General features: G+C 72.6%; 227 protein-coding genes, 2 tRNA genes, 1 other RNA gene, 2 pseudogenes and 1 riboswitch (1 of these 233 only partly in view). Of the genes and pseudogenes, 135 read left to right on the top strand and 97 right to left on the bottom strand.

The genetic code is table 11. From position 1 onward, the window contains the following. The 3 genes from ACI8AG_RS09730 to ACI8AG_RS09720 form a co-directional block, all read left to right on the top strand. Window positions 1–439, top strand: the 3' portion of a protein-coding gene (locus ACI8AG_RS09730) for a PhzF family phenazine biosynthesis protein (protein WP_456587337.1). It extends 437 nt beyond the left edge of the window; 439 of the gene's 876 nt are visible here — the last part of the coding sequence; its start codon lies beyond the left edge, outside the window; its stop codon occupies window positions 437–439. Window positions 440–540: 101 nt separating this feature from the next. Continuing rightward, window positions 541–1,410, top strand: coding sequence for a DMT family transporter (locus ACI8AG_RS09725; RefSeq protein WP_456587338.1), 870 nt, complete (start codon window positions 541–543; stop codon window positions 1,408–1,410). 206 nt (window positions 1,411–1,616) lie between these two features. Then, window positions 1,617–2,570 (top strand): HpcH/HpaI aldolase/citrate lyase family protein, encoded by a 954-nt coding sequence (locus ACI8AG_RS09720; protein WP_456596876.1) that lies wholly within the window; start codon window positions 1,617–1,619, stop codon window positions 2,568–2,570. A gap of 55 nt (window positions 2,571–2,625) precedes the next feature. Here ACI8AG_RS09720 and ACI8AG_RS09715 read toward each other — a convergent pair whose 3' ends face one another. The 3 genes from ACI8AG_RS09715 to ACI8AG_RS09705 all read right to left on the bottom strand — a co-directional run bounded on the left by ACI8AG_RS09715 (window position 2,626) and on the right by ACI8AG_RS09705 (window position 4,442). After that, window positions 2,626–3,270: a dihydrofolate reductase family protein gene (locus ACI8AG_RS09715; RefSeq protein WP_456596875.1), complete on the bottom strand. Its 645-nt coding sequence runs from the start codon at window positions 3,268–3,270 to the stop codon at window positions 2,626–2,628. Window positions 3,271–3,347: 77 nt separating this feature from the next. Continuing rightward, window positions 3,348–3,719: a DUF4190 domain-containing protein gene (locus ACI8AG_RS09710; RefSeq protein WP_456596874.1), complete on the bottom strand. Its 372-nt coding sequence runs from the start codon at window positions 3,717–3,719 to the stop codon at window positions 3,348–3,350. Between the two features lie 9 nt (window positions 3,720–3,728). Beyond that, window positions 3,729–4,442 carry a M23 family metallopeptidase gene (locus ACI8AG_RS09705; protein ID WP_456596873.1) on the bottom strand — a complete coding sequence of 238 codons (714 nt, stop codon included), beginning with the start codon at window positions 4,440–4,442 and terminating at the stop codon, window positions 3,729–3,731. A 140-nt stretch (window positions 4,443–4,582) separates the two neighbouring features. On the opposite strand from ACI8AG_RS09705, the gene ACI8AG_RS09700 reads away from it, so the two are divergent. The 4 genes from ACI8AG_RS09700 to ACI8AG_RS09685 all read left to right on the top strand — a co-directional run bounded on the left by ACI8AG_RS09700 (window position 4,583) and on the right by ACI8AG_RS09685 (window position 12,006). Further along, window positions 4,583–5,782, top strand: coding sequence for an acyl-CoA dehydrogenase family protein (locus ACI8AG_RS09700; protein ID WP_456596872.1), 1,200 nt, complete (start codon window positions 4,583–4,585; stop codon window positions 5,780–5,782). Window positions 5,783–5,867: 85 nt separating this feature from the next. Then, on the top strand, window positions 5,868–6,803 hold the full coding sequence (locus ACI8AG_RS09695) for a quinone oxidoreductase family protein (RefSeq protein WP_456596871.1): 936 nt from the start codon (window positions 5,868–5,870) through the stop codon (window positions 6,801–6,803). Window positions 6,804–6,879: 76 nt separating this feature from the next. Continuing rightward, a complete protein-coding gene (locus ACI8AG_RS09690; RefSeq protein ID WP_456596870.1) occupies window positions 6,880–7,560 on the top strand; it encodes a DUF1028 domain-containing protein in 681 nt (226 codons plus the stop codon). A 93-nt stretch (window positions 7,561–7,653) separates the two neighbouring features. Then, entirely contained in the window at window positions 7,654–12,006 is a 4,353-nt protein-coding gene (locus ACI8AG_RS09685) for an FtsK/SpoIIIE domain-containing protein (RefSeq protein ID WP_456596869.1), read from the top strand. 79 nt (window positions 12,007–12,085) lie between these two features. Here ACI8AG_RS09685 and ACI8AG_RS09680 read toward each other — a convergent pair whose 3' ends face one another. After that, on the bottom strand, window positions 12,086–12,382 hold the full coding sequence (locus ACI8AG_RS09680; RefSeq protein WP_456587347.1) for a WXG100 family type VII secretion target: 297 nt from the start codon (window positions 12,380–12,382) through the stop codon (window positions 12,086–12,088). 199 nt (window positions 12,383–12,581) lie between these two features. Between ACI8AG_RS09680 and ACI8AG_RS09675 the strand changes: the two genes are divergently transcribed. The 5 genes from ACI8AG_RS09675 (at window position 12,582) to ACI8AG_RS09655 (ending at window position 18,248) form a co-directional block, all read left to right on the top strand. Then, a complete protein-coding gene (locus ACI8AG_RS09675) occupies window positions 12,582–12,893 on the top strand; it encodes an EthD family reductase (RefSeq protein ID WP_456587348.1) in 312 nt (103 codons plus the stop codon). Window positions 12,894–12,897: 4 nt separating this feature from the next. Next, window positions 12,898–14,436 (top strand): acetolactate synthase large subunit, encoded by a 1,539-nt coding sequence (locus ACI8AG_RS09670; RefSeq protein WP_456596868.1) that lies wholly within the window; start codon window positions 12,898–12,900, stop codon window positions 14,434–14,436. Between the two features lie 159 nt (window positions 14,437–14,595). After that, window positions 14,596–16,014 (top strand): esterase, encoded by a 1,419-nt coding sequence (locus ACI8AG_RS09665; protein ID WP_456596867.1) that lies wholly within the window; start codon window positions 14,596–14,598, stop codon window positions 16,012–16,014. 129 nt (window positions 16,015–16,143) lie between these two features. Then, window positions 16,144–17,394: an MFS transporter gene (locus ACI8AG_RS09660; protein ID WP_456596866.1), complete on the top strand. Its 1,251-nt coding sequence runs from the start codon at window positions 16,144–16,146 to the stop codon at window positions 17,392–17,394. Between the two features lie 38 nt (window positions 17,395–17,432). Then, entirely contained in the window at window positions 17,433–18,248 is an 816-nt protein-coding gene (locus ACI8AG_RS09655) for an alpha/beta hydrolase (protein ID WP_456596865.1), read from the top strand. Window positions 18,249–18,367: 119 nt separating this feature from the next. Here ACI8AG_RS09655 and codB read toward each other — a convergent pair whose 3' ends face one another. Continuing rightward, on the bottom strand, window positions 18,368–19,660 hold the full coding sequence (codB, locus tag ACI8AG_RS09650; protein ID WP_456596864.1) for a cytosine permease: 1,293 nt from the start codon (window positions 19,658–19,660) through the stop codon (window positions 18,368–18,370). Then, window positions 19,657–20,151, bottom strand: a complete 495-nt coding sequence (locus tag ACI8AG_RS09645) for a nucleoside deaminase (RefSeq protein WP_456596863.1) — start codon at window positions 20,149–20,151, stop codon at window positions 19,657–19,659. Before ACI8AG_RS09645 ends, codB begins: the two co-directional genes overlap by 4 nt. A 254-nt stretch (window positions 20,152–20,405) precedes the next feature. Between ACI8AG_RS09645 and ACI8AG_RS09640 the strand changes: the two genes are divergently transcribed. Continuing rightward, window positions 20,406–21,317: a CpaF family protein gene (locus tag ACI8AG_RS09640; RefSeq protein WP_456596862.1), complete on the top strand. Its 912-nt coding sequence runs from the start codon at window positions 20,406–20,408 to the stop codon at window positions 21,315–21,317. A gap of 7 nt (window positions 21,318–21,324) precedes the next feature. Here the strand turns inward: ACI8AG_RS09640 and ACI8AG_RS09635 are convergent, their stop codons facing one another. Further along, window positions 21,325–22,038 (bottom strand): HGGxSTG domain-containing protein, encoded by a 714-nt coding sequence (locus ACI8AG_RS09635; protein WP_456596861.1) that lies wholly within the window; start codon window positions 22,036–22,038, stop codon window positions 21,325–21,327. 3 nt (window positions 22,039–22,041) lie between these two features. Then, window positions 22,042–23,622 carry a major capsid protein gene (locus tag ACI8AG_RS09630; protein ID WP_456596860.1) on the bottom strand — a complete coding sequence of 527 codons (1,581 nt, stop codon included), beginning with the start codon at window positions 23,620–23,622 and terminating at the stop codon, window positions 22,042–22,044. Between the two features lie 1,839 nt (window positions 23,623–25,461). Between ACI8AG_RS09630 and ACI8AG_RS09625 the strand changes: the two genes are divergently transcribed. The 4 genes from ACI8AG_RS09625 to ACI8AG_RS09610 all read left to right on the top strand — a co-directional run bounded on the left by ACI8AG_RS09625 (window position 25,462) and on the right by ACI8AG_RS09610 (window position 27,811). Then, window positions 25,462–25,782, top strand: a complete 321-nt coding sequence (locus tag ACI8AG_RS09625) for a hypothetical protein (protein WP_456596859.1) — start codon at window positions 25,462–25,464, stop codon at window positions 25,780–25,782. Continuing rightward, the gene (locus ACI8AG_RS09620; protein WP_456596858.1) at window positions 25,782–26,417 is read left to right on the top strand and encodes a recombinase family protein; all 636 of its coding nucleotides are present in this window, start codon (window positions 25,782–25,784) and stop codon (window positions 26,415–26,417) included. The genes ACI8AG_RS09625 and ACI8AG_RS09620 overlap by 1 nt, the downstream gene beginning before the upstream one ends. Before the next feature lie 687 nt (window positions 26,418–27,104). Beyond that, window positions 27,105–27,656: an OB-fold protein gene (locus tag ACI8AG_RS09615; RefSeq protein ID WP_456596857.1), complete on the top strand. Its 552-nt coding sequence runs from the start codon at window positions 27,105–27,107 to the stop codon at window positions 27,654–27,656. A gap of 23 nt (window positions 27,657–27,679) precedes the next feature. Continuing rightward, window positions 27,680–27,811 (top strand): hypothetical protein, encoded by a 132-nt coding sequence (locus tag ACI8AG_RS09610; RefSeq protein ID WP_456596856.1) that lies wholly within the window; start codon window positions 27,680–27,682, stop codon window positions 27,809–27,811. Window positions 27,812–27,865: 54 nt separating this feature from the next. Here ACI8AG_RS09610 and ACI8AG_RS09605 read toward each other — a convergent pair whose 3' ends face one another. From ACI8AG_RS09605 to ACI8AG_RS09580, 6 genes are all read right to left on the bottom strand, one after another. Beyond that, entirely contained in the window at window positions 27,866–28,474 is a 609-nt protein-coding gene (locus ACI8AG_RS09605; protein WP_456596855.1) for a hypothetical protein, read from the bottom strand. Further along, window positions 28,471–28,863, bottom strand: coding sequence for a hypothetical protein (locus ACI8AG_RS09600; RefSeq protein WP_456596854.1), 393 nt, complete (start codon window positions 28,861–28,863; stop codon window positions 28,471–28,473). Before ACI8AG_RS09600 ends, ACI8AG_RS09605 begins: the two co-directional genes overlap by 4 nt. Further along, entirely contained in the window at window positions 28,860–29,096 is a 237-nt protein-coding gene (locus ACI8AG_RS09595) for a hypothetical protein (RefSeq protein ID WP_456596853.1), read from the bottom strand. Before ACI8AG_RS09595 ends, ACI8AG_RS09600 begins: the two co-directional genes overlap by 4 nt. 230 nt (window positions 29,097–29,326) lie before the next feature. Beyond that, window positions 29,327–30,814, bottom strand: a complete 1,488-nt coding sequence (locus ACI8AG_RS09590) for an AAA family ATPase (RefSeq protein WP_456596852.1) — start codon at window positions 30,812–30,814, stop codon at window positions 29,327–29,329. Window positions 30,815–31,061: 247 nt separating this feature from the next. Beyond that, window positions 31,062–31,328 (bottom strand): hypothetical protein, encoded by a 267-nt coding sequence (locus ACI8AG_RS09585; RefSeq protein ID WP_456596851.1) that lies wholly within the window; start codon window positions 31,326–31,328, stop codon window positions 31,062–31,064. Window positions 31,329–31,504: 176 nt separating this feature from the next. After that, window positions 31,505–33,040, bottom strand: coding sequence for a recombinase family protein (locus ACI8AG_RS09580; RefSeq protein WP_456596850.1), 1,536 nt, complete (start codon window positions 33,038–33,040; stop codon window positions 31,505–31,507). Window positions 33,041–33,100: 60 nt separating this feature from the next. On the opposite strand from ACI8AG_RS09580, the gene ACI8AG_RS09575 reads away from it, so the two are divergent. From ACI8AG_RS09575 to ACI8AG_RS09565, 3 genes are read left to right on the top strand one after another with little or no spacing between them, the layout of a single operon-like run. Further along, a complete protein-coding gene (locus ACI8AG_RS09575) occupies window positions 33,101–33,430 on the top strand; it encodes a hypothetical protein (protein ID WP_456596849.1) in 330 nt (109 codons plus the stop codon). Further along, on the top strand, window positions 33,427–34,290 hold the full coding sequence (locus tag ACI8AG_RS09570) for a type II secretion system F family protein (protein ID WP_456596848.1): 864 nt from the start codon (window positions 33,427–33,429) through the stop codon (window positions 34,288–34,290). Before ACI8AG_RS09575 ends, ACI8AG_RS09570 begins: the two co-directional genes overlap by 4 nt. 13 nt (window positions 34,291–34,303) lie before the next feature. Next, complete coding sequence (locus tag ACI8AG_RS09565; protein ID WP_456596847.1) at window positions 34,304–35,209, top strand: type II secretion system F family protein; 906 nt, start codon at window positions 34,304–34,306, stop codon at window positions 35,207–35,209. A gap of 1,305 nt (window positions 35,210–36,514) precedes the next feature. Here ACI8AG_RS09565 and ACI8AG_RS09560 read toward each other — a convergent pair. The 6 genes from ACI8AG_RS09560 to ACI8AG_RS09535 form a co-directional block, all read right to left on the bottom strand. After that, window positions 36,515–39,004 carry a DEAD/DEAH box helicase gene (locus tag ACI8AG_RS09560; protein ID WP_456596846.1) on the bottom strand — a complete coding sequence of 830 codons (2,490 nt, stop codon included), beginning with the start codon at window positions 39,002–39,004 and terminating at the stop codon, window positions 36,515–36,517. Beyond that, window positions 39,001–41,079, bottom strand: a complete 2,079-nt coding sequence (locus ACI8AG_RS09555; RefSeq protein ID WP_456596845.1) for a DNA methyltransferase — start codon at window positions 41,077–41,079, stop codon at window positions 39,001–39,003. The genes ACI8AG_RS09560 and ACI8AG_RS09555 overlap by 4 nt, the downstream gene beginning before the upstream one ends. Window positions 41,080–41,174: 95 nt before the next feature. After that, window positions 41,175–41,807 carry a hypothetical protein gene (locus tag ACI8AG_RS09550; RefSeq protein ID WP_456596844.1) on the bottom strand — a complete coding sequence of 211 codons (633 nt, stop codon included), beginning with the start codon at window positions 41,805–41,807 and terminating at the stop codon, window positions 41,175–41,177. A gap of 794 nt (window positions 41,808–42,601) precedes the next feature. Then, window positions 42,602–43,735 (bottom strand): hypothetical protein, encoded by a 1,134-nt coding sequence (locus tag ACI8AG_RS09545; RefSeq protein ID WP_456596843.1) that lies wholly within the window; start codon window positions 43,733–43,735, stop codon window positions 42,602–42,604. A 367-nt stretch (window positions 43,736–44,102) separates the two neighbouring features. Next, window positions 44,103–44,903, bottom strand: a complete 801-nt coding sequence (locus tag ACI8AG_RS09540) for a helix-turn-helix domain-containing protein (protein ID WP_456596842.1) — start codon at window positions 44,901–44,903, stop codon at window positions 44,103–44,105. A gap of 840 nt (window positions 44,904–45,743) precedes the next feature. Beyond that, window positions 45,744–47,183, bottom strand: coding sequence for a recombinase family protein (locus ACI8AG_RS09535; protein ID WP_456596841.1), 1,440 nt, complete (start codon window positions 47,181–47,183; stop codon window positions 45,744–45,746). 110 nt (window positions 47,184–47,293) lie between these two features. On the opposite strand from ACI8AG_RS09535, the gene ACI8AG_RS09530 reads away from it, so the two are divergent. The 3 genes from ACI8AG_RS09530 to ACI8AG_RS09520 are packed head-to-tail and all read left to right on the top strand — an operon-like array spanning window position 47,294 to window position 48,475. Continuing rightward, on the top strand, window positions 47,294–47,500 hold the full coding sequence (locus tag ACI8AG_RS09530) for a hypothetical protein (protein ID WP_456596840.1): 207 nt from the start codon (window positions 47,294–47,296) through the stop codon (window positions 47,498–47,500). Next, window positions 47,490–48,011, top strand: coding sequence for a TadE/TadG family type IV pilus assembly protein (locus tag ACI8AG_RS09525; RefSeq protein ID WP_456596839.1), 522 nt, complete (start codon window positions 47,490–47,492; stop codon window positions 48,009–48,011). The genes ACI8AG_RS09530 and ACI8AG_RS09525 overlap by 11 nt, the downstream gene beginning before the upstream one ends. Continuing rightward, complete coding sequence (locus ACI8AG_RS09520) at window positions 48,008–48,475, top strand: hypothetical protein (protein ID WP_456596838.1); 468 nt, start codon at window positions 48,008–48,010, stop codon at window positions 48,473–48,475. The genes ACI8AG_RS09525 and ACI8AG_RS09520 overlap by 4 nt, the downstream gene beginning before the upstream one ends. A gap of 72 nt (window positions 48,476–48,547) precedes the next feature. Here the strand turns inward: ACI8AG_RS09520 and ACI8AG_RS09515 are convergent, their stop codons facing one another. From ACI8AG_RS09515 to ACI8AG_RS09500, 4 genes are all read right to left on the bottom strand, one after another. Continuing rightward, complete coding sequence (locus tag ACI8AG_RS09515) at window positions 48,548–49,108, bottom strand: hypothetical protein (RefSeq protein WP_456596837.1); 561 nt, start codon at window positions 49,106–49,108, stop codon at window positions 48,548–48,550. A 256-nt stretch (window positions 49,109–49,364) separates the two neighbouring features. Further along, complete coding sequence (locus tag ACI8AG_RS09510) at window positions 49,365–49,961, bottom strand: nitroreductase family protein (protein ID WP_456596836.1); 597 nt, start codon at window positions 49,959–49,961, stop codon at window positions 49,365–49,367. Between the two features lie 62 nt (window positions 49,962–50,023). Beyond that, entirely contained in the window at window positions 50,024–50,677 is a 654-nt protein-coding gene (locus ACI8AG_RS09505) for a response regulator (RefSeq protein ID WP_456596835.1), read from the bottom strand. Then, the gene (locus ACI8AG_RS09500) at window positions 50,665–51,930 is read right to left on the bottom strand and encodes a sensor histidine kinase (RefSeq protein ID WP_456596834.1); all 1,266 of its coding nucleotides are present in this window, start codon (window positions 51,928–51,930) and stop codon (window positions 50,665–50,667) included. Before ACI8AG_RS09500 ends, ACI8AG_RS09505 begins: the two co-directional genes overlap by 13 nt. A 157-nt stretch (window positions 51,931–52,087) precedes the next feature. Between ACI8AG_RS09500 and ACI8AG_RS09495 the strand changes: the two genes are divergently transcribed. From ACI8AG_RS09495 to ACI8AG_RS09480, 4 genes are all read left to right on the top strand, one after another. Next, window positions 52,088–52,357 carry a hypothetical protein gene (locus tag ACI8AG_RS09495; RefSeq protein ID WP_456594300.1) on the top strand — a complete coding sequence of 90 codons (270 nt, stop codon included), beginning with the start codon at window positions 52,088–52,090 and terminating at the stop codon, window positions 52,355–52,357. After that, window positions 52,354–53,115, top strand: a complete 762-nt coding sequence (locus tag ACI8AG_RS09490; RefSeq protein WP_456596833.1) for an ABC transporter ATP-binding protein — start codon at window positions 52,354–52,356, stop codon at window positions 53,113–53,115. The genes ACI8AG_RS09495 and ACI8AG_RS09490 overlap by 4 nt, the downstream gene beginning before the upstream one ends. Continuing rightward, on the top strand, window positions 53,112–55,637 hold the full coding sequence (locus ACI8AG_RS09485) for an FtsX-like permease family protein (RefSeq protein ID WP_456596832.1): 2,526 nt from the start codon (window positions 53,112–53,114) through the stop codon (window positions 55,635–55,637). The genes ACI8AG_RS09490 and ACI8AG_RS09485 overlap by 4 nt, the downstream gene beginning before the upstream one ends. Window positions 55,638–55,820: 183 nt before the next feature. Then, window positions 55,821–56,048, top strand: coding sequence for a hypothetical protein (locus tag ACI8AG_RS09480; RefSeq protein ID WP_456596831.1), 228 nt, complete (start codon window positions 55,821–55,823; stop codon window positions 56,046–56,048). Window positions 56,049–56,190: 142 nt separating this feature from the next. On the opposite strand, the gene ACI8AG_RS09475 is transcribed toward ACI8AG_RS09480, so the two are convergent. Further along, window positions 56,191–56,427, bottom strand: coding sequence for a hypothetical protein (locus tag ACI8AG_RS09475; RefSeq protein ID WP_456587368.1), 237 nt, complete (start codon window positions 56,425–56,427; stop codon window positions 56,191–56,193). A 68-nt stretch (window positions 56,428–56,495) separates the two neighbouring features. On the opposite strand from ACI8AG_RS09475, the gene cutA reads away from it, so the two are divergent. After that, on the top strand, window positions 56,496–56,825 hold the full coding sequence (gene cutA / locus ACI8AG_RS09470) for a divalent-cation tolerance protein CutA (protein WP_456596830.1): 330 nt from the start codon (window positions 56,496–56,498) through the stop codon (window positions 56,823–56,825). A 116-nt stretch (window positions 56,826–56,941) separates the two neighbouring features. Further along, window positions 56,942–58,759 (top strand): putative bifunctional diguanylate cyclase/phosphodiesterase, encoded by a 1,818-nt coding sequence (locus ACI8AG_RS09465; RefSeq protein WP_456596829.1) that lies wholly within the window; start codon window positions 56,942–56,944, stop codon window positions 58,757–58,759. A 9-nt stretch (window positions 58,760–58,768) separates the two neighbouring features. Here the strand turns inward: ACI8AG_RS09465 and ACI8AG_RS09460 are convergent, their stop codons facing one another. Further along, entirely contained in the window at window positions 58,769–59,059 is a 291-nt protein-coding gene (locus tag ACI8AG_RS09460) for a DUF6343 family protein (RefSeq protein ID WP_456596828.1), read from the bottom strand. A 46-nt stretch (window positions 59,060–59,105) separates the two neighbouring features. Here ACI8AG_RS09460 and prfB point away from each other — a divergent pair, with 46 nt between their 5' ends. The 13 genes from prfB to ssrA all read left to right on the top strand — a co-directional run bounded on the left by prfB (window position 59,106) and on the right by ssrA (window position 71,059). Beyond that, window positions 59,106–60,221, top strand: coding sequence for a peptide chain release factor 2 (gene prfB, locus ACI8AG_RS09455; RefSeq protein WP_456587372.1), 1,116 nt, complete (start codon window positions 59,106–59,108; stop codon window positions 60,219–60,221). Between the two features lie 235 nt (window positions 60,222–60,456). Further along, window positions 60,457–61,146 carry a cell division ATP-binding protein FtsE gene (gene ftsE / locus ACI8AG_RS09450; RefSeq protein WP_456587373.1) on the top strand — a complete coding sequence of 230 codons (690 nt, stop codon included), beginning with the start codon at window positions 60,457–60,459 and terminating at the stop codon, window positions 61,144–61,146. Between the two features lie 87 nt (window positions 61,147–61,233). Continuing rightward, on the top strand, window positions 61,234–62,118 hold the full coding sequence (gene ftsX / locus ACI8AG_RS09445) for a permease-like cell division protein FtsX (protein ID WP_456596827.1): 885 nt from the start codon (window positions 61,234–61,236) through the stop codon (window positions 62,116–62,118). A gap of 78 nt (window positions 62,119–62,196) precedes the next feature. Then, window positions 62,197–62,673: an SsrA-binding protein SmpB gene (gene smpB, locus ACI8AG_RS09440; protein WP_456587375.1), complete on the top strand. Its 477-nt coding sequence runs from the start codon at window positions 62,197–62,199 to the stop codon at window positions 62,671–62,673. 49 nt (window positions 62,674–62,722) lie between these two features. Then, window positions 62,723–63,235 (top strand): hypothetical protein, encoded by a 513-nt coding sequence (locus ACI8AG_RS09435; RefSeq protein ID WP_456596826.1) that lies wholly within the window; start codon window positions 62,723–62,725, stop codon window positions 63,233–63,235. Between the two features lie 23 nt (window positions 63,236–63,258). Continuing rightward, window positions 63,259–64,182, top strand: a complete 924-nt coding sequence (locus ACI8AG_RS09430; RefSeq protein ID WP_456596825.1) for an NADP-dependent oxidoreductase — start codon at window positions 63,259–63,261, stop codon at window positions 64,180–64,182. Continuing rightward, window positions 64,179–65,075 (top strand): amidohydrolase family protein, encoded by an 897-nt coding sequence (locus ACI8AG_RS09425; RefSeq protein WP_456596824.1) that lies wholly within the window; start codon window positions 64,179–64,181, stop codon window positions 65,073–65,075. The genes ACI8AG_RS09430 and ACI8AG_RS09425 overlap by 4 nt, the downstream gene beginning before the upstream one ends. After that, a complete protein-coding gene (locus ACI8AG_RS09420) occupies window positions 65,072–65,455 on the top strand; it encodes a VOC family protein (RefSeq protein WP_456596823.1) in 384 nt (127 codons plus the stop codon). Before ACI8AG_RS09425 ends, ACI8AG_RS09420 begins: the two co-directional genes overlap by 4 nt. Before the next feature lie 44 nt (window positions 65,456–65,499). After that, complete coding sequence (locus ACI8AG_RS09415) at window positions 65,500–66,498, top strand: GNAT family N-acetyltransferase (protein WP_456596822.1); 999 nt, start codon at window positions 65,500–65,502, stop codon at window positions 66,496–66,498. 10 nt (window positions 66,499–66,508) lie between these two features. Further along, window positions 66,509–67,390 carry an SCO6745 family protein gene (locus ACI8AG_RS09410; protein ID WP_456587381.1) on the top strand — a complete coding sequence of 294 codons (882 nt, stop codon included), beginning with the start codon at window positions 66,509–66,511 and terminating at the stop codon, window positions 67,388–67,390. Window positions 67,391–67,502: 112 nt separating this feature from the next. Further along, the gene (locus ACI8AG_RS09405; protein WP_456587382.1) at window positions 67,503–69,152 is read left to right on the top strand and encodes an SLC13 family permease; all 1,650 of its coding nucleotides are present in this window, start codon (window positions 67,503–67,505) and stop codon (window positions 69,150–69,152) included. Window positions 69,153–69,368: 216 nt separating this feature from the next. Next, window positions 69,369–70,565, top strand: coding sequence for a CorA family divalent cation transporter (locus tag ACI8AG_RS09400; protein WP_456596821.1), 1,197 nt, complete (start codon window positions 69,369–69,371; stop codon window positions 70,563–70,565). Between the two features lie 118 nt (window positions 70,566–70,683). Further along, window positions 70,684–71,059: a transfer-messenger RNA gene (ssrA, locus tag ACI8AG_RS09395) on the top strand. 81 nt (window positions 71,060–71,140) lie between these two features. Here ssrA and ACI8AG_RS09390 read toward each other — a convergent pair. The 3 genes from ACI8AG_RS09390 to ACI8AG_RS09380 form a co-directional block, all read right to left on the bottom strand. Continuing rightward, complete coding sequence (locus ACI8AG_RS09390) at window positions 71,141–72,892, bottom strand: DUF2207 domain-containing protein (RefSeq protein ID WP_456596820.1); 1,752 nt, start codon at window positions 72,890–72,892, stop codon at window positions 71,141–71,143. A 339-nt stretch (window positions 72,893–73,231) separates the two neighbouring features. Next, window positions 73,232–74,290 (bottom strand): potassium channel family protein, encoded by a 1,059-nt coding sequence (locus tag ACI8AG_RS09385; protein ID WP_456587385.1) that lies wholly within the window; start codon window positions 74,288–74,290, stop codon window positions 73,232–73,234. A gap of 75 nt (window positions 74,291–74,365) precedes the next feature. Beyond that, a complete protein-coding gene (locus ACI8AG_RS09380) occupies window positions 74,366–76,108 on the bottom strand; it encodes a class I adenylate-forming enzyme family protein (protein WP_456596819.1) in 1,743 nt (580 codons plus the stop codon). Window positions 76,109–76,191: 83 nt separating this feature from the next. Between ACI8AG_RS09380 and ACI8AG_RS09375 the strand changes: the two genes are divergently transcribed. Both ACI8AG_RS09375 and ACI8AG_RS09370 read left to right on the top strand, forming a co-directional pair. Continuing rightward, complete coding sequence (locus ACI8AG_RS09375; RefSeq protein WP_456596818.1) at window positions 76,192–77,043, top strand: patatin-like phospholipase family protein; 852 nt, start codon at window positions 76,192–76,194, stop codon at window positions 77,041–77,043. A 134-nt stretch (window positions 77,044–77,177) separates the two neighbouring features. Then, complete coding sequence (locus ACI8AG_RS09370) at window positions 77,178–78,338, top strand: glycerophosphodiester phosphodiesterase (RefSeq protein ID WP_456596817.1); 1,161 nt, start codon at window positions 77,178–77,180, stop codon at window positions 78,336–78,338. A 27-nt stretch (window positions 78,339–78,365) separates the two neighbouring features. On the opposite strand, the gene ACI8AG_RS09365 is transcribed toward ACI8AG_RS09370, so the two are convergent. Further along, a complete protein-coding gene (locus tag ACI8AG_RS09365) occupies window positions 78,366–79,010 on the bottom strand; it encodes a hypothetical protein (protein ID WP_456596816.1) in 645 nt (214 codons plus the stop codon). Window positions 79,011–79,202: 192 nt separating this feature from the next. Here ACI8AG_RS09365 and ACI8AG_RS09360 point away from each other — a divergent pair, with 192 nt between their 5' ends. Together ACI8AG_RS09360 and ACI8AG_RS09355 are read left to right on the top strand one after the other, a co-directional pair. Next, window positions 79,203–80,396, top strand: a complete 1,194-nt coding sequence (locus ACI8AG_RS09360; RefSeq protein ID WP_456596815.1) for a sensor histidine kinase — start codon at window positions 79,203–79,205, stop codon at window positions 80,394–80,396. After that, window positions 80,393–81,061, top strand: coding sequence for a response regulator (locus ACI8AG_RS09355; protein WP_456596814.1), 669 nt, complete (start codon window positions 80,393–80,395; stop codon window positions 81,059–81,061). The genes ACI8AG_RS09360 and ACI8AG_RS09355 overlap by 4 nt, the downstream gene beginning before the upstream one ends. Here ACI8AG_RS09355 and ACI8AG_RS09350 read toward each other — a convergent pair whose 3' ends face one another. Continuing rightward, complete coding sequence (locus tag ACI8AG_RS09350; RefSeq protein WP_456596813.1) at window positions 81,062–82,657, bottom strand: long-chain-fatty-acid--CoA ligase; 1,596 nt, start codon at window positions 82,655–82,657, stop codon at window positions 81,062–81,064. 65 nt (window positions 82,658–82,722) lie between these two features. After that, a complete protein-coding gene (locus ACI8AG_RS09345; RefSeq protein ID WP_456596812.1) occupies window positions 82,723–83,376 on the bottom strand; it encodes a TetR/AcrR family transcriptional regulator in 654 nt (217 codons plus the stop codon). Window positions 83,377–83,477: 101 nt separating this feature from the next. Here ACI8AG_RS09345 and ACI8AG_RS09340 point away from each other — a divergent pair, with 101 nt between their 5' ends. Genes ACI8AG_RS09340 through ACI8AG_RS09330 form a run of 3 tightly spaced genes read left to right on the top strand, consistent with a single transcriptional unit; the run spans window position 83,478 to window position 86,595 of the window. Further along, on the top strand, window positions 83,478–84,704 hold the full coding sequence (locus ACI8AG_RS09340) for an acyl-CoA dehydrogenase family protein (RefSeq protein ID WP_456596811.1): 1,227 nt from the start codon (window positions 83,478–83,480) through the stop codon (window positions 84,702–84,704). Then, complete coding sequence (locus tag ACI8AG_RS09335; RefSeq protein WP_456587395.1) at window positions 84,701–85,699, top strand: acyl-CoA dehydrogenase family protein; 999 nt, start codon at window positions 84,701–84,703, stop codon at window positions 85,697–85,699. Before ACI8AG_RS09340 ends, ACI8AG_RS09335 begins: the two co-directional genes overlap by 4 nt. Beyond that, complete coding sequence (locus ACI8AG_RS09330) at window positions 85,696–86,595, top strand: enoyl-CoA hydratase-related protein (RefSeq protein ID WP_456596810.1); 900 nt, start codon at window positions 85,696–85,698, stop codon at window positions 86,593–86,595. The genes ACI8AG_RS09335 and ACI8AG_RS09330 overlap by 4 nt, the downstream gene beginning before the upstream one ends. Before the next feature lie 21 nt (window positions 86,596–86,616). On the opposite strand, the gene ACI8AG_RS09325 is transcribed toward ACI8AG_RS09330, so the two are convergent. Both ACI8AG_RS09325 and ACI8AG_RS09320 read right to left on the bottom strand, forming a co-directional pair. Continuing rightward, entirely contained in the window at window positions 86,617–87,066 is a 450-nt protein-coding gene (locus ACI8AG_RS09325; RefSeq protein ID WP_456596809.1) for a hypothetical protein, read from the bottom strand. A 53-nt stretch (window positions 87,067–87,119) separates the two neighbouring features. Continuing rightward, a complete protein-coding gene (locus ACI8AG_RS09320) occupies window positions 87,120–87,620 on the bottom strand; it encodes a MarR family winged helix-turn-helix transcriptional regulator (protein ID WP_456596808.1) in 501 nt (166 codons plus the stop codon). 88 nt (window positions 87,621–87,708) lie between these two features. On the opposite strand from ACI8AG_RS09320, the gene ACI8AG_RS09315 reads away from it, so the two are divergent. Continuing rightward, window positions 87,709–88,272 carry a YceI family protein gene (locus tag ACI8AG_RS09315; RefSeq protein WP_456587399.1) on the top strand — a complete coding sequence of 188 codons (564 nt, stop codon included), beginning with the start codon at window positions 87,709–87,711 and terminating at the stop codon, window positions 88,270–88,272. A 93-nt stretch (window positions 88,273–88,365) separates the two neighbouring features. On the opposite strand, the gene ACI8AG_RS09310 is transcribed toward ACI8AG_RS09315, so the two are convergent. Beyond that, complete coding sequence (locus tag ACI8AG_RS09310) at window positions 88,366–88,893, bottom strand: GNAT family N-acetyltransferase (RefSeq protein ID WP_456596807.1); 528 nt, start codon at window positions 88,891–88,893, stop codon at window positions 88,366–88,368. A gap of 66 nt (window positions 88,894–88,959) precedes the next feature. Here ACI8AG_RS09310 and ACI8AG_RS09305 point away from each other — a divergent pair, with 66 nt between their 5' ends. Beyond that, window positions 88,960–89,301 carry a hypothetical protein gene (locus tag ACI8AG_RS09305; protein WP_456596806.1) on the top strand — a complete coding sequence of 114 codons (342 nt, stop codon included), beginning with the start codon at window positions 88,960–88,962 and terminating at the stop codon, window positions 89,299–89,301. Window positions 89,302–89,402: 101 nt separating this feature from the next. Continuing rightward, the gene (gene typA, locus ACI8AG_RS09300) at window positions 89,403–91,295 is read left to right on the top strand and encodes a translational GTPase TypA (protein WP_456587402.1); all 1,893 of its coding nucleotides are present in this window, start codon (window positions 89,403–89,405) and stop codon (window positions 91,293–91,295) included. 67 nt (window positions 91,296–91,362) lie between these two features. Here the strand turns inward: typA and ACI8AG_RS09295 are convergent, their stop codons facing one another. Continuing rightward, complete coding sequence (locus ACI8AG_RS09295; protein ID WP_456596805.1) at window positions 91,363–92,235, bottom strand: LysM peptidoglycan-binding domain-containing protein; 873 nt, start codon at window positions 92,233–92,235, stop codon at window positions 91,363–91,365. Window positions 92,236–92,256: 21 nt separating this feature from the next. After that, a riboswitch (cyclic di-AMP (ydaO/yuaA leader) is annotated at window positions 92,257–92,350 on the bottom strand. A 379-nt stretch (window positions 92,351–92,729) separates the two neighbouring features. On the opposite strand from ACI8AG_RS09295, the gene ACI8AG_RS09290 reads away from it, so the two are divergent. The 3 genes from ACI8AG_RS09290 (at window position 92,730) to ACI8AG_RS09280 (ending at window position 94,300) form a co-directional block, all read left to right on the top strand. Next, window positions 92,730–93,230, top strand: a complete 501-nt coding sequence (locus tag ACI8AG_RS09290) for a DUF5994 family protein (RefSeq protein ID WP_456587404.1) — start codon at window positions 92,730–92,732, stop codon at window positions 93,228–93,230. Window positions 93,231–93,299: 69 nt separating this feature from the next. Further along, on the top strand, window positions 93,300–93,530 hold the full coding sequence (locus ACI8AG_RS09285) for an NAD-dependent epimerase/dehydratase family protein (protein ID WP_456596804.1): 231 nt from the start codon (window positions 93,300–93,302) through the stop codon (window positions 93,528–93,530). Window positions 93,531–93,826: 296 nt separating this feature from the next. Further along, complete coding sequence (locus tag ACI8AG_RS09280; RefSeq protein WP_456596803.1) at window positions 93,827–94,300, top strand: hypothetical protein; 474 nt, start codon at window positions 93,827–93,829, stop codon at window positions 94,298–94,300. Between the two features lie 31 nt (window positions 94,301–94,331). On the opposite strand, the gene ACI8AG_RS09275 is transcribed toward ACI8AG_RS09280, so the two are convergent. Both ACI8AG_RS09275 and ACI8AG_RS09270 read right to left on the bottom strand, forming a co-directional pair. Further along, window positions 94,332–95,312 carry a sulfite exporter TauE/SafE family protein gene (locus tag ACI8AG_RS09275; RefSeq protein ID WP_456596802.1) on the bottom strand — a complete coding sequence of 327 codons (981 nt, stop codon included), beginning with the start codon at window positions 95,310–95,312 and terminating at the stop codon, window positions 94,332–94,334. A gap of 306 nt (window positions 95,313–95,618) precedes the next feature. Then, on the bottom strand, window positions 95,619–96,182 hold the full coding sequence (locus ACI8AG_RS09270; protein ID WP_456596801.1) for a sigma-70 family RNA polymerase sigma factor: 564 nt from the start codon (window positions 96,180–96,182) through the stop codon (window positions 95,619–95,621). A 75-nt stretch (window positions 96,183–96,257) separates the two neighbouring features. Between ACI8AG_RS09270 and ACI8AG_RS09265 the strand changes: the two genes are divergently transcribed. From ACI8AG_RS09265 to ACI8AG_RS09245, 5 genes are read left to right on the top strand one after another with little or no spacing between them, the layout of a single operon-like run. Next, window positions 96,258–96,902: a zf-HC2 domain-containing protein gene (locus tag ACI8AG_RS09265; protein WP_456596800.1), complete on the top strand. Its 645-nt coding sequence runs from the start codon at window positions 96,258–96,260 to the stop codon at window positions 96,900–96,902. Beyond that, window positions 96,899–98,686 (top strand): copper resistance CopC/CopD family protein, encoded by a 1,788-nt coding sequence (locus ACI8AG_RS09260; RefSeq protein WP_456596799.1) that lies wholly within the window; start codon window positions 96,899–96,901, stop codon window positions 98,684–98,686. The genes ACI8AG_RS09265 and ACI8AG_RS09260 overlap by 4 nt, the downstream gene beginning before the upstream one ends. A 53-nt stretch (window positions 98,687–98,739) precedes the next feature. Next, a complete protein-coding gene (locus tag ACI8AG_RS09255) occupies window positions 98,740–99,474 on the top strand; it encodes a YcnI family copper-binding membrane protein (protein WP_456596798.1) in 735 nt (244 codons plus the stop codon). Further along, on the top strand, window positions 99,471–100,136 hold the full coding sequence (locus ACI8AG_RS09250; RefSeq protein WP_456587411.1) for an SCO family protein: 666 nt from the start codon (window positions 99,471–99,473) through the stop codon (window positions 100,134–100,136). The genes ACI8AG_RS09255 and ACI8AG_RS09250 overlap by 4 nt, the downstream gene beginning before the upstream one ends. After that, window positions 100,133–101,209 (top strand): hypothetical protein, encoded by a 1,077-nt coding sequence (locus ACI8AG_RS09245; RefSeq protein ID WP_456596797.1) that lies wholly within the window; start codon window positions 100,133–100,135, stop codon window positions 101,207–101,209. The genes ACI8AG_RS09250 and ACI8AG_RS09245 overlap by 4 nt, the downstream gene beginning before the upstream one ends. An 18-nt stretch (window positions 101,210–101,227) precedes the next feature. On the opposite strand, the gene ACI8AG_RS09240 is transcribed toward ACI8AG_RS09245, so the two are convergent. Genes ACI8AG_RS09240 through ACI8AG_RS09225 form a run of 4 tightly spaced genes read right to left on the bottom strand, consistent with a single transcriptional unit; the run spans window position 101,228 to window position 105,588 of the window. After that, window positions 101,228–102,043 (bottom strand): phosphocholine cytidylyltransferase family protein, encoded by an 816-nt coding sequence (locus ACI8AG_RS09240; RefSeq protein ID WP_456596796.1) that lies wholly within the window; start codon window positions 102,041–102,043, stop codon window positions 101,228–101,230. After that, window positions 102,030–103,163: a CDP-glycerol glycerophosphotransferase family protein gene (locus tag ACI8AG_RS09235; RefSeq protein WP_456596795.1), complete on the bottom strand. Its 1,134-nt coding sequence runs from the start codon at window positions 103,161–103,163 to the stop codon at window positions 102,030–102,032. Before ACI8AG_RS09235 ends, ACI8AG_RS09240 begins: the two co-directional genes overlap by 14 nt. Beyond that, window positions 103,160–103,942 (bottom strand): HAD family hydrolase, encoded by a 783-nt coding sequence (locus tag ACI8AG_RS09230; protein ID WP_456596794.1) that lies wholly within the window; start codon window positions 103,940–103,942, stop codon window positions 103,160–103,162. The genes ACI8AG_RS09235 and ACI8AG_RS09230 overlap by 4 nt, the downstream gene beginning before the upstream one ends. A gap of 44 nt (window positions 103,943–103,986) precedes the next feature. Further along, window positions 103,987–105,588, bottom strand: coding sequence for a mannitol dehydrogenase family protein (locus tag ACI8AG_RS09225; RefSeq protein WP_456587416.1), 1,602 nt, complete (start codon window positions 105,586–105,588; stop codon window positions 103,987–103,989). A 442-nt stretch (window positions 105,589–106,030) separates the two neighbouring features. Between ACI8AG_RS09225 and ACI8AG_RS09220 the strand changes: the two genes are divergently transcribed. The 4 genes from ACI8AG_RS09220 (at window position 106,031) to ACI8AG_RS09205 (ending at window position 107,887) form a co-directional block, all read left to right on the top strand. Continuing rightward, the gene (locus ACI8AG_RS09220) at window positions 106,031–106,822 is read left to right on the top strand and encodes a M23 family metallopeptidase (protein ID WP_456596793.1); all 792 of its coding nucleotides are present in this window, start codon (window positions 106,031–106,033) and stop codon (window positions 106,820–106,822) included. A 29-nt stretch (window positions 106,823–106,851) separates the two neighbouring features. Next, a complete protein-coding gene (locus tag ACI8AG_RS09215; protein WP_456596792.1) occupies window positions 106,852–107,286 on the top strand; it encodes a helix-turn-helix domain-containing protein in 435 nt (144 codons plus the stop codon). 10 nt (window positions 107,287–107,296) lie between these two features. After that, on the top strand, window positions 107,297–107,710 hold the full coding sequence (locus ACI8AG_RS09210) for a VOC family protein (RefSeq protein WP_456587419.1): 414 nt from the start codon (window positions 107,297–107,299) through the stop codon (window positions 107,708–107,710). 104 nt (window positions 107,711–107,814) lie between these two features. After that, window positions 107,815–107,887, top strand: a tRNA-Ala gene (locus ACI8AG_RS09205). 200 nt (window positions 107,888–108,087) lie between these two features. Here ACI8AG_RS09205 and ACI8AG_RS09200 read toward each other — a convergent pair. Further along, a pseudogene (locus tag ACI8AG_RS09200) lies at window positions 108,088–109,113 on the bottom strand (tyrosine-type recombinase/integrase); the annotation flags it as partial. A gap of 73 nt (window positions 109,114–109,186) precedes the next feature. After that, window positions 109,187–109,486, bottom strand: a complete 300-nt coding sequence (locus tag ACI8AG_RS09195) for a helix-turn-helix domain-containing protein (protein ID WP_456596791.1) — start codon at window positions 109,484–109,486, stop codon at window positions 109,187–109,189. Window positions 109,487–109,754: 268 nt separating this feature from the next. Between ACI8AG_RS09195 and ACI8AG_RS09190 the strand changes: the two genes are divergently transcribed. After that, the gene (locus ACI8AG_RS09190; protein WP_456596790.1) at window positions 109,755–109,883 is read left to right on the top strand and encodes a DUF433 domain-containing protein; all 129 of its coding nucleotides are present in this window, start codon (window positions 109,755–109,757) and stop codon (window positions 109,881–109,883) included. Window positions 109,884–111,328: 1,445 nt separating this feature from the next. Here ACI8AG_RS09190 and ACI8AG_RS09185 read toward each other — a convergent pair. Beyond that, entirely contained in the window at window positions 111,329–111,916 is a 588-nt protein-coding gene (locus ACI8AG_RS09185) for a hypothetical protein (RefSeq protein WP_456596789.1), read from the bottom strand. 237 nt (window positions 111,917–112,153) lie between these two features. Here ACI8AG_RS09185 and ACI8AG_RS09180 point away from each other — a divergent pair, with 237 nt between their 5' ends. The 4 genes and pseudogenes from ACI8AG_RS09180 to ACI8AG_RS09165 all read left to right on the top strand — a co-directional run. Next, window positions 112,154–112,855: a restriction endonuclease gene (locus ACI8AG_RS09180; protein ID WP_456596788.1), complete on the top strand. Its 702-nt coding sequence runs from the start codon at window positions 112,154–112,156 to the stop codon at window positions 112,853–112,855. Window positions 112,856–113,553: 698 nt separating this feature from the next. After that, entirely contained in the window at window positions 113,554–114,618 is a 1,065-nt protein-coding gene (locus ACI8AG_RS09175) for a hypothetical protein (protein WP_456596787.1), read from the top strand. Beyond that, on the top strand, window positions 114,578–115,105 hold the full coding sequence (locus tag ACI8AG_RS09170; RefSeq protein WP_456596786.1) for a hypothetical protein: 528 nt from the start codon (window positions 114,578–114,580) through the stop codon (window positions 115,103–115,105). Before ACI8AG_RS09175 ends, ACI8AG_RS09170 begins: the two co-directional genes overlap by 41 nt. Before the next feature lie 309 nt (window positions 115,106–115,414). Beyond that, window positions 115,415–115,790, top strand: a pseudogene (locus ACI8AG_RS09165) (helix-turn-helix domain-containing protein); the annotation flags it as partial. A 273-nt stretch (window positions 115,791–116,063) separates the two neighbouring features. On the opposite strand, the gene ACI8AG_RS09160 reads toward ACI8AG_RS09165, so the two are convergent. Then, complete coding sequence (locus ACI8AG_RS09160; RefSeq protein ID WP_456596885.1) at window positions 116,064–116,603, bottom strand: hypothetical protein; 540 nt, start codon at window positions 116,601–116,603, stop codon at window positions 116,064–116,066. A gap of 197 nt (window positions 116,604–116,800) precedes the next feature. Between ACI8AG_RS09160 and ACI8AG_RS09155 the strand changes: the two genes are divergently transcribed. The 4 genes from ACI8AG_RS09155 (at window position 116,801) to ACI8AG_RS09140 (ending at window position 122,939) form a co-directional block, all read left to right on the top strand. Continuing rightward, window positions 116,801–117,037 (top strand): hypothetical protein, encoded by a 237-nt coding sequence (locus ACI8AG_RS09155; protein WP_456596785.1) that lies wholly within the window; start codon window positions 116,801–116,803, stop codon window positions 117,035–117,037. Between the two features lie 166 nt (window positions 117,038–117,203). Then, on the top strand, window positions 117,204–117,749 hold the full coding sequence (locus ACI8AG_RS09150; RefSeq protein ID WP_456596784.1) for a hypothetical protein: 546 nt from the start codon (window positions 117,204–117,206) through the stop codon (window positions 117,747–117,749). 1,097 nt (window positions 117,750–118,846) lie between these two features. Further along, window positions 118,847–121,405, top strand: a complete 2,559-nt coding sequence (locus ACI8AG_RS09145; RefSeq protein WP_456596783.1) for a hypothetical protein — start codon at window positions 118,847–118,849, stop codon at window positions 121,403–121,405. Between the two features lie 670 nt (window positions 121,406–122,075). Continuing rightward, on the top strand, window positions 122,076–122,939 hold the full coding sequence (locus ACI8AG_RS09140) for an SGNH/GDSL hydrolase family protein (RefSeq protein ID WP_456596782.1): 864 nt from the start codon (window positions 122,076–122,078) through the stop codon (window positions 122,937–122,939). A gap of 50 nt (window positions 122,940–122,989) precedes the next feature. Here the strand turns inward: ACI8AG_RS09140 and ACI8AG_RS09135 are convergent, their stop codons facing one another. Both ACI8AG_RS09135 and ACI8AG_RS09130 read right to left on the bottom strand, forming a co-directional pair. Continuing rightward, window positions 122,990–123,283 carry a flagellar FlbD family protein gene (locus ACI8AG_RS09135; protein WP_456596781.1) on the bottom strand — a complete coding sequence of 98 codons (294 nt, stop codon included), beginning with the start codon at window positions 123,281–123,283 and terminating at the stop codon, window positions 122,990–122,992. A 247-nt stretch (window positions 123,284–123,530) separates the two neighbouring features. Further along, the gene (locus tag ACI8AG_RS09130) at window positions 123,531–124,469 is read right to left on the bottom strand and encodes a siderophore-interacting protein (RefSeq protein WP_456596780.1); all 939 of its coding nucleotides are present in this window, start codon (window positions 124,467–124,469) and stop codon (window positions 123,531–123,533) included. 139 nt (window positions 124,470–124,608) lie between these two features. On the opposite strand from ACI8AG_RS09130, the gene ACI8AG_RS09125 reads away from it, so the two are divergent. Then, complete coding sequence (locus ACI8AG_RS09125) at window positions 124,609–125,568, top strand: ABC transporter substrate-binding protein (protein ID WP_456596779.1); 960 nt, start codon at window positions 124,609–124,611, stop codon at window positions 125,566–125,568. Window positions 125,569–125,676: 108 nt separating this feature from the next. On the opposite strand, the gene bfr is transcribed toward ACI8AG_RS09125, so the two are convergent. After that, window positions 125,677–126,138 (bottom strand): bacterioferritin, encoded by a 462-nt coding sequence (bfr, locus tag ACI8AG_RS09120; RefSeq protein WP_456596778.1) that lies wholly within the window; start codon window positions 126,136–126,138, stop codon window positions 125,677–125,679. A 7-nt stretch (window positions 126,139–126,145) separates the two neighbouring features. Then, complete coding sequence (locus ACI8AG_RS09115; RefSeq protein WP_442864507.1) at window positions 126,146–126,376, bottom strand: (2Fe-2S)-binding protein; 231 nt, start codon at window positions 126,374–126,376, stop codon at window positions 126,146–126,148. Between the two features lie 139 nt (window positions 126,377–126,515). Between ACI8AG_RS09115 and ACI8AG_RS09110 the strand changes: the two genes are divergently transcribed. The 3 genes from ACI8AG_RS09110 to ACI8AG_RS09100 are packed head-to-tail and all read left to right on the top strand — an operon-like array spanning window position 126,516 to window position 129,041. Next, window positions 126,516–127,298, top strand: coding sequence for an isocitrate lyase/PEP mutase family protein (locus tag ACI8AG_RS09110; RefSeq protein WP_456596777.1), 783 nt, complete (start codon window positions 126,516–126,518; stop codon window positions 127,296–127,298). A 6-nt stretch (window positions 127,299–127,304) separates the two neighbouring features. Beyond that, entirely contained in the window at window positions 127,305–127,829 is a 525-nt protein-coding gene (locus tag ACI8AG_RS09105) for an SAM-dependent methyltransferase (protein ID WP_456587432.1), read from the top strand. Window positions 127,830–127,862: 33 nt separating this feature from the next. Continuing rightward, window positions 127,863–129,041 (top strand): acyl-CoA dehydrogenase family protein, encoded by a 1,179-nt coding sequence (locus tag ACI8AG_RS09100; RefSeq protein WP_456596776.1) that lies wholly within the window; start codon window positions 127,863–127,865, stop codon window positions 129,039–129,041. A 62-nt stretch (window positions 129,042–129,103) separates the two neighbouring features. Here the strand turns inward: ACI8AG_RS09100 and ACI8AG_RS09095 are convergent, their stop codons facing one another. The 5 genes from ACI8AG_RS09095 to ACI8AG_RS09075 are packed head-to-tail and all read right to left on the bottom strand — an operon-like array spanning window position 129,104 to window position 133,634. Beyond that, a complete protein-coding gene (locus ACI8AG_RS09095; protein WP_456596775.1) occupies window positions 129,104–129,349 on the bottom strand; it encodes a hypothetical protein in 246 nt (81 codons plus the stop codon). After that, window positions 129,346–130,827 carry a glycosyltransferase gene (locus tag ACI8AG_RS09090; RefSeq protein WP_456596774.1) on the bottom strand — a complete coding sequence of 494 codons (1,482 nt, stop codon included), beginning with the start codon at window positions 130,825–130,827 and terminating at the stop codon, window positions 129,346–129,348. Before ACI8AG_RS09090 ends, ACI8AG_RS09095 begins: the two co-directional genes overlap by 4 nt. Further along, window positions 130,824–131,573, bottom strand: a complete 750-nt coding sequence (locus tag ACI8AG_RS09085) for a histidinol-phosphatase (protein WP_456587436.1) — start codon at window positions 131,571–131,573, stop codon at window positions 130,824–130,826. The genes ACI8AG_RS09090 and ACI8AG_RS09085 overlap by 4 nt, the downstream gene beginning before the upstream one ends. Further along, window positions 131,570–132,559, bottom strand: a complete 990-nt coding sequence (locus ACI8AG_RS09080; protein ID WP_456596773.1) for an ATP-grasp domain-containing protein — start codon at window positions 132,557–132,559, stop codon at window positions 131,570–131,572. Before ACI8AG_RS09080 ends, ACI8AG_RS09085 begins: the two co-directional genes overlap by 4 nt. Beyond that, window positions 132,552–133,634 (bottom strand): response regulator, encoded by a 1,083-nt coding sequence (locus ACI8AG_RS09075; protein WP_456587438.1) that lies wholly within the window; start codon window positions 133,632–133,634, stop codon window positions 132,552–132,554. Before ACI8AG_RS09075 ends, ACI8AG_RS09080 begins: the two co-directional genes overlap by 8 nt. Window positions 133,635–133,880: 246 nt before the next feature. Between ACI8AG_RS09075 and ACI8AG_RS09070 the strand changes: the two genes are divergently transcribed. Beyond that, on the top strand, window positions 133,881–134,591 hold the full coding sequence (locus ACI8AG_RS09070) for a response regulator (protein ID WP_456587439.1): 711 nt from the start codon (window positions 133,881–133,883) through the stop codon (window positions 134,589–134,591). 85 nt (window positions 134,592–134,676) lie between these two features. Here the strand turns inward: ACI8AG_RS09070 and ACI8AG_RS09065 are convergent, their stop codons facing one another. The 11 genes from ACI8AG_RS09065 to ACI8AG_RS09015 form a co-directional block, all read right to left on the bottom strand. Next, window positions 134,677–135,336, bottom strand: coding sequence for a response regulator (locus ACI8AG_RS09065; protein WP_456596772.1), 660 nt, complete (start codon window positions 135,334–135,336; stop codon window positions 134,677–134,679). Further along, window positions 135,330–135,806 carry a hypothetical protein gene (locus ACI8AG_RS09060; protein ID WP_456596771.1) on the bottom strand — a complete coding sequence of 159 codons (477 nt, stop codon included), beginning with the start codon at window positions 135,804–135,806 and terminating at the stop codon, window positions 135,330–135,332. The genes ACI8AG_RS09065 and ACI8AG_RS09060 overlap by 7 nt, the downstream gene beginning before the upstream one ends. Continuing rightward, on the bottom strand, window positions 135,803–136,432 hold the full coding sequence (locus ACI8AG_RS09055; RefSeq protein ID WP_456596770.1) for a signal peptidase I: 630 nt from the start codon (window positions 136,430–136,432) through the stop codon (window positions 135,803–135,805). The genes ACI8AG_RS09060 and ACI8AG_RS09055 overlap by 4 nt, the downstream gene beginning before the upstream one ends. Window positions 136,433–136,464: 32 nt before the next feature. Beyond that, window positions 136,465–137,082, bottom strand: coding sequence for a TasA family protein (locus ACI8AG_RS09050; protein ID WP_456596769.1), 618 nt, complete (start codon window positions 137,080–137,082; stop codon window positions 136,465–136,467). Window positions 137,083–137,299: 217 nt separating this feature from the next. Next, on the bottom strand, window positions 137,300–139,084 hold the full coding sequence (locus ACI8AG_RS09045) for a sensor histidine kinase (RefSeq protein ID WP_456596768.1): 1,785 nt from the start codon (window positions 139,082–139,084) through the stop codon (window positions 137,300–137,302). Then, a complete protein-coding gene (locus tag ACI8AG_RS09040) occupies window positions 139,081–139,518 on the bottom strand; it encodes a response regulator transcription factor (protein WP_456596767.1) in 438 nt (145 codons plus the stop codon). Before ACI8AG_RS09040 ends, ACI8AG_RS09045 begins: the two co-directional genes overlap by 4 nt. A 208-nt stretch (window positions 139,519–139,726) precedes the next feature. Continuing rightward, complete coding sequence (locus ACI8AG_RS09035; protein ID WP_456596766.1) at window positions 139,727–140,491, bottom strand: DUF3618 domain-containing protein; 765 nt, start codon at window positions 140,489–140,491, stop codon at window positions 139,727–139,729. Window positions 140,492–140,535: 44 nt separating this feature from the next. Next, window positions 140,536–141,057, bottom strand: a complete 522-nt coding sequence (locus tag ACI8AG_RS09030; RefSeq protein WP_456587447.1) for a phage holin family protein — start codon at window positions 141,055–141,057, stop codon at window positions 140,536–140,538. A 1-nt stretch (window position 141,058) separates the two neighbouring features. Further along, window positions 141,059–141,910 (bottom strand): hypothetical protein, encoded by an 852-nt coding sequence (locus ACI8AG_RS09025; protein WP_456596765.1) that lies wholly within the window; start codon window positions 141,908–141,910, stop codon window positions 141,059–141,061. Between the two features lie 293 nt (window positions 141,911–142,203). Further along, the gene (locus ACI8AG_RS09020) at window positions 142,204–142,983 is read right to left on the bottom strand and encodes an enoyl-CoA hydratase/isomerase family protein (RefSeq protein ID WP_456596764.1); all 780 of its coding nucleotides are present in this window, start codon (window positions 142,981–142,983) and stop codon (window positions 142,204–142,206) included. A 3-nt stretch (window positions 142,984–142,986) separates the two neighbouring features. After that, window positions 142,987–143,103, bottom strand: a complete 117-nt coding sequence (locus ACI8AG_RS09015) for a neutral zinc metallopeptidase (protein WP_456587450.1) — start codon at window positions 143,101–143,103, stop codon at window positions 142,987–142,989. Between the two features lie 53 nt (window positions 143,104–143,156). On the opposite strand from ACI8AG_RS09015, the gene ACI8AG_RS09010 reads away from it, so the two are divergent. Continuing rightward, entirely contained in the window at window positions 143,157–143,600 is a 444-nt protein-coding gene (locus tag ACI8AG_RS09010) for a nitroreductase family deazaflavin-dependent oxidoreductase (protein ID WP_456587451.1), read from the top strand. 21 nt (window positions 143,601–143,621) lie between these two features. On the opposite strand, the gene ACI8AG_RS09005 is transcribed toward ACI8AG_RS09010, so the two are convergent. Beyond that, complete coding sequence (locus ACI8AG_RS09005; RefSeq protein ID WP_456596763.1) at window positions 143,622–144,683, bottom strand: winged helix DNA-binding domain-containing protein; 1,062 nt, start codon at window positions 144,681–144,683, stop codon at window positions 143,622–143,624. 38 nt (window positions 144,684–144,721) lie between these two features. Then, window positions 144,722–145,486 carry a TrkA C-terminal domain-containing protein gene (locus tag ACI8AG_RS09000; RefSeq protein WP_456596762.1) on the bottom strand — a complete coding sequence of 255 codons (765 nt, stop codon included), beginning with the start codon at window positions 145,484–145,486 and terminating at the stop codon, window positions 144,722–144,724. Between the two features lie 57 nt (window positions 145,487–145,543). On the opposite strand from ACI8AG_RS09000, the gene ACI8AG_RS08995 reads away from it, so the two are divergent. From ACI8AG_RS08995 to ACI8AG_RS08980, 4 genes are all read left to right on the top strand, one after another. Then, window positions 145,544–146,140, top strand: coding sequence for a class I SAM-dependent methyltransferase (locus ACI8AG_RS08995; RefSeq protein ID WP_456587454.1), 597 nt, complete (start codon window positions 145,544–145,546; stop codon window positions 146,138–146,140). 11 nt (window positions 146,141–146,151) lie between these two features. Then, window positions 146,152–146,277 (top strand): hypothetical protein, encoded by a 126-nt coding sequence (locus ACI8AG_RS08990; protein WP_456587455.1) that lies wholly within the window; start codon window positions 146,152–146,154, stop codon window positions 146,275–146,277. A 102-nt stretch (window positions 146,278–146,379) separates the two neighbouring features. Next, window positions 146,380–146,679, top strand: a complete 300-nt coding sequence (locus tag ACI8AG_RS08985) for a three-helix bundle dimerization domain-containing protein (RefSeq protein ID WP_456587456.1) — start codon at window positions 146,380–146,382, stop codon at window positions 146,677–146,679. Between the two features lie 40 nt (window positions 146,680–146,719). After that, window positions 146,720–148,339 (top strand): ABC-F family ATP-binding cassette domain-containing protein, encoded by a 1,620-nt coding sequence (locus tag ACI8AG_RS08980; RefSeq protein ID WP_456587457.1) that lies wholly within the window; start codon window positions 146,720–146,722, stop codon window positions 148,337–148,339. Here ACI8AG_RS08980 and ACI8AG_RS08975 read toward each other — a convergent pair whose 3' ends face one another. Then, window positions 148,340–149,554 carry an alanine racemase gene (locus tag ACI8AG_RS08975; protein ID WP_456596761.1) on the bottom strand — a complete coding sequence of 405 codons (1,215 nt, stop codon included), beginning with the start codon at window positions 149,552–149,554 and terminating at the stop codon, window positions 148,340–148,342. Window positions 149,555–149,660: 106 nt separating this feature from the next. Between ACI8AG_RS08975 and ACI8AG_RS08970 the strand changes: the two genes are divergently transcribed. Continuing rightward, entirely contained in the window at window positions 149,661–150,998 is a 1,338-nt protein-coding gene (locus ACI8AG_RS08970) for a D-arabinono-1,4-lactone oxidase (protein ID WP_456596760.1), read from the top strand. Window positions 150,999–151,018: 20 nt separating this feature from the next. Here ACI8AG_RS08970 and ACI8AG_RS08965 read toward each other — a convergent pair whose 3' ends face one another. The 3 genes from ACI8AG_RS08965 to ACI8AG_RS08955 all read right to left on the bottom strand — a co-directional run bounded on the left by ACI8AG_RS08965 (window position 151,019) and on the right by ACI8AG_RS08955 (window position 154,512). Continuing rightward, window positions 151,019–151,912: an oxidoreductase gene (locus ACI8AG_RS08965; RefSeq protein ID WP_456587460.1), complete on the bottom strand. Its 894-nt coding sequence runs from the start codon at window positions 151,910–151,912 to the stop codon at window positions 151,019–151,021. Window positions 151,913–151,952: 40 nt separating this feature from the next. Next, the gene (locus ACI8AG_RS08960; protein WP_456596759.1) at window positions 151,953–153,161 is read right to left on the bottom strand and encodes an MFS transporter; all 1,209 of its coding nucleotides are present in this window, start codon (window positions 153,159–153,161) and stop codon (window positions 151,953–151,955) included. A 169-nt stretch (window positions 153,162–153,330) separates the two neighbouring features. Then, window positions 153,331–154,512, bottom strand: a complete 1,182-nt coding sequence (locus ACI8AG_RS08955) for a zinc-dependent alcohol dehydrogenase (protein ID WP_456596758.1) — start codon at window positions 154,510–154,512, stop codon at window positions 153,331–153,333. A 277-nt stretch (window positions 154,513–154,789) separates the two neighbouring features. On the opposite strand from ACI8AG_RS08955, the gene ACI8AG_RS08950 reads away from it, so the two are divergent. Then, window positions 154,790–156,241: a M23 family metallopeptidase gene (locus tag ACI8AG_RS08950; protein WP_456596757.1), complete on the top strand. Its 1,452-nt coding sequence runs from the start codon at window positions 154,790–154,792 to the stop codon at window positions 156,239–156,241. A gap of 101 nt (window positions 156,242–156,342) precedes the next feature. After that, complete coding sequence (locus tag ACI8AG_RS08945) at window positions 156,343–157,347, top strand: cytochrome c oxidase assembly protein (RefSeq protein ID WP_456596756.1); 1,005 nt, start codon at window positions 156,343–156,345, stop codon at window positions 157,345–157,347. 73 nt (window positions 157,348–157,420) lie between these two features. Here ACI8AG_RS08945 and ACI8AG_RS08940 read toward each other — a convergent pair whose 3' ends face one another. Beyond that, window positions 157,421–159,019, bottom strand: coding sequence for an MFS transporter (locus ACI8AG_RS08940; RefSeq protein WP_456596755.1), 1,599 nt, complete (start codon window positions 159,017–159,019; stop codon window positions 157,421–157,423). Window positions 159,020–159,095: 76 nt separating this feature from the next. Here ACI8AG_RS08940 and ACI8AG_RS08935 point away from each other — a divergent pair, with 76 nt between their 5' ends. From ACI8AG_RS08935 to ACI8AG_RS08915, 5 genes are all read left to right on the top strand, one after another. Next, complete coding sequence (locus tag ACI8AG_RS08935; RefSeq protein WP_456587466.1) at window positions 159,096–159,605, top strand: metallophosphoesterase family protein; 510 nt, start codon at window positions 159,096–159,098, stop codon at window positions 159,603–159,605. Beyond that, the gene (locus ACI8AG_RS08930; RefSeq protein WP_456596754.1) at window positions 159,602–160,459 is read left to right on the top strand and encodes a methyltransferase domain-containing protein; all 858 of its coding nucleotides are present in this window, start codon (window positions 159,602–159,604) and stop codon (window positions 160,457–160,459) included. The genes ACI8AG_RS08935 and ACI8AG_RS08930 overlap by 4 nt, the downstream gene beginning before the upstream one ends. 64 nt (window positions 160,460–160,523) lie before the next feature. Continuing rightward, complete coding sequence (ctaD, locus tag ACI8AG_RS08925; RefSeq protein ID WP_456596753.1) at window positions 160,524–162,281, top strand: aa3-type cytochrome oxidase subunit I; 1,758 nt, start codon at window positions 160,524–160,526, stop codon at window positions 162,279–162,281. A gap of 215 nt (window positions 162,282–162,496) precedes the next feature. Then, on the top strand, window positions 162,497–163,762 hold the full coding sequence (serB, locus tag ACI8AG_RS08920) for a phosphoserine phosphatase SerB (protein ID WP_456596752.1): 1,266 nt from the start codon (window positions 162,497–162,499) through the stop codon (window positions 163,760–163,762). Between the two features lie 183 nt (window positions 163,763–163,945). After that, complete coding sequence (locus ACI8AG_RS08915; protein ID WP_456587470.1) at window positions 163,946–164,140, top strand: hypothetical protein; 195 nt, start codon at window positions 163,946–163,948, stop codon at window positions 164,138–164,140. A 6-nt stretch (window positions 164,141–164,146) separates the two neighbouring features. Here ACI8AG_RS08915 and ACI8AG_RS08910 read toward each other — a convergent pair whose 3' ends face one another. Continuing rightward, the gene (locus ACI8AG_RS08910; RefSeq protein ID WP_456596751.1) at window positions 164,147–164,722 is read right to left on the bottom strand and encodes an isochorismatase family protein; all 576 of its coding nucleotides are present in this window, start codon (window positions 164,720–164,722) and stop codon (window positions 164,147–164,149) included. A 17-nt stretch (window positions 164,723–164,739) separates the two neighbouring features. Beyond that, window positions 164,740–166,023, bottom strand: a complete 1,284-nt coding sequence (locus tag ACI8AG_RS08905) for a nicotinate phosphoribosyltransferase (RefSeq protein ID WP_456587472.1) — start codon at window positions 166,021–166,023, stop codon at window positions 164,740–164,742. Between the two features lie 60 nt (window positions 166,024–166,083). Here ACI8AG_RS08905 and clpS point away from each other — a divergent pair, with 60 nt between their 5' ends. Next, complete coding sequence (gene clpS, locus ACI8AG_RS08900) at window positions 166,084–166,380, top strand: ATP-dependent Clp protease adapter ClpS (protein WP_456587473.1); 297 nt, start codon at window positions 166,084–166,086, stop codon at window positions 166,378–166,380. Then, complete coding sequence (locus tag ACI8AG_RS08895; protein WP_456596750.1) at window positions 166,377–166,874, top strand: DUF2017 family protein; 498 nt, start codon at window positions 166,377–166,379, stop codon at window positions 166,872–166,874. Before clpS ends, ACI8AG_RS08895 begins: the two co-directional genes overlap by 4 nt. Here the strand turns inward: ACI8AG_RS08895 and ACI8AG_RS08890 are convergent. Continuing rightward, window positions 166,813–167,166, bottom strand: a complete 354-nt coding sequence (locus ACI8AG_RS08890; RefSeq protein WP_456587475.1) for a hypothetical protein — start codon at window positions 167,164–167,166, stop codon at window positions 166,813–166,815. The two genes, ACI8AG_RS08895 and ACI8AG_RS08890, sit on opposite strands and share 62 nt — an antisense overlap. Window positions 167,167–167,268: 102 nt before the next feature. On the opposite strand from ACI8AG_RS08890, the gene ACI8AG_RS08885 reads away from it, so the two are divergent. The 11 genes from ACI8AG_RS08885 (at window position 167,269) to ACI8AG_RS08835 (ending at window position 176,757) form a co-directional block, all read left to right on the top strand. Further along, complete coding sequence (locus ACI8AG_RS08885) at window positions 167,269–167,754, top strand: Mov34/MPN/PAD-1 family protein (protein WP_456587476.1); 486 nt, start codon at window positions 167,269–167,271, stop codon at window positions 167,752–167,754. A gap of 169 nt (window positions 167,755–167,923) precedes the next feature. Then, on the top strand, window positions 167,924–168,202 hold the full coding sequence (locus tag ACI8AG_RS08880) for a MoaD/ThiS family protein (protein ID WP_456587477.1): 279 nt from the start codon (window positions 167,924–167,926) through the stop codon (window positions 168,200–168,202). A gap of 46 nt (window positions 168,203–168,248) precedes the next feature. Then, a complete protein-coding gene (locus ACI8AG_RS08875) occupies window positions 168,249–169,199 on the top strand; it encodes a PLP-dependent cysteine synthase family protein (protein ID WP_456587478.1) in 951 nt (316 codons plus the stop codon). Between the two features lie 86 nt (window positions 169,200–169,285). Further along, entirely contained in the window at window positions 169,286–170,026 is a 741-nt protein-coding gene (locus ACI8AG_RS08870; protein ID WP_456596749.1) for a 3-keto-5-aminohexanoate cleavage protein, read from the top strand. Window positions 170,027–170,039: 13 nt separating this feature from the next. After that, the gene (gene murI / locus ACI8AG_RS08865) at window positions 170,040–170,864 is read left to right on the top strand and encodes a glutamate racemase (RefSeq protein ID WP_456587480.1); all 825 of its coding nucleotides are present in this window, start codon (window positions 170,040–170,042) and stop codon (window positions 170,862–170,864) included. Further along, window positions 170,861–171,604: an MBL fold metallo-hydrolase gene (locus ACI8AG_RS08860; RefSeq protein WP_456596748.1), complete on the top strand. Its 744-nt coding sequence runs from the start codon at window positions 170,861–170,863 to the stop codon at window positions 171,602–171,604. The genes murI and ACI8AG_RS08860 overlap by 4 nt, the downstream gene beginning before the upstream one ends. Window positions 171,605–171,699: 95 nt before the next feature. Beyond that, a complete protein-coding gene (locus ACI8AG_RS08855) occupies window positions 171,700–172,641 on the top strand; it encodes a DNA polymerase domain-containing protein (protein WP_456596747.1) in 942 nt (313 codons plus the stop codon). A gap of 221 nt (window positions 172,642–172,862) precedes the next feature. Then, window positions 172,863–174,311 (top strand): alpha/beta hydrolase domain-containing protein, encoded by a 1,449-nt coding sequence (locus ACI8AG_RS08850; protein WP_456596746.1) that lies wholly within the window; start codon window positions 172,863–172,865, stop codon window positions 174,309–174,311. A 338-nt stretch (window positions 174,312–174,649) separates the two neighbouring features. Further along, window positions 174,650–175,525, top strand: a complete 876-nt coding sequence (locus tag ACI8AG_RS08845) for a poly(ethylene terephthalate) hydrolase family protein (RefSeq protein WP_456596745.1) — start codon at window positions 174,650–174,652, stop codon at window positions 175,523–175,525. A gap of 71 nt (window positions 175,526–175,596) precedes the next feature. After that, window positions 175,597–176,187 carry a QsdR family transcriptional regulator gene (locus ACI8AG_RS08840; protein ID WP_456596744.1) on the top strand — a complete coding sequence of 197 codons (591 nt, stop codon included), beginning with the start codon at window positions 175,597–175,599 and terminating at the stop codon, window positions 176,185–176,187. An 87-nt stretch (window positions 176,188–176,274) separates the two neighbouring features. Then, on the top strand, window positions 176,275–176,757 hold the full coding sequence (locus ACI8AG_RS08835; RefSeq protein WP_456596743.1) for a DUF4262 domain-containing protein: 483 nt from the start codon (window positions 176,275–176,277) through the stop codon (window positions 176,755–176,757). A gap of 70 nt (window positions 176,758–176,827) precedes the next feature. On the opposite strand, the gene bcp is transcribed toward ACI8AG_RS08835, so the two are convergent. The 3 genes from bcp to ACI8AG_RS08820 are packed head-to-tail and all read right to left on the bottom strand — an operon-like array spanning window position 176,828 to window position 178,591. Further along, complete coding sequence (gene bcp, locus ACI8AG_RS08830; protein ID WP_456587487.1) at window positions 176,828–177,316, bottom strand: thioredoxin-dependent thiol peroxidase; 489 nt, start codon at window positions 177,314–177,316, stop codon at window positions 176,828–176,830. A gap of 52 nt (window positions 177,317–177,368) precedes the next feature. Beyond that, a complete protein-coding gene (locus ACI8AG_RS08825; RefSeq protein ID WP_456596742.1) occupies window positions 177,369–177,773 on the bottom strand; it encodes a YjbQ family protein in 405 nt (134 codons plus the stop codon). Beyond that, window positions 177,770–178,591 carry a potassium channel family protein gene (locus ACI8AG_RS08820; RefSeq protein WP_456596741.1) on the bottom strand — a complete coding sequence of 274 codons (822 nt, stop codon included), beginning with the start codon at window positions 178,589–178,591 and terminating at the stop codon, window positions 177,770–177,772. Before ACI8AG_RS08820 ends, ACI8AG_RS08825 begins: the two co-directional genes overlap by 4 nt. A 76-nt stretch (window positions 178,592–178,667) precedes the next feature. Here ACI8AG_RS08820 and rph point away from each other — a divergent pair, with 76 nt between their 5' ends. Next, the gene (gene rph / locus ACI8AG_RS08815) at window positions 178,668–179,405 is read left to right on the top strand and encodes a ribonuclease PH (protein WP_456587490.1); all 738 of its coding nucleotides are present in this window, start codon (window positions 178,668–178,670) and stop codon (window positions 179,403–179,405) included. Then, window positions 179,402–180,013 (top strand): RdgB/HAM1 family non-canonical purine NTP pyrophosphatase, encoded by a 612-nt coding sequence (gene rdgB / locus ACI8AG_RS08810; protein WP_456596740.1) that lies wholly within the window; start codon window positions 179,402–179,404, stop codon window positions 180,011–180,013. Before rph ends, rdgB begins: the two co-directional genes overlap by 4 nt. A 12-nt stretch (window positions 180,014–180,025) precedes the next feature. On the opposite strand, the gene ACI8AG_RS08805 is transcribed toward rdgB, so the two are convergent. Continuing rightward, a complete protein-coding gene (locus ACI8AG_RS08805; protein WP_456596739.1) occupies window positions 180,026–180,256 on the bottom strand; it encodes a hypothetical protein in 231 nt (76 codons plus the stop codon). 126 nt (window positions 180,257–180,382) lie between these two features. Between ACI8AG_RS08805 and ACI8AG_RS08800 the strand changes: the two genes are divergently transcribed. From ACI8AG_RS08800 to ACI8AG_RS08790, 3 genes are read left to right on the top strand one after another with little or no spacing between them, the layout of a single operon-like run. Then, on the top strand, window positions 180,383–180,757 hold the full coding sequence (locus ACI8AG_RS08800) for a hypothetical protein (RefSeq protein ID WP_456587493.1): 375 nt from the start codon (window positions 180,383–180,385) through the stop codon (window positions 180,755–180,757). 54 nt (window positions 180,758–180,811) lie between these two features. After that, complete coding sequence (locus tag ACI8AG_RS08795; protein ID WP_456596738.1) at window positions 180,812–181,327, top strand: DinB family protein; 516 nt, start codon at window positions 180,812–180,814, stop codon at window positions 181,325–181,327. Between the two features lie 41 nt (window positions 181,328–181,368). Next, window positions 181,369–182,289 (top strand): DUF6910 family protein, encoded by a 921-nt coding sequence (locus tag ACI8AG_RS08790; protein ID WP_456596737.1) that lies wholly within the window; start codon window positions 181,369–181,371, stop codon window positions 182,287–182,289. 278 nt (window positions 182,290–182,567) lie between these two features. On the opposite strand, the gene ACI8AG_RS08785 is transcribed toward ACI8AG_RS08790, so the two are convergent. Together ACI8AG_RS08785 and ACI8AG_RS08780 are read right to left on the bottom strand one after the other, a co-directional pair. Further along, on the bottom strand, window positions 182,568–183,107 hold the full coding sequence (locus tag ACI8AG_RS08785) for a GIY-YIG nuclease family protein (protein ID WP_456596736.1): 540 nt from the start codon (window positions 183,105–183,107) through the stop codon (window positions 182,568–182,570). Between the two features lie 98 nt (window positions 183,108–183,205). Further along, window positions 183,206–183,286 (bottom strand) — tRNA-Leu (locus tag ACI8AG_RS08780). A gap of 88 nt (window positions 183,287–183,374) precedes the next feature. On the opposite strand from ACI8AG_RS08780, the gene ACI8AG_RS08775 reads away from it, so the two are divergent. Next, entirely contained in the window at window positions 183,375–183,668 is a 294-nt protein-coding gene (locus tag ACI8AG_RS08775; RefSeq protein ID WP_456596735.1) for a DUF3618 domain-containing protein, read from the top strand. Window positions 183,669–183,746: 78 nt separating this feature from the next. Here the strand turns inward: ACI8AG_RS08775 and ACI8AG_RS08770 are convergent, their stop codons facing one another. Beyond that, window positions 183,747–184,370: a TetR/AcrR family transcriptional regulator gene (locus ACI8AG_RS08770; RefSeq protein WP_456596734.1), complete on the bottom strand. Its 624-nt coding sequence runs from the start codon at window positions 184,368–184,370 to the stop codon at window positions 183,747–183,749. Between the two features lie 127 nt (window positions 184,371–184,497). Here ACI8AG_RS08770 and ACI8AG_RS08765 point away from each other — a divergent pair, with 127 nt between their 5' ends. Then, entirely contained in the window at window positions 184,498–185,607 is a 1,110-nt protein-coding gene (locus ACI8AG_RS08765) for an EAL domain-containing protein (RefSeq protein WP_456587499.1), read from the top strand. Window positions 185,608–185,619: 12 nt separating this feature from the next. On the opposite strand, the gene ACI8AG_RS08760 is transcribed toward ACI8AG_RS08765, so the two are convergent. Next, on the bottom strand, window positions 185,620–186,225 hold the full coding sequence (locus ACI8AG_RS08760; RefSeq protein ID WP_456596733.1) for a histidine phosphatase family protein: 606 nt from the start codon (window positions 186,223–186,225) through the stop codon (window positions 185,620–185,622). A 61-nt stretch (window positions 186,226–186,286) separates the two neighbouring features. On the opposite strand from ACI8AG_RS08760, the gene ACI8AG_RS08755 reads away from it, so the two are divergent. The 3 genes from ACI8AG_RS08755 to ACI8AG_RS08745 all read left to right on the top strand — a co-directional run bounded on the left by ACI8AG_RS08755 (window position 186,287) and on the right by ACI8AG_RS08745 (window position 189,109). Further along, window positions 186,287–187,141 carry an aldo/keto reductase gene (locus ACI8AG_RS08755; RefSeq protein ID WP_456587501.1) on the top strand — a complete coding sequence of 285 codons (855 nt, stop codon included), beginning with the start codon at window positions 186,287–186,289 and terminating at the stop codon, window positions 187,139–187,141. Window positions 187,142–187,278: 137 nt separating this feature from the next. Beyond that, window positions 187,279–188,433, top strand: a complete 1,155-nt coding sequence (locus tag ACI8AG_RS08750) for an acyl-CoA dehydrogenase family protein (RefSeq protein ID WP_456596732.1) — start codon at window positions 187,279–187,281, stop codon at window positions 188,431–188,433. Continuing rightward, complete coding sequence (locus ACI8AG_RS08745) at window positions 188,426–189,109, top strand: PaaI family thioesterase (RefSeq protein WP_456596731.1); 684 nt, start codon at window positions 188,426–188,428, stop codon at window positions 189,107–189,109. The genes ACI8AG_RS08750 and ACI8AG_RS08745 overlap by 8 nt, the downstream gene beginning before the upstream one ends. A gap of 16 nt (window positions 189,110–189,125) precedes the next feature. Here the strand turns inward: ACI8AG_RS08745 and ACI8AG_RS08740 are convergent, their stop codons facing one another. From ACI8AG_RS08740 to ACI8AG_RS08715, 6 genes are all read right to left on the bottom strand, one after another. After that, the gene (locus tag ACI8AG_RS08740; protein WP_456596730.1) at window positions 189,126–191,273 is read right to left on the bottom strand and encodes an amylo-alpha-1,6-glucosidase; all 2,148 of its coding nucleotides are present in this window, start codon (window positions 191,271–191,273) and stop codon (window positions 189,126–189,128) included. Continuing rightward, entirely contained in the window at window positions 191,274–192,473 is a 1,200-nt protein-coding gene (locus ACI8AG_RS08735; protein ID WP_456596729.1) for a glycosyltransferase family 4 protein, read from the bottom strand. A 207-nt stretch (window positions 192,474–192,680) separates the two neighbouring features. After that, window positions 192,681–193,799, bottom strand: a complete 1,119-nt coding sequence (locus ACI8AG_RS08730) for an NAD-dependent epimerase/dehydratase family protein (RefSeq protein ID WP_456596728.1) — start codon at window positions 193,797–193,799, stop codon at window positions 192,681–192,683. A 48-nt stretch (window positions 193,800–193,847) separates the two neighbouring features. Then, entirely contained in the window at window positions 193,848–195,212 is a 1,365-nt protein-coding gene (locus tag ACI8AG_RS08725; RefSeq protein WP_456596727.1) for an MFS transporter, read from the bottom strand. Between the two features lie 91 nt (window positions 195,213–195,303). Next, complete coding sequence (locus tag ACI8AG_RS08720) at window positions 195,304–195,540, bottom strand: hypothetical protein (protein ID WP_456587507.1); 237 nt, start codon at window positions 195,538–195,540, stop codon at window positions 195,304–195,306. Between the two features lie 129 nt (window positions 195,541–195,669). Next, entirely contained in the window at window positions 195,670–196,497 is an 828-nt protein-coding gene (locus ACI8AG_RS08715; RefSeq protein WP_456596726.1) for an alpha/beta fold hydrolase, read from the bottom strand. 84 nt (window positions 196,498–196,581) lie between these two features. Between ACI8AG_RS08715 and idi the strand changes: the two genes are divergently transcribed. From idi to ACI8AG_RS08700, 3 genes are all read left to right on the top strand, one after another. Next, a complete protein-coding gene (gene idi, locus ACI8AG_RS08710) occupies window positions 196,582–197,121 on the top strand; it encodes an isopentenyl-diphosphate Delta-isomerase (protein ID WP_456596725.1) in 540 nt (179 codons plus the stop codon). A gap of 113 nt (window positions 197,122–197,234) precedes the next feature. Further along, window positions 197,235–198,008 carry an SDR family NAD(P)-dependent oxidoreductase gene (locus ACI8AG_RS08705; RefSeq protein WP_456596724.1) on the top strand — a complete coding sequence of 258 codons (774 nt, stop codon included), beginning with the start codon at window positions 197,235–197,237 and terminating at the stop codon, window positions 198,006–198,008. Between the two features lie 21 nt (window positions 198,009–198,029). Beyond that, entirely contained in the window at window positions 198,030–198,293 is a 264-nt protein-coding gene (locus tag ACI8AG_RS08700; RefSeq protein WP_456596723.1) for a hypothetical protein, read from the top strand. A 9-nt stretch (window positions 198,294–198,302) separates the two neighbouring features. Here ACI8AG_RS08700 and ACI8AG_RS08695 read toward each other — a convergent pair whose 3' ends face one another. The 3 genes from ACI8AG_RS08695 to ACI8AG_RS08685 are packed head-to-tail and all read right to left on the bottom strand — an operon-like array spanning window position 198,303 to window position 202,460. Beyond that, window positions 198,303–200,669: a SpoIIE family protein phosphatase gene (locus tag ACI8AG_RS08695; RefSeq protein WP_456596722.1), complete on the bottom strand. Its 2,367-nt coding sequence runs from the start codon at window positions 200,667–200,669 to the stop codon at window positions 198,303–198,305. After that, window positions 200,666–201,301 (bottom strand): biliverdin-producing heme oxygenase, encoded by a 636-nt coding sequence (locus tag ACI8AG_RS08690; protein ID WP_456596721.1) that lies wholly within the window; start codon window positions 201,299–201,301, stop codon window positions 200,666–200,668. Before ACI8AG_RS08690 ends, ACI8AG_RS08695 begins: the two co-directional genes overlap by 4 nt. 28 nt (window positions 201,302–201,329) lie before the next feature. Further along, entirely contained in the window at window positions 201,330–202,460 is a 1,131-nt protein-coding gene (locus ACI8AG_RS08685) for a PucR family transcriptional regulator (RefSeq protein ID WP_456596720.1), read from the bottom strand. Between the two features lie 131 nt (window positions 202,461–202,591). Here ACI8AG_RS08685 and ACI8AG_RS08680 point away from each other — a divergent pair, with 131 nt between their 5' ends. Both ACI8AG_RS08680 and pruA read left to right on the top strand, forming a co-directional pair. Further along, window positions 202,592–203,521 (top strand): proline dehydrogenase family protein, encoded by a 930-nt coding sequence (locus ACI8AG_RS08680; RefSeq protein ID WP_456596719.1) that lies wholly within the window; start codon window positions 202,592–202,594, stop codon window positions 203,519–203,521. A gap of 43 nt (window positions 203,522–203,564) precedes the next feature. Beyond that, window positions 203,565–205,190: an L-glutamate gamma-semialdehyde dehydrogenase gene (gene pruA / locus ACI8AG_RS08675; protein WP_456587516.1), complete on the top strand. Its 1,626-nt coding sequence runs from the start codon at window positions 203,565–203,567 to the stop codon at window positions 205,188–205,190. A 95-nt stretch (window positions 205,191–205,285) separates the two neighbouring features. On the opposite strand, the gene ACI8AG_RS08670 is transcribed toward pruA, so the two are convergent. Both ACI8AG_RS08670 and ACI8AG_RS08665 read right to left on the bottom strand, forming a co-directional pair. Next, window positions 205,286–206,287, bottom strand: coding sequence for a hypothetical protein (locus tag ACI8AG_RS08670; protein ID WP_456596718.1), 1,002 nt, complete (start codon window positions 206,285–206,287; stop codon window positions 205,286–205,288). Window positions 206,288–206,414: 127 nt separating this feature from the next. After that, complete coding sequence (locus tag ACI8AG_RS08665) at window positions 206,415–206,963, bottom strand: DUF488 domain-containing protein (protein ID WP_456596717.1); 549 nt, start codon at window positions 206,961–206,963, stop codon at window positions 206,415–206,417. Window positions 206,964–207,066: 103 nt separating this feature from the next. On the opposite strand from ACI8AG_RS08665, the gene ACI8AG_RS08660 reads away from it, so the two are divergent. Next, on the top strand, window positions 207,067–208,251 hold the full coding sequence (locus tag ACI8AG_RS08660; protein ID WP_456596716.1) for an MFS transporter: 1,185 nt from the start codon (window positions 207,067–207,069) through the stop codon (window positions 208,249–208,251). Here the strand turns inward: ACI8AG_RS08660 and ACI8AG_RS08655 are convergent. Beyond that, window positions 208,193–208,789: an NADPH-dependent FMN reductase gene (locus ACI8AG_RS08655; RefSeq protein WP_456596715.1), complete on the bottom strand. Its 597-nt coding sequence runs from the start codon at window positions 208,787–208,789 to the stop codon at window positions 208,193–208,195. The genes ACI8AG_RS08660 and ACI8AG_RS08655 overlap by 59 nt on opposite strands. A gap of 264 nt (window positions 208,790–209,053) precedes the next feature. Here ACI8AG_RS08655 and ACI8AG_RS08650 point away from each other — a divergent pair, with 264 nt between their 5' ends. The 14 genes from ACI8AG_RS08650 (at window position 209,054) to ACI8AG_RS08585 (ending at window position 221,835) form a co-directional block, all read left to right on the top strand. Next, the gene (locus ACI8AG_RS08650) at window positions 209,054–209,641 is read left to right on the top strand and encodes an amino acid synthesis family protein (protein WP_456596714.1); all 588 of its coding nucleotides are present in this window, start codon (window positions 209,054–209,056) and stop codon (window positions 209,639–209,641) included. Beyond that, entirely contained in the window at window positions 209,638–210,840 is a 1,203-nt protein-coding gene (locus tag ACI8AG_RS08645) for an amidohydrolase family protein (protein WP_456596713.1), read from the top strand. The genes ACI8AG_RS08650 and ACI8AG_RS08645 overlap by 4 nt, the downstream gene beginning before the upstream one ends. 42 nt (window positions 210,841–210,882) lie before the next feature. Then, the gene (locus ACI8AG_RS08640; protein ID WP_456596712.1) at window positions 210,883–211,092 is read left to right on the top strand and encodes a ferredoxin; all 210 of its coding nucleotides are present in this window, start codon (window positions 210,883–210,885) and stop codon (window positions 211,090–211,092) included. Continuing rightward, window positions 211,089–212,348, top strand: a complete 1,260-nt coding sequence (locus ACI8AG_RS08635; RefSeq protein WP_456596711.1) for an NAD(P)/FAD-dependent oxidoreductase — start codon at window positions 211,089–211,091, stop codon at window positions 212,346–212,348. Before ACI8AG_RS08640 ends, ACI8AG_RS08635 begins: the two co-directional genes overlap by 4 nt. 3 nt (window positions 212,349–212,351) lie before the next feature. Further along, entirely contained in the window at window positions 212,352–213,497 is a 1,146-nt protein-coding gene (locus tag ACI8AG_RS08630; protein WP_456596710.1) for an alpha/beta hydrolase family protein, read from the top strand. Between the two features lie 200 nt (window positions 213,498–213,697). Beyond that, window positions 213,698–213,949 (top strand): hypothetical protein, encoded by a 252-nt coding sequence (locus ACI8AG_RS08625; protein WP_456596709.1) that lies wholly within the window; start codon window positions 213,698–213,700, stop codon window positions 213,947–213,949. Between the two features lies 1 nt (window position 213,950). Then, window positions 213,951–214,793, top strand: coding sequence for a DODA-type extradiol aromatic ring-opening family dioxygenase (locus ACI8AG_RS08620; RefSeq protein WP_456596708.1), 843 nt, complete (start codon window positions 213,951–213,953; stop codon window positions 214,791–214,793). Between the two features lie 74 nt (window positions 214,794–214,867). Continuing rightward, window positions 214,868–215,905, top strand: a complete 1,038-nt coding sequence (locus ACI8AG_RS08615; protein WP_456596707.1) for a dihydrodipicolinate synthase family protein — start codon at window positions 214,868–214,870, stop codon at window positions 215,903–215,905. Window positions 215,906–215,907: 2 nt separating this feature from the next. Then, complete coding sequence (locus ACI8AG_RS08610; RefSeq protein ID WP_456596706.1) at window positions 215,908–217,230, top strand: aromatic ring-hydroxylating oxygenase subunit alpha; 1,323 nt, start codon at window positions 215,908–215,910, stop codon at window positions 217,228–217,230. Next, window positions 217,227–217,751, top strand: a complete 525-nt coding sequence (locus ACI8AG_RS08605) for a 3-phenylpropionate/cinnamic acid dioxygenase subunit beta (RefSeq protein ID WP_456596705.1) — start codon at window positions 217,227–217,229, stop codon at window positions 217,749–217,751. The genes ACI8AG_RS08610 and ACI8AG_RS08605 overlap by 4 nt, the downstream gene beginning before the upstream one ends. A 28-nt stretch (window positions 217,752–217,779) precedes the next feature. Further along, window positions 217,780–218,055: a hypothetical protein gene (locus tag ACI8AG_RS08600; RefSeq protein ID WP_456596704.1), complete on the top strand. Its 276-nt coding sequence runs from the start codon at window positions 217,780–217,782 to the stop codon at window positions 218,053–218,055. Then, window positions 218,052–218,831, top strand: coding sequence for an SDR family NAD(P)-dependent oxidoreductase (locus tag ACI8AG_RS08595; RefSeq protein WP_456596703.1), 780 nt, complete (start codon window positions 218,052–218,054; stop codon window positions 218,829–218,831). Before ACI8AG_RS08600 ends, ACI8AG_RS08595 begins: the two co-directional genes overlap by 4 nt. A 59-nt stretch (window positions 218,832–218,890) precedes the next feature. Continuing rightward, window positions 218,891–220,519 (top strand): thiamine pyrophosphate-binding protein, encoded by a 1,629-nt coding sequence (locus ACI8AG_RS08590; RefSeq protein ID WP_456596702.1) that lies wholly within the window; start codon window positions 218,891–218,893, stop codon window positions 220,517–220,519. Between the two features lie 110 nt (window positions 220,520–220,629). Further along, window positions 220,630–221,835, top strand: coding sequence for an MFS transporter (locus ACI8AG_RS08585; protein WP_456596701.1), 1,206 nt, complete (start codon window positions 220,630–220,632; stop codon window positions 221,833–221,835). Between the two features lie 6 nt (window positions 221,836–221,841). Here the strand turns inward: ACI8AG_RS08585 and ACI8AG_RS08580 are convergent, their stop codons facing one another. Continuing rightward, complete coding sequence (locus tag ACI8AG_RS08580) at window positions 221,842–222,903, bottom strand: LuxR C-terminal-related transcriptional regulator (protein ID WP_456596700.1); 1,062 nt, start codon at window positions 222,901–222,903, stop codon at window positions 221,842–221,844. A gap of 317 nt (window positions 222,904–223,220) precedes the next feature. Here ACI8AG_RS08580 and ACI8AG_RS08575 point away from each other — a divergent pair. Then, a partial coding sequence (locus ACI8AG_RS08575) for an FAD-dependent oxidoreductase (RefSeq protein WP_456596699.1) occupies window positions 223,221–223,662 on the top strand: 442 nt, incomplete at its 3' end.

Genomic DNA, 223,662 nt, shown 5'->3' with positions numbered 1-223,662 from the left:
CGTCACCGGGGTTCCCTCGGACGTCGCCGGCTGCGGCCTGCCCTTCGGCTACCTGTCCGTGTGCCCCGACGCCGTCGACCGGGCCGACCCCGACCGGGCCGCGCTCGCCGGGCTCGACGTCGGTGAGGGCGTGTCGGTGCTCTCCTGGGACGGCGCGACCGCGACCGCCCGCGCGCGCGTCTTCGCCCGCGACCTGAACTGGGGCGAGGACCCGGCCACCGGCTCCGCCGCGCTGGGCGCGGGGGTGTGGCTGGTCGAGAGCGGTCTGGTGGCCGGGGAGGGGACGACGTCGTTCACCGTGCGGCAGGGCGAGCGGATGGGGCGCCCCTCGGTCCTCGGGTGCACCGTCACCGCGGCCGGCGGGCGGGCGGTCGCGACCACCGTGCGCGGTGCCGTCGTCCCGGTGGCGAGCGGTCGGATCCGGGTGCCGTCCTGGTGAAGGGCCCTCCTGCCCCCCGCCACTCGCCCGCTCGCGGCGGGGCCCTGCAGGAGGGCCACGCGTCCTCCGCCTGGGCGCTGCACCGACCCGGGAGCCGGGACGTGGGCCTCCTCTCCCTCGCGGTCGTGGGGGTCTCGCTGTCGGCGCCGCTGACCGCGATGGTCACCGCGCCGATGCTGGCGCTGGCGTTCTGGCGCAACGCAGCGGGCGCGGCCGCGCTGGTGCCCGTGCTGCTCACCCGCGAGCGGGCCACGCTGGCCGGCCTGCGGGCGCGGGACCTGCGCAGCTCGGTGGTCGCGGGGCTCTTCCTCGCGGCGCACTTCGCCGCGTGGCTGCCGAGCCTGTCGATGACGACGGTGGCCGCCTCGGTCGCGCTGGTCACCACCACGCCGATCTGGACGGCGCTCGCGGCCCGGATCTCGGGGGTGCGGCTGCCGGCCGCGGTCTGGTGGGGGCTGCTCCTCGCGTTCGCCGGCGTCGTGCTGATCGTGGGCGTGGACGTCACGGTGAGCGCCGAGGCGCTCGCGGGCGATGCGCTGGCCCTGCTCGGGGCGATCTGCGCCGGCGGGTACGTCCTGGCCGGGGCGCGCGCCCGGCGGCGGCTGGCGACCTCGGCCTACGCCGTCGTCTGCTACTCCGTGTGCGCCGTCGTGATCGCGGTGGCGGCGCTGCTCGTCGACGCGCCGCTGGGCGGGTTCGAGGCCCGGGACTGGTGGCTGATCGCGGGCATCACCGTCTCCGCGCAGCTGTTCGGGCACACGCTGCTCAACCTGGTGCTCTCGTCGGTGGGCCCGACCGTGGTGAGCCTCGCCGTCCTGCTCGAGGTGCCCGGCGCGCTGCTGTTCGCGCTCGTCCTCCTCGGCCAGGTGCCGCCGCTGCTGGCGCTGCCCGGGGTCGTGCTGGTGGTGGCCGGGGTGGCGCTGGTGGTGCGGGCCGGGCGTCCGGCGACCCTGGTGGAGCCCGCCACCTGAGCAAGGACCCCCAGAAGGACCTCGGTCCCCCCCACTACTCGCAGGCTCGCGGCTGGACCCGGCACCGAGGCCTCCCGACCACTCGCAGGCTCGTGGCGGGCCCCTGCGACGGGGCCGACGGTCGATGATCAACGCGGCAGCGCGGGCGTGCGACGCCGTCGCTACCCTCCGGTAGCCGAACTTTCCGACCCACACGCGGAGGCACCGTGGCCGAGCTCCGATCCCGTCGTTCCAACCTGGCCGTCCCGGGCAGCAACCCCCGGTTCCTGGAGAAGGCCAAGGGCCTCCCCGCCGACCAGGTGTTCCTCGACCTGGAGGACGCGTGCGCGCCGCTGGCCAAGCCCGGCGCCCGCAAGAACATCGTCGCGGCGCTGAACGAGGGCGGCTGGGGCGACAAGATCCGCACCGTCCGGGTCAACGACTGGACGACGGAGTGGACCTACCGCGACGTCATCGAGGTCGTCGAGGGCGCCGGCGCCAACCTCGACTGCATCATGCTGCCGAAGGTCGTCGACGCCGCCCAGGTGCGCGCGCTGGACTTCCTGCTCACCCAGATCGAGAAGACCAACGGGCTGCCCGTCGGGCGCATCGGCATCGAGGCGCAGATCGAGACGGCGCAGGGCCTGATCAACGTCAACGACATCGCGTTCGCCAGCGACCGCATCGAGACGATCATCTTCGGCCCGGCCGACTTCATGGCCAGCATCAACATGAAGTCGCTGGTGGTCGGCGCCCTGCACCCGGACTACCCGGGTGACCCGTTCCACTACATCCTCATGCAGATCCTGATGGCCGCCCGCGCCCGTGGCGTGCAGGCCATCGACGGCCCGTTCCTGCAGGTGCGCGACGTGCCGGCGTTCGAGGAGGTCGCGAAGCGGTCGGCCGTCCTCGGCTTCGACGGCAAGTGGGTGCTGCACCCGGGCCAGATCGACGCCGCCAACGAGATCTACGCGCCGTCGCAGGAGGACTACGACCACGCCGAGCTGATCCTCGACGCCTACGACTGGTACACGTCGGAGGCCGGCGGCAAGAAGGGCTCGGCGATGCTGGGCGACGAGATGATCGACGAGGCCAGCCGCAAGATGGCGCTGGTCATCGCCGGCAAGGGCCGCGCCGCGGGCATGTCCCGGACGTCGTCCTTCACACCCCCCGAGGACTGAGAGGCCACGACGCGGCGGCTCCGGAGCGGTCCGGGGCCGCCGTTCGTCGTTCTCGCTACCTCCGCCAGAACAGGTGGTGGGTCACGCCGCTCGGGCTCGGCACGACGTCGCGGTGGAAGCGGTCGAGCAGCTCGTCCGGCGACTCCCACAGCCGGACGCCGGAGCCGAGCTGCACCGGCGAGACGGCCACGTGCAGGGTGTCGACGAGGTCGGCGGCGAGGAACTCCCGGATGACGGTGGCGCCGCCACCGAGCCGCACGTCCTTGCCCTGGGCGGCCGCACGCGCCTGCGCGAGCACCGTCCCGGGGTCGGCGTCCACGAAGTGGAACGTGGTGTCCGAGAGCGTGAACGAGGGACGGACGTGGTGGGTCATCACGAACACGGGCGTGTGGAACGGCGGTTCGGCACCCCACCAGCCCTGCCAGTCGAGGTCGCGCCACGGCCCGCGGTGCGGGCTGAACTTGTTGCGGCCCATGATCTCCGCGCCGATGCCGTGGGCGAAGTCGCGGGTGAAGTAGTCGTCGAGCCCGCGGCTGCCCCCGGGTTCGGAGCGGTTCGGGAAGCTCGCCGTGGCGAGGGCCCAGGCCATCAGCTCGCCGGGGTCGGCGTGGCCGAACGGCCGCTCGAGGCTCTGCCCCTCGCCGGCGCCGAAGCCGTCGCTGGAGACCGTGAGGTTCTGCACCCTGAGCAGTTGAGCCACCGTTGCCCCTCTCGTCGTCGGTGGAGGGGGGACCGCTGGAGCGCCCGGAACTCATCGCCGCCAACGGCGAGCGGCGATCAGGGGCCGAAGCCGGTGCTGGTCAGCGCCGCGAACGCGACGATCCAGAGCACGATCATGAGCACGAAGAAGCCGGTGACCAGGCCGCCGACGATGATCCCGGCCAGCGCCAGGCCGGCACCCTCCTCGCCGGTCTCGCGGATCTGCCGGCGGGCGATGATGCCGAGCACCAGCCCGACGGGCGCGAAGACGAACGCCATGACCAGGGCGAGGATCGCCAGGGTGTTCGTCGGCCGGCCCCACTGCGGCGGGCCGTATCCCGGCGGGGCGCCGTAGCCGGGCGGACCGTAGGGCTGCCCGTAGCCGGGGGGCGGGCCGTATCCCGGCGGTGGGCCGTAGCCGCCCTCCGGCGGGTCGTCACGGTAGGTCACCGCCGCACGCTAGCCCGCCTCGGTCTCCTCCGGCTCGACCACCGCGCCCTCGCCCGGCATCCCCCGCTCCCGGCTCCGCGGCGCTCCGCCGCGCGGCCACTCCCGGAAGCGGGTGAACGCGACCGGGAGCCCGCGGGCGACGGTCAGGTCGGCGCTGTCCATGGCCTGCAGGTGCAGGTGCGGCTGGGTCGAGTTGCCGGAGTTGCCGCACCCGGCCAGGTGCTGTCCGGGGCGGACCGCATCACCCACCGAGACGCGGAGCGAACCGGATCGCAGGTGGGCCAGCGCGACGAACCGGCCGGGCGCCGGCAGCGCGATGACGACGTGATTGCCCGCCACGGCGGGAACCCCCTGGCGCAGCCGCCCGGCCTGGCCCAGCGCGTAGCCGAGCAGGGCGAGCTGGGAGCGGCGCGCCCCGTGGTCGGGCTCGCCGTCGTGCACGTGGACGACGACGCCACCGGCCGGGGCGAGGACCGGCCGGTCGAAACCCACGAAGCGCTCCGGCGGTTCGACGGCCAGGAGCGTGCGCCAGTCGCGGGTGCCGGCCGTCCGGTGCCGGTCGTCGACGGGGAGGAAGTCGACGGCGTACCGCTCGCCGAGCACGTCCACGCCGTGGGACGGCACCCGCCGCGCCGGGCTGTTCTGCGTCAGCCAGCGGCCGCGGAACGGCAGGGCGAGCTCCACCTCGGGCGGTCCGCCCACCGGCGCCGATGCCTCGCGCATGCCGCCGAGCCTAGGGGCCGGGCGGGTCGTGCTCGCCGGTCCGCCGCGCGCGGGAGTGACCGAGCGCACGCAGAGCCCGGGGACCGGGTGCCCCATACTCACCGGTAACCCGGACACCGGCGTCCCCGAGGAGCGAACCTGTGACCCGTCTGGCCCAGACCGCCGACCTGACCGACATCCAGCGCGAGATCCTGTCGACGGTCAGGAGCTTCGTCGACCGCGAGATCATCCCGAACGCGCAGGAGCTCGAGCACGGCGACACCTACCCGCAGGAGATCGTCGACGGGCTCAAGGAGCTGGGCATCTTCGGGCTGATGATCCCCGAGGAGTACGGCGGCCTCGGCGAGTCGCTGCTCACCTACGCGCTGGTGGTCGAGGAGATCGCCCGCGGCTGGATGAGCGTCTCCGGCGTCATCAACACCCACTTCATCGTGGCGTACATGCTCAAGCAGCACGGCACGCAGGAGCAGAAGGAGTACTACCTGCCCCGCATGGCCACCGGCGAGGTGCGCGGTGCCTTCTCGATGTCCGAGCCGGGGCTGGGCTCCGACGTCGCCGGCATCCGCACCAAGGCCGTGAAGCAGGCCGACGGCGGTTACGTCATCGACGGCCAGAAGATGTGGCTGACCAACGGCGGCAGCTCCACCCTGGTCGCGGCGCTGGTGCGCACCGACGAGGGCGCCGAGAAGGTCCACCAGAACCTGACGACGTTCCTGGTCGAGAAGCCGGCCGGGTTCGGCGAGGTCAAGCCCGGGCTCACCATCCCCGGCAAGATCGACAAGATGGGCTACAAGGGCGTCGACACCACCGAGCTGGTGTTCGACGGCTACCGGGCGGAGGCCACCGACATCCTCGGCGGCGAGCCCGGCCGTGGCTTCGCCCAGATGATGGACGGCGTCGAGGTCGGCCGGGTCAACGTCGCCGCCCGCGCCTGCGGCATCTCGATCCGCGCCTTCGAGCTCGCCGTCGCCTACGCCCAGCAGCGGGAGACCTTCGGCAAGCCGATCGCCCAGCACCAGGCGATCGCCTTCCAGCTGGCCGAGATGGCCACCAAGGTCGAGGCCGCGCACCTGATGATGGTCAACGCCGCCCGCCTCAAGGACGCCGGCAAGCGCAACGACGTCGAGGCCGGCATGGCCAAGCTGATCGCCAGCGAGTACTGCGCCGAGGTCACCACGCAGTCCTTCCGCATCCACGGCGGCTACGGCTACTCCAAGGAGTACGAGATCGAGCGCCTCATGCGCGAGGCGCCGTTCCTGCTCATCGGCGAGGGCACCAGCGAGATCCAGAAGACGATCATCAGCCGCGGTCTGCTCAAGGAGTACAAGCTCAAGGGCTGAGAACCCGTTGAACGCCTGAGACCCAGAACCACTTCGGTTCTGGGTCTCTCGCGTTCACTCCTGCGTGCGCGTGTATGCAGGAGCCATGCGTGCAGCGGGAGTGACCGAGTTCGGTGGGCCGGAGGCCCTGCACATCGTCGAGGTGGAGCCCGAGCCCCTGGGGCCGGGTCAGGTGCGGCTGCGGGTCGAGGCGGCCGCGGTGAGCCCGACCGACACCCACGCCCGCAGCGGCGCCTACGCCGGACGTGACCCGGTGAAGACCCCACCGTGGGTGCCGGGGATGGACGTCGCCGGCGTCGTCACCGAGCTCGGCGAGGGCGTCGACCACCTGTCCGTGGGCGACCTGGCGATGGGGATCGTCGTGCCCTTCGGGCCCTACGGCGCCTACCGCGAGGACAAGGTGCTGCCGGGCGGCTCCGTCGTCCGCGCGCCGGCCGGGGCGACCGCCGTCGAGGCGTCGACCCTGCCCATGAACGGGCTCACCGCCCGGCTCGCCCTGGACCTCATGGCGCTGCAGCCGGGTCAGGTGCTCGCGGTGACCGGCGCGGCGGGCGCCTTCGGCGGCTACGTGGTGCAGCTGGCGAAGGCCGACGGGCTCACCGTGGTGGCCGACGCCTCCGGGGCCGACGAGGAGCTGGTACGGGGGCTGGGCGCCGACGTCGTCGTCCGGCGCGGGGACGACGTCGCCGACCGGATCCGCGAACACTTCCCCGAGGGCGTCGACGGGCTGGCCGACGGATCGGTGCAGGACGAGCAGGTGCTGCCCGCCGTCCGCGACGGGGGAGCGGTGGCCACGGTGCGCGGCTACCGCGGCAACGGCGAGCGCGGCCTGCGTTTCTTCCCGACCATGGTCCGGAAGGTCGCCGAGGACCGGGCGGCGCTGGACCGGCTCCGCCAGCAGGTCGAGGAGGGTGCGGTGACCCTCCGGGTGGCCCGCACGTTCCCCGCCGAGCAGGCGGCCGAGGCGCACCGGGTGCTGGAGGCGGGGGGCGTGCGCGGACGGCTCGTGCTCACCTTCTGAGGCGGCGGGTCCGGTTGAGCGCCGACCGGGGCGGGCACCTGCGGCGGGACGACCTGGGACGGACGGAGACCCCCGCATGACCTTCTCGATCGTGGCCCGCTGCCCGCACACCGGTGAGTTGGGAGTCGGTGCCCTGACCGCGCTCATGGGGGTCGGCAAGCTCGTGGGGCACGCCTCGCCGGGCGTCGGCGCCGCCGCGTCTCAGGCGTCGATGAACCCCTACCTCGCCGTGGACGGGCTGCGGCTGATGGCCGAGGGGCTGGAGGCGCCGGCCGCGCTGGACGAGGTGCTCCGCCGTGATCCCGGTCGCGACGTGCGGCAGTGCGGCTTCGTCGACCGCAATGGCTGCACGGCCGCGTGGACCGGTGGGCGCAGCCTCGGCTGGTCGGGGCACTTCGAGGACGACGCGGTCGTGGTGTCGGGCAACCGGCTGGTCGGCCGGCAGACGCTCGAGGCGGCCCTCGAGGCGTTCCACGCCCACCGGGACCGCGAGCTCGCCGAGCGGCTGGTGCTGGCCGTGGAGGCCGGCGAGGCGACCGGCGCCGACACGGAGGGCTCCCGCTCCGGGCACGTGCTGGTGCTGGGGTCGGAGGCCTACCCCCTCTGGGACATCCGCGTCGACTCGGACAAGGACCCCGCGCTGCGGCTGCGCGAGCTGTTCGAGGAGTACCGCACCGACTTCCTGCCCGAGGTGCAGCGGCTGCCCACCCGCCGCGACCCCGTGGGCGCGGCCACCCGCGAACTGCTGGAGGCCTGACCGGGGAGCGCCGTCCGGGCGGGGAACCTGCGGGAGGGGGTTTTCCACAGCCGGCGTTGGACCGGTTCGGCGCCGTCCGCCTACGGTCCCGGCGTGCGCGTCCAGGTCAGCGTCGGGCAGACCGACGGCACGCTGCTCGACGTCGCCGTCGACGTGGACGACGACCTGCCGGTCGGCCGGCTGGCCGCGGAGCTGGGCCGGGTCGTCGGCCTGCCCGCCGCGGGGGTGTGGCTCGCCGGCGGCCGGCTCGACGACGAGCAGCCGGTGGGGGAGAGCGACCTCGTCGACGGCGCCGTCGTCCACCTGACCGCGCCCGCGGCCGCGCCGGCCGGCCCGCGTGGCTGGCAGCTGCGGGTGCGCAGCGGCCCGTGCAGCGGGCTGGTCGCCGAGCTGCCGATGGGCGAGCACGAGCTCGGCCGCAGTGGCGCGTTCGGCTTCACCGACCGCTCGATGTCCCGCCGGCATGCGGTGCTGCGGATCGGCGCGGACGGCGCGACGCTGCGCGACCTCGGCTCGGCCAACGGCACCACGGTCGAGGGCGCGCCGGTGCCCGAGGACGACGACGTGGCGTTCGCCTCCGGTCAGGTCGTGCAGCTCGGTGACACCCAGCTGGTCGTCGAGCCGGCCCCCGTCGCCGACGCCGCCGTCGAGCCGGCCGGCCCGGGGGCGCGTGCCTTCGTCCGTGCCCCCCGGCTGCTCCCCTCGGCACCCGAGGTGCGCATCCAGCTGCCGCAGGAGCCGGCGCCGCGGGAGCCCCGCCGGTTCCCGCTGGTGATGGTCCTCGTGCCGCTGCTCGTCGGCGTCGTGCTGGCGGTCGTCCTGCGCTCGCCGCTGTACCTGGTGTTCGCCGTCGCCGGCCCGGTGGTGATGATCGGCAACACCGTGGCCGACCGCCGGCAGGGCGCCCGTGAGGAGCGCCGGGCGCGCGAGGAGCACGCCCGGGAGCTCGCCCGCGCCCGGGCGCGGATCGACCGCGCCGTGGCCGAGGAGACCGCCCGCCGGCGCGACGCGCACCCGGACCCGGCGACCGCGCTGCTCACCGCCGTCCTGCCAGGCCGCCGGCTGTGGGAGCGGCGCCGCACCGACCCCGACGCCCTCGACCTGCGGCTGGGCGCGGCCGACCTGCCCGCCCGCGTGGTGGTCACCGACCGGTCGGGGCGCGACGAGCCGCCGCAGCAGCGCACCGTGCACGCCGCGCCCGTCGTGGTGCGGCTCCGCGAGGCCGGTGTCGTCGGCCTGGCCGGCCCGGCCGCCCCGCTGGCCGGCCTGCTGCGGTGGGTGGTGCTGCAGCTGGCGGTCACCCACCCGCCGCGCGACCTGGCGCTCACGTTGCTCACCGCGCGCAGCCAGGCGGACTGGAGCTGGGTGCGCTGGCTGCCGCACGCCCGCCCGGCCGACGGCGAGGGGCCGGTCGCGTCCGTCGGCAACGACACCGAGACGGTGGCCGCCCGGGTCGCGGAGCTGGCGGCGCTCGTCCGCACCCGCCGCTCGGCGACGGCCGGCGGCGGGCGCCTGCTCCCGGAGTCCTTCCCGGCGCACGTGCTCGTCGTCCACGGGTTCCGGTCGCTGCGTGCCACCCCCGGGCTGGCCCAGCTGCTGCAGGACGGCCCCGCGTTCGGGGTGTACGCCGTCTGCGCCGACGAGGAGGAGCGCTTCCTGCCGGAGGCGGCCACGGCGACCGCCGTCCTCGACCCGGGCGAGGAGGCGCGGCTGGTCGTCCGGCGCAGCGGCCGCGACCCGGTGCCCGGCGTGCTCGCCGAGCCGGTGCCCGCGGAGCTGGCCGAACGCGCGGCCCGGGCGCTGGCCCCGTTGCGCGACGTGAGCCCGGAGGAGGACGACGCCGTCCTGCCCGACAGCGTGCGGCTGCTCGACCTACTCGGGCTCGAGCCGCCCACCGCCGACGGCGTGCGTGCCCGCTGGCAGCTCGCGGGCCGGAGCACGCGGGTGGTGGCCGGCGCGGGTCTGCACGGGCCGTTCACCCTCGACCTGCGCACCGACGGCCCGCACGGGCTGGTCGCCGGGACCACCGGCGCGGGGAAGTCGGAGCTGCTGCAGACGATGATCGCGTCCCTGGCGGTGGCCAACCGCCCGGACGCGCTCAACCTCGTGCTGGTCGACTACAAGGGCGGCAGCGCGTTCAAGGACTGCGTGCACCTGCCGCACACCGTCGGCATGGTCACCGACCTCGACGCCCACCTCGTCGAACGGGCGCTCACCTCGCTCGGCGCGGAGCTCAGGTACCGCGAGCACCGGCTGGCCGCGGCCGGCGTCAAGGACATCGAGGACTACGTCGAACTGCAGGCCCGCGACCCCGGCTCGCCGCCGCTGCCCCGGCTGCTCATCGTCATCGACGAGTTCGCCTCGCTGGCGCGGGAGCTGCCCGACTTCGTGGCCGGGCTGGTGAGCATCGCCCAGCGCGGGCGGTCGCTGGGCATCCACCTGCTGCTGGCCACCCAGCGGCCCAGCGGCGTCGTCTCGCCGGAGATCCGGGCGAACACCGACCTGCGCATCTCGCTGCGCGTCACCGACGCGGCCGACAGCAGCGACGTGCTCGAGGCCCCCGACGCCGCGCGCATCGCCCGGTCCGCGCCCGGCCGCGGGTTCGCGCGGCTCGGGCACGGCGCGCTGGTGCCCTTCCAGGCGGGCCGCATCGGGGGCCGGCGTCCCGGCCAGGGCGCCGTGGCCGCGGCGGCGCCGTTCGCCGTCCCCCTCGGCTGGCACCAGCTGGGGTACGCGCCACCGCGGCGGCCGGCGACGGCGAGCCGGGCCTCCGACGCCGAGGTCACCGACCTGTCGGTGCTCGTCGACGCCGTCCGCGGCGCTGCGCAGGCCGAGGGCGTGCCCGCGCAGCGCAGCCCGTGGCTGCCGGCGCTGCCCGCACGGGTGCTGGTCGCCGACCTGGCGGACCCGGTGGACGGCCGGGCGACCTGGCTGCCCTACGGGCTGCAGGACCTCCCCGCGACCCAGGAGCGGCGGGTGGCCGCCTTCGACCCCGCGGTCGACGGGCACCTGCTGGTGGTCGGCTCGCCGAAGAGCGGCCGGTCGCAGCTGCTGCGCACCCTGGCCGGGGCCGCCGGCGCGCGCTGCTCGACCGCCGACGTGCACCTGTACGCCCTCGACTGCGGCAACGGGGCGCTGCTGCCGCTGGCCGACCTGCCGCACTGCGGCGCGGTGGTGACCCGCACCCAGACCGAGCGCGCCACCCGGCTGCTCGACCGGCTCGCCCGCGAGCTGGAGCGCCGCCAGCAGGTGCTGGCCGAGGGCGGCTTCGCCGACGTGAGCGAGCAGCGCCGATCGGTGCCGCCGGGGGAGCGGCTGTCGCACGTCCTGCTCCTGCTCGACCGCTGGGAGGGGTTCACGCCGACGCTCGGCGAGGTCGACGGCGGCCGGCTCTCCGACGTGCTGACGACCCTCCTCCGGGAGGGGGCCTCCGCCGGGATCTCGGTGGTGGTCACCGGCGACCGGTCGCTGGGCACCGGCCGGCTGTCGTCGCTCACCGACAGCCGGCTGGTGCTGCGGCTCGCGGACCGGGGCGACTACCCGCTGGTCGGCGTGCCCGGCCGGCAGGTGCCCGGGGAGCTGCCGCCCGGGCGGGCGGTCACCGTCGAGGGGGCGATCGAGACGCAGGTCGCGCTGCTCGCCCCCGACGAGTCGGGGCAGGGGCAGGCGGCGGCGCTCGCCGAGATCGCGAAGGCGGCGCACGTGCGCGACGCGATGGTGCCGCGGGCGGCCCGCCCCTTCCGGGTCGACGCGCTGCCCGCGCGCCTGGGCTTCGCGGCCGCCTGGGAGCTGCGCCCGGCCGGCGCCGGCGCGGGGTTCGCCCTGGTCGGCGTCGGTGGCGACGAGCTGGCCGCCGCCGGCCCCGACCTGGTCCAGCGGGGGCCCGCGTTCGTCGTCGCCGGGCCGGCGCGCTCGGGCCGGAGCACGGTGCTGGCCGTCATGGCCGAGTCGCTGCTGCGGCAGGGCACGTCGGTCGTCGTGTGCGCGCCGAAGGTCTCACCGCTGCGGGCCCTGGCCGGCCGGCCCGGCGTGCTGGACGTCGTGCTGGACCCGGCGGCCCCGGCGGAGCGCTGGCAGGAACTGCTCCGCTCCGTACCCGGCCGGCCGCTGGTCCTGCTGCTGGACGACGGCGAGGTGCTGCGGGACTGCCCGGCGGGGGAGGTGTTCCGCGAGGTCGTGCGCGGCGCCGTCCCCGGCTGCGGCCTGGTGCTGGCCGGGAACGCCGACGGCATCTGCACCGGCCTGTCGGGCTGGCAGGTGGAGGCGCGGAAGGCGAGGCAGGGCGTGCTGCTGTCGCCGCAGGGGAGCACGGACGGCGACCTGATCGGCGTGCGCCTCCCGCGCGGTGCCGTGGGCGGGCCGCTCCGGCCGGGTCGCGCGCTGCTCCACCTGGGCGACGGCGAGCTGCGGACCGTCGCCGTCCCGGCTCCTCCGGGCGCGCCCTGACCCGACCGGCGACGGCGGCCCGGGACGACGACGGCCGCCTCGCGCGGGGCGGGGCGGCCGTCGTCGTGCGGTGGGCTGATCAGCGGCCGAGCGCACCGGCCAGCTGGGCGTCGGCGTCGCGGAAGGTGGCGGCGGCCTGGGTCAGGTACTGGGCCATGCCGTCGAGGCCCGCGACCATGTTCCGGGCGCCGGTGGTGAACTCGTCGTAGGAGGCGGAGAAGCTGCGGCTGGAGGCGTCGGTGACGTAGCCCTCGGCTACGAGCTGGTCGACGAGGGCCTTGAGCTGACCGAGCATGCCGTCGATCTCGACCCGCCCGTTGGTGAGCCGGCCGGCCGCGTCTTCCATCTGCTGGTAGGTGACGTTGACGTTCGCCATGGTGAGTCCAATCGGGAGGTCCGGGTGCTCCGGGCACCGGAGGATGCGGATACGCGGCGGAACGTAACAACGGATGCCGGTCGACCGGGCCGCTCCGCGGGAACCTGTGGACAACCCGCGCGGGGAGCCTGCCGGACTCGCGCCGGAGGCCGATGCCCTGTTTGCTGGCGGGCGTCGGACCTGCGGAGGGAGCTCGGAAATGGTGCACAGGCTCGTGGTCAGCTACGGACAGCCGGAGGACCCGGCCGCCTTCGACGCGTACTACCGGGAGACGCACACGCCCCTGGCGCTGCGGCAGCCCGGCCTGGTGCGGCTGACCTACGGCAAGCCGGTGTCGCTGGACCCGGCGCAGCCCGCGCCCTACCTGATCGCCGAGCTCGACTTCGACTCCGAGGAGGCGATGGGGCAGGCCATGGCCTCGCCCGAGGGGCGGGCGGCCGGCAAGGACCTCGCCAACTTCGCCACCGGCGGCGCCACCTTCGTGCACTTCGACGTGCAGCAGGCGAGCTGAGCCGGTGAACGGTGCACAGGCGCTCATCCGGACGCTGGTGAGCGCGGGCGTTGACGTCTGCTTCGCCAACCCCGGGACGTCGGAGATGCACTTCGTCGCCGCGCTGGACGACGTGCCGGAGATGCGCGGTGTGCTGACCCTCTTCGAGGGCGTGGCCACCGGCGCGGCCGACGGCTGGGCGCGGATGACCGGCCGGCCCGCCGCGACGCTGCTGCACCTCGGGCCGGGCATGGGCAACGGGCTGGCCAACCTGCACAACGCCCGCCGGGGCACGGCGCCGATGCTCAACGTCGTCGGCGACCACGCCCGCTCGCACAAGCGCCTCGACGCCCCGCTGGAGTCGGACATCGACGCCGTCGCCGGGACCTTCTCGACCTGGCTGCGCCGGTCGCTGTCACCCGCCGACGTCGCCGCCGACGCCGCCGAGGCGGTGGCCGCCGTCGCCACCGGTGGCATCGCGACGCTCATCCTCCCGGCCGACGTCTCCTGGGAGGAGGGCGCCGACGTCGCGGAGCCGCTCCGGGTGCGGCCGCGGCCGCACGTCGCCCCGTCCGTGGTCGAGGACGTGGCCTCGGTCGTGCGGTCCGCCGAGCCGGTGGTGCTCCTGCTCGGTGGCGACGTCATGACCGAGGAGGGCCAGCTGGCCGCCGCCCAGGTCGCCGCGGGCACCGGGGTCCGGCTGATGGCCGAGACGTTCCCGGCCCGGTCGGCGCGCGGCGCCGGCCTGCCCGACCTGCACCGGCTGCCCTACCCGCCGGAGATGGCGATGGCCGCCCTCGCCGGCACCCGGCACCTGGTGCTCGCCGGCACCACCGCGCCGGTGCACTTCTTCGGCTACCCCGGGGTGCCCGGCCACCCGGTGCCCGAGGACTGCGCGGTGCACGTGCTCAGCGCCCCGGGCGAGGACGGCGTCGCCGCGCTGCGGGCGCTGGCCGACGTCGTCGCGCCGGACGCGAAGCCGGAGGTCGCGGAGTTCGAGCGGCCCGAGCTGCCCACCGGCGAGCTGACCCCGCGCAGCATGGCCGCGGTGGTGGGCGCGCTGCTGCCCGAGGACGCCGTCGTCGTCGACGAGGCGCTCACCTCCGGCGCGGGGCTCACCGAGATGACCTCGGCCGGCCCGCGCCACGACTGGCTCTCGCTCACCGGCGGCGCGATCGGCGACGGGCTTCCGATGGCGCTGGGCGCGGCGGTGGCCTGCCCCGACCGGCCGGTGATCGGCATCCAGGCCGACGGCAGCGCGATGTACACGATCTCGGCGCTGTGGAGCTACGCCCGCGAGCAGGCCGACATCACGACGATCGTCTGCGACAACGGCTCGTACGCGATCCTCGAGCACGAGCTCAAGCGGGTGGGCGCGGCCAACGACGGCGAGCGGGCGCGGCAGCTGCTCGACCTGGGCGGCCCCCGGCTGGACTTCGCGGCGATCGCGCAGGGGATGGGCGTGCCGGCGAGCCGTGCGACGACCGCCGACGAGCTGGCCGACCAACTGCGGCGGGCGCTGGCCGAGCCCGGCCCGCACCTCATCCAGGCCGTCCTGCGCTGAGGTCGTCCGGGGGGTGGGGTACCGGTCCGTCACCCGGATGGAGTACACAGAGGCGCTCCGCTGTGACGAGCAGCACAGTGTCGACGAAGGAGTCGTCTCGTGTCCCTGCACCGCAACCGGTTGGCCCCCCTCGCTGTCGCGGCAGGCGTGGGTCTTGGTGTGTTCACCGTCGGGGGCCCCGCCCTCGCCGTCCCCCCGTCCTCCGACGAACAGGTGTCGAACCCGGACTGGCAGCCGGTTCAGCAGTCGCCGAAGGAGCGGGTCTACAACCTGCGCTGGACGGTCGCCGACCCGCGCTACGACTACGCCGGTGAGACCGCCGGCCAGGAGTTCGTGCCCCTGACCGACGAGGCCGGCAACCCGATCAGCAAGGTGCTCTACGGCACCGACCGCGGCTCCGCGTACCGCATCGAGGTGCCGCTGGACTGGAACGGCGACGTCGTCTTCTGGGAGCACGGCTACCGGGGCACCGGCACCACCGTCTACGTCAGCGACCCCAGCTACGACCTGCGGCGCACCTACATCGAGAACGGCTTCGCCTGGGCGGCCTCCTCCTACGGCGAGAACCGGTACGACATCGAGGCCGGTGCGCTCGCCACCGAGCGGCTGGCGCGGATCTTCGACGCGCGGGTCGGGCGGGCCGAACAGCGGTACCTGCAGGGCGTCTCGATGGGCGGGCACGTCATCGGCACGCTCCTGGAGCGCGACCGCGGCGTCGAGTGGGACGGCGCGGCGCCGATGTGCGGCGTCATGGGCGACTTCGAGCTCTACGACTTCTTCCTCGACTACAACCTGCTCGCGCAGACGCTCGCCGGGGTGGACGCCTACCCGTTCCCCTCCCAGTCGGAGTACTTCGCCGAGGTCGTGCCGCAGATCAAGGCCGCGCTCGGCACCCCGACCACGCCGACCCCGGTGTACGAGGGGCTGACCGAGGAGGGCGAGGTCTTCCGCGCCAACATCACGGCGATCACCGGCGGCGAGCGCCCCGGTGACGACGAGGCCTTCGGCTACTGGGAGGGGCAGAACTTCGTCTACGGCGTCGTGACCAACGAGCCCAGTGGCCTCGCGGGCGTGCTGCCGGGTGCGGTCTGGACCAACGCCGACCAGGACTACCCGGTGGACCACACCTTCGAGGACGGCTCCACGCTCGACCAGCGCGTGGAGCGGGTGGCGCCGGCGCCCGGGACCCGGAGCACCCGCCTGGCGGTCCCCGTCCCGGCGCTCACCGGTGACATCGACGTCCCGGTGCTCTCCTCGCACACCCTCGGTGACTACTACGTGCCGTTCTCCATGGAGCAGCACTACGCCGCCGACGTCGCCGCGCAGGGCAACGCGGACCTGCTGGTCCAGCGGGCGATCCGGGCCGCCGGGCACTGCGAGTACACGCCCGAGGAGGCGGCCGACCAGTTCCTCGACCTGGTCGACTGGGTGGAGAACGGCGTGACGCCCGCGGGCGCCTCGGTGCTCGACCCCGAGGTCGTCGCCGACCCGAACTACGGGTGCGAGTTCACCACGCCGGTGCGCACCGGCACGCGGTCCTTCTACGAGGAGTGCCCGGCGCCGGGCGCCGGGGGCTGACCCGCAGCACGGCTGACCACCGAGGGCCCTCCTCCCCGCACCGGGGAGGAGGGCCCTCCGCGTCGGTGGGCCCGGCGCGACCGCCCCCGGGTGGCCGGCGTCCGGCGGCGCTGCCTAGATTGCCGGGCAGTGGACGGCGGAGCGGAACGGGAGCCGGAACCCGCCGCACCCCGGCCGTCCCGCCGGCTGGTCACCGACCCCGTGTTCGGGCCCTACTGGGCCGGCAAGCTGCTCGCCAACGTCGGCATCTGGATCCAGAACATCGCGAGCGCGGCGCTGGTCTGGCAGCTGACCGCGTCGGCGTTCCTGGTCGGGATGGTCAGCTTCGCCCAGTTCGTGCCGCAGCTGGTGCTGACCCCGGTGAGCGGCGCGATGGCCGACCGGGGCAGCCCGCGCCGGCAGATCCTGCTCGGCCGCGCGCTGTGTGCGCTCGGGGCCGCGGTGCTGGCCGGCTGGGTCCTGCTCACCCCCGACGTGGCCGACGTGCCGCCGTGGGTCGTGATGGTCTGCGCGCTCGTCGTCGGCATCGGGTTCTCCGTCGGCGGGCCGGCGATGCACTCGCTGCTCCCGTCGCTGGTGCGCCCGGGTGAGCTGCCCCGCGCCGTCGCCCTGGACAACCTGACGCTGTCGGTGGGCCGTGCGGTCGGGCCGGCCGTGGGCGGCGTCGTGGCCGCCACCGCCGGGTACGGCGTCGCCTTCGGCCTGGCCGCGGTCGGCCACGTCGTCTTCCTGCTGGCGGTGTTCCGGCTCCGGACGCCGGGTGCGGCCACCGCGCCGGGCCCGCGCCTGTCGGTCGCCGCGGGGATCCGCTACCTGCGCACCGACCCGGTGGTGGGCGTCCTGTTGCTCGGCATCACCGCGGTCGGGATCGGCGCCGACCCCGCCGTCACGCTCGGCCCGGCGCTGTCCGACCGGCTCGGCGGCGGCCCGGAGCTGGTCGGCCTGCTGGCCTCCGCCTTCGGCGTCGGCGCGCTCCTGGGCTTCGTCGTCCACGCCGCCCTGCTCCGCTTCCTCGACCACGCGCGGCTGGCGACCACCGGTCTGGTGCTGCTGGCACTGTCGGCGGTCGGGCTGGCGCTGGCCGGGAGCGAGGCCGCCGCGGTGGCGGCCTTCGCGGTGGGTGGCGTGGGGATGACGCTGGCCATGAACGGCGTCACCACGTTGCTCTACGACCGCGTCCCGCGCGAGTACATCGGCCGCATCATGGCGCTCTGGCTGGTCGGCTTCGTCGGTTCGCGGCCGCTGGCCGCGGCGCTCAACGGGGCGCTCACCGACCTGGTGTCGGTCGTCGCCGCCCTGCTCGCGACGGCGGTGTTCGTGCTGGGCGTGGCGGCCGTGTGCCGACCGTCGGTGCTGCGCCGCCCCGCCCCGGGGCGGTGAGGGCGGGCATCATCGGGCGGGTGGTCCGGTCGGTACTGGTGAGCGTTGGTGCGGTGGTGCTGCTGCTCGTGGTCGTGGTCGGCCTGCTGTGGGTGTTCCAGCGCAACCTCGTCTACCTGCCCGACGGCGGGCCGGCGCGCCCGGTCGAGGTCGCCCTCCCTAGCGGCCGGGAGGTCGTCCTGACCACCGGGGACGGGCTGGAGCTCGCCGGCTGGCACCTGCCGGCCGAGGGGGACGGCGCGCCGACGGTCCTGGTGGCCAACGGCAACGGCGGCTCCCGGGACCTGCGCGCCCCCCTCGCGCAGGCGCTCGGCGAGGCCGGGCTGGGGGTGCTGCTGTTCGACTACCGGGGCTACGCCGGCAACCCGGGGAGCCCCACCGAGGAGGGGCTGGCGTCCGACGTCCGCGCCGCGCGGGACTTCCTCCTCGACGAGGGCGTCGCGCCAGACCGGCTCCTCTACTTCGGTGAGAGCCTGGGCGCCGCCGTCGTCACCGAGCTGGCCACCGAGCACCCACCGGCCGGCCTGGTCCTGCGCTCGCCGTTCGTCGACCTGCCGGCGGTGGCCGCGGAGCACTACCCGGTCCTGCCGGTGCGGGCGCTGCTGCGCGACCGCTTCCCGGTGGCCGAGCGGATCGCGCGGGTCGAGGTGCCCACGACGGTCGTGCTGGGCACCGAGGACTCGATCGTGCCGCCGGAGCAGAGCCGCGCCGTCGCCGAGGCGGCCGCCCGGCTGCACAGGCTGGTCGAGGTGCCCGGCGCGGACCACAACGACCGGGTGCTGCTGGACGGGGACGCGCTGGTCGACGCCGTCGTCGAACTGGCCGAGCAGACCACCGGCTGGTCCCGGCCCTGACCGGGGTGGCGGCTGAGCGGTTCCCGCCGCCCGGAGCTCGCCGGGCGACGGCGCGAGCACTCCTCCGGTCGCTCACGCGGCGGGACGGCTCGGGTGGCCGCCCCCGCCGCGTGCCGCGATCAGGCCGGAACCGGCTGCTCCACCGAACGGCGGCCGCGCTGCAGGGCCAGCACGCCGGCGACGGCGACGACCACACCCACCACCGGCGGGATGAACCACCCGGCCTCGCTGCTCCACCAGGCGGCGAACGCGGCGACCACGTACACGGCCAGGTTGCGCCACTCGACATCCGGGAGCGCGGTATCGGCCGGCATGCCGCGTCGCCAGCGCGCCAGGAAGTCGCCGATCACCACGCCGCCCAGCGGCGGGATCAGGATGCCCAGCCACACCAGGTACTCGATCAGGTTCTCGTAGATGCCGGTGATGGCCAGCAGCGTCCCGATGACCACGCCGCCGATCACGAACGGCTTCTTCGACCGCGAGTTCGCGATCTCCGCGCCGGCGACGCCGAAGTTGTAGGCGGTGTTGTCGTTGGTGGTCCACAGGTTGGCGACGAGGAAGACCAGCCCCCAGCCGACCAGCCCCAGCTGGTAGAGGACCAGGACGAAGTCGCCCTCCCCGAAGCTGATCGCCCCGATCGCGCCGAAGCCCAGCATCAGCAGCTCGCCGATCAGGAAGGCGACGAGGCAGGCCCAGAAGCCGCTCAGCGGCGTTCGGGCGAACCGGGTCCAGTTGGGCGCCTGCGTACCGCCGGAGGCGAAGGTGCCGACGACGATGGTGATCGCGGTGGCCAGCGGCATCGTCGTGGCCGGCTCGACACCCGTGAGACCGCTCCAGCCGCCGACCTCGTCCAGCGAGCGCCAGGTGACCCAGCCGGCCAGCACCAGCATGAGCGGCACGGAGACCACGGACAGCGCGTACATCCCCTTGTAGCCGAAGTACGCCGTGACGCCCATGAGCGCCCCACCGGCCAGCATGAGCAGGACCTCGGCGGCCCGGCCCTGCCACTCCAGCGCGCTGGCGGTGAGCCCGGCCAGGGTCGCGACGGTGACCCCGTACCAGCCGACCTGCGTGCCACCCAGCAGCAGCGACGCCAGCTTGGCGCCCCGCCGGCCGAGGGCGTACCGGCACATCATCACCGTGGTCAGCCCGGTGCGGGCACCGATGCCGCCGATCAGGGCGACGTACACGCCGAGGACGGCGCTGCCCAGCAGCAGCACCCAGATCAGCGAGCCGACGTCGAACGCGGCGCCGATCTGCGCGCCGGCCAGCATGGTGGGCGTGAAGAAGGTGAAGCCGAGCAGGACGATCGCCAGGGAGAACAGCGACCTCCGGGCGTGCGCCGGCACCGGGTCGATCGGGTAGTCGGGATCGACGACAGCCGGGGCGTCCTCGGGACGGACGGTGGTCATCGGGCCCGCCCCGTCTCCGCGGACGGCTCGTCCTCGCCGATGTCCTCGTTCCACAGCGTGGGGTTCGCGGCGATGAAGTCGGTCATCAGCTGCACGCACTCCGGGTCGTCGAGCACCAGCACCTCGACGCCCTGCTCGGCCAGCCACTCGTGGCCGCCCGAGAAGGTGGTCGCCTCACCGACGACGAGCCGGGTGATGCCGAACTGGCGCACCAGGCCGCTGCAGTACCAGCAGGGCGAGAGCGTGGTGACCATCGTCGTGCCCCGGTAGGAGGCCTGCCGCCCGGCTCGGCGAAAGGCGTCGGTCTCCCCGTGCACCGACGGGTCGTCGTCCTGCACCCGGCGGTTGTGGCCCCGGCCCAGCACGTCGCCGTCGCGGCCGATGAGCGCGGCCCCGATCGGGATACCGCCCTCGGCGAGCCCGGCGCGCGCCTCCTCGATCGCGACCGCCAGCCACTGTCGGGCGGTCTCCTCCTCCAGTGGGACGGTCATCGCGTCACATCTCCCGTTCCGGTCGGCGTGGTGCCGAACCATGGCAGGGACGGTGCCCGCCGTCCATGACCTCCTCGTTCCCGTCAGGTCACGACTGGGCATCGGGCGGCGAGCTCCGCGGTTTCACCCGACCGGGTGCTCTGCCACCTCCTGGTCCTCGTCCTTGTCCACAGATCGACTGACGTCACCCCCGCGGACTGATCCGTTTCCTTACAGTCCGCACGGATTCGACGACTGCTCGACGGGGGATGGGCGTGCCGACTGCTCTGGACGTCGTGGACGGCGAGGTCCGCGAGCTGATCCGCCGGCGTGGGCTGGACCCCTTCACCGATCCGGGCCCGGTGCGGCTGCTGGTGCGCGACGTCGTCGCCGACTACTCGGAGCGCTCGCTGACCTCGGCGCTGCCGCCGATCGGCGACCCCGAGTCGGTGGTCCGCGACGTGCTGGACCGGGTGGCCGGGTTCGGGCCGCTGCAGCGCTACCTGGACGACCCGGAGGTCGAGGAGGTCTGGGTCAACGAGCCGGGCCGGGTGTTCGTCGCCCGTCGCGGCCGCAGCGAGCTGACCACGACGATCCTGGCGCCCGGCGAGCTGGCCGACCTGGTCGAGCGGATGCTGCGCACCTCGGGTCGACGGATCGACATGTCGATCCCGTTCGTCGACGCGATGCTGCCCGACGGCTCCCGGCTGCACGTGGTCATCCCCGGCATCACCCGCCGCCACATGGCGGTCAACATCCGCAAGTTCGTGCTGCAGGCGCACTCGCTGGACGAGCTGGTGGCGCTGGGCACGCTCACCGCGCCGGCGGCCCGCTTCCTGGAGGCCGCCGTCGCCTCCGGGCTGAACATCCTGGTCTCCGGCGGCACCCAGGCCGGCAAGACGACGCTGCTCAACTGCCTGTGCGCCGTGGTCCCGGCCCGGGAGCGGGTGATCACCTGTGAGGAGGTCTTCGAGCTGCGGGTGCCGCTGCCCGACGTCGTCTCGATGCAGACCCGCCAGCCCAACCTGGAGGGGGCCGGGGAGATCCCGCTGCGCCGGCTGGTGAAGGAGGCGCTGCGGATGCGGCCCTCCCGCATCGTCGTCGGCGAGGTGCGGCAGGAGGAGTGCCTGGACCTTACGCAGTCGTCCCGAGCAAATACCGGCTATTCGGTGCGCGAAGCCGTATAGCCCCTGGTCAGAACGCTACCGCCACCGGTCGGGGTTCGTCGTAGACGATCTCCGCGTCGATCACGTCGGGGTCATTCTGCGTAGTTTCCCCTGCGGCGACCTCACGCATTCTGCGGGCGATGATGCCCCGGACGTAGGAGTCGCTGGGGTCGTGGCCAAGGTCCCGAACGATGCCGTTGAGCGCAGTCTCCAGACGATCCAGCGTCCGCTCGCTGAGAACGGCCTGCCGCTGGTCCAGCTTGTTGCGGACCATCGCGTCCGCCAGCTTGGAGAGGTGATCACGCTCGGCGGCGTACACGGCGAGCAGGGCGGTGTCCTGCGGCCGAGCCGCGACCTGCTGACCGAGGTAATCCACGTGGCCTTGCGTGCGGTGCAGTTCTTGGACCAGTGCGTCGATGGCCGAGATGCCGCGCGGCTCGCCGTAGTACCGCATTTCCCTGGCGACGACCGACTGCGCCACGACCTCCCTCGCCTTCTGCTGCACCTGCGGCGCCTTGCCGCCGTGCAGCTTGCACCGTGACGTTCCGCGCATGCGCGGCTGCCTGCACTGGCCGCCGGTGCGGGTGGTCGCGCCGCACAGGGGCATGTGATCCATCGGCGCGGTGGTGCCGACCGCCCGCGTGCGCCGCTGGCCGCCGTGGCGCTCGCAGACGCCGCCCGCCGCCACGGCCCGGAACTTGCAGTCCGGCTCAGCGCACCGGTCAGGCTTCACGTACGTCACGGGTCACGCCACCGCAGCCTGCGCGATGCCCGACGGCGTGACGGCCTGGTTGATCCTGAAAGCCTCGCCGCCGCGGAACATCACGGCCTCGAAGGACTCCGAGAACAGCATCATGTCGTTCGCGGCGGTAAGCGTGCTGTCACGGACGATGCCCAGGTCAAGCGTGCCGCTGTCCAGGAACACGAAAGCGCCCGCCGGGAACATGTACGAGACGATGCTCGTCGGCCACGCATTCACCGGCCCGGGGCTCTGCACGTCGAACTGCTGGCCGGCTTCCCCGTCCATCGCGTACGTCGGCGCCAGGTTGCGCGTGGCGAGGTAGGCCGCCAGCTCGGCGTCGGTGACCCCGAGCGAGGCGTCGCCGGGCTCCTGCAACGCCAGGTCGGATCGCAGGATGCCCCGACTCCAGTCGGGGAGGATGAGCTGCAGCGGCGCGTCGGACGGCATCCGAAGCCGGTTCCGCATGCCCGTGGCGGCGCGGTCCAGCAGCGGCAGCAACACACGCGTCGCGCCCAGCGGCTTGACGCCGTCCGTCTGGCCCTCGGTGGCGGTGCCGGAGACGGCCGTGCTCAGCGCACCGATCTGCGTGAGCAGCTGCTGCTCCGCGATCCGGTCGTGCGCCGCGCTGGCCAGGGCGGTGATCCGAGCGACGAACTCCGGGTAGGCCCGGCTGATCAGGTTCCCGACGATCAGCGTGTTCGTGACGGCCTGCGTATCGACGGCGACCTCGCCACCGGGCGAGACTTGGATGGCGGGCTTGCGGACTGCCGTGTTGGTGGCGGCGTCGATGTCGTTCTGCACGGTCCAGATCCCGACAGCGCCGTTCAGCGAGGCAAGCTGCGGAGGACGCACGAACCGGACGCCGCCGCGATCGCTGGTGTAGGTAGGCAGCGCAGCCTTCACCGGACGGGCGCCCTCGGCCTCGAAGCCGGGCAGCGAGTAGTCCACGTCCCTGGGCGCGCCGAAGCCACCGGCAGCGGTGATGGCCGCAGGCTGGTCACTGGCGGCGGCGGTGATGGACTGCCGCACCCGGGCGACGTGCTCGGCGGCGGCGGCCTCGACGGCAGCCGCGACGGACTCCGCCGAGTCGCTGCGGCGCAGGGTGCGGCCCGGCCCCCGGTCGGTGGTCAGCCGCGCCACGCGGACCTTCTCGCCGTCCACGCCAAGGTCGCGGGTCGCCGCGACGGTGTGAACCGCCGAGATGAACTCGCGCGCCAGGGCGTCGTTGTTGGGGATCTCCATGCCGCTGGCGGTGATGGCGCGGGCCGCGCCCTCGCCGGTTGCGCGCCAGCCCGGCGGGCGCCGATCTGCCGGAACGTTGGCGGGCACCGCCGAAGCTGCGGTGAGCGCCTGGCGGGCCTGGAAAGCGGCTGTGATCGCCTGCTCGCGGCGGTCGCGCTCACGCTTGACCGTGTCGGCCGCGCTGGCGAGCACCTCCATCACCGCGTACGAGTCCGTGCCGTGCGCCTGGCTGGGGACGGTGTTTAGGCCGTCGAGCTGCTGAAGGATGAGCCCGCGCAGCTCGCCCAACTCGTCGTGCGACAACTCGGCGATGCGGCCGAGCAGTTCGTTGATGCGGTCCATCGGATGGCTCCCGGTGCGTGATCACGGTGGTGATCGACTCGCACATCGGGAGGGCCGCCACAACGCCAGGTGCGTCGCCGGAGTCACCGCTGCTGCCCTCGCACTCAGGCGCCGGGCCGTCGTTCGGCGCTAATCGTATCCTCCGCAGGGAGTCATTTCCAGGTAGCTTCGCCCAAAGCGAGGTGGCAGGCAGAGCCTGAAGTGAAATTCTGGTCGAGTCTTACGTGCACAACGCCATCCATCGGAATTTCCACGTCCGTGAATACCCCTCGGGAAAGGTTGAAAGTTAACGGCTCTCTGCCTTCAGGGGTTACCGTCAATTCGGCGCGACAATCGCTCGAAGACTTGTCTGTAAGGCCGAGGTATCCGGTGAGAAGGGAGAAGCGGCCAGGTGCAGTTAGATCCGCCCAGCCAACGCTCTCATTCCAACTGCAGTAGCCGGCATTGTCCGGGCTTCCGCAGACCCATAGGACGTTGTTGTGAGTCTCCCCATTCATTTGGGCAGAGTCGCCCGCGTACCAGAGTGGCCCCTCATAGGCGTCAACGTCGCCCTGTTTAACGGCTACAGGCACCGGAGGTGGCGGCGTTGTGGGCGCCGATGTGACCGGTGAGGTGGGGGTCGATGTTGCAGGTGGTGTCGTAACAGGACTAGTCGGCTCGGATATAGGAGAAGTGGTCGTAGGTAAGGTCTCGTCGGAGACTCCTGCGCCGCCTGTGAAGTAGACGACAAGTGCGATAAGGGCAATAATTCCCCCGGGAACTGCCGCGATAGCGGCGACTGCCTGCCAGTCGATCTTTCGCTTCGATCCCGGCTCAGATCGCGTCACGCTTGGCCTCCGGGGGTCCGCTGAGCATGGAGCGATGACGATGTCGCATCATGGCGCCGCTAGCAATGGCCCCACGGCGGGTCACCATGGCGATCATCTAGTTCAGCGACGAAGATCGCGAGCGGTTGCGACGCTTGCAGGCGGACAAAGCCGAGGTCGGGGCGGAGTTCGTCCGCACCTGCGTGAAGTACGCGCGGCAGGCATCGCGGAGTCGTCACCCAGCGATTCGACGTCCTTGCTCAAGATCGGGCAGCTGGACGTCAGGCCGTGGCCCGACCGGCCGGTCAGTCAGGACTGAGGTCGAGCGCCCGGCAGCGGCCGGGTGTGGTCGGGATTCCAGTCGACCTGAACCCGAAGGACCCGCCGAGGGCCGAGGTACTGGGCCTTCCACACCGTCTTCGAGAACCTCAGGCGGCTGAACGTGACGCTGCGCTGGCTGCGGGGACGCCGCAGTCGGACCCACGCGTCCAGGTCGTTGCCGATCGTTTCCCGACCCCACCAAATGGTCGTGTCCTTTCCGATCTTCACGAAGTGACCCTCCGCGTCCTCGGCGAGAGTGTGGGTGTGGATGCGGTGGAAGCCATGCGACGAGTGTGCAACCGCGGAGCCGGCGAGAGGGAGATCGCTTCTCCCAGCGTGGGAGAGGGAAAAATCGTCCGGGACCAGTGCGCCCTTTCAAGATCACCGGCAGTGGACGCTTTGCACGCCCCGGTTGCGCGTGACGTTGCGTAACCGGAGACGTAGGCGCCGCCCGTCCGGGCCACCTGGTGACCGCTGGCGAACTCGGACCGACTGACGGGTATCGACCCAACGATCGCGCAGGTCGCGGCGTTGTGGGGCCACTGAGCGGCTCGGGCCGAGTCGGCCCGACGAAGGGCGCCGACGAGCCTGACCAAGATCCTTTACAAGAACCGCTCGTTCTGTATTTACAGAGCGTCACCACGGCGTTAGCGTCGTCCTAGGTGCTTGAACGCTCAAGTATCTCGCCAAGGACACAGGAAGAGGAACCGTCGTGATCGACTTCGCCAAGCTCGCCGCCGAGACCACCATCGCAGCCGAGCCCGAGTTCCCCAGGGCTGCCACGGCCGCCCGCCAGGGCGCCGACCCGGCCCTGGTGCAGCTCGTCACCGACGCCAGCAAGGACAGCAAGCGCCGCGAGCTGCCCGGCCGGTTCAGCTTGAAGCCGTACGCCGGTCGCAAGACCGCGTGCGAGGCGTACAGCGTCATGGGGGAGCTGCACAAGGCCGCCCGGCAGGCGGGCGTGAAGCTGCAGATCCGCCGGTTCGACGGCGACGGCGACACCTGCCGCGTGACCTTCAAGGTCGCGAAGTGATGAGGGTTGTCGCCTACACCCGCGTCTCCACCCGCGAGCAGGCCGACACGGGCCACGGCATCGACGCCCAGCGCGCCGAGCTTCGACGGCAGGCCGAGCTGCGCGGCTGGGAAATCGTCACGTGGGCCGAGGACCTGGGGTCCAGCGGCAAGGACATGAGGCGCGACCAGCTCACGCGCGCCGTGAAGCTGGTCGAGTCCGGCGAGGCCGACGCCCTGGTGGCCACCAAGATCGACCGGGTCTCGCGGTCGGTGGCCGACTTCGCCGCCCTGGTCTGCCGAGCCAACACCAAGGGCTGGGCGCTGGTCGTTCTCGACATCGGCCTCGATCTCACGACGCCGATGGGCAAGTTCACCGCCAACGTGCTGTGCGCCGCCGCCGAGCTTGAGCGGGACATGATCTCGCAGCGCACCCGCGATGGCCTGGCCGCAGCCCGTGCGAAGGGTGTCCGCATCGGCGGTCCGCGCGTTCTGCCCGACGACGTGGCCGACCGCATCACCGAGCTGCGCCAGGGCGGCGCGACGCTGACCGCCATCGCCGACCGGCTCAACGGCGAGGGCGTCCCGACCGCCAAGGGCGGCGACCGCTGGTGGCCGTCCTCGGTGCGCGCGATCTTGAACCGCCAGCCTGGCTGAGCCCGCCGGGCGCCCAGTGACCCTTTCCGGCCCGAGGCCGGCTGCCGCGACACAACGCGGTGGCCGGCCTCGGTGACGTTGCGGGCAAAGCGAACGAGACGGCTCGCAAGCCGACAAGACGGGCGGTGAGCGAGCAAGACGGGCGGCAAGCAAACCTCAGCGAGTGCAAGCCAACAGGTCAGCTCGCAAGTAGTGGATGAAGGTTCATCTACTCGTCACGCGTTCGCGCGGCGCGCGCTCGCCGCGAACCGCCCGCCAGGGCCACGAGTCACCGTCTCCGACTTCGGAGCAGCGCTCCGCGAGCGGATCGACGTCGCGCGGAGTCGATCTTGTTGGAAGTCGCCTGAGGCGGCCGGAGTCGCCAGGGCCGTGAGTGGCCCGCTGCGCCCCGCCTGGCGCCTGCCCCGAACGTCCTACCGCGCGCGGCTGGGCGAAGCCGCAGATGGGGCAAGGGGTCGCCAGCGGGCGGCCTGGTGGTGGCGGTCGCGGCGACCCCACTGGCAAGAGGTGACAGAACCTCCGCCTGCGACTCATCGCCACGGCTGTGGACTTGCTGGAAGACCGTCATCTACGTTGGCCTGGCCAACTGGAGTTCACGGCCATCCAGTGACAGCCAGCTTCTCACTCACTCTCTTGTCGTTGGACCAGCGTCCGCGTCAGAAAATCCGCTCATCGGGGGACCCGTCAGTGTCACAACCCACACAGCCTGAGTTCACGGACGCGAAGGGCGCAAAGGCGCAGGCGAAGGCCGATAAGGCTTACCGCAAGGCCAGTCGGCCCTGGTACAAGAAGAAGCGGTTCATTCTCCTTGCCGTCATCGCCCTCATCATCCTCATCGTGATCGCTACGAGCGGAGGCGAGGAGGAGACGCCTTCGGGCGCGGTCACCGACCCGACCTCCGCTGAGGAGCCCGCCCTCGAGGAGCCCGCGACCGTGGTCTCGGCGCAGGAGATGATCGAGGTCCTGGAGGGCAATGCGCTGAACGCGAAGAACACCTACGAGGGCAAGCGGGTCACAGTCAGCGGGTTCGTCGGAAATATTGACGCCTCGGGTAACTACTTCGCCCTGGACCCGGAGCCCGACGCCCTCATCCTGACGGGCATCCAGGTCCAGACAAGCGAGGAGTTCCTAGACCAGGTGGCTAGTTTCAGCGAGGGCCAGGCGGTCACGGTTACCGGCACGGTCACCGACGTCGGCGAAGTCATGGGCTACTCGCTTGAGGCCGAGACCATCGAGTGACGAGCCGGTCACCGGTAGGTCCCATGAGCGGGGGCACGACGTCAGGCGACGTCTGCTTCGACACCCCTGACCCTGCCCCTGGCCAGTACGTCGTGCTCTACGAGCCGTCCTTCTCGTTCTCCTCGGAGCGGGCGGCCTGGATCAACAACCGCTGATCCCCCTTACCGCTGAGTGCCCCCGCCGTTTGTTTCGGTGGGGGCACTCAGCTGTCATCCCTGTATGACGTCCTCCGGCGTGATGCCTTCGGCCGTCAGCGGCCAGGCCATTCGGATCGGCAGATCTACCTGTGCCGCGTGTCGTAGGCACAGGTAGGTGATCGGCAGGGTGTGCAGGGTGCCGAGGTACTGAAAGTCTGACGGCGACGAGTTGTAGACGGTCAGCGGCCGGTGAAGCTGGATGGCGGCGAACACCGGCGTGATCTCGTCCTCGGGGATGGGCTGCTCACAGGTGAAGCACCGCGCGGGCATCTCGTCCCGGTGCTCCTGCGCCATGTGCAGGTTCGCGCACCCGAGGCTGACGCCGGGACTCGCGCCCTCGTCGCACAGCAGCCGGTCGGGGTGTTGCACGCAGAGGAACGCCATGCGGTCGAGCGGCCGCCGCTGGCCGGGCCGCAGCGGGCCCGTGTCGGTGCGCCAGCCGTTGGCGGCGTCCACGAGGTGCAGGCAGGACTGCTTGCGGCGGCCGTCCAGCGCGTCCGCGAGTGCGTCCTCGATCACCGCCGCGACCATCGCGCCCAGCTTCGCCACGGCGGGCATCGCCGCGAGCATTTCCTCGTGGGCCTGGGTGTCGTCGTTCTCGTTCAGCGGGTGGGTGCTCATCGGTTGATCCCTTCGGTGATGGTGGTGTCGTGCTCGGTGTCGGCCGGCTTGGCCTCCACCGCTTCGTGCATGAGCCGCAGCGCGCGGCGGCCGTCTGCCTTGGTCAGCTCCGGCAGGTCGGGGGAGCGGCCCCAGATGCGCGCCCACCGGTTCAGCCACCAGGGCGACCGGAGCTCCCGGCTTTTGACGACGTGCGACCACTGGCCGTCGCTGTCGAGTCCGTAGCGCGCGGTCGGCAGGTGCAGCCGCCAGGCGTTGAGGTCCGGCTGCGGCCGACCGCCGACGATCACCCGGCAGTGGTGGACGTCCGTGACCCACACGCCGAGCAGCTCGGACAGCTCGCGCACCGGCGAGCGGAAGGCGCCGGTGATGACGCCAGGCGCGCTCACGACGCCACCGCCGAGTTCTCGGCTTCGGCCTCAGCAGCGCGTCGCCGGCGCTCGGCGCAGACCCGGCGCGTGACGTCGCGCAGCTCGTCGGTGCTCATGCGCTCCGCGGCAGGCTCGAACGCCAGGGCCTGCACGATCACGCGCTCCGGCAGGTCTTCGAGCGCCAGCGCGGCGGCGAGCCGGTAGATCGCCAGCCGCCGCACGGCTGGGTCGGTGGTTGTCGTGGCGGTCATCTCATGACTCCTTGCGGTTGACTGCGCTGATGGTTGGTCGGCTGTCACGCGTTCCTGTTTGTAGACAGGAACGCGCGTGAACAGTGGCCCCGAACGTCGGGTGAACACAGGCTCTGACCTGCAGAAACGCGCTGTCGCGGGAGCCGTGAACACCGGCTGGACACCGGCTACGGTGAACACCGGCTTGACGTCGGGAAACGCGATCTCGTGAACACCGGCTGAACGTCGGGTCAGTCGTCATGGCCGCCGCCGATCTCCATCGACCACTTGCCTTCGTCGGTCAGGAACCAGCGGTCCTCGACGCTGCCGCCGGACGTCTTCGCCCCTGGCTCCTTGCGCACGAGCTGATTGCCGGCCAGCTGGCGAAGCTGACGCCGGATGGCCTGTAGGTCCGACGCGGCGGCGCGGCCGAGCACCGCACCGGCCAGTCCCGACGCCGTGGCGCCCTGGTCGCCGCGCTCGAAGAGCACCGACATGACCGTGACCGAGCCGTCGTAGGTCGCCGTGCGACCGGCGGCGTGGTCGTGCCGCAGTGTCAGCGGGCCGATGGGCTCGATGACCGGCTTGAGGTGCTTCAAGGTGACGGTCGGGGAGCCCGGCTCGCCGTCCAGTGCGAACACGGAGCCAAGCCCGGACGTCAGCCAGGTCGAGCCGTAGACGTCATCGAGCGCGTTGAGCCGCTTCTCGCCCTGCGCCGCCTTCCGCTGGTGATGCAGCAGGAGCAGCTCGGTGTCCCTGGCGATGACCTCCTGCCAGGCGATGTTGAGCGCCGACCCGACCTCGTCCTTGCTGATGCCGGGAACGAGGTCCTTCACGGAGTCCACTACCAGCAGGCCGCAGCCGGGACAGACCTCCTGCACGAAGTCGGCCAGCGCCGCCGTGCCGCTCGTGATGTTGACCGGTAGCGGCCCGCGCCAGACGATCAGTGAGCGGTTGAGCTGGTCGCGTTGGTCGGCGCTGACCATGCGCCGGAAGGACTGAAGTGCCTGTGACGGCCGGTCCATCGCCAGGTACAGCACCGGCCGGTCGTCGGTCGCCACCGGCATCCCGAGGAACCGTCCGGGTAGCACTCCCACGCGGTGCAGGACGAGCTGCTGAGCGATGGTCGTCTTGCCCAGCCCCTGGTGCGAAGCGAGCATGATTCCCTGGCCCTTGGCCCACGCGATCCGCTGGTCGGCACCCCACACGGCCGGTGGCGATTCCGGTTCATCGAGGATGGCGTCACCGCCGAGCTGCGCCCGGGTCGCGTCCTCCCCGCTGGCGGCGAGCCGGTGGTGCTCCTCCTCGTCAACCTCGCGCTGCGCCTCCCGCTTGGCGGCGATCAGCAGCTTCTGCTTGCGCTTCTCGACCTCGAACTCGGCCTCGTAGGCCGCCGCCCGGGACTTCTCGTGTAGGGCGTCAAGCCACTCGCGCAACGCGCGGCGATAGTCGCGGATCTCGTCATCGTCGCCCGCCTGCGGCTCGGTGTAGGCCATTGCGCCGCCGCCGGTGACCGGCAGGTTCAGCGGGGGATCCGGCGCGCCCTGGTCGCTTAGAATGCGTGGTGCGCCGGTAGGCAGCAGCCGAACCTTTCCCGGACTCATTCCCGGCGGTGGCGGGGGAGGCGGTGCAATCGGAATGACTTCGCCGCTCTTGGATACGAACTGTGGCGGCAGTGGGGGTGGTGCGGAGTCGGCGGCGACGCCAGCCCCTGACTCATTCGGCGTATCGTCCTTCACAGCGGTTCCCCATTCGGCGGGGTGCCGTTAGGACGGAGTGATGACCCGTTCGACTGGTTGATGGAGAGCAGCAGTGGGGCCGGGGCTGAATAAGTCCCGGCCTCGCTGTTTGTCGGGGCATTCGACCGCAGCAGGGCCGTCACCCGCTCGACGGTCGCCGGGTCCGAGAGCTGCACCGGCACGTTCGAGTCCATGCACGAGGCCCAGAGCGCGTGCCTGGCGACGGGCGAGAGGTCATCGACCGCGCTCATGACGTCACCAGTCGCCCGCGCGGGCCGTGGTACTCGGCCTCGAGCGCGGCCTTGGTGAAGAGCAGCTCCACCGGCAGGCCCAGCTTGGTGGTCAGCTCAGCTTGAAGCTGGCGTGACGGCGGTACGCGGCCCGCCAGAGCGAGCAGCGCGTGGGCCTCATCGGTCTGTAGCAGGCGGACGAAGCCGCGAATGGTTCGGCCGTCGTTGCGAACGATCTCTTGGATCGGCTGGCGGCCGAACTTCGGGTGCTTGACTGCGGGCACAGGAATCCCCTTTGACGTACGGAGGGTGGGATTCCTTCGCTGCTCGCGGCAGTGACAATGACCCTGGGCTCGCGCTGGCGATAGGCCCGGTCGGTCGGCCTGGCGAAGGTGGTGGACGGCGTTCCGTCAGTAAGTCAATAGTAACGCAACACGGACTGACGTGTTCGGCTGCCGGACTACTGCTTCCAGTTTACGTGCACTCGGTTGAGCAAAAGAAGCTCCTGATGCTCCTTGCGACGACTTTGAAGACTTTCGTCGCTTTCTCCACGCCTGCGCGGCAGGGTCGTGGTGAAGCCCGCCGGGTGCGGCTCGATGACGATCTTCTCGATGACGTGCCCCAGGAGCGTTCGCTGCCACGTGGCGTCGTGCTCAGCCCACACGTCTCGCAGGCTGCGGCCGCCGGTCTCGATCACGAACACCGACCGCTGGACCTCGGCCAGCTCACGCCGCGTGGCGTCAAGCCGCTGCTGGACTCGGGTGACCTGGCGCAGGTACCGGCGCCGGTCGAGTAGCCCATCGGCGTGGTCGTCGTCGAGCCGCTCCAGAAGGCGCTCAGCGTCTCGAATCTGCTGCCGCAGGTCGTCATCGTCGGCCAGCTGCTCACGTGACGAGAGGGCCAACTGGACGCCCGGAACGTCCAGTCTCGCGAAGACCTGGCCGAGCACCCAGTCCTCGACCGGCGGCAGGTCGATCCTGATCTTGCCGCAGCCGCCCTGGGCCGTTGTGCAGATGAACGACGGGATGGTCGTGCCTCCCACCTCGCCGCGCCTGGCCGCGCGGTTCGACCCGGACAGCCAGTGGCCGCAGCGACCGCAGAACAGCAGCCCGGAGAGTGCGTACTTGCGACGCGATGACCAGTCCGGCGGGCATGTCCGCGCCCACCGCTTGTCGTCGTAGAGGATCTCCCGCAGCCGGTCCCAAGTCGGCCGGTCGAGGACCGGCTCGGCCACCTGGCGGAGGCTGCCGTCGTCCAGCTCCATGCAGCCGATGGTGGCCGGGCTCGTGAGGACGCGCTTGAGCGTCTGGCTCTGCCAGCGGGCGCCCTGCGGAGCGCGCGGGCCTGGACCGGTCTTGATGCCTCGGCGGTTGAGGTCGGTCCAGATGCCGTACAGCGACTCGCCGTTGAGGACGCGGCGCGCTCCCTCGCGGATGACGGCCGCGCGCTCCGTGTTGATCGTCAGCGTGCCGCCCGGAACGCGGTCGTAGCCGTAAGGCGGGAAGCCCCCGTGGTACTTGCCCTGCTCCTTCCGCTGCTTGGCGGCGCGTGCCACGCGCTCGCTGATGCGCTCGGCCTCGGCGCCGTCCCACGCTGCGATCGTGCGCGCCACGGCTCGGCCGTCCGCCGTCTCTAGGTTCACGTCGCCGCTGGCGATGGTCCGGAGTAGCACGCCACGGCGGTCGTGAAGCTGGATCAGCTCCTCCCACTCCATTGGCCGGCGAGTGAGCCGCGAGGCCGAGTAGCTGAGGATGATGTCGAACTCGCCGCTGTCAGCGGCCTTCAGCATCTGCTTGTAGGCCGGACGGGCCTTCTTGCTCTTGGTGCTGGCGCCGACGTCGTTGTCTGTGAAGACGTCCACCACCTGCCAGCCCTCATGCTCGGCGCGGGCCATGCAGTCCTCGCGCTGGCGCTCGACGCCGAGCCGTTCGCCTTCGCGGTCGTCGCTGATCCGGCAGTAGATCGCGGCGCGTAGTCGATTACGAGACGTCGTCATGTCGGTATCGTATCGAACGATTCGCGCCTGCTCATCGCGCTGAACTCGGGCCTGCCCGGCATGTGCACGCTGCACGCCAACAGCGCCCGCGAAGCGGTCGTGAAGATGTGCACGCTGCCGCTGCTGGCCGGGGAGAACATCGGGACGTCGTTCGTCGTCCCCACCGTCGCGTCCAGCGTGGACCTGGTGGTGCAAGCGGGCACGGACGCCGACGGCCGGCGGCGGGTGCGCGAGATCGTCGCGCTGCCCGGCCGCGCCGAGGACGGTGTCGTCGAGACCGCCGACGTCTTCACCAGCCGGGACGGCCGGCTGGTGCGGGCCGACGGCTATCCGCCGCACCCCGAGCGGTTCGCCGCCGCCGGGTTCGACCTCGCCGGGCTGCTGGCGTGACCCAGTCCGGTGCTCTGCTCGGCCTCCTGCTCGGGGTCGGGCTGCTGCTGATCTGGCGCAGCGGGTCCCGCGCGCCGGCGCCGCGCACCGATCCGCGCCGTCCCGGGCGACGGCAGCAGCTCCTGGCCGCCGCGGGGCTCACGGGTATCAACGCCGCGCAGCTGCTCGCCCTGCAGATCGGGCTGGGGTTGCTGGTCACCGTCGTCGTCCTGCTGACGACGAGCACGGTGACCGTCAGCCTGGTGTTCGGGCTGTTCGGCTTCCTGCTGCCGCACGCGCAGGTGCGCCGCCTGGCGGGCAAGCGCCGGGCCGACCTGCGCGAGGTGTGGCCCGAGGTCGTGGACAACCTGGCCTCGGCCGTGCGCGCCGGTCTGTCGCTGCCCGAGGCGCTGGCGGCGCTGTCGACCCGCGGGCCGGAGGTGCTGCGGCCGCCGTTCGCCCGGTTCGCCGCCGAGTACCGCTCCAGCGGCCGATTCGGATCGTGCCTGGACCGGCTGAAGGACGACCTCGCCGACCCGGTCGGTGACCGCATCGTGGAGACGCTGCGGGTGGCCCGGGAGGTCGGCGGCACCGACCTCGGCCGGGTGCTGCGCACGCTGTCGACGTTCCTGCGCGAGGACGCCCGCGCCCGCGCCGAGCTGGAGACCCGGCAGGGCTGGGTGGTGCAGGCGGCCCGGCTGGCGGTGGCCGCGCCGTGGGTCGTGCTGCTGCTGCTGGCCACGCAGTCGACCACGCTGGCCGCCTACGACTCGGCGCTGGGCACCGCGATCCTGCTCGGCGGCGGGGCGGTGTGCCTGGTCGCCTACCGGCTGATGCTGCGGATCGGGCGGCTGCCCGAGGACGTGCGGGTGCTCCAGTGAGCGGGGTGGTCCGGTGAGCGCCGGCGTCCTGGGCATGCTGCTCGGCCTGCTGGCCGCGACCGGGCTGGTGCTGGTGTTGACGTACGCGCCGCCGTTCCGCTCGGTGCGGCTGGTCGACCGGCTCGCGCCGTACGTGCACGACACCCCGCCGCCGTCACGGCTGCTCGGCACCGCGACCGAGCCGGGCCTGCTGACGGCGGTGCGCCGGATCGCCGGTCCGTCGATCAGCAACGGCGCCCGCGTGGTCGACCGCTTCGTCGGCGGGCGGGCCGCGGTGCGCCGGCGGCTCGACGCCCTCGGTGGTGAGCTGACGGTGGAGGACTTCCGCATCGAGCAGGTCGTCTGGGGCGGGCTCGGCCTGCTCGGGGCGGCCCTGGTCGCGGCGGTCGGGTCGCTGGCCGCCGGCGACCTCAACGTGCTGTCGGCCGGGCTGCTCTGCGTGGCCGGCATGGTCGGCGGGGTGCTCGGCCGCGACTGGTGGCTCACCCAGCAGGTGCAGCGGCGGGAGGAGCTACTGCTCGCCGAGTTCCCGGTGGTCGCCGAGCTGCTCGCGCTCGCGGTGACCGCGGGGGAGAGCCCCACCGCCGCGATCGCCCGGGTCACCCGGCTCTCCGGCGGCGAGCTGGCCCGCGAGCTGGGTGCCGCGCTGGGCCGGGCGCGGGCCGGCGTCCCGTTGACCGACGCGCTGCAGCAGGTCGCCGACCGCACCTCGCTGGACCCGCTGGCCCGGTTCATCGACGGCCTGCTCGTGGCCATCGAGCGGGGCACCCCGCTGGCCGAGGTGCTGCGCGCCCAGGCCGCCGACGTGCGCGAGGCCGGCAAGCGGCGGCTGCTCGAGGCCGGCGGCCACAAGGAGATCGCCATGATGGTGCCGGTCGTCTTCCTGGTGCTGCCGGTCACCGTCCTCTTCGCCTTGTGACGAATACCGGCAAACACGGCTCTCGCCAGGGATCTGCTGGGTAGCGGCTTCGAGGCGTGTCCGGACTCCGATACGTCAGTCGGCACCGTGCGCGCCGCGCTGAGGGTCCAGGTGGAGGCACGCCACGTTCCGACCGTCTATGGCCATAGGCTCAGGGCTGTGTCGGGACCGCAACGAGACATCAAGGAGTTTCGCGGGGCCGCGATCGCCCTGGGCGCAGCCATCGCCTGGGCGGCTGGAGTCGTCGCGATCTTCGGCGCCGCTTGGTACTACACGGTTCCCTCCAGCTTGTTTGTGGGTGCTGGCATAGTTGCCCTGGACATAGTCGTATTCGGCAAGCCTGTAAGCCGAGGGACGGGCGTCGGTCAGTTTGCAATCTTCGGGCTAGCTATTGTCATGTCGTTGAGTTCGTTATGGATGGCATTCAATCTAGGTGTAAGCGTAGAGCGCGAGCGCATGTCTGCGGAGCCGTACCCCTACATCGCAAGCGGGTCCGACCCGTCCCGCCTCCTCTATTCGGCGCCGTCTAGAAATGCCGCGATAGACCTCTTAGATCAGTTTGATGTGCAATACGTCGAGTGCCAAGTCAGGATCGATGGACATGTTTGGTATAAGTTGGCTCGGGACGAAGGTTGGCTAAGCGCCGAGCACTTCATGCCCGAACCTTACAGTGGTAGAGGGGAGCCACCCCAATGTGAGTCCTGAATTCTCCTCGCCTGCTTGACGTGCCCGTCAGCAGACTCTTCGACCCGCGCAACTTGGGGGCTTATTGCGCGGGCTCATGCGACGACTCTAGTGTGAGACGCGGCGGCGCGGAATCCGAGGCCGTGGTCGTCCCTCGACGGAGCGGCCTCTGCGGGGCAGGCTTTGTCCGTGGAGGAACACGCGGCAGGTGCTGGAGTTCTCAGGGAAATCTCGCGTGGTCTCTGTTGGGTTGAGCCCATAGCTTCCTGCGTCGCCTGCGATCCGACAATCTCCTTTCCGTTGAAGCCGCGGATGCGCTCGCGCCGCCTTGGCACGCAACGGGGTTTGCACTGAGATACCCGGTGGACCGCCGCCTACTGCTGGGCACAGCGAAGGGCACTTTTCGTCTCCGGTGCCTGCGGCGAGCCCTGCAACCAACTGAAGGTCCGTTTATCCCGTGGAGCGTCGGCGAACCCTTAGCTCCGAGCATCGCCGCCTGCGAGGTCGTCGGCTGCTCGATCTGCCGGCACGTTGCGCACGATGTGGCTTTTCGGCTCGTCGTGCTATCCGTCGATCTGCACGCCTGGGCCATGGGAAACCCCTATAGCTGACCGAAGAAGGCTACGAGTAGGCAGCGCCATGGTCTGAGAAAGTCGCTTCGACCTCGCTCTGGGTCCGAAGGCCGGACAGTGTGCCCTGAATTGTCGGATCCTTGAGGTCAAGCATCCGATACTCCCCCGAGCTGTTGCGAATGACGCTCACGACTCTGGCGACGCTAGCCGAATGCCTTTGGGCGTAGATTGCTAACCCACGCAGCTTATCGCTGGCGTCGGCAAGGTGATGCCCGTGCGGATCAATGACACTGATGCGCAAACCCTCGTCGTCATCGGTGTGTACAAATACGAAGTCGGGATAACAGCGCCCGAAGCCCGCGCCCGACTCGTATGGCACGCGAAGAGCACGCTGACCGCCGGTGGGGTTCCGGTACCAACCGACAAAGCCCATTCTGGCGGACTCGACCATCAGGACGTGCTTTTCCCAATCCGTGAATCGAGCACGGTACAAACCAGCACCGTCCGAGTACAGGTGCTTCTCATAGCCAGGAACTTGATCGTCGCCCGTCATCGTGATCGGCCCCTTCGGCAGACTCAATCTCGAGCGCTCTGGCTGTCGCGCCATCGAACGGACTTCTGCGTACTTTGCCTTCTTATCCTCAGACAAGTTGCTGATTGCGTCGCCATAGGTGTCAAGCCATTGGCGGACACGGTCGGCCGCGCGATGCTCGATGGCGTCTACTGTCGACACGTCCCGGGACAGAGCGATAGTCAGCACCCGAGCGTCGTGTGGGTCATCACCATGCCTGGCCACGCGATCGCCCCAATACTTGTCCGCCAGTCCATCGCGAAGCTTGCGGCGGGCACCAGCGAACAACCTGTTCAAGTCGGCGGTGTCCGTAGCGTGCGTCTCGCGACTTATAGCGTCCTCATCCGGCCCGATGTCGAGAACTTCGACGCTCGCGGTCTCTACGTTGGTGATCATCTGCGGCAAGGCTCCATCGGACACCAGTCGAGCACGTTCGGCGTTAAGCGAGTCCACGAGGTACTGGTCGGCGGCTTCGATAGCCATGTGGAGAAGGCCATCCCCAATCAGCAACGCGGCCAGCTTATGCAATCGAGTGACCTGAGACCGATGCACCGGGCCTGGGACGTGGTAGCTGGGCAGAGCTTCGATCGCGTCGAAGACGGCGGTCGGTACTAGGGTGTTTCGCCCCGCATCAATGGCGTTGATCTCAACGTCCGTCGGTATGCCACCGTCGTCCTGCTCCAGCTTCTCTTTAACAGATGCGACCGCGGTCCGGTCGAAGTTTGGAAGGTATAGTCGCACACGGTTTAGGGTTTCGGGGTTTTCAATTCGACGGGCCAGTGGCGAGCGAACCATCCGCCCAATGAGCTGGGCAATGTAGGTGTCATCCTTCGCCGTCCGTAGCGAGACCATGACTTCGGCACGAGGACAATCCCAGCCAGTTGTCAGCGCTTCCTTGAACACGACGAGTCGGACAGCTTGCCGGTCCTGAATGTTCTCTGGCTTCACGTAGCTAACAACGTGCCTGCCAAACTGCTCAGTCGTGTGTGACTCGAGAGAATGCGCAAGCGCATTGTGCTTACCCAGCGCCTCCCACTCCTCGACGCAGATGTCCAGCAAGCTACCAATGTCGCTGGGTGTCGAGTTCGGAGGAATTTGCAGGACCAAGGCGGGACAGACCTCAGGCTCACTCTCCGAGGACGTGTATGCGCTCCAAACCTCATCCACTTCTCGGAGAGCCGCCGCCGCTTGGCGGACGAGCGTTGCTTCCATCGCCTGCGCCTCGGCCTGATAGGAGATCGATAGCACATCCTTGATCAGACCTGACTCACGGACTGCAGAAGTGGGCACCACGACCTTGCGCGGGACGCGCTGTTGACTTCCGCGTTCAACTGCTACATCGAATCTCTCTGGGGTCGCCGAGATCCCTAGAGCTACCGGCGCGGCCGGAACGTACTCGCTTCCATTGAGCAGCCTCTGAGCGATGGACTGATCTTCCCTAGATCGCTTGCCTGTCCCGCGATGAGCCTCATCAATGACCAGATAGTAGTGGGAACCAGCGCTCTCGATGGTGTTGCGCATAGTCTGCCAGATGGAATGAGTTCGCCTCCCCTCCCGGCGCACCACCAGCTTGGAGGTCCGACTCAGCTTCTGAATGTTGAGGAAGTACACCTTGCCAGGATCAAACTCGGGCTGGTCGAACCCCTCGTCGAGGGTCACCATGTGCGCCGGCTGGATGCGGTCCGACGCCTCTAGGATTTTTTTCCTCGTCTGCTCATTCAACGAGGGGTCGTCGGTCAGCCAAAGAAAGATGGCGGCAGGGTCTGCTGGCGTATCAGTGTCGGCGTCGCCGAAGAGCAGCCTTTCGATGACCGCCGCAGCTATAACGGTCTTCCCGGCGCCGGTGGGTGCCGATAGGGAGACGGCAGTGTGTTCACCGTCCGCCGCGTATTCGCGGCTTCCCTTGCGCAGGCCGTTGATGACCTTGGCTGTTGCCTCCTCCTGGTAGTCCTTCAACTCGTACTTCACGAACTGTCTCCCGTATTGATGGCAAAGGTGGTCAGGTAGGACTCGTACAGGCGGACAGCTTGCACGTCTGCCGGAAGTTCGGCCGCGACGCGTTGGAAGACCGCCTCTGAGTCCGTTACCACAAAGGCATGAGTCAATGTGTCGTTGTCACGAGCGGACTGGCAGAAGTCCGGCCAGGCGTTAGTGTCAAAGAGGACACCATAGCGCCCTCCCTCTGGGACGCACCAACCACCGACCGCCTCATCAACGCGCGGACCACTGGCACCTGCCATAAGCCAAAGCATCGGAGCGACTGCGGCGTATGCGGTCCCGAGCTGAACGCGGTCTGGGTCCTCGTAGGAAAGTTCGAAGAACTCCAAGTTCTCCTCGAAGCCTTGGGACATAGCGAACTCGTCAGTGAACTTGTACTCGCCTGCTATCGGCTTACCGTCCGGCGTGAGTCCCGTTAAAGCTGCTTCGAGTCGGGGACGGGTGATGTACTCGAAGATACCCTGAGCTTCCCACTGCGGATCGCCAGGGCGGTGACCCGCCTCGGCTAGCTCAGCGGCTTCCGCGGGTGAAAGCTCATTGTTGGTGATCAGCACGGATCGTCGCGCCCCGCCATCTTGGTGGTTCAACCGCGCGACGGCGTGGGTGGTCGTCCCGGATCCCCCAAAGAAGTCGAGGACGAGCGCATTGGGATTATCGCCGACGAATAGGCGCAACATGTCCTCGACCGCGTATAGCGACTTAGGGAACGGGAAACTCCTGCCCGGCAAAAGCTCGCCGATCAAGCTGGTTCCATGCGCGCCCGCATCATGAGACTTCTCGCGCCAAACCGTCGTTGGCCGCGCGGACTTGCCGTTGGGAGCGACCACTTCTTTGGACCCATCGGGCCGGACCCCGGATACCAGGAGTTCGCCGGACTCAATCTTCTTGATGTTCGGTGCGGTTAGGTAGGAGAAGATGAAGGGCTGCTGTTCGTAACCCGGGGTGACTCGCACGTACCCCTGGTCTAGGGCCTTCCTTAGACTGGGACCCGTCAAGCCCCATTCCATCTCGACGCCGTCTTCCCGTACAGGAAACACCGCAACAGCACCGCGTCGTTCAGGTGCAGTGTGTCGGTCCGCCGTCTTGTCTAGCGGCTCACCTATGTGGACGATGCGTGAAGTGTTCGTGTCAACGTAGATCGGATAGAACTGTCGTGGCCGCGAACCGCGGATGGACTCATTGTCATTCCGCCGAAGGTAGCGCCAGCGGACCTTGGTTTCTCCGGATCCCACCTGCACTGCAGGGACTACTGCCGACCCGAAAAGAACGACAAAAGCGTACTCGTCAACGCGCGAGAACTCGTTCGGCCTGGCAGTGCCTTTGGGGTTGATCGTGATGGACACCATCTGCTGGGTGGTCCCCGGGAAAAGCTGATGCAGCAGTATGCCCAGACGGTGCACTTCCGCTTCATCGATTGTAACGATTAGTACGGACTTGTCCGGGCGAAGCAACTTCCGCGCAAGCCGCAGACGCTTCTCCATAAAGGATAGCCACTTAGAGTGTCTGAAGCGGTCGGCTGTATCGACGAAGTCGTTGTTGTACTTCCAGTCCTTCGCCCGGTTGTTGTAGGGCGGGTCCAGGTAAACTACGTCGACTTGGCCCTGCGATGTGTAGAGCAGCGTTTCGAGAGCGTGGTAGTTCTCCGCCTTGATGACTGCGTGAAACGGCTTATCTCCGCCCTTCGCGATCCGGCCCAGGCTGCGAAGACCGGGATAGATTGGATCCCCGAACTCTCGCACGACGACCAACTCGTCTACTTCGCGGATCTCTGTGACAGCGGGGCCGACGGGAGCCTTTCGACTTAGGTAAGCCTTGTCCCCCTCCACGCGAGTTACCCGCCAGGTTGGCGAGTCGCTCTCGGAGCGGATCTCCACCAGTGAGTGACGTCGGACCGGCAGCCCGGGCAGGCGGACCTTCTCCGGCATGTGCCGTTCGAAGACGAGCCCCAACTCTCGTTCGCCCCTGAGCGGTGCTAGTTCCCGCTGGAGCGCCTCGCGCAGTGCTGGGTCTGGCACACGGGCGAGTAGCTCATCGATGGCAGCCACTTGCGATCTCCTTGCTGTTGGGGCGGCGTTCGCTGGCCTCGCCCGCGTCGTTGCTGAGACTAGGTGCCGCCTGCGGCGCTCCCAGCCCTGCCGGTCTAGTGCGGGCGCGTCGCGCCGGCACACGCATAGGACGCTGGCGACAGGGCGCGAGGTTCGACGTCGTCAAGCCTGCCAATGTCTACGTAGGTATCCATCTCACCCGCTTGGTGCTGCACTGTCCTATTAGTTAGCCGACCTGCTATGTCCGCGTTGCGCAGCACTTCGTGACGGTTGCGGGCTCGGTACCAGAAGACGTGGAAGTCGTCGGGCTCGTTCTCCTCCCAGAACGGCCGATGATTCGAGTGACTCACTCGGCGGTGGACGTCCCGAAGCCTCGTCTTGACCTCGAACGACCGGCCGCACTTGTCACAATGCAAGTCACTGGAGTTCCGCCTCTTGTCGACGACTGCGTAGTCGATCACGAACGTGAACACTCCCGTGCTATCGGGTTGATGTAGTGCGTGAACCGAATGGCCGGCCGGACGAAGTAGGCTCCCTGCGACGTCGAACTCGGCTCTTCGTGCTGGTTGCGTGCGTGCAGCAAAGAGGGCGTCCGGCTTCATCCCACGCATCTTGTCGCGGTACTGAGCTTGGACCTCTAGGTTTCGGTACTCGACGTGGAACCACAGGGCGGCGAGGATGTGCTCATTGTCGTCCGTGTAAAACACAGCGTCCACCATGTCGTTCACTGCGACACGCATCTTCAAATATGTAGATGTTGATTCTGACTTTTCATGACCCCATGAGGAATCCAAGAGCATGGCTCCCCTCCTGGAGACGGGAAACCACCGAGCGTGGGCAGAACCATCGTGGGGGCGAAGGCTCACCTTGCCGTTGTCCAGGTCCAATGCACAGACCACCAACCGACGCTGCACCGGAGGCTCGATCTCCCGCCCCTGCCAGTACAACCTCGCTGGATCCCACAGCTCCCTCACTCTGATCTCCCGCGGGCACTCCTAGCCGGTGGACACCGGGGGACACGTGGCCGAGAGCGAGCGCCGTTGTCATGCGGACGAGGCTTCCTGCAGGTGGGCGGGAGCATCGTGGTCGTCCCCTCGCGTCGAGTGACCTTGAGACCGGGTGCAAGAGGGAGCATCCCGCAACCCAGTGACAAGAAGGGGGAGCCTTCGGACCCGGCGGGAAGTGCTCCGGGGACGTGGTTCCCCCAGGGGGTATGCCCCGGGGAGGCTCCTAGGAGCCCATCGCCAGTCTTAGCAGCCGAGGTTCTGCCACGGTAAGGAAGTCGACGGCCGCAACTATCCCGACCGTTGAGCCTGTCGAGTTTGACCGCTCGACTGGGCCACGGTTGGAACGTCGACGGGCCGAACCCGCTCATTTGCCCTGAGAGCGTCTGAAAAGGTGCGAGGGTAGCAAGGGCACCCAGGTCCACGCCTGACCGCCTCACAATGGCACTGAGGGCGATTACCGGCCATTCGGGGAGAGGAATGAGACTGTGGTCCTCTCCCCGAATGACTTCTTATAGTCAGGCGAGGCGGTAGGTCAGAGTCACCTTGGCGGAAACCGTCCAGACGGTGCGCATGTCGTATCCCTCGACCACGACGCCCACGGGCGGGCGATTCGGCTCCGACCACGAGGTCCGAATGTTGTCGACGGAGGCGATGCGTCCGGTACCCGACTCGGCCATGCCCACGCACCGTTCCATCGTGTCGGCGAGAATGGCAGCCACATTGCGGCCGGACTTATCGGTCACCCGCACGAAAGATGACACCGCCACGGTCATGCGCTGGGCGCCTTCATCATCCGGCTCGGTAGCGACGATGGACGGAGGCAGGGTCTCGCTCACCGTTCCAGGCTTCCTCGACTCACCGATAAGACGGATTCCGTCCGGCCGGTCGGACGGCAGCGCGTCGGCCAGGCGGGCAGTCACTCCCCGTGCCAGCCTCAAAATCGCGTCCTCGGGCGGAGCCACAGACAGCACCGGAAGCTGCGGGAACGCCTTGCGGACCTTCAGGCTAACCGTGTCCCGGTGACTATCCCCGATCTTGCTGGTGCTCTGGTTGACAACCCCGACCTGAAACCCCCGGTCCCGGCAGGCGCGGTCCAGCCGATCCGGGTCCAGAGGAGCCATGAGCGAGTCGCGGAAGTACGTGCCAGTCAGCTCGCCGGACAGAATGCCGCCCTTGTCCTTCGCCGCGTCCTTCTGCAACAGGTACAGGACCGGCTCGCCATTGTCGTTCGGCTGCACGTCGGCGGAAACGGTGACGACCTTGACCGGCACCCTGCCACCGAGCATCTTGGCCAGGACATCGGCGAGGACGTTGGCAAGGCGCACGTCGTCATTGATGAGGTTGCGCTCGGCGAGCCTCACCGCGCGCTCGTAGCCCTCGACCGCGAGAGCAGCAACTTCCACTGCGGCGGAGCGGTGCAGGTGCTCGACCGTCAGCGCCTCCAGGGCACTCGGATCGACCTGCCCGCTGGTCAGACGTGCACGGTGCTCCTCGGCGGCGTCCCGGGCCTGCTGGTGCCACTCCTGTCCCCGGACAAGCCTCGCCTCGGCCTCGGTCTTGGCCTGCCGAGAGAGCTCGGCAGCGGAAGCAGGAGCAGGCGTGGGCTTGCTCTGAGCGCCGGCAGACGGCTTGGGGTTGTTACTCGGCATGGTGGTGTCCTTCTTCCGTGTATCGGCAGAACGGTTGTCGGTAGAGCGAGCCCTAGACCGGGGCGCAGCGCCGGAGGCATCGGACGACGAAGTAGAGGACTTTCTCGACGTATTGGACATTGGACCTCTTCTGCTCTCTGTCTGTTTTTGGGCACAGTTGGTAGACCCAGCCTCTCCGCGGCTGGGCGTTCGATGGCGGGACGAATGGGCCTCGTCTTGACTAAGACGATCCTCAATCGCGATGAAGCCGAGGCTCGGCTAAGCCTCGGTGCCGGACAGCGAAGCACCGGCGGAAACGGTGCTCCGACTCAGTTCTGCGCTGTTGCTATCCGCCGAAAGGCCGGGACTGAAACACCGGCGAATACTGTCAGTCGTCGAAGGGGGGAGTGTCGACGCGGCTCACAATCGCGTCGAGCTCGTTGGGCAGTAGGACTTCGTCGTTGTTGTACCTGTCGATCAGAAGATTGACCTCCCCCTCGGTCCATTCGTTCTTGTTGCGGAGCGCCTCGTACTCATCTTGCGTCGGCGGCAAAGGCAGGTGGGGTCGATACTTCACCAACGCCTCGTAGTTAAGCTCGTGTATCAACTCGCCGTTGCGGAAGGCGACCTCGGCCTTCTTGGCAGCCTCCTTCTCCACTTGTTCCCAGACCCCTCTCAGTCGCTCCTCGGCGTCTTCACTCAACGACTGCCGGCGATCCGCCTCTACCTTCTTTCCCTGTTCGCCGCTGACGCCAGTGACCTCTGGGAGTCCCGTCGCCCCCGGAGGGGGGCGACGTTCCTCTTTGAGAGTTTTCAGATGAGAGTTCCTAGTGAGAGTTTGTTCGCCACCTATGGCGACCATCTCCAGTCTCCCTGGCGATGATCCTGCTTTGCACTGGCGACCATCCATGCCCTGACTGGCGACCATTCCAGATGCCGACGTGCCACCAGACTGGCGACCGTCGCCAGAGTTCCGGTGGTCGGGGTCGGGCACCGTCGCCCGGTACTTGGTGCCGCGCACGTTGGGCACTGGGCGCGCGATCTCCTCGATCCAGCCCAGGCGTTCAGCGGCCTTCATCGCTCGCTCAACAGTGCGCTTCCCCTGTCCGGACTCCTCGGCTAAAAGCTTCTGTGACGGCCAAGCTTCGCCGCTTCGGTTGTCAATGTGGTCGCCGAATGCGGTGAGCACAGCCAACAGCGCCCTGCCACCGACTCCTTCGGGCAGGCCGCGGAGCTTTGCCAGGCCCGCCCTTCTTACTTGCCGTTTCCAATGCGCGCCGTAACCCCGATCTCCCGGGCTGAGGGACCTGTCCAAGTAATGACTCCTCCCATGGCTCGGGCGGTCCTGATGACCTGTGGACTCGTCACAGCTCATCTAGGTAGACCTGTCGCCACTCGACGCGCTGCAACCATTCGGCGTAATGACCGTACATGCCCGTCCTCCCATTTCAAGGCGCGAGTCGTTGGGCCTCGGTCGTTGCGGCGAAGCGACCATTCGGCTAAACTTAGTTCGAGGAACCCGTATCTCTTCTACCGACTGTCTGTCAGTGACAGGGCCGGGGATGGTTTCCAAGTCGATCAAGACCCGGCACATCCGTCTGCCAAGCGGGCCGTCGCCTGTGGCGTTGACCAGGACATACGTCGCAGTCAGGATGCTCGCCTGACGCCTCTCAGGCGCGTTGCCTGACAGTCGGGGCGAGCCGTCCAAGTCCTGCGGAAGCTCGTGGGGGCGGGCCGGAATTGGGCAGTCGATCGGTCGGCCAAAGTCGACTCAAAACTCGGCTCGTTGAGGCGTAAGTCCAACCCCTGTGGAAGCGTCGGACCTGCTGGTCGAGACGCATCTTCGGTGGACGACTCTTGTGGCCAGTAGGAGGCTTCACTGTTGTCGCCTGTTGGCTCTTTGCTTGCTGCGTCTGGGCAGGTCCTCGACGACCTCTGCTGTCGATCAGTGCGGCCGTCGCCGAAGGATCTAGAAGTGACGTAGATCACGGCGCATGGCGCGTCGCGCGCAGTGTGTGAGCCCGACTGATCAGTCGCTGGGGCGCTCGTCGAGGGCCGGGATCAGGCGGTCGCCGACCTTCAGATGCATCGTCACCTGTTGTTGCATGGGCACGTTCCGCCGTCCCCTTCCCTTGGGGTGGAGCGTGATCTTCGCGAGCTGCTCCAGCACTTGGCGCTTCCGGTCCATGCTCAGATCCAAGAAGCGGTGGACGCTCTCGCTCCGTAGCTCGTAGGGCGGCCGGGGAGCGGCGTCGCTCTCGGCGATCCCCTGCTCGACCTCGGAGAGTTGCGCGTTCAGCGAGGCGGTCGCCGTCTCCAACTGCTCGATGGTGATGCCCCCGCGCGCGAAGGAGTCCGACAGTGAGGTCAGCCGGGCACGCAGGCGCTCGGCTTCCTGCCACAGCTCGGTTGGGGTGTCCGCGTCGGGGATCGGCATGAGGCCGCCAGGACGGATCGTCGCCACGGTTATGGCGAATGCGTTGACGACCATGTTGTCGGCCTCCTCGCGGGGCGTGCTGACGTGGTAGCTCGCGCACTGGTAGATCGGTCGGCCCTTGTGTCCGCTGCCCGCGTTGACGGTCTCGCCACAGGTGGCGCACCGGGCGATGCCGGTCAGCAGGTTCTCAGCGGCTCGGCCACGCGACGGGGCTTTCGTGCGGGTCAGCCGTGCGGGGTTGGTCAGCTTGGCGACGAGGAGCGTGTGCGTCTCCTCGGAGATGATTGGCTCCCAAGTTCCCTTGCCGATGACCTCGCCGTGGTAGGTCGCAAGGCCGGCGTTTCGTGGGTTGAGCAGGATCTTCCGTACGCCGTTGTGCGTCCAGCCGTCAACTCCCTTGGAACTGCGAGGAGTAGTGATCCCCAGGTCCTTCCAGTGTCGAACGATGGCCCTCAGTGGTTCGCCGTCGAGTACCCGCTCAGCCGACTCCCTGATGAGTTCGGCCTCCTCGGGGACGAGGGTGCCGTCCTTCTCAAACCCGAAGGCTCGCCAGCCGCTCTGCCAGGGCTTTCCCTCGGCGGCGCGTTGCTTGTTCGCCCGACGCTGGCGCGCTCCCTTACGCTCCACCTCGCCTCGGGCTACCGCTGCGAGGATGCGGGCGACCATGCGCCCCATGTCGGTCGTGAGGTCGATGTCCCCGGACACGGTGGCGACCCCGACATCGTGGTTGTCGGCGAGGACGATGAGCTCTTCGAGTTCCACCATGTTGCGAGTCATGCGATCGAAGTGCCACGCGACCACCACGTCGACTTCGCCGGTCTCGACCATGTTGAGGACCCGCTCCCAGGCGGGGCGCTTCTTCTTCCCGTACGCGGAGATCGAGACGTCCTCCTCGACCGCGACGACCTTCCAGCGGCGGAGGTCTGCGAGCTTCTCGCAGTCCTCGCGCTGACGAGCGTTCGACTTGCCCTCCCCCGTGTCGTCGCGGGAGACGCGGGTGTAGATCACTGCGCGCTTCATGACGTCGTCCACGAAGACAACCTACCCGGTTATGAGCACAGATCGTTCGCCTTGTTCCCGGGGCTGATCAGCATCGTCTCGCTGGCGCAGTGAGCCTGCGGACAACCGGAAAGGAAGCCCTCATGCGTCCCTACGCCCTCATCTCCGCGACCCTCGTCGCCCTGGTCGAGCGGTTGCGCGGCGAGGATCCCGAGCGGGGCGACGTGCCCGGCTGGGTGATGATCACCGTGATGACCGCCGCGCTGGTGCTGGCGATCCTGATCCCGTTCCGCGCGGCGATCGTCGAGGCGGTGACGAACGCGCTGACGTCGGTCACGAATGCCGGCTGAAGAAGAACCTCGCCGCCCCCCGCAGCTCGCAGGCTCGCCGCGGGACCCTGCGGCGAGGCCGTTCCATCAGCTCACCTTCCCACGGCTCGCGAGCCCGGCGCGGGCCCCTGCAGAGGGGCCGGAGGGTCATCGGGAGCGGGGCAGCGCCGTCGTCGATTTCGTGCTGGTCTCGCTGCTGATCGTGGCGCTGCTGCTGGCGGTGCTGCAGGTGGCGGTGTACGTGCACGTGCGCAACGTGGTGACGGCGAGCGCGCAGGAGGGTGCGCGGTACGCGGCGGCCGCCGACGTCGACTCCGCCTACGGCGCTGCGCGGACGGTGGAGGTGGTGGCGCGTGCGACGTCGGAGCAGACCGCGCGCGGGCTGGCGTGCACGTCGGGGGAGGAGGGCGACCCCTCCGGCGCGACGTTGGTGGTGGTGCGCTGCTCGGGGTCGGTGCCCTCGCTGCTGGCGGCCCTGGGGAACCTGCTGCCGCTGGAGGTCACCGGCCGGGCGATGAAGGAGGCCGGGTGAGGTGGCTGCGCGCCCGTCTCGGGCAGGTCGAGGGTGAGCGCGGGTCGGCGCTGGTGGAGTTCGTGTTCGTCGCGCTGGTGGTGTTCGTGCCGCTGGTCTACGTGGTGGCGGGGTTCTCGGCGGTGCAGCGCGGGGTGTTCGCCTCGCAGGCCGCGGCGCGGGAGGCGGGGCGGGCGATGGGCACCGCGCCGGACCCGGTGACGGGGCAGGAGCGGGCGCTGCGGGCGGCGCAGCTGGCGGTGGCCGACCAGTCGATCGAGGCCACCGACCTGCAGTTGGCGTACGCCCCGGCCGGCGCCGGGTGCGAGGCGGCGGGCAGCTACACCCCGACGCTGGCGCCGGGGGAGGAGTTCTCGGTCTGCGTGACGGTGACGGTGCGGATCCCGCTGCTGCCGGAGTTCGTCGACGCCAACACCGCCACCGGTCAGTTCGTCGTCGAGCGCGACCGCTACGTCGACGGCTGAGGGAGCGCAGTCGACGGGCCGCCACCCCACGCACACGTCGGGTGGCGGCCCAGCGGGGCCGAGCTGCTAGAGCTACTCGGTCGGGTCGGCGCCCCGACGCGATTCCAGTCGCTCGATCGCCCACGCGTAGGCATTCCCCCGCAGGGTGCCGTCCTTGGCCTCCCAGCCGCTCCCGCCCACAATGGACTCAAGCGCGGCGACGCTGCCGCCCAGCGCCTTGATCCGCGCTTCCCACTCCGGTGCCGAAGCGTCCGTGCCGTCGACGGACGCAGCCTTGACGGTGAGGCCGTAGCGGGCGGCGTAGCGGATGATCGGCGACCACCACGCGAGGCCCAGGTCGCCGGTCCCGGGGTCGACCATGGGGTCCGGCCGGCCGGAAGAGGCCAACTCGGAGTAGTAGTCAGCGATCCACTTGGGGTACGCCATGGCCCGGCGGCCGGCGGGAGCTCCCTGCGCGTCGCTCTTCCCGGGGTAGTGAGTGCCGCCGCGCGGGTCGACGAGCACGTAGACGAACGGCCCGGGCCCCAGGTCGACGGGATCGCAGAACTCGAGTTCCGTCGCGAGGCTGCACAGCGCGTCGTACGACAGGACGTCGATCGTCACTGGGACGGTGAACGGATTGGGCTTGGGCATGGGTGCCCCTCTCCTCGTGGTGGCCGAGTCCTGGACCGGTCCACCGTGTGGGTGTGTACCGCGAGTCGAGGTCGGCGATGAACGACGCCTACGACCGGGCGGCGGTGGTCACCGTCCCGCTCCGCGACGGCGCGCGCAACACGAGAGCCGACAGCTCACTCGACGGAGGCATGTGGTGGCGTGCTTGCGAGCCGGGGGGAGGCCTGAGGCCGATGGCCACTCCCAGCGGCACGAGGCCGGCGCGCGCCCCCAGGGTTCAGCGGCCTGCCGAGTCGGCAGGGACGAGCATCAGCAGGGCGTCGAGCGGCAGCCGCTCGCGCGCCGCCCGCTCGCGGGCGGCCAGCGCCTCCGGCAGCTCCGCCTCGGCATCGCGGCGGCCGAGCGCCAGGACGACGAGCGGAACGACGGCGGTCGGCAGGTCGAGCAACGCGGCGACCCGTTCCCGGTCGAAACCGCCGAGCTGGTGCACCGCCAGGCCCTCGTGCTCGGCCTGCACGGTGAGGTGCGCGACCGCCTGCCCGGTGTCGTAGACGGCCCACGGGCGTGGGGCGCCGTCCGGGCCGGCGGTCTCGGCCGCGACGACGACGAGCGCGGACGACGCATGCGCCCACACCCGGTTGCCCCGCGCGAGCGCGTCCTGGACGGCCGCGAACTCGGGCGTCCCACGCCGGGCTACCGCGAACCGCCACGGCTGGCTGTTGTTCGCGCTCGGCGCCCACCGGGCGGCCTCCAGGAGCGCGGTCAGCTGCGCGTCGGTCAGCTCGTGCGCCGCATCCAGGGCCCGAGAACTCCACCGCCCGGCCAGCAGGGGGTGCAGGGGCACGGCGGTGACGGCGGTCTTGCAGGCGCTCATGCCATCGACAGCCCGAGTCGAGGGTTCGATCTTCCGTGCGGTCGGTCACCCGGCCGACGGGCTCAGCGGCGGACCGCGTCCAGGTAGCGCAGCACCGCGGTGACCCGCCGGTCGGCGGCGTCGGTCGGCGGCAGGTCGAGCTTGGCGAAGATGCTGCGGATGTGCTTGTGCACCGCTCCGTCGGTGACGACCAGCCGGGCGGCGATCGCGGCGTTGCCCAGCCCCTCGGCCATGAGCGCGAGCACCTCCCGCTCGCGGGCGCTGAGCCGGTCCAGCCCGGCGTCCGGACGCGACCGGGTGAGCAGCTGGGCCACCACCTCGGGATCGATCGCCGTCCCGCCCTCCGCGACCCGGTGCAGCGCGTCGAGGAACTGCTCCACCCGCCCCACCCGCTCCTTGAGCAGGTAGCCCAGCCGCCGCGCCCCGCCGGCCAGCAGCTCGGTGGCGAACGCCTGCTCCACGTAGGCCGACAGCACCAGCACCGCCAGCTCAGGCTGCCGGCGCCGGGCCTCGACCGCGGCCCGCACGCCCTCGTCGGTGTGCGTCGGCGGCATCCGGACGTCGACGATCGCCACGTCCGGGCGGTGCTCGTCGACGGCGGTCAGGAACCCGTCCGGCCCGTCCGCCGTCGCCACGACGTCCAGCGACTCGGCGCGCAGCAGCAGCGCCAGCCCCTCCCGCAGCAGCGCGTCGTCCTCGGCGATCACGATCCGCACGGCAGCGCCACCTCCAGCGTCGTCGGCCCACCCGGCGGGCTGGTCAGGGTGAACTCCCCGTCGTGCGCCTCCACCCGCCGGCGCACGCCGGTCAGCCCGGAGCCGCCGCCCTCGACCGCCCCGCCGCGCCCGTCGTCGGTCACCGCCAGGTGCAGCCGGCCCTCGTTCAGGCGCACCGTCACCCGCGCCGCGGTGGCGCCGCTGTGCCGCGCCACGTTGGTCAGCGCCTCGGCGGCCACGAACCAGGCGGTCGCCTCCACCGACGCCGGGCACCGCACCGGGACGTCGACGTCCACGGTGCACGGCACCGGGCTGGCCGCCGCCAGCCCGCTCAGCGAGCCGGACAGCCCGCGGTCGACCAGCACCGGCGGCAGGATCCCGCGGGCGACCGACCGCAGCTCGGCCAGCGCCTGCTCGGCGGCGTACTGGGCCCGCTCCAGCAGCTCCTCGGTGGCCGCGGGATCCCGCCCCAACGAGCGGCGGGCCGCACCGAGCAGCACGGTCGTCGTCACCAGCCGGTTCTGCGTGCCGTCGTGCAGAGACCGCTCGATGCGCCGCAGCTCGGCCACGTGCGCGTCCAGCGCCGCCGCCCGCGTGGCGGTCAGCTCGGCCACCCGCAGCGACAGGTCGGTGCCCGGCGGTGCGGACAGCAGCCGCCGCGCCGCCCGCGCGTGCAGCCGGGCCATCCCCTGGGTCGCCCCGACGGTCAGCGCCGCCCAGCCGAGCCCGAGCAGCGCCACGGCGGCCGCGCCGGTCCAGGTGTCGACCGACCACCACCACGGCCGGCTCGCCTCGCCCGGCGGCAGCAGCGGCCACCACAGCGGGAAGGTCAGGTCGCGCACCGCGTAGACGGGCAGCCCGACCCCGACCAGCGTCCACACCAGCCCGACCGTCGCCGCCCCGGCCAGCCAGGCCAGCTCCCGCCGGGCCGCCGGGTCGAACGGCGACCGGGGCGCCGCGGCGGGGCCGAGGACGTCGGGGCCCCAGCGGGCGAGGCGGGCGCGCTCCCGGTCGGCCAGCGCGTGCACCAGCCGCAGCGCCCCCGGGACCAGCAGCACGCCGATGCCGACCAGGCAGGTCAGGGCGACGACGAGCACCCAGAGCAGCACGACCAGTGCCAGCAGCGAGGTGCCGAGCCCGCCGCCGAGCTGCTCGAGCGCACCCAAGGTGTCCCGGCCGGCCCGGACCGCCGCCGGGCGCAGCCCACGCGCGGCCGCGGGAGCCGGCGCGACGGGCGGGGGAGCGGAAGGCACCCCCGAACGCTAGGAGCACCGGGGCCTCGCCGTCAGCACCCGAACCGCAGGAGTACAGCCTGCTGTACCTCGAACGGGCAGGTCAGGGGATCGGCAGGCCGCCGCGCCGTCCCGAGGATCGATCACGTACCGATCCCGCGACCTCCAGGAGCCCGTCGTGCCCGACCCCTACCGCCTCGACGACACCTCGCCGTCCCCCACTCCCGACGGCCACCCCATCCCGCCCCGGTACGACCCCCCGCCGTACCGGCCCGCCGGGGACGGCGGGCGCCTGCGGACCGCGCTGTGGCTGCTGCTGGCCCTGAGCGTCGCCGTCAACGCGCTCGCGTCGTTCGGCGTGCTGCCCCTGGTGGCCAGCATCGTCTCCGGAGTGGTCACCGCCGGCTGCGTCGCCGCGCTGATCACCCTGCACGTCCGCCGGCGATGACCGCCGCCCTGCGCCGGCCGGGCACCGACCCGGCCGCGCCCCAGGAGCCCGCCGTGGCGCTGCACGGGGTCACCAAGGTGCACCCCAACGGCGTCCGGGCCCTCGACGACGTCACGCTCGCCGTGCCGCGCGGCTCCTTCCTCGCGGTGATGGGCCCCTCCGGCTCGGGCAAGAGCACCCTGCTGCACTGCGCGGCGGGCCTGGACACCCCCACCGCCGGCGACGTGCTGCTCGACGGCACGGAGATCGGCCGGCTCGACGAGACCCGCCGGACAGAGCTGCGCCGCGACCGGATCGGCTTCGTGTTCCAGGCCTACAACCTGGTGCCGGCCCTGACCGTCGCGGACAACATCACCCTGCCGCTGCGGCTGGCCGGGCAGCGCCTGGACCACGAGTGGGTCCACTCCCTGGTCGAGCGGGTGGGGCTGACCGGCCGGCTCGGCCACCGCCCGACCGAGCTCTCCGGCGGGCAGCAGCAGCGCGCAGCGATCGCCCGGGCGCTCGTGGCCCGGCCCGCCGTCGTCTTCGCCGACGAGCCCACCGGCGCGCTGGATCTGCGCAGCGCCGGCGAGGTGCTCGGGCTGCTGCGCGACCTGGTCGACGAGCTGGGCCAGACCGTCGTCATGGTCACCCACGACCCCGCCGCCGCCGCCCGCGCCCACCGCGCGGTGGTGATGGCCGACGGTCGGGTCGTCGAGACGCACGAGGCCCCGGCCGCCGCCGGGCTGGCCGCCCGCCTCGCCGAGCTGGGGCGGTGAGCCCGGTGTTCGCGATCGCCCTCCGGATGACCCGCCGCCGGCTGGCCGCGCTCGTCGCGGTGGTCTGCGCGGTGCTCGGCGGGGCCGCCATCGTCACCGGCACCGGGGTGCTGGCCGAGTCCGGCCTGCGCTCGGAGCTGCCGGTCGACCGGCTGGCCGCCGCCGACGTGCTCGTCGCCGCCGACCAGACGGTGCGGTCGTCGGGGGAGCTGCCGGTCGCGCTGCCCGAGCGGGCCGGCGTGCCCGCAGACCTGGCCGGCCGCCTCGCCGGTCTGTCCGGCGTCACCGCCGCCGCCGGCGACCTCGCGTTCCCGGCCGCCGTGCTGACCGACGACGGCGACGTGGTCGGCGGCGACGCCCCCGCCGCCGTGGGCCACGGCTGGAGCTCGCTGCAGCTGCTGCCCGACCGGCAGGTGCGGGGCAGGCCGCCGGTCGGCTCGGACGAGGTCGCCGTCGACCCGGCCGTGGCCGCGGCCGCCGGCCTCGAACCGGGCGATCCGGTCCGCGTCGTCGCCGCGGGGCGGACGGCGGAGTACCGGGTGACGGCGGTGGCCGGGCCGGCCGGCGCGGGCGTGCTGTTCGCCGACGACGTCGCCGCACGGCTGGCCGGGCGCACCGGCACCGTCGACCTCGTCGGCCTGCGGGTCGAGCCGGGCGCCACGGACCGGGTCGCCGACGCCGTGCGCGCGCAGGTCGCCGACGCCGGCCTGGAGGTGGCGACCGGGGGCGACCGGGGGGAGCTGGTGCTGCCCGAGGCAGCCGCCGCCCGCAGCCTCCTCGTCGCGCTGGCCTCCTCGCTGGCCGGGGTGCCGCTGCTCGTCGTCGGGTTCGTCATCGCCGGCGCGCTGTCGGTGTCGATCGCCGGTCAGCGGCGCGAGCTGGCGCTGCTGCGCGCGGTCGGCACCACCCCGCGGCAGGTGCGCAGGCTGGTCGCGACCCAGGCCGGCCTGGCCGCCGCCGTCGCGCTGGTCCCCGGGATCGCGCTGGGCTACCTGCTCGCCGACCGGTTCCGTCGGCTCCTGGCCGGCACGGGCCTGATCCCCGAGCAGCTGCCGCTCACGTGGAGCCCGCTGCCGGCGCTGGCCGCCACGCTGCTGCTGCTCCTGGTCGTCCAGATCGCGGCCCGCGGCGCGGCGTGGCGGGTCTCGCGGGCGCCGGTCACCGCCGCCCTCGGGGAGAGCCGCACCGGGCCGGCGGTGCCGTCGGCGGTGCGCACCCGGATCGGCCTGGGGCTCCTGGTGGCCGCCCTTCCGCTCGCGGTGCTGCCGCTGCTCCTGCGCTCGCAGCTCGGTGCGGCGGGCACGTCGCTGGCCGGCATCGTCGGCGCCATCGGTCTGGCGCTGGCCGGGCCGGTGCTGCTGCGCCGGGTCACCGGCGGGCTGGCCCGCCGGCTCCCGGCGAGCACCTCCGCGCCGACCTGGCTCGCGGTGGCCAACCTGCACGGGTACGCACTGCGTTCGGCCGGCGCGGTCACCACGCTGGCGATGGCCGTGGTGCTCGCGCTGACCTACACCTCCTCGCACACCACGGTGGCCGCCGCCGTCACCGGGGAGGCCGAGGAGGCCACGTTGGCCACCGCGCAGGTCGTCGCCCCGGCGCTGGGCGGCATCCCCGAGGACGCGCTGACCGCCGTGCGGGCCACCCCCGGCGTCGAGGCGGCCGCACCCGTGCGCACCACCGCGGTGCTGTGGTCGCAGCGCCTGCTCGGCGAGGTCACTGTCGAACCGCAGGGTGCGCTGGTGCTCACCCCCGCCGCGCCCGAGGTGCTCGACCTCGACGTCCGGGCCGGCAGCTTGGCCGGGCTGACCGGCGACACGGTCGCGCTGGGCACCGAGGCGGCGCGCGCCCGCGACGCCGGTGTCGGCAGCCGGGTGCGGCTCACCCTCGGTGACGGTGCCGAGGTGACGGCACGGGTGGTCGCCGTCTACGACCGCACGCTCGGCCTCGGCGCCGTCGTCCTCTCCTCGGACCTGGCCGCCGGGCACACCACCAGCGACCTCGCCGACCAGCTCCTGGTCCGCACCGACGGCAGCGCCGCCGCCGACCGGGCCCTGGCCGAGGCGGTCGCGGCCCGACCGGGCCTGGTGCTGGCCGATGCCGCCGCCGGAACGGCGCGAGCGGTGCCGCCGGAGACGTGGGTCAACCTCGCGGTGGTCGGCGTGCTGCTGGGCTACGTGCTGCTCGGCGTCGCCAACTCGCTGGTCGCCGCCACCGCCCAGCGCCGCGAGGAGCTGGCCACCCTGCGGCTCAGCGGCACCACGCCGGCCCAGCTGCGGGCCATGGTGCGGTGGGAGGCCGGGTTCATCTCGGCCGCCGCCGTCCTCGCCGGGGTCCTGGTCTCGGCCGTGCCGCTGGCGCTGCTGGGCCTGGGGTTCCTCGACCGGCCCTGGCCGGCCGGGCCCTGGTGGCTGCTGCCCGCAGCGGCCGTCGTCGTCACCGCGATCGCGGTCGCCGGCATCGGGCTGCCGGCCCGCTCGGCGCTGCGCACGCCACCGACGGCGGCGCTGACCGGCGCGGGATAGCCGTACCGCCCTGGAGACGTCGGTCGGTCCCCGGGGCCCTCGTCGGCAGGGACCTCCGGCCCGGTAGTCGGGACCCTCGGCCCTCTCGCGGGACCGCTCCCCGCGACCAGCATGGAAGCGGGTCCGGGAGAGGACCCGGTCCGGGCGCCGCTGGTGCCCGACCACCGAGCAGAGGGAGTGGTCATGAGCGTCGACGTGCAGCAGCGTCCGGGCACGGCGGAGCGGCCTGTGGTCGGGCAGCGTCCGGCCGTGGACCGCGCCGAGGTGCGGTCCTCCCCGCCCGCGGAGAAGCGCGGCCCGGAGTACCGCGGCTGGTTGTGCGCCCTCGACGTCGTCGTCGCGGCGACGATCGTCTTCACCGCCATGATCGTGCTCACGATGCTGGCCGGAGGCGACGGCTACCTGCAGTGATCTTTGGGGGGCCGGCCGACCAGGTCGAGCACGCCCGTGACTCCGCCCGCGGGTGGCGGGAGCAGCACGGGCGTGGCGGCGGCCGCCGAGGCGGCTGACCGACCCGACCGGTCGGGTCGGCCAGCCGTGGCCGCCCCCGGGTTCAGCCGCCCCGCTCGACCTCGGCCTGCACGACGCCCCGCACCGCGCGCAGCAGCGACTCGTCGGAGGTGTCGCCGTTCGAGAGGGCGGTACGCGCCTGGTCGTCCAGCAGGCTGCCGTCCACCGACTCGAGCCAGGTGACCTCTCCCTCGGCGCGGCGGCCGACCCGCAGGCCCTCGCCCTCCGGCGTCACCACGTACTCCTGGCCATCCACCTGGATCGTCATCTCGTCGCTCATGCACGGCCCCCTACCCCCGCGACCCCCGGTTCCACGCAGGGCGACCTGCGCCCGGGGAGGATGCGCGCATGGACGAGGAGTTCTGCGAGGTCGTGGTCACCGCCGCGGACGCCGACTGGCTGGCCGGCTACACCCGCACGCTGGTCGACGAGCGGCTGGCCGCCTGCGGGCACCACACCGCACCGATCCGGTCGGTGTACCGCTGGGAGGGGGCGGTGCAGGACGAGAGCGAGGCCCGGGTGGCCCTGCACACCCGCCGGGCGCTGGTGCCCCGGATCGTCGCGCGCACCCGGGAGCTGCACCCTTACGACGTCCCGTGCGTCATCGCCCTCCCGCTGGTCGGCGGCAACCCCGACTACCTGCGGTGGATCGCAGCGGAGACCGACTCCCCGTCCTGATTGGCTCTCCCCCTTTCCGGGGAGAACAGAGGAAGCTGGCTGCGGTAGGGATCACAGCTGCCGATGGAGGGGACGAGCGGCGCGCCAGCGGGCGCCCCGGGACCGGCGGAGGAGACGTGGCGCGAGGCGTGAGCCAGGGCGGGCTGCCGCTCGACGGCCGGGAGGGTGCCGCCTCCCGCGCCTCGGACGCCGCGCTCGTCGGCGCCGTGGTCGACGCCTTGCCGTCCCCGACCGTGCTGCTCGACCCGGACGGCGTGATCGTCATGGTCAACTCGGCCTGGGTCACCGCCGGGCTCGAGCACGGGCAGTCGATCCAGCCAGGTGCGAACTACTACGCCGAGGCGGTCGGTCTGGCCGACGACCCGGACGGCCGGGAGCTCATCACCGAGCTGCGCGAGCTGATCGCCGGCGAACGTTCGCGGGTGTCGATCGACCGTTCGCTGCCCAGCCCGGCCGGCAGCGGGCGGCTCTGGTTCCACGTGCAGGCCACCCGGGTGGGCGACCAGGGGCACGTCGTCGTCACCCACACCGACGTCACCGCGCGGGTGCGCGCCGAGCTGGCCTCGTCCTGGCAGGCCCGCCACGACCACCTCACCGAGCTGCCCAACCGCGCCTACCTGCACGAGCTCATCGACCGGGAGCTGCAGAAGCCCGACCGCCCGGCCCTCGCGGTGCTGTTCCTCGACGTCGACGGCTTCAAGGAGGTCAACGACTCCCTCGGCCACGAAGTCGGCGACGACCTGCTGCGCCAGATGTCGGCCCGGCTGCTCGAGGCCACCCGCAGCCAGGACACCGTGGGCCGGCTGGGCGGCGACGAGTTCGTGATCCTGTGCCGGGACTGCGGCACCGAGGGGGCGGACGCGCTCGCCACCCGGTGCCAGGCCGCCCTCGAGGTCCCGTTCGAGCTGGCGGGGCGCACGGTCACCCTGGGCGCCAGCATCGGCATCGCCGCCATCGGCCGCGGTGACCGTCGCAGGATCCGCTCGACCGATCTGGTCCGGGATGCGGACCTGGCCATGTACGCCGCCAAGGCGGCCGGGCGCGGTGGGATCCGGGTGTTCACCCCCGACCTGCGGCGGGCCGTGCAGGAACGGCTCCAGCTGGCCGGTGAGCTGCGCGAGGCCATCGAGCAGGGGCAGCTGGTGCTGCACTACCAGCCGGTGATGCACCTGGCGACGGGCGACTGCTCGGCGGTCGAGGCGCTGGTGCGCTGGCAGCACCCGGACCGCGGGCTGCTCGGGCCCGGGGAGTTCCTGCCGCTGGCCGCCCAGCACGGCCTGATCGTCCCGCTGACCCGCTGGGTCCTGCGCACCGCCGCCCGACAGGCCACCGTCTGGACCGCGGCGGGGCTGCCGCTGGTCCTGGGCGTCAACATCGAGGCCGAGCACTTCGCCACCGGCACGCTCGGCGCCGACGTCGCCACGGCTCTCACCGAGGCGGGGCTGCCGCCCGAGCGGCTGGTCGTGGAACTCACCGAGACCAGCGTGGCCGCCGACTTCGACTCGGCGGCCGCCCAGCTGGCCGCGCTGCGGATCACCGGCGTGGAGGTCGCCATCGACGACTTCGGCCGCGGGTTCTCCTCGCTGGGCCAGCTGGTCTCGCTCCCGGCCGGCGTCCTCAAGATCGACCGGAGCCTCGTCGTCGGCGTGGCCGGCCGGGCCCGGGAGTCCGCCGCCGCCATCGCCGCCGTCGTCGGGCTGGCGCAGGCGGTCGGCATGCGCACCCTCGCCGAGGGCGTCGAAACCGCCGGGCAGCTGGCCCTGGCGACCGAGCTGGGCTGCACCTTCGCCCAGGGCTTCCACATCGCCCGGCCGATGCCGGCGGAGGAGATCCCCGGCTGGATGGCCGACCACTGCGCGGGGCCGCCGCCGGCGCCCCTGCCCACCGGGGCCGGGGCGCTGGCCCGCGGCCTCGGACCCCCGACCTCCGGCTGACCGCCGCGGTCAGCCCGGCTCGCCGCGCGCCTTGCGCCGCACGATCACCACGATGTCCACCACGGCGACGGCCGCGGCGATGAACAGCAGCACGGCCGGCCAGGTGGGCAGGTCGTCGACCATCAGCCAACCCACACCGGCGAGCAGGCAGAACACGAGGCCGAAGATCGCCAGGGCCAGCCGCAGGGTGAGCGCCGACCGGGCCGGGCGCGCCCCGGCGAACCCGGCCGTGGGGTCGTGGTGGTCGGGCAGGCCGCGTGCGTAGTCCTCTCGCGAGCGAGGTCGGTTCGGATCGGTCATGGCATCCCTGCCTACCCGGGGCGGGGGCGCACTACCCTGGGTCGACGTGGCCTCCGCTGACTTCTCCGTCGTCCTGGACGAGCTCGACACGACCCTGAAGTCGATCGAGGCCGTCCTCGACGTCGACCGCATGCGCCGGGAGGTGGCCGAGCTCGAGCAGCAGGCCGCCGCGCCCGACCTCTGGGACGACGTCGAGGCCGCCCAGGCCCTCACCTCGAAGCTCTCCTACATGCAGGGTGACCTGCGCCGGGTGGAGGAGCTGCGCGGACGCCTGGAGGACGTCGGGCTGCTGCACGAGATGGCCGCCGAGGAGGGCGACGAGGCCACCACGGCCGAGGCGGAGCAGGAGCTGGCGAACCTGCGCAAGGCGATCGACGAGCTCGAGGTGCGCACCCTGCTCTCCGGCGAGTACGACTCCCGCGAGGCGCTGGTGACGATCCGGTCCGAGGCCGGCGGCGTCGACGCCGCCGACTTCGCCGAGATGCTCATGCGCATGTACCTGCGCTGGGCCGAGCGCCACAAGTACCCGACCGAGGTGCTCGACATCAGCTACGCGGAGGAGGCCGGCATCAAGTCGGCCACCTTCTCGGTCAAGGTGCCCTACGCCTACGGCACCCTGTCGGTCGAGCAGGGCACCCACCGGCTGGTGCGCATCTCCCCGTTCGACAACCAGGGCCGGCGGCAGACCTCGTTCGCGGGTGTCGAGGTGCTGCCCGTCGTCGAGCAGACCGACCACGTCGAGATCCCGGAGAACGAGATCCGGGTGGACGTCTTCCGCTCCTCGGGGCCGGGTGGGCAGAGCGTCAACACCACCGACTCCGCCGTCCGGATGACCCACATCCCGACCGGCATCGTCGTCTCCTGCCAGAACGAGAAGAGCCAGATCCAGAACCGCGCGGCCGCGCTGCGGGTGCTCCAGGCCCGGCTGCTCGTCGTCCGCCAGCAGGAGCAGAAGGCGGAGATGGACGCGCTCAAGGGGGAGGGCAGCAGCTGGGGCAACCAGATGCGCTCCTACGTCCTGCACCCGTACCAGATGGTGAAGGACCTCCGCACCGAGCACGAGACCGGCAACACCGCCTCCGTCCTCGACGGCGACATTGACGCCTTCATCGAGGCCGGCATCCGGTGGCGGCGCCAGCAGGAGGCTGTCGACGCCGCCTGAAGAAGGACCGCCCTTCCCCCTACGCCTCGCACGCTCGGCGCGGGCCCCTGGAGGACGGCCGTTCCGGCGCGGTCGGCGAGGTCACATTCCCGGGCGATCCGGAGCCGGTCTCAACCGTGCGTGACCGGGTGACCCGGCGGTTACCGCGCGACGGTGACACACCGCGAGAACGAGTCCGGAGCGTTCCGTGGCGAACGGGCCGGATACCCGGTTCGGACTAGTACCGTGGCGCCTCGTGATCGAATTGCAACACGTCACCAAGCTGTACCCGGCCGGCGGCCGGCCTGCGCTCGACGACGTGTCCACGGAGATCGACAAGGGCGAGTTCGTCTTCCTCATCGGGTCCTCCGGTTCGGGCAAGTCGACCTTCCTCCGGCTGCTGCTGAAGGAGGAGGACCCGACGTCGGGCACGATCGTGGTGAACGGCCAGACGCTCAACACCATGAGCAAGTGGAAGGTGCCCAAGCTCCGCCGCACCATGGGCTGCGTCTTCCAGGACTTCCGCCTGCTGCGCAACCGCACGGTGGCGCAGAACGTCGCCTTCGCCCTCGAGGTGATCAACAAGCCGCACCGCACCATCAAGCGGGTCGTCCCCGAGGTGCTGGAGATGGTCGGGCTGGAGGGGAAGGCCAACCGGCTCCCCGGCGAGCTCTCCGGTGGTGAGCAGCAGCGGGTCGCGATCGCCCGCGCGTTCGTCAACCGGCCGCTGGTGCTGCTGGCCGACGAGCCGACCGGAAACCTCGACCCGGAGACGAGCGAGGGCATCATGCTGCTGCTCGAACGGATCAACCGGACCGGCACCACGGTGGTCATGGCGACGCACGACTACCACATCGTCGACTCGATGCGCCGCCGCGTCATCGAGCTCAACGGGGGAGTCCTCACCCGCGACCAGTCGCGCGGTGTGTACGGCGTGGGCCGCTAGCAGCGCCCGCCGCGAGTCGTCCAACCAGGTGCCGACGACGTCGAGGCACCTGTCTCGCCTCGTGCACGAATCCAGATAGGGAATCCATTGCGCGTCAACTTCGTGCTCTCCGAGGTGGCCACCGGGCTCCGTCGCAACCTGACCATGACGGTCGCGATGATCCTGACCACGGCCATCTCGCTCGGACTCATGGGCACCGGCCTGCTCATCGCCGGGATGATCTCCGAGATGAAGGAGATCTACTACGACAAGGTGCAGGTCTCCATCTTCCTGGCCGACGACGTCACCGACGAGCAGCGGCAGGCGATCCAGAGCGAGCTGGAGTCCTCCGACGAGGTCCGGAGCTTCATCTACGAGTCGCGCGAGGAGGCCTACGAGCGCTTCCAGCAGCAGTTCAGCCAGCAGCCGGAGCTGGTGGCGAACACCCCGCCGGACGCGCTGCCGGAGAGCTTCCGCGTCGAGCTGGTGAACCCCGAGCGCTACGAGGTGATCGCCGCCCAGTTCCCCAACGGGGAGGCCGGCGTCGACCAGGTGCGGGACGAGGGCGAGTTCCTCGACCGGCTGTTCAGCCTGCTTAACGGCGCCCGCAACGCGACGATCGCCGTCGCGGTCGTGCAGGCGCTGGCGGCTCTGCTGCTGATCTCCAACACCATCCAGCTCGCGGCGTTCAACCGGCGCAACGAGACCAACATCATGCGGCTGGTCGGCGCCTCCCGCTGGTACACCCAGCTGCCGTTCATCCTCGAGGCGGCGATCGCGGGCCTCATCGGTGGGCTCCTCGCCGCCGGCGGGCTGATCCTGACCAAGGTGCTCTTCATCGACCGGACCCTCTCCGGCCCGATCCGGGCGGGCATCATCCCGCCGGTCGAGTGGAGCGCGATCATCACCAACAGCGTGGTCGTCACCGGCGTCGGCGTCGCGCTGGCCGCCATCGCCGCCTTCGTCACCCTGCGGCTGTACGTCCGGATGTAGCCGGCGCTGCCCTCTCGTCGAGATCGCGGGATCTCGGCGTCTCCGGGGCACGATCGGCGGCGGCGGTAACCTGGTCCCATGCCGCGTGAGACCGGGCGCAAGCTGATCGCCCAGAACAAGAAGGCGCGGCACGACTACTCGATCCTCGACACCTACGAGGTGGGCCTGGTGCTCACCGGCACCGAGGTGAAGAGCCTGCGGGCCGGCCGTGCCTCGCTCGTCGACGGGTTCGCCTCGATCGACGACGGCGAGGTGTGGCTGCAGCACGTGCACATCCCCGAGTACGTGCAGGGCACCTGGACCAACCACGCCCCGCGCCGCAAGCGCAAGGTGCTCATGCACCGCGAGGAGATCGACAAGCTGATGGGCAAGACCCGCGAGGGCGGCCTGACGCTGGTGCCGCTGGACCTGTACTTCAAGGACGGCAAGGTCAAGGCCACCCTCGCGCTCGCCAAGGGCAAGAAGTCCTACGACAAGCGGCACGACCTCGCCGAGCGCGACTCGCGCCGGGAGATCCAGAAGGCGTTCGGCCGCTACGTGAAGGGCCGTCGCTGACGAACGGGCGTCGCCGAAAACCGGTTGAGCGGCCCGGAACACTCGGGCCGTGCGGATGACCTTCCAGCGGATGGCAGACCGCCGGCCGGTCGAGACCCTGGTCGAGCGGGACGACGGCGTCGTGTTCGCCATGCGGGGTGCCGGGGGCGGAGCCGACCTGCCGCACGACCTGGTGCACGCCGTCGTCGAGACGGCGCTGCCGCTGCACGACGGCGTCTGGGGCTGCGTCGCCGACGGCGTGGTGTGGGGCAGCATGCGGCACGTGTCTGGCCGCCGGCCGCCGCATTCCGCCGAGCGGTCCGACCGGCTGAAGCGGGAGCGGACCGAGGCCGTGCAGCGTGCGGAGACCGTCGCGGACGTCGTCGGCCGGCTGGCCCGGGGCGAGGAGGTGCTGCGCGCCCACGTCGCGGCCGCGGGTCTCCCGCGTGACCGGGTCGAGGCCGCCGTCCGAGCCGCGCGGGAGGCGGCCCGCCGGTGGGCCGCGCTGCCGGTCGGGGAGCAGTGGGTGGTCGAGTGGCCGGCCGGTGGACGGCGTCCCGGGACGGGCGGGCGGCGACGCTGACGGGGCGCGCATACGGTGAGCGCATGAGAGGCATCGCGTACGACCGGTTCGGGGGCGTGGACGTCCTGCAGCTGCGGGACGACCTTCCCGAGCCGCCGGTCGGCCCGGACACGGTGCTGGTGCGCACCCGGGCCGCGGGCGTCAACCCGGTCGACATCGGCATCCGCGAAGGCGGCCTGTCCGCCTTCTTCCCGCACAACTTCCCGATCGTCCCGGGCTGGGACCTCGCCGGGGTCGTCGAGGCCGTCGGCCCCGCGATCGTCGACTTCAAGCCCGGTGACGAGGTGTTCGGCTACCTGCGGCGCGACGACGTCCAGTGGGGGACGGCGGCCGAGCTCGTCCCCGCACCGCAGCGCTGCCTGGCGCACAAGCCCGAGTCCCTGTCGTTCACCGAGGCCGGCGGCGTGCCGCTGGCCGGCCTGACCGCCTACCAGGCGCTCACCGAGGCGCTCCGCGTCGGCGAGGGCGACCGCGTGCTGGTGCACCGGGCCGCCGGTGGGGTCGGCTTCTTCGCCGTGCAGATCGCCGTCGCGCTCGGCGCGCACGTCATCGGCACCGCGAGCCCCCGCAACCACGGCTTCCTCCGCGAGGCCGGCGCCGCCGAGGTGCTCGACTACTCGGCGGGCCCGATCAGCGAGCAGCTCACCGACAAGGTGGACGCCGTGCTCGACCTCAACGGCGGGGACACGCTGGCCGACGCGCCGCAGCAGGTGCGCGACGTCGCCCGCATCGCCAGCGTCGTGGACCCCTCGGTCAACGACATGGGTGGGCGCTACGTCTTCGTCCGCCCGGAGCGGCACGACCTGGAGGAGCTGGCCCGCATGGCCGACGCCGGTCAGCTGCGGGTGGCGGTCGCCAAGGCGTTCCCGCTGGAGCAGACGGCCCAGGCCCACGAGCTCGTCGCCGGCGGGCACGTGCGCGGCAAGGTCGTCGTCACGGTCCCGTGAGCACCGTCCAGCCCCCGGCGGACGACGCCGACGTCCCGCGGTACTGGCGAGAGCTGGGTCTGCCCGGGCTGGTCGACGTGCACGTGCACGTCCTGCCCGAGCGGGTGCAGGCGAAGGTGTGGCAGTACTTCGAGGCCGCAGGCACCCACTACGGGGCCGATTGGCCGGTGGCCTACCGGCTGCCCGAGGAGGAGCGGCTCGCCGTCCTGGCGCGGCTCGGGGTGCGCGCCTTCCCGACGCTGCCGTACCCGCACAAGCCCGGCATGGCCGCCTGGCTCAACGAGTGGTCGGCCGAGTTCGCCGCGGAACGCCCGCAGGTGCTGCAGTCGGCGACGTTCTTCCCCGAGGCGGGCGTCGACGGCTACGTCGCCACCGCCCTCGACCGCGGCGCGCGGATCTTCAAGGTGCACGTGCAGGTCGGCGCCTTCGACCCGCGGGACCGGCTGCTCGACGACGTCTGGGCGCGGCTGGAGGAGACCGGCACCCCGGTGGTCATCCACTGCGGCTCGGGCCCGCTGGCCGGCGAGCACACCGGCCCGGTGCCGATGCAGGGGTTGCTCGAGCGGTTCCCGCAGCTCCAGCTGGTGATCGCCCACCTGGGCATGCCGGAGTACCGGGAGTTCCTCGACCTGGCCGAGCGCTACGAGCGGGTCCACCTGGACACCACGATGTTCGCCACGGACTTCACCCAGCGGCTGATGCCCTTCGACCTGGCGGACCTCCCGCGGCTGGCCGCGCTGCGGGACAAGGTGCTCCTCGGCAGCGACTTCCCGTCCATCCCGTATCCCTACGCCCACCAGCTGGCTGCGCTGCACCGGCTGGACCTGGGGGAGGAGTGGCTGCGCGCCGTCCTGTGGCACAACGGGGCCCGGCTGTTCACGATCGAGGCGTGACCCCGAGCATCCGCCTGACGGCGACCGTCCTCGGCACCCCGGACCCGCAGGGGCTGGCCCGCTTCTGCCAGTGCCTGCTCGGCTGGCCGATCCGCGACGACGATCCGCAGTGGGCCACGCTGCGGCCCGAGGACGGCGGCCCGGGGCTGTCGTTCCAGCGGGAGGACGACCACGTGCCGCCCGTGTGGCCACCGCAGCCGGGCGCCCAGCAGATGCAGCAGCACCTGGACTTCCAGGTCGACGACCTCGACGCCTTCACCGCGGTGGCGGAGCAGGCCGGTGCGCGCCGGGTCGGCGGGCACACCGACGCGGAGGAGGACGTCCGCGTCTTCACCGATCCGGCCGGCCACCCGTTCTGCCTGTTCGTGCGGCTCCGGTAAATCGGCTCGCGCCGGGCCGGGCCGACTGCCTAGCCTCGGCCCTCGTGCCCGCGCTCCCCGCCGTCCCCGACGGCTGCACCGCCCGCCCCCTGCGCACCGACGACGCCGCGGCGGTCGCCGAGCTGCTCGTCGCCGCCGAACCGCTCGACGACTCCGGCGAGTTCCCCGACGCCGACGACATCGGTGACGAGTGGACCGGCTGGGGCGTCGACCCCGGGCGGGACGGGATCGCCGTCTGCGACGCCGACGGCGCCCTCGCCGGCGTCGCGGTCGTCTCCGCGAGCCCCACCTTCCGGGACGCCTTCCGGATCGTCCTCGACGGACGGGTGCGCCCCGACCAGCGGGGCCGCGGGATCGGCGCCGCCCTGCTGGACTGGCAGCTCGCCCGCGGGGCGGAGGTGCACGGCGAGCGGCACCCCGAGGCGTCGGCGCGGCTGGTGGTGGGCGTGCTCGGCAGCCAGCCGGCCCTGGAGCGCCTGGTGCAGGGGCGCGGGCTGACCGCGGAGCGCTGGTACCGCACCATGGAGCGGCAGCTCACCGACCTCCCCGAGGCGCGGGAGGTCCCGGGTGTCGAGCTCGTCCCGTTCCAGTGGGACCGCGACGACGAGGTGCGCCGGGCGCACAACGCGGCGTTCACCGAGCACCACGGCTCCAGCGAGCGCGACGAGGCATCGTGGCAGCGCCTGTTCACCGGCGCGCGGGCCTTCCGGCCCGATCTGTCGGTGCTCGCCGTCGAGGACGGCGCGGTGCAGGGCTACGTGCTCGGCTACGTCTACGAGGCCGACACCCGGGCGAAGGGGCACCGCGAGGTGGTCCTCGGCCAGATCGGCGTGCTGCCCGCCGCCCGGGGGCGGGGCGTGGCGGCGGCGATGATCGGCCGCAGCCTGGCGGCAGCCGCCGCGCACGACTGCCAGGCCGCCGTCCTCGACGTCGACAGCGACAACGTCACCGGCGCGCTGCGGCTCTACGAGAGCCTCGGTTTCCGGACGGTCCGCGCGAAGGCCGCCTGGTCGCTCTCCCGCCCGCCGGTGGTGGCTGGCTAGGGTTCGGCGCATGGTCAGCGCCGAGCAGTCCGCGCCCGTCTTCGATCCCGCCCTCGTCGGCCGCGCCCACCGCGCGATCGACCCGCTGCACTCGCAGCTGTACTTCGCCCCGGAGCAGGACGAGCACCTCGGTGCGGTCGGCCTGCGGCCGGGCCGGATGGTCTACTTCGCCGGGCGGGCCGCGGCCATGGGCGCCGTCGGCGCGGGGGTCGTGACGGCGACCTTCTACAACTTCGCGCCCTCGCTGGTGGCGCACATGATCCCGCGCGCGTGGTCGCTGGCGACGCCCGAGCAGGTGCTCGCCGCCCGCCTGGACGCCGCCCGCGCCTCCCTCACCCGCCTGCTCGGCGAGGAGACCGCCGGGAGCCCCGAGGTGGCCGAGCTGGCCGGGCTGCTCCGCGAGGCCTGCGCCGGGCTCAGCGCGGAAGGCCGGCCGCTGTACGCCGGGCACGCCGACCTGCCGTGGCCGGAGGAGCCGCTGCTGGCGCTGTGGCACGGCGCCACGCTGCTGCGCGAGCACCGCGGGGACGGGCACGTCGCCGTCCTGGTGCACGCCGGGCTGTCCGGGCTGGAGGCCCTGATCACGCACTGCGCCACCGGCCGGGGGTTCACCGTGCCCGCGGCCAAGGCGACCCGCGGGTGGAGCGACGAGCAGTGGGCGGCCGGGTGCGCGGCGCTGGCCGACCGCGGGCTCCTCGACGACGCCGGCCTGACCGAGGAGGGCGCCGAGCTGCGCGCCCGCATCGAGGTGCAGACCGACGCCCTCGCCGCCGATCCGTGGCTGTCGCTGGGCGCGGAGAAGACCGCCCGCGTGGTCGAGCTGGGCAAGGGGCTGTCGCGCGTGATCACCGCCAACGGGGCGTTCGGCCAGGGCATCTTCGGCCGCGGCTGAGCCGGCGCCGCCCTGCTGCGTCACCGTTCAGGGACCAGTGCGTTCTCCAGGTCGCTGAGCGGTGGTCGCGGCCCTAAGGTCATGCCGCCGGAGCCGTCCTGAGGGGGGCGTCATGACGTCGACCGAGCGATCGCAGGGGGCGGTCCAGGCGGCCGCCCACGGCCGGGGGGCGGCGCAGCGCACCGACGTCGACGCCGCCTTCCGCGGCAGCGCCACCTACCGCAGCCTGGGGGAGCAGCAGCTCAGCCCGGCCGAGGAACGGTTCGAGAAGGGCCGGCGCACCGTCGGTCTGTTCCTCGCGCCGCTGGTCACCCTGGTCTTCGCGCTGGTCCCGCTCGACCTGCCGCGCGACCAGCACCTGCTCGCCGCGATCCTGCTCGGGGTCATCGTCCTGTGGATCACCGAGCCGGTGCCCATCCCCATCGGTGGCCTCATCGGCGTCGCCGCGATCGCCGTGCTCGGGGTGGTGCCGGCCGACGACGCACTGGCGCCGTTCGGCTCGACGACGGTGTTCACCTTCATCGGCGCTTTCATCCTCGCCGCAGCCATGCTCAAGCACGGGGTGGCCCGGCGCTTCGCGATGTTCATCCTGTCGCTGACGTGGGTCGGTGCCTCGACCGCCCGGGTCGTGATCGCCTTCGGGTTCATCACCGCGGTGCTGTCGGCGTTCGTGTCCAACACCGCCACCGTCGCGATGCTGCTGCCCACGGCGATCGGCATCCTGTCGGTGATCGCCAAGCTGCTGCAGGACAAGGAGCTGGTGAAGCCGGACTTCGACCCGCTCCGGCTGCGCGTCGGCGTCGCCCTGATGCTGATGCTGGCCTACGGCGCGGGCGTCGGGGGCCTGCTCACCCCGGTCGGCAGCCCGCCCAACCTGATCGGCCGCGGGCTGATCGAGGAGGCGACCGGGGAGCGGATCGGCTTCCTCGACTGGATGCTCATGGCGCTGCCGATCTGCGCGCTGATGTTCGTCGCGCTCACGGTCGTGCTGCTGCTGATCAACAAGCCGGAGATCAAGCGGATCGAGGGCGTGCACGAGTACGTCCAGAAGGAGCGGGCCGAGCTCGGCCCCTTCTCCGGCGCCGAGCGCAACACCCTGATCGCCTTCGGCGTCACCGTGGCGCTGTGGATCTTTCCCGGCGTCATCGCGCTGACCGCGGGCACCGAGTCGGAGCTGTACGCGACGCTCGGCGACCGGCTCGACGAGGGCATCGTCGCCGTCCTCGGGGCCTCGCTCCTGTTCCTGCTGCCCACCGACTGGAAGCGCCGGGAGTTCACCCTCAACTGGAGCGACGCGGCCACCATCGACTGGGGCACGATCCTGCTGTTCGGCACCGGGATCATCTTCGGCTCGCTGCTGGCCGACACCGGCCTGGCGGAGACGATCGGCCAGGCGTCGGCCGACGGGCTCGGCCTGACCAGCACGCTGGCGATCACCGTGTTCGCGGTGATCCTGGCGATCATCATCAGCGAGACGACGTCGAACACGGCGTCGGCCGCCGTCGTCGTCCCGATCATCATCCCGGTGGCCGTGGCCGCGGGGATCAACCCGTTCGTCCCGGCGCTGGCGGCGACCTTCGCGGCCTCCTTCGGCTTCATGCTCCCGGTCTCCACGCCGCAGAACGCGATCGTGTACGGCTCCGGCGTCGTGCCGATCACCAAGATGATCCGGTCGGGCATCTCCTTCGACGTCCTCGGCGCGATCCTCATCGTGCTGCTGCTCCCGCTGCTGGTCGACCTGGTCCTGGGCGCCGTCGGCTGACCGGCGCGGCCACCCGGTTCACCCGTGTGGGCGAGGACACGGCCCGCGCTCCCGTGCCCGCGTGGGAGGATGGACGATGGCCGAGATCAGGGGCGCGAGCAGCCCGGAGCCGGGAGGGGGGACGCCGTGCGAAGTGAGCCTCCCAGTACCGGTCCCCAGGTCCTCCCCGCCCGCTGAGGCGCCCCTCCCCGCTGGGAGGTCGCGAGGACCGCACCGGTGCCCACCGCCGTCCCCTCGCTCCGGGAGTCCGTCATGGCCGAGCGTCGCCGTGCGCCGCTGACCGCACTGTCCACCCTCGCCCGCCGTCCGCGGCTCGAGCTCTTCCCGCCCGTCCGGCAGCCGGCCCCGCCGGCTACGGGGGCGACGTCGGTGTCGGCCCTGGTGTCCGAACCGTCGCGGATCGTCGACAACGCCGTCTACTCCGACGGCCGGCGCGTGGCCACGCCCGACTCACCTGCCGAGAGCCGGGAGGAGCTCGCGCTCGGCGAGGACCGGCTGGCCTGGCTGGGGCTCTACCGGCCGGAGCCCGGGGAGCTCGGCGCGCTGGCCGAGCTGTTCGACCTGCCCGAGCTCGCCGTCGAGGACGCGATCAAGGCCCACCAGCGGCCGAAGTTCGAGCGCTACGGCAGCACGCTGTTCGTCGTGCTCAAGGCGGCGCGGTACGTCGACGCGCTGGAGGAGGTGGAGTTCGGGGAGCTGCACCTGTTCCTCGGGCCCGACTTCGCGATCACGGTGCGGCACAGCGAGTCCCCCGACCTGGCCCGGGTGCGCCGCCGGCTGGAGAGCGATCCCGCGCTGCTGGCCAAGGGCAGCGAGGCGGTGCTGTACGCAGCCCTCGACGCGGTCGTCGACGGGTACGGGCCGGTGGTCGAGGGCCTGGCCAACGACATCGACGAGATCGAGACCCAGGTGTTCGGCGGCGACCCCGGGGTCTCGCGGCGCATCTACGAGCTGTCGCAGGAGGTGCTGGAGTTCCAGCGCGCGGCGCAGCCCCTGACCGGCATCATCGCCGCGATCACCGCCGGTTTCGACAAGTACGGCGTGGACGAGGAGCTGCGCAGCTACCTGCGCGACGTCGCCGACCACGTGGTGCAGGTCAACGAGCGGGTGGAGGGCTTCCGCCTGCAGCTGCGCGACATCCTCACCGTGAACGCCACCCTGGTGGCGCAGCGGCAGAACGAGGAGATCCGCGAGCTCACCGAGACGAGCATCGCGCAGGGCGAGGAGGTCAAGAAGATCTCCGCCTGGGCGGCCATCCTGTTCGCCCCGAGTCTGGTGGGCGGCGTCTACGGCATGAACTTCGACCACATGCCCGAGCTCGACGAGGTGTGGGGCTACCCGTTCGCGCTGCTGCTGATGTTCGGGGTCAGCCTCACGCTGTACCTGGTGTTCAAGCGGCGCGACTGGATCTGAAAGAGGACCTGTCCTCCTCGTCCCTCGCGAGCTCGCGACGAGCCTCTGGACGGGGCCGCGGTGTGGGGGGGGAACAACCGGCTGGACCGGGCCGTTACCCTGACTGCACAACTACACAGGGGGTGATTGGTCTCGACTTCGGTCGGGTGTCCAGGGGAAGCGAGCCGAGGAAGGCAACGATGAGCTCGTTAACCATGCGTTGCAAAACACACAAGCGCCGACTCCAGTCAGCGCGACTTCGCTCTCGCTGCCTAAGCAGCAGGAGTGAGTCTGTCAGCCCGGGTTCGTCATCGGCCCGGATCCTGGCATCAGCTAGATGACTCACCATGAGCGCCGGTCGCGGGCGTTCATGGGACACCTCACAGCGACTGGGCCCGTCACATCGACTTGTTCGCGAGATCGATGGGGTCAAGCAGAGGCAGTAGCGAACTGCGCTCGGAGAAGCCCTGGATATGCGTCGAAGGACGCGGGTTCGATTCCCGCCACCTCCACCCCTGAAGCTCCACCACGTTGGGCCCGGTCATCCGACCGGGCCCAACGTGTGTCTGCGTGGCGGGGCAGCGGCGACCACCAGGTCACCAGGAGCCGCCGCCACCTCCACCGGCGCCGCCCCCGACGCTCCCGCCGACGTTCCCGCCGGAGGTGGACGACGACGGCGCGGTGCCGGCCGTGCTGCAGCCGGCGAGGAGGACCGGCCCGAAGGCCGCGTAGTGCAGGTACCGGGCATCCTGGCCCGAGCGGGCCGGGACGTCGACGGACGAGGCGAGCTGCGACCACCGCTCCGCCTCACCCAGCGAGACGGCCCAGGCGGTGTAGCGGCCGAGCTGGCCGGAGGCGATCGCCTCGTCGAGCGCCGTCGGCGGGGACGCGGCGAGGAACCGCCGCAGCGACTCGACCTGCAGCCACGCCGCGGAGCCGGCCGGCGTGAGCACCCGCAACTCCCACCCGGCGACCGCGGTGGCCGCGCCCGCCCCGGCCAGCGCGCCACCGACCGCCGCCAGCGCGAGCGGCAGCCCGACGTCCTGGATCGACAGGTAGCCGGCGAACAGGGCCCCGGCGACGCCGACGACGGCGCCCAGGCCGCCGAGCAGCCGAAGCCGGCCGGCGCGGCGGTCGGCGTCGCCGTCCCACAGGCCGCTGGTGCTCTGCCACGTGTCGAGATGCGTGCCGAGCTCCGCCCAGCCCGCGGCGAAGCCCTCGTCGTACTCGCCGAGCGGGAGCCGGTCCCGGTCGCGGAACAGCAGGTCCAGCAGCCGGCGGACCTCCCCGTCGCCCGGCTGCCGCCGCACCAGGACGACCTCCTCGGGCTGCCCGTCCGGTGACTCCAGGTCGATGGTGCCGGCCACGGCCTGGTCGATCAGCCAGGCCGTCTTGTGTGCCGGGGTGACGGAGCCGGCCAGCAGCACGCCGCCGTGCGTGGGGGGCAGGCTGCCGGGCAGGGAGGGCGAGGGGACGGCGTGGTCGGCGAGCGTCGCCAGGTCGATCCGCGCGTCCTGGCCGGGCGCGGAGGTCACCGGGATGCCGACCGCCGGCACCCGCTCCCGGCCGGCGCGCCTGATCACGGCCAGCGCGCCAGCGGCCGCGAGCAGCGTGGCGAGGCCGGCGACGGCTCCGGGCAGCAGCGGCCCCGTGCCGCCCGCCGGAGGCGCGGTCGCCGGTGGTGCGGGCAGCGCCGGGGCGCCGTCGAGGGCGGCGCCCGTCGTGGCGGAGACCGTGACGCCTTCCCCGGCGTTCAGGGAGTCCAACCTGGCCGAGAGCAGGCCGGGCCCGGCCGGCTCGACGTCGCAGGGATCGGTGGATCCCCCCTCGCCCGCGGAGCAGCGGCTCCCCGCCAGCTCGGCCGGTGCGCTCACGTGCACCTGGACCTCGTCGATGGGGACGTCCCAGCCGGTGCCCACGGCATCCCAGGCCAGCCGGTCGCCGGAGACGACGCCGTCCAGGGTGTAGCCGAGGACGTACCGGTGGCGCCCGGTCACCGTCCGGTCGGGGTCGCCGACGCGGATCTCGCCGTCCGCGCTGACGGTCACGTCGTCGGGGGCGTCCGGCGACGTCGCCTCGACCGGCTCAGCGGGGTCCAGGCCCGGGACCTGGCGGAGGATCCCGCGCCGTTCCTCCCCGCCGAAGTCGTAGTCGATCACCTCGGTGATCCGGGCGCTGCCGTCCTCCGCGACCGTCGCCGCGACCCACAGCAGGCGCACCCGCTCGCCACCGCCGGCGAGGGCGACGACGCTCGTCAGCACGCCCACCGCGACGGCCAGGAGCACGCAGACCAGCAGGTCGATCCGCCGTCTCCGGCGGACACGGTCGGTCCGTCGAGGGCTCGGCACGGTCTCCTCCTCATGCGTGACCCCGGAGGGGGTCCCCGGCGTCGGGGTGATGATGCCTGTCCGCGCGGGTCCGACACAGGACCGCGCCCGCGCTCGGGGGTTCACCGGGCGCAGGAGTGGGCGCTGGTCAGCACGACGCCGTAGTCACGATCGGGTGGCCGACCGTGCCGGCGGCCTCCGACGACGAGCCGATCAGCTGGGCGCGGCGGTCACAGGTGGGGCTGCGCGGCCGGGTCGTGCCGAGTGGACCCCGGAGGGGTCCGCGTAGGGACGGCGGACTCGCTCGTCGTAGCCGGGAACGGCAATTGGTCGCGGTGTCGTCCGGAGGACGGCGAAGAGTTACTGCGTCGGCGGACGCATGGCCCTCCCCGGGTCGTGCGCCTTCACCACGACGAGCACGTCCTCCGGCTGCAGCGTGCCGATCAGCGGGTCGTCGAAGCGCAGCGTGCGGCCGCCGCGGGTCACCGAGAGCACGATGTCGCGCAGCTGGCGTGGCCCCAGCCCCACCTCGTCGGTGGTGACCGTCCGCTGGTGCAGGTCCAGGCCCTGGCCCCCGGTGACGAGGTCCTCGACCACCGCGACCACCCGGGGGGCGTCGGTGGAGAGACCCAGCAGCCGGCCGGACGTCGCCGACGTGGTGATGACCGTGTCGGCACCGGACTGCCGCAGGAGGTTGGCGTTCTCCTCCTCGCGGACACTGGTGGTGATCGGCACGCTCGGGTTGAGCTGGCGGACGGTCAGGGTGATGAGCACCGACGCGTCGTCCCGGTTCGCCGCCACGATCACCGACCGGGCGCGTTCGACGGCCGCCCGGCGGAGCACCTCGGTGCGGCCGGCGTCGCCGACGATGCCGGTGAGCCCCACCGCGTTGGCCTCGTCGATCGCCCGGGGCTCGGGGTCGACCACGACGATCTTCTCCAGCGGTGTACCGCTGGCCTGCAGGGAGCGGATGGCGCTGCGGCCCTTGGTGCCGTAGCCGCACACGATGACGTGCTGGCGCACGCGGGACCTCCAGCGGTGGATGCGGAACTCCTCCCGGGAGCGCGCGGTCAGCGCCTCGAGGGTCGTTCCGATGAGGACGATCAGGAACATGATCCGCAGCGGCGTGATCAGCAGGACGTTGATCAGGCGCGCCTCGTCGGTGACCGGCGTGATGTCGCCGTAGCCGGTGGTGGAGAGGCTGACCGTCGCGTAGTAGAACGCGTCGAGCACCGAGATCTCGTCGCCGCGGCTGTCGGCGTAGCCGTCCCGGTCGATGTAGACGATGAGGACGACGACGAGCAGCACGGCGGCCGCGATGAGCACCCGGCGCCCGACCTGCCGGACGGGGGACTGCTCGACGTGCGCGATGCGCACACCGGTGTGCTCGGTCTCCAGACCGTTCCGCTGCTCGTCCACGCCGCGGACGATAGTGAGCGCGGACCGCGGATGCGCGCCGCCGCACCCGTTCGGGGTGCGGCGGCGCGCGTCGGCTCAGCCGCCGATGGCCTCGCGCTCGCGAGCGGCGAGCTCCCGCTTGAGCACCTTGCCGGCCGCCGAGACCGGGATCGCGTCGATGAAGCGCACGTCGCGCAGCCGCTTGTACGGGGTCACCTTGTCGTTGACGGCGGCCATGACCGACTCGGCGGTCAGCGCGGCGCCGTCCGCGTCGTCCTTGCGCACGACGTAGGCCACCGGCAGCTCCCCGACCTCGTCGTCGGGGCGGCCGACCACCGCCGCGCCGGCCACGCCGGGCACCCCGAACAGGATCTCCTCCAGCTCGCGGGGGAACACGTTGTAGCCCTTGTAGAGCAGCATGTCCTTGGTGCGGTCGACGATCGAGAGGTAGCCGTCGCCGTCGAGGATGCCCACGTCCCCGGAGTGGAACCAGCCGTCGGCGTCGATCGCGTCGGCCGTGGCCTCGGGGCGGTGCGCGTACCCGCGCATCACCTGCGGGCCGCGGATGCAGACCTCGCCCCGCTCACCGGTCGGCAGCGGGTCGCCGCCACCGATCGGGCGGATGGTGATCTCGGTGTCGAAGATCGGCACCCCGACCGTGCCCGGCTTGCGGGTGCCGGAGCGGAACGTCGGGTTGCCGGTGGCCATCATCGTGACCTCGGTGAGGCCGTAGCCCTCGCCGATCGTGGCGTTGGGCATCAGCGCCTGCATCCGCTCGATGAGCGAGACCGGCAGCGGCGCGGCGCCGCTGCTGATGCCGCGGACGTGCGACAGGTCCGCCTCGGTGAAGCCGGGCACCTGGAGCAGGGCCACGAAGACCGGCGGCGCGCCGCCGATCGTGGTGACCTCGTACCTGATCATGTCCTCGACGTACTTCACCGGGTCGAAGCGCATGTGGATGACGGTCATCGTGCCGCCCATGACCATGCCGTTGAGGTAGCCGATCGCACCCATGGCGTGGAACCACGGCGTGAGGTTGATGATCCGCGCCTCGCCCAGGCGGGTGGGGTACTCGTCGGGGCCGAGCACCTGCTCCAGCGTCACGTCGCCCTGCTCGTCGAGCAGGGGAACGGCGCCGGAGGTCCAGCAGCTGGACTGCAGCACGTTGGTGACGACGTTGCGGTGCGGCAGCTCCACGCCCTTGCTGACGCCCGTCGTCCCGCCGGTGTAGGCCAGGTGGGCGAGGTCGGTCGCGACGTCGAGGTCGGCGTCCAGGTGCCGGTCGGTGGGGTCGCCGGCCAGCAGGTCGGCGAGGTCGACGTCGCTGTCCTCGAGGCCGTCCAGCCGTGCGGCGAAGTCCAGGACGTGGGCCTCGCCGGTGACGACGACGGTCCGCACCGGGGTCTGGGCGAGCGCGCCGCGGACGAAGGGCAGCACCTGGTCCCAGGTCACCAGCACGGTCGCGCCGGCGTCGCTGAGCTGGGCGGCGAGGTCGGCGGCCGGGAGCAGCGGGTTGGTGGGGGAGAAGGTCGCGCCGGACAGCAGGATCCCGTAGTAGAGCGACGGGTACTGCCGGCAGTTGGGGATGTGGACGGCGACGACGTCACCCCGGCCGATCCCGTGGTCGGCCAGCCAGCCGGCGACCGCGTGCGCGCGAGCTCCCAACTCGGTGAAGGTCAGCGGCACGTCGTGGTCGACGAACGCCGTCCGGTCACCCCACCGGCGTACCGCGGCCCGCAGGATGGACCCCACCGGCACCGCCGGGTAGTCCAGGGACCGGGGCAGCCCGGGCGGCCAGCTGGCCGCGGTGGGTGTCGGGGCGGGCTGCACGGTCGTCATGCGTTTCCTCTCGTCGGGATGATCAGAGCCACAGGGTGGCCCAGCTCACAGCGCATGTCGAGGGGTCTGTGAGGATGAGTCGCATGAGCGACCAGCGCACCGCCCTCGTTCTCGGCGGCGGGGGCATCACCGGCATCGCCTGGGAGATCGGCGTGCTCGCCGGCCTGGCCGAGGCGGGCGTCGACCTCACCGGCGCGGACCTCGTCGTCGGCACCTCGGCGGGCTCCGTCGTCGGCGCCCAGATCACCAGCGGGGCTCCGCTGGAGGAGATGTACGCCCGGCAGCTGGAGCCCCCGGTGCAGGAGAGGGTGGCCCGGATGACCCGCGGCAACCTGCTCCGCTACGGCTGGGCGATGGTCGCCAGCCGCGGCCGCGACGTGGAGTTCCGCCGCCGGATCGGCACCCTGGCGCTCGCGGCGGAGGCCGCCGGGGCGACGCCGACCGAGCAGGAGCGGCTGGACGTCATCGGTTCGCGGCTGGTCTCCCGCGACTGGCCGGACCGCGAGCTCGTCGTCACCGCGGTGGACGCCGCCACCGGCGAGTTCCGCACCTTCGACCGGAAGTCCGGCGTCCCGCTGGTGCAGGCCGTGGCCGCGAGCTGCGCGGTGCCCGGCGTCTACCCGCCGGTGACCATCGGCGATCGCCGGTACGTCGACGGCGGCATGCGCTCGGCCGCCAACGCCGACCTGGTGCAGGGATACGAGCGGCTGGTCGTGCTCGCCCCCATCCCGCGCGGCGTCGGCCCGATGGCCAGCGTCGACGCGCAGGTCACCGGCATGGTGGCGCGGGTCGCTGTCGTCTCGCCGGACGAGGCCGCCCGTGCGGCGATCGGCCGCAACGTCCTCGACCCCGCCGCGCGGGAGCCCGCGGCGCGGGCCGGCCGGGCGCAGGCCGCGACCGTCGTGGCGCGCGTCGGCGAGGTCTGGGCCGGCTGAGCCGGCGACACGGGCACGCCACCAGCTCGTCACCCGGAGTTCCGGCGGGGGACCGCCTCCGGGCACCTGGCCTCGCTGGGATCACCTCGCGGAGCCGACGGCGACGGTCGCCGTCCGAGCCCGCGGGAGCCCCGATGTCCCGAGTACGCCGCCTGCGTGCCACGGTCGCCGCCGTCGCGGTCGCCGTCCCCCTGTCCCTCGCCGTCCCGGCGGCCGTCCCCGCGACCGCCGCGCCGAAGCCGCCGGCCCCCGAGCCCGCCACCGCCCTCGCCGACGACCTGCTCGTCGTGGGTCACCGCGGCGCCTCGGGCTACCGGCCGGAGCACACCCTCGCGGCCTACGAGCTCGCCGCCCGCATGGGTGCCGACTACATCGAGCCCGACGTGGTGAGCACCAAGGACGGTGTCCTCGTCGCCCGCCACGAGAACGAGATCTCCGGGACCACGGACGTCGCGAGCCGGCCGGAGTTCGCCGACCGCCGCACGACCAAGGTCATCGACGGGGTGGAGCTCACCGGCTGGTTCACCGAGGACTTCACCCTCGCCGAGCTGCGCACCCTCCGGGCTGTCGAGCGGCTGCCCGAGGTGCGGGAGGAGAACACCCTCTACGACGGCCTCTACCAGGTGCCGACCCTCGACGAGGTGCTCGAGCTGCGGGCGCGGCTCACGAAGGAGCTGCGCCGCGAGATCGGCGTCTACGTCGAGACCAAGCACCCCACCTACTTCGACTCCATCGGCCTCTCCCTCGAGGAGCCGCTGATGGCCGACCTGCGCGAGGCGCGGGTGCACAAGCACCACTCGCCGGTGTTCATCCAGTCCTTCGAGACGACGAACCTGCGCGAGCTGGAGGAGCAGGGGGTGCGGGTGCCGCTGGTGCAGCTGCTGTCGGGTTCCGGGCAGCCCTACGACCTCACCGTCGCCGGTGACCCGCGCACCTACGCCGACCTCACGACCGCCGAGGGGCTGCAGGAGATCGCCGAGTACGCCGAGGGCGTGGGCCCGGACAAGAACCTGGTCATCCCGCGCAACCCCGACGGCACGCTCGGCACCCCGACCGCGCTGGTCGACGACGCGCACCAGGCCGGCCTGCTGGTGCACCCGTACACGTTCCGCAACGAGAACGTCTTCCTGCCCCCGGCGCTGCGCGAGGGCGTCGCGCCGGACGACTACGGCCGGGCGCTGGAGGAGCAGACCGCCTTCTGGGAGGCCGGCATCGACGGGATGTTCACCGACAACCCGGACACCGGCGTCGTCTCCCGCGAGCTGTTCGTGACCGGCGAGGCCCCCGCGGCCTGAGCCGGACCGTCGTGCCGCGAACCGGCCTCAGTGCCGGCGCCAGAGCCACACGCCGACGCCCGCGAACCAGAAGGCCATCAGGTAGGTGACCGCCCAGCCCACCGGGGGCAGCAGAAGACCCGCGGCGAAGACGGCGCTGACGATCGTCAGCGCACGGGAGGTGCCGCGGGCGGCCACCGCCACGGCGACGAGGAACCCTGCTCCCACCCAGGCGGCCATCGGGTGGACGACGTTCATCACGATCAGCCCTGTCTCCGCGCCCGTCGGGGTCACCCCTCCGCCCAGCACCCGGGTGCCCACGACCACCGCCGCCGCCAGCGAGGTGAAGGTCGCGGCCAGCAGCAGCACGTGGCCGGCGCCGAGAACCGGCAGCAGCCGCACGGCCGCGGTTTCGCCGGAGCGCCCCAGCCGCCGGGCCAGTGCGCCGGCCACCGCGGTGGCGAGGAGCGCGTAACCGCCGAGCAGGGTCGCGGCGAGCGTGACCGGTGCGTTGCCGAGCGCCGCCGCGGCCTCCTGGGCGTTCCCGGCCCCCGCCAGCGGGTCGCCGAGGACGACGGCGGCCGCGGCGAAGGCGCCCAGCGCGCCGATGCCGGCCACGGCCGGGACGGGTGAGCCGTGCCGCACCCCGGCCGGGTCGCTGGTGGCCGTGGCGGTGGGGGTGGACGTGGTCATGGCGGTTCCTCCTGGTGGTGGGCGCGCGGTCCGCGCCGTCGGGCCCACGCTGGCGGCCGCGGCCCGGCACGCCGTCCCTCTCCGGGCCGATCCCGGGGTCGGGGCGTCGCCGGGGCATCCCCCGCGAGGCAGACCCCGCATCGGTCGTCGGAGGGACCCGCCGGGCGCCGGAACGGTCCTACGCTGCCCGCCATGCGAGGCGTGCTGAGCAGGTGGCGGGCACTCCCGGTGCCGGTGCGCGACGGCGTGCTCGCCGTCGGGCTCACGGTCGCCGGTCAGGTCGAGCTGCTCGCGGCCGACGAGCTCGGCGGTCCGCGCGGCCTGCAGCACGTGGCCTTCGCCGTCATGACGGCGAGCCTGGTGGCGCGGCGTGCCAGGCCGGTGGGTGCCGCCGTCGTCGGCGCAGCGGGGCTCGCCTTCCAGACCGTCCTGGGGGAGGCGCCCGCCGTCGCCGGTTTCGTGGCCGTCCTCGTCCTGACCTACTCGGTGGCCCAGTACGCCGACCGCCGCCGGGACGCCGTCCTCGGGCTGCTCGCCGTCCTGGCCGCCGTGCAGGTCTACCCGTTCGTCGCCGACCGACCGGTGAACGCCGCGGACGAGGTGGCCAACATGGCGATCCCGGTCGTCGTCTGGGTGTTCGCCCGGCTGGCCCGCGAACGGCTGGACCGGGCGGTCGCGGCCGAGCGCGAGGCCGTCGCGGCGCGGGAACGCGAGCGCCGGCAGGAGGCCGAGCGGGCGGGTGCTCTGGCCGCCGAGCGCCGCCGGATCGCCCGCGAGATGCACGACGTCGTCGGGCACGGGGTCACGCTGATGCTCCTGCACGCCGAGGCCGCGCAGGCCAGCCTGGGCGCTCGGGAGCCGGCCACGGCCCGGGCGCTGGACGTCGTGCTCGCGTCCGGCCGCACGGCCCTCGACGACCTGCACCGGATGCTGCGCGTGCTGCGGGAGCACCCGGAGGAAGGGCCCGCGGACCCGTTGCCCGGCTCGATCGCCGCCATCGAAGAGCTCGTCGTGGCGGCGCGAGCGGCCGGGCGGGACGTCGAGATGACGGCGGACGGCGCCGTGCCCCCGCTGCCGGCCGCCGTGGAGGCGACCGCCTACCGGATCGTGCAGGAGTCGCTGACCAACGCGCTCCGCCACGCCCCCGGCGCACCGATCAGCGTGGTGCTGGAGTTCGCCGCCGAGGCGCTGACGGTCGAGGTGTCCGACGACGGCCCGGGAGGCGGCGATCCCGGGCGGGCGGGGCACGGCCTGCTGGGTCTCCGGGAGCGCGTGGCCCTCTTCGACGGCTGCCTGACCGCCGGGCCGCGGGCCGACGGGACCGGCTGGACCATCCGCGCGGTGCTGCCGGTCCCGGTCCCGGTGCCGGAGCATGCGGCGGTATGAGCGTCCGGGTGCTGCTGGCCGACGACGAGGCCCTCGTGCGGGCCGGGCTGCGGATGATCCTGGAGGCCGAGGCCGGGCTGGAGGTCGTCGGGGAGGCCGGTGACGGGGTCGACGCCGTGGGCCTGTGCCGGCAGCTGCGCCCCGACGTCGCGCTGGTCGACGTCCGGATGCCCCGCCTGGACGGCATCCAGGCCGCCCGCCGCATCTGCGCCGACCCCGCGGCGGCGACGGCGGTGGTCATGCTGACGACGTTCGACGCCGACGAGCACCTGGTGGAGGCCCTGCGCGCCGGGGCGGCCGGGTTCCTGCTCAAGTCGATGCCGCGCGAGCAGCTGGTCGCCGCCGTCCGCTCGGCCGGTACCGGTGACGTGCTGCTCGCGCCCAGCCTGCTCCGCCGCCTGCTCGACGACCACGTGCGGCGGGTCGGTCCGACCCTGGCACGGGCACCCGGCCTCGACCGGCTGACCGCGCGCGAGGAGGAGGTCCTGCGGCTGGTCGCCCGGGGCCTGTCCAACGCCGAGATCGCCGACCGCCTCGTGCTGGGCGAGGGCACGGTGAAGACCCACGTGGCGCGCGTGCTCGCCAAGCTGGGGGTCCGTGACCGGGTGCAGGCGGTGGTGGTCGCCTACGAGTCGGGGCTGGTGCGTCCCGGGCAGGCCGACTGACTAGACGACCGGCTCGGCGACCAGGGAGCCCGCCGAGTGCTCCTGGCGCAGGGCGGTCTTGAGCACCTTGCCGCTCGGGTTGCGCGGCAGCGCCCCGACCACCGAGTACTCCCGCGGGTTCTTGTAGCGGGCCAGCCGCTCGCGGCACCAGGCGCCGAGCTCCTCGGAGGTGGGCGGGTCGGCCACGTCGCGAGGGGCGACGACGGCCAGCGGCGCCTCGCCGTACCGGCTGTCGGGGACGCCGATCAGCGCGACCTCCGCGACCTTCGGGTGGGCGGCCAGGACGTTCTCCACCTCGGCGCAGTAGATGTTCTCCCCGCCGGAGATGATCATGTCCTTCTTGCGGTCGACGACGTAGAAGTAGCCGTCCTCGTCCTGGCGCACCAGGTCGCCGGAGTGGAACCAGCCGCCAGCAAATGCAATCGAGGTCTCCTCCGGTTTTCCCCAGTACTCCTTCATCACCATCGGGCTGCGGTAGACGATCTCGCCGACCTCGCCCCGGGGGACGTCCTCCATCGCCTCGTCGACCACCCGGACCTCGACGTTGAGGATCGGCGTGCCGACCGAGCCGATCTTGCGCACCGAGTCCTCCCCGCGCAGCAGGCAGGTGACGGGGCTGCACTCGGTCTGGCCGAACGCGGTGACCACCTCCGCCTGCGGGAAGGCGTCGATCAGCGCGCGGAGCAGCGTCGTGGAGGCGGGGGCCGCGCCCCAGGAGACCCGCCGCAGCGACGAGAGGTCGCGGGAGGCGAGGTCGGGGACGGCGAGCACGGCGGCCCACATCGCGGGCACGAGGAAGATGCTGGAGACCTTCTCCCGCTCCATCATGTCCAGCGTCGCGGCCGGGTCGAAGGCGCCCGACTTGATGATCACGTGGACGCCGCCGAGGAGCAGCGGGGGCAGCCCGCCGGCGAGGCCCGCGATGTGGAACAGCGGCGCGCCGGGCACGCCCACCCGGTCGTCGGGGTCCCAGCCCAGCGTCGTGATCTGGCTGAACGCGTGCAGGAGCAGGTTCCGGTGCGTCAGCACCGCGCCCTTGGGGCGCCCGGTGGTCCCGGACGTGTACATGATGAACGCGGGCTCGTCCTCGTCGACCACGACGTCGAGCGGGTCGGTGCCGGCGGCGGCGAGCGCCGTCCCGTAGTCCTCGCTGCCCGGGCCGGCGTCCCCGCCGCCGACCACCAGGGCGGCGGCGACGTCCGGCGCCTGCTCGCGCGCCTTGGCGGCGACCTCCGCCAGCGGCGCGTCCACGACCAGCGCGACGGCGCCGGAGTCGGTGAGCACGTAGGCGACCTCGTCGGCCACCAGCCGGAAGTTCACCGGGACGACGATCGAGCCCAGCCGGACGCCGGCGAGGTAGGACTCCCACCCCTCCATGCCGTTGAGGGTCAGGACGGCGACGCGGTCGCCCGCGCCGACCCCGCGCTGCCGCAGCGCCCGGGCCAGTCGGGTGACGCGTTCGTCCAGCTCCGCGTAGCTGCGCCCCGTCCCCTCGAAGCGCAGCGCCGTCGCGTCCGGTGTCGCGCGGGCCCAGCGGGCCAGCTGGTCGCTCAGGGTCATGCCCCGGCCCTGCAGGAGAGGGATCTCGACGGTCACGGGTTTCTCCTCGACGTCCGACGCGGGTGTGATCTGCGTCATGGTGGCGACCGAGGGCGGAGCGGTCAACCCTGACTGTCGAGGGCGAGCAGCCGCGCGGCGAGGCGCTTCCAGAGGGCCAGGTGCGGGTCGGTGGCGGCAGACCGGTCCTCGAACGCGTAGACGAGCGCCACGCCCCGCATGCTCGTGAAGAGCAGCTCGCAGAGGTCGGCGTAGGTGGCGGCGCCGGCGATCTCCGGTCCCCAGATGCCGTCGGCCACCGCGGCGATGGACGCCCGCAGCCGCCGCTCCTCCCCGCGCAGGGCCGCGCGCAGCTCGGGGTCGGTGCGCGCCGCCGTCCAGAGCTCCATCGCCGCCCAGAACGGGGGCTCCTGGAACGTCGCCCACATCAGGTCGATCGCCCGATCCACCCGCTCCCGCCCGATCGGCTCGTCCTCCATCAGCGCCGCGGCCCGGCGACGGACCTCGTCCAGTTGGGTCGTGGACAGGTGCTCGGCGGCGGCGACGAGCAGCTCGGCGCGGGAGGGGAAGTGGTGCAGCAGCCGGCCGCGGGAGACCCCGGCGCGGGCCTGGACGGCGAGCGTCGAGGCGCCCGCGAACCCGTCCTCGACCAGGCAGGCCACGGCCGCGTCGAGGATCAGCAGGCGGCTGTCGGCGGTCCGCTCCGAGCGGGAGCGGGGCCCGGGAGCGGCGCCGCCCGTGACGGGCTCGGCGCTCATCCGCGGAACAGTAGGCCGTGCACGCGACCCGGAACAGTCACCGTTGACCGTTCCGGGTGACGCCTGTCACGCTGCGGCCGACCCGCTCACCGACGAGAGGCGTGCCCGTGGACTTCGACGACAGCCCCGACGAGGCCGAGTACCGGGCGCGGGTGCGCGCCCTGCTCAAGGAGCACGCCGGCGAGCTGCTGCACCTCGCGCCGGGGCAGGAGGGGATCGACGCCCGCACCCACGAGGCCGAGATGCGCCGCACCCAGCGGGTGCTCGCCGAGGCCGGCCTGGTCGGCGTCACCTGGCCCCGGGAGTACGGCGGGCAGGGCGGCACGCTCGTGCAGCAGGCGATCGTCGGCCAGGAGCTCGCCCGGGCCCGAGTGCCGGGGCTGATCAACCACATCGGCATCGGCATGTGCGGGCCCACCGTCATCGCCCACGGCAGCCAGGAGCAGCGCGAGCGCTACCTCGCCCCGCTGCTGCGCGCCGACGAGGTGTGGTGTCAGCTCTTCAGCGAGCCGGCGTCGGGCTCGGACCTCGCCGCGCTGCGCACCACCGCCGTCCGCGACGGCGACGACTGGGTCGTCAACGGGCAGAAGGTGTGGACGACGCTGGCGCACGTCGCCGACTTCGGCATCCTGCTCACCCGCACCGACCCGGAGAAGCCCAAGCACGCCGGACTGACCATGTTCGTCGTCGACATGCACGCCCCGGGCGTGACGGTGCGCCCGCTGCGCCAGATGGGCGGCCAGGCGGACTTCAACGAGGTCTTCTTCGACGACGTCCGCATCCCCGACTCGGAGCGGCTCGGCGAGCCCGGCGAGGGGTGGCGGGTCGCGCTCACCACGCTGATGAACGAGCGGGTGGCCATCGGCGGAGCCGGTGGCGCCATCGGGGCGCCGGTGGAGGAGTTCGCCCAGCACGCGCGGGAGCGGCTGCCGCGGCTGGACCCCGAGCGGCAGGTGCTGGCCCGCCAGGCGGTCGGGCGGGCGGTGGTCGCGGCGCTCGCCGCCCGCTACACCGGGTACCGGCGGCTGACCGTGCTCAGCCAGGGCGGCATCCCGGGGCCCGAGGCCAGTGCCGGGAAGCTCGCCGGCACCGAGGCCGGTCTGCTGATGGCCGACGCCGGGGTGCGGCTGCTGGGCGACGAGGCCGTGTACGCCGCCACCGCCGACGGCGACGACCGCTGGCAGCGGACCCAGTCGTGGCTGCCCGGCATCAGCATCGCCGGGGGCACCGACCAGGTGCTGCGCAACATCCTCGGCGAGCGGGTGCTGGGCCTGCCGCCGGAGCCGCGCAGCGACAAGGCCGGGCCTTTCTCGGGAGGGACGCGATGAACTTCGACCTCGACGCCGACCAGCGCGACATCGCCGACGGCGCGCGCGACTTCTACCGGGGCAACGCCTCGCCGGCCGCCGCGCGCGCCGGGCTGGAGGGCGGCGGGCTGGAACCCGGCCGCAAGGCGCTGGCCGACATCGGTTTCCTCGGCATCACGGTCCCGGAGTCCGCCGGGGGCTCCGGGCGCCCGCTGCTGGACCTCGCCGTCGTGGCCGAGCAGGGCGGCGCGGTCCTGGCCGCGCCCTCGCTGGTCACCGCCGCCCGCGCCGCGGTGCTGCTCGGCGACGCGCCCGACCTGGCCGCGCAGCTGGCCGACGGGTCGACGGGGTTCGCCGTGCTGGACGGGGCCGTCGACGGCTCCGCGCCGTCGGTCGACGCCGCGGACGCCACCCTGTTCCTGGGGCTGGACGGTGCGGACCTGGTCGTCGGCGAGGGTGAGGTCGTGCCCGGCCGCCCGCTGGACGCCACCCGCGGGCTGGCTTCCGTCCGGCTGACCTCCCGCCGCGTGCTGACCCCGGACGCCGGCGAGCTGTGGGCCCGCGCCCGGCAGGTGGGCGCGGTCGTCATGGCCGCGGAGGACCTGGGCGGCGCCGAGCGGTGCGTCCAGCTCGGCGTGGCCTACGCCCAGGAGCGGGAGGCGTTCGGCCGCCGGATCGGCTCCTACCAGGCGATCAAGCACATGCTGGTCGACGCCTGGGTCGGCGTGGAGCAGCTGCGCTCGCTGGTCTGGTGGGCGGCGTGGGCGGCCGACTGCAACCCCGCGGAGCTGCCGCTCGCGGCGGCGGCGGCCAAGGCATGCGCGGCGGCGACCTTCGAGCGCGCCGCGAGCACCCTGATCCAGGTGCACGGCGGTATCGGGTTCACCTGGGAGCACGACGCGCACCTGTACTGGCGACGGGCGAAGGTGGACCGGCTGCTGCTCGGGGACGAGGCCGAGCACCTCGACGCCGTCGCCCGGCTCGCCGTCACCGGAGCCCTGGGCGCGGGGCGATGACCGGCGACCTCACCGAGCTGCGGTACGAGGTGGCCGACGGGGTTGCGACGGTGACGCTGCACCGGCCGGACCGGCTCAACGCGTTCACCCTCACGATGGCCGACGAGCTCGCCCGCGTGGCGGCGGCCGCCGACGCCGACGACGACGTCCGCGTGGTGGTCGTGACCGGGTCGGGACGGGCGTTCTGCGCCGGGGCCGACCTCGGCGGCGGAAAGGACACCTTCTCCGACCGGCGCGCCCGGGAGCGGCCGCCGGGTCCGCTCAGCGAGGACATCGGTGGCTTCCCCCGGGACGCCGGGGGAGTGGCCTCGCTGCCCTTCGCCGCGCTGCGCAAGCCGGTGATCGCTGCGGTCAACGGCCCGGCCGTGGGCATCGGCGCGACGCTCACCCTGCCCATGGACGTCCGGATCGCCGCGAAGTCGGCGCGCTTCGGGTTCGTGTTCGGTCGCGTCGGCATCGTGCCCGAGGCGGCGTCCTCCTGGTTCCTGCCCCGGGTGGTGGGCATCAGCCAGGCCATGGAGTGGGTCGCGACCGGGCGGGTGTTCGACGCCGCGGAGGCGCTGCGCGGCCGGCTGGTGTCCCGCGTGGTGCCCGACGACGAGCTGCTGCCGACCGCCTACGGGCTGGCCCAGGAGATCGTGGCGAACACCAGCGGGGTCGCCATCGGCGCGGCGCGGCAGCTGCTCTGGTCGATGCTCGGTGCGTCCTCGCCCTGGGACGCCCACCGCGCGGAGTCCCGGGCGCTGGTCGAGCTGGGGGAGGGGCCGGACCCGGCCGAGGGGGTGGCCGCCTTCCTGGAGAAGCGGCCGCCGCGCTTCCCCGGCCGCCTGCCCGACGGCGCCGTCGCGGGCGTGCCGCGCTGGCCGCTGCCCCCGGACGACGTCGGGCGCGCCTAGCAGGCCCGCCCACCTCGGTCGCTACTCGGTGGGCAGGGCCAGGTTCGGCCCGGCGATCTCCCAGCCGGGTCGGAGCTCGCCGTCGAAGTCGTCCGGCAACAGCGTCGCGGCGCCGCGCTCGACGTCCGCGCCGCCCACCTCGACCCGGACTCCTCGCTCGGCGAAGGTGTCGTCGTCCGTGCAGGACGAGCCGGTCACCCAGTTCTCGCCTTCGACGGAGCCCACGAGCACCACGACGCACCAGGGGTGGTCGGCCGCGCCCCGGCCGGCGTAGACCTGAGCGCCGTCCGCCTCGGCGACGTGACGCAGGTCGTCGACCCCCTCCGGCACCTCGACGCCGTCCGGGACGGCGTCCTCGGCCGTCGCCGACCGGTCGAGCACGGCGAGCTCGGGTGCTGCCGGGCCGCCGCATCCGGTGAGCAGCAGCACGGTGCCGGCGACGAGGGCGGTCCTCCTGCTGCGCGGTTCCATGAGGAGACCCTAGGGGCGGCGTGGGGTCGGCCGGTGCGACGAGGCCGGGCGCCTCAGGGCATCCGCATCGGGTCCAGGTGGCGCAGCAGCGTCTCGCCGAGGTCGCGCATCGCCTCCACCTGGGCGGGGGAGAGCTGGTCGAACAGCTCGCGCCGGACGCCCTCGACGTGCACCGGCGCCGCACCCTCCAGGGCGGCGAACCCTTCGTCGGTGAGGACGGCGAGCTGGCCGCGCCCGTCCTCGGCGCACACCTGCCGGCGCACCCAGCCGCGTTCCTCCAGCCGCGAGACGGCGTGCGACAGCCGGCTCCGGGAGGAGAGGCACCGGTCGGCCAGCTCGCTCATCCGCATCATGCGCTCGGGCGCCTCGGAGAGGGCGACGAGGATCTCGTAGTAGGCGTGCGAGATGCCGGTGCGGTGGCTGAGTTCGCGGTCGAGCCGGTCGAGCAGGAGCTGGGCGCTGTAGAGCCAGGCGCGCCACGCCTTCTGCTCCTCGGGATCGAGCCAGCGCGGCTCACCCGTGGGGAGGGACTCCGACGACACCGACATGGTCATGGGCACAGAATACTGGCGGAATAGTCAAGCGCTCAACTACGCTGACGCCAGACATCGCACCGCCACGCAGGACCACCAGGGAGGCACCATGACCAGCAGCACCAGCGTCCAGATCCCCGGCTACATCGCCGGCACCTGGGACATCGACGCCAGCCACTCCACCGTCGGCTTCTCCGTCCGCCACATGATGGTGAGCAAGGTCCGCGGCTACTTCCGCGAGTTCTCCGGCGAGATCGTCACCGCCGAGGACCCGACGCAGTCCAGCGTCACCGCCACGGTGGACATGGACTCGATCGACACCCGGCAGGAGCAGCGGGACGCGCACATCAAGTCCGCCGACTTCTTCGACGTCGGCAACCACACCGTGATGACCTTCCGCTCCACCGCTGTGAAGACCGACGGTGCCGACTGGACCGTCGAGGGCGACCTCACCATCAAGGGCATCACCAAGCCGGTCGTCCTGGCGCTCGAGCTGAACGGCTTCGGCCCGGACGCCTACGGCGGCACCCGCGCCGGCTTCAGCGCCAAGACCGAGATCTCCCGCAAGGAGTACGGCGTCGACATCGACATGCCGATGGACGGCGGCGGCGTCGTCGTCGGCGACAAGATCAACGTCGAGCTCGAGATCGAGGCCGTGCTCCGCACCGCGTAAGGACCCCTCTGCCCCCGCGCAGGGGGCCGCTCCAGCACGTCGCGAGGGCCCCGGACGGTTCGCCGTCCGGGGCCCTCTGCGTCGGTCGGCGGGCTACGCCATCGCAGGGTTCAGCACCTGGAGCAGGACGTGGTCCTGCCAGCGCCCGGCGATCCGGAGGTAGTGCGGTGCCACCCCGTACCGCTCGAACCCGTTGCGCTGGAGCACCCGCTGGGACGCCGCGTTGTGCAGCAGCGTGCCGGCCTCCACGCGGTGCAGGGCGAGGTCGGTGAACGCCCGGCGCAGCATCTCGGCGACGGCGCGGGTGGCCAGCCCGCGGCCGTTGGCGGCCGAGGCGACCCAGTAGCCGAGGCTGCCGGACTGGAAGGCCCCGCGCACGACGTTGTTCAGCGTGATCCGCCCGACCACCGCGCCGGAGTCGTCCAGGATGACGCAGGGGAGCGCGAGCCCGGCGTCGTGCCGCTCCAGGGCCGCCCGGACGTCGGTCCGCTGGCCCGCCTCGGTGTACCACCGCTCGTCGCGGGCCGGTTCCCAGGGCGCCTGGAACTCCCGGTCCTCGCGGACGAGGTGGGTGAGGACCGGGGCGTCGTCGAGGGCCAGGAGGCGGGTCCGTGCGTACACCCCCGCGACCATGCCAGGCGGCCGGGCGCCGCCGCGGTCGACTCCTCGACAGGGACACTGGGGGACATGTCGACCTCCGCCCTCGCCCGGATCCCCGCCTCGCTCCTGGTCGCCGTCGGCCTCGCCGCCGGCTTCGGCATCGCCCAGGGCACCGGCGTCCGGGCGCTCGGCGGCGCGGTGTTCGCCGCCTGTGGGATCGGTGCCGCCTGGATCGCCGCCCGACGGCGGGGCACCGCCGTCACCGCGGGGCTCGCCGCCCTCTACGTCGGCGCCTTCGTGCTCGCGCACGTGCTCGCCCTGGGCGCCGGTCTCCCCGCCTGGTTCGCGGTGAGTCTGGTCACTGTCGCCGCGGCCGGGGCCACCTACGGGGTGGTCGACAAGCAGCGAGAGGCGGTGTCCGCGCACTGAGCACCTAGAGTGTAGGGAAGGTCGGGGCCCCGAAGGCTGTTGACCTGATGCCCGCGCGCGTCCGCGCGGCGCGCCCCCGAGCTCCCGAGGTGCCCTTCCGCATGCCCACCCGCAACGACCTGCGCAACGTGGCGATCGTCGCCCACGTCGACCACGGCAAGACGACCCTGGTCGACGCCCTCCTCCGCCAGGCCGGCGCGCTCGGCCGCGCCAAGGGCGAGGGGACGGACAACGACTCCACGCAGGACCGCGTGATGGACTCGATGGACCTCGAGCGCGAGCGCGGCATCACCATCCTCGCGAAGAACACCGCGATCCGCCTGGCGGACGAGGACGGCAACCCCGTCGTCGTCAACATCGTCGACACCCCCGGCCACGCCGACTTCGGTGGCGAGGTCGAGCGCGGCCTCTCCATGGTCGACGGAGTCGTGCTGCTGGTCGACGCCTCCGAGGGCCCGCTCCCGCAGACCCGCTTCGTGCTGCGCAAGGCGCTCGGCAAGGGGATGCCGGTCATCCTCGCGGTCAACAAGACCGACCGCTCCGACGCCCGCATCGAAGAGGTCGTCGACGAGTGCTACGAGCTGTTCATGGAGCTCATGGAGGACGCCGGCATGGACGCCGACGCCCTCGAGTTCCCGATCGTCTACTGCAACGGCCGCACCGGGCAGGCGTCGCTGACCAAGCCCGAGAACGGCACCGTCCCCGACAGCCCGGACCTCGGCCCGCTGGTGAAGACGCTGCTGGACACGATCCCGGCGCCGGAGTACGACGCCGAGGAGCCGCTGCGCGCGCAGGTCACCAACCTCGACGCCTCGCCGTTCCTGGGTCGCCTGGCGCTGCTGCGCATCCACTCCGGTGAGATGAAGCGCGGCCAGCAGGTCGCCTGGTGCAAGGTCGACGGCACGATCAAGAACGTCAAGATCACCGAGCTGCTGGTCACCGAGGGCCTCACCCGGACGCCGGCCGAGAGCGCCGGCCCCGGCGACCTGGTCGCCATCGCCGGCATCGAGGACATCATGATCGGCGACACCCTCGCCGACCCGAACGACCCGCGGCCGCTGCCCCCGCTGACCGTCGACGAGCCCTCGATCTCGATCACCATCGGGATCAACACCTCGCCGCTGTCGGGCAAGTCGGGCAAGAAGCTCACCGCCCGCCTGATCAAGAACCGCCTCGACCAGGAGCTGGTCGGCAACGTCAGCGTGCGCATGCTGCCCACCGACCGCCCCGACACCTGGGAGATGCAGGGCCGTGGCGAGCTGGCGCTGGCCATCCTCGTCGAGCAGCTGCGCCGCGAGGAGTTCGAGCTCACCGTCGGCCGGCCCACCGTCGTCACCAAGGAGATCGACGGCAAGCTGCACGAGCCCGTCGAGCGGGTCACCATCGACACCCCCGGCGAGTACGTCGGCACCCTGACCCAGGCGCTCGCGGTGCGCCGCGGCCGGCTGGAGAACCTGGTGCACCACGACACCGGCTGGGCGCGGATGGAGTACGTCGTCCCCTCCCGCGGCCTCATCGGGTTCCGCACCGAGTTCCTGACCGAGACCCGCGGCACCGGCGTGCTGAACAGCAACCTCGAGGGCTACGAGCCGTGGCTGGGCGACATGCGCGCCCGGCCGACCGGCTCGCTGGTCGCCGACCGCCAGGGCGTGGCGACGACCTACTCGATGTTCTCGCTGCAGGAGCGTGGCCAGCTCATGGTCCAGCCGGGCACCGAGGTCTACGAGGGCATGATCGTGGGTGAGAACTCCCGTCCGGACGACATGGACGTGAACATCACCAAGGAGAAGAAGCTCACCAACATGCGCAAGTCCACCTCCGAGGAGCTGGAGCGGCTGATCCCGCCGAGGATCCTCAACCTGGAGCAGGCGCTGGAGTTCTGTGCCGAGGACGAGTGCGTGGAGGTCACGCCGGCCGGCGTCCGCATCCGCAAGGTGGTGCTCGACCAGACCGAGCGCGGCAAGGCCAAGAACCGCAAGCCCAAGCCCAGCTGATCCGCCCCACGACGCAGCGAGCCCCTGCCCGGATCACCGGGCAGGGGCTCGCTGCGTCATGGGGCCGTTACGGCGCCGGCGCGAAGGCCACGTGCGGGTGGTCCATGTGGTTGGCGGTGGGGGAGCCGCGGTCCTCCATGGGCTGCCAGGCCCAGCCCGTCCACGTCCCGGCGATCTGCTGCTGCCAGATCACGTACTCGACGCCGAGGCGTGCCGCGTTGTCGATGACGTACTGGCTGAGCGCGTCGCCCGTGGCCCGGTCGTCGTAGACCATGAAGTCGGCGGCGCGGCCCTCCGACGGGCTGTGGCCGGGGCGGGTGAGCACCGTCGGGATGCCGAACTCCGCGGCGACCTCCGCGACGGCGGGGCGCACGTGCGGTTCCCACGCGCCGTAGGCGGCCGTGTCCGGGGCCGGCCGGTCCGCGGCGCGGCTGGCGCGTTCCGGGGCCGCCGACGGGCCGCCGACGAGGGTGAGTCGCTGCCCGACGCGCAGCACGTTCGGGTCCGCCCCGATGACCTCGAGGTTGAGGGCGTGCACGTCCTGCCAGGTGGTGCCGTGGCGGGCGGCGATGCCGCCCAGCGTGTCGCCCGGCTGGACCACGTACTCGCCGCCGACGGGGGCGGGGGAGGGGGCGGCAGGGGCGTTTCCCGACCCGCCGATGACGAGGACCTGGCCGACGCGCAGGACGTTCGGGTCGGCGCCGATGGTGGCGAGGTTGTCGGCGTGGATGGTCTGCCACGAGGTGCCGTGGGCGGCCGCGAGCCCGCCCAGCGTGTCACCGGGGACGACCGTGTGCTCCCCGGGGTGGGCCTGGGCCGGACCGGCGATCGCGAGGGAGGTAGCCGCGGCGGCCGCGAGGACCACGGCCGGACGTGCCATGGCCGCCGCCGCGGAGGTGCGGGTGGAGCGACCGGGTCGCGCCGTGCGGTGCTTGAGCATGGGAGAAGCCTCTCGCCGCCTGCGGGGTTAGCTGTCGGGTTCGGGCGAGAGCTGCCCGGCCGCGTGCTGCGGCTTCACCCCGAGGCCGAGGGCCAGGATCTCGTGGGTTCCCCGCGCCTGCCCGTCGTGTGCACGGGTCCGGTGGCGGTGGGCAGGTTCGGCGGTCCGCCATCCGGGCCCACCCGTTGGTGGACGCAGCACGGTAGGCAGACCGCCGTCCCCGACGGCAAGGCCGCGGAGCCTGCATCGCGGGCAGCCCCGCGCGGACTGACTCCCCGTGGCCCGCCCCCGACTGCCCGTGTGCGGTGCTCGTACCGGCGGCGCACGGTCCGCGGCGCGGGCTCCGTGCTCGTCAGGTCACGAATCGTGATGACTGGCCGGGGCGGTCCGACGCGCCCGCCACGCCGTCGAGGAGTCTCGCCTCGCACCCGTCCTACGTTGACCTCGGAGCCGTCTCCCCGGCTCCCTGGGAAGAGGAAGGCGGCCGAACGCTCATGGCGACGATCACCCGTACGGTTCCGGCGATCGAGGGCTTCCGGGGTGGCATCGACGTCCGGGTGAGCCTGCGCGCCGACGCCGGATCGGGCGGTTCGGCGTTCGACGGTGCGTGGTTCCCGCGGAGCCGGGACCTCGCCGTGGAGCTGCCGGAGCTGATCGCGGCGCTGGAGCGGCGTGGTGTGCGGGTGGAGCGGTTCACCTACGCCCTCGACGCCTGGGAGCCGGCCCCCCGCAAGCTGGAGGTGCTGGGCCGCACGGTCCGCGCCGGCGGCTTCCGGAGCATGGACCCGCAGGTCGTCTGCCTCACCTGGGCCGGGGGGAACCGCCGGGCCGACCTGCTGGTCGTCCCGCCGGAGACCGACGTCCTCACCGGCGCCCGGGCGCTGCGGCTGTGCACCCGGCGGGGCCTGCCGTCCTCGCCCCAGATGGTGCTCGCCGCGGCCCGTTCCACGCCCCTTCCGCAGGTGCCCACGCTGCCGGTGTCCCGCGCGGTGTAGCGCTCGTCCGCCGACGGCGGATCCGCTGCCGGCGAACTCCCTGGACGCGCGGGCGCCGACCGGGCTGGAGTGCTCGGCACGAGACTCCTCGTCCTCGGCGGCACCCACTTCCTCGGCCGGCACGTGGTGGAGGCCGCGCTCGCTCGCGGGCACGACGTCGCCACCTTCACCCGGGGCCTGACGGGTCCGCCGCCGGAGGGCGCGCGGGCGCTGCACGGCGACCGCGACGACCCCGGCGCGCTGCCGCGCGCGCTGGGGGAGTGGGAGCCCGAGCTCGTCGTCGACACCTCCTGCCAGTAGAAGGACCCCCGTGCCCCCCGGCACTCGCAAGCTCGCGCCGGGACCCTGCACGAGAGCCAGCAGCCTCAACGCGTACCGCAACTGGCCGCCGGGGCCGCTCGGCCCGGAGGACGGCGAGCCGACCTGGGACACCGAGGACGACGAGTACGGGCCCATCAAGGCCTTCGGCGAGCGGCAGCTCGCCGCCGCCGTCGGTGGCCGCTTCCTCGCCGCCCGTGCCGGCCTGATCGTCGGCCCCTCCGACCCGATTCCACCGCCTCGGCTGGTGGCTGGAGCGCATCGCGAGCGGCGGTCGGGTGGTCGTCCCGGCCGAGGGCGTCGCCCAGCCGATCGCGCTGGTCGACGCCCGTGACCTGGCCGCCTGGCTCGTGGACATGGCCGGGCAGGGCCGCACCGGTGCGGTCAACGCCACGGGGCCGGCGGGCATGACGACCCTGGGCGGCCTGCTCGAGCTCTGTCGGGTCGTCACCGGGAGCGCGGCGGAGTGGGTACCGGTGCCCGAGGCCGACCTCCTCGCCGCCGGCGTCCAGGAGTGGCTGCACCTGCCGCTGTGGCTGCGCCACGAGGTCGCCCGCACCGCCTGGGACGTCGACACCACCCGGGCCGCCGAGCTCGGGCTGGCCACGCGGGCGCTGGAGGCGACTGTCGCCGACACCTGGGCGTGGCTGCGCTCCCACGAGCGGCCGGCGCCGCCGGCGCACCGCCCCGCCGACCAGCCCGGACCCGGCCTCCCGGCCGAGCTGGAGGCCTTCCTGCTGGCCGGCCGCTAGGAGCAGCCGGCGGGTGCCGTGCGGCGCCCTGTCAGTCGCGGGGGGCGCTGGGCCGGCCCGCGCCGACCGGGACCTCGCGGGAGTCGGTGGCGTCGGCGGCCACGTTCTGCTCGGCCACCTCGGCGAGGGCGTCGGCCGACTCCAGCCGCGCGTCCCGCCGGTACTGGCGGTAGGAGTGGACGACGGCCAGCACCCAGACGACCGCGAGCACCGCGTAGACCAGGGCGCTGACGGCGTCGCCGGCGTCCACCCAGTCGCTGCGCAGCAGCGTGCGGGTGTTGGTGATCACGATCATCCCGCCGACCAGGGAGCCCAGCATGCGCGGCGGGATGTGCCGCACCAGCCACGCGGCGATCGGCGCGGCGACGAGGCCGCCGGCGAGCAGCCCGGCGACCCACAGGGGGTCGATGCCCGCCGAGCCCAGCGCCATCAGGAAGCCGAGGCTGGCCGCCAGCGCGACGAGGAACTCGGAGGTGTCGATCGAGCCGATGACCTTGCGCGGCTCCATGCGGCCGCTGGCCAGCAGCGCCGGCGTGCCGACCGGTCCCCAGCCGCCGCCACCGGTGGCGTCGACGAAGCCGGCCACCAGCCCCAGGGGCGTGAGGAAGCGCCGGCGGATGGGCTTGCCGACGTTCCGCCGGTCGATGCCGCGGAGCGTGAAGCGCACCAGGATGTAGACGCCCAGCGAGACCAGGATCAGCGACATGACCGGCGCCGCGACCGACGTCGAGAGGCCGGACAGGAAGTGGGCGCCGACGAACGCCCCGACCGCACCGGGCACTCCCACCTTGGCGACGACCTTCCAGTCGACGTTGCCGAACTTCCAGTGCGAGAGCCCGGAGGCGAGCGTGGTGCCGATCTCGGCGAGGTGGATGGTCGCCGACGCCGCGGCCGGGTTGGTGCCGATGGCCAGCAGCAGGGTCGTCGAGGTGACGCCGTAGGCCATGCCGAGGCTGCCGTCGACGAGCTGGGCACCGAGCCCGGCGAGGGCGAGCAGGATCAGGGTCTTCACGGGCACTGGCTCCGGGGTCTCAGGACGCGGGCGCGCAGCGGCGACCGCGTGAGGCGAGGGTGAGACGTGGTGGCGCCGGGGAGGCGCGGGGGCTCAGCAGCCCGGACAGGCGGCGGTGCAGACGCGCAGCAGGTCGACGTGCCGGCGGCTCACCAGGAGCAGCATCGTCGTCCGCGTCACGGCGCAATGTCTACCAGATCGATGCACTTAGGCGCAGTGCTGGTCCCGACGCGTGGGACGGCGGTGGCGGGTGCGCGCGATGGGTCCGTTGTGGCACGGCGAGGTGCGGGTGCCGGCGCCGCGCGCTCAGCTGTGCGCGGTCTCGCCCGGGCCGGCGTCCTCGCGCACCGCAGCGAGGGACTCCACGAGGTCGGCCCGGGCCCGCGCCACCCGGGAGCGGATGGTGCCGACGGGGCACCCGGCGACCTCCGCGGCCTCGGCGTAGGGCAGTCCCAGCAGCTGCGTCAGCACGAACGCCTCGCGCCGGTCGGGGGCCAGCCGGGCCAGCAGGTCGGCGACCGCGGCGCCCTCGCCGACGGCGTCCGCGGCGCCCGGCGGGGCCAGCAGTTCCAGGTCGGCGGACTCCCGGACCAGGGTCAGCCGGCGCCGGCGGCGGGACTTCAGCGCGTCGGCGCAGACCCGGCGGGCGATGGCCAGCAGCCAGGTGCGGACCGAGGACCGGCCCTCGAAGCGGTGCAGGGAGCCGAACGCCCGCAGGTAGGTCTCCTGCGTCAGGTCGTCGGCGGAGGCCCGGTCGCCGAGCGCGGCGCAGAGCCGCCAGACGTCGGACTGCGTCTCCCGCACGAGGGTGGCCGCAGCCAGCGGGTCGCCGTCGGCGGCGTCCGCGGCCAGGCGTGCCAGGTCGTCCATGTCCTCGTTCGGATGTCGCGGAAGAAATCCCGCCGACGCGGGAACCGGACGGCGTCCGGTGGCGACTAATCAACCATGTCCTGCCACACCTGCCGCGAGGCGCTCTCCGCGCGGCTCGACGGCGAGCCGCTCGGGATGCCCGCCGACGAGCTCGACGCGCACCTCGCCACGTGCCGCGGGTGCGCGGCCTGGGCCGCCGCCGCCGAGCGCGTGACCCGCCGAGCGCGGCTGGCGCCGGCCCCGTCGGTGCCCGACCTCACTGCGAGCGTCCTCTCGGCGCTGCCGCGCGAGCTCCCGGGTGCGCGGGCGGCCGCGCGCGCCCGGTTGGCGGACACGGCGGTGCGGCTGGCGCTGCTCGCCGTCGGGGTGGCGCAGGCGACGCTGGCCTGGCCGGTGCTCGCCTCCGGCGCCGGCGCGATGAGCGCACCGGTGCACATGGCCCGGGAGAGCGGCGCCTGGAACCTGGCGCTGGCCGCGGCGTTCCTGGCCGTCGCGGCCGGTCCGCGGCTGGCGGCCGGCGGGCTGCCCTTCCTGGGCTCCTTCGTGGCGCTGCTGATCCCGGTGACGGTCGCCGACCTGCAGGCCGGGCACGTGCACACCGACCGGGCGCTGGCCCACCTGCTGCTCGTGGCCGGCACGGCGCTGGTGGCGACCGTCGCGTGGCGGGGCCGCCGGCATCGTTCCGTCCCCGCGGTCGCCGACCGGCGGGTGACCGCGTGAGGCGCACCGCCCTCCTGCTCGCGCTGCTGGTTCTCGGCTGGTTCGGTGCGGGCATCGGCACGGCCGGTCCTGCAGCCGCGCACGCCACGCTGGTCTCCACGACCCCGGGGGAGGGCGCGCGGCTCGACGCCGCGCCCGACGAGGTGACCCTGCGGTTCTCCGAGGGCGTCTCGCTGGGCGCCGGGTACGCCCGGGTCCTCGGCGCCGACCAGCAGCGGGTGGACTCCGGGAACGCCTCCGTCGACGGCGACGTCGTCACCATCCCGTTGCGCGGGGACCTGCCCGACGGCGGCTACCTCGTCACCTACCGGGTGGTCTCGGCCGACTCGCACCCGGTCTCCGGTGCCTTCTCCTTCGTCGTCGGCGACGGGGAGCTGCTGGGCGCCGACGCGGCGGACGCGGCGGCGGCGACCGACCCGGTCGTCGGACTGCTGCTGCCCGTGGCGCGCTGGGTGGGCTACGCCGGGCTGGCGCTGGCGCTCGGGGTGCCCGTGCTGGTCGCCACCTGCTGGCCGACCGGGCGGGGCACCGCGCGGCTGCGGCGCATGGCCCTCGGCGGGGCCGCCGCGGTCGCCCTCTCCGCGGCCACCGGGTTCCTCCTGCAGGGCCCCTATGCCGCGGGCGCGGGGCTCGGCGCGATTGCCGACCCCGCGCTGCTCGGCGCCACGGCGCGGACGGGCGCGGGCTGGTCCGCCCTCGCGCGCGCCGCCCTGGCCGTCGCCCTGCTGCTGGCGCTGCGCCGTGCCTGGCGGGCTGCCGCACCACCGGGGCGGGGGACCGCCGTCGGGCTGGCGGCCCTGGGCGGCGGACTGGTCCTGGCGACCGCGGCGGTCGGGCACCCGGTCGCCGGGCCGTGGCCGGTCCTGGCCGTGCTGGTCGCGGCGGTGCACGCGGGGGCGATGGCGGTCTGGTTGGGCGGGCTCGCCGGCCTGCTCGCCGCCGCGGTGCGGCCGGGCGCCGCACCGGGCGACGTGGCCGCCGCCCTCCCACGGTTCTCCCGGCTGGCGTTCGGCGCGGTCGTGGCGCTCGTCGTGTCCGGGATCGTGCAGTCGGTGCGGGAGGTCGCGTCCCCCACCGCGCTGGTGGAGACGACGTACGGCCGTCTGCTCGCGGTCAAGCTGCTGCTCGTGGTGGTCGTCCTCGCCGCGGCCGGGATCTCCCGGGTGTGGGTGCAGCAGCGGCTGGGTGTCCGCCGTCCTCCGCGACGCCGGACGACGACCGTGCACGCGTTCGCCGCCGCGACCGCCGTCGCGGGCCGGGCCGAGCCCGCCCCCGCGGCGGTGGCGGCCGCGGGGGAGCGGGAACAGGCCCAGGCGGAGGCCGCGGTCGAGCACCTGCCGGCGTTGCGGCGCTCACTGCTCGTCGAGGCGGTGCTGGCCGCCGTCGTCCTCGCGCTGTCGGCGGTGCTGGTCGCGACGCCGCCGGCCCGGACGGCGCTGGCCCAGCCGGTGGAGGTCGTGCTCCCCCTGCAGAGCGGCTCCGGCGCGACCTCGGGCAGCGTGCAGATGACGGTCGAGCCCGCGCGCCCCGGCCCGAACACGCTGCACCTCTACCTCTTCGACGACGACGGCCGGCTCACGCAGCCGGCCGAGATCCGGGTGACCCTCACCGAGCGGAGCCAGGAGATCGGTCCGCTGGACGTCGCCCTGCAGCCCGCCGGCCCCGGTCACTTCGTCGGCGACGGCATGTCGATCCCGGGCGCCGGCACCTGGACGCTCACCGCCACCGTCCGGCTCGACGAGTTCACCGCCCTCACCGCGGCCACGGACTTCCCCGTGCGCTGACCTCCCGCCCCCCCGTCCGACCGCGTTCCTTCCCTTCCTTCCCGAGGAGTCCTGTGTCCCTGCCCCGTCCGCTCGCCCGGCTCGCCGTCCTGCTGCTGGCCACCCTGACCGCCCTGGTGGCGGCCGTGGGGCTCGCGACCGCCGCATCCGCCCACGTCACCGTCTCCTCCGCCGACGCGGAGCCCGGGGGGTACGGCAAGCTCACCTTCCGCGTGCCGAACGAGAGCGACACCGCCAGCACCGTCGCCCTGCGGATCCAGATCCCCGAGGAGGCCGCGATGGGCTCCCTCCGGGCGCAGCCGGTGCCGGGCTGGACGGTGACGATGACGACCGCCGAACTGGCCGAGCCGGTCGAGGTGCACGGCCAGCAGATGAGCTCGTACGTCTCGGTGGTGGAGTACCGCGCCACCGACGGCGCCGGCATCGCGCCCGGCCAGTTCCAGGAGTTCGCGCTCTCCGGCGGACCGTTCCCGGAGGCCGAGCAGCTCAGCTTCCCGGCGGTGCAGAGTTACAGCGACGGTAGCGAATCGGCGTGGATCGAGCCCACGGTCGACGGGCAGGACGAGCCCGAGCGCCCGGCCCCGGTGCTGTCGCTGGCCGCCGAGGGCGAGCAGACGGGGCACGGCGCCGGCGACGAGACCGCGGGGCACACCGGCGACGAGGCCGCGGGGCACACCGGCGGCGACCCGGGCGCGATCGCGCTCTTCGTGTCGATCCTCGCGCTGCTCGTCGCGCTCGCCGGTGTCGTCCTCGGCGTGCGGGCCTCCCGACGTACCGTGTCCTCGTGACATCCGCCGTTCGACGTCCCCGCCGGGTCGCGCCGGCGCTGCTGCTCACCACGGGCCTCCTGCTGGCCGGCTGCGGGGGCTCGGCGGACGACGCCGCCGAGGAGCACGACCACTCCGCGGGTGCGCCGGCCGTGGTGGAGGCCCCCGACGACCGGTACGCCGGGCTGGACCTGAACGAGGCGTACCGCCGCCCGTCCTTCACCCTCACGGACACGACCGGCGCCCCGTACGACTTCAAGGCGGCCACGTCGGGCCGGCCGACGTTGCTGTTCTTCGGCTTCACCAACTGCCCCGACGTCTGCCCCACGACCATGGCCGACGTCGCGGTGGCGCTGCGCGGGCTGGACCCGCAGCTGGCCGAGCAGGTCCAGGTGGTCTTCGTGACCACCGACCCGGCGACCGACACCCCCGAGGTGCTCGGGGAGTACCTGGGCCGGTTCGACGCCGACCTGCCCACCCCGTTCATCGGCCTCACCGGCGACCAGGACAGCATCGACCAGGCCCAGCTGGCGGCCGGGGTGCCGCAGGCCGAGGACAACGGACGGCTGCACTCGACGCTGCTGCTGCTGTACGGCGCCGACGACGAGGCGCACGTCGCCTTCGACGCGGGCAACACCCCGCAGGACATCGCCGCGGACCTCCAGGCGGTGGCGGGCGCGTGAGCCGGGGGCCCGGCCGGCTGCTGACCGTCCTGGCCGCGGTGCTGGCGTTGCTGGCCCTGGCCGGGCCGGCGTCGGCGCACGTCGGGGGCGGTGCGGCGGGGAGCGACTTCGACGCCCGCGTGCTGTCGGTGACCCCTCAGCTGCCGGGGGTGAGCGTGCGGTCGCTGCAGTTCGGTGACGAACTGGAGCTGGTGAACACCTCGGACGTCGAGGTGCTGGTTCCCGGGTACTCGGACGAGCCCTACCTGCGGATCGGCCCCGACGGCGTGTGGCGCAACGCGCACAGCCCGGCGACCTACATCAACCTCGACCGGTACGGGCGGACCGCGCTGCCGGCCTCCGCCGACGCCGACGCCGCGCCCGCATGGGAGCAGATCTCGACCGAACCGCACTACGTCTGGCACGACCACCGCACGCACTGGATGAGCGAGGGCGTCCTCCCGCCGCAGGTCGCGGCCGACCCCACCCGCGAGCACGTGGTCTCGGAGTGGGTCGTGCCCGTCCGGCACGGCGCGACTGAGGCGGAGATCGCCGGCGTGCTGACCTGGAGCCCGCCGCCGTCGCCGTGGGTCGTGTGGCCGCTCGTGTCCGCGCTGCTGCTCACCGCGGTGGCCGCCGGGCTGCTGGCGCGCACGCCCCTCCCGCTGGGCGCCCTGCTCGCCCTGGGCGCCCTGGCGTCGCTGTGGCACGCGGCGGCCACCCCCGAGCCCCCGGTGACCGCGGGCTCGCACACGGGCGCCGTCATCTCGGCGCTGCTGCCCGCCTCGGCCACGCTGCTGTGCGCCGTCCTCGGGCTGCGGGCCGCGCGGCGGGGCCGGGGTGCGCTGACCGGGCTGCTGGCGGTCGTCACCGGCTGGCTGCTGCTGGTGCAGGGTCTGCCCGACGTCGACGTGCTCTGGTCGGCGAACGTGCTCTCCGCCGGGCCGGAGCCGCTGGCGCGGCTGGCGGTGGGGGTGCTGACCACCCTCGGTGCGGGGCTGCTCGTCGGTGGCATCGCGGCGGTGCGCCGCTTCCGGGAGACCCCGGCCCCGCCCGCGGGAACCGCCGCCGGCCTTCCGTTGCCGGCGGCCTGACGGCGGTTCCCGCGCGGATCAGGCGATGTCGGCGACGATGTTCGGCGCACCGCCGCCGAACAGGGTGTTCGCCCGCTGCAGGTCGCCCTCGAAGTCCACCTCGACCGCGGCGTACTGCGAGATGTCGACCGGCCGCACGCGCATGCCGCGCTCGGCGATCGCCGTCTCGATGCCCCGCTCGAAGTAGTCCTCGTGCGAGCAGCTCTCGAGGTGCTCGATGAGCGTGGCCTTGTCGGTCGAGGAGACGTAGTTGATCCCCACCGCCTCGCCGAGGCCGCCGCGGACGATCTTGGAGAGCTCGCGGATGCAGCCGTCGTCGTCGAGGGTGTACTTGACCTCCTCCTCGGCGACGGTGCTGGTGTCGACGCAGACGAAGCTCTCGTCCGCCGCGATGCTCGGCAGGGTCGCCTCGAGCACGGCCGGGTCGAAGACGACGTCCCCGTTGAGCCACAGCACGCCGCCCTCGCGGGTCGTGCGCAGCCCGCGCAACAGGCTCTTCGACGTGTTGGTCACCGCGAAGTCGGGGTTGTACGTGAACAGCAGGTCCGGGGCAGCCTTCATGATCCGCTTGCTGCGGTAGCCGACCACCGCGGTGATCGACACGTCGGCGCCGAGGACGGCGCGCAGGCCGTCGAGCTGGCGCTGCATGATGCTGCGCCCGTCGTCGAGCCGGGTCAGCGGCTTGGGGTCCTGCCGCCCGAGCCGGGTGCCCATGCCCGCGGCCAGGATGACGACCTGCACCGACGACGTCAGCGGGCGCCGACCCGTGGTGCGGGTGGCGGAGGGCGAGCTGCCCCGACGGACAGCGTTGAGGACGTGGTCACCGGTCCGCACGGACATCATCTCCCTCAGGGGTGGTGCTGGTGGTGTGCCCGGACGCGGGTGCGCCCGGGAGGAGCAGGTCGAGGACGCGCTGCGCGGCCGCGCCGTCCTCGAGGTGGCAGAACATCTCCTGGAAACGGGCGTAGCGCTCGGCGTACTCCGACCTGATGCCGTCGACGTCGGCGATCGCCGAGACCAGCTCGCGGCTGTCGCGCACCAGCGGGCCCGGGGCGACGTCCTCCAGGTCGAAGTAGAAGCCGCGCAGCTGGTCGCGGTAGTTCTCCAGGTCGTAGGTGTAGAACAGCAGCGGCCGGCCGGTGATCGCGAAGTCGAACATCGTCGACGAGTAGTCGGTCACCATCAGGTCCGCCGCCAGGTACAGGTCGCGGATGTCGGGGTGGTTGCACACGTCCCGCACCGCGGACCCGTCGACGATCTCCAGCCGGTCCATGACCATGTTGTGCAGCCGCAGCAGCAGCACGTGGTCCTCGCCGAGGCGCGCGGAGAAGTCCTCCAGGTCGATGGCGAACTCGAAGTCCTTCGACGCCGCCTTCTCGAACACCAGGTCGTCGCGCCAGGTCGGCGTGTAGAGCACCGCCGTCTGGCCCGGCTCGATGCCGAGGTCGGCGCGCACCTGCGTGCGCAGCTCCTCGCGCCGTGGGCTGCAGAGCAGGTCGTTGCGCGGCAGGCCCGTCTCGTGGATCGGACCGGTGAAGCCGAAGGCCTTGCGCAGCCGCTCGGTGGTGACCGCGTTCGGTGACAGCAGCAGGTCCCAGCGGGCGATGTCCTGGTCCAGGTAGGCCAGCCGGCCCTCCGGCGCCCACAGCACGTCGTTGTGGATGCGCTTGAGCATCGTGCCGTGCCAGGTCTGGAGGTACGTCGTGCCCGGCCGCTTCTGCCAGTCCAGCGGGATGTGGTCGTTGGAGATGACCAGGTCGGCCCCCTCCAGCGCGGCGATCGACTCGGGGCTGCCGAACGTCAGCGTCTCGACGTCGGCCGGGAAGGTGGCCTGGGTGTGCGGTGCCGACAGCCACGTGTGGGTGGCCTCGACCCCCCGCTCGAGGAGGGCCTCGTAGAGGGCGCGCGGACTGTCGGAGAAGTGCCCCCGGAAGGCGACGTAGACGATGTTCACCGGGCCGCTCCCGTCAGCGCGTCGCCGGTCGTCAGTCCGCCGGCCAGCACCGGGAGGACGAGGTCGGCCAGCTCCTGCCAGGACTCGACGACGGTCAGCGCGCCGGCCGCCAGGAGGGCCTCGGCGCGCGCCGCGCGCTCGTGGGGGAGCACGAAGAGCAGGTTGCCGACCGTGGGGCAGCCGGCACCCACGGCCGATCGGACCCCGGCGACGGCGTCCTCCACCGCGAGCCCCTGCTCGGGAGCGATACCCAGGGCCGCGCAGGCATGGCGGTAGACGGCCGGGGCGGGCTTGCTGGTCGGGACGGGGAGCGAGTCCTCGGCGCTGTACCGGCGCGCGGGCGGGATCAGCTCGTCCAGCCCGGTGGCGGTGAAGCACGCGGCCAGCCGGGACAGCGCGCTGGAGCTGACCGCGGCGAGCTCCAGCCGGCCGGCCAGCGCCCTCAGCGCCGCCAGGGTCGGCTCGTGCGGTCGCAGCGTGGCACCGAGGTGCTCGGTCACCGCCCGCCGCTCCTCGGCGACCCAGGGCTCGACGTCGACGTCCGTGATGCCCGCCCCGGCGGCGAGCGCCAGCGCGGTCGACCGGAAGTTCATGCCGGTGGCCGCGTGGCGCAGCTCGTCGGCGCCGTACCGGCGGTCGACGCCGACGGAGGCGAGGAAGGCGTTGGTGACCTCGGCGGAGGCCTCGAACGCCGGCTCCTCGGAGGGGAAGAGGTTGCCGTCGGCGTCGCAGAGCAGGTACTGCACCCGCTCGATCAGCGTCGGCGGAACGGTCGGCACCAGCTGGGCTCCCTTCGGGGACGGGGTGGAGGAGGAGGCGCCGGTCACCGCGGCAGACCCGCGGGGCCGGGTGTCCGGGCGGCCACGGTGGCCCGGACCCCGTCGCGGTCGAGGGCGGTCAGTACCTCCCGCAGCTCGGCCACCAACGCGGAGTCCTCCCCGAGGTCCCCGAACAGCGCGGTCTCGCCCAGGAGCGGCCGCGGGTCGTCGCCCCCGGCGCGGGCCAGCGACTGCAGGCGCTCGGCGAGCGCGTCCTCGACGGTGAGCGGCCGGCCGGCCTCGTCGGTGCCCCGCAGGAACCGGAACCAGCCGGCGACGGCGAGAGTGAGCAGGCCGTGCGGCCGCCCTTCCGCGAGCGCCTGGCGCAGGGACGGCAGCAGGTGGTGCGGCATCTTGGTCGAGCCGCGGCGGCACAGCCGGGGGAGGCCGTCGGCGATCGCCGGGTTGGCGAAGCGCTGGAGCAGCGTGCGCTTGTACTCGGCGAGGTCGATGCCGTCGGGCGGCGGCAGCAGGGGAGTGACCTCGTCGTCCATGAGCCGGGTCACGTAGCCGGCGAACACCGGGTCGGCCATCACCTCGTCCAGGCTCGCGTGCCCGGCGAGCGAGCCCAGGTAGCCCAGGGCGCAGTGGCTGGCGTTGAGCAGCCGGGTCTTCATCAGCTCGTAGCGGCCCACGTCGGGGACGAACCGCACGCCGACGGCGTCCAGCGGAGGCCGACCGGCGGAGAAGTTGTCCTCGATCACCCACTGCGAGAACGGCTCGGTGATGACCGGCCACCGGTCGTCCACGCCGTAGCGCTGCGCCACCGCGGCCCGTTCCTCGGGGCTGGTGTGCGGTGTGATCCGGTCGACCATGCTGCTGGGGAAGGCCACGCGGTCGGCGATCCAGCGGGCCAGCACCTCGTCGCGCAACTGGGCGAACCCGACCACGGCCGCCCGGGCGGCGTCGCCGTTGCGGTGCATGTTGTCGCAGGAGACCACGGAGAACGGCTCGAGGCCGGCCCGCCGGCGGCGATCGAGCGCCTCCACGAGGTAGCCGAAGACCGTGCGGGGGGAGGTGGGCCGACGCACGTCCCACCGGATGTCGGGATCGTCGGCGTCGAAGAGCCCGGTCCGGGGGTCGAGCCGGTAGCCGCTGTCGGTGATGGTGAGCGACACCATGCGCGTGCGCTCGTCGGTGAGCAGGTCCAGCACGGCGACGGGGTCGTCGGGTGCGAAGTGGTAGCCGACCATGACGCCGACGACGCGGGCGCGCTCGCCGTCGGGGCTGCGCTCGACGACCGTGTAGAGGTGGTCCTGCGGGGCCAGGGCGTCCTTCATCGTGCGGCTGTGCAGCCCGACACCGACGACGCCCCAGTCGTCGCTGATCCGCCGCTCGGCGAGCTCGTCGAAGTAGAGCAGCTGGTGAGCGCGGTGGAAGCCGCCGACGCTGAAGTGGACGACCGCCGGGGTGAGCGCCGACCGGTCGTAGGTCGGCACGCTCAGCTGGGCCTCGTGGAGCGGCAGGGTGGCGTCGGTCAGCGGGTGGATGTCGGCTGCCGCCACCACGTTCGGGGCGCCGGGATCGGGCACGAGGGCGGGCGCTGGATGCCCGGCCGCCGCCGTCCCGGCGGTCGTCTGCAGGTGCAGGAGCTCGGCCTGTGACATCGCGTCCCTCCTTCTCGGTCCGTAGCGCGGCGGATGCGACCCGCCCCGGTTCCGGGGGCGGGCGGATCAGCAGTACACGGGTGAAACTCGGTGCCGCGCAAGGCCGGGCGCCGCGTCGCGGGAGCGGTGCGCACCGGGGCGGCGCGGATGCTTCACGCCAGATGGGGGCAATGCCCGTTTCCGGCGCGGCGCAAACTGCTGGCAGTGTGCCGTGGGCGTCCATGATCGCCGATCACTGATCCGTCCTCGCGCCCGGGGTCGAATCACACGGTTGTCACTCGAGAACGGGGCCGCTGTGGCGCCCGGGGCGTGTGGTGCGGCTCGTCGCGGCGTGTCGCGGACGACGCGCCGAACGCCTGGTCACGGATGCGTCACGGAGTGTTTCGATGGAGGTGCCCGATCGGGGGCGCGCACATCCAGGAACGCGAGACGGACAGGGTGCATGGACGCTGGTATCGGCCCGGAGGCCCGCACGGAGCTGCTGGCGGTGGTGCGGCCTCGATCCGATAGGGCCGCCGGCGGCCGTGGCCGCCGGCGCGCACCCCGCGCGCAGGCCCGGCGCAGCCCGGCGCTGCTGCTGGGGTCGCTCCTCCTCGGCGGCGTCGTCGCGGCCGGGGTGAGCCTGCAGGGCGCCCCCGCGGCCGAAGCCACCTCCGTGCTCGCCGCCCAGACCTCGCTGCTGACGGCCGAGGAGCGTGTCGAGGTGCTGCCGCAGGCCTCGATCACCGTCGCCGAGGCGCAGGCGCGTCTCGAGGAGGTCGCCGCCTCGCGCGCCGAGCGGCAGGCGGCCGAGGAGGCCGCAGCGGCCGCAGCGGCCGCCGCCGAGGAGGCCGCGCGACCCAAGGCCGTCCTGCCGGTCGCCGGCGCCCGGCTGACCAGCGGCTACGGCAGCCGGTGGGGGACCTTCCACTACGGCATCGACCTCGCGGCCCCCATGCGCACCCCCGAGTACGCCGCCGTCGACGGTGTGGTGCTGCGCGCAGGATCGGCCAGCGGCTTCGGCCTGGCGGTCTACATCCTCCACGAGAACGGCGACGTCACCGTCTACGGCCACATGGACAAGATCCTCGTGGAGCCGGGCCAGTACGTGGAGGCGGGGGAGACCATCGCGCTGCTGGGCAACCGCGGGCAGTCGACGGGGCCGCACCTGCACTTCGAGGTGCACAAGGGTGGCCTGGAGGGCAAGCGGGTGGATCCGATCGCGTGGCTGGCCGCGCGCGGCGTCCACGTCTGAACCACGGGCGGCCGTGGTCTGATCGCGGCGTGGCCGACGCCGTCGAGGACACCAACCGGCGGCTGCTGCGCGCGCGGGACGCCATGGACCGCGACTACGCCGAGCCGCTGGACGTCCCGACGCTGGCCCGCCTGGCCCACGTCTCGCCGGCCCACTTCATCCGCACCTTCCGGGTGGCGTTCGGGGAGACCCCGCACCGCTACCTGCAGCGGCGACGGGTGGAGCGGGCGATGTTCCTGCTGCGCGCCACCGACCGCAGCGTGACCGAGATCTGCATGGACGTCGGGTTCTCGAGCCTGGGCACCTTCAGCCGCGTCTTCCGCGACATCGTGGGGGAGTCGCCGAGCGCCCATCGCCGGCGCGGGCCGCTCCCGCCGGTGCCCACCTGCTTCGCGATGGCGTGGGCCCGGCCGGCGACGGATCGAGCATTTTCGGAGAAGCGGTCGCCGGTGCCGGCTCCCTAGCGTCCAGCCCATGCTGACGACCATCTCCATCACCCAGATCTACGTCCCCGACCAGGACGCCGCCCTCGACTTCTACGTCGGGAAGCTCGGGTTCGAGGTGCAGACCGACATGCACTTCGGGCCCATGCGTTTCCTCACCGTCGCGCTGCCCGGCGATCCCGGGCGGGCGGTGCTGCTGGAGAAGCCCGGGCCCCCGGCGATGAGCGAGGAGACGGCCGCGCAGGTGCGCGAGCTGGTGAGCAAGGGGGCGGCCGGCGGTCACCTCTTCTTCGCCTGTGACGACGCGTGGAAGACCCACGCCGAGCTGAAGGAGCGCGGCGTCGAGATCACCGAGGACCCGGTCGAGCAGCCGTACGGCATCGACTTCGGCCTCCGTGACCCGTTCGGCAACCACATCCGCGTCGCCCAGATGACGCAGGGCTGAACGCGGCCCGCCACGCGGTACACCGCGCCGACCCCCTCCGTCGGCCCCGCCGCCCGGCCCTGTACAGTCGTTCCCGGCCCGGAGGAAGTCGCCGGGCCGGGATCGGGGCTGTGGCGCAGCTGGTAGCGCACCACACTGGCAGTGTGGGGGTCAGGGGTTCGAGTCCCCTCAGCTCCACCCCGATGACCAGGCCGTTCCCCTTCGGGGGAGCGGCCTGAGTCGTCTCTGGTTGCAGTTGTGGTTGCAGTTTGCCCACCCTCACCTGGAAGCAGCAGGGCGCTCATCCGGTCGGCGGCTTCACGAGCCAGCGCCGGCATGACGTGGCTGTAGATGTCCATGGTCGTGCGCATCTGGCTGTGGCCGAGCAGCTCCATGACGACCCGCGGGTGCACGTTCTCGGAGAGCAGCAGGGTGGCGGCGGTGTGCCGGCCGTCGTGCAGCCGGACGTGCCGGACGCCGGCCGCCTGGAGCAGCCGGGTCCAGTCGTCGTGGTCGGTCTTTTTGTCGATCGGCCGGCCGTTGGGCTGAGCGAAGACCAGGTCCTCGTCGTGCCACTCGGAGCCGGCCAGCATCTGCTCGCCGAGCTGGACCGCCTTGTGCCGGTGGAGCTCGGCGGCCAGCGGGATCGGGAGGGCCAAGGTGCGCTGGCTGCGCCGGGTCTTGGGCTCCTCGTAGATCAGCCCGCCGCCGCGGACGCGGTGGATGCTGCGCCGGACCGTCAGCGTGCCGGTGAGCAGGTCGATGTCCTTCCACTGCAGCGCCAGGGCCTCGGACTGCCGTAGGCCGAGGGCGAGGGCGACGGTCCAGCGCGCGGAGTTGCGCACATGAGCCGCGGCTTCGAGGACGGCGCGGGCTTCGCCGAGGTCGAGGGCGGTGGCGATGTTGCTCGGGCGCTGGGCGGGCGGGTCGACGAGGGCGGCGACGTTGCGGGGAACGTGCCCGCGCTGGACGGCGACGGTGAGCGCCCGGGACAGGATGCGGTGCTGGCGCAGGACGGTGGCGGGGGAGTAGCCGGCATCGAGGAGCGCGGTGTAGAGCTGGTCGAGGTGCTCGGGACGCAGCCGGTCGAGGCGATGCCGTCCGATGCCGGGGATCAGGTGCTTGCGGACGGCAGACTCATAACTCTCCAAGGTCCGCTGGCGCACGCGGCGCGGGGCGATGGTGGTGAGCCAGTGCTCCAGCCAATCGGCGACGGTCGGGGTCGACGTCTCGGTGATCGTTCCGGCGTCCCTCGAGCGCTCCAGGCCGCGGACCTTGGCGACCACGACGCCGCGGCTCTTGCTGCTGACGTGCCGGCGGTCGGGCTTGCCGGTGAGGGTGAAGCCGACGGAGACGTAGCCGTGCCAGCGCCCGTCGGCGCCCTTGTAGATCGTCGACTCGCCGTTCGAGGCGCGTCCCGCCATTGGTCATCCCTGGGTCGTGGGCTGGAGTGTCAGTCTGGCCGAGCGGTCCGACACCGGCGGAGCGGTTGTGGACTCACGCGGCATCGGGCGACGTCGGGCCGAGTTCGAAGAGTCCGCGCTGGTCCGTGCTGGTCCGGGCCCGTCGAAGCGCACGAGGAGCGGTGCGGGGAGCTTCCAGGCCGCGAACGTAACGTTCGAGCTCGCTGCGGGAGAGGCGGCAGCTCCGGCCGATGTGGACGGGGCGCAGGTCGCCGGCCTTCATCAATGCGTAGACCGTCGTGCGCCCGAGGCGGAGCACCGTGGCGGCCTCCTCGGGTGTGAGCAGCAGCGGGTCGCTGGAGACCGGCTCCCGAGGTCGCTGCGCGTCGCTCATCTCGCCCCTCCTCGTCCTGTGGCCTCGTGCGCCGGCGTCCGGCGCCGCACGCCCACCTGGAGAAGGCGCCTTTTCCGGCCGGGTGGTGACAGTGCCCGGCGATGTTCCTGTTTTTCTCCAGTCCCTGCTGTCCGAGCTCCTGGTCTCCTGGGTCCGACGTCCGTCGGCTTGCTCGGTCGCCTGACCCGCTCAGGCGCGTCTCCGGTTTTCCTCCAGACCGGGGCCCGGCGCGCTGGGCGTAGATCGTGGGCGCTGGCACCCTTGGCGCATGAGTTCCGATCGCCTGGCCTTGCTCACCACCGATCCGGCCGTGCTGAGCGGCCAGGCGGTGATCGCCGGCACCCGCGTGCCCGTCAGCGTGGTGCTCGACTGCCTTGCTGCCGGAATGAGCCCGTAGGAGATCGTCGCGGAGTACCCGACCCTGACCTCGGAAGGCGTGCAGGCGGCCGCCGCGTACGGGGCGCTGCTGGCCCGCGGGGAACTGGCCCCGCTGGGCCGAGTGAAGGTCCAGCTCGAGAGAACAGCCCTCGCTCAGCTCGCCAGGTGCTCATCGCTCGCGCCCGCGACAGCACAAGCAAACCTGCGCCTTGGCTGCGTGCTCGATCCTCGCCTTCGCCTCCTTTTCCGCGCCCCTCTCAGCTGCCCGACCGGACAAGATCACGAGCCGACACACCTCATGCATCCAGGGCTGCGCAATCCGTTGTGACGCGTAGGCGACGACGCGGGGGACAGGGGTGTGGTCAGCTGCCGCCCGGCAAGCCCCGGGGGCGTCACCGGTGCGCGCTACCCCTCGAACCGGATCGGTGCACTTCTCCGCGTGGCGTGCCGCGCGGGCAGAGGGCGCTGCAGTCCGACAGGGCGGGGAGTCATGTCGATAGCGAGGGCTAGTGGCGCGGCGGTTGGGGTGACGTCGGGCCGGTTGGGTCGTCACCGCCCCGTCACCCCCGCTCCACGACGAACTGTCCGGACGTCACCGTCGGCGCCGGTGCCATGCAGGAGCAATAAGGGAGCTCCGCCTCGGGGCGCTCAGGTGAGGTCAGGTGCGCCGCTCCAGCGTGCCCGCCGCCGGTAGGACCGCAGGACGGGCTCCAGAGCCCGGCCAAGGGCGGGCAGGTCCCGGTCGTAGACGTGGCCGTCATCCAACTGACCGGCGAGTTCGCCGAGCAACCTCGGCCAGTCCCGGCGGGTCGGCTCGAGGGGGACACGAATCTCGACCCGCCGCTCGACCACCTGCACCGCCGCCCTGCCGGAGGTCGCCGCGCGGCTCTGCTCCCAGGCCCGGTGGCGGCAGGTGGCCGAGCACCACTTGGGGATCGGACCGCGGCTGCGCGGGGTGATCGGTCCCCCGCACCACCCGCAGGTTATTGCGGCAGTGCGTCGTTCCGGCCCGTCCGCCGCGGGGGCGGCCCGGTCCGGACGAGGATGTTCTTCCGGGGTGCGACGTTGACGCTCGCGGCGTTGTTGCTCGCGCGCCCGCCGTCGGGCGCGGTACTCAGGGGTGCCGCTGGTTCCCATGTCCTCAGTCTGCTGGTGATCCTCCTGTAATCCGTCACCACGAGTTCCCAGCCCGAGATGCAAGACGTGTGATGGCTCGCGATCTTGATTTCTCCAGCGCCGCTCGGCCCGGGCGGTCGCTCCGCAAAGGCGGGTCTTCGGAAGCCCTGCTTGAGAGCCGGCTTAGGCCTCGGGTTTCTCGGTGTCCCTGAAGGCGGCTTATGGGACACCCGGACATGTCTCCCCAAATCGATGGACCGATCGGCATGGGAGATGTGGCTGCGGGCCCAGGGAAGCCCGAGGCGAGCCTAGGGGCGTCCTGATGCCACCGAGCAGTTCGGCAAGCACTCAGCTGTCCGGGTAGTACTTCCAAGTCCCCGTCTGGTCCTGTGCCGCCGGCGGACCGAAGTAGTCGGCTACGGCCTGCAGCAATTGGACGTGCCGCAGTGGCAGAACTGTCTCCGTCGTGCGCTTCCCGTTCAACGAGTACGCGAGGGCGATGTCTGCAAAGTGCGCTGAAACCTTGAGCTTGCCGGGACGGATATCCCAGTTGTCGCCGTGAGCGCAGCCGTTGCGGTAGTGCCTCACAAACTGGTGGAGTGGGTCCTTCGAGTCATAGTGCGCGCTCTCGGTCACGAGGTCGCCAAGAGCGACAGCTGTGGCGATCTGTGCGGCGGTCATGACGTGGGCGTCCATCGCCTTGAAGCCCCAACGAGAGATTTCTTCGAACACTGCTTGGATGCGGTACGACTCTTGGTCACCTGAGGCTGACAGGGTCAGGGACGGATCTGGGATATGGGGCCAGACGCTGCGCCAGGCAGCCATGAGCGGCTGGCCAGGCACCGTCGCCAGGTTGGCGGCCACCAACAAGCCGAGGTAGGCAGACTTCAGGTTGAGCGCTGTGCGGCTGATCTCGCCTCGGGTCAGGGTATTCATGCCAACTTCCCGTCGGGGGCCTTGTCCGAGCTGGCCATGGGCGCCCCAACGGCCTGGGCCGCTTGGGGACTGTCGGCCAGGTTCCTACCCACCGGCAGGAGTCCCGCTTCATGGAGGCACGACGGCGCTCACCGTCGCGCGAATGCCGCGGACTGCACGACGAGCCGATGCACGCCTAGGGATCCGACGTTGCCCAGCGTTGGCGAGTGGCTGGAGCCACAGTCCAGGATGGGCCGCATGCCTGCGTGGGCCGACTATCAGGAGGAGGCGGCGCAGTTCTTCCGCAGCCTGGGGCTCTTCGCCCTGACGGACGTGACTATCGAAGGCACCCGCGGTCGCCACGATGTCGATGTTGAGGTGCGCGGCGAGCGGGCCGGCCAGCAGCTGCTCTGGATCGTGGAGTGCAAGCGCTGGAAGACGCGTGTCTCCAAGCTCCACGTCGCCGCGTTAACCAACATCGTCCAGGACGTCGGTGCCGACCGCGGCATCCTGCTGAGTGAAGTCGGCTTCCAGTCGGGTGCCGTCGCGCTCGCGACCCGCAGCAACATCAGGCTGACGAGCCTTGCGGAGCTCCGCCATGAGTCGACCTGGGAGTACCAGGACCTGCGGTTCAGCGACTATCGCCGCCGCCTCGCCCAGATCCAGGCGCGGCTGCAGACCTTCACCGTTACTCGGGGGAACGTATCGCGGGTACGCGAAGGCATCGACTCCGACCAGTTGCTGCGTGGGTACGCGATGATTTCGATCGCGCAGCACGCCCTCGATGAAGTCCATCTGAACCGCTGGCCGATCGCGTACGGGTTTACCTTCAGCACCGACAACAGTGATGAGTACCTCCGCGCTGCGTCGCGCAGCGAACTCGTCCACGGTCTCGAACTCGAGGTCGACAGAGTCGAAACACTCTCGTTCGAGTTAGAGGCCAAAGTTCAGGCGTGGTAGGTCCCCTGGTGGCTCAAGTCGGCAGGCAGGCGCTTAAGCAAGCCGGAGTGCATCGTGGCTCCCGCCAAGCCGAGCGGCCTACCCTCACCCGCTGCAGCCGTAGGACGGGTGAGGCACAGCTGTCCCTGAGTGGGCCGTTAGGGGCACCGGCCCGGTAGGCCGTGAAGGCGGCCTTCGACGCATAGGCGGAGGACCTGCCGACCGAGGATGGGGCGGAGCGTCCAGCCAGCCCGCGTGCCTCTTCAGTGCGGCCGGGGAGGCCAAACGGACCGGTGACCGCCGTCGACACCAGCCAGGCGGTCGTGAGCTTTGCAGCCGCGCAGGCCTCCGAGCTTAACGGCAAGATCGTCCACACGCCCACGGGCGGCAGCCCCACCGCGGCATACCTCCAGGCGTCCCCTGCCTTGCTCGGGGAGGCAGGGGGTTCCCTGCGTACTGGCCCGGGTCTCCCATGACACCCGAGAGGTGTCAGAGGCCCCGGTACTCTTCCGGCGTGGGGGCACAGGCTGCCTCCAGGAACGCGAAGGCCCCCGGCCGGAGCGATCTCCAGCGAGGGGCCTTCCGTGTCTTGGCCGGACACAGATGGCCCTAACCGCCCGTCGACATCAGGACGACCTCCGGGCACTCCGTCGACGAGGAGATCCACCGACTGCAGGCGCCCAGCGCTCCCCAACCCAGTAAGGTCCCGGGAGCTCGTCTTGGCGAAGCATGCCATCGTTGGATACTCGATCCACCTCGAAGGTCGCTGGGTCCGCGGCCAAAAGCCGCGTCACCTGCTCGCACCCATGCCAACCGGCGATGACATGCTGATGTTCATCAGCGGCTTCTTCGAGTCGCTCCGCGGGAACGTCGGCGCCGCCAAGGACCACCACTTCGGCGAGACCACCGACATCCAGCGACTCGGGCGAACCATCGGCGCGCGGATGAACGCCGGCCGCAGCGGGCTCGAGACCGACATCAACGACCCCCTTCACCCCGAGGAGGGCACCTTCCGGCGCCAGAAGCGGCACGTTGAGAACATCGCGGTCCGGCAGTTGGTCGTCATCCCTGAGGGCAGCAAGACCGGCTACTGGCTGTTCGAAAGCGTCGGTGGCCGCAGCCTCGGCACCGGATACCGGACACAGTTCAAGCGCGACTTCGTCGCCCGCTACCCCAAACTGCAGCCGGTCTTCGAGCCCATCGTCCTCGAGGAAGCCTGGGACACGTACACCGACAACGAGGAGGCACTCGTCGAGCAGGTGCGCATCGTCCGCAGCCACGCCAACCCGGACCAGATGGAGTCCATGGGCATCGGAGACGTCAACGGCCGCTACATCCAGGTGCTGGAGGCCGAGACCCCCACCCGCACCAAGCGCGTCTTCGGAGGCCTGCGCGACCGGTACTTCCGGCGCACCGATGAGGGCAGGTGGGTGCCGCGTGACCCGGAAGTGACAGAGGTGTCTGCCAAGGTTCTGGTCGAGGGCAAGGAACGGACCGTCGTCGTCGACCGGGAGGACCCAGTCAAGATGCGGATCGAACTGGACACGTCAAAGGACGAGGCGCCGAGCGACTCGTACTTCTACAGTGAGGCCCGCGACTGGGTCGTGGACCTCGCGGAGCGAGACGACGTCACCCTGCCCGCCGACTGGCGGTCGGGCGAGTGGACACATGATTCGGACTACGGGCAGCTGGGGGCACAGGATGGGACGTCACCTGCTGGCAGCGCTGACCAACAAGATCCGGATGACGGAGCTGACCAGGACGCACCTGGAAACGCTGAGTGAACGGGCAGTCGTCGACGGCCGCCCAACCCAGCGCCGGAGCATCGGTGACCGCGTCACCTTCTTTCTAATCCCTGCTGCCATCGGTGTCGCGCTCTGGCTGACCGGCGCGAAGGCCCCGACGGCCGAGCCGCTGCTCGCCGCCATCGCGGTGTTGACCGGTCTCCTGTTCGCCCTGCTCGTCCTGATGTTCGAGCGGATCGTGCACGAGCGGGAACGCGACGCCCCCGCGGCCGGGAACGACCCGCTGTCCGACGCCTGGCAGGTGCTGGCCAACGTCAGCTGGGCCATCCTGATGTCTTTGGTTCTGCTCAGCGTGCTGTTCACGGTGACGCTGTTCACCTCCAAGGCGCTCGCGCCCTGGCTGACCGGCCTCGTCGCGGCCCTCTTCGCACACTTGGTCTTGACGCTGCTGATGATTCTCAAGCGCGTCTTCTACACGGCGATGCGCATTGCCGGGTATCGCCGCCTCGCTGACGCACAGCGCTGAGCAGAAGTTCTCTGCTTCAGGCGGCGAGACCCCCTCCAGTCGGAACGTCGTGGCCGCACACTCGTCGCGGAATCGACCGGGGCGGACCGGCCGCGCTTCTCCGCCCGCGAGAGCGCGCAGGACGCCTGTGCGCTGGCAGCACCGCAGCAGGCGCGGTCTTGTGCACGGTGTCGCTGTCCTAGGTGTACTGACCAGCGACGTTGGTCGACGTGTGACCACGGGATCTGACTGAGCGGTCTTGTGGAGGGAGGACCTCCGGACGTGGAGTGGAGCTGCTGAAGGCACCCACTCACGAACCCGGAGGTCCTCGTGTCCCACGGTAATGCCGCCCTGACTCCACGCATGCGTCTGCGTCTGGCCCGTGCCGTGGTCGAGGGCGGCTGGACAATCTCCTACGCCGCGGCAGTGTTCCAGGTCGCCTATCCGACGGCCAAGCGCTGGGCCGAGCGCTACGAGCAGGCCGGCCCGGCCGGCATGACCGACCGCAGCTCCCGCCCCCACCGCTGCCCCCGCCGCACCCCCCCGACCGCTGGTCCGGCGGATCGTGCACCTGCGCTGGCACCAGTGGCTGGGGCCGGTGGAGATCGCCGACCGCCTCGGCATGCCTGCCTCCACGGTCTACGCGGTGCTGCGTCGCTGCCGGATCAACCGGCTCTCCCACATCGACCGGCGCACCGGCGAGCCCGCCTCTTGGCCAGCGGACTCCGCACCGGCGTCACCGTCGTCAACCTCGGCCAGGGCGGCTACACCTCCACCGAGGTGGACATCGTGCGGGCGCCATCGACCCCACCGTCGGCGCGCTCACCATCCCCGCCGAGACCACTCCGGTCGCTGTCACGGTCACCGCCCCGGCCGGCAACTTTCGGGAGACCAGCGCCGGCGTCACCTACAACTGGGGTCGTCATCGTCGCCGGCGGCACCGCGCCGTGACCGTCAACCCTGCCCCCTCCCGGCCGGGTCAGGGCTGCTCGCCTCGCTCGGCCGCCTCGCGCTCGTCGAGGGCCTGGTCGATGAGCCGTTGCAGCTCGTCCTCGCTCGGCGGATCGACGACCACGTTGACCACGGGCGCCGGTGCGGGCTTCGGTTCCGGCTTGAGCTCTTCGTTGACCCGAGCAACAAGGATGGTCAGGACAGCGGCCAGCAGGGCCCCGACAACCTTGGCCATCGTCGGGTTCTGCCGGACCCACTCCTCGAGCTTCGGGAACATGCCGACCGTCGCAACGGCGTCCGCAACCGCCTCGCCACTGTCGGCCGTTCGAAGGGCGCCGATGAGCTCTTCGACCTCGGCGGTGATGACATGGGGCCGGCTGAGGACTGCGGTCGTCGCCTCGAAGATCGCCTCGCGCAGTCGTAGGCGCCCATCGGGTCCGGTGTAGAAGGTCCCGTCGCCACCGCCCGTGGCGTCATACACGGTCCTGCAGCTCGAGCAGCCGACGGCCACGTTCATCGGGGCGCCGGAGAACGAGACGTCGGTGAGCGTGAAGTTGAGCGTCTCCACGTAGCCACACTCTGGGCACACTGCCCGCGTAGCCTCAGCCACGTCGACCCCCGTTGGTCGTCCACGCCCCGGGTCCGTTGCAGCGGACGCCGGGGCCTCGTCGTCGGGACCCTAGCTGGCCCGGGCGGTTCCGGTGCCCCCGAGCCGGCGGTACGTTGCCCCCGTGACCGGGGCCGCTTGCTCAGTCGAATTCCGCGGTGAGCGCTGCGGCCGGGAGCTACACCGCGGCGCTCGAAGTGACGGGCGAGCTTACACCGGTCCTGCGCGCATACGAGAAGCAGTTCAGGAGCGCCGGGTTCACCAGCCCCGAGGGACTCATCAACGTCGACGACGAGCTGATCATCGGGACTGAGCAGGCCGGCGGGGGCTACCTGACGGCGGTCGGCGTGGCAGGCGACCGCTCATACGTGCTAATCCAGCGCACCTACGACTGACCGTCGACGGTCGGAGACGGGCGCGCCGTGTTCCTGAAGGCGCCCACTGTCCCTGAGCGGCCCACTATGGGACAGGGTCAAGGGAGGCCGGTGTGACCTCCTAGCGTCGCTGCGACGGTCCGCCCATGGCGGGCGGTGAGATGGCATCGCAGCGCAAACTGGGCCCGTGAAGCTTGAGGAGCTGCGGCGGATCGCGGACCTGCTCAATGAGCGCAACCGCATTGACGGCAAGATCGCGGCGCAGATCGGGCGACCGATGACGTCAGGCCACCTCGGGGAGTGGATAGCTGCTTCGATCTTCGATGTGGAGCTCGAGCAGTCAGCCTCCGCGGCCGCTTGGGACGGCCACTTCCGCTTCGGTCCGCTTCAGGGGCGTTCGGTCAACGTGAAGTGGTATCTGCGGCGAGAGGGCATCCTCGACCTGACTTCGCCACTGATGCCGGACGAGTACCTGGTGATGGCCGGCCCGCCTGGTGCGGCGGCGACTTCGCTTGGCGTGACGCGGCCATGGCGCATTGACAGCGTCTACCTCTTCGATGCCAGGGGATTGCGGGACGACCTGCTTGCACGCGGCAGAAAGGTCGGCACGGCCTCGAGCGTTCGGGCTGCCCTGTGGGCGCAGGCTGAGATCTATCCGAAGCCGGTCAACCTTCGGTTGGTCCTGGAGGAGGACCAGGTCGAAGCGCTGAGGTTGTTCGCGCCGACCGAGTAACCACCGCCTGTCCCGTAGCGGTCGCTACGGACCGGCGCACTCAGGCTGGCGACGCCGTCGCCACGGCGGGGACTGTGTCGGTGACTTAGAGGTTGAGTGGCACTGTCCCTGACAGACGGAGCAGAGGTACGCGCCTGTTGGCGCCTTTCGGCGGCGCTCAAGACTTCGTGCCCGGATCGCCGCAAGTGCTCGGAGAGCAGCAGCACGGGACGAGTAGCACTTCTTCTGGCAAACCGACATCGGTGGATCTCTCGATGCGGGGTGCTCGACCGGCTCATATCCGGCCCGGCACGGCGGCGCCAGCCTGATAGCGGGCGGCCATATCGCTCCCGACGAAGCGCTCGAACGCAGCCTAGACCGGCGTACGCAGCGGTGTCCTCGAGGGCTCTCTTTGCCCGGCCGCGCTGGTGTCCCTGAGCGGCCCACTATGGGCGTGCCGAGGGCAGGCAGCCAGACGCAGGATCCACTCCGGCGTGCTCGGAGTTGACGGCCCCGAAGAGCCTGGTACAGAGGCGCCGTCCCGTGGTCGTACAGACGACCGGGGCGCTATCGTCCGCGACACGCGGGGGAGGTGTCAGGTGCGACGGTACACGTTCCTGTCGATCTTGAGAGTCGCAGTTTGCGGTTTCCTATCCGTGGTCTCCATGGCCGTGTTGGCGGTGGCGTTATACGCGAACGCAGTCTTTCCCTCGGGTGAGGCGCGGAGCAGCTTGATTGCCCTTACCTCGGTTCTGGTCGCAGTTTTCCTCGGTATCGCCGTCCTTCCACCAAGGCGGCTCACCGACGTCCGAGGGGCGTCTGAGATAAACGCCCACACTAGATTATGGGAAACAGGCGGTCTAGTCACCGATGGCTCCGCTTATGACATATCGTCAATGATGGCTGCTCTGTCTGAGCGGCCATCTATCCTCTGGCTAGCCTCCGCGAACGGGCAGTATGCTGTTGATTGCGCCTCCACGGTGACCAATCGCTTAGGAATCCCTACTATCGTGGTTTGCGTCTGCGACGGTGGCACAGCCGCCACCGCAATCGAGAAATCTTGGCTCGCCGTTCACCAACTTCCTCGGAGCCGATCTACCCCTCTGGCATTCGACGGCGTGGCCATCATTCGTCCCGAAGGACACTTAGATTGCGAGAGTTTTGCGAGCATCGTTCGGTGGCTTAGGGGCTCTAGGGAGCGGACCGCCATCGTCATCAACGCTGGCAGATGTGCCGGTCAATCCGCGCTTGACCCCGCAACGGACGCACTAAAGGCTTCATCCCTGGAGCTCCGTCACGCGCCCGACGAACCCGGAGGCCCAGAGTACGGGCTGGCACTGAAGACGATCATGGAGTCGTCCGTCGACTCGGACGCCTTGAATCGATCGGCGGCCATGGTTGCGGCAGTGATAGCAATGCGCGCGCGCGCGGTGGAGCCGACTCACATGTTTGCGGCACCCATAATATCCTCCCGCTTTGAGGATGTTGTGAGCCTGGTTGCCCGACTCCTCAGAAACCGCTGGCCGTTCTTCTCATCGATACTTGCACTCTTGGTCTTGCCAATACTATTGGCAATCCCGTCAGGCTCAGGGGAGGGGATGAGCGGCTATGTCGTCCAAGCCCTTTCACTTATAGTCGGCACCCCAGTCCTCCTCTTCTTGCTGTGTCACGGAACGTATGCCATAACGGGCCGTCGGTACGCTGCGGGCGCTTCCCTTGCTCTGGCCGCGTGCTATGTGACTGGCAGCCTTCTGATATGGGGCCTCGAAGCCACCCCGGCGATCCTCTTTGGAGCCGTAATCTTCGGCGCTCTGTATCGCGTGGGCGGCTCTGCGGAGTTAGGGCGCACGCTCATCAGGGACCAGGGCCGCTTGGCGGTTGCTGGTTGCGTTACGTGGCTATGGTTCCTAGCCGTCGACACAAGTTTCTGGGCGGCCTTGGCAGGAGCAGTGGCATTCATGGCCGCGCGTTCGCCGGCCTTCGTGGCAGTGTCTCCCTTGATCTTCTCCGCGATGGTCGCATGCGATCTCGCGATGGAGGTTTACGACTCTGGCGTTCTGGGTCTCCCGTTGGATCCCGCTTTCACGGCTGCGCAATTGATGCCTGGGTTCGCGCCAACCGCACCTGTGCAGAGTGCCGCTGAGTACATTGCTATGTGTGCCCTACTGGTGGGCGCAGTGCTGAGTGCCGTTGTCTGTGTTGCATTCCGCCTTATGAATGCTCATGCTGCCGTCACAGCGCGGTCTGCAGCAGCGGTCCAAGTTCTTGGCATGGTGGCTACCAGCCTGGCGATCTACGTTGATATCGGGCGCGGGCGGACGCGCTTTGAACTCTACCTGTCGGGACTGCCCGTCATAGATGCAGGCTTATTCGCTCTGGTGCTATGCGTTTGCATGTTTGGCCCCTTCAATCTTCTGCGATTGAGGTCCCTGGAGGAATCATCTGTAACGGTCACCTTCATCGGTGTCTCCGTTATTGCTTGGGGTGGCGCAGGGACGTGGATGCCGAACGTCGTATGCGTGTGGTTGGCACTCGGTATTGCTCTCGCCTTGCTGGCGCGCCAGAACTGCAACCTCGGAGCCCAAATGGGATGGCGCTCACTCCTGAGGTTTCGGGCGCCGGCACGACTGGCGGCAGCGTGCCTGATCTGCATTATGTTCACCGACGGGGTGGCTTACGCAATTTTCAACCTGCAGTATGGTGCTTTCCAGGCTATCGACGCGGAAGCGACGCCTTATTTATTGCTCCCTGCCGCGAGTGTGGTGGTCGCCATCGCTGCGGTTCTCGCCGTCCTACGGTTCGTCCCAAGCATCCGTGTCGATCTAGTCCCCGAGACTGCAGTCAGGGTTGGTCGGCACATACTGGCATGGGGAGTCTTGGCGGTCCTATTCGTATTGCTCACGGGCAGTGCCCGGAGGTACTTTTTCGTAGATCACCTCTACTGGGCAGCACTGCTCGCCCTTGTCGCAGCGCCCCTCGTTCCGGGATTGGCTAGGCGATATCGGTCGAGCCTCCGCAATAGTGGAGTATTTGTCGCCTGTCTGTTATTGACAACGCAGGCAGGAGTCTTCGGCTTCGGCGTCGCGCTGGGCGCGCTAGCCATCGGACCTCCCCAAAGCTACTTTGAGAGAAGGTTCAAGATCCCGGATCGGGAGGCGTTCGTTCAAGCCGCACTTGTTATGCTGGTTTTGTTGGCCCTCAGTGTGGCGTCGAATGCTTTTGCCACATGGTCCTTGAGCACCCTTGCATCTCTAGCTCCTGTGGCTCTCCTATTGAGTCCCATTGCACTTCTTGTCGCGACGGCTGGCGCGACGACTGTTCCAACATCAATCTCAGTTAGCCTGGTCCTGTCGATGCGCCTGCGTCGCCTGTACAGGATGGTGGTCTGTGTCGCGGGCGTTCCTCTGGCGGTGGTTGCGGTTATCGCCTCCGTCTTCGGAGCTTCAGAGTGGGGGGCAGTCCTGGGCGCTACGTCAGCGTTAATTGCTCTCCAAGTCCTCTTGTTGTGGTACGACTTAGCGCCGATGGCGTTAGCGCACCAGCTTCGTTGCGAGCCCTTACGAGACGTACACGCGAACCTAGCGGCATCGACGAGAGTGCTTCGAAACCTAGAAGTGGGCCAGCACGTCATCTTTACAGGACCAACTGGCCTTCTAGTGACGAATACTTCGTCCTAGAGCGGTTGCTGGAGCAACACGGAAACTGTCTTTGATCGGTCGCTGGAGCAACGCGGAAGTCCTGGCGAGTTGCGAAGAGCGTCCTGGCTTCGGGTGGAGGTATGGCCCCAGAAATGCAATCCGGAAGACCGCCTGTCGATGCACAGCTCGGGAGCTGTCACGGTCAGGAAGGCTGGTGGGGGCCGTCCACCTCGGTAGACCGTTGCTTACGCCGCGCGAACGCAGGATGCCGACGCGCTGTGTCCCATAGGCCGCCTTCAGGGACACGCGGTCGCGGTCGTGCCCGTGGCCTCAGGCGCACCGTCGGGATCGGCCACAGCCAAGCGAACCCCGCTCGTGCTGGTGGCAATTTTGGTTGCAGTTGGTCTGATTCGATCTTGGTTCACAGACGTTCGCCGTCGTTCGGCGACGTCATAAACCCGCTGGTCACCAGGCCTTTTGGGACGTTCGCGAACGTCAGCGAACCCAGTCAGGTCGGCCTGGCAGTGTGGGGGTCAGGGGTTCGAGTCCCCTCAGCTCCACCCGATCGAGCAGGCCGCTCCTCCCACCGGGAGGGGCGGCCTGCTGCGTGTGGGGCGGCGGGCGCGCGGAGACGTGTGACGCGCGTAACCCCTGGTGAGGTCGCGCGTTGTTCCGCGCACACACCCCTCCCACCCGATCTGGAGGAGACGTGCGCCGTCTCGTTACCTGCATCCTCGCCGCCGTCGCGGTTCTCGCCGGCGTCCTCGTCGCGCCCACGGCGCAGGCCGCGCCGGCCCCGCTGAGGTACGTCGCCCTCGGCGACTCCTACAGCGCGGCCTCCGGCGTCCTGCCGCCGGACCTCACCGCGCCACCGCAGTGCCTGCGCTCGACCCGCAACTACCCGCACGTCATCGCCGGCGCGATCGGTGCCCGGCTCACCGACGTCACCTGCGGCGGCGCGGACACCGGCGACTTCTTCGCCGGGCAGTACCCGGGGGTCGCCCCGCAGCTCGAGGCGCTGAGCCGGAACACCCAGCTGGTCACCATGACCATCGGCGGCAACGACAGCGGGGTCTTCATCAACTCGATCATCGCCTGCAGCACGGCGGGCCTGTCCACGCTCGGCAAGGGCAGCCCGTGCAAGGACCGGTACGGCAGCTCGTTCGCCGACACCGTGCGCACCACGACGTTCCCGGCGCTCGTGGAGACGCTGCGGGCGGTCCGGCAGGCGGCGCCGGGCGCCCGGGTCGCCATCCTCGGGTACCCCTGGATCGTGCCGGCCAGCGGCAGCTGCTTCGACCGCATGACCCTCGCCGAGGGCGACATCCCCTACCTCCGCGAGCTCCAGGCCACCCTCAACGACGCGGTGAAGCGCGCGGCATCGATGTCCGGCGTCACCTACGTCGACCTGAGCCGGGTCTCCGACGGGCACGACGCCTGCCAGCCGATCGGCGTCCGCTGGGTCGAGCCGGTGCTGCAGGGGACCAACGCGGTCATCGTGCACCCGAACGCGCGGGGCGAGGCGGCGATGGCCGCGCGCACCATGGAGGTGCTGCGGCTCGACCGCCGCTGAGCCCGGCGTCCGGCGGCCCGGCGGGAGCGGTCCCGGCCGGGCCGCCGGCGTCAGCTCGGGAGGGCGCCCAGCTCCGGCTCGGGCGCCCGGCCGGTGCCGTGCCGGCGGGCGAGCCGCGCGGCCGTCGGCATGGCGGCGTAGCCGTTGGTCAGCCCCGCCCGGGCGACCAGCGTGCCGGCCCGGTGCTCGGCGATGCTGCGCAGCACCTCGTCGAACTCCGTCGTCACCACGTAGTGGGTGCCGTCGACCAGGTGCACCACAGTGTCGGCGTGGTGCTCGATCCGCTCGATGTGGTCGGGGTCGACGGCGAAGTGTTCACCGTTGCGGCAGGTCACAGCGATCACGAGGTGGTCCTTTCGCACCCGTCGGCCCGGGGACCGGTGGGCCGGCCCGGAAGTCGGTCCGGCACCGAGACCATCGGCACACCGGCGGCGCTCCTGGAGCGCGGGCCGCGTGCTACGTCCCAACGGGTGATGCCGCAACCGGTCAGAAGCCGAAGCGCAGACCTAGCCCGCCGAGGGTGACCAGCACCATGACGAACACGAGGGGGAGCTGGACACCGGCCGGTGACACGGTGTCGGACCGGAGAGCTCAGTCGGAGCCGCGGCCCTCGCGCCAGTACCCCATGAAGGCCACCGACCGGCGGTCGACACCGACCTCCTGGACGAGGTGCCGCCGCAGCCCCTTCACCACCCCGGCCTCTCCGGCGAGCCAGGCGTAGACGCCGGAGGAGCCCGGCGCCGCGGTGTCCTCGGCCGGGACCTCCCACAGGATTCCGGCGTCGACGTCGACGTCGGCCAGCTCGGGAGCCGGGGCGGGGGAGAGCAGGTCGCCCAGCTCGCGCACCGCGTCCAGGACGGCTCCGGTGAGCAGCTGCCCCCGCGGCGCGGCGGGGGCGCCGTCGGCGGGCCAGCGGGGGAGCCAGGTGATCTCCACGCCGGCCGGCGCGACGACGTTCAGGGCGTCACCGGCCGTCGGCACCTCCAGCAGGACCTTGGCGCGCCGGCCCGCGGGCAGGCTTTCCACGATCGCGCAGATGGCCGGCACCGCGGTCTCGTCGCCGGCGATCAGCAGGCAGGAGGCGTCGGCCGGCGGGTGCCACTCGAAGCCGCCGGTCTCGCCGGGGAACCGGGCGTTCGGCGCGACCAGGACGACCTCGTCGCCGGCGGTGGCGTGCTCGGCCCAGGCCGACGCCGGGCCGGTGGCGCCGTGCAGCACGAAGTCGACGTCGACCTCGCCGCTCTCGCTGCGCAGCGCCCGGATCGTGTACGTGCGGATCGGCATCTGCCGCTCCGGCGGCAACGCCCGCCAGGCGCCGTACCAGTCGTCACCGGCCGGGCAGTCGAGGATGCCCCGGCCCGGCAGCGGCAGCATGACCTTGATGCGCTGGTCGAAGCCGTTGGACGCGAAGGCGGCCATCTCCGGACCGGTGAAGGTGACCCGGAGGAAGCTCGGGCTCAGCCGCTGCACCCGCGCCACGCGCACCGTGAAGGTGCGGTAGGCGGGGATCTGCGCGGTCTCGACGGTCACGGCGTCTCCCGGGCTGGGCAGGTAGGGGCGTCTTTCGACTTAGGCTAGCCTAACCTGGCTTCCGGCAGTCTTGCACACGAGCGCCGGTCGATCCAGACGCGCGTCCACCCGGGCGTGCGCGGCAGTTCGAAGGAGAACGATGACGACTCGAGTCCTGCGGGCCACCGCCCTCACCGTGGCGGCGGCCGTGTCCCTCGCCGCCTGCGGGAACGACTCCGAGCCCGAGGCCGGCTCGACCGGGCAGGCCGCGGCCGGCGACGCCGCGTTCCCGCGCACCGTCGAGCACGCCATGGGCAGCACCGAGATCCCCGAGGAGCCCGAGCGGGTCGTCGTCCTCGACACCGGCGAGCTCGACTCGGTGCTGTCGCTCGGCGTGACACCGGTCGGCGCGGTCACCACGGCCGTGGACACCGACTTCCTCAGCTACCTGGCCGAGGACGCCGAGGGGGTGGCTGTCGTCGGCACGATCGCCGAGCCCGACCTGGAGGCGATCGCCGCCCTGGAGCCCGACCTCATCCTCTCCAACCAGGTGCGCCACGAGGACATCTACGACCAGCTGAGGCAGATCGCACCCACGGTCTTCGCCGCGGACCTCGGCGACACGTGGAAGGAGAACCTCCTCCTGGACGCGGAGGCGCTGGGCAAGGAGGAGGAGGCCGAGGAGCTGCTGGCGGACTACGAGGAGCAGGCCGCGCAGCTCGGCGAGGACATCGGTGACGCGGCCGGGACGACGGTCAGCCCGATCCGGTTCGTCGGTGGCACGATCCGCGCCTACCGGCCGGACTCGTTCGTCGGCACGGTGCTGGCCGACATCGGCCTCGACCACGTCGACCTGCCGGAGGGCGACAACCCCACGTTCGCCGAGCTGAGCGCCGAGCAGATCACGCAGGCAGACGCCGACGTCGTCCTGTACTCGTCCTACGGCGCCGCCGACGAGTCCGGCGAGGCGGCGGTCGTCGGCGGTCCGCTGTGGCCCCGGCTGAGCGCGGTGCAGAACGGGCGGGCCCACCAGGTCGAGGACGACGTCTTCTACACCGGCATCGGGCTGCGCGCGGCGACCCTCCAGCTGGAGGACCTGCGCGAGCTGCTCGCCGGCTGACGCACCGAGGGCCGCTCCCCGGTGATCGGGAGGCGGCCCTCGGTGTTCGGCCCCTCTGCAGGGTCCCGTGCCGAGCCTGCGAGGCGTGGGGGGCAGAGGGGTCCTTCGTCAGGGGGTCTCGGTGACGAGCTGGGCGGCCAGGTACTGCGGCGCACCCACCCGCTCGATGGCCGCGATCTGGGCCTCGAACCAGTCGGCGTGCTTCTCCTCGTCCAGGACCATCTCCTCGAACACCGACGCGGTGCCGTGGTCACCGAGGTCGTGGCACTCCTTCGCGGAGGCGTTGAACTGGGCGACGGCGGCCTTCTCGCTGTCGAGGGCTAGCACCAGCATCTCCTCGGCGCTCTCGCCGACCCGGATGGCGCCGAGGCGCTGCAGGTTGGGGTGGCCGTCGAACAGCAGGATCCGCTGGATCAGGGCGTCGGCGTCGCGCATCTCGTCGATGGAGAGGTCGTAGAAGACCTTGCCCAGCTTGGGCAGGCCCCAGGCGTCGAGCATGCGCGCGTTGAGGAAGTACGTGTTGGTGACCGTGAGTTCGAAGGTCAGCGCGTCGTTCAGCAGTTCGACCACGCGGGGGCTAACGGGCTGCACCGGATACTCCCAGCTCTCGCTCGGCCGGGCGCTCGGTGGTGCGCTCGGCTCGCACCGGGCAATGCTGACACACCAGGTCGCGGAGCGAGTCGACGCAGTTGCCGCAGGTCCGTCCCGCACCGGTGGCCCGGGCGACGTCGGCGATGCAGGTCGCCCCGTTGGCGATCGCTTCGAGGATGTCGCGGTCGGTCACCACGTTGCAGTGGCACACGTACATGCGGCGGTCGCCTAACGGGAGACGGCGGGCGGGCGGGCCCCGGTGCGAACACCCGGGCGTCACGTGGAGGTTAGCCTCTCCTAACCGCTGCGCGCCAGACCGCTGGTCAAGAACAGCGGGTGACCCCTAGGTTGCCGTCATGCCCGACCCGGCGTCCCGCGCCCGCGCGCTCCTGCGGCTCCAGACCGGTCCCCGGATCCTCGTCCTGGCCAACGTCTGGGACGTGACCTCGGCCAGGGTCGTCGCCGCGACGGCCGGGACCGGCGCCCTGGCCACCGCCAGCCACTCCATCGCGGCATCCCTGGGGTTCGAGGACGGCGAGCGCATCCCGCTGGACCTGCACCTGGACGTGGTGCGGCGGATCACCGCCGCCGTGGACCTGCCGGTGTCGGTGGACATGGAGGCCGGCTACGGGGATCCGGGCGGGACGGCGCAGCGCGCGATCGCCGCGGGCGCGGTGGGCGGCAACCTCGAGGACGGGCAGCGCCCCCTGGACGAGGCCGTGGCCGCGGTGGGGGAGGTGGTCGCGGCCGGCCGCGCCGCAGGCGTCGACTTCGTGCTGAACGCGCGGACCGACGCCGTCCTGCTCGCGCCGGCCGGGGCCGACCGGGCGGCGCTGCTGGCGGAGGCGGCCGACCGGGGCCGGGCCTACCTGGCGGCCGGGGCCGCCGCGGTCTTCGTGCCGGGCGTGGTGGCGGCGGACGAGATCGCCGCGCTGGCCGGGGCGCTGGGGCGCGGCCGGCTCAGCGTGCTCGCCGTGCCGGGTGCCACGCCGCCGGTCGCCGAGCTGGAGCGGCTGGGCGTCGCGCGGGTCTCCACCGGCCCGAACGCGCAGCGGGTGGCACTCACGGCGCTGCAGGACGCGACGGCGGCGCTGCTCGCGGGCGGGGTGCTCCCGCCCGGCACCCGGATGCTGAGCTGAGCTCCCGTGGCGGCGTCCGAGCGGCTGTCCTGGGCGGCCGGGCTGGTGGACCCCGCACCCGGGGAGCGGGTGCTCGAAGTGGGGTGCGGGCACGGCGTGCTGGCCGACCTGCTCGCCCGGCGGCCGGGGGTCGGCCACGTGACCGCCGTCGACCGCTCGGCAACCATGGTGGCCGCGGCGACCCGGCGGAACCGCGTCGCGGTCGAGGACGGGCGGGTGACCCTGCAGACCGCGCCGCTGGTCGGGGCCGAGCTGCCGGAGCGCTGGTTCGACGCCGTCGTGTCGTTCGACGTCCGCGCCTTCTGGACCCCGCCGGCACCGGAGTGGGACGTCGTCCGGCGGGTGCTGGCACCCGGCGGGCGGGTCGTCGTCGCCTTCTCGGTCATGGCCCCCGGCGCCGACGACCGGATCCGGACGGCGGTGCTCCGGTCCGCCGGGGAGCGCGGCCTGGTCGAGCACGCCGTCCACCGGGCCGCCACGGCGCCGGTCCCGTCGGCGGCCGTCGAGTTGCGGTCGGGGCAGGACGGGTAGGAGGCGGGACGCCACCGACGAGAGGACATCCGCATGACCGACGACCTGGTACCCGGTGACCTGTACGCCTACGAGTCGCTGCTGTCGGCGGAGGAGCGGGAAGAGCTCGCCGGCATCCGCACCTTCCTGCAGGAGGAGGTCCGGCCGCTGGTGAACGACTCCTGGGAGGCGGCCACCTTCCCGATGGAGCTGATCCCGCGCTTCGCCGAGGCGGGGCTGGTCGGCCGCAGCTACGACACCGAGGGGTCACCGCGCGCCTCGCGGCTGTTCACCGGCTTCATCGCCCTGGAGACCGCCCGCGTCGACCCGTCGATGGCCACCTTCCTCGGGGTGCACAACGGCCTGGCGATGGGGTCGATCGTCAACCTCGGCTCGGAGGAGCAGAAGCAGCGTTGGCTGCCCGGCATGCTGGCCCTGGAGACGATCGGCTGCTTCGCGCTCACCGAACCGCACGGCGGCTCCGACGTCGCCCTGGGGCTGGAGACCACGGCGCGCCGCGACGGGGACCACTGGGTGCTCGACGGGGCCAAGCGGTGGATCGGCAACGGGACCTTCGCCGATCTCGTGGTCGTCTTCGCCCGCGACGTCGCCGACGACTCCGTGAAGACCTTCGTCGTGGAGAAGGGCACGCCCGGCTTCAGCGCGACCAAGATGGAGGGCAAGTATGCGCTCCGCACGGTGCAGAACGCCGACCTGACCTTCGAGGGGTGTCGGATCCCGGCCGAGAACAAGCTCGAGGGCGGCAACACCTTCAAGGACGTCAACCGGGTGCTGAAGCTGACCCGCGGCGGGGTCGCCTGGAGCGCCGTCGGCTGCCAGATGGGTGCGTTCGAGGCCGCGCTGGCCTACGCCAAGGAGCGGGAGCAGTTCGGCCGCCCGATCGCCGGGTTCCAGCTCATCCAGGACCTGCTGGCCCGCATGGCCGGAAACGTCACCGCGAGCCTCGGCATGGCCGTCCGGGTGGCGCAGCTGCAGGAGGATGGCGTGTTCCGCGACGACCACGCCGCGCTGGCCAAGAGCTACGTGACCAGCCGGGCGCGGGAGACGGTCGGCTGGGCCCGGGAGCTGCTCGGGGGCAACGGCATCCTGCTCGAGCGCGACGTCGTCCGGTTCTTCAACGACGCCGAGGCCCTCTACTCCTACGAGGGCACCCGGGAGATCAACCAGCTCATCGTCGGGCGGGCGCTGACCGGGATCAGCGCCTTCGTCTGAGCCCGGCCGAGGTGCTGCGGCCCGGCCGCCCCGGGGTCAGGGGGACGGCCGGGCCGCAGACCTCAGGCGCCGAGGACGGCGGTGCGCACCAGGTACAGCAGGACCACGACGGAGACCGCGACGGCGAGCCCCACCCACAGCCGGCGTTCGCGCACCCGGTCGGCCTCGGTCTCGTCGGCCAGGGCCACCGGATCGGCCCACACCGGGGTGCGGCCGCCGCAGCGGGCGAGCACCTCCTCGGTGAGCACCACCGGGGGGCTCACCCGGAACGGCTGCCCGGCTCCGACCAGCTGGTGGAGGTTGCTCATACCGTGACCCTCCCGGTCTTCTCGGTCTTGTCCCAGGTCATGGCCGCCCCGCGGAACTCCTTGACGTAGGCGTCCACGGTGATCGCGCACATCAGCGGCCCGAAGCCGACCAGGTAGAGCGCCAGCGGCACGAGCGGCCGGCCCCAGTGGGTGCCCTCGAGCTTCCGGACCCCGTAGGCCAGCGGGATGCAGAGCACCAGCCAGCTGTAGACGAACAGCGTCCAGAACGTCTCCACGCCGTCGGACATGGGGACCACCCCGGGGAACGCGGCCGACAGCAGGACGACGAAGGAGATGGCGCCCGGGAACAGCAGTGCCTCCCGCCAGACCTTGAGGCCGGTGCGCGGATCGACCGACATGGTCAGCGTGATCATGAAGACGAAGGTCGCGATCGGCACGAACACCGCCGCCCCGAACACCTCCGAGGCCAGCTCGCTGTCGAGCAGGTAGAGCCCGATCAGGCCGATCGAGGTCAGCAGCATCGCCACCGGCAGCAGCAGGATCGCGAACCAGAAGACGCCGAAGAAGAAGCCGCCCAGCCCCGGGTGCACCGACCTGCGGAACCACAGGTGCCGGTACATCGAGGTGATCTGCACGTTGCCGCGGGCCCAGCGCAGCCGCTGCTTCCACAGCGCGTCCACGCCGGCCGGCTCCTCGGCCAGCACGCGGGCATGCGGCTCGAAGACGACCCGGCGCCCGGCGAGCTGGGTGCGGAAGGTCGTGACCGTGTCCTCGGCCAGCGAGGAGGTGTCGATCTGCCCGCCGATCGCCACGAGGTTCTCCCGCGAGTGCAGCTGCGCGCCACCGGCGAGGCAGGCCATCGCACCGGCGACGTTCTGCGCCCGGCGGGAGGCGGCCTGCGCGGCCAGGTAGTCGAACCCGATGAACCGGGTGATCCCCTCCGGGTCGCCGCTGCCCTCGCGGATGTAGGCGGTCACCGCGCCGACCGTGGGATCGGCCAGGTGGCGGGTCATCTTGCGCAGCGACGCCGGCTCGTAGATGACGTCGGCGTCCATGATCAGGAGCGCCTCCATCCAGTCGTCGGCGAGGACCTCGCGCAGCCCGTGGTTGAGGGTGTGCGCCTTGCCCTCGCCGCCCTTCTCGCGGCGCAGGTGCACGACCCGGCCGGGGAAGCGCTCGGCACAGGCGGCCAGCACGGCGGGGGTGTCGTCGGTGCTGGCGTCGTCCACGACGTAGACGCGCAGCCGGTCCGGCGGGTAGTCCAGCCCCATCAGCCGCTCGATCGAGCTGGTGAGGACGGCGGCCTCGTTCCACGCCGGGACGAGGACCGCGACGTTGGGCAGGTACGGGCCCGTCTCGCGGTAGTGGTTGCGGACCGCGTGGAACGGGATCACGAGGAACTGCGCCAGCCCGGCGACGACCGGGATCGCGCCGGTGGCCACCAGGGCCAGCAGGAACCAGGTCAGCACGGTCTCGCCGATGCCGGCCACGTCGGTGCCGACGGCGAGGACGGTCACCGGGCACCCACCAGCCGGGTCGCCGACGCCGCGTCGGCCACCCAGGAGTAGCGGCCCACGGTGGCGGCCTCGTGGCTGTCGGTGGAGCCGACGAGGGTCACGCCGGCGGCCGCCAGGGCCAGCACGACGCGGGGCCCGGGGCAGCGCCACTTCTCGTTGACCTCGACCGTCGTGCCCGTCCGGAGGGCGGCGTCGGCGATCGCGGCGACGTGCTCGTCGAGCAGCTCGCTCTCGTGCATGCCGACCTTGGGCAGCAGCGAGAACAGGTGGGCCAGCTGACCCCGCCCGGCGCGCTCCATCGCCCGCACGGTCGCGTCGACGAGGATCGACAGCGCGTCCTGGGTGGACAGCCCGCCCGCGATCTCCTCCAGGGTGCGGCGCGGGCTCCACGGGCCGTCCGGCCCGGGGAACTGGTGGTCGGCGATGAGGATGCGGTCCACCCCACCCGGCCCGACCACGAGGTCCTCGGGCACGTCGAGGCGGCCGGAGGCGTCCAGGATCTTCGCCTCGACGCCGGTGAGCACCTCCAGCCCCTCGATCCGGGGGAGGGCGGCCACCTCGGCGAGGAAGCCCGGCACCCAGGTCGTCGTCGTCCGGACGTGGTCGACCATGCGGATGCTGGCCAGCCCCGTGTCGCGGGCGGCGACGAGGTTCTCCATCGGCGCGCTCACGGCGTCGTCGGACCAGGTGGAGTGCACGTGGTGGTCGGTGAGCAGCAGGTCGAGCTCACCCAGGGCGGCGGTCATCGGGCGGCCTCCTCGGCGACGACGTCGGACGGGGCGAGGAAGACGTCCTCGAGGTAGCGCACCACCGCGAGCTCCCGGAAGGGCACCTCGGCCGGTAGCGGGCGGCCCAGCGCCAGGTCCAGGGCGAGGGACGGCATGTCGACGCCGGCCGCGACGGTCAGCGGCATCGCGCCGGGGAAACGCGGGTTGACCTCCAGCAGGGCCGGGCGGCCCTCGGCGTCGCGGCGCAGCTGCACGTTGGCCACCCCGACCAGCCCGATGGCGCGGGCCACCCGGCGGGCGGTCTCCACCAGCTCCGGGTCGGCCACCGTGGCGCCGGCGACCGAGACCCCGGAGTCGACCCGCAGCCGGGACCGCGGCACGGCGGCGACCACGTGCCCGTCGGCGTCGGCGAGCGTGTCGACGGAGTACTCGTCGCCGGGCAGGTGGGCCTGCACGAGGGCGTCCTCGTCGCTGCCCAGGGCGGTCAGCGCGGCGGCGTCCTCGACCAGGTGCACGCCGCGGGAGCCGGCCCCCCGCCGCGGCTTGACGATCACCGGGTAGTCCCAGCTGCCCGGGTCGGTCTCGCCGAGCAGCGCGGTGCGGGGGGTCGGCAGGACCTCGGTGCAGCGCTGCGCGAGGGCGTACTTGTCCAGGCAGACCTCGAGGGTCTCGACGCTCGGTGCGGCCAGCGTGGTGCCGACGGCGTCCAGGCGCTTGCGCTCGGCGGCCAGCCGCGGCAGCTCGACGTCGACGGTGGAGAACAGCACGTCCACGCGCTCCCGCTCGCACAGGGCGACGAGGGAGTCGACGAACTCCTCGCTGAGGCCGGGGCGGACCAGGTGCCGCGCACCGGCGTCCACCAGGTACAGGCCGCTGGCGTAGCGATCCATGTCCGCAGCCAGCAGCTCGACGTCGCCGCGGCGGGCCAGTGAGCGGAGCACGGCGATGCCGGCCGGTCCGCCGGCACCGGTCACCAGGACGCGGGTGGGGGAAGAGTCAGACACCGAAGCGCTCCGGGGTGGTCGAGGTGGCGGGGGAGGACTGCTGGAAGGCCGAGTCGCTGGTGGCGCCCACGACGCCACCGGCGTCCCGGACGATCTCCAGCGGTTCGCAGTACTGGCCGCCGCTGCCGTAGCGCGACCAGTAGCGGGCGGTCGCCAGGACGAAGTCGTCCTGCAGGTAGCTGCGGATGCCGGCCTGCGAGCGGAAGCTGGCGAGCAGGTCGAGCTTCGTGCGGGTGAACCCGTCGATGGAGACGAAGCGGGACGGCCGGAAGTCGATGGTGGCCGAGGGGCTCTGGAAGCAGGCGACGGTCGGCACGGTGCGGGTCGCGACGCTCGCGGCCTGGTGCACGGCCCGGTGGTCCTGGTGCCGGTCGTTGGCCGAGTGGGTGTAGACGATGGTCGGACGGACCTCCTGCACGACCCGCTCGATGATCGACATGGTCGGGTCCATCGGGCTGATCCGGGTGTCCTCGAGGTCCTCGAGGAACAGCCGGGCGCCGATCAGCTCGGCCGCGGCCAGCGACTCGTCCTGCCGGTCGCCCGCCTCGCCGCCGCGTGCGCCGCGGGAGAGGGTCAGGATCACCACCTGGTCACCGGCGGAGCGGTGCGCGGCGAGCGTGCCGCCGACCCCGATCTCCACGTCGTCGGGGTGGGCGCCGACGGCCAGGACGGTCTGGCGCTGCGGAGCGGCGGCCCGCTTGGCCTGCGCGGCCTCCGCCAGCCGGCGGATCGTGGCGGCCAGGGTGTCCTTGGGCACCGGCTTGACGAGGAACTCGTCGGCCTGGCGGCGCAGCGCGTCCACGGCGTAGTCGACCGACGCGTGCGCGGTCATCACGGTGACCGGCAGGTCGGCGCGCAGCTGACGCAAACGGTCGAGGAACTCCAGCCCGGTCATGCCCGGCATCTCGATGTCGGTGATAGCGGCGTCGAACTCGACGCGCGACGCCAGCGCCAGGGCCTCGAGCGGGTCGGCGCACGTGGTCACGGTCATGCCGCCCCGCTGCAGCACGGTCCGCACGAAGAGTGCGGTGTCGGGGTCGTCGTCGACGACCAGGACGTGCAGAGCACCGTCCACGGTTCCGGCTCCCGTCGGTGGATTCCCCCGGCTGCCCGGGAGGGGGACGGGTGTCCCCGCGGGAGTTGACGGCCGTTTCCGCTGGTCGCATGAGCCGGGCGCCCCGTGTCTCACCCCTCCGGGTGGACCCGCCCGACCGGGCGACCGGTGCACCGCTCAAGCCGCGCCGCCGCCGTGCCGATCACCCGGTCAGGTGACCGGAGGACCACCCTCCGCACCCTCAGCGAGCAGTGAGGAGGAGGCGTCGTGGCGGATCAGTCCGTGCTCGTGGTCGAGGACACCCAGGAGATCCGCGAGCTGGTGACCACGGTGCTCGAGCGGGCCGGGTTCGCCGTGCGCGCCGTGGGCACCGGTGCCGAGGCCATCGCGGAGGTGCGGCGGGAGCCGCCGGACCTCATCGTCCTCGATCTCGGGCTCCCGGACGCCGACGGCACCGAGGTGTGCCGGCAGATCCGTGCCGAGACGCCCTGCTACGTCCTCATGCTGACCGCCCGCGCCGAGGAGGTCGACCTGCTCATCGGGCTGGCCGTCGGCGCCGACGGGTACATGGCCAAGCCGTTCTCCCCGCGTGAGCTCGTGGCGCGTGTGCAGGCGATGCTCCGCTTCCCGCGGACCGCGCCGCAGCCGGCCGCCGAGCCGGCCCCCGCGGCGGAGTCGGTGCGCCGGCTCGCCGAGCTGGAGGTCGACGAGGACAGCCGGGAGGTCCGGGTCGACGGCGACGTCGTCGACCTGACCCGCACCGAGTTCGACCTGCTCGCCGCGCTGGCGTCGCGCCCGGGCCGGGTGCTGCAGCGGGAGACGCTGCTGCGCGAGGTCTGGCACACCGACTGGGAGGGCAACCTGCGCCTGGTCGAGGCGCACATGTCGAACCTGCGCCGCAAGCTCGTGGCCGCCGGCCTGAACTCGCCGGAGATCAAGACCGTCCGCGGCGTCGGCTACCGCCTCGTCGCCGCATAGCCGTCGTCTCGAGGCATAGGAAGCTATCCACCCGCATCGGGGGCGCGAACCACCGGTAGAGCTTCCTATGCCTGGCCGGGCCGGACTAGACGCCGACGAGCTCCTGGAGCCGGGCGACCCGGGAGTGGGCGAGCACGCCACGGCGGGCATCGGCGGCGATCTCCCGGCAGAGGGAGGCGACCTCCGGGTGGCCCAGCTGGCCGCTCGTGCCGGCCAGGGTGTGCGCGGCGAACGCGACCGCGGTGGCGTCACCGGCGCGGGTGTGCAGGTCGATGGCCGACAGCCGGGTGGGCAGCGCATCGGCGTACATGCCCTGGAGCCGGGTCATCAGCTCGGCGTCCACCAGCTCGGCATCGCTGGGACCGCCCGTGTCCCCGGCCTGCGCCGCGACCGTGGTCCGGCCGCGGAGGAAGTCCAGGAGCGACCGCGCCGTCACCGGCTGGGCGAGGGTGACCAGTGCGCCGGCGGTGGCCGCCTCCGCGCGGTCCTCGGCGGTCGGGTCCGCGGTGACGACCACGAAGCGGGCGCGGGACCCGTTGCGCCGGATCCGGCGGAGCATCGCGGCACCCGAGCCGCCCGGCATCGCCAGGTCGGTCACGACCAGGTCGACGTCGGTGACCAGGGCGTGCCGGACGGCGTCCTCGGGGCCGGCGGCGTGCTGCACGTGCCAGCCACCGAGGCAGAGCAGGTCCGCGACCTGGTCGCGGACGGCGGCGTCGGCGTGGACGACGAGGGCGGTCAGCACGTCAGCACCGCCGAGCGGGGCGTCTCCGCGGTCCAGCCGTAGCTGGTGAGGGTGATGACCGAGATGCGGGGCTGGTAGTCCAGGTAGGCGCGGTCCACCCGGGCGCTCACGGTCCGGTTCGTCGCGCTCGTCTCGGCCATGACGAGCGACTGGCCGTTGTTCAGGTGGGCCATGACGCGGTAGCCGACGACCCCGCTGGGCGTCGTGCTCGCCGGCCAGCTGATCGTGGCCTCGTACCAGTAGCTGTAGGTGGGGACCCACATCCCGTACCAGGTCCAGGAGCCTCCGCTGACGGTGCGGGTGCACCGGTCGTCGATGGTGACGGTGGCCGGCGCGGTCACGGTGGTGGTCGAGACCGTCGTCGAGACGGTGGCGCTGTCGGCATAGGTGGCCGAGGCGGGGATCGCGGCTCCCACGGCGAGGGCGAGGGCGAGGCCGGTGACGGCCAGGGTGCGGCGGACGGCGTTCATGCCCGGTCCTCCTCGATCGCGGGGGTGGGGCGCCAGATGGCCAGGAGCAGCCAGCCGGCGAGCAGCGCGGGAGCCCCGTAGAGCAGCACCTGGCTGATCACCGGAGTGCGCAGCAGCTGGACCACGTGACCGAACTCCGGGATCACGGCGCGCACCTGGTAGACGGTGTCGCCGGTGAGACCGGCCGTCCACGGGTCGATCGCCTCGTTGGCGTCGCCCTTGGTCTGCACGATGACGCCGCCGTCGGCGGCCCGGTCGACCGAGACGACGCGGTGGGTGACGAGGCTGTGGTCGCCCACCGGCATGTGGTACGTGATCACCATGCCCTCGGTGAGGTCGGTGACGTCGATCGGGGTGGCGACGGTGATGTCGCCCGGCTCGATCTCCGGCGCCATGCTCGCGGTCAGCATGGTCATCGTGCGGTAGCCGAGCACGTGCGGTCCGACGGCCAGGACGGCGAAGGCCAGGACGGCGACCCCCATGACTCCGCGGACCAGCCACGGGGCCGTGCGGCCCACGATGCGGCGGGCCCGGGCGGCCGGGTGGCCGGCCGTGGAGCGCTCGTCCTCGCTCGGGGGCAGCTGGGGAGCTGCCCCCGCGGCGCGGACGGGGAGGACGGTGGTCATGGCGTGATCTCCGGGAGGTCGTCGGACGGGGCTCAGCGGGCGGTGCCGGTGCGCTGCGTGCCGGTGAAGGTCAGCGTCAGGGCGGCGGTCTTGCCCTGGAACGTGTTGTCGGCGGCGGTCGGCAGGCCGATGGAGAAGGCGAGGAAGTCCGAGCCGCCGACGTTCAGCGAGTTCACCGCGCCGAGGTCGATGGGGGCGAGCACGGCACCCGAGCCGAGGATCTTCTCGCCGCTGGCGCAGGTGTAGGTCCGCGCCGCAGGGGTGCCCCCCTCGGTCCAGGCCACGGCGCAGGACCGCAGGGACAGCTGCAGCCCCCGGGTGGCGTCGCTGGTGAGGACGCTCGATGCGGCGGCGGTGGCGCTTAGGTTGACCGCGGCCAGGCCGGTGTCCCCGTCGTTGACCAGCGTCACCGGGCGGGTGAGCGTGTCGCCGGGGACGAAGCCGGCGGTGGTCACCGGGATGGTGACGGGCTTGGCGAGATCGATGGAGACGCTGCCCGAGCTGATGGTCGTGTCGACCGAGGTGGAGTCGGTGAAGCTGCCGAACGTCCCCAGGCCGGCCACGGCGGCGGCCGCGCCGATCACGCCGAGCGAGCCGACGACCTTGCGGGCGGTGGAGCCGGTGGCGGTGGTGGCGGTCTTGGTGCTCATGTCCCTGCTTCTCCTGTGTCCGTGTGACCGCCGGCGTTCCGGCGACAACCAGGACTCTGGACGGCGAACCGCAGGCCACCCGCCAGCGATCCGCAAGGAAGCCGCAAGAAGCGACGGGCACTCCTGCCTGCCCCTCGGCGGCCGCGGACGGGGCAGGCCGTACGCACCGCGCCCCCCGTCCCGGGGAGGAACGGGGGGCGCGGTGGGGCAGGCTCCGTCAGCCCGCGGGAGTCGCCGGCAGGGTCATGGTGAAGGTGGTGCCGACGCCCTCGGTGCTCACCAGGTCCAGCGTGCCGCCGTGCGCGGTGGTGATGGCCTTGGTGATCGTGAGCCCCAGCCCCACCCCGGGAACGGCGTTGCGCTGGGCGGTCGAGGAGCGGAAGAACCGGGTGAACAGCTGGCCCTGCTCACCGGCGGGGATCCCCATGCCGGTGTCGCTGACCGACAGCTGCGCGACCGGCTCCGCGCCGGGCGCCGGATGTGCACGGACCTCGCCGTCGGCAGAGCGCCACATCGACCGGAGGACGAGCCGCACCTCACCGCCGGCTGGCGTGAACTTCACGGCGTTGGAGACCAGGTTGTCGCACGCCTGCCCGAGCCGGACGGCGTCACCGGAGACCACCATCCCCTCCCCGGGGACGTCGACGACGATCCGCACGCCGGCGTTGCCGGCGGCGACCCGGGCCGTCTCCTCGGCGGCCCGGACCACGCCGGCCAGGTCGACGTCGGCGGGCTGCAGGGTGAACCGGCCGCTCTCCACCTGCGCGGTGAAGAGCAGGTCCCCGACCAGTCGCAGCAGCCGCTGGGCGTTGCGCTCCACGGTGGACAGGTACTGCCGCTGCTCGTCGGTGAGGGGTGAGTCCTCGTCGTCCATGACGAGCTCGAGGTAGCCGAGGATCGAGCTCAGCGGCGTGCGGAGCTCGTGGCTGATCAGGCTGACGAACTGGTCCTTCATCCGCTCGGTGGCGCGCGCCTCGGTCATGTCGGTGCCGACGAAGTTCCAGCCGGCGTGCACCCCGCGGTCGTCCGAGCGCGGGGTGATGGCGACCGACACGGTGCGGTGGCTGCCGTCGGCGGCGACGTAGGTCCAGTCGCGGACGTCGCTGCCGTGCTCCCGGGCGACGCGCACCAGGGCCTCGAGCCCGGTGCCGCAGCCGCCGTCCGCCGCTGCGGCGTCGAGCTCCGCCGGCAGGTGGAAGTCGAGGATCGACCGGGTGCGGACCACGTCGGGGCGCGGCACGCCGAGCATCTTCTCGGCGCCGGGATTCCACACGCGGATGGTGCCGTCGCGGTCCGTGCCGATGATCGACTGCTCGGTGACCGCGTCGATCACGCTGGTCATCGTCTGGGCACGGGCGGCGAGGATGCGCGAGGCGGTGTCGAGTTCGTCCGCGCGGCTGCGCACCTGCGTCAGCAGCGCCGCCTGCTCCTGCTGCAGCCGTGCGATGTGCCGCGCCTGGGCGGCCGCGCGGCGGGTGCTCTCGTTGACCGCGAGGCTGCCGACGGCGACCGCCAGCGGGCCGACCAACAGCGCGCCGGGCAGGTCGTCGGCGCCGCCGAGCGGACCCACGAGCGAGGGCCCGGCCAGCACGGCCGTGGTCCCGGCCACCGCGAGCAGCACTCCCCGGCGGTCGGCGTGCGTGGCGAGCGCCCAGAGCGGGCCGAGCAGGAGGACGAGGGTCGTGGCCGACGCGGTGCCGGCGTACAGGAGGCCCGCGGCGGCCAGCTGCGCGACCGGTACGGCGAACGAGCCGGGCAGGGAACGCGACCGGGAGAACCAGGCGACGCCCGTGGCGGCGACGGCGACGGCGAGGCCGGCGTGCACGAGGGCCTGGTGGACGACCGGGACGTCACCGGTCAGCAGCAGCAGGGCGACCGCGGTGAGCAGGACGGTGCACGGCAGCGGCCCGCGGACGGCGGCCTGCCAGGCGGACGCCTGGGTGAGCCGGCGGGTCCACGGCGGGGGGTTGTCCCGTGGCCGGTCGAGGACGGCGAGGGTCATGCCACCGGCTCCCGCGTGGTCAGCGCCCGCACCTGGTGCACGAGACCGGCCACGCTGAACGGCTTCGCCAGGTACGCGTCCGCCCCGGCGGCCAGGCCACGGGCCACCTCGTCCGGGGAGGCGCCGGCGGACAGCAGCAGGATCCGGGTGCCGGCGGTGGCGGGGTCTTCGCGCAGCGCCGCGCAGATCTCCAGACCGGTCACGCCCGGCATGGAGACGTCCAGGACGGCCAGGTCGGGCAGCTCGGCCCGTGCTGCGGCGAGGGCGACCGCGCCGTCGGGCGCCGAGACGACCACCTGGCAGCCGGCCTTGCGCACGGCCAGGCACACCAGGCCGCGGATGTCGTCCTCGTCGTCGGCCACGAGCACCCGGACGGTGCCGCCCGGGGCCGGCCCGGCGGGGCCGCCGCCGGGGGAGTGCAGGGCCGGGTCCACGGGAGCTCCCGTCGGTCGTGGTCCCGCCCCGCGGGTGCGGTGGGACCGGTGGCGTCGTCCTGAGGAGGAACGGCGCCCCGACGGAAGGCCTGCAGCGCGGGCCCCGGCGGCTCACCCCTTGGGGTGGCGGTCCGGACAGCACTGCGCCCCGCCGGGAGGACCCGGCGGGGCGCAGGCGAACGGAGCGGGCCGGTGGGCCCGCGGGGTGTCAGGAGCCGGACTGGCTCTGCACCGACTGCTTGGACTGCTGGGCCTGGCCCTGCACCGACTGCTTGGACTGCTCGGCCTGGCCCTGCACCGACTGCTTGGACTGCTGGGCCTGCCCCTGCACGTCCTGGGCTGCCGACTGGCCCTCCTGCTTGACGGTCCCGGCCGCGTCCTGGGCGGTGGACTTGACCTCCTCCATCGCGTGCTGGGCGGCCGGCTTGAGCTGCTCGCCCATCTCCTGCGCGGCATCCTTCGCCGGCTGGAGCAGCGCGTCCTTGTTCTCGCGCAGCGTGGACTCGGCCTGCTGGGCCAGCTGCTGCTCCTTCTGCGAGGCAGGGAGCAGGCTGGAGATCAGCCAGCCGGTACCGAAGGCGATGAGCCCGGCGGCGAGCGGGTTGCCCTGTGCCTGGCGCGCGATCGTGTCCGGTGCCTGCTGGACGGCGCCGACCGCGGACGAGGCCGCGTTCTGCACGCTGTCGGCCGCGTTCGAGGCCGCGCCCTGGACCGAGCCCGCCGCGTTGTGCGCCGCGCCCTGCACGGAGCCCGCCGCGTCGGAGGCCCGGTGCTGGGCCGCCGAGGTGGTGTCCTGGGCGGAACCCATGACCTTCTCCTTGAGGGTGGTCATGCGGCCCTTGGCCGCGGTCACCCGCCGGTCCATGACGCGGGACGGGTTGACCTTCTCGTTGAGGGCGTCGACGTCGTAGCTGAGCTCGCGCCGGGTGTCCTCGATCTGCCGCCGGATGACGTCCGGGTCACTGCTGGTCATTGGTATCGGCTCCTGCCGTTCAAGAGACCTCAGCGGTCTGGTGGTCAGTTGGGCTTGAGGGCACCGGGCACCTGCTGCAGGGTGTCCACGGTCCGTTCGGGCTTCGGGTGGACCTGCTCGAACTTCTTGCGGCCCATCACGTACGCGACGGCCCCGACGGCGCCCCAGAGGACGGCCACGATGAGGGCGGCCAGCCCGGCGTCCATCACGTTCTCCAACGCCCACCACAGGGCGAAGGACAGGAACATCAGCACCATGTAGCCGGCGAAGCCGGCGGCGCCGAACATGCCGGCACCCTGCCCGGCCTTCTTGGCCTCGCTCTTCAGCTCGACCTTGGCCAGCTCGAGCTCCTGGCGCATCAGGGTGGAGAGGTCCTTGGTGACCTCCCCGATGAGCGCGCCGACCGAGACGCCTTCGACGTCGGGGTGACCGGAGTCGGTGGTGGGGGTGCCCATGGCGCCGCTGTGCTGCTGGCCCTGGGAGTAGTCCGCCGCGTAGTTCTGCGGCGTCGGCTCCGCATAGCCCTGCGACCCGGCGGGGGTGGCCCCGGAGTAGGGGGTGCTCATGTCAGCGCACCTCACCGGGCCGGCGGGACGGGTCGTCCCAGCCAGCGGGCGTCGCCGGGGGCACCATGCTGCCGGCGGGCGGCACCGTGCCGTACGGCGGCGGCGGGAGCGGGGCGCCGGTGCCGGTCCCCGCGCCGGTGGTGGCGCTGGAGTAGTCCGAGTACGTCGGCGCGGGGTCGACGTAGTTCGTCGGCGTGCTGCGGTGACCGTTGCCCGACCCGGAATCGCTGTGCGCGGCCTTGGCCCCGCTGGTCACCCGACCGGCGACGATCCCGGCAGCCGCGGCGCCGAGCAGGAACAGGCCCGGCTTGCGGCGGGCGAAGCTGCGCACCTCGTCGAGGAGCTGCGCCGGCTCGCGGTTCTGCAGCTTGTCGGCGAAGCCCTCGACGACGCCGGAGGCCTGGTGCAGCAGGTCGCGCGCCGGACCGGGGGCGCCGTCGCTCGTGCCGTCGGCGAGGCCCCGCAGCTCCTGCGCGAGGGAGGACAGGCCGGTCGCGGCCTTCTGCTGCTGGCTGATGGCCTGTTCCTTGAGCTGGGTGCGCCCCTGCTCGATGAGGTCCATGGCCTGGCGCTGGGTCTCGTTCGCCACGTTCATGGCCTGGTCGGCGGCGGTCGAGGCGACCTGGCTGCCGGCCTGGGCCGCGGTCTGCCCGACGTTGCGGGCCTCGTCCTTGGCGACGTCCTTGGTCTGCTGGGCCTCGTGCTTGGCGACGTTCTTGGCGTTCTGTGCCTCGTGCTTGGCTGCGTCCTTGGTCGACGAGCTCTCGGTCGTGGTGCCCGTCGTGGTGCCCGTCGTCGCGCCGCTGGTCGGCGGAACCGGTGGCGGGAACGGGGCATCGATGGAGTGAGTCATCGGTCCTCCTCGGCATGCTTGCTGGTCGGTGGGAGCGCTACCCCGACGCCGTTGCGGCACACATCCGGGCGCTGCACGGGCCCGGGGTGCCGCGACGACGTCGGCTCGGCGCCCTGGTGGGGCGGGAAGAGCTGACCGAAGTCCACCCGGCGCATCCGTGCGTCTCGGGGCGGGATCGGGGGTGGCAGGGGCTGGCCAGCGTCGTCGCTGCGCCATCCGCCTGCCGCTCGTGAAGAGCGCCGTTCCGCGCAACGGGTGTGGTACCCCTGGTGCGGGGTGGGCGAAACCGCCGATCAGCGACGCCAGGGGAACTGCGGCGCCCGTCGCTCGGCGAAGGCCCGTACGCCCTCGGCCAGCTCCCCGGCGGCGATCGTCTCGCGGTACCGCGCCGCGGCGAGCGTCTCGCCGTCCCCGCCGTCGGCCAGCGCGGCCACGGTCTCCTTGGTGGCGCGCTGGGTCAGTGCGGAGCGGGACGCCAGCACCCCGGCGAACCGGTGCGCCTCGGCAGCCAGGTCCTCGGCGTCGACGAGCCGGTCGACCAGCCCGGTGCGCAGGGCGGTGGGGGCGTCGATCAGCTCGCCGCTGTACAGCAGGTACTTCGTCGTCGCCGGCCCCACCAGGTCCACCAGGGCCTTGGTGGAGGAGGGCGTGTAGACGATGCCGACCTTGGCGGGGGTGACCCCGAAGACCGCCGTCGGGTCGGCGAAGCGGAGATCGCAGCAGGTGGCGAGCTCCACTCCGCCCCCGATGCAGTGCCCGCGCACGACCGCGACGGTGGGTTTGGGGAAGGTGCGCAGCGCCGCCTGCGCGGCGAGGTTGTGCCGCCGGACGTCGGCCATCGGGTCCGCGGGGTCGTCGCCGCCGAGCAGATCGGAGATGTCGGCGCCCGCGCAGAAGCTGGGGCCCGCGCCGGTGACCAGCAGCACCCGGACCCCGGGGTCGTCGGCGAGCGGGGCCAGCACGGCGGGCAGCGCCGCCCACATCCCCACGGTCATCGCGTTGCGCTTCTGCGGCCGGTCGATGGTGAGGACGGCGACGGAGCCGTCCCGGGTCACGCGGAGGTGGTCGGTCATTCCTCAGCCCAGGTCGTCGGTGGCGAAGGTGTCGCAGCGGCTGGGGTCACCGGTCTCGTACCCGGTGCGGAACCAGCGCTGCCGCTGGCCGACGACACGGTGCCATCGGGGCCCGGGCACCCGCGACCCGGGTCGGCGGGCAGCCGCGCCGCGGCGCCCCTAGATTCGGGAGCATGCCGCTGGAGGGTGAGTACGAACCGAGTCCGCAGCAGTGGGTGCGCGAGCAGGTCGAGCGCTACGAGGCGACCGGGGGGCGGGAGGCGAACACGCTCCTGGACACCGGGCTGCCGGTGGTCATCTTCAGCACCCGCGGCGCGAAGAGCGGCAAGGTGCGCAAGCAGCCGCTGATGCGCGTGGAGCACGACGGGGTGTACGCGATGGTGGGCTCGCAGGGCGGGGCGCCGACCGATCCCGCGTGGGTCGCCAATCTGCGGGCGCACCCCGACCAGGTCACCGTGCAGGACGGCCCCGAGCCGTGGGACGGCGTCGCCCGGGAGATCTCCGGTGCGGAGCGGGACGAGTGGTGGGAGCGGGCCGTGGCGGCCTACCCGCCCTACGCCGAGTACCAGCAGAAGACCGACCGGCAGATCCCCGTGTTCCTCGTCGAGCGCCGCTGAGGAGCAGCGGGGCGGCGCCCGTCAGGGCCAGGCGTCCGCGAGCCGGGTGATGGCTGCCTGGACGTCGGCGTCCCAGGCGGTGAACGGCTCGGCCTCGACGGTGCGCGCGGTGCCCCGGCCGGTGAGCCGCCAGGTGCCGGCGATCCGGCCGTCGACGACCACGGTCGGGCGGAAGACGCCGTTGCGCCCGGGCACGATGCGCTGGGCGTCGGCCGGGTCCAGGACGGCGCCGCGGTCGGCGTAGCCGAGCACGAACTCGTCGAAGCCGGGCAGCAGCAGCGGTGCCCGGGCGGCCTCCCGGTGCGCCGCGCAGCGGTCGAGGGTGTCCGGGTCGAGGAAGTGCTCGGTCCCGTCCACCTCGATGCGCGCCAGCCGGTCGCGGACCGCGTCGAGCCCGGTGCGGACGTCACGCACCGTCGTCCCCGCCCAGCGGACCAGGTCGTGCACCGTGGCCGGGCCGTGGCCGAGGAAGTACCGCAGCACCAGCTCCGCGAGCGCCTCGTCGCGGGCGGGCCGACGCGGTGTGCGCACCCACTCGTCCAGCAGCACGAACGCCTGCTCGCCGCCCTCGGTCGGCCCCAGGCAGAGAGTGCCGGTCTGGGCGAGGAACCACAGCAGGTGGTAGCCGCGCTGGCCGGTGGTGGGCACGCCGCCCTCGTCCAGCACCCCCAGCAGGGCGCGGCGGGAGAGCCGCCGGCCACCCGAGAGGGCCGCCCGAGCGAGGTCCCGGGCGCGCTCGGCATCGGCATCGGTCAGGCCCAGGGCCGCCCGCCGGCCGGCCAGCCCGGCCAGCGCCCGGGGGCCCAGCAGCTCGAGCAGCCACGGCAGGTCCTCCCCGGGCACCAGGTGCAGCGTGCCGCGCATCGGCCAGGACCGGACGACGGCCCCGCTGTCGAGCGCCCGCAGCACGTCGTCCCGGCTCCGGCTGCGGGTGCGCAGGGCCACCGACGTCACCGCACCCGGGAAGTCCTGCCCCTGCACCGCCACCAGCCGGCGGACGGCCGCGGCGGCGTCCTCCGCCGGCGGCCCGGCGAGCCGCTGCGCGACCAGCCGCAGCAGGGCCACGTCGTGCGGGGTCGTCATGGGCACACCCTCGCAGAGGGGTACGACGGCTCCCGGGCTCAGCGCCGGCGCTCGACGACCTCGACCGGAGGCGTCGCGGCGTGCCAGGCGCGGGACCGCTCGCTGGCCTGGTCGCCCTCGTCGCCGTGCAGCCGGTCGGTGATGTCGTCGAGGATCGCCTGCCGCCCGTAGAGCACCACGACGTCGCCCGTGCGCAGCCGGAGGTCCTCGCTGGGCGCGCCCATCCACGTGCCGTCGTCCCGCTCGACGCCGAGCACGGCGACCCCTTCCTCGGGCAGGCGGAGCCGGCCCAGCGGCCGGGAGGAGATCCAGTCGTCGTCCTTGACCGGCAGCGAGACGACCCGCCACTGGCCCCGCAGGTGCAGCAGCGCGGCGTAGTCGCGGAGGTCGAGGTCGGCGACCCGCCGCAGCACCCGCTCGATCACCCGCCGCAGCACGCGGTCGACGCGCTCGTTGCGCGAGAGCCACAGCAGCGCGGTCATCGAGCCGACGATGGCGACCGTCCGGCGCACCCCGCCCACGGTGGAGTCCACGCCCGCGTACGTGAGGATCAGCGTGCCCAGCACCGACACGGCGCCGGCGCCGCTGACCAGCATCAGCACCATCACGATCCGCCGGCGCACCGGGTGGGAGACCACGGCCTCGGCCTCCGACGTCGTGAAGCCCGTCCCGGTGAAGGCGGAGCGGGCCTGGAAGCGGGCGTGCTGCAACGACATGCCGGTCATGGTCAGCGCGACCGTGGCGACCCGGGTGACGAGCAGGCCCAGCGTGACGATGACGACCAGGGAGACGACGGCGGCCACGCACCACCTCTACCCCGTCCGGGCGCGGGCAGCGACTCCGGCTGCGAGACTGCCGGCGTGCGGGCGGAGGACTGGGACCGGCGCTACGCCGAGCACGCCCAGTGGTCGGCCGAGCCGAACTCGCTGGTGGCGGAGCTGCTCGGTGACCTACCACCCGGTCCCGCGGTCGACCTCGCCGCCGGGGAGGGGCGGCACGCCCTCTGGCTGGCCGCCCGGGGGTGGGCGGTGACCGCGGTCGACTTCTCCGCCGTCGGCCTCGCCCGCGGCCGGGGAAGCCCCGGCGCCGAGCGGGTCCGCTGGGTCACCGCCGACGTGCTGACCTGGTCGGCGCCGCCGGGATCGCTGGACCTGGTGCTGGTCGCCTACCTCCACCTGCCCGAGGAGGAGATGACCGCGCTGCTCACCCGGGCCGTCGGCTGGCTGCGGCCCGGTGGCCGGCTACTGCTCCTCGGGCACGACGTGGAGAACCTCACCGCGGGTGTCGGCGGGCCGCAGGAGCCGGCGATCCTGCACAGCATCGACCGCCTCGCGCCGGTCGCGCGCCTCCTCGACGTCGACCGGCTGGAGCAGGTCCGCCGGGCCACCCCGCACGGCACCGCCCTCGACACCCTGCTGTGGGGACGGCGACCGGTTCGGTCTCCCGACGGCCGGTAGCGTCGGCCGGTGTGATGGGGATGGGTGGCGCCGGCGGGCGTGACGCGGAGCGGCGCCGGCGACTGGTCGCCGCGCTGGTGGTCCTGGCGATGCTGCTCGCCGCCGGTGCGACGGTGCTCTCGATCGTGGTGGGCTGACCGCGGGTCCTTGGACCCTGGTGCCGGCCGCCGCGGAACGGAACCGTATGGAACCGCCGCGTCCGCTCCGGCCCGGCACCGCCCCGGAACGAAGGACCGCCGATGACCCAGGTCGTCCCGCCGAGCTCCTCCGGCCCCGCCGCCGACGAACCCACCGGTGCGGGAGGGCTGCCCACCGGCGGTGAAGCGTTCCCCCGGGACGCCGGCGCCCTCCCGGGCGACGAGGCCGTCAGCGCGGCGGTCAGCCGGCTCAGCGGGGAGTTCTCCGGCCGGGTCGGGCGACGGGTGGTCGTGCGGATCGTCCGGGACTGCCGGCGCGAGCTCGGCGGGTCACCGGTGGGCGCGCTGCCCGAGCTGGTCGAGCGGCTGGCGCGCTACCGCCTGGACCGGCACATCGGCTGACCCCCGGGAACCCGGTTGCCCGGCGGGGCAGGATGACGGCGTGGGCTACGTCGACGTGACCGGGATCCGGCACACCCTCTCCGACGGGCGGGTGCTGCTGGACGACGTCTCCTTCCGCGTCGGCGAGGGTGCGCGCGCGGCGCTCGTGGGGGAGAACGGTGCGGGGAAGACGACGCTGCTGCGGATCATCGCCGGGGACCTGACGCCGGAGGCGGGCTCGGTCGCCCGCACCGGCGGACTCGGGGTGATGCGCCAGTTCATCGGGGCGGTGCGGGACGGCACGACCGTCCAGCGGTTCCTCGTGGATCTGTCGCCCCCCGCGGTGCGGGCCGCCTGGGACGCGGTGGAGGCCGCCGAGCTGACGCTCATGGAGACCGACGACGAGCGGTCGCAGATGGCCTACGCCGACGCGCTGGCGCAGTGGGGCGATGCCGGCGGCTACGACGCCGAGGTCACCTGGGACACGGTGACCGTCGCGGCGCTGGGTGTGCCCTACGAACGCTGCAAGTACCGCGAACTGGCCTCGCTGTCGGGCGGGGAGCAGAAGCGGCTGGCGTTGGAGGCGCTGCTGCGCGGGCCCGACCAGGTGCTGCTGCTCGACGAGCCGGACAACTACCTCGACGTCCCGGGCAAGCGGTGGCTGGAGCAACGCCTGCTCGAGACCCGCAAGACCGTGCTCTTCGTCAGCCACGACCGGGAGCTGCTGGCCCGCGTCGCCGACCGGGTGGTGACCGTCGAGGGCGGGACGGCCTGGGTGCACGGTGGTGGCTTCGCCTCCTACCCGGAGGCGCGCACCGCCCGCCACGAGCGGCTGGCCGAGGTGCGGCGGCGGTGGGACGAGGAGCACCAGCGGCTGATCGACCTGGTGCGCACGCTCCAGCAGCAGGCCGCCAACTCACCCGACATGGCCAACCGGTACCACGCGATGCAGACTCGGCTGGCGAAGTTCGAGGCGGCCGGGCCGCCGCCGGACCGCCCGCCGGAGCAGAAGGTGGCCATGCGCCTGCGCGGTGGCCGGACCGGGGTGCGCGCGGTCGTCGCCGAGCAGCTGGAGCTGACCGGCCTGATGCAGCCGTTCGACCTCGAGGTCTGGTACGGCGACCGGGTCGGCGTCCTCGGTGCCAACGGTGCGGGCAAGTCGCACTTCCTGCGGCTGCTCGCCGGCCAGGAGGTCGCGCACACCGGGGAGTGGCGGCTCGGGGCGCGCGTCGTCCCCGGCTTCTTCGCCCAGACCCACGCGCACCCGGAGTGGCAGGACCGGACCCCGGTCGACCTGCTCTGGCACGGCGAGCCGGGCCGGCCGGGCGTCGACCGCGGTCGGGCGATGGCCGTGCTGCGGCGCTACGGGCTCACCGACGCCGCCGACCGGCCCTTCCGCACCATGTCGGGCGGTCAGCAGGCGCGCTTCCAGATCCTCGTGCTGGAGCTGTCCGGTGCGACCCTGCTGCTGCTCGACGAGCCGACGGACAACCTCGACGTGCTCTCCGCGGAGGCGCTGGAGGAGGCGCTCGCGGCCTTCGACGGCACGGTGCTCGCCGTCACCCACGACCGCTGGTTCGCCCGCTCCTTCGACCGCTTCCTGGTCTTCGGCGCCGACGGCCGGGTCTACGAGTCCGCCGAGCCGGTCTTCGACGAGACGCGGGTCGCCCGCGCCCGCTGATCAGCCGAAGGCCTTGCCCTCGCCGCGGTAGGTGGGCAGCGCGTCGACGACGGTGTCGCCCGCGACCGCGTGCAGGGCGCCGACGTGCTCGCAGACCTCTCCGGCCTTGGCGTGGCGGAACCACACCCGGTCACCGATGCGCAGACCCGCGGTGCCCGGTCCGCGCAGCGGCGTCTGCACCTCGCCGGCCCCCTCGCCGGGCAACCGGCGCAGCCCGGCCGGGAAGGTCGGCACCGGCAGCCGGTCGGCCCCCGGCGGCCCCGAGGCGATCCAGCCGCCACCGGCCACGGTCACCACACCGGGCGCCGGGACGCGCGTCACGGGGACGGCGAAGAAGGCGGCCGGGTGCCCCGTGAATGCGCGGTAGCCGTCGAACAGGGTGGGGGAGTAGAGGCCCGAGCCCGCAGCCACCTCGGTCACGGCCGGTTCGGCGGCGGTCCGCTCCAGGCTCCCGGTGCCGCCGCCGTTGACGAACCGCAGGTGCGCGACCGCGGAGACGGCGGCCACGACCGCGGCGCGCCGGGCGGCGAGCTCCCGGGCGGAGAGCGCCTGCAGCCCGCGTACCGCGAGCCCACGCAGGGGCCGGCCGGCGGGCGCGTCCTGCAGGCCGGCGATCTGCGCCTCGTACGCCATGAGGCCCACCAGCTCGACGCCGCGCCGGGCGAGCACCGCGCGGGCCAGGGCGACGGCGTCCTCGGCGGTGTGCACCGGTGACCGCCGGACGCCCACGTGCACCCGGCCACCGGCGGCGCGCAGCGAGGCGTCGACGTCGAGGCAGACCCGCAGCACCGGCCCTCCTGGCGGGGCCACCGCGTCGATGAGCTCCAGGTGCTCGACGGAGTCGACCATCAGCGTCACCCGGCCGGCCGCCTGCTCGTCCCCGGCGAGCTGCCGGAGCGCGACGGCGTCGACCGACGGGTAGCCGACGACGACGTCGGTGCTGACCGGCTCCTCGCCACCGGCCAGCCAGAGCGCCTCGCGCAGCGTGTAGGCGAGGACGCCGGAGAAACCCGGCCGGGCCAGCACCCGGCGCAGCACGCCGCGGCAGCGCACGGACTTGCTGGCCACGCGGATCGGCTTGCCGGCGGCACGGGCTACCAGGTCCGCCGCGTTCGCGTCCAGCGCGGCGAGATCCAGCACGGCGAACGGTGGGTCGAGCCCCGCCGTGGCGCGGTCGAGGGCCGCGTGCCGTGCGGCGGGTGGGTCCGCGATCATGACGCCGCAGCGTGCCCCGCGCGGTCGGCCGGGGGCAAGAGCCCCGGAGCGGTTGACCGGCCGGTGCCGCACCCGCCAGAGTCCCCGCTCGACGGAGGGAGACCGGGTGAGCGAGCCGCTGGACCGGCCGCACGACCGCACGCGCTGGCGCAACTGGGCGGGCAACCAGCGTGCCCAGGTGACCGCGGTGCACCCGGGCTCCGCGGACGAGGTCGCGCAGCTGCTGACGACGGCGGCCGCCGCCGGCCGACGTGTCCGTCCGATCGGCAGCGGCCACTCCTTCTCCGGCATCGGGCTGCCCGAGGACGTCCAGCTCGTGTGCGACCGGCTGACCGGCGTCCGCGCCGTCACCGGGGACGGCCTGGTCACCGTGGGCGCCGGGACGACGCTGCACCGGCTGGGCGTCGAGCTGCTGCGCCGGGGGTGGGCGCTCACCAACCTCGGTGACATCGACCGGCAGACGGTCGCGGGCGCCCTGGCCACCGGGACGCACGGCACCGGGGCCCGGTTCGGCGGGCTCGCCACGCAGGTCCGCGCGCTGGAGCTCGTGCTGCCCTCCGGTGAGGTGCTCGTCTGCGACGCGCAGCGGAACCCGGAGGTGTTCTCCGCTGCCCGCGTGGGCCTGGGCGCGCTGGGGGTGGTGACGGCGGTGACGCTGCAGGCGGAGCCGGCGTTCGCGCTCCGGGCGGTGGAGGGACCGGGCACCCTCACCGCTGCCCTGGAGGGCTTCGACGAGCTGATGACCGCCACCGACCACGTCGAGTTCTACTGGTTCCCCCACACCGACGCGACACTGGTGAAGCGCCACACCCGCGTCCCGCTGGCCGACGGCCTGGCGCCGCTCCCGCGCTGGCGGGCGGTCTGGGACGACGAGGTGATCGCCAACGCGGCGTTCGCCGGGGTGGTGGCGGCGGGTCGCCGGGTGCCGTCGCTGGTGCCCTCGCTGGCGCGGGTGTCGGCGCGGGCCCTGGGCCCGCGCGCGTGGACCGACCACTCCCACCGCGTCTTCGTCAGCCGGCGGCGGGTGCGTTTCCTGGAGATGGAGTACGCCGTCCCCCGGGCCGACGCACCGGCGGTGCTGGCCGAGCTGCGGCGGGTGCACGAGGCCGGCGACTGGCGCGCGGCCTTCCCCGTCGAGGTGCGGCTGGCCGCGGCCGACGACGTCCCCCTGTCGACGGCGTCCGGCCGCGACACGGCCTTCATCGCCGCGCACGTCCCCGCGGGCAGCGAGCCGGGCTGCTGGTTCGCCGCGCTCGAGCGGATCGCCGGTGAGGTGGGCGGCCGGCCGCACTGGGGCAAGCTGCACGGGCTGGACGCGGCGACGCTGAGCCGGCGCTACCCCCGGTTCGCCGAGTTCGTCGCGGTGCGCGACCGGCTGGACCCGGCGGGCGTGCTGTCGAACGGGTACCTGGACCGGGTGCTGGGGCCGGTGGCTCGCGGCTGAGTCGCACCACCGGCCACCGGTCAGTCGGCCGGGTCGGGGTCGCCGGTGCCGCCGATCCGGTCGAGCTCGGCGAGCTCCTCCGGGCCGAGCACCCGGGCGGCCGCCTGCAGGTTCTCCTCGAGGTGGGCCACCGACGAGGTGCCGGGGATGAGCAGCAGGTTGGGGGAGCGGGCGAGCAGCCAGGCGAGTGCCACCTGCATGGGCGTCGTCTCCAGCCTGCGGGCGACCGTCTCGAGGGCTGCGGACTGCAGCGGGCTGAACCCGCCCAGGGGGAAGAAGGGCGTGTAGGCGATGCCCTCGCGGGCGAGGGCATCGATCAGTGGGTCGTCGGCGCGGTGCACCAGGTTGTAGTGGTTCTGCACGCACACGACGGGGGCGATGGCCCGGGCCTCGGCGAACATCTGCGGCGTCACGTTGCTCACGCCGAGGTGCCGGATCAGGCCCTCCTGCTGCATGGCCGCCAGCGCCTCGAAGGGCTCGGCGAGCGAGCGCTGCACCGGCTCGGCGAAGCCGGGCATGCGGAGGTTCACCACGTCGAGCGCCTCGACGCCGAGGTGGTCGATGTTCTCCTGCACCGCCCGGCGGAGGTCGTCGGGGTCCAGGGCCTCCGGCCAGCCGCCGTCGGCGTCGCGGCGGGCGCCGACCTTGGTGACGATGACCAGCTCGTCGGGGTAGGGGTGCAGCGCCTCGCGGATGAGCTCGTTGACGACGGTGGGGCCGTAGTAGTCGCTCGTGTCGATGTGGTCGACGCCGAGCTCGACGGCGCGCCGCAGGACGGCGATGGCGGCGTCCCGGTCGGCCGGTGGGCCCATGACGTGGGGGCCGGTCAGCTGCATGGCGCCGTAGCCGAGGCGGCGCACCTCCCGGTCGCCGAGGCGGTAGGTGCCGGACTGCTCTGCGGTGCCGATGGTCATGCGGGCTCCCTACCCGTCGCGGCGGGGGTATGCGCGCCGCTCACGTCGCGACGGCCGGTTCGGCGGCCTCCGCGCCGACGGGCGTCGCGGGGAGCACCGTGGCCGGGTGGCGCCGGGCGTCGGCGCGGATGGCCAGCGCGATCCCCGCGCCGACCAGGGCCAGCCCTGCCCCCACCCACATCGGCGCGGTGAGCCCGAGCCCCTGCGCGATGACGAGCGCGCCGAGGGCGGCGCCGATCGCGTTGGCGATGTTGAACGCGCCCTGGTTGGCCGCCGACACCAGGCTGCCACCGGGCACCTGCGCGGCGTCGATGACGGCGTTCTGGACGACCGGCCCCAGTGCGAAGGACAGGGTTCCGAACAGCACCAGCAGCGCGACGGCGGCCACGGTGGACCGGGCGAGGAAGGAGAACGCGACCAGGATGCCGGCCATCGCCACCAGCCCGACCGCGACGAAGGAGAAGCCGTAGCGGTCGCCCAGTCGTCCGCCGGCGAGCGTGCCGACCGTCGTCCCGACGCCGAAGAGCGCGAGAACCGGCGTCACCCACTGCGTCGGGATGCCGCCGAGCTCGGTGAGGATCGGGCTGACGTAGCTGTAGACGGCGAACAGCGCCGAGAAGCCGATCATGGTGAGCGCGAGGACGAGCCAGACCTGTCGACGCCGGAACGCGTGCAGCTCCGCGCGCAGATCGGTGGGCTCGCCGGCGTCGGCGGGCATCCACGCCAGCAGGCCGGCGATCGTCGCGACGCCGATCAGCGCGATCGCCGCCAGGACGATCCGCCAGCCGGCGTGCTGGGCGACGAACGTGCCCAGGGGGACGCCGACGACGTTGGCCAGCGTGAGGCCGGTGATCATCAGCGAGATGGCCCGGGTGGCGCGGTCGGGCGGGACCAGCCGGCGGGCGGCGACCGCCCCGACCCCGAAGAAGGAGCCGTGCGCCAGCGCGGTGAACACCCGGGCGGCGACGAGCAGTCCGTAGCTCGGTGCCACCGCGGACAGGGTGTTGCCGACCACGAACACGACCATCAGCGCGACGAGGGTCTGCCGCGGGGTGAACCGCAGCCCGAGCGCGGTGAGCGTCGGTGCGCCGACGACGACGCCGATCGCGTAGGCCGAGATGAGCAGGCCGACCGCGGACACCGAGACGTCGAGGCCGGCGGCGATCTCGGGCAGCATGCCCATCACGACGAACTCGGTGGTGCCGATGCCGAAGGCGCCGATGGCGAGGGCGAGCAGTCCACGAGGCACGCGAGAAACTCCGGGGGACACGGTGGGGAGCCGGCGGGCCGGGTGATCCCGGTGTGCCGAGCAGCGGGGTGCTTGCGTGGTGCAGCGCGGGACCGCAGAGGTTGATGCCCGACCGGGGCGGTGGGACTGCTCACAGCGGGCGGGCGCGAGTGCGCCCGCCCGACTGCGGTCAGGGCTGGAGCAGCACCTTCACGGCGCCGTCCTTCTTCTGCCGGAAGTTCGCGTAGGCCTCCGGCGCCTGCTCGAGCGGCACCCGGTGGGTGGCGAACTCGTCCACGCCCAGCGGGTCGCCCTCCAGGAGCAGCGGCAGGATGTCGGGCACCCAGCGCCACACGTTGGCCTGCCCCATGCGCAGCTGGATCTGCTTGTCGAACATGCGCATGAGTGGGAGCGGGTCGGTGGCGCCGCCGTAGACACCCGACAGCGAGATGGTGCCGCCGCGGCGGACCGCCTCGATCGCGGTGTTCAGGGCCGCCAGCCGGTCGATGCCGGCCACGGTCATGACCTTCTCCATGATCGCGTCGGGGACCAGGGCGCTGGCCTTCTGCGCCATCGTCGCCAGCGGCGAGCCGTGCGCCTCCATGCCGACGGCGTCGATCACCGAGTCCGGTCCGCGGCCGTCGGTCAGGTCGCGGACGCGGGCGACGACCTCGGCCTGCTCCGTGGAGTCGATGACGGTGATGCCGTTGCGCCGGGCCCGGGCCAGGCGCTCGGGCACGACGTCGGAGGCGATGACCTGTCCCGCGCCGAGGTGCTTGGCGATGCGCGTGGCCATGTCGCCGATCGGGCCGAGGCCCAGCACCAGCACGCTGCCGCCCTGTGGGATGCCGGCGTACTGCACGGCCTGCCAGGCGGTGGGCAGGACGTCGGAGAGGTAGACGAACCGGTCGTCCAGCGGGGCATCGGGCACCTTGATCGGCAGCGTGTTGCCGAAGGGCACCCGCAGGTACTCGGCCTGCCCGCCGGGGACCTGCCCGTAGAGCTTGGTGTAGCCGAACAGGGAGGCACCCATGCCCTGCTCGCGGTTCTGCGTGGTCTCGCACTGGGAGTGGAGGCCCTCGGAGCACATCCAGCAGGTGCCGCACGAGATGTTGAACGGCACCACGACGCGGTCGCCGGGCTTCACCGCGGTCACCTCGCGTCCGACCTCGCGGACGACCCCCATGGGCTCGTGGCCCATCACGTCACCCACCGACATGAACGGCGCCATGACCTCGATGAGGTGCAGATCGGACCCGCAGATACCGCTGGAGGTGATCTCCACGATGACGTCGGTCTGCTCCTGGATCGTGGGGTCGGGGACGGTCTCCACCCGGACGTCTCCTCGGCCGTGCCAGGTCACTGCGCGCATACGACTTCTCCCTCGATCGGGCTGCGGAAAACGGGCTCCTGCCCGTACGTGAGCCGGATCGCGCCACTCTCAACCATCCACGGCGCGCCCCTTACGTTCCGTAAAGACGCCCTTACGCAATGGCGAGAAAGCGCGCCGCATCGCGGTGATCCGGTTCACAGAACTGCAGGTCAGTACCCCGGTCGTCAGATCACGAACCCATCACGCCGTGTTTACATGGGCCCCGCTCCTCTCCCCGGGAGTCGCTGTGCAATGTCCGCCGACGGAAGTCAGGTGCATGAGTTCGCTCCACCACGACCGCCTCCCCGAGGGGGGTGCGGTGCCGGCCGGAACGGTCGACGCCACGCTCGCCCCGGCCCGCTCCACCAGCGGGACGATCGAGGAGAAGGCCGCGTCCACGGTTCCGCCGCAGCGCCAGGGGAAGGCGCGCAAGGCGGGGGCCGGCCGGACGACCGATCCCACCGCCCGCCGGCGGGCCCGAGCCGCCACCGTCAAGGTGGCCGGCGCGACCGCGGCCACCGCTGCAGCGGCGACCCGGAAGGCGACCACGGCGGCGCGCGCTGCTGCCGCCGCCCGCAAGACCGCGAAGGCGCGCGGCCCGGAGAATCCGGCCCCGGGTGCGTCCGGGCCGCAGGCGGGAACGGTCGACCGGGCCTCGACGCCGGTCACGGACGGGTCCACCACGGCGGAGGCCCAGGGCGTGCAGGCGATCGCCGCGACGGCGGCCGCCGAGACGCCGGTGCGGCGCCGCCCGACCCCCTACAAGCGGTCCGCCGTCGACCTCGCGGCACTGGCGCCGGTCACCGACGTCGCCGCGCTCACCGACACCCCGGTGGTCGCACCCGACGCCGTCGTCGTCGTGAAGGACGCCCCGGCGCAGCCGGAGCGGTCCACCCTGGCACCGGTGCCCGCGGAGCCGGTCGTCCGGGTCGTCGGCACCCCGGGTGCCGACGCGGCCGAGGCCCTCGCGGCCGTCGCCACCGGCGGGCGTCGCCGGCTGGACCGCCGCCCGCCCGCGGTGCGGCGCCGCCCGGCGCTCTACCTCGCCGCGGTCCTCGTCGGCGCCCTCGGCCTCAGTGGCGCCTCGGTCGCCGGCCCGACGGAGGTCGCGACGGAGACGGTCAGCCAGTCGGTGAGCGTGGCCGAGCAGCTGGGCATCGACGGTTCCGCCGCGGCGCCGCGCGTCGACGAGGACGACACCTCCCGGCTGCGCGAGGTGGTCGCCAGCCGCAGCGCCCGCGAGACCGAGCGCACCGCCGCCGCGAACGCCCAGGCGGAGGCCGACCGGATCGCCCAGGAGGAGGCCGACCGCGCCGCCGCCGAGGCCGCCCGCCCCGCGGCGGTGCTCCCGGTCGAGGGTGGCCGGTTGACCAGCGGGTTCGGCGCGCGCTGGGGCACGCTGCACGCGGGCATCGACCTGGCCGCACCCATGCGCACGCCCGAGTACGCCGTGATGGACGGCGTCGTGCTCGAGGCCGGCCCGGCCAGCGGCTACGGGCTGGTGGTGTACATCCAGCACGGCAACGGTGACGTCACCGTCTACGGCCACATGGACGAGATCCTGGTGACCCCCGGCCAGGTGGTCCGTGCCGGCGACACCATCGCGCTGCTCGGCAACCGCGGTCAGTCCACCGGCCCGCACCTGCACTTCGAGGTGCACGTCGGCGGCATCGGCGGCGAGCCGATCGACCCGCTGCCCTGGCTCCGGGAGCGCGGCGTCCAGATCTGACCCGCGTCACTCCCGACGACGCCCCCTGCCGGAGCTCCCGGCGGGGGGCGTCGTCGCGTGGGGAGGATCTCCGTGCTCCCCTCGGGGGAGCGCGGCGCGCGGTGGGACAGTGGGGTCGCACGACCGGCCGGCAGGAGGAGATCGCGGTGGAGCACGGGCACCACTCGGGCATGTGGGTCCCGGAGGACCCGCCGACCTGGGGGCGGATGTTCCTCCCGCACCTGGACGCCTGGTCGGTGCTCCCGGTGCTCAGCGTCATCGGGCTGGTCGTCTACCTGGCCGCCGTCGTCCGCCTGCGCCGGTCCGGGGTCAGCTGGCCGTGGTGGCGGACCCTCGCCTGGATCGCCGGCACCGCGTCGCTGTTCGCCGTCACCGGCACCTGGCTCAACGGCTACAGCATGGTGATCTTCAGCGTCCACATGACCCAGCACATGGTGCTGTCGCTCATCACGCCGCTGCTCCTGCTGCTCGCCGCCCCCGTGACGCTGGCGCTGCGCACCCTCCCGCGCGGGCGCGGGCCGGCCGGCGCCCCGCGGGCACTGCTCCTGGAGGCGCTGCACAGCCGGTTCGCCCGCGTCGTGGCCCACCCGCTGTTCAGCGTGCCGCTGTTCATCGCCAGCCTCTACGGCGTCTACTTCACCCCGCTGTTCGACTGGTTGATGTCGAGCCCGGTGGGCCACCAGTTCATGCTCGCCCACTTCGTCGTCACGGGGCTGCTCTTCTTCGGCCCGATCGTCGCGCAGGACCCGTGGCCGCGGACGCTCAGCCACCCGGGGCGGATGCTCGAGCTGTTCCTGCCCGTGCCGTTCCACGCCTTCTTCGGCGTGGCGATCATGATGGCCGGCTCGCTCGTCGTCGACACCTTCACCGATCCGCCGGCGGGGTGGGGCGTCGACCCGCTCACCGACCAGGCGGTGGCCGGCGGCATCGTCTGGGCCTTCGGGGAGCTGCCCACCGTCCTGGTGCTCGCCGTCGTCTTCTTCTCCTGGGCCCGCTCGGACGACCGCCGGGCCCGCACGCTCGACCGCGCGGCCGACCGTGACGGCGACGCGGAGCTCGCGGCGTACAACGCCCGGCTCCAGGCGCTCGCCGAGCACCGGGCCTGACCGGTCCCCGGCCCTCAGCGGCCCGCGCCCGGAGGGGGCGCGGGCCGCTGCGAGGGGCCGGGCGAGTTCCCTCTCAGCCGACGTGGACGACGGCATCGCCCTCGGCCGGCAGGTCCTCCTTGGTCGCCTTGATGAGCAACGCCGAGACGACGGCGCCGAGCAGCAGCAGCCCGGCGGCCCACGCGAAGGCCGTGGTGTAGCCCTCCACCTGCGCCGAGAGGCCCACCGACGGGTCCCGCGGGTCCGCGCCCGAGGCGAGCACGTCGGCGGTGTAGGTGCTGATGGCGGCCACGGACAGCGAGGCGAGCACGGCGGTGCCGATGGAGGCGCCCACCTGCTGCGTGGCGTTCAGCATCGCGCTGGCCGCCCCGGCGTCGTGGACGCCGGCGCCCACCAGCGCCAGGTTCGACAGCGGTACGAACGTGAAGCCCAGGCCGAGCCCGAGCAGCAGCTGGCCGGGGAACGGCAGCTGCCAGAACCCGGTGTCCAGACCGACGAAGGACAGGGTGGCGAGACCGCCTGCGGCGAGCACGCCACCGAGGACCATGAGCGGCTTCGGCCCCACCCGGGGGACCAGCACGCTGGCCAGCCCCGCCGAGATGAAGACGCCGAGGGTGGTCGGCAGCGACGCCAGGCCCGCCATGACCGGCTCGTACCCGAGCACCTGCTGGAAGTAGAGGCTCAGGAAGAAGAACGCCCCCAGCAGCCCGGCCCCCACGAGCGTCGAGGTCAGGTAGGCGCCGCCCCGGTTGCGGTCGAGCACGATGCGCATCGGCAGCAGCGGGTTGCGCGTCCGCAGCTCCAGCAGGACGAACAGGGCGATCAGCACCAGGCCGCCGGCGATGAACAGCCACGCGAGACCGTCGGTCCAGCCGCTCTCCGGCGTCACCAGCGTCGGGATGCCCTGCGCCGCAGCCTCGGCGTTGGCGGCGGCAGCCTGGGCCGCGAAGGCCTGCGAGGCCTCCGCCACGCGGGTGAAGCCGTAGACGATCGACGCCAGGCCGAGGGTGACCAGGACGGCGCCGGGGATGTCGTAGCTGGTGTCGCCGGGAGCCTTGCTCTCCGGGACGATCGGGATGGCCAGCACGATGGCGAGGATCGCCACCGGCAGGTTCACCCAGAAGCACCAGCGCCAGTCGGCGTACTCGGTGAGGACTCCGCCGAGCAGCAGGCCGATGGCCGAGCCGCCGCCGGCGATCGCGCCGTAGACGCCGAAAGCCTTGGCGCGCTCCTTCGGGTCGGTGAACAGGACGGTGAGCAGCGCGAGGGACGCCGGGGCCAGCAGCGCGCCGAAGACGCCCTGCAGGGCGCGGGCGCCGAAGAGCATCGTCTCGTTCTGCGCGACGCCGCCGAGCGCCGAGGCGACGGCGAAGCCCGCCGCGCCCACCAGGTAGGTGCGCTTGCGGCCCCAGAAGTCGGCGATGCGGCCGCCGAGCAGGAGGAAGCCGCCGAAGGTCAGGGTGTAGGCGGTCACGATCCACTGCTGGCTGGCCGCGCTGATGCCCAGGTCGGCGGTGACCGCGGGCAGCGCGATGTTGACGATCGTGGCGTCGAGGATGACCAGCAGGACGGTCATGGCGATGACGCCGAGCGCCAGCCAGCGCTTCTCGTAGGGCTCATCGGCGGAGGTCGTCGCGCCGGTCGCGGCAGGGGAGGGGAGGGGTTCGGTCACGGGAAGTCCTCGGGTCGTGCGGAACGGGCCGGATCGCCGGCCGGGAGAGAAGGTAGCGGCCTGCAACGATGTCGTCGTGCCTGTTTCGCTGGTGTTCACCGCAGATACGCACGTCCCCAAGCGCGCGCGTGAGCTACCTCTCGGCCTGTGGTCGGCGATCGACTCCGCCGACGTGGTGGTGCACGCCGGTGACTGGGTGGACGTCGCCCTCCTCGACGAGCTGGAACGGCGGGCGCACCGCTTGGTCGCCGTCCACGGCAACAACGACCACGGGGCGCTGCGCGAGCGGCTGCCGGAGGTCGCCCGCGCCGAGATCGAGGGCATCCGGTTCGCCGTCGTGCACGAGACGGGGCAGGCCACCGGGCGCGAGGCGCGGTGCGCGGCGCGCTTCCCCGACGTCGACGTCCTGGTGTTCGGGCACAGCCACATCCCCTGGGACACCACGGCGCCCACCGGGCTGCGGCTGGTGAACCCGGGGTCGCCCACGGACCGGCGTCGCCAGCCGCACGGGACGTTCGTCACCGCGGTGGCCGACGCCGGCCGGCTGCGGGACGTGATCTTCCACGCGGTGCCCCCGCGGCGGTGAGCGCCGCACCGCTCGACCCCCGCGCGGTCGCCCTGCTCGCCTGCCCCGCGTGCGCCGCGCCGTTCACCGCGGAGCCGGACGGCTCGGGCCTGCGCTGCGCCGAAGGGCACCGCGTGGACCGCGCGCGCCAGGGGCACCTCACGCTGCTGCCGCCGGGGCGCCGTCCCCCGACCGGCGACTCGGCCGAGATGGTGGCCGATCGGGTGGCGTTCCTCTCCGCCGGCCACTACGACGGCGTGACCGCGGCCCTGGCCGCAGCCGTCCGCCGGCCGGGGGAGCCCGCGACGCTGCTCGACCTGGGCGGTGGCACCGGGCACCACCTGGCCCGCCTGCTCGACGCCCTCCCGTCCGCCACCGGCGTGGTGCTCGACGCCTCGCGCTACGCCGCCCGCCGTGCCGCGAAGGCCCATCCGCGCGCGGTCGCCGTGGTCGGGGACACCTGGGCCCGGCTGCCGGTGCGCGACGCGGCGGTCGACCGGGTGCTGGTCGTCTTCGCCCCGCGCAACGGCCCCGAGATCGCCCGGGTGCTGCACCCGGAGGGGCGGCTGGTGGTCGTGACGCCCGGCCGCGACCACCTCACCGAGCTCGTCGGGCCCCTGGGCCTGCTCCGGGTCGACCCCGGCAAGGCCGAGCGGCTCAGCGCGACGCTGGAGCCGCACCTGGCGCGCGAGGACGCGCACCGGTACCACCAGACCCTGGTGCTGGACCACGCCGCGGTGGCGACGCTGGTCGGCATGGGGCCGCACGCCCGGCACCTCACGGCCGCCGCTCTCGCGGCCTCGCTGGCGCGGTTGCCGGCCGCCGTGCCGGTCACGATCTCGGTCGACGTCGCCACCTACCGGCGGCCCGGCTGATCCGCGCGACGCGCCCTGCCTGCCCGACCTGAGGTGCCGTACCGCACGGTCTAAGCTGCCAGCCGTGACGATTGCACCGGCGCCCATCGTGAGCCGGCCCAGCCCGGCTCACGTGGTCGAGAAGGGCTCGCGGCTGTCGAACCTGCTGCGGACCACCGACCACAAGACCATCGGCCTGATGTACCTGGCCACCTCGTTCACGTTCTTCGTGCTGGGTGGCCTCATGGCGCTGCTGATGCGTGGTGAGCTGGGGCGGCCGGGGCTGCAGTTCCTCTCCCCCGAGCAGTACAACCAGCTGGTCACGATGCACGGCACGATCATGCTGCTGATGTTCGCGACGCCGCTGTTCTTCGCGTTCGCGAACCTGATCATGCCGCTGCAGATCGGTGCGCCGGACGTCGCGTTCCCCCGCCTGAACGCCTTCTCCTACTGGCTGTTCCTGTTCGGCAGCCTGATCGTGGTGGGCGGCTTCCTCACCCCCGGTGGGGCGGCGGACTTCGGCTGGTACGCCTACGCGCCGCTGTCGAACGTGGTGCACTCCCCGGGCGCGGGCGCGAACATGTGGTTCGCCGGCCTGGCGGTCAGCGGCCTGGGCACGATCCTCGGTGGCGTCAACTTCATCGCCACGATCGTCTGCCTGCGGGCTCCGGGCATGACGCTGTTCCGGATGCCGATCTTCACCTGGAACACGCTGGTCACCAGCATGCTGATCCTGCTGGCGTTCCCCATCCTCACCGCCGCGATCATGGGCATGCTGGCCGACCGCCAGCTCGGTGCGCTGATCTACTCGGACGAGAACGGCGGCCCGATGCTGTGGCAGCACCTGTTCTGGTTCTTCGGCCACCCCGAGGTCTACATCATCGCGCTGCCGTTCTTCGGCATCGTCACCGAGGTCATCCCGGTGTTCGCCCGCAAGCCGCTGTTCGGCTACAAGGGCATGGTCTTCGCCACCATCGCGATCGGCGCGCTGTCGCTGGCGGTGTGGGCGCACCACATGTACGCGACCGGTGCGGTGCTCCTGCCGTTCTTCGCGTTCCTGACCTACCTCATCGCCGTGCCGACCGGCATCAAGTTCTTCAACTGGATCGGCACCATGTGGCGGGGTCAGATGACCTTCGAGACGCCGATGCTGTTCTCCATCGGCTTCATGATCACCTTCCTCCTGGGTGGTCTGACCGGTGTGCTGCTGGCCAGCCCGCCGCTGGACTGGCACGTCAACGACAGCTACTTCGTCGTCGCCCACTTCCACTACGTGGTCTTCGGCACCGTGGTGTTCGCCGCCTACGCCGGCATCTACTTCTGGTTCCCGAAGATGTGCGGCCGGATGATGGACGAGCGGCTGGGCAAGCTGCAGTTCTGGCTGACCTTCATCGGCTTCCACGCCACGTTCCTGGTGCAGCACTGGCTGGGCAACGAGGGCATGCCGCGCCGGTACGTGGACTACCTGGAGACCGACGCGTTCACCGTGCTCAACACGGTCTCGACGATCGGCTCCTTCATCCTCGGCGCCTCGGTGCTCCCGTTCATCTACAACGTGGTCAAGTCCTGGAAGTACGGCGAGCTCGCGCTGCGCGACGACCCGTGGGGCCACGGCAACAGCCTGGAGTGGGCCACCTCCTCCCCGCCGCCGCGGCACAACTTCGTCGAGATCCCCCGGATCCGCTCGGAGCGCCCCGCGTTCGAGGCCCATTACCCGCACCTCGTCGAGCGGCTGCAGGCCGAGGCCCACGTCGGCAAGCGGCACGAGCCCTACGCCGGTGTCAGCGAGCTGGGTGGTACCGGCGGTGCGCGCCAGGGCCCGAAGGACCCCGACCCGACCTGAGCAAGGACCCCGTTCCGCCCACCGCTCACACGTTCGCGGCGGGACCCTGAACGGGGCCGCGACCAGAACGTCACGGACGCCCCGCCGGCCACTGGCCGGCGGGGCGTCCGTCGTCCACGGGTGGAAGACCCGGGCGGCGGGCCGCCCCCCATCGCGGCGACCGGCGGGTCAGGGGTCCGGGCGGTCCCCGGGCGGACGTGCGGCACGATGACCGCGTGCCGCTCGACCCGACGCCCCGCCAGCTGCCCGAGCCCGACCCCACCGCGGCGCGGGCGCTGCTCACGGTCACCGGGGCGGACCGGCCGGGGGTGACCGCCCACCTCTTCGCCGCACTGGCCTCGGACGGGGACGGGCGCCCGGAGGTGGAGGTCCTCGACGTCGAGCAGGTCGTCGTGCACGGCCACCTGGTGCTCGGCGTCGTGGTCGGTGCTCGCGCCGGCGATCGGCGACCGGCGGTGGGCGAGGCGGAGCTGCTCGGCCACCTCCGGCGGGTGGCGGGTGAGGTCGAGACCGCCGTGGGCGTGCACGTGGCGGTGGAGTCGGCCAGCGGGCCCGACGCGCCCCTCGTGCAGGGGCGCCCGCACCACGTCATCGTGCTCGGGCGGCCGGTGCCGCCGGAGGCCGTGGCCGGCGCCGCGCGGGCCGTCGCGGGCATCGGCGGGAACATCGATGCGATCCGCCGGCTCTCCGATCACCCGGTCACCAGCTTCGAGCTCACCGTCTCCGGGGCGGAGGCCACGGCCCTGCGCACCGCGCTCGCCTCGGTGGCGGCGTCGACCGGTGCCGACATCGCCGTCGAGCAGGTCGGGATCGCCCGGCGCAGCAAGCGGCTGATCGTGCTGGACGTCGACTCGACCCTGGTGCGCGGCGAGGTGATCGACGAGCTGGCGGCGCGCGCCGGGCGGGCGGCGGAGGTTGCCCGCATCACCGCCGCGGCCATGAACGGCGAGCTGGACTTCGCCGAGTCGCTGCGGGCGCGGGTCGCCGTGCTGGCCGGCCTGCCCGAGGAGGTGCTCGATGAGGTGCGCGAGCACCTGGTGCTCACACCCGGCGCGCGCACCCTCATCCGCACGCTCCAGCGTCTCGGCTTCCGCTGCGGCATCGTCAGCGGCGGGTTCACGCAGATCACCGACCCGTTGGCGGAGAGCCTCGGGCTCGACTTCGCCGCCGCCAACACCCTGGAGGTCCGCGACGGCCGCCTCACCGGTGGGCTGGTCGGGGACATCGTCGACCGGCCGGGGAAGGCCCGGGCCCTGATCCGCTTCGCCGAGGAGTACGGCATCCCGCTGGACCAGACGGTGGCGGTGGGCGACGGCGCCAACGACCTGGACATGCTCAACACCGCGGGCCTGGGCATCGCCTTCAACGCGAAGCCCTTCGTGCGCGAGCAGGCGCACACGGCGCTCAACCAGCCCTACCTCGACGCGGTGCTGCAGGTGCTCGGCTTCACCCGCGACGAGGTCCTCGACGCGGCGCCTTGATGATCAGGTGACCTGATCATCAGGAGTCCTGGCTCAGCGTCGGTCGTGAGCCAGGACCCCATACGGTGAGCCAGGACGCGGTACGGCGAGCCAGGACGCGGTACGGCGAGCCAGGACGCCGTGCTGCGGGACGACGCGGGCGTCAGCCCGGCCGAGCGTCGAGGCGCCCGGCATCATGACCCGGTGGACGAGCAGCTTCCCGTCGGGTCCCTGGTGCGCATCCGGGAACCGGAGGACGCGCCGGATCAGCCGATCGGCACTGTGGTCATCTCCCGGGACGCGATGGGGCAGGTGCACGTCCGGCGCGACGGGGTGGGCGTGGAGGTCTACGCGCCCGACGAGGTGGTCGCGGTCAGCACGGACGGTGAAGGCGCCTGACCTCGCTCACGCGCTGGGTCCGAGCTCTCCGGCCAGCTCGACGCCGGCCGTGCGCAGCTGGTCCAGCGCAGCGTCGGTCGTCGCCTCGGAGACGCCGGCGGTGAGCGGCAGCAGCACGCGGGTGGCGAACCCGGCCGCCACGGCGTCGAGCGCGGTGGCGCGGACGCAGTGGTCGGTGGCGATGCCGACGACGTCGACGGCGTCGACCCCTCGCTCGCGGAGCCAGTCGGCCATCCCGACGCCGTCGGCCGCGCCCTCGAAGCCGGAGTAGGCGGCGGCGTACTCGCCCTTGTCGAAGACCGCTTCGAGCGGCTGGCGGTCCAGCGCCGGGTGGAGCTCGACACCGTCGGTGCCGACCACGCAGTGCGGCGGCCAGCTCTCGAGGAAGTCCGGGTGCTCGGCGAAGTGGTCGCCGGGGTCGATGTGGTGGTCGCGGGTGGCGACGACGTGGGCGTACCCGGCGCCCGCCGTCCGCAGGTGCTCGGTGACGCCGGCCGCCACGGCGGCGCCACCGGCGACCGCGAGGCTGCCGCCCTCGCAGAAGTCGTTCTGCACGTCGACCACGATCAGCGCGCGGGTCATGAGCTGCTCCTCCCGGGTCAAGCGGGAACTGTCTCCAGGACCGGTTCCCCGCGTGAGAGCGCCCATGCCTCGGCGGGCAGCGCCTCCCGCACGCGCGCGTGGTGCTCGCGGGCGAGCCGCAGCGCCTCGGCGGGGGAGACGTCGGCGCAGAGCGCGCCGCCACGCACCAGCGGGACCACGAGGTCGCGGTCGCCGTCGCGCGGCCCGACCGGTGTGCTGCTGACCACCTCGGCGACCGCGGTGCCGTCGGCGTCGTGCCGCCGGACGGCGTGCTTGCGCCCGCCGATCGAGTTCTTGCCCTCCGACCGCTTCGCGACCGGGATGCCGTCGCGCTCGACGAGCTTGTAGACCATGCCGGCCGTCGGCGCCCCCGAGCCGGTCACCAGCGAGGTCCCGACCCCGTAGCCGTCGACGGGTGCGGCCATCAGCCCCGCGATCGCGTACTCGTCGAGATCGCTGGTGACGATCACCCGGGTGCGGGTCGCGCCGAGCTCGTCGAGCAGCTGGCGGGCGCGGGTGGCGAGCGTGGGCAGGTCGCCGGAGTCCAGCCGGATGGCGCCCAGCTCCGGGCCGGCCACCTCGATCGCCGTCCGGATGCCCTGCTCGACGTCGTAGGTGTCGACGAGCAGCGTCGTGCCCACCCCCAGCGTCTCCACCTGGGCACGGAAGGCCGCCCGCTCGTCGTCGTGCAGCAGCGTGAACGCGTGGGCGCTGGTGCCGGTGGTGGGGACGCCGTAGCGCCGGCCGGCCTCCAGGTTCGAGCTGGACGCGAAGCCGACCAGGTGGGCCGCGCGCGCCGCGGCCACCGCGGCTCGCTCGTGGGTACGGCGCGAGCCCATCTCGATGCAGGGTCGCTCGCACGCCGCCGCCACCATGCGGGCGGCCGCCGAGGCGATCGCCGAGTCGTGGTTGAGGATGGACAGCGCCAGGGTCTCCAGCAGGACGCCTTCGCCGAACGGTGCGCGCACGGTGAGCACCGGCGACCCGGGGAAGAACAGCTCGCCCTCCGCGTAGCCGTCGATGTCCCCGCGGAACCGGAAGTCGGCCAGCCAGTCCAGCAGCCGCTGGTCGGTCAGCCCCTGGGCACGCAGGGTCGCGAGCTCCTCGTCGCCGAACCGGAAACCGGGCAGCGCCTCGAGCAGCCGGCCGGTGCCCGCGAGCACCCCGTAGCGTCGGCCGTGGGGCAGCCGGCGGGCGAACACCTCGAACACGCAGTCCCGCTCGGCGGTGCCGTCGGCGAGCGCCGCGGCCAGCATCGTCAGCTCGTAGCGGTCGGTGAGCAGCGCGGGGGCCGTCGGCATGGCTCCGCAGCGTAGGCGGCGCCGGGTCCGCGGGACCGGGCGACGTCCTAAGCTGGATGCGTGGCCGCACCGCTCGCCCCGACTCGGACGCCCGAGACGACCGACGAGGAACGCGGCGACCTCGACCGGCCGTGGGTCACCATCGTCTGGAACGACCCGGTGAACCTGATGACCTACGTGACCTTCGTGCTGCAGGAGCTCTTCGGCTACGACGAGCCGACGGCGACCTCGCTGATGCTGCAGGTGCACCACGAGGGGAAGGCGATCGTCAGCTCCGGCCCGCGCGAGCGGATGGAGCACGACACCAGCCGGCTGCACGCCTACGGGCTGTGGGCCAGCTACCAGAGGGACTCGTGAAGCCGTTCCGTGCCCGGGGCGGGTGGCTGGTCGCCCGGCTCGACCGGGCCGAGGCCGGCATCGTCGGGCTGCTGCTCGACCAGCTCGAGCAGCTCCTGGCCGCCGATCCGGCCGACAGCAGCGGCGATCCGGTGATGGCCCGGCTGTTCCCCGCCGGGCACCGCACCGACCCCGCGCTGGCCGAGGACTACCGGGGGCTCACCGAGCAGGCGCTGCGCGGCGGCAAGGCCGACGACCTGGCCACCGTGCGCGCCACCCTGCCGGCCGACGGGGGAGAGGTGCGCCTGGACGCCGACCAGGCCGGTGCCTGGCTGCGCACGAGCAACGACCTCCGGCTGGCGCTCGGCACCCGGATCGACATCGGTGAGGACACCGAGCCGCCGGACGAGATCGTGGACGAGGCCGACCACCAGCTCGCCGTCTACTACTGGCTCACCGCGCTGCAGGGGTCGCTCGTGGACGCGCTCGTCGCCGATCGCGCCGGCCGAAGGTGAGCAGCACCAGGGCGGCGAGCAGCAGGTCGAGCACGAAGAGCACGTAGACCATGCGGTGCAGCTCGACGTCGGCGAGCATCGCGCCGATCGTGGACACCAGGACCAGGGCCGAGGCGGCGAGCAGCAGCAGCAGGAGCACGGCGCGCACGACGACGATCACCACCACGGGAGCCCGGTCGCCCGGATGGACCGCGCTGTAGCCACGGTGCCGGAACAGCCCCCGTAGCCCCAGGAGGAGTGCCGGAAGGGCCAGCAGCACGACGCCGGCGGTCAGGAGCGACGGGACCCACACGACGCCGACCGTATCGGTCCGGGAGCGTCTCCCGACGGCCGCCCGTCCGTGCGACCGGGGGCGATGGGGGAGCGGCGCGGCGGGCCCGCCTAGACTGGCCCCGTGCTGCGCATCGACCGCGCGACCTACGACGCCATCGTGGCCCACGCCCGGAAGGACCATCCGGACGAGGCCTGCGGTGTCGTCGCCGGCCCGGAGGGGACCGAGCGCCCCGAGCGCTTCGTGCCCATGCTCAACGCCGCACGGTCGCCGACGTTCTACGAGTTCGACAGCGCCGACCTGCTCGCGCTGTACCGCGACCTGGACGACCGCGACGAGTGGCCGGTCGTCGTCTACCACTCGCACACCGCCACCGAGGCCTACCCCTCGCGCACCGACATCGGGTACGCCTCCGGTCCCGCCGCCGATCCGCGCACCCACTACGTGCTGGTGTCGACGCGCCACCACGGGCCGCAGACCGGCCTGGCCGGTGACGAGGTCGAGTTCCGCAGCTACCGCATCGTCGACGGGGAGGTGTCGGAGGAGGAGGTCGAGATCGTCGAGTCCTACCTGTTCGGGCACTCGCCGACGACCGTCGTCTACGACTGAAGAAACACCCCGTCCGCCCCACGCCTCGCACGCTCGGCGCGGGCCCCTGGACGGGGCGGCCACGGCCGTGCGGAATCCCGCGCGGCGGCCGGGCGTTGACCCGCCAGACGCACGACCGCTGCCCTGCGCAGCGCCCCCACGCATCGACGTCCCCGAGGAGAAGCACGCCATGGCCATCGAGGTCCGTATCCCGACCATCCTGCGCACCCACACCGGCGGCAACAAGACCGTCGAGGGCAGCGGGGACACCCTCGGCGCGCTGATCGACGACCTGGACAGCAAGCACTCGGGCCTGAAGAACCGCCTCGTCACCGAGGAGGGCAAGCTGCACCGCTTCGTCAACGTCTACGTCAACGACGAGGACGTGCGCTTCACCGGCGCCCTGGACACCCAGGTGAAGGACGGCGACTCGGTGACGATCCTCCCGGCGGTCGCGGGCGGCTGCTGAGCGGTCCCCGCTCCGCCCCCACCCGTCTCCCTGGAAGAGCATCCCGATGGCCCGCTTCGCCTCCCTCGTCGACTCCCTCGGCGGCACCCCGCTGGTGGGGCTGCCGAACCTCTCGCCGACGCCCGACGTCCGGTTGTGGGCCAAGCTCGAGGACCACAACCCCACCGGTTCCATCAAGGACCGCGCGGCGATCAAGATGATCGAGGCGGCCGAGAAGGACGGGCTGCTGAAGCCCGGTTCGACCATCCTGGAGCCCACGAGTGGCAACACCGGGATCTCGCTGGCCATGGTGGCCCGGCAGCGCGGCTACAAGCTGATCTGCGTGATGCCGGAGAACACCTCGGTGGAGCGCCGGCAGCTGCTGGAGATGTACGGGGCGCAGATCATCTCCTCGCCCGCGGCCGGTGGCTCGAACCAGGCCGTCGCCGTCGCCAAGGAGCTGGCCGCCCAGCACGACGACTGGGTGATGCTCTACCAGTACGGCAACCCCGCGAACGCACACGCGCACTACGAGGGCACCGCCCCGGAGATCCTGGCCGACCTGCCGTCGATCACCCACTTCGTCGCCGGCCTGGGGACGACCGGCACGCTCATGGGCTGCTCCCGGTACTTCCGCGAGCACAAGCCCGGGGTGCAGGTGATCGCCGCCGAGCCCCGCTACGGCGAGCTGGTCTACGGCCTGCGCAACATCGACGAGGGCTTCATCCCCGAGCTCTACGACGCCTCGCTGCTGGACTCACGGTTCTCCGTGGGCCCCGATGACGCGATCCACCGCACCCGCCAGCTGGTGGAGCGCGAGGGCATCTTCGCCGGGATCTCGACCGGCGCGATCCTGCACGCGGCGCTGGGCATCGCCGACAAGGAGGTCGCGGCGGGCCGCCGGGCCGACATCGTGTTCGTCGTCTGCGACGGCGGCTGGAAGTACCTCTCCACCGGCGCCTACGCCGGCACGCTCGAGGAGGCGGCCTCCGCGCTGGAGGGCCAGCTCTGGGCCTGAGGCGGTCCCGCTCGGCCCGCTGGTCGCTGACGGGTGGCCGTTCCCGCGCGTGACCTCGGTCGGTGGTGTCTGGCAGGGTGCGGCGCGTGCTGCTCCAGGCCTGCCTCAACGGGTCCCGCCGGCCCGGGGAGCACCCTGCGCTGCCGGTGACACCGGCGGCCGTGGCCCGGGACGCCGCGCTCGTCGTGGCGTCCGGCGCCGGCGCCGTCCACGTCCACCCCAAGGACGACGCCGGCGCGGACTCGCTCCGACCGGGCGACGTGGCCGCCGTCGTCGACGCGGTGCGGGCGGCCGCCCCGGGCATCCCCGTGGGGGTCACCACGGGGGCCTGGGCGGCGCCCGACCCCGCCGACCGGATCGCGGCGATCCGCGGCTGGGCGGTGGTGCCGGACTTCGCTTCCCTGAATTGGCACGAGGACGGCGCGGACGGCGTCGCGGCGGCGCTGCTCGACCGTGGCATCGGGGTGGAGGCCGGGCTCTGGCACCTCGCCGGTGCGGCCGCGTGGGCCGCCTCGCCGCACCGCGACCGCTGCCTGCGCGTGCTGTTGGAGCTGCCTGACGGGCTGGACGAGGCGGGCACCGGGACGGCGGCCGGGCGCCTGCTGACGGCCGTCGGCGACCGGGCTCCGGTGCTGCTGCACGGGGAGGGGAGCAGCGCCTGGCCGGCGCTGCGGCTGGCGGCCCGCCGCGGGCTGGACACCCGCATCGGTCTGGAAGACGTGCTCGAGCTGCCCGACGGCTCGCCGGCCCCGGGCAACGCCGAGCTGATCCGCGCTGCGACCACGGTCACCGCCGCCGTCGGGGCGAGCGGCGAGGCGGGCGGCTAGCCTGACCGGCGACATGGGGACGCAGCCAGCAGCCGACGCGCCGATCGGCATCTTCGACTCGGGGGTCGGTGGGCTCACCGTCGCGCGGGCGGTGCTCGACCAGCTGCCGAACGAGGCGGTCCGCTACATCGGGGACACCGCGAACGGGCCCTACGGCCCGCTCCCGATCGCCGAGGTGCGCCGGCACTCCCTGGCGGTCATGGACGAACTCGTCGACAGCGGCGTCAAGATGCTCGTCGTCGCCTGCAACTCCGCCAGCGCCGCCTCGCTGCGGGACGCCCGGGAGCGCTACGACGTCCCGGTGGTCGAGGTGGTCCTCCCCGCGGTGCGCCGGGCGATCGCCGCGACCCGCAACGGCCGGATCGGTGTCATCGGCACCCAGGCCACCGTCACCAGCGGCGCCTACGACGACGCGTTCGCCGCGGCCCCGCACGTGTCGGTCACCTCCGCGGCCTGCCCCAGCTTCGTCGACTTCGTGGAGCGCGGGATCACCAGCGGCCGGCAGCTGCTGGGCCTCGCCCAGTCCTACCTCGACCCGCTCATGGCGGCCGGCGTGGACACCGTCGTCCTGGGCTGCACCCACTACCCGCTGCTCACCGGTGTGCTGTCGGTCGTGCTCGGGGACGGCGTCACGCTGGTCTCCAGCGCCGAGGAGACCGCGAAGGACGTCTACCGGGTGCTCACCCGCACCGATCTGCTGCGCGACCCCGACGCGCCCGCGCCGGAGCACGCCTTCCTGGCCACCGGCGACCCCGAGCCGTTCGCCCGGCTCGGCCGCCGCTTCCTCGGGCCGGAGATCGGGGCCGTGCTCGGCGCCGGACGGGCGGGGGTCGCGTGAAGCTGACCGTCGTGGGGTGCTGCGGCAGCGGCCCCGGTCCCGACTCGCCCGCGTCCTGCTACCTCGTGGAGCACGACGGCTTCCAGCTCGTGCTCGATCTCGGCAACGGCGCGTTCGGTGCGCTGCAACGGGTCGTGGACCCGGGCGCCGTAGACGCGGTCTTCCTGTCGCACCTGCACGCCGACCACTGCCTGGACGTCGCCCCGTTCGTCGTCTGGCACCGCTACTCCGGCCGGTCCCGGGGAGCGCTCGTACCGCTGTACGCGCCGGTGGGTGCCGAGCGCCGGCTGGCGCTGGCCTACGACGGCGACGGCGACGGGTTGACCGACGTCTTCGACTTCGTCCCCGTGGGCCCGGGCGCCCTCCGCATCGGGCCCTTCGAGGTGGAGCTGGCCCGCACGGCCCACCCGGTCGAGACCTACGCCATCCGGCTGACCGCGGGTGGCCGGTCGATGGTCTACACCGGCGACACCGGCCCCAGCGACCGGCTGGTGGAGCTCGCCCGCGGGACCGACGTCCTGCTCGCCGAGGCGGCGCACCCGGACAACGCCCCCGACCAGCCGCCCGGTCTGCACCTCACCGGGCGGCAGGCAGCCCAGCACGCGGCGGCCGCGGGGGTGGGCCGGCTGCTGCTCACCCACGTGCCCGCCTGGGTCGACCACATCGGCCAGCTGTTCGCGGCCAGCTCGGTGTTCTCCGAGACCGAGCTGGTCAGCCCCGGCGCCACCTACGAGATCTGAGGAACCGGCCCTCCTGCCCCACCGCTCGCAGGCTCGCGGCGGGCCCCGCACGAGGGCCGGTTGCCGGATGGCCGCGATCGCGGAACGGTGACCCCATGGACGAGCGGGACGGCGTGCCGCTGAGCAGCCTCGACTCGCCGCTCGGTGACGGGCTGGGGGTCTCGAAGCGCGCGCTGGTCGACCACCTCGACGCCGTCGCCGACCGGCTGGTCCCGCTGCTGGCCGGCCGGCCGCTCTCGGTGGTGCGGGTGCGGCCGGGCCAGGCGCCGTTCATGCAGCGGAACGTGAGCAAGGGCGCCCCCGCGTGGGTGCGCACCGTGCCCGTCTGGGCCGAGTCGGCGCACCGCGAGGTGCACCAGGTGCTCTGCGAGGACCGGCGCACCCTGATGTGGCTGGCCAACCAGCGCGCGGTCGAGTTCCACGTCCCGTTCCTGCGGGCCGGGTCGCGCGAGCCCACCGGCCTCGTGCTGGACCTGGACCCGCCCGACGGGGTGGAGTTCTCCACCGTCGTGGCGGTCGCCCGGCTGGCCCGGCGGGCGCTCAAGGAGGCCGGCCTGGCCGGCGCGGTGAAGACCAGCGGCGCCACCGGCCTGCACGTCGTGGTGCCCGTGCGCGGCGCTCCGGTCGAGGACGTCGCCGCGGCGACCCGGGCGCTCGCGCAGCGCACGGCGCAGCTGGACCCGGGGATCGCCACGACGGCGTTCCTCAAGGATGAGCGGCAGGGGCGGGTCTTCGTGGACTCCACCCGCTCAGGCACGGGCACGGTCGCCGCCGCCTACAGCCCGCGGGTGCGGCCGGGTCTGCCGGTGTCCGTCCCCGTCGACTGGAACGACCTGGGGTCCGTCCGCCCGGGGGAGCCCACCGTCGCCTCCGGGGCGGCGGGGCTCCCCGACTGGGCGGCCCTGCTGCCCGATCCCCAGCGGCTGCCGGCCGACCTGGTCGCCGAGGGGCACACCATCCCGGTCGCCCGTGTGCAGGCGATGCACGAGGGCAAGCGACGGGCCCGCCTCCGGCGGGAAGCCGGGGACGACGGGTGACGGGCGTCGGGCGGCTCCGGCCCGTGCGGCGGCAGGCTCCGCAACAAGGCGAGGATTTGTTGCAGCAACCGTTGTCGAGCGGTCTTCCGTCGGGCTAGCTTGCAGGGGACGCCATGTGATCGGCGTCATGGTTCTGGGCCTGGAACTCGTTCGCTCCCCATCTGACCGCTGCTCCTCGAGGGTGCCCGTCGGGGTGCCCAGGAGCAGCAGAAGGAGTTCCCTTGCCCGTTCCCACGCCCCTGAGCGCCCGGGCCGGCGGCACCACCGTCGCCCTGGGTGTGGCCCTGGCACTGCTGGCCCCGGCCCTCCCGGCCGGAGCCGCGGACGACGTCCGCGTGCCGATCCGCGACGCCGAGGTCACCGGGCCGCTGCCCAGCGATCTCGGTGGCAGCCCGCTCTCCGACGAGCTGGCGGAGACCTACCCGTTCTTCGCGACGTACCAGGACCTCGCCGGCGTCGGGTACGTCGAGGAGGAGTTCCTCGTCTCCGGCCTCGCCGATGCCTACGCCAGCCCCCGCACCCCGGACATCGCCCCGGGCACGCTGCTGGAGGAGGACGTCCCCTACACCACGCGGATCGTCGTCCGCCGGCCGGCGAACCCCCGGCACTTCAGCGGCACCGCCCTGGTCGAGTGGCAGAACGTCACGGCGGGCTACGACCTCGACGCGCTGTGGAACTTCGAGGACGTGACCCGCGACGGTGACGCCTGGATCGGGGTCTCCGCCCAGCAGGTCGGCGTCGACCAGCTGCGGGAGTGGAGCCCGACCCGGTACGGCTCGCTGGACGTCACGGCGGGGGGTGAGTACGCCCTCGACCAGCTGGCGATGGACATCTACGCGCAGGCGGCAAAGGCGCTCGTCGCCCCGACCGGTGTCGACCCGATGGGTGGCCTGGACATCGAGACGCTGCTCTCCATCGGTGCATCGCAGTCCACCCGGTACCAGAGCGCCTACTACGACCACGTCCTGCCGAAGGTCGAGCCGGTGTTCGACGGTTACGCGATCATCGTCGGGACGGCGCCGAGCCGGGCCGGGGACGAGCCGGTGTTCCAGGTGCAGTCCGAGACCGACGTGACGGCCGCCGCGGCGGCGGCCCGGCGTCCCGACGACGAGGTGTTCCGGCGCTGGGAAGTCGCGGGCGCGGCCCACTCGGGCTGGCAGGGGCAGGAGTACCGCGCCCCGCTCTCCGAGCGCGACCTCGGTGGCGCACCGCAGTACGACTGCGACCTCCCGCCGTTCAGCCGGGTGCCGATGCACCACGTGACGGCGGCCGCCTACGCGCACCTCGCGCGCTGGGCCGAGAAGGGGATCGCGCCTCCGTCGGCGCCGTACCTGGAGTTCGACGACGAGGGCAACAAGGTGCGCAACGAGCTGGGGCTGGCGCAGGGCGGCATCCAGCTCTCCCAGGTGGCGGTGCCCACCGCGCTGAACGCGGGCTACAACAGCGGCGCGAGCTTCTGCCGCCTGTTCGGCACCCACCAGCCGTTCACGCTCGAGCAGCTCACGGCGCTGTACCCGCGCAAGGGTGAGTACATCAACGGCGTGCTGGCGGTCGACCACGCCAACCTGCGGGCCGGCTACATCGAGAAGGCCGACGCGAAGGAGAACTACCAGGAGGCGCTGGTCGTCGAGCGCCAACTGCGGCAGCAGCTGCGGGACGACCGCGGCTGAGCACCTGGCACGTCGGACGGCCGGCCCCTCCGGGGGCCGGCCGTTCGCGTGTCCGGGTCGAGGGCAGGCCGGAGGGCCGGGAGGGGGCGGATCGGCCGCTCCCGGCCCCGGACGCCCGCCGGAGGGAGGCGTGGGCGGATCCCACGCAGGCGGCCGACGGGCCCTGGACCAGGCGGTTCTGAAACACTTGCGGAAAGTGTTGCGCACCTGCAGAGCGTGACGCTACCTTGACGCCACGTCGGCGGTGATGTGTATCACAACCGGGCCCGGTGCGCCGGCGTACGTCCTCCTCGGTCGTCGCGACCGTCGGTCGCGACACTCCTTCCGAAAGGTCCACCGTGCCCATTCCACGCCTGTTGGCGCGCGCCTCCGCGGCGCTCGCCCTCACGCTGGCGACGGTCGTCGCCACGTCGGTCCCCGCCTCCGCCGACCCCGCCTGGTGGCGGGGCCCCGCCCCCACCCAGGCCAGCATCACCGCCGAGCGCGGTCCGTTCGCCGTCTCGACGACGTCGGTGTCGGACTGGTCGACCCCGGGCTTCGGCTCGGCGACCATCTACTACCCGACGACGACGTCGGCGGGCACGTTCGGCGGGGTGGCGATCTCGCCCGGGTACACCGCGTCGGAGTCGACGATCGCCTGGCTGGGCCCGCGGATCGCCTCGCAGGGCTTCGTCGTCATCACGTTCAACACCAACTCCCGCTACGACCAGCCGGCCTCCCGCGGTGACCAGTTGCTGGCCGCGCTGGACTACCTCACCGGTTCCAGCGCCGTCCGGTCGCGGGTCGACGCCTCCCGGCTGGCGGTGATGGGGCACTCCATGGGTGGTGGCGGCTCGCTCGAGGCGGCCAAGGACCGGCCCTCGCTGCGCGCGGCGATCCCGCTGACCGGCTGGAACGTCGACAAGACCTGGCCCGAGGTCCGCACGCCCACCCTGGTCATCGGCGCGGAGAACGACAGCGTCGCGCCCGTCAGCAACCACTCGATCCCGTTCTACAACAGCCTGACCAATGCCTCCGAGCGGGCCTACCTGGAGCTGAACAACGCGAGCCACTTCGCGCCGAACAGCCCCAACGCCGACATCGCGTCCAGCTCGATCGCCTGGCTGAAGCGGTACGTCGACGCCGACACCCGGTACACCCAGTTCCTGTGCCCCGGCCCGACGGTGTCGATCTTCGGCAGCATCTCGGACTACCGGTCCACCTGCCCGATGTGAGCACCCCCTAGGCCGGCGGGGCGGGTTCCGACGACGTCGGGGCCCGCCCCTCCTGGCCTAGGCTCACTGCTGTGAGCGGCGTCCCCGAGGAGATCGTGCGCCACGCGGCGCGGACGCTCATGAGCGGCCGCCGGCTGGACACCGGCGCCCTCGCCGTGGAGCTGGGCATCTCCCGCGCGACGCTGTTCCGCCGGGCCGGCAACCGGGACGCGATCCTCGGTGAGGCCCTGGCCTTCCTCGGCCTGCGGACCCTGCGGGCCATCGAGCGCGAGCACGACGCCCGCCCGGCTCCCTCCGGGGCGCCCACCCGGCTGCGCTCGCTGGCCGTCAGCGAGGACTTCCGCTACGCCCTCAGCACCGCCCTCCCGATCCGCCGCCTCCTCGACGAGGAGCCGGCGACGGCGATCCGGGTGCTCACCGATCCGCAGGGCCGGGTCCAGCCGCGGGTGGTCGAGACCTACACCGAGCTGTTCCAGCACGACGTCGACGAGCACGGGCTCGAGCCGCAGATCGCCGTTCCGCTGCTCGCGCTCGCCGTGGTCCGGCTCGGGGAGTCCTTCCTCTACTCCGACGTGCTGGCCACGCGCGCGCCCGACCTCAAGGCGGCGACGACGGTGCTCGACGCGCTGATCACCAGCGTCTTCGGCCTCGACGACCGCTGAGCGGCGGTCGTCCCCAGGCGCGCCGCCCGTCCACAGCCCGAGTCGGCTGCGCCCTGGTTGTCGGTGGTGAGCCGCACTCTCTGTCGCATGACGACCGATCCGCAGACGCTGGCCTGGCTCGACCAGGAGGACAGCCGGATGGCGCAGACGATCCGGGCCCACCGCGTCGCCGTGCAGTACGTCATGCGCGGCGAGGAGTCCGACGAACCGCCGTTCGGCTACACCGTCGGCCTGTTCGGGGTGGGCCATCCCGAGCTCGTCGTCGTGGGGGTGGGCCACGAGACCGCCTGCGCCATGCTGAACACCGTGGCCGGCCTGGTCCTCGCCGGGCGGGACCTGGTGCCGGGCGAGCTCCTCGTCCTCGACCGGGAGCGCCGGCTCGCCGTCGAGACGCTGCCCAACCCGGCCGACGTGCTGTTCTCGGCCAACCGTTTCTACCAGCGGCCGGACGAGTTCTCGGTGCCCGCCCACCAGCTCACCTGGGCCCACGAGGGGGGCGTCTTCCCCTGGGATCCCGGCTATCCCTGCCCGCCCGAGTGCCAGCCCCGGCCGGGGACGTGGCGCGCGTAGAGCGACGTCCCGGGCACGGCCGCCCCGCAGGGCCCCGCCGCCGGCCTGCGAGTGGCGGGTTGGTCGTCGTTCAGTCGAGGCCGAGGTCGCGGCGCAGCTTGGCGACGTGCCCGGTGGCCTTGACGTTGTAGGACGCGCGCTCGATCCGGCCCTCGGCGTCGATCACGAACGTCGAGCGGATCACGCCGACGACCTCCTTGCCGTACAGCTTCTTGGTGCCGTAGGCGCCGTAGGCCTGCATCACCTGCTTGTCCGGGTCGGACACCAGCGTGATGTCCAGATCCTCCTTCTCGCGGAAGCGGGCGAGCTTCTCCACCGGGTCGGGCGAGATCCCGATGATCTCGAGCCCGGCCTCGGCGAGGTCGCCGGCGGCGGCGGTGAAGTCGACGGCCTGGGTGGTGCAGCCGGGGGTCAGCGCCGCCGGGTAGCAGTACACGATCACGCGCCGGCCGCGGTAGGAGGAGAGCGACACCGGGTTCCCGTCGGCGTCGGGCAACGTGAAGTCCGGCGCCGGGTCGCCGGGGGTGAGGCGGACGGGGGCGGCGTCGGTCTCGCTCATGCCGCGCATCCTGCCGTGTCCCGGGGGCGGCCCTGCAAGGGGGCGGCGGGGCTCACCCGGGCAGGAAGGAGAAGCGCACCTGCCGCTGGGGGTTGTCGGTGTTGGTGTCCACCAGGCAGATCCGCTGCCAGGTGCCCAGCATCAACCGCCCCTCGAGGACCGGCACGCTGGCGTGCGGCGGGACGAACGCCGGCAGCACGTGGTCGCGCCCGTGCCCCGGGCTGCCGTGCCGGTGGCGCCAGCGGTCGTCGCGGGGGAGCAACTCCTCCAGCTGGGCCAGCAGGTCGTCGTCACTGCCCGAGCCGGTCTCCAGGATCGCCAGGCCGGCGGTGGCGTGCGGGACGAAGACGTGCAGCAGGCCGTCGCCCTCGGACCGCACGAAGTCGGCGCACTCGTCGGTGAGGTCGACGACGACGGGGGCGCCCCCGGTCCGGACGGCACGCAACTCCGATCTCATGGCGACGATCCTGCCCGGTCCGCCGGCCCGGTGTGCGGTGGACGGGTACCGCGGGTCCCCGGGGCGGCGTCGGATCCGTCGCCGCGGGGATCCGCCGACAGGAGCGACCGCAGCCGGGCGACCTCCTCGGTGAGCGCCTGCAGGTCGCGTCGCGTCACCGCTTCGGACTCCTCGCCCACCTGCTGCACGCGCTCGACCAGCCAGGAGGCGAACGTCGCGGTGATCACCCCGAGCAGGGCGATACCGGTGAGCATGAGACCGGCGGCGACCACCCGCCCCTCGGCGGTCACGGGGTAGCGGTCGCCGTACCCGACAGTGGTCACGGTCGCGAAGGCCCACCACAGCGCCTCGCCGAAGCCGTCGATGTTCGCCTCCGGGTGGTTCCGCTCGGCGTCGAGCACGGCCAGGGCGGCGACGAACATGAGCAGGGCCGTGGCGCCCACGACGAACACCGCGACGCGGCCGCGCAGCGAGTGCCCGGCGTGCCGGTTCAGCGCGTGGAGCAGGGTGACCAGGCGGAGCAACCGCAGCGGCCGCAGCAGGGGGAGGACGATGACGGCGAGGTCGAACAGGTGGGTCCGGACGAACCGCCGGCGGTGCTCCGACAGGGCGAGGCGGATCCCGTAGTCGACGGCGAACCACAGCCAGCTCAGCCAGGTGACCCAGCGGCAGACGGTGGGCCACGGCGGCGCGAGGTCGGGTTCGAGGACCGGCCAGGCGTAGGCGGCCAGGAACAGCAGCGCGGCCGCGGTGAGGATCCAGTCGGTGGAGCGCTCCCAGCGCTCCCGCCGCGGATCGGTCGGGGAGGTCGCCGCCATGTCCGCCGACGCTAACGGGACACCGCTCCGGGCATGCGCCGTGGTGGTCCTGCACGGGGCACTACTGTCGGTGGCCGTGACCCGCCCCGACGGCCGTACGGCCGAGCAGCTCCGCCCGGTGACGATCACCCGCAACTGGCTGGATCACGCCGAGGGCTCGGTCCTCGTCGAGTTCGGCCGCACCCGCGTCCTCTGCGCGGCCAGCGTCACCGAGGGTGTTCCGCGGTGGCGCAAGGGCTCGGGACTGGGGTGGGTGACCGCCGAGTACTCGATGCTGCCGCGCGCCACGCACACCCGCAGCGACCGCGAGTCGGTGAAGGGGAAGATCGGTGGCCGCACCCACGAGATCAGCCGGCTGATCGGCCGTTCGCTGCGCGCCGCCGTCGACCTCGGCGCGCTGGGGGAGAACAGCATCGCCATCGACTGCGACGTCCTGCAGGCCGACGGCGGCACCCGCACCGCGGCCATCACCGGCGCCTACGTCGCGCTGGCCGACGCCGTCTCCTGGCTCGGCGCGCGGAAGCGGCTGGCCCGGCCGACGGCGATCGTCCAGTCGGTCGCCGCGGTCAGCGTCGGGATCATCGACGGCGAGCCCCGGCTGGACCTCGCCTACGAGGAGGACGTGCGGGCCGGTACCGACATGAACGTGGTCTGCACCGGCGACGGCGGGTTCGTCGAGGTGCAGGGGACGGCGGAGGGCGCGGTCTTCGACCGTGCGGCGCTGGACGCGCTGCTCGACCTGGCGGTCGCCGGCTGCGCCGAGCTCACCCGCCTGCAGGCCACGGCGCTGTCACTGGAGCCGGTGGTCCGATGAGCACCCGGCTGCTGCTGGCCACCCGCAACGCCGGCAAGCTCGCCGAGCTGCAGCGGCTGCTCGCGAGCGCGGTGCCCGGCATCGAGGTGGTCGGGCTGCGCGACGTCCAGGAGTACCCCGAAGCACCCGAGACCGGGGCGACCTTCGCCGAGAACGCCCTGCTCAAGGCGCGCGAGGCGGTCCGCTACACCGGTCTGCCGGCGGTGGCCGACGACTCCGGGCTCGCGGTGGACGCGCTGAACGGCATGCCCGGCGTGCTGTCGGCGCGCTGGTCGGGCCGGCACGGCGACGACGACGCCAACACCGCGCTGCTGCTCGGGCAGCTCGCCGACGTGCCGGACGAGCGGCGGGGAGCGGCGTTCGTCTGCGCGGCGGCGCTGGTCACCCCCGACGGCGCCGAGCGGGTGCTGGAGCGGGAGTGGCGCGGGCGGGTGATCCGCGAGAAGCGGGGGAGCAACGGCTTCGGCTACGACCCGGTGTTCGTCCCGGAAGGCCTGGAACTCACCTCGGCCGAGCTGGAGCCCGCCGAGAAGGACGCCCGCAGCCACCGGGGGCAGGCGTTCGTGGCGCTCGTGCCCGTGCTGACCGAGGTGCTCGCCGGGCGCTGAGCCCCCGTCGGGTCAGTCCCGGCGCAGCGCGAAGCCGAGCCAGGCGAGTGAGTCCTCCTCCTCGGGCTCGGCGTGCCGGCCCGGGCGGAGCAGCTGCTCCTCGTCGGCCACCCGCGCCGGGGCCTCGAACTCCGGGGCGCGGTGCCGGCCACGGGCAGGTGCGGCGGCGGGGGAGTGGACGACGGCGGCGCGCACCATGGCGGCCGGCAGCCAGGTCGTGGTCGGGGTGGCGCCGGAGGTCATGCCCTCCCATCGGCCGGTGCCCCGCCGGGCGAGAGGGGCACCGGGGCGACGCCACCCGGCTGGGTGAACGGCCCGACCGGGTTCTGTGACGGGGTGCACTCCCGCCGCCTCAGTAGCCTCCGGGGCATGGAGCTCGTCCGTCTTCTCCTCGTCGTCGTCCACATCCTCGGCCTCTCCCTGATCATCGGGCCGTTCCTGTTCCAGGTGAGCCGCAAGGCCGGGTTCGACACGACGCTGATGACGATCGGTGCGCTCACCCAGCTGGTGAGCGGCCTGGCGCTGGTCGGCATCCGCGAGGCCGACGACCTCCCCGTCGACCACGCCAAGATCGGTGTCAAGCTCGTCGTCACGGTGCTGGCCGTGGTCACGGTGTTCCTGGCCGCGCGCAAGCAGCAGGCCGCCGACGCCGGCCGGGCCGCTCCGAAGTCGCCGCTGCCGTTCTTCCACTCCACCGGGGCGCTGGCGATCCTGAACGTCTTCATCGCCGTCCTCTGGACCTGACCGGAGCGGAAACCCGGCTGACAGCTCCGGGGCGGGGCGCTAGCGTCCGGCCCCGTGCACCCGCCTCCGCGTGTCCGCCCGCCCGGGGCCGCGGACGAGCGGGCCCAGCTCGGGGGCTGGCTGGACCTGCAGCGTTCGCTGGTGCACCACAAGTGCGAGGGCCTGGGCGAGGACGACGCCCACCGCGCCCTCCTGCCGACCTCGCCGCTGATGACGGTGGCCGGCCTGGTCTCCCACCTGCGCTGGGTCGAGCACTGCTGGTTCGAGGTGCTGTTCCTGGATCGGCCCGCCGCACCCAACCCCCAGTTCGGCCAGGAAGGGGACGGCGACTTCCGCGTCGAGGGGGTGCCGCTGGCGCGGCTGCTGGACGAGTACGCCCGCCAGTGCGCGGTGTCGGACGGGATCGTGGCGGCGGCGTCGCTGGATGACCGCGGCCGGAACGAGCAGTACGGAGCCGACGCGCTGTCCCTGCGCTGGATCCTCGGGCACATGGTCGAGGAGGTGGCCCGGCACGTGGGGCACCTCGACCTGCTCCGGGAGATGCTCGACGGGCGGACCGGCTACTACTGAGCGGGTGCGTGACCCGCCGTCACCCGGGGCACACCCGAGCGATGCAGGTCTTCGTGGACGCCGCCCGGACGCTGAGCTTCGCCGACGGCACCCCGGTGACCGCGGCCTCGGGCGTGGCCCCGCTCGGGGACGGCTGGCTCGTGGTGCAGGACGACTCGACGATCGCCGCCTGGCGGCGTCCCGGCGAGGTGGTGGCGGTGCCGGTGCTCCCACCCGTCGAGGGGCTGCGCACCTTCCGGGAGTCCGACGGCACCAAGCACCTCAAGCCCGACCTGGAGGTCGCCTGCCCCGCGGAGGTGGACGGGGAGCCCGCCGTGCTCCTGCTGGGCTCGGGGTCCTCGCCCCGGCGGATGCACGCGGTCCTCGTGCGGCTCGAGGACGGGCAGCCGGTGGTGCGCTCCGCCGAGCTGACGGCGGTGTACCAGCGCGTGGCCGAGCGCCTGGGCCTGCCGATGGACCGCGTGAACCTCGAAGGCGCGAGCCGGCACGGGGACGTGGTCCGGTGGTTCAACCGGGGCAACCTCTCCGCCGGCGTCCGCTCGGCGAGCGTCGACGTGCCGCTGCACGACCTGGTCGCCGCCGTCCTGGGCCGGGCCGAGCCCGCCGCCGTCCCGGTGGACCGGCCCCGCGAGTACGAGCTGGGCGAGGTGGAGGGCGTGGGCCTCGCGGTCACCGACGCGGTCGCGCTGCCCGACGGCCGGGTGCTGCTGAGCGCCGCCGCCGAGGACACCCCCAACGCGGTCGACGACGGGCCGGTGGTGGCCACCGCGATCGCGCTGCTGGACAGCGACACCGTGCAGGAGGTCGTGCCCATCCCCGAGGTGGGCGGCCACGTGCCCAAGGTCGAGGGCCTGGCGCTCCGCGGCGTCGGCGACGGGGTGGTGCGCCTGCTGGCGGTCGTGGACGACGACGACCCGGACACCCCGTCGGCCGAGCTGGACCTGCGCGTCGACCTGCGCTGAGCCACCGCCCGCGCCCGGGAGCGCGCCACCGGCCGGCACGGGCGGGAGCGGCGGGCCGGGCGGTGAGCGTCGCCCCATGGACTTCGTCGTCTGCCTGCACGACGCCGTCCACCTGAAGGTCGTGGAGCGGCGCCGCGGCCACCCTGACGGACCTCTCCTGACCTGCCCGCACTGTCGACGACGGTTCGTGATGTCCGGTCGCGAGGTGAAAGAGGTGCCACCACCGTCGCCCTGAACGGTCGCTGCGGGCGGAGTCCCGACGCCGTCCAGCGGGTGGGCTACGGGCGAGGGCCGGCGGAGGCGCGGTAGGCCGCCCGCGCCGCTCTGATCATCTCGTACGACGGGTGAGCCTTGTTGTCCCGCTGGTTGAGCGGCGGGGCCGACTCGGCGATGACGGCTGCCTCCACCGCCTTCGGTTCCGGGTGCACCGCCCACGTCACCTGCAGGTGTGTGCGCATCCATTCGGACAGCCGCGCCTCGTCAGCGTCGACCGGGACGACGCGGTCCGTCGTCCACCGGGTGGTGTAACCCTCGGACGGCATCAGCAGCGCGACCAGGACACGGCGGAGGGTGGAGGAACCGGTCGGGCCTCGGAAGTGGTTGCCGACCACTCTGGCACGCAGGTCCCGAGCCAAGCCGATGTACAGCAGCTCCAGCCCTTCGACGCCCGGATGAGCCGGGCCGGACACCCCGGGCAGCGTCCCCGCCCGAGCCCACCAGGCGTAGAGACCGGAGCGACGCGGGATCTGACCGCCCGTTCGCTCCGCATCGGCCGGTGGCCCGCACAACTCGTTCGCGACGGCGAGTGCATCGGTCACTCCCGCAGCCTCCCACTGCTCTCCGGCGGGCCGTGGCGTCGTGCGGGGGAGACCTGGGCGTCGTTCGGCGTGGGCCCCGGCCTGCGGGGTTGCTCCAGTGCGGGAGAGGGGAGTCGAACCCCTACGCCCGAAGGCACCAGATCCTAAGTCTGGCGTGGCTGCCGTTACACCACTCCCGCGTGCTTCCGGAGTCTAGGAGCACCCGTGCGGGCGCTCCGGGAGGACCGTCACCGCGCTGACCTGCGCCGCGTCTGGCAGGCTGTCGCCGTGCCCCGCGACCCACGACAGATCCAGCTCGAGATCGATGCGGCCCGCGAGTCGCTGGCCGCCACCCTGGACCAGATCGCCTACCGCAGCAGCCCCACGCGCCTGAAGGCCCAGGGCAAGGACGCCGTGCAGCGCTTCCTGCAGACGCCCGCCGGTCAGGCCACGATGGGCGCCGTCGGGCTCCTGGTCACGCTGGTGGTGGTGCAGAAGGTCCGGCACCGCAAGGCCGCGGCGCCGCCCAAGCGGAACCGTCGGCCCGTCGTGGAGAAGAAGGTCCAGTACCGCACGCGCTGATCGCCGCCCGACACGACGAGACCGGCCCGTCCCCCTGGGGGACGGGCCGGTCTCGTGGTTCTCGGGTGCTCGGCCGGGTCAGGCGCTGGTCGCCCGGTGGCGCACCAGGGGCAGGACGACCGTCTCCAGCACCTCGTCGACGAAGGCCTCGTCGACCGGGCGGTGGGTGAGCAGCCAGCGCTGCACGAGGAGCGCGCTGATGGTCTCGGCGGCGACCGAGGTGCGGAACGACGGGTCGAGCTCGCCGCGCGCCTCGGCGTTCTGCCACACCTGCTCGAAGGACTGCTGCCACACGGCCAGCGGACCCTTCTCGAACGCCTCGGCCAGCGCCGGGTGACGCGGCACGGTCGACAGCAGGGAGAGGGTGGCCGCGCCCGTCGGGCCGTTCACGACGCCGACGAGGGAGTGCATGATCTCGCGCAGGTCGCCCTCGAGGGAGCCGGTGTCGGGGCTGTGCGCCTCGGCGCGGTTGAGGTCGGAGATCGTGTCGACGACCAGGTCCTGCTTGGTGCGCCACCGTCGGTAGATCGTCGCCTTGCCCACGCCGGCCTCCGCGGCGACCGCATCCATGGTCAGCGCGCCGTAGCCCACGTCGGCGAGCAGGCGGAGGATCGCCGCGCGGATCACGCCGTCCCGGCTGGGATCGCGCGGCCGGCCGCCACGACTCGGACGAGCGGCTTCTGCGGTGGGGAGAGCGGCCATGGGCGAAACCTTAGACATTCAAGTTGTGAACTCGCTGGGAGTCCCCTGCGAGTACCCCCGGAAGAGCGTTCCGATACCGCCGCGCGCCTGTCCCGTGTGCCCGTGCGCGTGAGTCACCCTGTCCTCCGTGGGAACCATCTGCGGCGGCGTCTGCGGGTGCCGCCAGAACTGGGAGGTGCCCGGGCGGGCGGGTCGTGCGCTGCTGGCGACGTCGATCGGGCACGTGCTGCCGCACGTGGCCCGCACCGCCAAGGCGCTGGGCCTCACCGTCTACTCCGCGCCCCAGCTGGTCGACGTCGTCGACGACCGGGGTGGACGGGGTCTGGAGCGGCTGTTCCAGAAGCTGGCGCGGGAGCTGACCGCCGCCGAGACCGAGGCGGTGCGGGTCGCCACCGACCCGCCGGACGACGGCGCCGCGCTGACCGCCCGGCTACTGACCGCGCCCACGCTGGCCGTGGAGCTGGCGCGCCGCGGCGTCACGGTCGAGGTCGGCGTCCTGGCCGAGGCCGAGTTCTGGTCGGTGTACCAGCCGATCGTCTCGCTGGCCGACCGCTCCGTCGTCGCGCACGAGGCGCTGCTGCGCGGGCTGGTCGACGGCCGTGAGGTGGGCGGCGGGGACCTGTTCTTCGTGGCCGAGTCCGCCGGCTGGCTGCACCGGCTGGACCGCATCGGCCGGGAGTCCGCCATCGCCGGCGCAGTGCCGTGGCTGGGCGAGGACGACCTGTTCATCAACTTCAACCCCGCCTCGATCTACCGGCCGCAGGTCTGCCTGGCCAGCACCGAGCAGGTCGCGCACGACGCCGGCATCGCACCGACCCAGCTGGTCTTCGAGGTGGTCGAGTCGCACGCCATCGCCGACCGCGGGCACCTGGTCTCGGTGCTGGAGCACTACCGCTCGCTGGGGTGGCGCGTCGCGCTCGACGACGTCGGCGCCGGCTGGAACAGCCTGTCGCTCCTCGCCGCGGTCCGGCCCGACGTGGTGAAGCTGGACAAGGGGCTGGTGCAGGAGCTGCCCGACGACGGTGCCCGCACGGTGCTGAAGGCGGTGACCGACCTGGCCCACCAGCTGGGGGCGGTGGTCGTGGCCGAGGGGATCGAGACCGAGCGGCTGGCCGAGGAGGTGACCGCGCTGGGGGCCGACATGGGCCAGGGCTGGCTGTTCGGCCGGCCGGTACGCCCCGAGCCGCCCGCCGAGGAGCCCGAGGGTCGCTGGCAGCCCGTGGCGCGGACCCGCTGACGCCGTCGCCGGTCAGCCCAGGGCCCAGCCGGTGAGCACCGGCCGGCCGTGCTCGTGCCCCAGGACTCCGTACCGGCCGGCGGGCAGCGCGAACAGCGCCCCGGCCTCGGGCTCCAGCCCGAGCCAGCGGGCCGTCAGCACCCGCAGCACGTGGCCGTGGGCGACGAGCGCGACGTCGCCGTCGGGAAGGCGGTCACGGACCCGGTCGAGGACCCGGTCGACCCGGGCTCCGACGTCGGCCAGCGTCTCGCCGGGGACGTCGGCGTCGGCCGTGCCGTCCCGCCAGATCGACCACTCCCGGCCCAGCTCCTCGCTGATCTCGGCAGTGGTGCGGCCCTCGTAGCCGCCGTAGTCGAGCTCGACGAGGTCGCCGTCCACCGCTGTGGCGGTCAGGCCGGCCAGCTCGGCGGTCCGCCGGGCCCGCTGGAGCGGGCTGACCCGCACCTCGGCGAAGCTGCGTCGGCCCAGCGCCGCGCGCAAGGAGCGGGCCTGCTCCTCGCCCTCGGGCAGCAGCGGCAGGTCGGTGGCCCCGGTGTGCTGGCCGCTGCGGCTCCACTCGGTCTGCCCGTGCCGCAGCACCACGAGCTCTCCCAGCTGTCCACCGACGATCTCGCCCACGTCGTCCATCGAACACGCCCGTCCGGGAACACGCGCGGTGGCTGCCGCGCTGGCTCCCGGCATGACCACCGCACAGCTCAGCGACACGTTCAGCATCGGCGGAGACCTCCCCGTCCACCGGCTCGGCTACGGCGCCATGCAGCTGCCCGGCCCCGGCGTGTGGGGCGAGCCGGCCGACCGGGCCGCCGCCGTCCGCGTCGTGCAGGCCGCCGTCGAGCAGGGCGTGGACTTCATCGACACCGCCGACTCCTACGGCCCCGAGGTCAGCGAGCAGATCATCGCCGAGGCGCTGCACCCCTACCCCGAGGGCCTGGTCATCGCGACGAAGGCCGGGCTGACCCGCCAGGGCCCGGGCATCTGGACGCCGGTCGGCCGGCCCGCCTACCTCAAGCAGCAGGTCGAGCTCTCCCTGCGGCACCTGAAGGTCGACCGCATCGACCTCATCCAGCTGCACCGCATCGACGCCGAGGTGCCGCTGGCCGACCAGCTCGGCGCCTTCGCAGAGCTCAAGGAGCAGGGCAAGGTCCGGCACATCGGCGTCTCCGAGGTGTCGGTGGATGAGCTGGAGGCGGCGCGCGGGATCACCGAGATCGTCAGCGTGCAGAACCTGTACAACCTGACCACCCGCCAGAGCCAGGACGTCCTGGACTACGCCACCGCCGAGGGCATCGCCTTCATCCCGTGGTTCCCGATCGCCACGGGTGACCTGGCCGCCCCGGACAGCCCGGTGGCGGACATCGCCCGCGAGCTCGACGCCACTCCCTCGCAGGTGGCGCTGGCCTGGCTGCTGCAGAAGTCGCCGGTCATCCTGCCGATCCCGGGCACCAAGTCGGTCGACCACCTCACCGAGAACCTCGGTGCGGCTCGGCTGACCCTGTCCGACGAGGACATGGCCCGCCTGGACGCGCTGGCCTGAGCCGCCGCCCGCCCGGGCATAGGAAGCTTTACCCGCGTCCAGCCACCCCCGGATGCAGGTAGAGCTTCCTATGCCTCACCGGCGCGGCGGGACCCCCGACGCGACGGACGGCTGAGGCACGCGTCACCATGGCCTGCGTGGACGCCGAGGACTTCCGCCAGGTCAAGGACGCCGTTCGACAGCTGATCCGCGAATCGGTGCTGCCCCGCGAGGAGCAGATCGAGGACGAGGACCGCATCCCCGACGACCTGCGGGCGCAGGCCGCGGAGATGGGCCTGTTCGGGTACGCGCTGCCCGAGGACTACGGCGGGCTCGGCGTCACGATGAGCGAGGACGTCGAGCTCGCGATGGAGTTCGGCTACACGACGCCGGCCTTCCGCTCCCTCTTCGGCACGAACAACGGCATCTCCGGCCAGGTGATCGCGAAGTTCGGCAGCGAGGAGCAGAAGAAGAAGTACCTGCCGCGCCTGTCGGCCGGTGAGCTCATCGGCTCCTTCGCGCTCACCGAGGCCGGGGCCGGCTCCGACCCCTCCGCGCTACGCACCAGCGCCCGCCGGGACGGCGACGAGTGGGTCATCAACGGCAGCAAGCGCTACATCACCAACGCGCCGATTGCCGACCTGTTCGTCGTCTTCGCCCGCACCGACCCGGAGCAGAAGGGCGGCCGGGGCATCTCCAGCTTCGTCGTCGAGACGACGACGCCGGGGGTCACCGTCGGCCCCAAGGACGCGAAGATGGGCCAGGCCGGCGCCTGGACCAGCGAGGTGTTCTTCGACGACGTGCGGGTGCCCGCCGACGCGCTGATCGGCGAGGAGGGCCGCGGCTACGCGAAGGCCCTCACCGTGCTCTCCCGCGGCCGGCTGCACATCGCCGCGCTCTGCGTCGGCATGGCGCAGCGGGTGCTCGACGAGTCGGTCGCCTACGCCGCCACCGCCAAGCAGGGCGGGGCGCCGATCGGCCGCTTCCAGCTGGTCCAGGGGATGCTCGCCGACATGCACGCCGAGCTGCTCGCCGGCCGCAGCATGGTGCGCGACGTCGCCGCCCGCTACGACTCCGGCGAGGACACCTCGGTCGGGCCGTCGTCGGCGAAGCTCTTCTGCACCGAGATGGTGGGCCGCGCCGTCGACAAGGCCGTGCAGGTGCACGGCGGCATGGGCTACCTGCGGACGACGCCGGTGGAGCGCTTCTACCGCGACGCCCGGCTGTTCCGGCTCTACGAGGGCACCAGCGAGGTGCAGCGGGTCATCATCGGCGGCGCGCTGCTGCGTGAGGCCGGCATGGCACGTGGCTAGGCCCGAGCTCACCGACGACGAGCGCGGGGTCCGTCGCGAGGCGGCGGCGGAGCTCGGTGAGGCCCTGCGCGAGCTGGTCGACGCCGCCGTCCGCACCGAGGTGCCGGTCGACCGGCTGGGCGAGGCGACCCGGGCCGCGCGCGAGCTGACCGCGCTGCTGTCGGAGGACCTGCGCGAGGTGCACGAGATCGCCTCGGTGGACGACCCGGAGACCGGCCAGCGGTGGTACAGCCCGGTGTACGGGCCGGGCAGCCCGGTCGCGCCGCCGATGGTCGTCGAGGACTTCCCGGCCGAGGGCCGCTGCGTCGGCCGGGTCACGATCGGCAAGAAGCTGGAGGGCCCGCCCGGGCTGGTGCACGGCGGCGTCGTCGCCACCCTGCTGGACCACGTGCTGGCGCGCTCCGCGCGCGGCGCCGGTCACGGCGGGCTGACGGCGACCCTCTCCGTCACCTACCGCCGCCCGGTGCACCTGGGCGTGCCGCTGGTGGTGACCGGTCAGCTCGTGTCGGTCGACGGCCGACGGGCCACCGCGACCGCCCGGTTGGTGGCCGAGGACGACCCCGCGACCACGCTGGCCGAGGGGGAGGCGCTCCTGGTCGCCCTGCGCGCGGAGCAGGCCTCGGAGGTCTTCGCGAGGACCGGGCGGCCCGTCGCCGGCTGGACCAGCCGCGGCTGACGGTGGCGCCGCGGCGTCAGGCCGTCCGTGCCCCGGTGGCCACCGGTTCGCCTGCGCCCACAAGGGTCCACCCCTCGGGCAGGCCATGAACCTCCACCGTGTCGCCGGACGCCTCGATCCGCACCTGCCGCGCGTCCCCGAGATCCAGCCCCTCGACGACCAGCCGCCCCCACGATCCCGGTAGCCGCGGGCGCAGCGCGAGCCGTCGGCGGGGGACGTCGGGCTCCAGACCGAGCAGGGCCCGCACCAGCAGCAGCGGGGCGGCGCTCGCCCACGCCTGCGGCGAGCACGAGGTGGGGTAGGGGACCGGCGGGTCGAACTCCGACCGGGAGAACCCGCAGAACAGCTCCGGCAGCCGGCCGCCGAAGGCCGCGGCCGCGTCGAGCAGCCCCTCGGCCAGGTGCTGCGCCAGCTCGACCGCTCCGGGCACGTGGGCGTACCGGACCAGGCCGGCCACCGCCAACGCGGTGTCGTGCGGCCAGACCGATCCGTTGTGGTAGCTCATCGGGTTGTAGGCGCCCATGTCCGTGGCCAGCGTGCGCAGGCCGAAGCCGCTGTCCATGGTGTCGCCGGCCAGCCGTCGCACCAGCACCGCCGCGTGCTCGTCCGGCACGATCCCGCTCCACAGGCACTGAGCCGCGTTGCTGGTCAGCGCGTCGAGCGGCCGTTTGTCCCGGTCGAGTGCGACGGCGTACCAGCCCCGGTCGGGCAGCCAGAACCGCTCGGCGAACGCCTGCTGCAGCTGCGCGGCCCGGCGGCGCATCCGCTGCGCGGTCAGCGGGTCGCCGAAGGCCTCGGCCAGCTCTGCACGGGCCAGCCGCGCGGCGTAGGCGTAGCCCTGGACCTCGGCGAGGGCGATCGGCGGCTCGCCCAGCCGGCCCTCGGCGTCGTTGATCCCGTCGAAGCTGTCCTTCCAGCCCTGGTTCACCAGGCCGCGGTCGGTGGCCCGCTGGTACTCCAGGAACCCATCGCCGTCACGGTCGCCGTACTGCTCCATCCACTCCAGCGCCGCGTCGGCGGCCGGCAGGAGCTCCCGGACCGCTTCCTCCGGTGCTCCCCACCGCCATGCCTCCGCGAGCAGCGAGACGAACAGCGGCCCGGCGTCGACGGTGCCGTAGTAGTGGCTTCCGCCCAGGGCGCTGTCCCGGTCCGGGCCCAGGCGGAGTTCGTGCAGGATGCGGCCGGGTTCCTCCTCGTTCAGCGGGTCGACCCGCCGGCCCTGCAGCCGCGCCAGCGTCTCGAGCGTGCCGATCGCGAGGGAGGTCTCCAGGGGCAGGGCCATGTAGGCGGTCAGCAGGCTGTCCCGACCGAAGAGGGTCATGAACCAGGGGGCGCCGGCGGCCACGACGGGCCGGTCGCCGAGCTGGTCGCGGATCTGCAGCACGCCCAGGTCCGCCTCGGTGCGCCGCAGCACCTCGGCCAGCACCGGGTGCCCGGCGGTCACGGTCGTGCTGGCGCGCCGCCACTCGCGCAGCTGGTGCGCCGGCCGGCTCGTCTCCATGCCCTGGCCGCGGTCCACCCGCGGGGGCACGACCCGGCCCTGCATCACCGGCTGGACGCTGATCTCGGTGGACCAACTGCCGCGGGGCGGGACCACGACCCGCCAGGTGAGGGCAGCGGGGGTGACGACGGCGTCCCCGGTCGCCGACACCCGCAGCCCGCGTTCGCCGTCGCGGCCGGTGAGGACGAGGATGCCGCCCTCGACCGCCGGGATGACCTCACCGGCGTCGGCGCGGCCGGCCTTGACCGTGAAGAGGTCGGCGAAGTCGGCGCCGAGCCACACCGACAGGGTCGCCGTCGTGGCCTCCGCGCCCAGGTTCCGGAGGGTCACGACCTCGCGCAGCCCGTCGGCCACCAGCCGTTCGCGCACCAGGAGCAGGGTGCTGTCGGCCCGTCCGCCGGACGGCGGGCGTCGCAGGACGAACCGCGCCCCGTAGGTCTCCTCGGGGAGCACCGACAGGGGCTGCGGGACGACGCCGTCGAGTCGCAGTTCCAGCCGGGACAGGACCCGGGCGTCACGGAAGTACAGCCCCTGCACGTCGCCGGGGACGATGTCGCCGGTCCGCGTGGACAGGCAGAAGGTGGAGCCGTCGACCAGGGTGACCAGCCCACCGTCGCCGCCCAGCAGCGCCGGCTCGCTGGCGTTGAGCGGTCCGTCGGTCACTCAGCCCACCTCCCCCAGCAGCGTGCCGACGGCGGCCGGGCCGGCGAGCGGTGCGCTGCGTGCCACGGCGAGCCGGTAGGCCGCCTCGTAGCCGCGGGCCATCGCCTCGGCCGAGAAGTGCTCCGCGACCCGGGCCCGGCAGGCCGCCGGGGCCAGTCCGCGCACCTCGTCGAGCGCCGCCGGGAGGTCCTCGGGGCGCTCGCAGACCAGCCCGGTGACGCCGTGCTCGACCACCTCGGGCACCGCGCCGCCGCGCAACGCCACCACCGGCGTGCCGCAGGCCATGGCCTCGATCATGACCATGCCGAAGGGCTCCTCCCACTGGATGGGGAACAGCAGGCAGCGTGCCCCGGTGAGGAGCTCGCGCTTGGTGCGGGCGTCGGCCACGCCCACCACGTGGTCGGTCTCCCGCAGCCGCGGCGCGACCTCCCGCTCGTAGTACTCCTTCTCGATCGCCTCGCTGCACTTGCCGGCCAGCACCAGCGGGAGCCCCGCCGCGTGCGCCGCCTCCAGCGCCAGGTGCGGCGCCTTCTGCGGGTGGAAGCGACCGAGGAACAGCGCGTACTCGCCCTTGGTCGCGGAGTACGGCCAGGCCTCCAGGCGCAGCGCGTTGTGCACCACGCCCAGCCAGTTCAGGTCGGGCACCAGCTCCCGCTGGCGGTGGCTGATCGCGATGAGGCCGACGTCCTCGCCCAGCTCGCGGTAGAGACGCTCGGCGTCGGCGTCCACCGGGCCGTGCACGGTGAGCACCGTCGGCACGCCGCGAGCCCGCAGCACCGCGGCATTCAACGGCCCGGCCAGGGTGTGGTCGTGGACGACGTCCATGCCTTCGGTGTCGGCGAGCTCGAGCAGGGCCCGCCGGACGGCGGCTGCGTGCACGACCTCCGGAGCCGGCTCACCGAGCCGTTCGGGCACGGGCACGGCCCACAGCGGCCGGAAGCGAGCGCGGGTGCCGGACCGCCCGGCGCCCAGCAGGGTCACCTGGTGCCCGCGCCCGACCAGGCTGTCGGCGAGGTCCGCCACGACGGCCTCGACCCCGCCGTACGCGCCGGGCGGGACCTCGAAGTAGGGCGGCGCCACGAGGGCGATCCGCAACGGGGCACCGGACCGGCGCGCGCCGGCGGCGCTGCCCACGGCGTGCAGCTGGGTGACCGGCTGGGCCGAACCGGTCCCACGGTGTGTCTTGCTGTCGACCAGCACAGGGATCCTCCGCGAAGGATGACTGGACCAGAAGACGGACGACGCTGTCCGGAGGAGCGGCGCACCACAGGCAGCTGCGCTCCTGGTCGTTCTCCTAGCACCTTCGCGGCCGGCGCTCAAGTCGAGGTAGCCGGGAACCCGACCGCGGGCGACCTCCGCGGCGCGGCGACCCGCGAGCGGGCCGGCTGCGGTGCCTCCCCGGCTGCGTCAGTTCGCGCGCGGCCCGGGCGCGTTGGCCGGGTCACCGGCCGGGTCCAGCTCCGGGCCGCCCGCCGGGCGCAGCAACGGCCCGGGGGCTCCCACACCGGTGCCGAGCGCGGCCACGAACTGCCGCAGCACGTCGTCGCCGGCGTGGAACGGGGCCCAGTCGAGCAGCTTGCGCGCCCGGGCGGTGTTCAGCGCGGGCGCCTGCGTGCCGATGTCCACCCAGCCGGGCTCGGTGGGCACCACGTGCGCGGTGAACGCCGCGTGCAGCCCGGCGCGCACCGCGAACGCCGGGGTGGGGATCCGCACCGAGCCGAGGGCGCGGGCCAGCGCGTCGGCGTCCATCAGCGGCTCGGCCGCCAGGTTGAACGGGCCGGGGGCACGGCGGTCGAGCATCCGCTCGAGGGCGTCGGCGACGTCGTCGGCGTGCACGAACGAGAGGGCCAGCGCGGGCAGGGGGAGCGGGAGCAGCCGGGCGACCGCGCCGGGCAGCATGCGCGCGGCCCCGAACAGCAGGGGCCCCAAGAAGTAGCGGCCGATCTCGCTGCTGGCCTCCGGCTGCAGGACGAAGGTGGGGCGGACGACGGTCAGCGTGGTGTCCGGGTGCCGGGTGAACACCTCGCGGACCACCCGCTCGGCCTCGGACTTGTCGCGGCTGTACTGCGCGCTCGGGATGCCGGTCGTCGGCCAGTCCTCCGTCACCCGCTGCCCGCGCGCGCCGGCGGCGTAGGCGCCGATCGAGCTCATGTGCACGAACTGGCCGACCCCGGCGGCCGCCGCCGCGCGGGCCACCCGCCGGGTGCCCGCCACGTTCACCTCGCGCAGGCGATCGGGCTGCCGGCCCGGCTGCAGCGCCCAGGCCAGGTGCACCACCGCGTCGGCTCCCTCGACGAACTCGGCGATCTGCGCCTCGCTCGCGGCCTCCCCCAGGTCGGCGGAGTGCCAGCGGACGCCGTCGTACGGGGGCGTCGCCGGCGGCCGGCGCCGGGCCAGCCCGCGGACCTCGGCCACGCCGGCCCTCGGGTCGGTGAGCCGACGCAGGAGGGCGGTGCCGACGTTGCCGCTGGCTCCGGTGACGGCGATGGTGCGGCCGGAGAGCTGGCCGGGGGAGAGGTTCGGCATGTCCTGCGGCTACCCGTCCGCCCCCGCGCCAACCGGCGCGCCCCGCGATCAGCCGGTCGAGCGGGCGGGGTCGGGCGAGGTGGCGTCGTCGTCGAGTGACCGGCCCCGTAGCTCGGGCAGTGCCCACGCCGCGATCGCGGCCACCACGAAGAAGACGGCGAAGGTGGCGAACACCAGCCCCGTGCCCCCGGCGTCGACCAGCAGCGGCACGCACAGGGGCGCGGCGATGGAGGCCAGCCGGCCGAAGCCCGCGGCGGCGCCGGCGCCGGTCGCCCGCAGCGCGGTCGGGTAGATCTCCGGTGTCACCGCGTAGAGGGCACCCCAGGCGCCGAGGTTGAAGAACGACAGCACCATCCCGGTCACGAGCACCGCGGTGTCGCCGTCGGCGGCCGCGAACAGCCCGGCGCCCAGCGCGGAGCCCAGGAGGAAGGTGGCCAGCGTCGGGCGGCGCCCCCACTTCTCGATCAGGTAGGCCGCCAGGGCGTACCCGGGCAACTGGGCGATCGTGATGATCAGCGTGTACTGGAAGGACCTCACCAGGGAGAAGCCCTCGTTGAACAGCAGCGTCGGCAGCCAGATGAAGGCGCCGTAGTAGGCGAAGTTGATGCTGAACCAGACGATCCAGAGCGCGGCCGTCCGGCGGGCGGTGCCGGCCGCCCAGAGGGCACCGACACCCGGCGGGGTGGCCGGCGGTGCGGGGGGCGGCGACGCGACCGGCGCGACGTCCGCGGCGCGCTCGAACCGGCGCACCGTCGCCTCGGCCTCGTCGGTGCGACCGCGCAGCTCGAGGAAGCGCACCGACTCGGGCAGCCCGCGGCGGACGACGACGGCGTAGAGGGCGGGCACGGCCCCGATCGCGAGCGCCCAGCGCCAGCCGTCGTCGCCGACGGGGACGACGAAGTAGCCGATGAGCGCGGCCAGCGTCCAGCCCACCGCCCAGAACGCCTCCAGCAGCACGACCACCCGGCCGCGCACCCGCGCCGGGGCGAACTCGCTGACCAGGGTGGAGGCGACCGGCAGCTCCGCGCCCAGCCCCAGGCCGATGAGGAACCGGAAGACCAGCAGCGCACCGACCGACCACGACAGCGCCGCGGCGCCCGTGGCCACCCCGAAGACGAGCAGGGTCAGGGCGAACACCTGGCGGCGGCCGAACCGGTCGGCCAGCAGACCGCCGAGCGTGGCGCCCAGCGCCATGCCCACGAAGCCGATCGACCCGATCCACGAGACCTCGCTGTTCGACAACCCCCACTGCGCGACGAGCGCGGTCATCACGAACGAGATCAGGCCGACGTCCATGGCGTCCAGCGCCCACCCGATGCCCGAGCCGACCACCAGCCGGCCGTGCTCACGGGTGACGGGCAGCCGGTCGAGGCGCTCGGCCCGGGTGGCGGTGGTCCTCGGTTCGGCGGTCATCGCGGAGGAAACTACCCCGGCGTGCACGCGAACCGGGGCGGGGCGCCGCAGGTGCGGGCCCCGCCCCGGATCAGGACGGTCGTCGGATCGCTCAGCTGCTCAGGCGTGCCTTGAGCAGGGCCTTCCCCTGCTCGCCACCCTTGCGGCTCTCGTTCTGCGCCTTGCGGAAGAACTCCGCGAGCTCCTGGTCCCCGGCGCGCTCGGCGTCCTGGATGTAGGCCTCGAGGCGCAGCGCGTTGCTGAGGCTGGCCTCGGTGAACCAGATCAGGTTGTAGTCCTTGTCGGCGGTGCCCGTGACGCGACCGGTTTCCGTGGTCGACGTGGTCATCAGGTCGTCCCCTTCCCTCGGTGTCGGTTACCGGACGCTCCGGGGCTACCCCGCAGCCGGGGCGCCGAACAGCCCCATGCCGACTTTCGGGCCGCCGATCCGGACGGTGGCGCGGGGGCGGCGCAGCGCTCAGCCGCGCACGTGGGCGGTGACCAGCTCGGCGGTCCGCTCCGCGGCGAGCTCCGGGATCCAGTGCGTCACGTCGTCGAGGACCTCGAGCCGGTACGGCGCCTCGACGAAGCGGGCGGTGTCCTCGGTCGCGGCGCGGCCGAGGAACGCGTCCCCGGTGCTCCACACGTGCAGCGTCGGCACCCGCACCGTCCCGACCGGGTCGCGCCCGCTCCACGGCAGGGCCCGGTACCAGTTCAGGGCCGCGGTCAGCGCACCCGGTTCGCGCATCCGCTGCGCGTACCGGTCGACGGCGTCCTCGGGGAGGCCGCCGTGCCGCAGCATTCTCCGCAGCGCGGCGCCGTCGCCGGCGAGCAGCAGCCGCTCGGGCAGCACGGGCAGCTGGAACACCCCCACGTAGTAGGAGCGCAGCGCCTGGTCGCTGGTCACCACGGCGCGGGCCATCGCGGCGGGGTGCGGTACGGAGAGCGCGGTCAGCGTGCGCACCCGGTCGGGGTGCCAGGCACCCAGCGCCCAGCCGACGATGCCGCCCCAGTCGTGGCCCACCACGTGCGCGGACTCCAGGCCGGCGGCATCGAGCAGGGCGAGGACGTCCCCTGCCGTCTCGCGCAGCCGGTAGTCCGCCCGCCCGCGCGGCCGCGCCCGGGGCGAGTACCCGCGCTGGTCGGGCGCCAGGGTGCGCAGGCCGTGCTGGTGCAGCGCCGGTGCCACCCGGTCCCAGGCGGTGGAGTCCTGCGGGAAGCCGTGCAGGAGGACGACGGGGTCGCCGTCGGTCGGTCCGGCGTCCCGGACGTCGAAGGTCAGGCCGTTCCGGTCGAAGCTGTCCACACCCCGACTGTGCCCCGAAGCCCGCCCTCGCGCACCGGGGGAGCGGAGCGGGCGCGCCCCCGGTCGATCGGGGACCATGGGCCGGTGACCGCCACTCCTGTCGAGATGATCGTGCTGGTGGACGAGGAGGGTCTGGCGATCGGCACGATGCCCAAGCCACAGGTGCACCACGGCGAGACGCCGCTGCACCGCGCGTTCTCCGCCTACCTCTTCGCCGACGACGGCCGGCTGCTGATCACCCGCCGGGCCGAGGACAAGGCGACGTTCCCGGGCATGTGGACCAACACCGTCTGCGGTCACCCGGGGCCCGGTGAGGACGACGGGGATGCGATCGCCCGACGCGCCGGCTTCGAGCTGGGCCTGTCCGTCGCCGACGTCCGCCCCGCCCTCCCGGGCTACCGGTACCGGGCGGAGTTCCGCGGCGTCGTCGAGAACGAGATCTGCCCGGTCTACGTCGGGCGCTTCACCGGGTCCCCGGCGCCGGAGCCCAGCGAGGTGGCCGAGTGGGCGCTGCTGGACTGGGCTGCGTTCCGCCGGCGGCAGGAGACCGAGGGCGACGCGTGGTCCCCGTGGTGCCGTGAGCAGGCGAGGCTCATCGAGGAAGCGGGCCTCCACCGCATCTGACCGCGGCCCCGGAAAGGCGCGGTCGGTCACCCCTGCCGGCCCCGACCTGCGCTGCCGGCGGTTGTCGGCGAGGCTGTCGGCGACGGACGCGCACCGACGACCGAGGAGCTGCCGTGGAGGCGTCGTTGAAGGGCCGGGTCGCACTGGTGACCGGCGGGGCCAGCGGGCTCGGCCGGGCCACGGCGCTGGCGCTGGCCGAGAGCGGCGCGCACGTGGTGGTCGCCGACATCGACGCGTCGGGCAGCGAGGAGACGCGGTCGCGGGTGGTCGCCGCGGGCGGCTCGGCGGAGGTCGTCCCCCTGGACGTCACCCAGGACGAGAGCCGGCGGGCCGTCGTCGCCGACCTGTTCGACCGGCACGGCGACGCGTTCGACGTCCTGGTCAACGTGGCCGGCATCGACCGGCCGGGCTACATCACCGACATCGACCTCGCCGACTACCAGCGGGTGCAGGCGGTCAACTGCGAGGGCCCGATCTTCCTGACCAGCGAGTTCACGAAGCGGGTGCAGCACCTGCCGGAGGGGCGCACCGCCGACGTCGTGCACGTGGTGTCGCTCTCGGCGATCACCTCGGGCAGCGGGGCGATCGCCTACAACGGCTCCAAGGCGGGGTTCCTCAACGCGATCCGCTGCATCCAGCGGGAGCTGCGGGAGAAGGCCGTGCGGCTGGACGACGGCACCGAGCGGCCGTTCCCGTGCCGGGTGCAGAGCGTCATCCCCGCCGCGATGGACACCCCGATGATGGAGCAGTGGGGGATCCCCGGGCACCTGATGATGCCGCCGTCGGCGGTCGCCGAGGCCATCTGCACCCTGCTGCTCCTGCACCCGGCGGCGTTCGTCCCCGAGATGCAGATCGTGCCCCGGCTCGAACCGAACTTCCCGCGCTGACCGACCATGAGGAACTGCCGCATGAACGCCCCGGACGACCCCACGCCGGACACCGCGATGGCGTCGGGCTCCGACGCGGGCAGCCCCGGCGGGCGGCTGGGCCCCGGTGACCTGGCACCCGACGAGGAGCGCCTGCTGGCCGCGCTGGAGCAGAGCCGCACCGCCGCCCCCGAGGACCCCGTCGCCGTCGTCCGCGCGGCCGAGGACGAGCGCCCGCTGCCGTCGGACGGCGGCCCACCCGACGACGGGCTGACGCCCCGTTTCACCGCCCCGGGCGGGAGCTGAGCGGCCGGCTCAGCCCGGTGGGGGCCGGAGCCGGGCGGCGACGAGCGCGACGTCGTCCTCCCCGCCCTCGGGCAGCAGCCGGTCGATGAGCGCGTCGCACATCTCGGTCACCGGTAGGTGGCGCAACTCGGCGAGCGCGCGGCCGAGCAGCTCGACGCCGTCGTCGAAGACCTGGTCGCGGCGCTCGACCAGCCCGTCGGTGTAGAGCAGCAGCGTGGCGCCGGGGGGGACCACCGTCTGGTGCTCCGCGCGGACGGCGGAGGGGTCCACGCCGAGGAGCAGGCCGGGTCGGTCGGGCACCAGCAGCTGCTGCGTGCCGTCGGGTGCGACCAGCAGCGGCGGGAGGTGCCCGGCGCTGGCCCAGCGCAACCGGGTGCGGTCGTCGGCCGAGCCCGCCGGCCGGTCGAGCCGCCCCACGAGCACCGTGGCCAGGGCGCCCAGGTCCAGCCCCTCGATCGCCGCGTCCAGCCGGGACAGCACCTCGGCGGGACCGGCCGCGCTGTCGTAGGCGATGCCACGCAGCAGGCCGCGCAGCTGGGACATCGTCGCCGCGGCCTCGGTGTCGTGGCCCACGACGTCGCCGATGACGAGCACCGTCGAGCCGTCGGGCTGCTGGAAGACGTCGTACCAGTCGCCGCCGACCTGTGCCTCCCGCGCGGCCGGCACGTACCGCACGGCCACCGCCAGGTGGTCGGGCTCGGGCGGGTCGGAGAGCAGGCTGCGCTGCAGCGTCTCCGCGGCGCGCACGATGCGGCGCGACCGCGCGTACAGCGCCTCCAGCAGGTGGGTGCGCAGTTCGGCGGCCTCGCCCTGCTCCTGCGGCGTCCACGACTCGGAGCGGCCGCGGACGGTCTCCCGCCAGCGCTCGAAGGACTTGCGCGGGCTGAGCCGGACCTCCGCGCCCTCGCGTTCGGCGATCGCCTTGTTGCGGGGATCGCCGCCCCAGTCGATGTGCCGCACCGCCTCGCCGCGGAACCAGAGCACGTACTGGCCCTCCGGTAGCGGGATCACGAGCACGCCGCAGGCCGGGCCGACCGGGCCGAGGCCCGGCGCGGCGGCGGCCAGCGCGTCGGTGGCGACGACGTCCTCGCCGCGGGCGGCGGCCCACCCGGCGATGGCGTCGGCCAGCCCGGGCCGCAGCCCGGCGCCGGCGGTGCCCCGGGCGCCCTGCAGGTTCACCACGACCCCGTCGGCGGCCAGCAGGTCCAGCAGGCTGGGGGAGCCCAGCACCGTCTCGGTGAGCGGGCGCTCCTCGTCCATGGCGGCGGCGGTCAGCCAGGCCAGGGTGGAGCGCACCCGCAGGGCGCGGTCGAACTCGTCCTCCTGCGCCCGGTCGGTCAGCCGCAGCGAGAGGGTGGAGCCGAGGAACTCCGCGGCGGCGCGGGTGGCGTAGGGCGGGGCGTGCGGTCCGCTGTAGTGGTGGCAGGCGATGAGCCCCCACAGCCGGTCGCCGCGCAGCAGGGAGATGGACATCGAGGCGTGGACGCCCATGTTGCCCAGGTACTCGACGTGGATCGGCGAGACGCTGCGCAGGGTGGAGAACGTGAGGTCCAGCGGCCGGCCGGTGACCGGGTGGACGGTCGGACGGAGGGGGGCGGGGGCGTACCCGACGTCGGAGATCAGCCGGATCCAGTTCTTCTCGTACAGCGCCCGCGCCTGGGCGGGGATGTCGCTGGCCGGGTAGTGCAGCCCGAGGAAGGAGTTGAGCTCGGGGGTCTTGGCCTCGGCCACCACCTCGCCGTTGTAGTCGGCGTCGTACCGGTAGACCATCACCCGGTCGAAGCCGGTCAGCGCCCGCACCGCCCGGGCGGTGATGTCGTAGAGCTCCTGCAGCGTCGCGGCCCGGTTGAGCTCGCCGACCGTGCCGCGCACGGCCTGGTAGGTGTTCGGGAAGGAGAACGGCCGCGGTCCGCGGGCCGGCTCCAGCTCGACGACGAGGGTGGTGACCGGCGCCGACTCCCCGGGGGTGGCGTCGGGCCCGGCGTCCACGGCGCGGACCGGCCCGGGGTCGATCACCGTCCGGTGCAGGAGGGCGTCCACGGGCAGCGGCTCGCCGCCGACGTCGAGGGTGACCTCGACCGGGTTGCGCTCGCGCAGGTCGCCGAAGGCGCTCGCGGAGCGGATCACCGCGGCGGCCGGTGCCGCGCCGATGACCTCGGCCAGCGGCCGGCCCAGCGCGCGCCGCCAGTCCACGCCCGTGAGGTCGGCCAGGTTCTCCGACACCTGCTGCACGATCCAGTCGGGGTCCCGGACGGCGATCAGCACCCCCCGCGGCTGGATGCTGCCCGGGATGTGGATCGGCTCGCGCTCGCAGTTGGTGAGGTCGACCGGGTCGCCCGGGGCCAGCAACCCGGCCCCGCGCTCGACGTCGGTCACCCCCGGGCCTGCTGTCGGGCAGCGGGGCGGCACCACGCGGCGAGCACGCGGAACGTCTCGCGCGCTGCGGCGACGACCCAGTCGGCGTCGCCGCCCGCGTCCACGTGCGCCCGCGTGACCCGGCGGTAGGCGGCCCACATCGCCCCCGTGTCCTCGCCGTAGGGGGAGAAGGCGCGGATGCGGACGCCGGCCAGGCGGGGGAGCGCCGCGAGGTGTCGGTCGATGAACGTGCCGCCGAGGGTCGAGCCCTCGAGCACGTAGAGCCGGCCCAGGGCCTCGTCGGTGCCCGGGACGGCCGGCAGCTCCGGCGCCCCGGCGGGAACCGGCACGCCCAGCGCCGCGAGGTCCGCGGCGAAGAGATCGGCCCGGCGGCGGCGGGCCCAGTCCACGGTCGCGGCGTCCGCGGGGTGCTGCGTGGCCCAGGTGTCGAGGCCCCGCTCGGCCGCCGCCCAGAAGCCGTGCATCAGGCCGAGGACGTGCGCCAGCCGCTCCCGGTCGAGCTCCGGGTCCAGCAGCTCCAGGGTGTCCTCGAGGAGCTGGTGCTCCTCCGCCGTGCCGGTGCGCAGCGCGCGCAGCACGTCGTCGTGCCCGCCGCGGGGGTCCACCGGCGCAACCATCTCTCCCGCAGCCATCGCCCCGAGCCTAGGCGACCGGCGGCCGTCACGAGCGGGCCGGCCGCGGGCCGCCGGACAGCCGGGCCGCGCGCAGCCCGGCGTGCAGCAGCAGCCGGGCATCGCCGTCGGCGAGGTCGAGACCGGTCAGCGCCGCGATCCGGCCCAGCCGGTAGTACAGCGTCTGCCGGTGGATGTGCAGCGACTCCGCCGTCCGGGAGGCGCTGCCGGCGCAGTCCAGGAAGGTCTCGGCCGTCGTGGTCAGCACCGGGTCGGCGAGCAGCGGCGCCAGCAGCGGATCGGGGCCCGGTAGTGCAGTGACCGGCCGCCACCCGCCGAGCTCGCCCCAGTGGGCGACCGGGAAGAACCGGTCGACGACGGCGGCGACCCGTGCCGCGGCGCGGGCCTCACCCCACTGGCCGGGCAGGTCGTCGGCGCCGCGGCGGGCCGACGAGACGCCCGCCGTGCTGCCCACCGGCAGGGTGGCCAGCGTCGCGGCGGCGAGCGCGCCGGCCGGCCGGAGGTCCGTGGGCGTGGGCAGGGGCACCAGGACGGCGACGCCGTCGTCGAGGACCGTCGCCACCGCACCGGCCGCCGGCAACCGCCGCTCCGGCAACGGGCCGCCGTCGGCGGAGGTGAGGGCGACCAGCACCTGGGCGCCCTCGCCGGTCAGCCGGTCGCCGAGCCGCTGGGCGGCCTGCGCCCGGGCCGCCGGGCGGCCGGTCAGCGCGTCGGCGAGCTCCGGCCCCAGATCGTCGGCCGGGCGGCCGGCCAGCACGCGCCCCGCCGCCGCGGCCAGGTCCAGGGCCCGGCGCAGCGCCGGATCGGCGAGATCCCCGGGGTCGATCCGGCCGTCGTCCAGGAGCCAGAGGTACCCCCGGGTACGGCCCTCGTGGCGGACGGGGATCACCAGCCGGGTGAGGACGCCGGCGGCGGGATCGGCCGGCGTCCGCATCGGGCGGGTCGCCGACGCGATGCCGAAGTCCTCGAACCAGCGCCGGGTCTCGGGCGCGGAGCCGCGGGTGAGGATCGACCGGGTGCGGACGGCGTCCATGGGCTCGGCACCGCTGTCGTCGTGCGCGCAGAAGGCCAGCAGCGTGAAGGCGGCGTCCTCCAGGGTGGCGGGGGCGCCGAGCACCCGGGACACGTCGTCGACCAGCTCCTGCAGCTCGTCCCGCACCGCCGTCCCTCCTCGTCGTCGTACAGCTGTATGAGAGCAGACCGGGGAAGTCCGGACATCTGTCCCTGGTCCTGAGGAGGCCGCGTGCCTAGCGTTCGGGGTGCTGGCGTCGTCCGCTCCCGGGAGGTCCCGTGCTGCTCTCCAAGGCCCTGCTGGCCGCCTCCCGACGACCCGCCCTGCGGCGGGCGGTCACCGGCACGCCGACCACCCGCCGGGTGGTCGACCGCTTCGTCGCCGGGGAGTCGCTGGACGACGCCCTCGCCGCCGTCCGCGCGCTGACCGCCGACGGGATCGCGGTCACCCTCGACCACCTCGGCGAGGACGTCACCACCCGCGCCGAGGCCGAGCGCTCCCGCGACGCCTACCTGGCCGCCCTCGACGGGCTGGCCGCCCTGGGCCTGGGCGACGGCGCCGAGGTGACGGTGAAGCTCTCGGCGTTCGGCCAGGCGCTGCCCGACGGGCACGAGACCGCCGTGGACCTGGTGCGGCCCGTGGTGGCGGCGGCCACCGCGATCGGCACGACCGTGACCCTCGACATGGAGGACTCCCGGACCGTCGACTCGACGCTCGCCGTCCTCGCCGAGCTGCGCAAGGAGCACCCCGGCACGGGCGTCGCGCTGCAGGCGATGCTCTTCCGCACCGAGGACGACGCCAAGGCGCTGGCCGTCACCGGCTCGCGGGTGCGCCTGGTCAAGGGCGCCTACGACGAGCCGCCCGCCGTCGCGCACCAGAAGAAGAAGGACGTCGACGCCGCCTACGCGCGCTGCCTGGAGATCCTCATGGCCGGCCCGGGGTACCCGATGGTCGGGTCGCACGACCCCGCCATGGTCGCGCTGGCGCACGAGCTGGCCGCGCAGCACTCGCGGTCGGCGGACTCCTGGGAGGTGCAGATGCTCTACGGCATCCGCCCCGACGAGCAGCGCCGGCTGGCCGCCGCCGGCACCCGCGTCCGCGCCTACGTCCCCTACGGCGCCGACTGGTACGGCTACTTCATGCGCCGGCTGGCCGAGCGCCCCGCCAACGTGGCCTTCTTCCTCCGTTCGCTGGCCACCCGCTCCTGAACCCGTTCGCCGGCCACCCGCTCCAGAACCCCGAGAGGTCCCCATGGACGCCGTCACCCAGGTCCCCCCTCCGCACAACGAGCCAGTGCTCACCTACGCCCCCGGCACGCCCGAGCGCGACGAGCTGCAACGGCGCCTCGCCGAGCTGGCGAGCGCCCCGGTGGAGCTCACCGGCACCATCGGCGGCCGGCAGCGCATGGCGGGCGGCAACCGGTTCGACGTCGTGCAGCCGCACCGGCACGCCGCCGTGCTGGGCACGTCCGCGCACAGCACGCACGCCGACGCGCAGGACGCGATCCGCTGCGCCAAGGAGGCCGCGCCGGCCTGGCAGGACCTCTCCTTCGACGACCGCGCGGCGGTCTTCCTGCGCGCCGCCGACCTGCTGGCCGGGCCGTGGCGGCAGACGCTGAACGCCGCCACGATGCTGGGTCAGAGCAAGACGGCGCAGCAGGCCGAGATCGACAGCGCCTGCGAGCTCATCGACTTCTGGCGCTTCAACGTGCACTTCGCCCGCGAGATCCTCGCCGAGCAGCCGAAGTCCTCACCCGGCGTCTGGAACCGCACCGACCACCGCCCGCTCGAGGGCTTCGTCTACGCGATCACGCCGTTCAACTTCACCGCGATCGCCGGGAACCTGCCGACGGCGCCCGCGCTCATGGGCAGCACCGTGGTGTGGAAGCCCGCGCCCACGCAGCAGTTCGCCGCGCACTTCCTCATGCGCCTGCTGGAGGAGGCCGGCCTCCCGCCGGGTGTGATCAACATGCTGCCCGGCGACGGGGTCGCCGTCTCCGAGGTCGCCCTGGCCGACCGCGACCTCGCCGGCATCCACTTCACCGGGTCGACGCCGGTGTTCCAGCACCTGTGGCGCACGGTCGGGGAGAACATCGCGGGCTACCGCGGCTACCCGCGGATCGTGGGGGAGACCGGGGGCAAGGACTTCGTCGTCGCCCACCCGTCGGCCGACGTCGACGTGCTGCGCACCGCGCTGGTCCGCGGCGCGTTCGAGTACCAGGGGCAGAAGTGCTCGGCGGCGTCCCGGGCCTACGTGCCCCGCTCGGTGTGGGCGCGGCTGAAGGACGACCTCGTGGCCACCACCGAATCGCTGCCGATGGGCGACGTCACCGACTTCTCGAACTTCATGGGCGCGGTCATCGACCGGAAGTCGTTCTCGAAGCTCTCCGGCGTGCTGGACCGGGTGGACGACGACCCGGCGCTGTCGATCGTGGCCGGGGGCACCGCCGACGACGCCGAGGGCTTCTTCGTCCGGCCGACGATCATCGAGGGCACCGACCCGGGCCACGAGGTGTTCACCACCGAGTACTTCGGGCCGGTGCTGGCGGTGCACGTCTACGACGACGCCGACTACGACGCCGTGCTGACCCAGATGGAGTCGGTCGCGCCCTACGCGCTCACCGGTGCGGTCATCGCGCAGGACCGGGTGGCGATCGCGCACGCGCAGAAGTTCCTGCGGCACGCGGCGGGCAACTTCTACGTCAACGACAAGCCCACCGGCGCCGTCGTCGGGCAGCAGCCCTTCGGCGGGGGGCGGGCGTCGGGCACCAACGACAAGGCGGGTGCCAAGCAGAACCTCATGCGCTGGACCAGCAGCCGGTCGATCAAGGAGACGTTCGCGCCCCCGACCGACCACCGCTACCCGTACATGGGCTGACCCGTGCATGTTGATCAGGTGACCTGATCGTCAGGGGTCCTGGCTCAGCGTCGACCGTGAGCCAGGACCCCATACGGTGAGCCAGGACAGCGGGCTCAGGCGACGTCGAGCTCCGACCCCGGCTCCGGACGACGGACGACGGTGAAGCGCCGCGGCCTCGCCTGCGGCGTCGCCAGCATCCGCCGCAGGTCGGCGGTCACCCGCGGCCAGGGAGCGCCCAGGTCGGCCTTGGCGATGCGCACCACGCGGACGTCGAGGCGGCGGACGCGGTCCTCCCGGCGTTTCTCCTCCCAGAGGACGTCGTGCGGTGATCGGCCCCCGTACGGATCGCTGTACTTCACCTGGCCGTCGAACTCGATCGCCACGGCCGCCTCCTCGTACCAGGCGTCGATGCGGGCGATGAGCCCGCGCTCGTCGTGCAGATCGACCTGCAGTTCGGGTCGGGGGAGCCCGGCGGCCAGCAGCGCGAGACGGCCTTCGCTCTCCAGGGGCGACTCCGCCCGTCCGTCGCTGAGACCGACCGCCCGGGCCGCCTGGGAAGCCCCGGTCCGGTGCCGGGCGGAGTGCACGGCGAGCTGCAACGCCGAACGGAGGACGCGGCCCTTGTGCAGAGCGGCGTCCAGAGCGATCACAGTGTCCACCAGGGACCACTCCCGACCGCAGTCGACCAGCGTCCGGGGGACGGAGGTGGTCGCGAACGGCTCGATCCAGGGGACGACGTCCGCCTCGGGGAGCCTGGCCCGGGCGACGCGGTACCCCCGGCCGGCGCGCCACTGGTCGACCGCGGTGACCCGCACGTCTCCACCCGCGGACGCCGGCACGAGCAGCCCGTGACGGCGAGCGGCCGACGCGTGACTGAGCACCGGGCCGGGCGCGAGGCTCATCAGGACGGCGATGCCTGCCATGAGATGGCGGTGGTCAGCGTCCGCCGATCCCCGGCGTGCGGACTCGACGTAGACGCCCTTGCGCAGCCGCGTCCACCGGCGGGTGCGCAGCTCCGTCTTGATGTCGTCGACCGAGTAGCCGGCCGCCAACGCCTCCTGGCTCGTGAAGACTCCGAGACGCCGGTCGGCGCGGCACTGCAGCAGCGGGTGCACCAGAGGAGTCTCACCATTCCGCGAGGTCGCTGGGCCGGGAACGTGGGCAGCCTGTGGACAGCCGCCGTCCTGGCTCACCTCGTGGGGTCCTGGCTCACGGTCGACGCTGAGCCAGGACCCCTAACGATCAGGTCACCTGATCAACATCGCGGGCGGCGGGCCAGTGGACGCGGCCGTCGTCGCCGAGGACCGCGCCGTCGGAGGGGCGGTGCGGACTCTGCCGGCCGTCGGGCATGAGGTGATGCACCGGCGTCGACCGGGCGAGGACGGCGACGTCGGCGACCAGCCGCCGGTGGCAGCGCCACCACACGAACTCGCTGCACATGACCGCCACCGTGCGGTCGGCGGCTGCGGCCAGGACCTCGTCCATCGCGGCGGCGAAGTCCCTCGTGCGGGTGTGGGCCGCGTAGGCGGCGAACTGCGCGACCGTCCACCAGTCGTCGGCGACCGGCTCGCCGGGCGGCAGCCGGCGTCGGCCGCCGAGGCGCTCCTCCCAGCGGTAGCCGATGCCCGCCGCGGGCAGCCACTCCGCCAGGGCCTCCTGTCGCACGTCGGGATTGGTCCGGCTGCCGGGGAACCGGCGCACGTCGACGAGCAGTTCCACGCCCGCGCCGCCGAGCCGGGCCGCCAGCGCGGTGCGGTCGTCGGACCCGTGGCCCACGGTCAGCAGCGGCATGCCCTCCTGCCTACCCGGGCGCGGCCGACCGCGTCTCCCAGGTCATGCTCGAGTGGTGCATGGACTCGCGGGGGCGCGGACGGCCTTGTGGCGCGGACGGGGGATGCAGGGCCTGATAGGTGTCACGCTGCTGGGCTTCGTCAGCTACTGCCTCACCCTGGCGTCCCTCCCGAGCTACGCGGTCGCCGGTGGCGCCACGGAGGGTTCCGCCGGTGTGGTCACCGCGGTCTTCCTGCTGGTCACCATCCTCACGCAGACGGTCGTCCCGGCCCTGACGGCGAGGTTCGGCACCGGGCCGGTGCTGGTCGCCGGTCTGCTGGCGATGGGGCTCCCCGCGCCCTTGTACGTGTTCGACGACAGCGTGCTCTGGATCTCCGCGATCTCCGCCGTGCGGGGCGCCGGGTTCGCCGTCCTGACCGTGCTCGGGGCGACGTCCGCGACGCGCGTGGCCCCGCCAGAGCGGCGCGGGGAGTCCGTGGGTGTCTACGGGCTGGCGATCGCGATCCCGAACCTCGTCGCCATCCCGGCCGGGGTGGCGCTGGTCCTGAACGGGCACATCGGGTGGTTGGCGTGGTTGTCGGCGGCACCCGTGTTGGGGGTGCTGTTCGTACCGATGCTCGTCCGGTCGATCGGGCCGGAAGCACCACCGGGACCGGCAGGAACGGGTTTCGCGGCAGCCCGGGCGGCCTTGGCGCCGTCGGTCGTGCTGTTCGTGGTCACCATGGCCGGGGGTGGTCTGGTCACCTTCCTGCCCATCGAACTCCCGGACGGGGTGCTGGCGACCGTCGCGTTGCTCGTCTTCGGGCTCACCGCAGCGGTCACGCGCTGGGGAGCGGGCCTGCTGGCCGATCGGATGCACAGCCGGATGCTGCTGCCGCTGTCGTTGGGGACTGCGGCAGCCGGGATGCTGGTCACCGCACTCGGCCTGGGCAGTGGCCCGGCGTGGGTCCTGATGGGGGCAGGCATCTGCGGCGCCGGCTTCGGCGCCGTGCAGAACCTCACTCTGCTGGCCGCGTTCCGGCGCGCCGGCGAGGGCGGGACGACGGCCGCCAGCGCCATGTGGAACGCGTCGTTCGACGGTGGGACTGCGAGCGGGGCGCTCGTCATCGGACTGGTGGCCGCCGGCATCGGACTGGACTGGACCTACGCGGCCGTGGGCCTGGTCCTGGCCGTGCTCTGGCCCCTGGCCGTCGTCGCGGCGCGGCCGCGAACTGAGCCCCACGACCGGGTCACTCCTGGGGAAGGACCGTCCGCACGCGGACGACGAAGTCGCGGAACTCGGCCATGAATCCCGATAGAAAGGCTCGGGTGCTGTCATCCAGGACTTCGCCGTCGTCGCTGAAGAGCTCCGGTCGGAACTGGATGTACGCCTCGGTCGCGTTGAATTGTGGCGAATTGCAGTAGCTGAGGATGCTCTTGAGCGATTGCTGGGCCACGGCGGTCCCGATCGCCCCGGGTGACGCGCCGATCATTGCCGAGGGCTTGCGCGCGAAAGAGTTGTCCCCCCACGGCCTGCTGCCCCAGTCGATGGCGTTCTTCAATGCCCCCGGGATGGAGCGGTTGTATTCAGGGGTGACGAAGAGCAGTCCATCGACGGACTCCACGGCTCGCTTCAGCTCACGAGCCTCCGGCGGGAAGTCCCGATCGAGGTCTCGGTTGTACAGGGGCAAGCGCCCGATCGGGACCTCCACCAGCAACAGATCGCTCGGTGCGAGCCGGATCAACGCCGTGGCCAGTCTTCGGTTGATCGACTGGCTCGAAAGGCTTCCGACGAAATAGCCGACCTTCAGCTTCACGTCATGCTCCAGTAGATGTGCGTCGTCCACGGAATCATGGTCCTGGTCGGCGATGGCGCCGACGTGCCGAACCGCGATCGCCGAAAGAGGAAGTTCCTGCCGCGGCCGGTGTGCGGAGAACCGTGCGGGGCAGAGGGCATAGCGGTCTTGCACTACCAACCTAGATCGCGCATCCGGAGGCTCTCGGCCGAGCGCACGATTTGACCCAACCGGGGGACAAGCCGGGCTCTCGCCAAACCTAGTGTCCTGGTCGGCCCTTGACGTGGCCGTTTGTTCGCTAGCGAAGGAGAGACCGTGGCCAGTACTCAACCCGCCATCCGCAAGGTCTTCTCGCAGGTGGAGGTCGTGCACTCGGCTGCTGGTCGAGCCGACGAACGTGGTCCGCTGCGCCGGGTAGCCGTTTGCGCCGTGATGGAGAACCCCTACGCCGGCAAGGGCTACGTCGAGGACCTCAGCGAGCTGGTCGAGTCCTCCGGGTTCATCGGGACCATGCTGGGCGAGGAGGCTGCCCGGCTGCTGGGCGATCCCGTCGAGAGCTACGGGAAGGCCGGGCTGGTCGGCACCGACGGCGAGCAGGAGCACGTCAACGCGGCGGTGACGTCGGTGTTCGGGGACGCCTTCCGAAGCGCCATCGGCGGGGGCAAGGCCTGGATCACCTCGGTCACCAAGGCGGCCACCGCCGGTGCGGTCATCGACGTCCCCCTGGCCTACAAGGACGAGATCTGGGTGCGCAGCCACTACGACGCCCTCGAGGTGCGCATCCCGGACGCTCCGCACCCGGACGAGATCGTCGTGATCGCGGCCGTCGCCAACCGGGGCCGGATCAACGCGCGGGTCGGCGGGATGACCGTCGACGAGGCCCGGCGCGGGGCCGCCCAGTGAACGGCGACATCGCCGTCGTCGGGGCCGGCACCGTCGTCTCCGGCGACTTCCAGGCCCCGGTGCTCGACGGCGTCGACACGGTCATCAGCCGCGGCGGGAAGATCGCCCACATCGGTCGGCGCCAGGACCTGGCGAGCGAGGTGGCGTCGTCCGACGTCGTCGTCGACGCGAACGGCGCGACCATCGCGCCAGGACTCATCGACTCCCACTGCCACGTCGTGCTCGGCGACTACACCCCGCGCCAGAAGACGGTGGACTTCCTCGCCAGCTACGTGCACGGAGGGATCACCAGCGTGGTCTCCCCCGGGGAGATCCACGCGCAGGGTCGCCCGCACAGCGCGGCGGGGGTCAAGGCGCTCGCGATCGCGGCCAGGACCTGCTTCGAGAACTTCCACCCGGGCGGGATGACGGTCCATGCGGGCGCCGTGGTGCTCGAGCCGACGCTGCGGGACAGCGACTTCGCCGAGCTCCAGGCGGCCGGTGTCCGCCTCGCCAAGTTCGGTTTCGGCCTCTACGAGGACCCGGCCGACGGTTACGACCAGGTGCGCGGCGCGCAGGCGCACGGCATCACGGTCATGTGCCACTCGGGCGGTGCCAGCATCCCCGGCAGCAAGCCGATCACGCCCGACCACCTGCTGCACCTGGCGCCCGACGTCTGCGGGCACATCAACGGCGGGCCGACCTCTCTGCCCGCCGCGGGCGTGGACCGCATCATCGAGGAGACCTCGATGGCGCTCCAGCTGGTGCAGGCGGGCAACCTCCAGTCGTCCCTGCGGATCCTGCGCAAGGCCGTCGATGACGGGCAGTTCGCGCGGGTGGTGATCGGTTCGGACACGCCGACCGGTACCGGCGTGATGCCCCTCGGGGTCATCAAGACGGTCGCGGAGCTGTCCTCGTTCTCGGGCCTGGACCCGGCGATGATCTGGGCCGCCGCCACGGGGAACAACGCGCGGGTGTGGGACCTGCCGGCCGGGTTCATCGAGGTCGGGCGGGCTGCCGACCTGGTCGTCCTCGACGCCCCGTGGGGCTCCACCCGCGACGACGCGCTCGGGGCCCTCGCGGTGGGTGACATCCCCGGCATCACCGCGGTGGTCACCGGAGGCGAGCTACGCAACCTGACCAGCCGGAACACCCCCCGCGCGGCACGTCTGGCGTCGGTGACCCCCGACATGCCGCACCTGAGCGCCGCCGGCCACTGAGCCGCCCGTCCACGCCACCTCTCGAGTTCGGAGGACCCACCCATGGGCTATCGGATGGTCTTCGACCGCACCAAGTGCCAGGGATACGCCAACTGCCTCATCGAAGCGCCGGAGATCTGGGACTTCGACGAGGACGAGGACATCGCCGTTCTCCGCCAGGAGATGCCGGGTGACGAGCTCCGCGCGAAGGCGGACGCCTCGGCGCGGGGCTGCCCGGCCCACGCGATCACCGTCGAGAGCGTCCCCGAGTGAGACGTATCGCGATCGTCGGCGCCTCGCTCGCCGGCGTGAGTGCGGCCGAGGGGCTGCGCGACCGGGGGTTCGACGGGGACATCACCGTGGTCGACGCGGAGGCGGGGCTCCCGTACGACAAGCCACCCCTGTCGAAGAAGGCCCTGCTCGACTCGAGCGCCGACGGCGAGCTGCCGCTGCACCCGGAGTCCTGGTACGACGAACGGGGCATCGGTCTGCGACTGGGGCGCCGCGTCCTGTCGATGGACGGGTCGAGCCGGTCGCTCCAGCTCGACGGTGGCAGCGAGCTCGGGTTCGACGGGCTGGTCATCGCGACCGGATCCGCGGCGCGCGAGCTCCCCGTCCCGTGCGGTGAGCCGTCCCGCATCCACCGCCTCCGGACCTGGGAGGACAGCCGGCGGCTCCGGGCGGACCTCGTGCCGGGTCGGCACCTCGTCGTCGTCGGCGCCGGGTTCATCGGACTGGAGGTCGCGGCGACCGCTCGGCAGCTCGGCGTCGACGTCACCGTGGTCGAGACCGCGGCGACGCCGCTGAACCGCGCATTCGGGCCTCAGGTCGGTGAGTGGATCCGCCGGCTGCACGAACGCAACGGGGTCGATGTGCGGTGCGCCGTCGCCCTCCGGCAGATCACCCCGGCCCGCGGCGGTTTCACCGTCGAGTTCGCCGAGGGGCCGACGCTCTCCGCCGACGTCGTCCTGGCCGGGGTCGGGGCCGTTCCGCAGACCGACTGGCTGGCCGGCAGCGGCCTCGCGCTGGCGAACGGCGTCCGGTGCGCGCCGGACCTGAGCACGGGGATGCCCCGGGTCGTCGCAGCCGGCGACGTCGCGCAGTGGCACAACTCCCTGTTCGGCGAGGACATGCGCGTCGAGCACTGGACCAACGCCGTGGAGCAGGGACGCCACGCCGCGGGGACCCTGCTCGGCGAGCGGGAGGACTACCGGGCGGTGCCGTACTTCTGGAGCGACCAGCACGAGGCCAAGATCCGCTTCGTCGGCCGGGCCGACGCCGGTGACGACATCGTCCTCGAGGAACCCAAGCCCAACGCGCTGGTCGCGCTCTACGGGAGAGGCGGCGTCCTCCGGGGGGCCGTCTGCGTGGCCACGCCACGGCGCCTCGCGGAGTACCGCGAAGCGATCCGCAACCGCACTCCGTGGGCGGAGGTCGCCGACCGGATCACCGGCGGCACCGCCGTCAGGCCCACGAGAAGCCCAGCCACGAGAAGTCCTGGAATCCAGCCAGGCGTACAGGAGGTGTAGTCCATGACCGAGACGACGTCCGTGTCGAACGAAGACGCGCTGTCGATCATCGAGCTCTTCCCCCAGGACGAGGACTGGTCGCTGCAGACCATGCGGCTCCTCGCGCAGGTCGCGGTCGGGGGTGCGGACCTGTTCGAGTGCGCCCGCACCGCGGCCCGCATCGGGGACACGACCACCGACGGCGAGGTCTGGTACCGCGAGTGGAACCGGACGGCCGAGGAGGTCGCCGCGCAGGGCCGCGCCGCCCTCGAGCGGGGCGACATCACCACGGCGCGGCGCGCGCTCTTCCGCTCGTGCAGCTACTACCGCCACTCGGAGTTCTTCCTGCGCTCGCACGACCCGCGCCGGGCCGAGGCCTACAACAACGGCCGGGGCAACTTCCGGCAGGCGGCGTCGCTGAGCGACGGTCTCATCGAGCAGATCGAGGTGCCCTTCGAGGGCAAGACCATGGAGGGCTACATCGTCCGGCCGGACAACTCCGGCCAGGCCCGCCCGACCGTGCTCTTCCTCGGTGGCGCCGACTCCTGGGCCGAGGAGCTCTACTTCCTGGGCGGCACCGAGTTCCCGGCCCGCGGCATGAACGTGGTCATGGTCGACACGCCCGGCCGGGGGAGCAGCCTGCGGTTCAAGGAGATGTACAGCCGGCCCGACTACGAGGTGCCGGTCAAGGCCATCTTCGACTTCCTCGAGCAGCGCTCCGACGTGGACGCCGACCGGTTCGGCCTCGCCGGCGTGAGCTTCGGCGGCTACTACGCGCCGCGTGCGGCCGCGTTCGAGCCCCGGGTGAAGGCTGTAGCCGCGTGGTGCGGGACGTGGAGCATCCTCACCGACTTCTACGAGTTCTACCCGCCGCTCCAGGAGCAGCTGCAGTGGCTCAGCGGCTCGAAGGACGACGCGGAGGCCCGGAAGAAGCTGGCCGAGTTCACGCTCGACGGCGTCGCGGACAAGCTCCGGATCCCCGTCTACGTCATGCACGGCACCCGCGACATCATCATGGACATCAAGGGTGCTCACCGCTTCGTCGAGGCGCTCACGACCGATGACGTCACGGTGGACATCTACGACGGGGCCGGGTCGCTGCACTGCAGCTACGACTACTTCACCGTCGCCACGTCGCGGCTCTCGGACTGGTTCGCGCACAAGATCTGAGACCCGCCGGCGGTGGGGTGGCTCCCGCCCGGAACCCCCGCGAGAACAGGGGGTCACCCCACCGCCGAATGGACCCGGACGGGTAGTACGAGCGGCTCCCCACCGTCCCTAGGGTCGAGTCATCCGGTCGGGAGATTCCGGTGCCGCCAGGTCAGAGCGGCGACCGACGACGCACCGACAGCACACGGAGAGGTGAGGGCGTGTACAGCCTGCACAAGCTGTTGTGGGACATCCGCCGCGACGGAGCGCTGAAGGAGCGGTACCTCGCGGACCCCGATGTGGTGCTGGACGAGTACGGCATCGAGGGCGAGTGGCGGCAGTCCATGAAGGCGCTGGACTTCAAGGCGTTGTACGAGCGGGGCATCAACCCCTACCTCCTCTACTTCTGCGCCATCCAGCTGCAGGTCGACCGCGCCGAGTACTACGCGCGCATCCGAGGAGAGGTGAGCTGAGATGTCGAAGACGGGCACGGTGGTCGGCGCCTTCATGGCTTCCCACTCGCCGGGGATCACCGGCTGGCCGGAAAGGGCCCGGCCCGGCCAGCGCGAGGTCGTGGAGCAGGCGTACGCGGAGGCGCGCCGCCGGCTCGACGCCCTGCAGCCGGACGCGGTGGTCGCCGTCTCGGTGGAGCACTTCACCAACTTCCACCTCGGCAACCTGCCGGCGTTCGCCATCGCGACCGGCGACTCCTACCTGGGGCCGGTGACCGCCGAGATGGGCGCCTTCCTCCGGGTGGAGCAGCACCAGTACCCCGGCGACGCCGAGCTGGGCCGTCATCTCTACGACTTCGCGCTCGCGTCGGAGTTCGACCCGTCGCTGGTGGAGGGAGGCCTGGACTTCGACGAGAACTTCTGCGTCCCGCTCAAGCTCCTGGACCCGGAGTCGAAGTACCCCCTCGTCCCCGTCATCGTCAACGGTGTCAACCCGCCGTGGCCCACGCCCAAGCGGTGCTACGACTTCGGCGTCATGATCCGGCGGGCGGTCGAGGCCCAGACCGCCGCGCAGCGGGTCGTGGTCATCGGCACCGGCGGTCTCTCCCACTGGGTCGGCCTTCCCGAGTCCGGGGACATCAACACCGAGTTCGACCGGGACTTCCTCGCCCGCCTGGAGTCCGGTGACCGCGAGCGGCTCACCGACTACTCCCAGGACGAGATCGACAGGGCCGGCAACGGAGCCCACGAGATCCGCACATGGCTGGTGGCCGCAGGGGCCGCCGGCACGCCGTTCGAGGTCCTCGCCTACGAGCCGGTGCCCGAGTGGCTGACCGGCACCGCGGTCGCGGCCGCGCGGCTCTGACCCATCCATCCACCAGACCAGCACCACCGCACACCGTCTGCGCAGCGTCGGCTGCGCCAGTCAGAGGAGACCAGATGAGCAAGCTGCCCAAGGTGACCGGCCGTGACATGCGTGGCGTGATGGCCTACCCGCCCACCCCGGCGCTTCCGGGCGCCGAGCGGGTCGACGCGGTGGACACCGTCGACCTGCAGGAGACCGAGCGGATGATCCGTGCGCTCATCGCCGACGGCGTCGACGCCATCGCGCTGAACGGCACCCTCGGTGAGATGGCGACCCTCACCTTCGAGGAGTGGAAGGCCTTCGCCGGCTGCGTGGCCGAGACGGTCCGCGACGTGAACCCGGACTTCCCCGTGTTCATCGGCACCACGACGCTCAACACCCGCGACACCGTCAGCCGGATGCAGTTCCTCGCCGACCTCGGCATCACCGGCACGCTGCTGGGCCGGCCGATGTGGGGGGAGATGGTGGCGCCGGTCATGGAGCGCTTCTACCGCGACGTCGCGACCGCCGTCCCGGAGATGGCCATCGTCGTCTACGACAACACCGCCGCCTTCCGCGGCATCATCCCGCGCTCGGTCTACAAGACGCTGATCGAGCTGCCGCAGGTGGTCGCGGTGAAGTACGCCGGCGGTGCCTCGGTGGGCTTCCGGTACCACAACGACATGGCGCACACCGGGACGAGCTTCCCGCTGATGCCGATCGAGACCGACTGGTTCCCTGCGTGGGAGATGTACGGCGAGGAGCTCGTCGGGATGGCGTGGTCCTCCACCACGGCCATGGGCCCGGGCCCGGTCCTGGAGTTGCGGGACGCGCTGCAGCAGGGCCGCACCGAGGACGCCCGCTGGCTGACCGAGCGTCTTCGCTGGGCGCACGAGCCGTTCCTCGTCGGGCAGGACTTCATGGAGTTCGCGAAGTACAACATCCCGCTGGAGAAGATCCGCATCAACGAGGCCGGCTACATCAACGTCGGCAAGTGCCGTCCGCCGTACACCGAGGACCTCGTGCCGGAGCAGCACGTGACGTCGACGATCGAGCACGTCGACCGGTACAAGCAGATCTCCGCGGAGATCGAGAAGAAGTTCGGCCCGCGCAAGAAGACCGAGCAGGTGTAGTCGTGACGGCTTGGGCGGTCAACGGCGACATCGAGGCATCGCTGCAGGACATCCGCAAGGGGATCGGCGAGGGCCGGTTCCCGGCGAGGGCCTTCAACGACCAGCAGATCTACGACCTCGAGCAGCAGCGCCTGTTCTCACGTGCGTGGTGCTTCCTCGCGCACGAGTCGGAGATCCCGGCACCTGGTGACTACGTCACGCGGTACATCGGGAACAACAACATCATCGTCGCGCGGGACGAGCACGGGCAGATCCACGCCAACCTGAACATGTGCCGCCACCGCGGCAACGTCATGTGCAAGTCGGAGATGGGCAACGCCTCCCACTTCCGTTGCTCCTACCACGGGTGGACCTACAAGAACTCCGGGGAACTGGTCGGCGTGCCCTACATGAAGGAGGGCTACCAGGGTCGGCTCAAGCGCAAGGACTGGCCATTGGTGCGGGTCCGCGTCGACACCTACGCCGGGTTGGTCTTCGGCTGCCTCGATCCGGGCGCGCCGAGCCTGGAGGAGTACCTGGACGGGTTCCAGTTCTACCTCGATCTGTACCTCAAGCAAGGCGAGGCGGGCAGCGAGGTGCACGGCCCGCCGGACCACTGGGTCGCCGACACCGACTGGAAGATCTGCGCCGAGAACTTCGCCGGAGACGGTTACCACACCCCAGTCGCCCACCAGTTCGGCTTCAACCTCGGGTACTTCCCGTCATCGGGGTCGACGCACAGCCAGGGGTGGGCGGCCAGCATCCCGGGCCGCGGGCACGGCATCGGGCTCGGCCACAGCCCCACCTTCCCCCCGTTCGGCGGGTTCCCCGAGGAACTGGCCGCGGAGATGAGGCGGACGCTGTCCCCGGCGCAGATCGAGGTCTTCTCGAAGGTCCGGACCGCGGTGGGGACGGTCTTCCCGAACCTCTCCTTCCTGATGCAGCCCTTCAGCCTGGTGCCCGGTGAGCCGGGTGTCCGGTTCGTGACCATGCGGCTATACCACCCGATCGGGCCGGGGCGGATGGAGATGTACTCGTGGTGTCTCGTCCCCAAGGGCGCATCCCAGGCCTACAAGGACGAGGCGTACAAGGCGTACACCCTGGCCTTCGGCCAGGCCGGCACCTTCGAGCAGGACGACTTCGAGAACTGGACGAAGGTCACGCGGTCGGCGAAGTCGACGCTGGTCAAGGACGTCGACTTCCCCTACATCATGGGCATGGACAGCGAGCGGGACCCGGAGTTCCCCGGCCCCGGCCACGTGGTCAAGCCCTACGTCAACGACACCAACTTCAGGAACCTCTGGAGCCGGTGGGGCGACTACCTGGTGGGGGAGGTCGGGTCGTGACGGCGACGCAGCAGCCGCGGGTGGATCGCGAGACGGTCCTCGACATCACCGAGTTCCTCTACCGGGAGGCGCTCGCACTCGACGAGCGGCGTTTCCGCGACTGGCTGGAGTTCCTGGCCGACGACATTCGTTACGAGGTGCCGGTCCGCGTGACCCGTGAGGGGCTCGCGGACTGGGAGCTGGCGCCGACGTCCCGGATCTTCGACGACACGAAGGGCACCCTCGAGGTGCGGGTGCGACGCCTCGAGACCGACTTCGCGTGGGCCGAGCAGCCGCCGTCCCGCACGCGTCACTTCGTGACCAACGTGGTGGTGGACCGGACGGAGAAGGCCGACGAGTTCCTCGTGTCGTCCAACGTCTTCATCTACCGCAGCCGCGGCGACGACCCGAACCCGAGCCTCTACTCGCTCTTCCGCAAGGACACGGTCCGGCGCACGGCGGACTGGTGGGAGCTCGCGCGCCGGTGGGCGGCCCTGGACCAGTCGCTGATCAACGCGCACAACATGTCCATCTTCATCTGAGCAGCTATCCCGACAGGAAGGCGACATCGTGGCGGAGCAGAACGACCCTGGCGTGGAGCGTCCGGAGATCGGCGAGGTTTCCGAGTACCCCGTCGACGGGGGCAATGACGGCCCGATCGTCATCGCCAACGAGTTCGCGGACGTGGTGATCCGCAAGGTGGAGACCCGCAACGGCATGCGACTGGACATCTGGTCCCCCCGGCGGGGCAGCAGGGTCCTGCTCGACGCGGTGGCGCTGGACTGCCTCAGCTACCAGGAGCCGGAGCTCATCAGCCAGCTGATCGCGCGAAACCCCGGGCAGTGACCGGGCGCCTCGACGGGCAGCGGATCCTCCTGACCGGTGGCGGGTCGGGCATCGGCCGTGCCGTGGCGCTGCGCTATGCGGCCGAGGGAGCGTCGGTCACTGTCCTGGAACGCTCCGCCGGCCACGCCCGGGAGCTGGCCGAGCTCGGCGGACCGGCGCTCGACGTGATGGTGGGCGACGCGACCGATCCCGATCGCCTCGCCGAAGCCGTGGAGCGGGCGTCCGCCGCCGAGGGGCTGGACAACCTCACCAGCTGCGTGGGGGTGTTCGACTACTACGCGAGCCTGCGCACCCTGTCGGCGGCGGAGCTGCTCGCCGCCGCCGACGAGGTGTTCCGCGTCAACGTCCTGGGCACGCTGTCGGCGGTTCACGCCGCCCTGCCGGCGCTGCAGCGTGCGCGCGGCTCGGTCACCTTGACCCTGTCGGAGTCGGCCTTCCACCCGGTCGGCGGGGGAGTGCTCTACGGGAGTTCCAAGTGGGCGCTGCGCGGGGTCGTCGCGCACCTCGCGGCCGATCTCGCGCCCGAGGTGCGGGTCAACGGGGTGGCGCCCGGAGGGACGACCGGCACGCGCTTCGGCGGACTGTCCGCGCTGGGTCAGACCCAGACGGCCGACCGCGTCGAGGGCCGTGACGAGCGCATCGCCGCAGGGACCCTGCTCGGGGTCGCTCCGCGTCCCGAGGACCACGCCGGTGCGTACCTCTACCTCGCGGACCGGGCTGCGGCGGGCATCGTGACCGCGGCCGTTCTCAACACGGACGGAGGACGGCGGCCATGACCTGCCGGTCCTCCGGTCGCGCTCACAGGTCCGACCCACGCGACAGCGGAGGCTGAGAGATGGTCAAGCGCTTCAACGACGTCCTCGCCCAGGCACTGGCCGGCCTGGACGTCGAGGTCATGTTCGGCGTGATGGGCGACGCGAACATGTACGTCGTCGACTCGTTCCACCGCAACGAGGGGGGCAGGTTCGTCGCGGCGGCGAACGAGGGCGGTGCGGTCCTCATGGCGGCTGGGTACGCCGCCGTCACCGGTCGCGTCGGCGTCGCCACCGTCACCCACGGCGCGATCGCCAACTGCGTGAGTGCACTGTTCGATGCGGCCCGCGGGCACTATCCGCTGGTCGTCGTGGCCGGCGACACGACGCGCAGCGAGGCCTTCCACCTGCAGAACATCCCGCAGCGGGAGGTGGTCGTCCCCACGGGGGCCGGCTACCGGCAGGTCCGCTCGGTGCACACCGCGGCCGAGGACCTGGCGGCCGCGGTGAGCCAGGCCGTGTTCGAGCGTCGTCCGGTCGTCCTCGAAGTGCCGGCCGACTTCCAGCAGGCGCCGGCCGAGCCCCGCGCCGCTCGTCGGGGTCGGCTGACGACGGGGGTGCTGACGCCGGCGCCCGAGGATCTCGAGGACGCGGCCGGCGTGATCATCGGCTCCAGTCGTCCGCTCGTCATCGGCGGCCGCGGCGCCGGCGGCCTCGGAGCCGCGGACGCCCTCCGCGAGCTCGCGGTGCGCATCGGAGCGCCGGTGGCCACCACGCTCCGCGGCAAGGGCCTGTTCGCCGACGATCCGTGCAACATCGGCGTCGTCGGGACGCTCTCCCACCCCGTGGCCTCCGAGGTGATCGCCCGGGCCGACTGCCTCGTGGTCTTCGGTGCCGCCCTCAGCGCCCTCACGACGCTGAAGGGTGAACTGCTCGACGGCAAGCGCGTCGTCCAGGTCGACACCGACCCCGCGGCCCTGGGGCGCTACTTCCCGGTCGACGTGGCGATCGCCGGCGACGTCTCGACGACCGCGCGCGGCCTGCTCGCCCTCGTCGAGGAGGCAGAGGCGCCGGCCGCAGGCTTCCGCAGTGACGACCTCGCCCGGCGCATCGCCGCCTGGCACGAGGAGGACCGCGGTGCGGTGCAGGCCGACGGCCCGCTCACGCTCACCGGCGTTCTGCACCGGGTCAACGAGATCCTGCCGCGACGCCGCACCCTCACCATCGACGGCGGGCGCTTCTCCCACGAGGCGCTGCGGATCCTCGACGTCGACCATCCGTGGGACTACGCGCACTGCCTCAACGTCGGGCACATCGGCATGAGCGTCGGCTACGGCATCGGTGCAGCTGTCGGCCGGCCCGAGGTCCCGGCGCTGGTCGTCGCCGGGGACGGCGGTTTCATGCTGGGTGGCCTCGCCGAGTTCAACACCGCCGTGCGCAACGGTCTGGACGTCGTCGTGATCCTGCTGAACGACAGCGCCTACGGTGCCGAGTACTACCGATTCGTCGATCAGCAGCTCGATCCCAAGCTCACCACGTTCGACTGGCCGGCCTTCACCACGGTGGCCTCCTCGCTCGGGGGAACCGCCGTGCGGATCGAGGGGTGGTCGGACTTCCGGCGGCTCGAGGAGCTGGTTCGCCCGCGGTGTGGCCCCGTCCTCGCCGAGGTGATCCTCGATGCCGCCACGATCCCGGACCCGGGCTTGCACTGACGACCGCGCGTCCGGTCACCTCCCAGGCATCGCTCGGCCACCCGGAGCCACCACGTCGCCGACGAGAGTGAGGCCTGGCCCGTGACGCGCTTCCTGGGATCGGACGCGAGGTGAGCCACGGGCAGCGGGCGGCAACCCCGTCCTACGCGCTGCTGCTGGTCGGTGTCCTCGCGGTGGCCATCAATCTCCGGGCCCTCATCTCGGCGGTCGGACCGGTCCTGCCGTTCATCGGTGAGGACACCGGGATGTCGCCGGTGCAGCTCGGCGTCCTGGCGGCCGCCCCGGTCGCGGCGTTCGCGGTGGTGTCACCGCTGGTGCACGCGCTGGCATCGCGCTTCGGCGTCGACCGGACCCTCTTCGGATCGATGCTCGTGCTCGGCGCGGGGACCGTGATCCGCTCGCTCCCCGAGCCTGCGCCCGCATGGACGCTGCTGCTCGGCACGGTGGTCATCGGCGCAGCCATCGCGGTGGGCAACGTGCTGCTCCCGGTGGTCACGCGGCGTGACTTCCCCGCACTGGTCCCGAGGATCACCGGCTACTACATCGCGGTGCAGAGCATGGTGGCCGGGGCGGCGTCGGGGCTCGCGGTGCCGGTGGCCGAGGCCACCGGGTCCTGGCGGACGGCGCTCGCGGTCTGGGGCGGCTCGATCGTCGTCGGCCTCCTCGTCTGGCTGCCGCGGGTCCGCACCGCCGGGCCGCCTCCCCCGCAGCAGAGGGACCTCCCTGCCCCCGCCCTGGGCGCCGTCTCGATGTGGCGGTCGCCCCTGGCCTGGCAGGTGGCCGGCTACTTCGGCCTGCAGTCGACAGCGTTCTACGTCCTGCTCAGCTGGCTGCCCACGGTCGAACAGGACATGGGTGTCCGCCCGGGTGCCGCGGGATTCCACCTCTCGGTCTTCCTCGTGGTGGGGATCATCAGCAACCTGGCGGTGCCACGCGTGCTCACGATCCGGGGCGACCAGCGGATCACCGCTGCCCTGGTCCCGGTCGGGATCGTCGTCGCGATGGCCGGGATGCTGCTGGCGCCGGGGCTGGTCGTCGTCTGGGTAGCCCTGAGCGGGCTCGCCCTCGGCGCCTCCATGGTGGTCGCGTTGTCGCTGATCAGCCTCCGTGCCGGGGGTGACCGAACCGCGAGCCGGCTGTCCTCCATGGCGCAGGCTTCCGCCTACGGGGGCGTGGCGCTCGGTCTGCTCGTGGCCGGAGGGATCCGGGAGCTGTTCGGCCCCGGACAGCACCTGCTGGTGTACGTGCTGCTGCTGGCTGTGGGTCAGCTGGTGCTGGGCACCCGGGTCGGGCGGCCCGGCCAGATTCCTGCCTGAGCCCCCTCAGGAGGCGTTGCTCGCCGTCCAGATCAGCTGGACGAGCTCGGCCCGGTTGCTGACGTCGGTCTTGGCGAAAACCCGCTTGAGGTGCTGCTTGACGGTGTTCTCGCTGATGAACGCCTTGGCCGCGATCTGCTTCGTCGTGAGCCCCTCGCTGACCAGCTGGGCGATCTCCTGCTCGCGCTTGGTGAGCACGTCCCACGCCGGCAGCTGCTTCGCCGTCTTCTCGTCGGGGCACGGGAAGACGACCGTGACGGCCGTCCGCTCGCGCTCGGACAGCCGGTAGGACTTGACGATCGACTGCTTGCCCGTCGCGGCCTCGCGGATGCTCCTGGTGGACACCCGCTTCCCCTCGGCCCGGAACTCGGTCATGGCCTGCTCGATGCACGCCCGGACGGGGTCGGACACAGGGACGGGGGCGTCCCAGAGCCCGAGGTCGTTGCGCGCCGTCCGGTTCTGGTAGATCACGTTCGCGTCGAGGTCGGTGACGACCACCGCCTGCGGCAGCCGGTCGAGCGCGTGCTCCAGCGCGTTCGTCCGGTGCCCGGCCAGCTCGAACCGCAGCGCGCGCTCGGTCGCGAGCCCGAGCTGCTCGCTGACCAGGCGGGCAGAAACCAGGTCCGTGTCGCTGAAGGCAGGCTGGTGCACTGGGCGGGCGAAGTTGATCGTGCCGAGCATGACACCGGAGACCATGACCGGGGCCTCGAGGGAGTGCCCGAAGCCTCCGAGCCCCAGCGCATGCCGAGCCCCGCAGCCGTCCCACTCCTTCCGGCTCGTGACCCGGGAGGAATCGATGGGCCGGCGCTGCAGGGCGACGAAGCGCAGCACCGGGTCGTCCGCGCGGCCGAACTCCTCGTAGTGCTCGAGGACCTCGCCGTCCACGGTGGCGCGGACGTCCACGACGGCTCCGCGCTCGGGATCGAGCTCGTACAGCCCCAGGCCTTGGGCCTCGATCACCCGGCCGACGGACCCGAGGTACGCCTCGGCGACGTCCTCCTTCGTCAGCGCGGCCTGCAGCGCGCCGGCGAATCGGTGACGTTCCTGCTCTACCCGTGCCCTGGACACCCTCGCGCACCCCTCAGGTCCTCAAGCCCGTCCGCTCGCCGCCGCGTCTGCAGACCGAGTGCACGGCAGAGCTGGCGGACGACGAGCGATGTGATGCACCGCACTGTAACGTCGCCCGCCACCGGATCCGGATCACGGGGGTGATCTTCATCCCTTTCGGTTTCCGAACTGTGACGTCGACGTCGATGCGATGTAACCCCTCCCGCGCCTCCTCGTGCCGCCGCGCCAGCGACACCACCCCGTTCCGAACCTGGGTAGTGGCGTTGTCCTAGGGTCGTCCCGAGTGGCCTAGGTGGGCCGGTCCGAGAGGTGTGCGCATGAACAGGGTCGTCCTGGTGGGTGCCTCGCTGGCCGCGGTGCACGCCATCGAGCGGCTGCGCGATGACGGGTTCCAGGGCGAGATCGCGCTCGTCGGCGCCGAGCCCCGTCTGCCCTACGACCGGCCGCCCCTGTCGAAGGAGGCGCTGCGGTACCGGCCGGAGCCGGCGCTGCTCCGCGAGCCCAGGTGGTACGAGGACCAGGGCGTGACCCTGCTCCTCGGCCGACGTGCCGTCGAACTCCGCGCCGACCTCTGCTCGGTGGTCCTCGACGGTGGCGCCGAGATCCCCTACGACGGCCTGGTCGTCGCCACGGGTTCCCGCGTCCGCTCGTTGCCCGCGGGCAAAGAGCACGTCTCCTTCCTCCGGTCCATAGACGACGCCGTGGGGTTGCCCGAACGGCTCCGCGACGCCCAGCACCTCGGCATCATCGGCGCGGGCT

It is taken from the genome of Blastococcus sp. SYSU DS0552, assembly GCF_054050815.1.
This window is presented reverse-complemented; position numbering and strand designations above follow the sequence as displayed.

Bases quoted from the DNA above. Each gene is read 5' to 3' on its own strand.
- ACI8AG_RS09355 (WP_456596814.1), top strand. From the start codon at position 80,393: ATGAGCGTCCGGGTGCTGCTGGCCGACGACGAGGCCCTCGTGCGGGCC.
- ACI8AG_RS08855 (WP_456596747.1), top strand. From the start codon at position 171,700: ATGGACGAGCGGGACGGCGTGCCGCTGAGCAGCCTCGACTCGCCGCTC.
- ACI8AG_RS08615 (WP_456596707.1), top strand. From the start codon at position 214,868: ATGAGCAAGCTGCCCAAGGTGACCGGCCGTGACATGCGTGGCGTGATG.
- ACI8AG_RS09095 (WP_456596775.1), bottom strand. From the start codon at position 129,349: ATGAGCAACCTCCACCAGCTGGTCGGAGCCGGGCAGCCGTTCCGGGTG.
- ACI8AG_RS09290 (WP_456587404.1), top strand. From the start codon at position 92,730: ATGGCGACGATCACCCGTACGGTTCCGGCGATCGAGGGCTTCCGGGGT.
- ACI8AG_RS08800 (WP_456587493.1), top strand. From the start codon at position 180,383: ATGGAGCTCGTCCGTCTTCTCCTCGTCGTCGTCCACATCCTCGGCCTC.
- ACI8AG_RS09370 (WP_456596817.1), top strand. From the start codon at position 77,178: ATGTCCCGAGTACGCCGCCTGCGTGCCACGGTCGCCGCCGTCGCGGTC.
- ACI8AG_RS09115 (WP_442864507.1), bottom strand. From the start codon at position 126,376: ATGTACGTGTGCCACTGCAACGTGGTGACCGACCGCGACATCCTCGAA.
- ACI8AG_RS09320 (WP_456596808.1), bottom strand. From the start codon at position 87,620: ATGACCATGTCGGTGTCGTCGGAGTCCCTCCCCACGGGTGAGCCGCGC.
- ACI8AG_RS09025 (WP_456596765.1), bottom strand. From the start codon at position 141,910: ATGACTCACTCCATCGATGCCCCGTTCCCGCCACCGGTTCCGCCGACC.
- ACI8AG_RS08665 (WP_456596717.1), bottom strand. From the start codon at position 206,963: ATGCCGCTGCTGACCGTGGGCCACGGGTCCGACGACCGCACCGCGCTG.
- ACI8AG_RS09195 (WP_456596791.1), bottom strand. From the start codon at position 109,486: ATGAGCGACGCGCAGCGACCTCGGGAGCCGGTCTCCAGCGACCCGCTG.
- ACI8AG_RS09170 (WP_456596786.1), top strand. From the start codon at position 114,578: ATGACGGAGCTGACCAGGACGCACCTGGAAACGCTGAGTGAACGGGCA.
- ACI8AG_RS08955 (WP_456596758.1), bottom strand. From the start codon at position 154,512: ATGCGCGCAGTGACCTGGCACGGCCGAGGAGACGTCCGGGTGGAGACC.
- ACI8AG_RS09125 (WP_456596779.1), top strand. From the start codon at position 124,609: ATGACGACTCGAGTCCTGCGGGCCACCGCCCTCACCGTGGCGGCGGCC.
- ACI8AG_RS08590 (WP_456596702.1), top strand. From the start codon at position 218,891: ATGGTCAAGCGCTTCAACGACGTCCTCGCCCAGGCACTGGCCGGCCTG.
- ACI8AG_RS09595 (WP_456596853.1), bottom strand. From the start codon at position 29,096: ATGACCGCCACGACAACCACCGACCCAGCCGTGCGGCGGCTGGCGATC.
- ACI8AG_RS09365 (WP_456596816.1), bottom strand. From the start codon at position 79,010: ATGACCACGTCCACCCCCACCGCCACGGCCACCAGCGACCCGGCCGGG.
- ACI8AG_RS09680 (WP_456587347.1), bottom strand. From the start codon at position 12,382: ATGGCGAACGTCAACGTCACCTACCAGCAGATGGAAGACGCGGCCGGC.
- ACI8AG_RS08720 (WP_456587507.1), bottom strand. From the start codon at position 195,540: ATGACCACGTCGACCACGGAAACCGGTCGCGTCACGGGCACCGCCGAC.
- ACI8AG_RS09030 (WP_456587447.1), bottom strand. From the start codon at position 141,057: ATGAGCACCCCCTACTCCGGGGCCACCCCCGCCGGGTCGCAGGGCTAT.
- ACI8AG_RS08875 (WP_456587478.1), top strand. From the start codon at position 168,249: ATGGCCCGCTTCGCCTCCCTCGTCGACTCCCTCGGCGGCACCCCGCTG.
- ACI8AG_RS08820 (WP_456596741.1), bottom strand. From the start codon at position 178,591: ATGGCGGCGACCTCCCCGACCGATCCGCGGCGGGAGCGCTGGGAGCGC.
- ACI8AG_RS09020 (WP_456596764.1), bottom strand. From the start codon at position 142,983: ATGACCGACCACCTCCGCGTGACCCGGGACGGCTCCGTCGCCGTCCTC.
- ACI8AG_RS08725 (WP_456596727.1), bottom strand. From the start codon at position 195,212: ATGACCGCCGAACCGAGGACCACCGCCACCCGGGCCGAGCGCCTCGAC.
- ACI8AG_RS08700 (WP_456596723.1), top strand. From the start codon at position 198,030: ATGAACGCCCCGGACGACCCCACGCCGGACACCGCGATGGCGTCGGGC.
- ACI8AG_RS08690 (WP_456596721.1), bottom strand. From the start codon at position 201,301: ATGGCTGCGGGAGAGATGGTTGCGCCGGTGGACCCCCGCGGCGGGCAC.
- ACI8AG_RS08660 (WP_456596716.1), top strand. From the start codon at position 207,067: ATGCAGGGCCTGATAGGTGTCACGCTGCTGGGCTTCGTCAGCTACTGC.
- ACI8AG_RS08770 (WP_456596734.1), bottom strand. From the start codon at position 184,370: ATGGCCGCTCTCCCCACCGCAGAAGCCGCTCGTCCGAGTCGTGGCGGC.
- ACI8AG_RS09605 (WP_456596855.1), bottom strand. From the start codon at position 28,474: ATGAGCACCCACCCGCTGAACGAGAACGACGACACCCAGGCCCACGAG.
- ACI8AG_RS09100 (WP_456596776.1), top strand. From the start codon at position 127,863: ATGACCGACGACCTGGTACCCGGTGACCTGTACGCCTACGAGTCGCTG.
- ACI8AG_RS08805 (WP_456596739.1), bottom strand. From the start codon at position 180,256: ATGACCTCCGGCGCCACCCCGACCACGACCTGGCTGCCGGCCGCCATG.
- ACI8AG_RS09620 (WP_456596858.1), top strand. From the start codon at position 25,782: ATGAGGGTTGTCGCCTACACCCGCGTCTCCACCCGCGAGCAGGCCGAC.
- ACI8AG_RS09430 (WP_456596825.1), top strand. From the start codon at position 63,259: ATGAGAGGCATCGCGTACGACCGGTTCGGGGGCGTGGACGTCCTGCAG.
- ACI8AG_RS08965 (WP_456587460.1), bottom strand. From the start codon at position 151,912: ATGACCATCGGCACCGCAGAGCAGTCCGGCACCTACCGCCTCGGCGAC.
- ACI8AG_RS09185 (WP_456596789.1), bottom strand. From the start codon at position 111,916: ATGAATACCCTGACCCGAGGCGAGATCAGCCGCACAGCGCTCAACCTG.
- ACI8AG_RS09345 (WP_456596812.1), bottom strand. From the start codon at position 83,376: ATGAGCGCCGAGCCCGTCACGGGCGGCGCCGCTCCCGGGCCCCGCTCC.
- ACI8AG_RS09705 (WP_456596873.1), bottom strand. From the start codon at position 4,442: ATGCGCGAGGCATCGGCGCCGGTGGGCGGACCGCCCGAGGTGGAGCTC.
- ACI8AG_RS08975 (WP_456596761.1), bottom strand. From the start codon at position 149,554: ATGATCGCGGACCCACCCGCCGCACGGCACGCGGCCCTCGACCGCGCC.
- ACI8AG_RS09055 (WP_456596770.1), bottom strand. From the start codon at position 136,432: ATGACCACCGTCCTCCCCGTCCGCGCCGCGGGGGCAGCTCCCCAGCTG.
- ACI8AG_RS09360 (WP_456596815.1), top strand. From the start codon at position 79,203: ATGCGAGGCGTGCTGAGCAGGTGGCGGGCACTCCCGGTGCCGGTGCGC.
- pruA (WP_456587516.1), top strand. From the start codon at position 203,565: ATGGACGCCGTCACCCAGGTCCCCCCTCCGCACAACGAGCCAGTGCTC.
- ACI8AG_RS09645 (WP_456596863.1), bottom strand. From the start codon at position 20,151: ATGACCGTCCCACTGGAGGAGGAGACCGCCCGACAGTGGCTGGCGGTC.
- ACI8AG_RS09325 (WP_456596809.1), bottom strand. From the start codon at position 87,066: ATGGAACCGCGCAGCAGGAGGACCGCCCTCGTCGCCGGCACCGTGCTG.
- murI (WP_456587480.1), top strand. From the start codon at position 170,040: ATGGGGACGCAGCCAGCAGCCGACGCGCCGATCGGCATCTTCGACTCG.
- ACI8AG_RS09695 (WP_456596871.1), top strand. From the start codon at position 5,868: ATGCGTGCAGCGGGAGTGACCGAGTTCGGTGGGCCGGAGGCCCTGCAC.
- ACI8AG_RS09190 (WP_456596790.1), top strand. From the start codon at position 109,755: ATGAGTTCCGATCGCCTGGCCTTGCTCACCACCGATCCGGCCGTGCTG.
- ACI8AG_RS09530 (WP_456596840.1), top strand. From the start codon at position 47,294: ATGCGTCCCTACGCCCTCATCTCCGCGACCCTCGTCGCCCTGGTCGAG.
- ACI8AG_RS08825 (WP_456596742.1), bottom strand. From the start codon at position 177,773: ATGAGATCGGAGTTGCGTGCCGTCCGGACCGGGGGCGCCCCCGTCGTC.
- ACI8AG_RS09085 (WP_456587436.1), bottom strand. From the start codon at position 131,573: ATGACCGCCGCCCTGGGTGAGCTCGACCTGCTGCTCACCGACCACCAC.
- ACI8AG_RS08620 (WP_456596708.1), top strand. From the start codon at position 213,951: ATGTCGAAGACGGGCACGGTGGTCGGCGCCTTCATGGCTTCCCACTCG.
- ACI8AG_RS08730 (WP_456596728.1), bottom strand. From the start codon at position 193,799: ATGCCGAACCTCTCCCCCGGCCAGCTCTCCGGCCGCACCATCGCCGTC.
- ACI8AG_RS08905 (WP_456587472.1), bottom strand. From the start codon at position 166,023: ATGCCGACGGCCCCCGCGCTGCTCACCGACCGCTACGAGCTGACGATG.
- ACI8AG_RS09490 (WP_456596833.1), top strand. From the start codon at position 52,354: ATGACCGCCGCCCTGCGCCGGCCGGGCACCGACCCGGCCGCGCCCCAG.
- typA (WP_456587402.1), top strand. From the start codon at position 89,403: ATGCCCACCCGCAACGACCTGCGCAACGTGGCGATCGTCGCCCACGTC.
- ACI8AG_RS09225 (WP_456587416.1), bottom strand. From the start codon at position 105,588: ATGTCACAGGCCGAGCTCCTGCACCTGCAGACGACCGCCGGGACGGCG.
- ACI8AG_RS09010 (WP_456587451.1), top strand. From the start codon at position 143,157: ATGCCGCTGGAGGGTGAGTACGAACCGAGTCCGCAGCAGTGGGTGCGC.
- ACI8AG_RS09270 (WP_456596801.1), bottom strand. From the start codon at position 96,182: ATGGACGACCTGGCACGCCTGGCCGCGGACGCCGCCGACGGCGACCCG.
- ACI8AG_RS09410 (WP_456587381.1), top strand. From the start codon at position 66,509: ATGGTCAGCGCCGAGCAGTCCGCGCCCGTCTTCGATCCCGCCCTCGTC.
- cutA (WP_456596830.1), top strand. From the start codon at position 56,496: ATGGACGAGGAGTTCTGCGAGGTCGTGGTCACCGCCGCGGACGCCGAC.
- ACI8AG_RS09110 (WP_456596777.1), top strand. From the start codon at position 126,516: ATGCCCGACCCGGCGTCCCGCGCCCGCGCGCTCCTGCGGCTCCAGACC.
- ACI8AG_RS09610 (WP_456596856.1), top strand. From the start codon at position 27,680: ATGAGCGGGGGCACGACGTCAGGCGACGTCTGCTTCGACACCCCTGAC.
- ACI8AG_RS09045 (WP_456596768.1), bottom strand. From the start codon at position 139,084: ATGACCCTCGCCGTCCTCGACCGGCCACGGGACAACCCCCCGCCGTGG.
- ACI8AG_RS09035 (WP_456596766.1), bottom strand. From the start codon at position 140,491: ATGACCAGCAGTGACCCGGACGTCATCCGGCGGCAGATCGAGGACACC.
- ACI8AG_RS09675 (WP_456587348.1), top strand. From the start codon at position 12,582: ATGGTGCACAGGCTCGTGGTCAGCTACGGACAGCCGGAGGACCCGGCC.
- ACI8AG_RS09515 (WP_456596837.1), bottom strand. From the start codon at position 49,108: ATGCCCAAGCCCAATCCGTTCACCGTCCCAGTGACGATCGACGTCCTG.
- ACI8AG_RS09475 (WP_456587368.1), bottom strand. From the start codon at position 56,427: ATGAGCGACGAGATGACGATCCAGGTGGATGGCCAGGAGTACGTGGTG.
- ACI8AG_RS09220 (WP_456596793.1), top strand. From the start codon at position 106,031: ATGGACGCTGGTATCGGCCCGGAGGCCCGCACGGAGCTGCTGGCGGTG.
- ACI8AG_RS09210 (WP_456587419.1), top strand. From the start codon at position 107,297: ATGCTGACGACCATCTCCATCACCCAGATCTACGTCCCCGACCAGGAC.
- ACI8AG_RS09315 (WP_456587399.1), top strand. From the start codon at position 87,709: ATGACCAGCAGCACCAGCGTCCAGATCCCCGGCTACATCGCCGGCACC.
- rdgB (WP_456596740.1), top strand. From the start codon at position 179,402: ATGAGCACCCGGCTGCTGCTGGCCACCCGCAACGCCGGCAAGCTCGCC.
- ACI8AG_RS09690 (WP_456596870.1), top strand. From the start codon at position 6,880: ATGACCTTCTCGATCGTGGCCCGCTGCCCGCACACCGGTGAGTTGGGA.
- ACI8AG_RS09510 (WP_456596836.1), bottom strand. From the start codon at position 49,961: ATGAGCGCCTGCAAGACCGCCGTCACCGCCGTGCCCCTGCACCCCCTG.
- ACI8AG_RS09630 (WP_456596860.1), bottom strand. From the start codon at position 23,622: ATGGACCGCATCAACGAACTGCTCGGCCGCATCGCCGAGTTGTCGCAC.
- bcp (WP_456587487.1), bottom strand. From the start codon at position 177,316: ATGAGCGAGACCGACGCCGCCCCCGTCCGCCTCACCCCCGGCGACCCG.
- ACI8AG_RS08835 (WP_456596743.1), top strand. From the start codon at position 176,275: ATGACGACCGATCCGCAGACGCTGGCCTGGCTCGACCAGGAGGACAGC.
- ACI8AG_RS09380 (WP_456596819.1), bottom strand. From the start codon at position 76,108: ATGACGACCGTGCAGCCCGCCCCGACACCCACCGCGGCCAGCTGGCCG.
- ACI8AG_RS09460 (WP_456596828.1), bottom strand. From the start codon at position 59,059: ATGACCGATCCGAACCGACCTCGCTCGCGAGAGGACTACGCACGCGGC.
- ACI8AG_RS08880 (WP_456587477.1), top strand. From the start codon at position 167,924: ATGGCCATCGAGGTCCGTATCCCGACCATCCTGCGCACCCACACCGGC.
- ACI8AG_RS08910 (WP_456596751.1), bottom strand. From the start codon at position 164,722: ATGACCCGCGCGCTGATCGTGGTCGACGTGCAGAACGACTTCTGCGAG.
- ACI8AG_RS09265 (WP_456596800.1), top strand. From the start codon at position 96,258: ATGTCCTGCCACACCTGCCGCGAGGCGCTCTCCGCGCGGCTCGACGGC.
- ACI8AG_RS08790 (WP_456596737.1), top strand. From the start codon at position 181,369: ATGCAGGTCTTCGTGGACGCCGCCCGGACGCTGAGCTTCGCCGACGGC.
- ACI8AG_RS09335 (WP_456587395.1), top strand. From the start codon at position 84,701: ATGAACTTCGACCTCGACGCCGACCAGCGCGACATCGCCGACGGCGCG.
- ACI8AG_RS08950 (WP_456596757.1), top strand. From the start codon at position 154,790: ATGAGTTCGCTCCACCACGACCGCCTCCCCGAGGGGGGTGCGGTGCCG.
- ACI8AG_RS09005 (WP_456596763.1), bottom strand. From the start codon at position 144,683: ATGACGACCCCGCACGACGTGGCCCTGCTGCGGCTGGTCGCGCAGCGG.
- ACI8AG_RS09405 (WP_456587382.1), top strand. From the start codon at position 67,503: ATGACGTCGACCGAGCGATCGCAGGGGGCGGTCCAGGCGGCCGCCCAC.
- ACI8AG_RS08755 (WP_456587501.1), top strand. From the start codon at position 186,287: ATGACCACCGCACAGCTCAGCGACACGTTCAGCATCGGCGGAGACCTC.
- ACI8AG_RS09580 (WP_456596850.1), bottom strand. From the start codon at position 33,040: ATGACGACGTCTCGTAATCGACTACGCGCCGCGATCTACTGCCGGATC.
- ACI8AG_RS09480 (WP_456596831.1), top strand. From the start codon at position 55,821: ATGAGCGTCGACGTGCAGCAGCGTCCGGGCACGGCGGAGCGGCCTGTG.
- ACI8AG_RS09545 (WP_456596843.1), bottom strand. From the start codon at position 43,735: ATGCCGAGTAACAACCCCAAGCCGTCTGCCGGCGCTCAGAGCAAGCCC.
- ACI8AG_RS09060 (WP_456596771.1), bottom strand. From the start codon at position 135,806: ATGAACGCCGTCCGCCGCACCCTGGCCGTCACCGGCCTCGCCCTCGCC.
- ACI8AG_RS09525 (WP_456596839.1), top strand. From the start codon at position 47,490: ATGCCGGCTGAAGAAGAACCTCGCCGCCCCCCGCAGCTCGCAGGCTCG.
- ACI8AG_RS09050 (WP_456596769.1), bottom strand. From the start codon at position 137,082: ATGAGCACCAAGACCGCCACCACCGCCACCGGCTCCACCGCCCGCAAG.
- ACI8AG_RS09305 (WP_456596806.1), top strand. From the start codon at position 88,960: ATGTCGACCTCCGCCCTCGCCCGGATCCCCGCCTCGCTCCTGGTCGCC.
- codB (WP_456596864.1), bottom strand. From the start codon at position 19,660: ATGACCACCGTCCGTCCCGAGGACGCCCCGGCTGTCGTCGATCCCGAC.
- ACI8AG_RS09180 (WP_456596788.1), top strand. From the start codon at position 112,154: ATGCCTGCGTGGGCCGACTATCAGGAGGAGGCGGCGCAGTTCTTCCGC.
- ACI8AG_RS09375 (WP_456596818.1), top strand. From the start codon at position 76,192: ATGAGCGACCAGCGCACCGCCCTCGTTCTCGGCGGCGGGGGCATCACC.
- ACI8AG_RS09330 (WP_456596810.1), top strand. From the start codon at position 85,696: ATGACCGGCGACCTCACCGAGCTGCGGTACGAGGTGGCCGACGGGGTT.
- ACI8AG_RS08640 (WP_456596712.1), top strand. From the start codon at position 210,883: ATGGGCTATCGGATGGTCTTCGACCGCACCAAGTGCCAGGGATACGCC.
- ACI8AG_RS08985 (WP_456587456.1), top strand. From the start codon at position 146,380: ATGACCCAGGTCGTCCCGCCGAGCTCCTCCGGCCCCGCCGCCGACGAA.
- ACI8AG_RS09575 (WP_456596849.1), top strand. From the start codon at position 33,101: ATGTGCACGCTGCACGCCAACAGCGCCCGCGAAGCGGTCGTGAAGATG.
- ACI8AG_RS09295 (WP_456596805.1), bottom strand. From the start codon at position 92,235: ATGCTCAAGCACCGCACGGCGCGACCCGGTCGCTCCACCCGCACCTCC.
- smpB (WP_456587375.1), top strand. From the start codon at position 62,197: ATGCCGCGTGAGACCGGGCGCAAGCTGATCGCCCAGAACAAGAAGGCG.
- ACI8AG_RS08630 (WP_456596710.1), top strand. From the start codon at position 212,352: ATGACCGAGACGACGTCCGTGTCGAACGAAGACGCGCTGTCGATCATC.